The organism is Pseudomonas hamedanensis (genome assembly GCF_014268595.2).
GTDB lineage: Bacteria > Pseudomonadota > Gammaproteobacteria > Pseudomonadales > Pseudomonadaceae > Aquipseudomonas > Aquipseudomonas hamedanensis.
Genome location: NZ_CP077091.1, coordinates 308,547 through 539,232, shown reverse-complemented (window position 1 = coordinate 539,232; position 230,686 = coordinate 308,547). Strand labels below are relative to the sequence as shown.

Genomic DNA, 230,686 nt, shown 5'->3' with positions numbered 1-230,686 from the left:
TGACGCCGGCAGGGACGCCCTCGTCATTGGCCACGGGGCTGTAATAAAGGTCAAGCCAGACGTCTTCAGGAACGCCGTCGCGCCATAGCACCAGGACTTTGTTGCGATACGACAAGGTGCCGCCCGCCAGGCAGGTGTCGACCACGTTGCGGTTGAAATCGGCGACTTCCGGCCAGCCCAGTTCCACTGGCGACCCCAGCAGCGAGGGGTGGCGGCCACCGGCGAACTGCGAATAGGCGTCGTTGTAGATCATGTACCCGGCGCGCCCCCAGAGCATCACCATCGGCATTTGCGAGGCGAGCATCAGTTGCACCGTGCTGCACAGGCTGGCAGGCCAGGTATCCAGCGGGCCCAGTTCGGTGCGGCTCCAGTCGAACGTACGGATCCGTGCGGCCATTTCGCCTTTCCAGCCGTCACACCCGTAGCTATCGGATAAAAACTGCATCGATTGACTCGGTGTCCTGTGGTGGTTGGCTGACAAATCGCGACGCCGGCACGACGCGACGCCCGTCTGTTTCGAGCGTCTGCATTCGTATTGGTTTCATACGAGGTATAGCTGATTTCAACTGCGCGCGACGACTAGACCCCAATCAGGTGTTTCAGGGGGTGGTAGCCGGTTTTCATTTTGGCGGCGACGTCAAGAATGGCCTTCTCGATGCCGTTCAAGTGCATGCAGGTCAGCTCGATGGCAGCGCTCTGATTGCCGGCCTCGATGTATTCGATCAGGCGCAAATGCTCGTCGTCACGACAGACTTCGTGACTGTCGTCGTCCAGTGCGGCGGCGTACAGCGACGCACGGGAAATCAGCTTCTGGAACCAGTCGAGCAACACCGGATTGTTCAGGCTGCGGGCGAGTTTGATGTGGAACTCGCCGAGCAGGTGAATCAGTCGCTCGTGATCGCCAGCGGCATGCGCCTCGTCTTCGAGCAACAGGTGCTCGCGCAGGTCCTGCATGGCGGCACTGTCCTTGCGTCGGCACAGCTCGGTAACGATGCCGATCTCGATCAGGCGGCGGGTTTCGAACAGCGAACGGATCTCTTCGTTGCTCGGCAGCGACACCGACGCACCCTTATTGGGCTCGGTGGTGACCAGTCCGTCGGCCTCCAATTGCTTCAAGGCCGCTCGCACCGACGTGCGGCTGACATTAAATAATTCGGCCAGCGAGGCCTCGCCCAGTTTCATCCCCGGGCGCAACGAACGTTTGCTGATCGCCTCGTAAACCCCTTGGTAGACGCGGTCGACCGTGGTTTCCAGTTTCTTCTCGGTCATTGCAACACTCCTTTAGCGTCGGGCAACCAGCCCCTGGCGATGCCTGGCCATGGAAAAAGGGGGTTGCACACGCAGATTAATCCGGGTATTTCTAAATTGCATTCAGATATTGCATACAATAATTAGAGGATTGCACCATTATGGGTCAACCAAAAGCAATTGAAGTGCGCAATGTTTCAAAACGGTACTCCGATGATCCCGGCCTCGCACCGGCCCTCGACAACGTTTCGGTAAACATCGCCGATAACGAATTTTTCACCCTGCTCGGCCCTTCCGGCTGCGGCAAGACCACCCTGCTGCGCACCATTGCCGGTTTCGAACACGTCAGTGAAGGCGAGATTCGCCTGGCGGGCGAAGCGGTCAATCATCTGCCACCGTTCAAGCGCCGGGTCAACACGGTGTTCCAGAGCTACGCGCTGTTTCCGCACATGAGTGTTGCGCAGAATATCGCCTTCGGCCTGGAGATGCAGGGTCTTGATCGCAAGTCGATCCCCGATCGTGTCGACGAGATGCTCGCGCTGGTGCAAATGCAAGCGCTGGCGGCGCGTAAACCGGCGCAACTGTCCGGCGGTCAACAGCAACGCGTGGCGCTGGCCCGGGCCTTGGCGCCGAAACCAAAAGTCCTGCTGCTTGATGAACCGCTGTCGGCGCTGGACCTGAAGTTGCGCAAGGAAATGCAGGTCGAACTCAAGCGCGTGCAGAAAGAAGCCGGCATCACCTTTATTTTCGTCACTCACGATCAGGAAGAAGCGCTGACCCTGTCGGATCGGATCGCGGTGATGGCCGCCGGCAGAATCCTCCAGATCGGCACGCCGACCGAGATCTACGAGCACCCGCAACACCGCTTTGTCGCGCAGTTCATCGGCGATATCAACTTCATTCCCGGCCAGCTCAAGCACGGCGCGCACAACGAAAAACTGTTTGTGCCCAACGGCCTGCCCGTCGAGATCCCTTGCCAGCCGCAAGGCTTCGCTGGCAGCAACGTGCAACTGGCGTTCCGTCCGGAGCGCTCGCGGCTGGTCGAAGCCAGTGAACCGCATCACCTGCGCGGGGTGATCGAGGCGGTGCTGTATGTCGGCACTGCCACGCTGTACCAGTGCCGCCTGAACAACGACATCAAAGTCATGCTGCGCGAAAACAACGAAGGCCTGAGCCGTGGCCGTGCCGTCGGCGAAGGCGTCGCCGTGCACCTGCCGCCGCACGCCTGCCTGTTGATGGAGGCCTGAGATGAGCGTCAGAAGCACGTCCCCCGCGCTCAACCGCGCGCTGTTACTCAGCCCGGTGGTGTTGACCCTGCTTGCCCTGATCGCCATTCCGTTGGGCATCATGGGCTACATCAGCTTGCTGCCGCGCAACACTTACGGCGGCGTCGACTGGCAGGCCGAATGGCAACTGCACAGCTATGTGCAGCTGTTTTTCCAGGAAGGTTTCGACGGCGAACTGGAGTTGAACTGGGTCTACGCCCAAGCCCTGTTGCGCTCGGTGCTGCAGGCCGGCGGCACCACGCTGTTGTGCTTTCTGTTCGGGTTCCCGGTGGCGTTGTGGATGTCGAGTCTGACCCCGCGCCGGCGCAACCTGATGGTGCTGCTCATCACCATCCCGTTCTGGACCAACCTGCTGATCCGCAACTACGCGTGGCTGATCATCCTGCGCGAACACGGCTGGGTCGCCCAAAGCCTCAACGCGCTGTTCCCCAGTGCCGGCGGCATCACCCTGCTCTACAACGACTTCGCGGTGAGTGTCGGTCTGGTTTACAGCTTTTTGCCGTTCATGATCCTGCCGATCTATTCGACCCTGGAAAAACTCGACTGGCGTCTGGTGGAAGCCGCGTATGACCTCGGCGCCAACCGCTGGCACGCGCTGCGGCGGATCATTTTGCCGCTGTCGATGCCCGGCGTGATTGCCGGCGCGCTGCTGGTGTTCGTGCCGAGCCTCGGTGCCTTTATCACGCCGGCGATTCTCGGCGGCGGCAAGACCCTGATGATCGGCAACCTGATCCAGCAACAGTTCGGTACCGCGCGCAACTGGCCGCTGGGCAGTTCGCTGTCGTTCCTGCTGTTGGCGATTCTGCTGGTGTCGCTGGTGCTCTACGCGCTCTACAGCCGCCGTGCGGCAAAAACCCTTAACCGTGGAGCCCGGCCATGATCTCTCTGCACCTGAAAAAACTGCCGGCGACCCGCGAAATCAGCCTGCTGGTCCTCGCCTATCTGTACCTGCCGATCCTGGTGCTGATCGTCTACAGCTTCAACGCCAACCGTTCGGCAACGGTGTGGAGCGAATTTTCGTTCGCCTGGTACGGACGGATCCTGGCCAACCCGTCGATTCAAACCGCGGCGCTGAATTCGATCATCGTCGCGACGATCGCCACGGTGTGCGCCACGGCCATTGCCCTGCTGGCGGCGCTGGCAACCTACCGGCCGTTCTACGGACAGAAAATGGTCGAGGGCGGGATCAACCTGCCGCTGATCCTGCCGGAAATCGTCACCGCAGTGGCGACGTTGCTGCTGTTCATGGCGCTGGGGATCAAGCTCGGTTTGCTGACGGTGATCGTCGCGCACATCGGCTTCTGCATTCCTTTCGCTTACCTGCCGATCCGTGCGCGCCTCAACGATCTGGACAAGAGCCTGCTGGAAGCGGCGAACGACCTCTACGCCAATCCGTGGCAGGTGTTCCGCCGCGTGACCCTGCCGCTGCTGTGGCCGGCGGTGCTGTCCGGTGCGGTGCTGGCGTTCGTAGTCAGTCTCGACGATTTCATCATGACCTTCTTCGTCGCCGGCCCCGGATCGACCACGTTGCCGGTGTACATCTTCTCGGCGATCAAGGCCGGCGTCACCCCGGAGATCAATGCGATCTCGACACTGATGCTGGTGATCTCGATTGTCCTGGTGGTGCTGGCCTTCTGGCTGGGCCAACGCGGTAAACAACAATAAACCTGGAGCGCTCTGTTCATGAAAAGCAAACGCATGCGTCTGGCAATGTCCGGTCTGGCCCTGAGTTGTTTCACCGCGTTCAGCGCCCACGCCGCCGAACCGAAAGAACTGTTTTTCTACAACTGGACCGACTACTACCCGGTCGAACTGCTGAGCAAATTCGAAAAGGAAACCGGCATCAAGGTGACGATGGACGGCTATGACAGCAACGAAACCCTGCTCGCCAAGTTGCAGGCCGGTGGCGCGGCGTATGACGTGATCGTGCCCTCGCAGTCGATCATGCAAACGCTGATCAAGCAGGACCTGCTGCTGCCCATCGACGCGCCGGGCCTGAGCAACTTCCAGTACGTCAAAGCGCCGTTCCGTGACCCTGTCTTCGACCCGGGCCGCCAGTTTTCCGCGCCCTATCTGTGGGGCACCACCGGGTTTTCCTACGACAGCGCGCGGGTACCGGGCGGCAAGCTGGATGATTCGTGGAAAGAATTCTTCGAACCGCGCAAGGAACTGCAAGGCCAGCTCGCCGCGCTGGATACGTCGAGCAGCGTGATCAACGCCGCCAGCCATTACCTCAATGTCGACGAATGCAGCGAAAACCCGCAGGACGCCAAACGCATCCTTGAACTGCTGCAAAAGCAAAAACCGTTTTTGAAGATGTACAGCTCCGACAACACCGTCGACCGTATGGCCTCGGGCGAGGTGATCATGATGCAGAACTGGAACGGCTCGACCGCCCGCGCCACCTTGCAAAAGAGCACGATCAAGTACGTCTATCCGCGCGAAGGCCTGGCGATGTTTCAGGACAACTTCGCCGTGCCGAAAAGCGCGCCACACCCGGGCAACGCGAAAATCTTCATCAACTGGATGATGAAGCCCGAGAACGCCGCAGCCGTGTCCAATGCGATCGCCTACGCCAACGGGATTCAGAGCGACGCCTTGCTCGATCCGAAGTGGAAAGTCATGGACGCGATCAACATGCCCGAGGAATACGCTTCGCGCCTGCGACCCGAGAAAGAATGCAGCAACAAGGCCCGCGAGCTGCAGGACCGGATCTGGTCGAAGCTCAAGGGTTGATCGCCTGACTTGAAACCGAGGCGCGGCTTTCGCGAGCAGGCTCGCTCCCACATTGGAGTGCATTCCCCTGTGGGAGTGAGCCTGCTCGCGAAGAGGCCCGCACAGCCAACACGAAAATAAAACCTGAATGAGGTTTGTATGACCCAGCCACACTGGCTCCGCAACGTTCGCCCCTACGGCGCTCCCGCCGAAGATCTGCTGATCGAAAACGGCCTGTTCACCCAGCGCCGCCCGGCCTGCGGCACGCCCGTGGCCGCCAGCGACATCGACGGTCGTAACCAATTGCTCACCGCCGCCCTGGTGGAAAGTCACGTCCACCTCGACAAAACCCTCTACGGCCAACCCTGGCGCCCGAACAGCGCCGGGCCGACGCTCAAGGATTACATCAGCAACGAGCGCCGCGTCTTGCGTGAGGTCCAGGCGCCTATCAGCGAACGCGCCGGCGCGCTGCTGGAAAACTGCATCGCCCGAGGCTCGCTGACGATGCGCTGCCACGTCGACATCGACCCGGAGTTCGGCCTGCGCCACGTCCAGGCCATGCAGCAATTGCGCGAACGCTATCGGGACCTGATTGACCTGCAACTGGTGGTGTTCCCGCAAACCGGGCTGATCAGCCGCCCCGGTACCGCCGAACTGATGCGCGAAGCCATGGCGCTGGGGGTGGAAAACGTCGGTGGCCTCGACCCGTGCGGCATCGACAACGACCCGATTGCCCAGCTTGATTTCGTCTTCGAACTGGCGGCGAAATTTGACCGAGGCGTGGACATTCATCTGCATGACAAAGGTGAACTGGGGCTGTGGCAGATCGCGCTCATCGCCGACTACACCGAGCGTTTCGCTTTGCACAATCGCGTCATGATCAGCCACGCCTATTGCCTTGGCATGTTGCCGTGGAGCCAGGTCAAACCGGTGGCCGAGCATTTGGCCGCGCTGGGCATTTCGCTGATGAGTTCGGCGCCGGCCGACTGCGCAGTGCCGCCGTTTCTGGCCCTGCGTGAAGCCGGCGTCAACCTGTGCCTTGGCTCGGACGGCATCCGCGATGCGTGGTCGCCGATGGGCAATGGCGACATGCTCGAGCGGGCGATGCTGCTGGCGTTTCGTTTCGACCTGGGCAAGGACGATGAGCTGGCGGCGGTGTTTGACGCGGCCACGGTCAACGGCGCTCGGGCGCTGGGTATCGACGGCTACGGCGTGGGCCTCGGGCGCCCTGCAGACTTTTTGTTGATGCCCGTGGAAACCCTTGGCGAGGCCGTGGTGGCGCGCCCGTTGCGTGAGGTCTATCGCGGCGGCGAATTGATTGCCAGCGGCGGTCGCTTGCTGAGCAGCCGCTTGTGAAACGGATCGGCTTGAAGGCCAGTTGCGTGGTCGGTTTCGACGGCACGCAGCATGTGCTGTGGCGTGACGGCGAGGTGGTGTTTGAAGGGTCGCGCATCGAATTTGTCGGTCGCGGTTATTCAGGCCCGGTGGATCAATGGATCGACTACGGCAACGCGTTGATCGGCCCTGGCTTCATCGACCTGGACGCCCTCGGCGATCTCGATTCCACGGTGTTGACCCTCGATAACGGCGACGAGCGCGCCATGGGCCGCATGGGGTCGGCGGAGTATCTGGCGGCCGGCCCGCGCGAGACTTACAGCGCCGAAGAAGAAGTTTTCAAATACCGCTACGCCTTCACTCAGTTGATCCGTAATGGCATCACCACCGCCATGCCGATCACGTCGATGTACTACCGCGAGTGGGCGGAAACCTACGACGAGTTTGCAGCGGTCGCGGGCGTCGCGGCAGAACTGGGTCTGCGCACCTATCTTGGCCCGTGTTACATGAGCGGCATGAGCTACTGGCGCGCCGATGGAAGCCTCGCTCACCACTGGGATGAGCCGCGAGGGTTGGCCGGACTGGCTGCGGCGGAACGGTTTTTCAAGGATTTCGATGGTAGCCACGGCGGTTTGATTCGCGGCGCGCTGCTGCCCGATCGCATTCAGACATGTACGCCAACGCTGCTGCAACGCACCTCGGCACTGAGCCGCGAACTGGACGCACCGGTGCGCCTGCATTGCTGTCAGGCGCTCAGCGAAGTGGCAATGGTTGAGCAACTGCGCGGCACTTCGCCGTTGGGCTGGTTACAACAACTGGACCTGCTGACTCCGCGCAGCGTCCTGCCCCACGGCCTCTACACCGCAGGCGATGACGACCTGCGCCGCCTGATCGATGGCGGCGCGAGCCTGGTTCACTGCCCGCTGGTGTTCGCCCGTGACGGCGAGGCATTGAACTCATTCGGCCGCTACCTCGCCCAGGGCGTCAACTTTGCCCTCGGCACCGACACCTGGCCGGCGGATCTGCTGGAAAACATGCGCCACGGCTTGAACATCGCCCGACTGATGGAAGGCGGCACGGCGTTGACCCGCAGCCTCGACCTGTACAACGCCGCCACCCTCGGCGGGGCGCGGGCGCTGGGGCGTGACGATCTCGGACGTCTGGCCTGTGGCGCCAAGGCCGACATCACCGTGTTCAGCCTGCGCGGCCTGCATCTGGGGCCGTTGTTCGATCCGCTGAAAAACCTCCTGCTGGCCGGGCGTGGCGACGATTGCATCGCCAGTTACATCGACGGCCGTTGTGTGATGCACGACGCTCAGGTCAACGGCGTCGACTACCCCGCCCTGCAACGCCAGGCCCAACGCCAATACGAAAAACTGATGCGCAGCCACAGCGATCGCGCGTTTGCCCGACCGGACTGGAAGACCTTGTTCCAGCCGGCCATTCCCTTCGCCGACGACTACAGCGCCGCCGCGCCATTGAGCGCCATCGACCCACTTTCCTAGAGAGACCTGCCATGCACAGTTTCGATTTCAGCCAACTCAGCCCGCGGGAAAAATACAAGATCCTGATCGGCAGCGTCGTGCCTCGCCCGATCGCGCTGGTAACCACCATAGATGGCGAGGGTCGGGTCAATGCCGCGCCCTTCAGTTTCTTCAATGCGTTGTCAGCCGATCCGCCGATCCTGGCGCTGGGCGTCGAGAACTATGGCGACCAGAGCCCCAAGGACACCACGCGCAATATCCAGCTGAATCAGGAGTTCACCGTGAATATCGTCAGCGATGCCCTGGTGGAAGCGATGAACGTCTGCGCGGTACCGTTCGCGCCGGGTTTCGATGAATTGACGGCTGCGGGCCTGACCGCCGTCGCCGGCACCACCGTCAAATGCCCGCGCATCGGCGAGGCCCCGGTGGCCCTGGAATGCCGACGGATGATGGCGCTGAATATCGGTCAGTCGCGGGAAATCATTTTTGGTGAAGTGCTGATGGCGCATGTGCGCGATGAGTTGATCGACCCGAGAACGCTGTACATCGATCAATTGGCGCTGGATGCAATCGGACGCATGGGTGGCCACGGCTATGCGCGAACCCGCGACTACTTCGATTTGCCGACCCGCTCGTTGCAAGCGTGGACGGAAGCGCCGGGGGGCGGCGAGCGGTTTTGGCCGGCCGCCAAATAAACCAACAGAAAACGCATTCCCCTTGTAGGAGTGAGCCTGCTCGCGATAGCGGTGTGTCAGTCACTTCAATGTATCTGACACACCGCTATCGCGAGCAGGCTCACTCCTACAGGGTTTTCAGGGGTAATCGATAACTCAGTCAGTGCCGTACTTCGGCGAGCGCGGCCCATACAGCAAGCCCGCCGGATGCCCGGCCGACAGCAGGCGATTGCTCGCCACGCCGGCAATCGGATAACCGGCATCGGTGGCGCTGTTGATGACCTGCTTCACCGCCGCCGTGATCAGCATGCCGATCAGGCCGCCGCCACCGTTGTTGCCGCCCTCTTCACTCGACGCCCGCGCCGCGCCGGTCCACAGCGTGGTGCCGCTCTTGAGGTCGACCAGTTTCGCCGTTGCGGTCACTGCGGTTTCGCTGCTGATCACCATGTAGCGCGTACCGTATTCGGTCACGGTGATGTACAGCGCCGCGTCAGCGCCGAAGATTTCCTTGAGCTTGGCCGGTGGGGCCTGATGAATATCGTCCGGGGTGGTCAAGCCGTTCTGGCGGAACGTCTCGTCCACCAGGGTGATCGGCAGCACGTAATAGCCCGCCTCGGCCAGTGGAAAGGTCACTTGCGACAACAGACTGTACGACGCTTTCACGTCCGGCGAGGTGTTCAGCGGTGGCAGCACCAGAATGGTCTTCGGCCGCGCCTGCTTGTACGCTGAATAATCCACGGTCTTGGGCGCGACACAGCCACCCAGCACGGTCAGTGCGAGACCGGCAACGAGCACTTTCAAAGTACGCGAGATCATTTGACGTCTCCGCTCTTGGCGTTTTTAAGCAGGAAATCCATGTACGTGCCGGACTCGGGGAACAGCGCCTTTTCGGTGTTGAACTGCTGCACCATCTGATCGTCCTTGCCCAGGCTCAGATAGAGCAGGCCCAGGTGCGCGTGATAACCCGGCGGTACGGCTTTGCCAGTGGAGCGGATTTTTTGCAGGTCGCGCTCCAGCGCTTCGGCCTGGGCTTCTTTCGGCTCTTCGCCTTTGAAGTATTCGTAGACTTGCGGTTCGTAGCCTTCCCACTGGTACAGGGTTTTCGGGGCGGCACAACCGGCCAGCAACGTGCTGGCGGCCAGCGTCAGCGCCAGCAGCGCGCGCGACAGAGTCAGATTCATGGGTGTTGCTCCTTGCAGTGGGCGACGATCAGTTGCCCGGTTTCCAGGCACCGGCGTTCATGCCATCGACCAGGCGATTGATCGCCTCGCGCATGGCCAGATCGAGGACTTTGCCGTTGAGGGTGGAGTCGTAGGCAGCGGTGCCGCCGAAGCCGATGATTTCGCGGTTGGACAAGGCGTACTCGCCGGCGCCCTGGGTCGAATAGACCACTTCCGACGTACTGATGTTGACGATGTTCAGGTTGACCTTGGCGTACGCGACCTGGGTCTTGCCGCGGCCGAGAATGCCGAACAACTGGTGGTCGCCCGTTTCTTTGCGGCCGAATTCGGTGACGTCACCGGTGACCACGTAATCAGCACCTTTGAGACGCTGGGCCTGGCCTTTGATCGCCGCTTCCTGCTGGATTTCGCCCATGTTGTCGCGATCCAGCACCGAGAACCGGTTGGTCTGCTGCAAGTGGGTGATCAGGATGGTCTTGGCCTGACCGCCGAGTCGGTCGACGCCGTCGGAAAAGATCCCGCGCATGTAGCTGGAGCGGTTATCAAACTTGCCCACGGCCATCGGCACGCGGACGCCGGTCCAGACTTGCGTGGCGCTTTCAACCTTGGCCACCGGCAACGCACGGGAGCTTTCGGTGGCGCAACCGGCGAGTGTGCCAGCCAGCGTGCCGAGCACGGCAATCGCCACGCCAGAGACCAACATCCGAGAGATCATTCTCACTGAGTATTCCTTTTTAAAAACGGCGGTGTCCCGACGCGGCAGCGCGGCGGGAGCGGAAAGGCGCGGCATTATGACAAAGTGCCATCATTGATGACAGATTTTTTTGACGTCAGTGAAATGACTAGCCGTACATTGATCCTTCCCACGCTCTGCGTGGGAATGCAGCCATGGACGCTCCGCGTCCACTGTGACGCAGAGCGTCACGGGAGGCGTTACCACGCAGAGCGTGGGAACGATCAGAGACATGGCTCGGCGGTATCGCGCAGATTGAGGCTACAGCCCGAATTCCCTGTAGGAGTGAGCCTGCTCGCGATGGTGGCGCATCTGCTACGAAAATGATGACTGACAAACCGCTTTCGCGAGCAGGCTCACTCCTACAGGGGGATGCGTGATCAGTGGAAATCCCGGCTTTGCACACGAATGCCGCTGAGCAGCGGGCTGAGGTCGCTCAGGCGGCCGGCGATCAGGTGGCGCACGTCGCCTTCGCGCTCCCAGCGGCCATCGACCCGGAGCAATTGTGCACCGACCAGCACTTGCCGCTGACGCTCGGCCAGGTCGCGCCAGACCACCACGTTGACGTTGCCGAACTCGTCTTCCAGGGTCACGAACGTCACGCCGCTGGCCGTGCCGGGGCGTTGCCGAACGGTGACCAATCCGGCGATGCTCACCGGTCTGCCATGTTCAATATCCTGCAACTCCCGCGAACTGCGGCAACGTCGCGCTTTCAATTCGCCGCGCAACAGCGCCAGTGGATGCGGCCCCAGCGTGGTACCCAACGTGGCGTAATCGGCGTGCAGGTCTTCACCCACACTGGGTTTGGGCAGCACGATTTGCACCTCTTCCTCGCTGGGCAGCCCGGCAAACAGGCCAAGTTGTTTCTGCACCCCCGCCACTTCCCAGCGCGCCCGATGGCGGTGCCCGGCCAGACCGCGTAGCGCTCCGGAATCGGCGAGCAGCGCTTGCGCCCGGCTGTCGAGGGCCGCCCGCTCGCCCAGGTCGGCGACATCGGCAAACGCCCCGCGCTGGCGCGCCGCTTCGATGCGCCGGGCGTCGTCCTCGCGAAAGCCCTTGATCATGCGCAAACCCATGCGAATCGCCGGCTGTGCCCCGGTGGTGGTTTCCAGGCTGCAATCCCAATCGCTGGCGCGCACGTCCACCGGACGGATCTGCAATTGATGGCGGCGCGCGTCCTGAAGAATCTGGTCCGGGCTGTAGAAGCCCATCGGCCAACTGTTGATCAGCGCACAGGCGAACGCCGCTGGCTCATGGCATTTGAGCCAGCAACTGGCGTAGGTCAGCAAGGCAAAACTGGCGGCGTGGGATTCGGGGAAACCGTAACTGCCAAAGCCCTTGATCTGCTCGAAAATCTGCGCGGCGAACTCCGGTGTATAGCCGTTCTTCTTCATGCCGGCAGCGAGTCGTTCCTTGTGCGGTTCCAGTCCGCCGTGACGTTTCCATGCAGCCATCGAGCGGCGCAACTGATCGGCCTCGCCGGGGCTGTAGTCGGCGGCGACAATGGCGATCTGCATGACCTGCTCTTGAAACAGCGGCACGCCAAGGGTGCGCTTGAGCACCACTTCCAGCTCCGGCGACGGGTAGCTGTCTTTTTCTTCTTTATTACGCCGGCGCAGGTACGGATGGACCATCCCGCCCTGAATCGGTCCCGGCCGGACGATGGCCACTTGAATGACCAGATCGTAGAACGTCTGCGGGCGCAAGCGCGGCAGCATCGACATCTGCGCGCGCGATTCGATCTGGAACACGCCGACGGTATCGGCGCGGCTGATCATGTCGTAGGTCGGTTTGTCTTCGTCCGGGATCGTCGCCAGAGTCAAATTCAGATCGCGGTGACGGCGCAGCAGGTCGAAGCAGCGGCGGATCGCACTGAGCATGCCCAACGCCAGAATATCCACCTTGAGCAGACCGACTGCATCGAGGTCGTCCTTGTCCCACTGGATAATGGTGCGATCGGCCATCGCTGCGTTTTCAACGGGCACCAGAGTGTCCAGCGGTTGCTCGGAAATCACGAAACCGCCGGGGTGCTGCGACAGGTGCCGGGGGAAACCGATCAGTTGCCCGGTCAGGCTCAAGACGCGGCGCAGCAGCGGGCTGTCGGGGTCGAAGCCGCCTTCGCGCAAGCTTTCCAGCGGCGGTACTTCATCGCTCCAGCGACCACAACAATCGGCCAATGCGTTGATCTGGTCCGGCGGCAGGCCCAGGGCCTTGGCCACATCACGCACCGCGCCGGTGGCGTGATAGGTGCTGACCACGGCGGTCAGTGCCGCGCGCCGCCGGCCGTATCGATTGAACACGTATTGCAGGACTTCTTCGCGACGCTCGTGTTCGAAGTCGACATCGATGTCCGGCGGCTCGTTGCGCTCTTTGGACATGAAACGTTCGAACAGCAAGGTGGTGCGGTCCGGGTCGATTTCGGTGATGCCCAAGGCAAAGCACACCGCCGAGTTGGCCGCCGAACCACGCCCCTGGCAGAGAATTTTCTGCTTGCGGGCAAAATTCACCACGTCGTGCACGGTGAGAAAATAGCTTTCGTAGCCAAGCTCGGCGATCAGTTTCAATTCCTTGTTGATCTGCCTCAGCACCTTGAAGGGCGCGCCTTTTTTCCAGCGCCAGGCAATGCCCTGTTTTGTCAGATGGCGCAACCACGAACTGGCACTGTGGCCTTCGGGCACCAGCTCTTTGGGATACTGATAACGCAACTCGCCCAGATCGAAGGTGCAGCGCCGGGCCAGTTTTACCGATTCGTCCAGCAAGGCCGGCGGATACAGCGCTTGCAGCATCTCGACACTGCGCAAGTGCCGCTCGCCATTGGGATGCAGGCGCAAGCCTGCCTCGGCCACCGGGACGTGGTGCCGGATCGCCGTCATGGTGTCCTGCAAGGCACGGCGGCCACGGGCGTGCATGTGCACATCGCCGCTGGCGACCGCCGGAATCTGCCACTGCGCCGCCAGACTCAATAACGCTGCCAGCCGCTGCTGATCGTCCTGCCCGCGATGCAACTGCACCGCCAGCCACAGTTGCGCGCCGAACGTCTGTTTCAGCCAGGCGCCCTCTTCTCCTTGATCGGGCGAATCCGGCACCCACAACACCAGCAATCCCGGCAACGGCTCGTCGAAGTCCTCGCGCAGCACCTGATACTGGCCTTTTTGCGTGCGGCGCCGGGCGCGGGTGATCAAGCCGCACAACGCCTGATAACCGGCAAGGTTCTCCACCAGCAGCACCAGTTTCGGGCCGTTGTCGACGCGTATTTCGCTGCCGATGATCAGCGGCAGTTCAACGGCTTTCGCCGCTTGCCAGGCGCGAACGATGCCGGCCAAGGTACATTCGTCGGTGATTGCCAAGGCGTGATAGCCATGCTTTTTTGCGCGCTGAAACAGTTCCAGGGCACTGGAGGCACCGCGCTGGAAACTGAAGTTCGACAGGCAGTGCAGTTCGGCATAACCGGCGCTCATGCAAACCAGCCCTGCAGCCACAGGGGGCCGTCCTCGCCCACCGCACGCCAGGCCCAGCCCTGCTGGCCGGCGCGATTCTGGATCAGGTAGTAATCGCGGCGCACATCCTCACCGTCCCACCAGCCGGATTCGATGCGCTCCGGCCCCATGAGAATTCGCGCCGAGCCGTGCGGCACGCTCTGTGGTTCGTCGAGCAGCCAGCCCGGACGCAGGACGTTGGGCAAACCGCTGCAACGCTGTTTGTCGACGCCGTGCTGCCAGGCACGCTCGGGCCGGTGGTCGGCCTGAAAGCGCAGCCCTTGCACCGCGTCATCGCCCAGCCGGGCGCGCAGGCGCTCGCGCAATTGCTCCCAGGGCAAGGTCTGTTGCGTACGCTCATCGAACAATTGCTGAAACTGCGGGACGAAACTCGGCAGGTCCTCGGCGCGCAGGCGAAAGCCGCGCACCGGTGCCTCGACCTGCACCTGCTCCAGACGTCCACGGGCCAGCTCGAAGAGCATCGCCGGATCACGCTCGGCACTGAGCAGGCCGACCTTGATCACCGTGTCCGGCAGACCGGCGTGTTCCAGCAACAGGTCGAAGCGCTGCACGCCGCTGTCGCGTCCACAAAGGAATGCCGACAGATCGCCGGTCAGACGGCGTAACGGGAACAGCAGTGCCTGATGGGATTGCACGTCGAAATTCAGCTCGATGCGCACGTCGAAACGGTCCGGCGGCAGGTAAAACTCCAGCGCCAGTGGGCGCGCGCCGAACAAGGTGTCGAGGTGCTTGAGCATCTGCGCTTCGAACCGCCGGGCCAGGGCCTGACGCGGCAGGCTCTGCACTTGATTGAGCGTGCGCAGGCCCATGCGCGTCAACGCCGTGGCCACGCTTGGCTCCAGCCCGACGCGGTCGACAGGCAATCGCCCCAGGTGATGTTGCAAAGCCTCGCCGTCCGGCACCACCAGACCGTCATACGCATTGGCCAACACCCGCGCCGCTGCCGGGTTCGGCGCCGCGACGATGCGGTGGCGAAAGCCCAGGTCGGTCAGTTCCTGACGCAGGCGTGCCTCGAACTGCGCCCAGGTGCCGAACAGTCCCAGGCTTGACTCGATCTCGAACACCACGGTACGCGGGTAATGCACGCTGACCTGCGCACTGAAACGGTAGGCCCAAGCGGCGAGAAACTGCTGCCAGTGTTCGACCTCGGCCACCTCATAATCGGCGGCGGCAAAGCCTTTGCTCATGGCCTGGGCGGCAGTCATCGACATGCCGGAACGCAAGCCGAGTTGGCGCGCCGCCGGATTCACCGCTTGCAGCACCCGGCGCTGGGCCGGACCGCTGAGCAAGACCAACGGCTCAGCGGCATCGGGGCGCTGGCGCAGCACGGCGTCGAGGGCCAGTTGCGGAAACACGATACACACCCAGCGCATGGCGGCCTCAGTGACCCACGGCAAAGGCAATCGGCGTCGTCCGCGCCAGCCCGCCACGGCATTTGAGTACGCGCAGTTGTGCAGGCCTGGCGTCGATGGCAATACGCAGCGCTGCCGGTGACGGGTTGACGGCTTCGCTCAACGGTCGCCAGGCAAACGCGAGGGTCTGGCCGGTTTCCGCCGCCACTTGCAAACGCCGCAATGCGCGGTCATCGGCCTTGTTTGGCCAGCACAGCACCGCGCCGCAACTGCCCGAACGCAAACATTGCTCCGCCGCCCACAAGGCATCGCGCTCGCTGGCCTGAATCACCGACAACTGGCGCAGATCGACCCCGGCGTTTTCCCACGCTTGCGGGTACGGCAAGAACGGCGGCGCCACCAGCACGATGCGCTCGCCGGCCGCGGCCAATCGCGCCAGCGTCGGCCAGACCAGTTGCAACTCACCGACACCGGGGCCGGCCAGAAGGATTTCACTCAGCGCAGACTCCGGCCAGCCACCGCTGGGCAGTGCCGCGTCCAGCGCGGCGTGGCCGGTCGGCTGCGGGCTGGCGGCCGGTGGCGCAGGCCGGCCTCTCCAGACCTGGCCGCCATTGAACAGGGTATCCAACGCAACGACGGCGCCCATCAGCCTTGCCTCACCAGACCGCAGAACACCCCTTCGATGGCCAGGTCCTGATCATCGCGCACGACAATCGGCTGATACGCCGGGTTGCGCGGTAACAGCCGCACCTCTGCGCCGACACGTTCGAAGCGCTTGATGGTGACTTCGCCGTCGAGCCGTGCCACCACGATCTGCCCATTGAGTGCCTCGGGATTGCGCCGCACGCCGACCAGATCGCCGTCGAGAATGCCGTCCTCGATCATCGAATCGCCCTGCACCCGCAGCAGGTAGTCGGGGGTGCGGGAGAACAGTGCCGGGTCGAGCATCAAGCGACTATGAATGTCGGCATCGGCGCCAATCGGCGCGCCGGCGGCCACGCGACCGAGCACGGGGATGTCGAGCAGCTCGGGGCGCGCCGGCTGTCCGAGCAGGCGAATGCCCCGGGCCTGATGCGCATTGACCTCGATAAATCCGGCCTCGGTGAGTGCCAGCACGTGCTTGCGCGCCACGCTGCGGGAGGCAAAACCAAAAGCCTCGCTGATCTCAGCGAGGCTTGGGGGCTGACCGTGTTCGGCGATGCGTTCGCGGATAAAGGTCAGGATGGCGGTACGGCGGGGAGTCAGGTTTGTCATGGAGTACATTTGTACTCCTGTAGGATTTTCCTGACAATAACCGCCAGTCGGCCCAGGCCGACACACACATTTGATCGTTCCCACGCGCAGCAAAGGAATGCCCCAAGGGACGCTCCGCGTCCAGTGGCGCGGAGCGTCACGGGCTGCGTTCCTTTGCTGCGCGTGGGAGCGATCAATGTCCGTCAGTTCAGCCCACGTTCGGCGAGAAACCCTGCGATGTAATCGATAAACGCCACCACTTTCGCCGTCGCCCGCCGATGGCTCGGATACACCGCAAGAATGTGCGGGCCGAAGGTGTCGGGGTCGATCGCGTAATCAGCCATGACCCGCACCAGTCGCCTGTCCGCAAGGTACGGCGCGGCGCTCCACAACGGCGTATGCAATAAACCGCGACCGGCCAGAGCGCTGGCCAGCAGCAGATCGTAATTGTCGCTGCGCAACCGCGGCGCCGTCGGTTGGGCCAGGCTCAGGCGCTGGCCATCGCGCTCGGCCCACCAGAATTCGCGGCTGAGCAATGGATGCTGATACCACAGCCATTCATGCTGTTCGAGGGTTTGCGGATTGACCGGCAAACCTGCGCGCGCCAGGTATTGCGGACTGCCACACAAGGCCAGGCGATTGCTGCCGACCACCCGCGCGATCAACCCCGGCAAATCGTCATGCCCCTCACGCAGCGCCAGGTCATAGCCGCTTTCCAGCAAATTGACGAAGGCGTCGCACAGGTCCACTTGCAGGCTGATCTGCGGGTACTGCTGCAAAAAGCCGTCGCACACCTGATCGAGAAAAGCCCGACCATAGGCCAGCGGTGCGGTGATTTTCAGACTGCCGCGCAGGCCGTGCTGCAACTGTTCGATTTCCTCCCCTGCCTCGTCCAGTCGCTGCAATACCAGCCGCGCGGTTTCCAGGTACACCCGGCCGATCTCGGTCAGCAGAATTCGCCGCGTGCTGCGCTCGAACAGCCGCGCACCCAACTCCGACTCCAGGTGGTTGACCGCTTTGGTCAAGGCCGACGGGGTCTTGCCCAATTGCTCGGCGGCGCGGCTGAAACTGCCGAGCTGCGCGGTGACCACGAACATTTTCAGTGCACCCAGCTTGTCCATGCTTTTTCCATTCAGGCAAAAACGTTTTTCGTGAGGGAAGCGTTCTGTCGGCCGATTGCAGCCAGTAATCTGGCCATCAGACGCAATAACAAGGAAATCTTCAATGAAAAGATTCATTCCCAAGCTGCTGGTTGCCGCTGTAAGTTTTGCCTCGATGGAAGCCATGGCCGCTGCCGATCTGGTGTTGCTCAATGGCAAGATTTTCACTGCCGACCGCACGCAACCGAAGGTCCAGGCGCTTGCCGTGGGACAGGGCAAAGTGCTGCAAGTCGGCACCGATGCACAGATCAAGGCGCTGATCGAGACCGCCACCCAAGTCATCGATCTGCAAGGTAAAACCCTGATGCCGGGACTGGTCGACAGCCATTCCCACGCCATTTTCGGCGGGCTGGAAATGGTCTCGGCGAACATGGCTGACGAAGTCGTTGGCCTCGACGAACTGCAAAAACGCCTGCGTGGCTGGCGCGAAGACGGCAAGGCAAAACACGGCGATGTGCTGAGCATTGCCGGCATGAGTTCGGTGTACTGGGCGCAGGCCGAAGCCCTGGGCCAGACCTTCAACCGCGGCGAATGGGCCGACATTCCAGTGGTGTTCGTCGGCAGCGATCACCACACCGCGTGGGCCAACAACGTCATGCTCAAACGCGCCGGCATCGACGCCGCGCTGCTGCAATCCTTGCCAGAGGCCGAGAAGGACACCATTGGCAAACTGGCCAACGGCGAGCCCAACGGCTTTGTGGTCGACGCTGGCTGGGATCGGGTCGCCTCGAAGATGCCGGTGCCAAGCCCTGCCGACATGCTCAGCGCCGCCAAATCAGCCGTGCGCTACAACAACAGTCTGGGCATCACGGCATGGATGGATCCGGCCGCCAACGCCGCACCGGGTGAAGCAGTGTTCGCTCTCAAACCCACCGAGAAGTCCGTCGGTGTGCTGCCGGCCTACAAGGCACTGGCCGAAAGTGGCGAGATGAGCGTGCATGTCGCCGCGCTGCTGGTCGCCAATCCGAAAAGCGTTCCGGCCGATCTTGATACGCTGGACAAGGTGCGCCAGCAGTTTCAAGGCATACCCAACCTGACCTTGCCAGGGGTGAAGATTTTCGCCGACGGCGTGATCGAATTTCCGGCGCAAAGCGCGGCGATGATTGACCCCTACAGCAACTCGCACAAACAGGGCGAATTGCTCATCGATCCGCAGCACTTCGGCGAACTGGTCAGCGCCATCGACCAGCGCGGCTGGCGGGTGCACATCCACGCCATCGGCGACCGTGCGGTGCGCGAAGCGCTCAACGGCATCGCTCAGGCGCGCGAGGATCGCCAGAGCGGTGTCAGCCACTCGATCACTCACCTGCAGATGGTCAACCCGAAAGAATTCGCCCGCTTCAAGCCGCTTGGGGTCATCGCCTCGATGCAACTGCTCTGGGCCAGCGCCGACGATTACACCACCGAGATGATCAAGCCCTACGTCAGCGCCCTCGCCTTTCGCTATCAATACCCGGCGCACTCACTGCTCAAGCAGGGCGCGACGATTGCCGGCGCCAGTGACTGGCCGGTCTCATCACCGAACCCGTTCAACGCCATGGCCCAGGCGATCACTCGTGTCGGCCCGTTGGGCGTGCTCAACGCCGACGAGCGCCTGGACCGCGAAACCATGTTCTATGCCTACACCGCCAACGCCGCGCGAGCCATCGGTCTGGACCGGCAGATTGGCTCGCTGACCCCGGGCAAGCAGGCGGACTTCATTGTTCTGGATCGCGATGTGTTCAGCGTCGATGACAAAGCCCTGCACGACACCCAGGTGTTGCAGACCTGGTTTGCCGGTCGCAACGTCTACACCGCCACTCAATAACAACACCATCGCCCTTTGTAGGAGTGAGCCTGCTCGCGATAGCGGTGTATCAGATGTCGATGTGTTGTCTGACACACCGCTATCGCGAGCAGGCTCACTCCTACAGGGTCTTTGGGGTGGCTGAGATTGCATTCCCTCCCCAGTTTTCGTACTGCCCAACAATAATCACAACACCGGGACTTCACATGAAAGCCTTGCCCCTGTTTGCCCTGAGTTTCTTCAGTGTGCTGCCGTTGAGCAGCCACGCGATCGCGTTGAACGACGACTTCGCCGTGCTGGTGGATCTGACCCTTGCCAGTGATTACCGCACGCGCGGCATTTCGCAAACCCAAAATGACCCTGCCGCACAGGCCGGCCTGACCCTGGCGCACAGCAGCGGTCTGTATCTGGGCGCGTGGAGTTCCAACGTCGATTTCGGCGGTGGCCTGAAGACCCGTCAGGAAGTCGATTACTACGCCGGTTGGCTATGGCAGGCGAGCGAGGATGTCAGCCTGGACCTGGGCTATCTCAAGTATGCCTACCCCAGGGAAAGCCAGTTCAACCAGAGCGAGGTCTACGCGATTTTCGGCGCGTACGGCGTCAGCGTGGCGGCGTACTACTCCAGCGATGCGCCGGGCATCGATAGTCAGCAGAACTCGCTGTACACCTACGTCAGTTATGAAACGCCATTGCCTTTCGATTCGGCGTTGGCACTGCGTTACGGCCGTATGGATTTCAAGGACCCGTACCTGTACTCGGCGTCCGGGCAGGCGCAGGACAGTTATCGGGAGTGGGAGGTAAAAGTCACCCACAACCTGGGCGGCGTGGTGCTGGGCCTCAGCTATATCGACACTGACCTCTCGCAAACTCAATGCCTGAGCAACTGGGGCTTCAAAGACGTCTGCGCCGCGACCGTTGTCGCCAGCGTCAGCAAAACTTTCTGATAACCGCTCCCACAGGGGATTTATGATTCGGCTCGATATGCGGGGTTCACCGCAAAAAACTGTGGGAGCGAGCCTGCTCCGGGCGGCGTTCCGACGAAGGCGGTGTATCAGGCGATCACGATGCTGGATGGACCGGCGTATTCGCGAGCAAGCTCGCTCCCACAGGGGATTTATGATTCGGCTCGATATGCGGGGTTCAGCGCTCCCACATGGATTTTCGCGGGGTCAGGCATTGAGTTGTGCCAGGTAAGTCCATGGATAGATACCGCGTTGGTGGCCGTCGCTGAACACCAGTTGCACGCCATAGCCCTGGGGGTTGAGTTCGATCAGACGCACCCGATCATCGACCAGCGGCGTCAGGCCGCGCAGGCGTAACGCGCGGCATTGCGAGCATGGGCACTGGCGGCGCAGTTCGGCGTGATTGAGTTGCTGCTCGCGGCCGTCCGGCCAGCTCAGGCGCAGCGTCCGTTCGCTCTGCGAATTGCCGACCGACAGCGGGTTCATTGCAACTGGCTCAAGGCGATGCGCACGGCTTTGCGCACCTCCGGATCACCGTCATCCTGCGCAGCCTGCAACGCCGCCACGGCACCGCGATCATTCAGTTCGCCCAAGGCCAGCGCCGCTTCCTTGCGCAGGTTGCTGATGCGATGGCCAAGGGTGTCGACCAGCGCGTCCAGCGCCGGGGCGAAACGCAGGCGACCAAGGCTGCGGGTGGCGCGCAGGCGCACTTGCCAATAGTCGTCGCTCAAGGCTTCGACCAGGGCCGGCCCCGCATCGCGATGGCCGACTTTGCCCAGGGTGGTCGCGGCTTCTTCGCGCACTTGCCAGGCACTGTCCTGCAAGGCCTGGCGCAGGGCCGGAAGCACTTCGGTGCCAGAGGCCAGGCCCAGCGCTCCGGTGGCCGCGCGGCGCACTTCGGTGTCCGGATCAGCGCTGGCCAGACGGGCCAGCGCCGGCAACGCGTCGAGCTGTTTGAGCCAGCCGAGCACCCCGACCGCTTCGCGACGCACATGGGCGTCAGCATCATTCAGCGCGGTAATGGCCGCGGTGGCGGCGTCGGCAAAACGCAACTCACGCAGCGCTCGAAACGCGGCGATCCGCACACTGACGTCGGCGTGCCCGGTCCACGGCAGAATCACCCGCCCCGCCGCTGCCGACTTGAGCAGGCTCAGGCTTTGCGCGGCGGCCGCTTGCACGGCTGGCGACGGATCCGTCAGCGCTTCGCACAAGGCTTGCACGACCGGCTCGTCCTCCCACGCCTCCAACAGCCGTGCGGCTTCGGCACGCACCTCCTCGGCGGGGTCCTGCCTGAGGCGATCAACCAGCCAGAGCAAACCGTCCGGTTCTTCCAGATCCGCCAGTTCAATCAGGGCAATACGTCGCACGCCGGCATCTTCAGCCGTCAGGCGCGGTTGCAGTGCGAGGATTTCATCGTTGTCGGTTACAGCAAAAATAGAAGTCATAGGGCAAATCGCGGCAAAGGGTTTTCTGGTGGCAGACCGAGCGGATTGAGGCGTGGCAGCGATCTGTCGTTGTCGTGGCGCAGCAGGTCGAGGCAGTGACGTTTGAGGCGGGCGAACTCGGGGCTGGTGACCAGCTCAGTGGTGCGTGGACGCGGGAAATCCAGGCGCAAGTCTTCGATGATTCGCCCCGGGCGTGCGCTCATGACCAACAGGCGGTCGGCGAGGAACAGCGCTTCATCGATGTCATGGGTGACAAACACCACGGTGGTGCGAATGCGCGTCCAGATGTCCAGCAGCAGTTCCTGCATGTTCAGCCGGGTCAGCGCATCCAGTGCGCCGAACGGTTCGTCCATCAGCAACAGCCGCGGACGGTTGACCAGCACACGGGCGATCTCCACACGCTGCTGCATGCCGCCGGAGAGCTGATCGGGCCAGCGTTCGGCAAAGCCGTCGAGGCCGACCAGCTTAAGGATTTCATCGGCGGCACGATGGCGTTCAGTCTTGCTGATGCCACGCATTTTCAGGCCGAAGGCGACGTTGTCACGTACCGTTCGCCACGGGAACAATGTGTGATGCTGAAAGACCATGCCGCGTTGTGGCGACGGGCCGGACACCACCGCGCCGTCCACCTTGAGGCTGCCGGTCTGCGCATTCAGATGCCCGGCCAAGGCACCGAGCAAGGTCGATTTGCCGCAACCGGACGGGCCGAGGATGCACACGAACTGGCCGGGTTCGATCTGGCAATCGAGGCCCTGCACGGCTTCGAACGCTTCACGACCGCTGCCAAGGACGATGGACAACTGGCGAATGTCGATCCGCCCTTGCGGGGTTTGCATCACGCTCATCAGGCTTTTCCTCGCGGTCGATGCCAGGGCGTGAGCCACCCGCCCAGGCGTTTGATCAGCCAACTGCTGCCCATGCCCAACACACCGATCAGGAGCATGCCGACGACGATGTCGGCATAGTTCTGCAGGGTGTAGGACTCCCAGGTGTAATAACCGATACCGAACTGGCCGGAGATCATTTCCGCCGTCACCAGGCAGAACCACGACGTGCCCATGCCGATCGCCAGGCCGGTGATGATGCTCGGCGCAGCGCCCGGCAGGATCACTTCCTGCAGAATCGCCCGGCGCCCTGCCCCGAGGCTTTTTGCCGAGGCGATCAGACGTGGGTCGACGGTCTCGACGCCGTGCACGGTGTTGAGCAGGATCGGGAACAGCGCGCCGGTAAAGGTGATGAAGACCATCGACAATTCCGACGACGGGAACATGAGGATTGCCAGAGGAATCCACGCCACGGCGGGGATCGGGCGCAGCACTTCCAGCGGTGGCAGCAGCAGGTCTTCAGCCCATTTCGAGCGGCCGATGGACAGGCCAAGGGCGATGCCGATCAGCAGTGCCGCGAGGTAGCCGGCAAAGACACGGCCCAGGCTGCTGCTCAGGTGCTGCCAGAGTTTGCCGGAATCGCCCAGGCCCAGCGCGGCTTCTATCACGGCCACGGGGGTTGGCACGTTGGCGAAGGTCACCAGGCCCAGGTTCCAGTGATGGCGGGCGGCGAGTTGCCAGAACAGCAGGCAGAGCAGCAGCGAGGCGCCTCTCGGCACCCAACGCAAACAGGATCGATACACAATAATGCCTCTCAACCAGATCCCTGTAGGAGTGAGCCTGCTCGCGATAGCGGTGTATCAGACATCACATCGACATCTGACACACCGTTATCGCGAGCAGGCTCACTCCTACAGGGGAACGCGGTGTTTGTGGGGTTAGCGCACGGCGACGACTTGCGCGGTGGCATCGCTGAAGTCGAAGACTTTGCCGCCCTGCGCCGTGGCGTATTGCTGGGCCTGGCCCTTGAGCAGGAAAGCACTCAGGCGACCCTTGGCATCGCTGGCAAACCAGGCTTGTTCGGCCAACAACTTGATGCCGCTGTCGCTGGCCTGCGCATACACCGCCCGGATGTTTCTGCCCTCCTGCTGCAACGCAGCCAGCGCGCTGAACGCCGCTTCAGCCGAACCATAACGGCGCACTTTTGCCTCGCCGCGTACCCAGATTTCCGCAACGTGGCTGACATCGGTGATGGCTTGGCCCGTCGCCGCATCCACCCCGGGTAAAGGCGTCTGCGCGTAGTCAGCCAATTGCGCGGAGTAATCGAGGTTCGACGCCTTGAAAGCCGCACGGATGTATTGGTCGTCAATAAAGGTGTTGAGGTCGAGGCCGCGATCAGCCTTTTTCAGCAGCTTCAGCGTATCGATGGCGGTGCCGACGGCCTGGCGGTACTCCGGTTTCCAGCTCAGGTCGCGGGTCTGCACGCCGAGCGGGCCATGGAACAGGTAGTTGACCTCGGCGTCGACGCCAGAGACCTTGGCGATCAGCTCGCTGTACTTCTCCGGCTCGGCTGCGAGCAATTGATTGGCTTCGATGCTGGCGCGCAGATAGGCGACGACAATCTCCGGGTATTTCTTCGCATAGGCCTGATCCACCAGCGCACCGTGGAAGGTCGGTGCGTTGGCCTGGGCGCCGTCGTAAATCTTGCGGGCGAAACCACGGCTGGGAAACAGTTCGGCGAACGGCACGAAGTCGGCGTGGGCGTCGATCTTGCCGGCCTGCAACGCCGAGCCTGCGACCTCCGGCGGCTGGGCGATGATGTTCACATCCTTGAGCGGATCCCAGCCCTGTTCTGCCACGGCGCGCAGCAACATGCCATGGGCCGTGGAGGCGAACGGCACGGAAATGGTCTTGCCTTTAAGCTCAGCCAACGACTGCACGCTGGATGCGCTCGGCACAACAATGCCGTTGCCACTGCCCTTGATGCTGCCCGACAACACGCTGATGAACAGGCTGTGCTTGCCGGCGGTTTCGAACGCCACACCATTGAACGCACCGGGGAAATCGGCCATGGCGCCGAAGTCGAGTTTGCCGGCGACCATCTCGTTGGTCAGCGGCGCGCCGCTGGTGAAGTTTTTCCATTGCACGTCATAGGTAGCGTCCTTGTAAGCGCCGTCGTGGGGCAGGTATTTGTCGAGCAGACCGAGCTCCCGGATCAACAGGCCACCGGCGGCGCAGTTGATGGTGGTGTCCTGGGTGCCGATGGCAATGCGGATGGTTTCGGCCGAGGCCGACACGGTAAATGAAGCCAGTACCAGACCGGCGAGTGCTGCACGCAACATGAGTGTGTCCCCTCGAATCATTGATTGAAGTTCGTCTCCGCCGCGATCAGGGCGCGGTGGGAAACGAGGGGTATTTTTCAATTCAGCGTCCGGGGTTCACCGGATGGCTTTGGTTTGTCACACATCCAATGTAGGAATGAGCCTGCTCGCGATAGCGGTGTGTCAGTCAACACATCTACATCTGATCCAGCGCTATCGCGAGCAGGCTCACTCCTACAGGGATCGGGTTTCAACGCAGGAGATACGGGATTTCGACTTTGACGGCACCCGTCGGGCAATCCTTTTCGCACGGCATGCAGTACCAGCATTCATCGAATGCCATGTAGGCCTTTTGCGTGGCCGGGTTGATCGCCAACAAATCCATCGGGCAGACGTCGACGCACACGGTGCAGCCCTTTTCGGCGATGCATTTGTCCTCATCGACGGTGACCGGGGCGTTGGAGCGAAAGAAGATTTCCTGAGCTTGGTAAGCCATGGTTCGGACTCTCTTTTCAGTCGTGCATCAAGCGGCGAAAGAGCCGACCCGCAGTCGGTCGTAGGCCTGCATTTCTTCGGCGTCGAGCGGGATGATGTAAGGCTCGACGGCTTTTTTGAAACTGGTCATGCGCCCGTCCTCGCCCTTTTTCAGATGGCAATGGCAGAACCACTCGGCGTCGTTGCGTTGTGGATGATCGACGCGATAGTGATACAGGCCCCAACGGCTTTCGGCGCGGAACAACGAGGCGCGGGCGGCCATTTCGGCGCAGTCGCGGATCACGCTGGTTTCCATGGCGCGCATCAGTTCGTGGGCGTTGTTGGCTTTCATCTGCTCCAGGTCGCGCTCAATGTCGCTGAAACGTTGCAGGCCGATCTGCATTTTTTTGGTCACTTTCGGCGGTTGCAGGTAGTCGTTGACGAAGCGTCGCAGCTTGTACTCGACCTGTGCCGGCGGCAGGCCGTGTTCGCGATCCAGCGGTGCGTAGACCCGGGCTTTTTCCTTGGCAATCTGCTCGGCATCCAACGCCGAAAACTCGCGACCGGCGACAAACTCCGCGGCGTTGTGCCCGGCAAACCAGCCGTAAGTAAACGCGCCGAGCATGTAATTGTGCGGCACGGCGGCCATGTCGCCCGCCGAGTACAAACCTTTCACCGAGGTTTCGGCGCGTTCGTTGACCCACACGCCAGACGCCGAATGACCACTGCAGAAACCGATTTCCGAGATGTGCATTTCGACCATCTGCGTGCGGTAGTCGGTGCCGCGATTGGCGTGGAACTGACCCCGGCTCGGGCGCTCGTTGCTGTGCAGGATCTCCTCGATGTTTTGGATGGTTTCTTCGGCCAGGTGGTCGAGTTTGAGGAACACCGGGCCGTTGCCGCTTTCCAGTTCCTGGTGAAACTCCCACATCATCTGCCCGCTCCAGTAGTCGCACTCGATGAAGCGTTCACCCTTGTTGTTGGCGGTGTAGCCCCCTAGCGGGCCAGTCACGTAGGCGCAGGCCGGGCCGTTGTAATCCTTGATCAACGGGTTGATCTGGAAGCACTCGAGATTGGCCAGTTCGGCGCCGGCGTGATAGGCCATCGCGTAGCCGTCGCCGGCATTGGTCGGGTTTTCGTAAGTGCCCATCAGATAACCCGACGACGGCAGGCCGAGACGACCGGCAGCGCCACACGCCAGAATCACAGCCTTGGCCTTGATCACATGGAAATCGGCGGTGCGGCAATCGAAGCCCATCACACCGTTGACCGCGCCCTCCTCGTCGGTCAGCAAACGCGTGCAGACCAGCCGATTGGTGATGCTCACCCGCGCCCGTTTCAACTGGCGATAAAGGACCTTCTTGATGTCGTGCCCTTCCGGCATCGGCAGCACGTAGGCGCCCATGTGATGGACTTTTTTCACCGCGTAATCGCCGGTTTCGTCCTTTTCGAACTTCACCCCCCAACGGTCGAGCTGTTCGATGGTTTCGAAACTGTGCGTCGCATAGGCGTAAACGGCGGCTTGATTGACGATGCCGTCGTTGGCGATGGTAATTTCCTTGGTGTACTGCTCCGGCGTCGAATGGCCGGGGATGATCGCGTTGTTCAGGCCGTCCATGCCCATGCTGATCGCGCCGCTGCGTTTGACGTTGGCCTTGTCGACCAGCAGCACGCGCAGGTCGCGGTTTTGCTCTTTGGCCTTGATCGCCGCCATGGGACCTGCGGTGCCGCCGCCAATAACGACGATGTCGTATTCCTGTTCCAGCGTGTTGCGCGTCATGCCTGCTCCCCTTTTTGCCGGTCGATCCGCAGGCGGTACTGAAACGCATCGCCACGGTAGTAGAGATGTTCGAAATCCAGCGGCTGGCCCCGGGCGTCGTGGGTCAGGCGCTCGATGCGCATGATCGGTGAGCCGGCCTCGACGTTGAGTGCCTGGGTCAGGTCGCTGTCCGCCAGCACCGCGTCGATCGCCAGATCGGCGTGGCCGAGGGCGATGCCGCAGTCGTTTTCGAGGATCAGGAAGATGTCGCGGGTGACCAGATCGGCCTTTTCCAGCCGCTCGCCGATGGCTTTGGGCAGGTAGGTGATTTCCAGCGAGATCGGCTCACGGTTGATCAGCCGCACGCGTTTGATCTGCGCGACGATCTCGCCTTCGGCGACCTGCAAACGCTCGGCGACACGCTTGTCGGCAGCAATGAATTTGAAGCTGCGCAGGCGGTTGATCACCTCGTAGCCGCGCCCGGTCATGGACTCGGCGAGACCTTGCAGGCTGCTAACGTTCTGAAAGGTTTTCGGCTTGGCGACGAACGTGCCTTTGCCGTGGATCTTGAAGATCAGCCCTTCCTTCTGCAAATCGCCCAGCGCCTGGCGCACGGTGATGCGGCTGACTTTGAACAGCGTGCCGAGTTCGCTTTCGGACGGCATCTGACTGTCTTGCGGGTATTCACCATCAAGAATGCGCGCACGCAACACATCGCGCAGTTGGGTGTGCAGCGGGACGCTGCCGAGGGAGAGAACGTTATCGGTCATCACGGGATCACTTGTTATAACGAGTTATAACGTGATCTTAGGGTTGGGATGACAAAGTTGAGAAATATTGTTTGGGCATAACCTTAGATGCTTCGCAGAATCGCCCTTTGTAGGAGTGAGCCTGCTCGCGATAGCGGTGTGTCAGTTGAAATTGATGTGGCTGACAGACCGCTATCGCGAGCAGGCTCACTCCTACAGGGGGAATCTGTGCGGTCAGCGTTTGAGGATCTGGTCCATGACCCAGTCGGTCTTGACGGCTTGCTCGGCCACGGCGGGATGGCGGGATTCGCCGCGAATGTGCGCATTCATCCCGAGCACGTGATGCCACTGAATATGCTCATGATGAGCAATCTCCAGACTGATCTGCTCATCGGCAAACAAGTGCAGCGGATGCTCGTCAAACACCGAAAAGCCGATCCGCCCCTGGCTGCCGATAATTTCGACGCGGTCTTCGCGCCGGTCCGCGACAAAGCTCCAGCAGCCCATGCCCAGTGCTCCCGAAGCAAACCGCCAACTGGCACTGACCGCATCTTCCGCCGCATACAGACCCGCCTGCCGTGCGGTGAAACCGGCGACTTCAACGATGTCACCGAGCAAATACTGGAACAAGTCCAAACCATGGCTGGCCAGATCGGCAAAATAACCACCGCCCGCCACCGCCGGATCGGTGCGCCAATTGTCACGGCCCTCCAGATCCACCGGCGACGGCGCTTTGGTCAGGGTCCAGCTCAGGTGGCGGACCTCGCCGATACGCCCCTCCTCCAGCCACTGGCGCACTTGCGCGAAGCGCGGTAGCGAGCGGCGGTAATAGCTGACAAATAAATGCACACCGGCAGCGGCAAACGCCTGCTGCATCTCGCGGCTTTGCCCGGCGTTGAGCGCCATGGGTTTTTCCACGCAGCAATGCTTGCCGGCGGCGGCGACTTTCAGGCTGTAGGCGTGGTGGCTGTCGGGTGGCGTGGCGATGTACACCGCGTCCACTTGCGGATCGTTGATCAGCGCATCGACCTCGGTGTACACCCGTTCGATGCCGTGACGCGCGGCGTAATCGCTCACCGCTTCCAGGCGACGGCCCATCACCGCTACCAGCGCCGAACCGGGCGCCTTGTAAAAGGCTGGCCCGCTCTTGCGTTCCGCCACGCTGCCACAACCGATCATGCCCCAGCGCACCACGTTCATGCCCCAGTCCTCAGCCGATGCGCAGAGCGCGCAGATCGAGGTGACCGTCCTTGAGCGGCGGGCACCAGTAATAGCCGCCGGTAATCGGTCGGCTGATCTGGTACAAGCCATCGGCAATACCGTCTTCCAGACCGCTCATGCGCCGCAGTTGTGCTTCGAAGGCATCCAGCGAGAAGCCGAAAGCCAGGAACATCAAACCCGCGCGATCACCTTCGATCCATGGCATCGAACGGCGCACGACAAACGCCTCCGGCGCGAAGCTTTCCTGGGCGGTACGTTTGACATGAGCGGAAATCGGCGCGTCGTCGATTTCTTCGTTATCGCTCAGACGACGGCCCATGATGTCGTCCTTGGCCTCGGCAGATAAACGCTGAAAACCCTTCAGGTCGTGCTGCCACTGCTGGATGGCGGCGAAGCTGCCGCCGATCAAGCCATCAGCACCAGTGCTTTGCAGCGCGGCGGCAATGGCGGCGTCATCGTGCGGGTTTTCCGTGCCGTCTTCGTAGCCAGTGAGATCGTGGCCGTCCATATGGCGGAAGGCTTCCTGCACCTGCACCAGGCGCAAGGCCGGCGCCAGCGCGGCTTCGAAGGCGTCGCAACGGTTGAGCAGTTCACCGCGGTCGACGCCGTGCAGCCAGACCCACAGCGCGTGCTGGGTCGACGGGTTGTTCACGCCGACGCCGGTCATTGCCGGGAAACTGCGCAGGCCGTCGATTTCCACATTCAGCGCTTTGGTCAACGACTCACCAAAGCCAACCACCGCCGACTTGCCATCCACCAGCATCAGCAGGTTGTCGATCGCTTGCGGCAAGGCTTCAACCGACGCCAGGGCGAAAAACAGATGACGTGCTTGCGCAGGAACAGGGGTGGCGAGGATGCCCGGCTGGTAGTAACTCATGTGAACTCCTTGAAAAAGTGCGCGGAGTTTACCTGTAGCCGGACGGTTTGTGTGGGTTGCGATAGCGGCCTTGAGGCCATCGTATCAGCGCTCGCTGACTTCGGTCAGCGCGCTCAATGCCAACGCATTGGCGGTGGCAGCGCCGCTGGCGGTGTTATCGAAGATGCACCAAGTGTCTTTGCCCACGCCGCTCGCGCTTTGCAGGACCTGAGCAAGGCGCTGGAGATAAGCCAAGTCGTAGGCGCTGTGATAGATGCGCGGCGAACCATGCAGGCGCCAATATTGCAGGCCTCGCCAGCCGCCCGGCGCCGCGTCGGTGCTGATCCGCGACGGATCGACTACCGCCCGGGCAATCTGCAAATCCTGCAACAGCGCCTCGGCCTCGGTCCACGATTCGTGTCGCGGCTCCAGCACCACGGCGCCCTGGAAACGTTCGCGCAAGACGCGAAAAAACGCCTCGGCAGCGGGCGCATCGAACGCCAGTTTCGGCGGCAATTGCAGCAGCAGACAGCCCAGTTTTTCACCCAGACCTTCGCACTGTCCGAGAAACTCATCAAGCGCAGCCGCGCTGCCCGCCAGACGCTGCTCATGGCTGATGAGCCTGGGTACTTTGACTGCGAAGCGAAAGCCTGGCGGAACCGAATCGGCCCAACGTTCATAGGTCTGCCGCCGATGTGGGCGATAGAACGAACTGTTGATTTCCACACAGTTGAAACGCGCCGCATAGCGTTGCAGATGCGTGCCCTCCGCCGGGAAGGCCGGCCAGTGCTCGCGGCCAAGGCTTGAGCCCGCGCAACCGATGAAAATCGCTGGTTCGTTCAAGCGCCTGGCATCATTTCTTGCGCGGCAGCACGGCGCCAAGCACCTGCTTGGCCGTTTGCACGATCACCCCCGCCTCGTCCGGATCGCCTTTGAGCAGGGTCGTGGCGAATGCCTTTGCCTGCTCCAGCTTGATGTGCGGTGGCAACGGCGGCACGTTCGGATCGGTCTTGAACTCGATCAGCACGGGCACATCCGAGGCCAGTGCCTGCTCCCAGGCCCCCGCCACGTCTTCTTCGCGATCCACAAAGATGCCCTTGAGGCCGATGGAAATGGCGAACAGGTGATAGGGCACATCGGGGATGCTTTGTGACGCCTCGAACTTCGGATCGCCCTCCATCACCCGCTGTTCCCAAGTCACCTGGTTGAGGTCCTCGTTGTTGAACACTGCGCAAATCCATTTCGGGCTCGCCCATTGCCGCCAGTATTTGGCAACGGTGATCAGCTCGGCCATGTTGTTCATCTGCATCGCGCCGTCGCCGACCAGGGCAATCACCGGGCGTTCCGGAAAAGCGAATTTGGCCGCGATCGCATAGGGCACCGCAGCGCCCATCGAGGCCAGGCCACCGGACAGCGAGCATTTCATCCCGCGGCGGATTTTCAAGTCACGGGCGTACCAGTTGGCGCAGGAGCCGGAGTCGCTGGTGATGATCGCCTGATCGGGCAAGCGCGGTGACAGCTCGAACACCACGCGTTGCGGATTGATCGGCTTGGCCTTGACCATGGCGCGCTTTTCCAGGGTTTTCTCCCAGGTGCTGCGCCAGCCTTCGACTTTTTTGCGCCACTTGTTTGAGGTTTTCTGCTCGAGCAAAGGCAACAGCGCGGCGAGGGTTTCGGCTGAGTCGCCGACCAGATTGACCTCCATCGGATAACGCAGGCTGAGCATGTCCGGTTGCAAATCGATCTGCACCCCACGCGCCTGGCCTTCCTTGGGCAGGAATTCGGAATAGGGAAAGCCCGAGCCGACCATCAGCAAGGTGTCGCATTCGCTCATCAGCTTGTAGCTGGGTTCGGTGCCGAGCAGGCCGATGCTGCCGGTGACCCACGGCAGATCGTCGGGCAAGGCCGCTTTGCCGAGCAAAGCCTTGGCGACGCCGGCGCCGAGTTTTTCCGCCACGGCGATCACCTGGTCGGTCGCTTCCAGCGCCCCGGCACCGACCAGAATGGCGACTTTCTCGCCGCGATTGAGGACCTCGGCGGCGCGCTGCAAATCGGCGTCGTACGGCACGACTTTCGGCTTGCTGTAGCCGACGCCGGAGTGCGCGGTGCCGTGAGCGCGGGGTGGTTGTTCGTAAGGCAGATCCTGCAAATCGTTGGGCAGGATCAGTGCAGTGACGCGGCGCTCGCCCACAGCCGTGCGCACGGCGCGGTCGAGCAGATGGCGCACCTGTGCCGGCGCCGAAGCCTGCTGCACGAACGCGCCGGCGACGTCCTTGAACATCGACACCAGGTCCAGTTCCTGCTGGTAATGACTGCCCAGCGCCGTGCGCGCCTGCTGACCGACAATGGCCAACACCGGCATGTGATCCATCCGCGCATCGTAAAGACCAGTGATCAGGTGTGAAGCGCCGGGGCCGGAGGTGGCGATACACACGCCCAGCTCACCGGTGAATTTGGCGTGGGCCGAGGCCATGAACGCGGCCATTTCCTCATGTCGCGCCTGTACAAATTCGATCTTACCTTTCGCCCGAGCCATGGCACCGAAGACGCCATTAATACCGTCGCCCGGGTATCCAAAAATCCGCGTCACGCCCCATTCGCTGAGCCGCTCGACCAGAAAATCCCCTACCGTCATCGTCATCTCGATCCTCGCCTTTCACCGCTGCATGGATGTGTAAGGGTCTGGACAGTGAGGTGCGCGACGAAGTTTCGATGGATTGCACCCGTACCGGAACTGCGCACGGCGCCAGGGCAGCCATTGACGAATTTATTGAGGCGAGCACCCTGCCCTGCGGTCGATTAATGAGTGAACGGAGGATTCGTCATGACTGAAGTACAAACCTTGTTGCTCGAACGCAACGACTGGGTGCCAAACAATCCGCGTCTGCCGGTGTTGATCTATCGCAACGCGATTGCCATCGAGGGCGACGATCCGGCGGTGCGATTCGAGCAGGTTTTCAGCGCCAATGGCTGGCCGCCGCAGTGGCGCTACGGGATTTATGATTATCACCACTACCACACCGAAGGCCATGAAGTGCTTGGCGTGGCGGCAGGCAAAGCGCGGTTGATGCTGGGCGGGCCCGATGGCCACGCGGTCGAGGTCAATGCCGGGGATGCGCTGTTACTGCCGGTCGGGACCGGGCATTGCAACCTGTGGTCGAGTGAAGATTTCCTCGTGGTGGGGGCGTATCCGCCGGGGCAGCAAGCGGATATTTGCCGGGATGCGCCGAGTGAAGAGCAGTTGGCGCATATTGCGAAGCTTGCATTTCCTGAGACTGACCCGGTGCAGGGAGCTGGTGGAGCTCTGGCGCACCACTGGGGCTGATGGTTCAACACAAATCCCTGTAGGCCTTCGCCTGCTCGCGATGGCGGAGTGTCAGGCAAATAAAGTATTGACTGATGCACCGCTATCGCGAGCAGGCGAAGGCCTACAGGGGATTTGGGTTGGGGGCTGGCATGGGCGGGCATTTTTCCCTACGGTGTCTACCTACGCCATCCCAGCATCGACGAGGTCCGTTTCATGAGCAAAACGTCTTACGTTCCGCCCAAGGTCTGGAAACACGAAGCCCCTTCCGGCGGCCACTTCGCCAGCATCAACCGCCCGGTCGCCGGGCCGACCCATGACAAGCCATTGCCGGTCGGCAAGCACCCGTTGCAACTGTATTCGCTGGCCACACCCAACGGCGTCAAAGTCACCATTCTGCTTGAAGAGTTGCTCGCGCTCGGGCACAGCGGGGCCGAGTACGACGCGTGGCTGATCCGCATTGGCGAAGGCGATCAGTTCTCCAGTGGCTTCGTCGAGATCAATCCGAATTCAAAGATCCCCGCACTGCTCGATCGCAGCGTCGAACCGCCGATTCGGGTGTTCGAGTCCGGTTCGATCCTGCTGTATCTGGCGGAAAAATTCGGCGCCCTGCTGCCCGGGGATCCGGCCGGGCGCACGGAAACCCTCAATTGGCTGTTCTGGCAAATGGGTTCGGCGCCGTATCTGGGCGGTGGCTTCGGGCATTTCTATGCCTACGCGCCGGAGAAGCTCGAATACCCGATCAACCGCTTCACCATGGAAGCCAAGCGGCAACTGGATGTGCTGAATCGCCGCCTCGCCGACAATCGGTTTCTGGCCGGCGACAGCTACACCATCGCCGACATCGCGGTCTGGCCGTGGTACGGGCAACTGGTGCGCAACAACGTGTATTCGGCGGCGGAGTTTCTCGCGGCTCACGAATACACCCACGTGCAGCGCTGGGCGGAAGAAATCGCCCACCGGCCGGCAGTTATTCGCGGCCAGCGGGTGAATCGTACCTGGGGCGATGAAGAGAGTCAGGTGCCGGAGCGGCATCAGGCGCAGGATCTGGACTGAGACCGAAAACCGCATAACCCTGTGGGAGCGAGCTTCCTCGCGAAAGCGGAGTATCAGACAACGCATCTGTTGAATGACACACCGCGTTCGCGAGCAGACTCGCTTCAAGTGTCGAGCGGCGTTTGCGGCGTATCCGGATTGAGCTGGCGGCGGCGAAACTGCCCGGGCGGCTGGCCATGGATCTGGCGAAAACGGCGCGAGAAATACGCCTCGTCGGCAAACCCGCACAAGCGCGCGACCTCGCCCACCGAGCGCGTGCTGTTGAGCAGAAAATTGCGTGCGGCGTGCATGCGCCGCTCCAGCACCAGTTCGGTGAATGTCTTGCCGATTTCCTTGCGCAGCCAGTGCGTCAGGTAAGTCGGTGACAGATACGTCGCGGCAGCGACCTTGATCAGGTTGAGATCGGGATCGGCGATGTTCTTGCGCAAGTATTCGAACATCCGGCTCAGAGCGTCACGACGGCTGTTCTCCGCAGCATTCTCCTCCGCCAGACGCTTGAGTGGTTCGGCGTAGAGAAAACACACACTGCCAATCAGTTGCAGCAACAAGCCCTTGAGCATCTCCCGTGTGCCGAACTGACGATTTTCATCGAGGGTGCGCATCTGCTCGATCAAGCCGCAGACCTGAACGAAATCTTCGTCGCCGAGGATGAAGTCCAGATGCTCCTGAAAGCGGAACGGCGACAGCTCCGGCGCCAGCAGGATCGAGACCTCTTCCAGATCCATCGGGTCGCACTGCAAATGCGGCAACAGAAAGGTCTGGGAAAAGTTGATCACGATGAAATTGCTGTCCGCCGGGTGCGGAATGACGTGTACGCGATGGGGCAGGATGAACGCCAGAGTGTTGCGCGGGAATGGCCGTTGCACGCTGCCGATGTGCTGAACGGTGTCGCCACCGAGGTTGATCTGAATCTGAAAATACTCATGGCGATGAGGACTGGTCTCGGCGCGCCGGCCCTTTTTGTCGCGAATATAGAAATCGGTCAATTCGCTGCGTTGCTGCATGACGTAGGTCGGGATACGGCTGAGTGACGACATGGGTGGGGAGTCCTCCGGGCAGTGAGGTGGCGTCTGCCATCTTGCAGGGTTGGGCTGAGGGCGGCAACAAGTCATACGATGACATCAACGCTCGGCAACTATTTCCCCTGCTGAGTGGCAATGCGCGTGTCCAAAAACAAGATTCTTTTTTATTCCTGACATGTCCTTATTAATCAAACAGTTATCGATGCTTAGCAGGTCGGACCGCCAGGGATATTCAGTTTTATGTTTTTGGACAGGTTCGCCAAAGCTGTTTCCCTCAAGAAAAAACGTTCTAACACCTCGGTTGATTTAGCGATGTTGTACGACCACTGTAATGACCAACGCAGCCCAACCTCTTTCAAAAACAATCAAAGGTGCGCACGTCATGATCCTGCTATTCCCCCTCGCCACCCCTCTCGACCTCACTTTGATGACAGTCGCAGACCGACGTTGTTGAACGTCTGAAGCCTGCGCTTCAGCCACGCCCGCTTCACGTTCGATTGCCCTGCCCGCCATCTACGGGCAACGGCGTCGGCTGCTCGAAAAATCTCGACTCTTCTAACAATAACGAGGTCTTTGCATGTCCAACTCTCATTCCTCCAGTGCCACCGTGCCGCCGGTGATTGCCGGTTCACGCGATGCCGTCTCGGCACAGCGACTGCCAACCCGGCGGCGCTGGTTCATGCTGTCGTTGTTGCTGATTGCGACGATCATCAATTACATCGACCGTGTGAACATCTCGATTGCCGCGCCCTTCATGGCCAAGGATCTTGGCCTGGACAAGATCCAGATGGGCCTGATCTTTTCCGCCTTCGCCTGGACCTACGCCCTGGCGCTGGTGCCGGCCGGTTTCATCGCCGACCGTTTTGGCTCGCGCTTTACCTACGGCGTTTCGCTGATCAGTTGGTCGACCGTCACCGTCTGCCAGGGTTTCGCCACCGGGTTTGCCTCGCTGTTCGGCCTGCGCCTGGCCGTCGGCGCCATGGAAGCTCCGGCATTTCCGGCCAACAGTCGTGCGGTCACTGTGTGGTTTCCGGCGCGAGAACGCGGGCTGGCCAGCAGCATCTACGTCTGCGGCCAATACCTGGGCACGGCGCTGTTCACCGGTGCGCTGCTCTGGCTGGCGACCACTTTCGACTGGCGCCACGTGTTCTACAGCACCGGCGCACTCGGCATCGTGTTCGGTGTGTTGTGGCTGTATCTGTATCGCGATCCGTTGAACTGCAAAAAAGTCAGCCAGGCAGAATTGCAGTACATCGAAACCGGCGGCGGTCTGGTCAAGAGCAGCCAGGAACGCACCCGCTTCAACTGGCGGCAGGTTGCCGAACTGTTCAGCTATCGGCAGGTCTGGGCGATCTGCATCGGCAAGTTCGCCAGCACCTCGGCGCTGTACTTTTTCCTGACCTGGTTCCCGACCTACCTGATCGAAGAACGCAAGCTGACCATGATCAAGGCCGGGATCTTCGCCGTGCTGCCATTCGTGGGCGCCACGGTGGGGATTTTGCTGGCCGGCATCGTCTCGGATCTGCTGATCCGTCGCGGCTATTCGATGTCCTTCGCACGCAAGCTGCCACTGGTGGTCGGTTCGATGCTGGGCATGTCCATCGTGCTGGTGAACTTCACCGATTCGAACCTGATCTGCATCGCCGTGCTGACCATCGCCTTCTTCGCCCAGGGCATCGCGTCCTCGTCGTGGGCGGCAGTGTCGGAAGTGGCGCCGAAAGAGCTGATCGGTCTTACCGGCGGCGTCACCAGCCTCGCCGCGAACATCGGCGGCATCGTCACCCCGATCGTGATCGGCGCCATCGTCCATGCCACCGGCACCTTCGCTTACGCCTTCTGGTTCATCGGCGGTGTGGCGCTGATCGGCACCCTCTCCTACTCGTTGCTGCTCGGACGCTTGTACCGCATCGAGCTGAAAGTGCGCTAAGGCGAAAAAACCCGTTTTCTCCAAACGCAGGCGGCTTTCGTCCAACTTCGCCGACGCCAGCCGCCGTACGCTGCTATTTCAAACAGGATGCCCCGCAGGATGAACATGACCGAATACGTCTTTACTCCGGATCTGCCCGTGACCTTGCCGGTGCTCGGCACTGACCAACGCTTCCCCGTCGGCCGGGTGTTTTGCGTCGGCCGCAACTACCCGTGGCCCGACAGCCAGGGCCAGTCGCGCCAGCCACCGGTGTTCTTCATGAAACCGGCAAGCTGTGTAGTCGATGCCGTCGGCGACGTGGCCTTCCCCACGCTGTGCGAGGACTTCGTTCACGAAATCGAACTGGTGGTGGCCATCGGCGAAGGCGGCGCCAACATTCCCGAGGAACAGGCGCTGGCCTACGTCTGGGGCTACGCCGCCGGCCTCGACCTGACCCGCCGTGATGTGCAGCGCGCCGCCAAAAGCAACGGCTTGCCGTGGGAAGGCGCCAAGGTGTTCGACGGTGCCGCGCCAATGACCGCCGTCGTTCCGGTAAGCCGCTCTGGCCATCCCGAGGGTGAGTTATGGCTGAACGTTAATGGTGCAGAACGCCAGCGCGACAACCTCGACAGCCAGATCTGGTCAGTCAGTGAAGTGATCAGCCGCATCTCGCAATCCGTGGCACTGCGCGCCGGCGACCTGATCATGACCGGCAGCCCGGCGGGCGTCGATGGGCTGCAACCAGGCGATGTGATCAACGCCGGCATCGACGGCATCGGCCAACTGGAAATGCGCGTCGGCCCACGGACCTGATCCGTCGGCCTTTGAAAACAGGAGAACAATAAAATGACCACCCCTTTGAAAGTCGCGTTGGTGACCGGAGCCGGCAGTGGCATTGGCCGCGCCGTGGCGCTGGGCCTGATGGCCGACGGCTTCACTCTCGTGCTCGCCGGACGCCGGCCCGAGCCCTTGCATGCGCTGGTCGAATTGGCGCAAAGCCAGGGACACTCGGCGCTGGCGGTGCCCACCGACGTGCGCGACCCGGCCAGTGTCGACGTTCTGTTCGCCACCGTTGCCGAGGTCTATGGCCGCCTCGACGTGGTCTTCAACAACGCGGGGGTCAACGCACCCGCCGTGCCGCTGGATGAACTGACGTTCGAGCAGTGGCGCAACGTGATCGATACCAACCTGAACGGGGTGTTCCTCTGCGCTCGCGGCGCCTTCGGGATAATGCGCAAGCAGCAGCCACAGGGCGGACGGATCATCAATAACGGTTCGATTTCTGCGCACACCCCCCGCCCGTTCAGCAGCGCCTATACCGCCAGCAAACACGCCGTGCTGGGCTTGACCAAATCCCTGGCGCTCGACGGTCGCGAATTCAACATCGCCTGCAGCCAGATCGACATCGGCAATGCCCTGACGGAAATGTCGGTACGCATGACCCAAGGCGTGCGCCAGGCCAACGGCAGCATCGCCGTGGAGCCGATGGTCGAGGTCAAACACGTCGCCGACGCCGTGCGCTACATAGCCGGCCTGCCGCTGTCGGCCAACGTTCTGAACATGACCGTCATGGCCAGCGCCATGCCGTTTGCCGGCCGCGGTTGAGCCGGCCTTTTTATTGCGTAACGAGGTAGCCATGAAGCCAGAAATCCTGCAACTGAGCCCGATCCTGATCCCCGAAATCAATACGCGTCTGGACGAACTGTTCACCGTGCGTCGCTACTTCCAGCAAACGGACAAGCCCGCGTATATAGAAGAACACGGCGCCAACATTCGTGGCGTCATCACCGGCGGACACACCGGCATCAGCCAGGCGCTGATGGCGCAACTGCCGAACCTGGAAGTGGTCGCGGTCAACGGCGTCGGCACCGACGCCGTTGACCTGGCCTACGCCCGCGACCGCGGCATCCGCGTCACCGCCACCATCGGCGCCCTCACCGAAGACGTCGCCGACCTCGCTATCGGCCTGCTGATCTCCGTGTGCCGCGGCCTGTGCACCAGTGATCGTTACGTGCGCTCCGGCCAATGGCCGCACAGCCCGACACCGCTGGCCCCGCTGCCCCTGGCCCGCCAGGTATCGGGCATGCGCATCGGCATCGTCGGCATGGGCCGCGTCGGCCGCGCCATCGCCGTACGCGCCGCTGCCTTCGGTTGCCCGATCAGCTACACCGACTTGCAACCGATGAGCGAAGTACCGCACACCTTCGTCGCCGACCTCAAGCAACTGGCGCGCGACAGCGATGCGCTGATCCTCGCCGCTGCGGCTGACAAGGGTGAAGCGATCGTTGATGCGCAAGTGCTGCATGCGTTGGGCAAGGACGGTTATCTGATCAACGTGGCGCGGGGCAAACTGGTGAACGAAGCCGATCTGGTTGCGGCGCTTTCTGCCGGCGAAATTGCCGGGGCCGCGCTGGATGTTTTTGTCGATGAACCAAACGTGCCGCAAGTGTTGTTTGGCAACGAACAGGTGGTGCTGCAACCGCACCGCGCAAGCGCCACGTTGCAGACCCGCACGCGCATGGGGGAAATGGTGGTGGCGAGTCTGGTAGATACGTTTGCGGGGAAAGTGCCGGTTGGGTGTGTGACGGGGTGAATGCGTAATGGAGCGCCGTTCACGATTGCGGCACACACCGCCTTCGCGAGCAGGCTCACTCCTACAGTTTGGATTGGGTGCATCCGGTGAAAATTGGTCGGCTGGCAGGCCGCCTTCGCTGGCAAGCCAGCTCCCACAGGTTTCGTGGCTTGCTGGAATTCACCAGCACTCAGATCCCCCTGTAGGATTGGGTGCATCCGGTGAAAAAAGGTCGGCTGTCAGGCCGCCTTCGCGAGCAGGCTCGCTCCCACAGAAAAGCAAAGCAAAGCAAACCGCGTTGGCTTCTAACCACTCAACACAATGAGCGTTAGCTCGAGTAACGCTCTTGATCTTGATGCACGGCGCCCGTCGGAAGGCTGAGTGGAGGGATTGATCCGGGCGTGGGAGCGCAGCGACCGTACGACGAAGTCGTACACAGCGAGAGGAGGTGCAGCGAAGCAAACCGGAGACGCTGCGCCCGGATCGATCCCGCAGCGAAGGCACCCCGAGCCACAGCGAGGGGCCGCACGTCAGGGCAAAAGGCCTTTGGTTACTTTGGGCCCCCAAAGTCACCCGCCGTCAGGGCGGAACCCTAAGCAGCCGTTACCGCAGCAACGGATATACCCCCCAAACCACCCAAAACCTGGTCGGCCCAAAGGCCGCCAAGTCCAAAAAAAAAGCCCCACAACCAACAACCGGTGTGGGGCAAAAAAATTGGTTGGTTGCGGCCAACCAAAGGAGCTCTGTCAAAAACCCATCCAGGCGCTCAGATCAAATGCAATCCTGAGCCGCCCGCTCAAAACTCGACGGCAACAAATTCGACGCCAGCAAATGCCGCTCATAAATAAACACCTTGCCGCCCTTCCCGTCTTTATAAGCCTCGAGCACGTTATCCGCCGCGACCTTGCTCGGCACCACAATCCGATAACTACGCTGACTCTGCGAAACCGTTGGATTCAACGCACTGCCCTGCAACTTCGGCACGACACAATCGGCGTACTGCGCCGGCGTCTTGCTGGTTTGCAACGTCAGGGTCGGATCGTTCGGCGCAGAGGCGCAGCCAGCAAGCAGCAACGAAGCAAAAGCCATCACAGGCACAAATAAAGGACGCATCGGGGTAATCCTGAAAAATAAAGGTTCGGTTCAACCGGCAACGGTCCAGCCTCACGGAGCCGCCGTTGCCATCTACGTTTTAGTGTTCAGCTCGACGCCACCAGCGCTTTGAGCGACACATCGAATTGCTTCAAGGCGTCAAGTTGCAGGTCACGTTGCTGATTGATCCGCGCAGCGATCTGCGGCGCCGCCTGGTCATGCACCCAGACCGAGGGCAGTTGTTGCTCGATCGCCCCTTCAGCCTTGCCGATGTATTGCAGGTCAGCGTCGTAGAACCGCGCGGAAAACCGCGCCTCGACGAGACTGTTGCGCTGCGTCAGCAGACGGTTGAACGTATCAAGCTTGACCACGATGTCCGGATGCGCCTGCACCAATGCATCGAGATTGTCGTAGACGGTCACCGAGACAAACTGCTGCTGCAACGAACTCAGCAACCAATCCATGGCCAGCTCCGGGTCGGAGCTGCCGACAAAGGCCTCACGAATCCGCGAATCCAGTGCGTCTTTCGCGCCGTTCAGCGCCATGTCGTGGTAACGCTCCAGGTATTGCAGATTCTGCAGAGTGTTCTCGCTCAACAGCACACCCACGGTCTGCGTGTGCCGCAACGTCGACGCACTGGCGGCGATGGGCTGCAAGTGGCACGACGTGGCGGCGTCTGCGTAAGCCGGTGCAGTGGCAACCACCCCGCCCATCAGCAGGGCGATCAAAGCCAGTCGTGTCAGCGTCTTCATCGCGCATTTCCTTGAGCTGCGTATTCGATGGAGGCGATTTTCCGCCTGTTGCCGGCAAAGCAGAACTTGCGTTTCTTGATGGTCACTATTACTTCTAGCAATAGTTGCCTGCCGAACAGACTGAGGCACACTCACAACAAGCATAAAAATCAACCGAGGATCTCGCCTTGAGAACGTTCGACCTGATCCGTGACGCCGTACTGCCTGACTTCCGCGACCGCGTGGCGGAGTACCTGGTCCAGTACGAAACCGTCCTGCTGGACAAAAACACCCGCGATCCGCAGCTCGTCAAAGACACCGCCCATCAATTGCGCGGCTACCTGCGCGGGCTGAACACCACCCGCGTGCTGGGCATGGCGTACTGGGAAGAGCTGGATCGCCGCGTCGTCGATACCTGGCTGACGCCCGCCTGACCGCACTCTTCTACTTCAGGATGACCACGCTCATGTCCAGCCTCGACATTCCCCTGCAAGACCTCGCCGCCCCCGAAGGCGTTTGCTACGGCTGCGGCGGCCGCAATCCGCACGGCCTGCACGTCAAAAGCCGCTGGGACGACGACGGCGTGCACGTCATAGCCGAACACCTGCCCGACGCCCGTTACTGCGGCTGGCCAGATCTGGTCTACGGCGGGTTGATCGCCATGCTCGTCGACTGTCATTCGAACTGGACAGCCATGGCCTGGCACTACCGCGCCGAACACCGCGAAGCCGGCAGTCTGCCGCGCATCGACTGCGTCACCGGCAACCTTGGGATCAAGTTCATCAAGCCGACGCCGATGGGCGTGCCGCTGATTCTGCGCGCGCGTGTCGAAGGCGATGTCGGGCGCAAGACGCGGGTGATTTGCGAAGTGTATGCGGGGGAAGTGCTGACGGCGGTGGGCGATTCGGTGTTTGTGCGGGTGGATACGGGGCAATTGGCAGATGCGGCGCACGGCCGTTAGCCGGGCTACGGCGCTACCCCTGTGGCGAGGAAGCTTGCTCCCGCCAGGCTGCGAAGCAGCCCTCTCTTCGTCATCACGAAAACAGGCCTGCTGCGCACCTCAGCGGGAGCAATCCCTCGCCACAGTTGACGGTCAGACCGTCACATTCGCCCGCGCCGCATGCAGCTTCTTATAGCTCTCAATCAAGCGCAGATGCCGGTCCAGCCCTTCCAGCTTCATGCTCGTCGGGGTCAAGCCGTAGAACCGCACGCTACCGTTGACCGAACCAATCGCCGCATCCATACGCTCGCCACCGAACATCCGGCGGAAGTTGGCTTCGTAATCTTCCAGTTGCAGATCCTCGTCCAGTTCCATCTCCAGCACGACGTTGACGGCTTGATAAAACAAGCCGCGCTCAACCGTGTTGTCGTTGTACTGCAAGAACGCCTCAACCAGATCCTTGGCTTCGTCAAACTTCTGCAAGGCGAGGTAGATCAGCAAACGCAGTTCCAGAATCGTCAACTTGCCCCACGGCGTGTTGTCGTCGAACTCGATGCCGATCAGCGTGGTGATGTCGGTGTAATCGTCCTGCTCGCTGCGTTCCAGACCCTGGACGAGGTTACGCAGGCCGACTTTGCTGAGGTTGTGCAGATTAAGGATGTCGGCGCGAAATTGCAGGGCTTTGTTGGTGTTGTCCCAGATCAGGTCTTCGACCGGGTAGATCTCCGAGTAATCCGGCACGAGAATGCGGCATGCCTTGGCGCCGATGTGCTCGTAGACCGCCATGTAGACTTCTTTGCCCATGTCTTCAAGGATGCCGAACAGGGTCGCGGCTTCTTCGGCATTGGAGTTTTCGCCTTGGCCTGAGAAGTCCCACTCGACGAATTCGAAGTCCGCTTTGGCGCTGAAGAAGCGCCATGACACCACCCCACTGGAGTCGATGAAGTGCTCGACGAAGTTGTTCGGCTCGGTGACGGCCTGACCGGAGAAGGTTGGCTGCGGCAAGTCGTTCAAACCTTCGAAACTGCGGCCCTGCAACAGTTCGGTCAGGCTGCGTTCCAGGGCGACTTCCAGGCTCGGGTGGGCGCCGAACGAGGCGAAGACGCCGCCGGTGCGCGGGTTCATCAGGGTCACGCACATCACCGGGAATTCACCGCCCAGCGAGGCGTCCTTGACCAGCACCGGGAAGCCCTGCTCTTCCAGGCCTTTGATGCCGGCGAGGATGCTCGGGTATTTCTCCAGCACTTCCTGCGGTACGTCCGGCAGGGCCATTTCGCCTTCGAGGATTTCGCGCTTGACCGCACGTTCGAAGATTTCCGACAAACACTGCACCTGCGCTTCGGCCAAAGTGTTGCCGGCGCTCATGCCGTTGCTCAGGTAGAGGTTTTCGATCAGATTCGACGGGAAGTACACCACTTCACCGTCCGACTGGCGCACGAACGGCAGCGAGCAGATGCCGCGCTGGGTGTTGCCCGAGTTGGTGTCGAACAGGTGCGAGCCACGCAGTTCGCCGTCGCGGTTGTAAATGCCGAGGGTGTAGTCGTCGAGGATTTCGCTTGGCAATTCGTCCTTCGGCCCCGGCTTGAACCATTTTTCGTCCGGGTAATGGACGAACTCGGCGTTGGCGATTTCCTCGCCCCAGAACTGGTCGTTATAAAAGAAGTTGCAGTTCAGGCGCTCAATGAACTCGCCCAGTGCCGAGGCCAGCGCGCCTTCCTTCGTGGCGCCCTTGCCGTTGGTGAAGCACATCGGCGAATGCGCATCGCGAATATGCAACGACCAGACGTTAGGCACGATGTTGCGCCACGAGGCGATTTCGATCTTCATCCCGAGGTCGGCAAGAATCCCCGACATGTTGGCAATGGTCTGCTCCAGCGGCAGGTCCTTGCCGGCGATGAAGGTGCCCCCCTCCGAACCGGAGTGCGGCATCAGCAGCGCCTGGGCGTCGGCGTCGAGGTTGTCGACTTCTTCGATGATGAACTCGGGGCCAGTCTGCACCACCTTCTTCACGGTGCAACGGTCGATCGAACGCAGGATGCCCTGGCGATCCTTGTCGGAGATATCGGCGGGCAATTCGACCTGGATCTTGAAAATCTGGTTGTAGCGGTTTTCCGGGTCGACGATGTTGTTTTGCGACAGACGAATGTTCTCTGTCGGGATGTTGCGCGTGTCGCAGTACAGCTTGACGAAGTAAGCCGCGCACAAGGCCGACGACGCGAGGAAGTAGTCGAACGGCCCCGGCGCCGAGCCATCGCCCTTGTAACGGATGGGCTGATCGGCGATCACCGTGAAGTCGTCGAACTTGGCTTCAAGTCGAAGGTTGTCGAGAAAGTTGACCTTGATTTCCATGCGGGATTACCAGAATACGGCTAAACGAATGGCGGCCATTATCCGGTTTTTGCGCGGGAAGTCTCGCCCTTTCGGGAATGGCCGCCGGCCGGTGCCGCTGGGATTTTCGGCAAATTCGCTACACTTCGATCAATTGCAGACCACGCGATCCCGACATCAATCTGAACATTGTGCCCGCGCCATTGTTCTAGATTCAGTAGACACCGGATCAAGGACGAGCACATGGCCGATTCCGTTTCCGCGCCACCCCAGCCCAGCCCGCAACGCGCAGTCACCCGACGCCTGGCCATTGCAGTCGGCGCACTGTTCGTCGCCGGGGTCATCGCCGCCATCAGCGCCCTGCTGAGCATCGCCAGTCAGCTGGACAGCCAGGATGTCGAGCAAAACCGCTTCTATTCGGCGCGTGCCCTGGAAAATCGCATTACCACCTCGAAGAACTACATCACCAGTTACGCCTACTGGACCACCGCCTATGAGGCACTGAGCGGGCCAGTCGACATCAACTGGGCCTACACCGAGCAGAACATGGGCAAGACCTTGTTCACCAGCGACGGTTACGACGGCGTGTTTGTGCTGGACCGCAATGCCACCAAATACGCGGTGATACGCGGGCAAATGGTGCAAACCGATGTCTCTGCGGTGCTGCAGGTGCCCGCCGCCGCGCTGTTGGACCCAGTGCTCAGCCAGCCCGACCTGACCAAACCTGTCGCCACTTATTCGCTGTTCGAAGGCTGGCCGGCGCTGATCACTGCCGCCGCGATCATTCCCAATGACGAACGCCCGCTGGATGAGCTGAAGAACACTTCGGTGCTGGTGTTCGTCGACAAGCTGACGCCGACCAAACTGCGCAAAATCGGTAGCGGTTATGGCCTGACGAATCTGACCCTGGCCCCGGACGACACCATTGACGCCGCGCAGCCACGGGTGCCGCTCGACAGCACCGGCTACAGCCTGATCGCCGATCTGCAGCGGCCCGGCCAGCAACTGTTGTGGTCACTGGTTCCGCCACTCGGCGCAACGATGGTCGTGCTGATGCTGCTGACCGCGTACTTTTTCCGTCACGCGTTGCGCTCCTCGCAATACGTCGACAACAGCATCCACGCGATGCAAGCGTCGAATCTGGCGCTTGAGGCGGCCAACCATGCGCTCGAGGCCAGTGAGGAGCGCTTCCGGGCTGTCGCCGAGGCGGCTTCGGACTGGATCTGGGAAGTCGATGGCGACTTGTCGCTGACTTATCTGTCGGCGCGTTTCAGCGAGGTCACCGGTTACCCGCAAGCCCTGTGGCTGGGCAGAGCGATCGGTGCGTTGCTGTCCTGCGACACCACGCCCCTTGAGCTGTGGCTGAAGAAACTTACCGAAGAAGCCAATAGCAGCGATCTGCGCTGCACCTATCGCGACCAGTCCGGGCAGCCCCGGCACTGCCGGCTTTCTGCCAGGCCGATCTTCGACAAGCATCGCGTCATCGGCTATCGCGGCACCGCCAGCGATATCACCGATGAAGTCGCCGCCCACGCGCAGATTCAGCACCTGTCCATGCACGATGCCCTGACCGGCCTGCCCAATCGCAATAAGCTGGCGCGCTACCTGGACGACGCATTGCAACTCAAGGAACACGCACCGGCGCTGTCGCTGCTGATGATCGATCTCGACAATTTCAAACCGATCAACGATTCCCTCGGGCACCCGGCCGGCGACGCCGTGCTGCAAGAAGTCGCCGCGCGCCTGCGCGAATGCACCCGTGAACATGACATCGTCGCCCGTCTCGGTGGCGATGAATTCGTCGTGGTGCTCAACGGCATGGACAGCCACCACGAGATCGACAAGTTCTGCACCCGCCTGATCGACAGCCTGCATCAGCCCGTCCTCTACGAACAGCATCCGCTGCACATCGGCGCCAGTGTCGGCATCGCCCTCAGCCGCCGTCACGGCTTTGTCGCCAGCGACCTGATCCGCTACGCCGACATCGCGTTGTATCAGGCCAAGTCCGACGGCAAGAACACCTGGTGCTATTTCGAAGCGCACATGAGCGACCAGATCCAGACCCGGCGGCAGATGGAGGATGATCTGCGCCGTGCGCTCAAACACAACGAGTTCGTCCTGCACTATCAGCCGCGCTACAAGGTCGATGGCAAACAGATCGTTTCGGTCGAGGCTCTGGTGCGCTGGCAACACCCGACCCAGGGTTTGCTCGGGCCGGACGTGTTTATTCCGCTGGCCGAGCAGACCGACCTGATCGTCCCGCTCGGCCGCTGGGTGCTGCGCGAGGCCTGCGAAACCGCGCTGGAGTGGCCGCAGGATGTCCTGCTTTCGGTCAATCTTTCCCCCGCGCAATTTGCCTTGAGTGACGTGGTCGAGGATGTTCGTGATGTGCTGGTGCAAACGCGTTTCCCGGCCAGTCGACTGGAACTGGAAATCACCGAAAACGTCATGCTCAACGACACCGACGGTGCGCTGACCACCATGAACTCGCTGAAAGAACTCGGCGTGCGCCTGAACATGGACGACTTCGGCACCGGTTATTCGTCCCTGGGCTATTTGCGCGCCTATCCGTTCGACGGGATCAAGATCGACAAACGTTTCATCGCCTCGATCAGCAGCGGCACCAATGACCGTGCCGTGGTGCAAGCGATCATCGGTCTGGGCAAGGCCATGGGCCTGACGGTTACCGCTGAAGGGGTCGAGACCGAAGAGCAACTGGCAATTCTCGGCAAGGATCAATGCAACGAGGTGCAGGGTTACTTCATGAGCCGGCCGATCGACAAGGCAGCCTTCGCCGACTTGTTGCGGGCTTCGCGCTTGTCAGCGGCGGGCAAAAAGGGTCGGGTGACATGACTTTCAGGTGTGTTTGCCCACACGTACCTTGCCGCTGAAGACACGGAAACCGAAGGTGTTGTAAGCCAGCGTGATCGGTACCAACACCGCGAAACCGACCAGCATGAAGACCTGACTGTTCGGGCTGGCGGCTGCTTCGCTCAAGGTCAAGTCCGGCGGGATGATGTAGGGATACACGGCGACCAGCATCACGGCAAACGCCAGCACGAATACGCCCAGTGCGGCAAACAGCGGCGCACAGTCGAAGCGGCTGCGAAAACCTCTAGCGAACACCGCTGCTAAAACGCCAAGCAACAATCCCGCCGGCAATCCTAGCCGAACATCCATAAGCCGCCGGGCGTATTGCGGCTGCAACGTCGCCGTCCAGGCAATCAGCACCAGCAGCAACACCACGATAACCAGCGCCAAGCCACGCGCCTGGCGGGCGGCGCGCCGCTGCAACTCATCCAGGGTGCGCCAATACAGCCAGCACGTGCCCAGCCAAACGTAGCCGAGCACCAGCAGCAGACCGCAGAACAACGGGAACGGGCTCAGCCAGTCGCGACCCTCGCCGTGGTACTGACCGCCCTGATGCGCAACACCCTGAACCAGCGTGCCGAGTACCATGCCTTGCACACATCCGCTGACCAGCGAAGCAAGCGCCAACACGCTATCGACGGCGCGCTTGCGCTGCTCGTTCGCGGCGTAATCGCGAAACTCCAAGGCCATGGCGCGTGCGATCAATGCCAGAAACATCACAATGAACGGCACATACAGTGCCGGCAGCAGGATTGCGTACGCCAGCGGAAACATCGCAAGCAGTCCACCGCCGCCGAGCACCAGCCAGGTTTCGTTGGCGTCCCAGACAGGCAAAATCGTAACCGCCATGGCCCGGCGCTGCTGGCTGCAGTTCGTCAGGCCCATAAGCATGCCCACACCCAGATCGGTGCCGTCGAGCAACACGTAATTGAACACCGAGAAGGCCAGCGCAGCGGCGCACAGCAGGGTCAGCCAATCGGTGTCCATTCCGGCCATTGCTCAGTGCCCGGTCTCGTCGGCCAGCGTCGGCTGCGGCCCCGCTTGATCCCGCTGCGGCGGCTCACGCAAGAGGCGCAGCAACACCCACAGGCCGATCCCGAAAATCAGCAGATAAAACAGCAAAATCAGCCAGGTCGATCCGACGACTTGAGCCTTGGAAACCGACGACAGACTGTCGGCTGTGCGCATCAATCCATAAACCGTAAAAGGCTGGCGCCCCACTTCAGTGACGACCCAGCCGCTGAGCATCGCCAGAAAACCCGCCGGGGCCAGCAGCACGCAGCCGCCCAGCCACCAGCGAGCGCTGTACAGGCGTTGGCGCCGTCGCAGGATCAGGCTGAGCACGCCCTGCCCCAGCATCAGCAGCCCCAGCCCGACCATCAGCCGAAACGCGAAGAACACCGGCGCCACCGGGGGAATGTTCTGCGCGGGGAATTCATCGAGTGCAGCGATAGTGCTGGTCAAGTCGTGATGCAGGTACAACGAACCGAGCCGTGGAATCGCGACTTCCCAATGATTGCCGCGCGCCTCGTTGTCCGGCCAGGCAAACAGGCGCAACGGCTCCCCCGAGCCCTCGGCAGGGCGCGTCCACGAACCTTCGATGGCGGCGACTTTCGCCGGCTGGCTGTGCAGGGTGTGCCGACCATGCAAATCGCCGACCAGCATTTGCAGCGGCACCAACACGACAATCACCCACAGCGCCATGGAAAATTGCAGGCGCGCCCGTGGATTTTCAGAGGCCTTGCGCAACTGCCAGGCACTGATGCCCGCGACCAGACTGGCAGTGCCAAGCAACACCGCCAACGTCATGTGCGCCAGGCGATAGGGAAACGATGGATTGAAGATGATTGCCCACCAATCCTCGGCGATAAAACGCCCGTCGGCGCTCACCGAATAGCCGACGGGCGTGTGCATCCACGAGTTGGCCGAGAGAATCCAGAACGCACTGATCAACGACCCCACCGCCACCGCGCAGGTGGCGAAGAAATGCAAACGCGGGCCGACCTTTTTCTGCCCGAACAGCATGATGCCGAGAAACCCCGCTTCGATGAAAAACGCCGCCAGCACCTCGTAGAACATCAACGGGCCGAGAATATCGCCGGCCTGCACCGCCAGCCGCGACCAGTTCAGGCCGAACTGGTATTCCAGAATCAACCCGGAGGCCGTGCCCACCGCCACATTAAGCGCGAACACTTTCAGCCAGTAGCGGTAAACATCCAGATAAACCTGTCTCCCGCTCTTCAACCACAACGCTTCCAGCACCATAAGGAAATTCGCCAGGCCGATGCTGAACGCCGCCAGCACGATATGAAAACTGATCGTGATCGCGAACTGCGCGCGGGCCGCCATCAGGGCGGAATCGACGGGCTCCATGCAGGCATTCAGCCGCTGAAGAACACCGCAAGTTTGTTGCCTTCGGGGTCGCGCAGATAGGCCACGTAGAAGTCTGGCGTGTACGCCTCGCGGGTACCGGGTGGGCCTTCGTCGGTGCCGCCATGGCCCAGTCCGGCTTTGTGCACCTGATCGACCTGCTGCCGGGACTCGGCGCGAAACGCCGGCATCATGCCGTTGCCCGCGGTTGCCGGCTGGCCATTGAACGGTTTGGCGATGTGAACGCTGCCGGGGCCGTTGGACTTGTCTGCGGTACCGGGCAGATAGAAACAATCGTGTTCTTCGCGGTCGTGTTGATAACCCAGCGGGGTCAGGATTGCGTGATAGAAAGCCGCCGAACGCTCCACGTCGTTGGCACCGATAAACAGATAACTGAGCATGGGCTATTCCTCCGAAGGCAGTGTTCAGCGGTGGGGCTGCTGTTCGTTCAGGGTGAACAGATTGCCGGCTTCGCGCACCAATTGACGCCACTCGGCACTGGTGATCAGGCCCTGCTCTTCCATCTGGTCGGCAGCCTTGAGCAGTTCGTCATATTGATCTTCCGGATCGACGTCGGCCTCGGTTTGCCCTGCCCGTTTGCGCCAGGCCGCCAGTAACGCCTCTTTTAGCTGATCGGACATAGGGGTATCTCCTGAAGGACATACCCGATAGAAAGAATCAGCCGCGAGGAGGTTCAGCGCAGTCGACGGATGGACGGCCTCGTCCGAAAAACCACGGGGGCGAGCCTGCCCTCGGACCGTTTTCGGAGAACTTTCATACTCTCAAGGGTTTTTAACAATCAGACACAAGAGGGACTGGATTGGCGATCCAGCGCCTACCCGATCATGCGGCGGCCGGGACACCGCTGTGGAAGCGGAACTCCTCGTCCGGCGACTCGATCAGCGCCTGCTCGGCGGCGCGGACGCGCTCGATCACCTGAGCGACATCCTTCGCCTCACCATATTGATAAGCCAGTTTCAGATAGCCCTGAAAGTGCCGCGCCTCGCTTTTCAGCAGGCCGAAATAGAACTTGCCCAACTCTTCGTCCAGGTGCGGCACCAGCGCTTCGAAGCGCTCGCAACTGCGCGCTTCGATAAACGCGCCGACCACCAGCGTATCCACCAGTTTCACCGGCTCATGGCTGCGCACCACCTTGCGCAGGCCCGAGGCATAACGCCCCGCGTGAAGCTGGCGCAGCTCGATCTTGCGGCGTTTCATGATGCGCATGACTTGCTCGTGGTGCACCAGTTCTTCCCGGGCCAGACGCGACATCATGTTGATCAGGTCGACATGGGAATGGTACTTGGCAATCAGGCTCAGCGCGGTGCTGGCGGCCTTGAACTCGCAGTTCTTGTGGTCGATCAGCAGGGTTTCCTGATCGGCCAGTGCCGCCTGGACCCAGGCGTCGGGCGTGCGGCAGCCGAGGAATTCGTGGATTTCGGGAAGGATCATGGGGCTCACGGTAAAGGTGTTCGAGCGAAGGGCGCCGATTATACCGGCCTGCCCGCAGACCACCAGTCGCGAGCGTTGATATGTATCAAGTCACGATTGATCGCGCAGCAACTATAGTTGTGCAACGCCGTGCCTTTTCTTTGCTGGAGACTCCGCTCATGCAAGCCATTCGCAGCATTCTGGTGGTCATCGACCCTGAACATTCGGAAAGCCTGGCGCTCAAACGGGCCAAATTGATCGCGGGCGTGACCCAGGCCCATCTGCATCTGTTGGTGTGCGACAAAAAGCACGACCACGCCGGCCTGCTTAGCGTGCTCAAGGCCGCATTGCTTGCCGAGGGCTACAGCGTGACCACCGAACAGGCGTGGAACGACAGCCTCCACGAAACCATCATCGACGTGCAGCAGGCCGAAGGTTGCGGGCTGGTGATCAAACAGCACTTTCCCGACAGTTCGCTGAAAAAAGCCCTGCTGACCCCGGCCGACTGGAAACTGCTGCGCCATTGCCCTACTCCGGTGCTGCTGGTGAAAACCTCGGGGTCGTGGAAAGACAAGGTGATCCTCGCCGCCGTCGATGTCGGCAATGCCGACGGCGAGCACCGGCATCTGCACACCACCATCATCGATCATGGCTACGACATAGCGAGCCTGGCCAAGGCGCATTTGCACGTCATCACCGCGCATCCCTCGCCGATGCTGTCGGCAGCGGACCCGACGTTTCAGCTCAAGGAAACTATCCAGGCACGTTATCGCGAGCAATGCCGGGCGTTCCAGGCAGAATTTGATGTCGATGACGAACACCTGCACATCGAGGAAGGCCCGGCCGATGTGTTGATTCCGTTCATGGCGCACAAACTGCAGGCGGCGGTAACGGTGATAGGCACAGTGGCACGCAGCGGCTTGTCAGGCGCATTGATCGGCAACACCGCCGAAGCGGTACTGGATGCGCTGGAAAGCGATGTGCTGGTGCTCAAGCCGCAGGAAGTTGAGGATCATCTGGTGGAGCTGGCGGTGAAACATTAAGTCACTCCCTGGGATGCGACCCCCTGTAGGAGTGAGCCTGCTCGCGATCGCGGCGGATCATAGAGTGATGCGTTGACTGACACACCGCCTCGCGAGCAGGCTCACTCCTACAGTTGAAAAGCGTCTTTGAGGAACCCGGGTGCGATATAGCGCTGATAATGCGCTTCCGACAGCAGGAAAAATTCCCGATCAATGGCATCGCGCAACTCCGGCAGGTTCCACTCGCGAAACTCCGGCAGCAGCACCATTCCGTACGCTTCCAAATTAATGATCACCCGTGCGCCCCGGGCAATCAGTTGATACGCCCAGCAATATTCCGACTGATGCGGCACAAAGCGGATCTTGCGCTGTTCCAGTTGCTCGCGCAGGCGCGCCGGGTCGAAGATCTCGACCTTGCTGGCCATCACCTGTGACAGCAATTGCTCCAGACGCAGCCAGACCGCGCGCTTTTCCTCCTCGTTGTAACCGTTCCAATGGATCACTTCGTGGTGGAATCGCTTGCAGCCACGGCACACCAGATCTCCATAAACCGTGGAGCAGAGGCCGACGCAAGGGGTCTTGATGGTCTGATTGGGCATAAGTAGACAAAACACTGAAACGCGGAACAGGCCGGCATGTTAGCCCTTTGTCGGGCATTGATCACCCCTCAAACACCAAGGTCTCAGGCGCGCCGTGGCTTTGCCGCCCCGGCGCGCATTGCCACGAAAGTCCAATAGAGCGCGACTTACCTTTAAATTTTTTTTGCCGTAGAATCAGCCAGCCTTTTAAGGCGCCAATGTCCGTTAGAAGCTGTTTTCAAAGCGTCACGAGCACAGTCGTTCCTTCAGAGCGGTGTTGGCGAAGGGTTTTTCCAGCGGGGAAAAGCCCAACGCCAACCCTCATCAGCTCCCCGTTCTGCAGGCGTAAAACTTTGAAAGCAGCTTCTGTAAGGAATGGTCGGTAATTCTGGCTAAGCGGCCCACAACGCCACGCAGCGCATGAGTACGAGCATTTCGCGACGAGCGTCCCGGACACCCATTTGGGACCACTGATGAGGGTAATAACTGTGCTTGAAGCCTACCGCAAACATATCGAAGAGCGTGCAGCCCTGGGTATCGTTCCCCAGCCGCTTAACGCCGAACAAACAGCAGGCCTGGTCGAGCTGCTGAAGAACCCTCCGGCTGGCGAAGAAGCTTTCCTCGTTGACCTGATCACCAATCGCGTACCACCTGGAGTGGACGAAGCCGCCTACGTCAAGGCCGGCTTCCTGTCTGCTCTGGCCAAGGGCGAAGCCACCTCCCCTCTGCTGGACAAGAAACGCGCTGTAGAACTGCTCGGCACCATGCAGGGCGGCTACAACATCGTCACTCTGGTCGAGCTGCTGGACGACGCCGAGCTGGCGCCAGTCGCCGCCGAAGAACTCAAGCACACCCTGCTAATGTTCGACGCCTTCCACGACGTCGCGGAAAAAGCCAAGAACGGCAACGTTCACGCCAAGGCCGTGCTGCAATCCTGGGCTGACGGCGAGTGGTTCAAGAAGCGCCCGGTGCTGGCCGACAAGATCAGCCTGCGCGTGTTCAAGGTCACCGGCGAAACCAACACCGACGACCTGTCGCCTGCGCCAGACGCCTGGTCCCGCCCGGACATCCCGCTGCACGCCCTGGCCATGCTGAAAATGGCCCGTGACGGCATCGTTCCGGACGAGCAAGGCAAGACCGGCCCGATGAAGCAGATCGAAGAAATGCGCGGCCAGGGCTTCCCGATCGCCTACGTCGGTGACGTGGTTGGTACCGGTTCCTCGCGTAAATCGGCAACCAACTCGGTGCTGTGGTTCTTCGGCGACGACATTCCTTACGTGCCGAACAAGCGCGCCGGCGGTTTCTGCTTCGGCAGCAAAATTGCACCGATCTTCTACAACACCATGGAAGATGCTGGCGCCCTGCCGATCGAGTTCGACGTGTCGAACATGAACATGGGCGACGTGATCGACCTGTACCCGCACGCTGGCAAAGTCTGCAAGCACGGTACCGACGAAGTCATCACCACCTTCGAAATGAAGACCCCTGTGCTGCTGGACGAAGTCCGTGCCGGCGGTCGTATTCCGCTGATCATCGGCCGTGGCCTGACCGAGAAGGCTCGCGCCGAACTGGGTCTGCCAGCGTTCGACCTGTTCAAGAAGCCTGATGCACCGATTGAAAGCACCAAGGGTTACACCCTGGCGCAGAAAATGGTCGGCAAGGCTTGCGGTCTGGCAGAAGGCAAAGGCATCCGTCCTGGCACCTACTGCGAACCGAAAATGACCACCGTAGGTTCTCAGGACACCACCGGTCCCATGACCCGTGACGAACTGAAAGACCTGGCGTGCCTGGGCTTCTCCGCTGATCTGGTGATGCAGTCGTTCTGCCACACCGCGGCTTATCCGAAGCCGATCGACGTGACCACCCACCACACCCTGCCTGACTTCATCATGACCCGCGGCGGCGTTTCCCTGCGTCCGGGCGACGGCATCATCCACTCGTGGCTGAACCGCATGCTGCTGCCAGACACCGTCGGTACCGGTGGTGACTCGCACACCCGTTTCCCGATGGGCATCTCGTTCCCGGCCGGTTCCGGTCTGGTTGCGTTCGCCGCTGCCACCGGCGTCATGCCGCTGGACATGCCGGAATCGATCCTGGTGCGCTTCAAAGGCAAGATGAAACCTGGCATCACCCTGCGTGACCTGGTTCATGCCATTCCGTACTTCGCCATCCAGAACGGTCTGCTGACCGTCGAGAAGAAAGGCAAGAAAAACGCCTTCTCCGGCCGCATCCTGGAAATCGAAGGCCTGGAAGGTCTGACCCTGGAACAGGCGTTCGAACTGTCCGACGCCTCGGCCGAACGTTCGGCTGCCGGTTGCACCATCAAGCTGTCGAAAGAATCGATCACCGAGTACCTGAACTCCAACATCACCCTGCTGCGCTGGATGATCGGCGAAGGCTACGGCGATGCACGTACCCTGGAACGTCGTGCGCAAGCGATGGAAGCCTGGGTTGCCAATCCGGAACTGATGGAAGCCGATGCCGACGCCGAATACGCCGAAGTCATCGAAATCGATCTGGCCGACATCAACGAGCCTGTGCTCTGCGCACCGAACGATCCGGACGACGCCCGTCTGCTGTCCAGCGTTGCTGGCGAGAAGATCGACGAAGTGTTCATCGGTTCGTGCATGACCAACATCGGTCACTTCCGCGCTGCCGGTAAACTGCTGGATCAGGTCAAGGGTCAGCTGCCAACTCGTCTGTGGCTGTCGCCGCCGACCAAGATGGACGCTCACCAACTGACCGAAGAAGGCTACTACGGGATCTACGGCAAGGCTGGCGCACGCATGGAAATGCCAGGCTGCTCGCTGTGCATGGGCAACCAGGCACGCGTTGAGCCGAACAGCACCGTGGTCTCCACGTCGACCCGTAACTTCCCGAACCGTCTGGGCGACGGCGCGAACGTCTACCTGGCTTCGGCTGAGCTGGCGTCCGTTGCGTCGATCCTGGGTCGCCTGCCGACCGTCGAGGAGTACATGGAATACGCTGGCAAGATCGACAGCATGGCGGCCGATATCTACCGCTACCTGTCCTTCGACCAGATTGCCGAGTTCCGTGAGGCTGCTGCGAACGCCAACATCCCGGTCGTTCAAGCCTAACGCTGCAACGCAATAAAAAACGCCGCCCATCGTCAGATGAGCGGCGTTTTTTTTGCCTGTAACAATCCAGAACCACCGCAAATCCCCTGTAGGAGTGAGCCTGCTCGCGATAGCGCTTATTCAGACACGTATGTATACCTGACGCACCGCTATCGCGAGCAGGCTCACTCCTACAAGGGATCGTCGCCATGCGAACGTAAAAAAACCGCTGCACACAGGGCGTGCAGCGGCTGTCGTTCACTTGAAGCGACGTTACATCGTCAGCTTGTAAACCAGCGCCGAAATCGCCACCAGGCCCACCGCCGTGACAAACACGTTCGAGGCCTGGCCGCGATAACGGGCCATCGCTGGCACTTTACGGATGGCGTACATCGGCATCAGGAACAGGATCGCCGCAATCACCGGGCCACCGATGGTTTCGATCATGCCCAGGATGCTCGGATTCAGCGTCGCCACGATCCAGCAGATCACCAGCATAAACGCCGCGACGATGCGATCCAGCGCCTTGGCACCCGGACGCTTGCCACTCTTGACGATCAGGCCTTTGAGGCCTTCGCTGGCACCGATGTAGTGACCGAGGAATGACTTGGAAATCGCCACGAACGCAATCAACGGCGCGGCGAAGGCAATGGTCGGGTTGCTGAAGTGGTTGGCCAGGTACGACAGGATCGACAGGTTCTGCGCTTTCGCCTCAGCCAGTTGTTCCGGCGACAGGGTCAGCACGCAGCTGAACACAAAGAACAGCACCATCAGCACCATCAACGCATGGGCGCGGGAGAGGATCTGCGAACTGCGCGCCTCGGCGTGCACGCCGTAACGGCGCTTCTGATCCACCGCAAACGCCGAGATGATGGGTGAATGGTTGAACGAGAACACCATCACCGGAATCGCCAGCCACAGGGTATGCAGCAGCGCCGACGGCGCCGGCACCTGCGATGCCGTGGCGAGGATGCCGCCGTTCCAGTGCGGAATCAGGTACACCGCGAGAAACAGCAGCGCGACGATGAACGGGTAAACCATCAGGCTCATGGCCTTGACGATGGCCTGCTCACCGCAACGCACCACGGCCAGCAGCCCGAGAATCAGCACGAACGACAGCAGCACACGCGGCGGCGGCGTGATGTGCAGTTGGTGCTCAAGGAAACTGGCGACCGTGTTGGTCAGGCCGACGCTGTAGATCAGCAGGATCGGAAAGATCGCGAAGAAATACAGCAGCGTGATCAACGCACCCGCCTTGATGCCGAAATGCTGCTCGACCACTTCGGTGATGTCGGCTCCTTCACGACCGGACAATACAAAACGGGTCAGTCCACGGTGGGCGTAGAACGTCATCGGGAACGCCAGCAGCGCGAGGATCACCAGCGGCCAGAAGCCACCCAGCCCTGCATTGATCGGCAAAAACAGGGTACCGGCGCCAATGGCCGTCCCAAACAGTCCCAGCATCCAGGTGGTGTCCTGGCGATTCCAGCTCGAAAGTTCAGCGGGGGCTGCTGCGTCAAAGCGCTTTTCGAGGCTATTGGCCTGATCATTCATCCGGTCGGATCTCCGCATTCCGGTCACTTGCCACTCGGTCGGGACGCGTCGGAAAAAACCGACAGACATGCTCCGGCCGAAACAGGGGCGCGATTCTCCGTGATAAATCAAGCGAAGCAAAGACTTAGCTGAGGAATGGTTGTGCGGAGCAGATTGATGAGCAGTCGTTTTCAGGATATTAACTGTCGTTATCCGAGATGATACGTGTCGTTTACTGGAACGAAGCGGACGCCGATGCGCAACATCAAAGGGTTCGGGCCAACACGAACGCGAGTCCGATACCGATGGCAGCCAACAACATACCAAGACCAAAAAGCATAAGCGCTTCACGCATCTCGGCTTTGTGGAAAGGTCTCATGGCCTCCCTGAAATCAAGCTCTTCTTCATACAGCCTTTCTATTCTGGCCCTGCGTTGTTCTGAATTCATAATCGTCTCGTTATTTGAAATAAGCGGAGGGTTGTGACGAGTTCCTTGTCCGGTGGTTTTACAATTTGAGGAATAGTCCAAACACAGACGCGAATGCAGTTAACACTGCGGCGCCTGCCACGAGCGGATAAAAGAACGTCTCGCGCTTCAGCTTTGCTTCCTCAGCCAAGAGCTTGCGCTTCTCCGCCCCGAGTTTTTGAGCTTCCGTCTGAAGCTTTTCAATTCAGTACTTTCGCGATCATCAAAAAACATGTGCCTTCCCTGGCTTGTCATGGGCATCCGCGGCAAGCACATACTTGATCAGCGTCGCCTTCTTGCATCCATCATTTCGGTTTCAGCAAATGCTGGCTAGCAGACACATCTGCCATCCCCGTAGGCAAAATCCGCGAGTCTCGTAAGCTCCCTCATACACAGAAATCCAAACGATTCCAAACCAATCGCCCGCCAGAATCCCGTGTTTGATCTAGCTTGAGAGAAGCCACTCACCCCAGGAGTCTGCCATGCCACTGGTTCGCGTCGACATCCATCAAAACCCCGACCCCACCTTCGCCAAACGTATCGGCGAACAGATCTACGCCGCCCTGCGCAGCTGTATCGATGTGCCGGAACACGATAACTTTCAGATCCTCGCCGAACACGACCGCCAGCACTTTGTCTACGATCCGCAATACCTCGGCATCCAGCGCAGCGAGGGCGTGGTGTTCATCCAGATCACCATCAGCGAAGGTCGCACGGTGGAGAAAAAGCAGTTGCTGTTCAAAACCATCGCCGAGAGTCTTCACGCACAATTGGCGGTGCGCCTGGAGGATGTGTTCATCAATCTGGTAGAAGTGAAAAAAGAGAACTGGTCATTCGGCAACGGCCTGGCGCAGTACGTCACCTGATCCGCCGGTTGACAGCCCGAGTCCATGGCGCCGACATAACGTTCCAGGTCGGCGCTCGTCAGAATGGGCGCCTTCGCTAAAGAGTTGCGTCAATCGGCAGGATGGCGGCAGCGCAGCGGACCACCGGTGCACTGCCAGCCCTTGCTTCTTGCTCGATGCCGTCCAGAATCAGAGCATTGCGGCGCGGATGACAGCGATTGCCAAGCCGCTGCGGATTCAGCACTCTGAATGACTTTCGCGACCATCCCCCGCCGCCGATCACAGGAGCCGCGCAATGCCCGCAACCGTTCTGGTACTGGTTGAAACCATCAATGACTATCTGCCGATTCTCGAACGTCAAGGCTTTCACCTGATTCTCGCCCCTACGCCGGCCGAGCGTGCGCAAGCCATCGTCACCCACGGCAGCCGCATCGATGCGGTGCTGACCCGTGGCCCGCTGGGCCTGAACGCCGATGAAATCGCCGCCCTGCCCGCGCTGAAAATCATCACGGTGATCGGCGCCGGTTACGAGCAAGTCGACCTGCAAGCGGCCAGCGACCGCGGCATTACCGTCACCAACGGGGCCGGCGTCAACGCCTCCTCGGTAGCCGACCATGCAATGGCGATGCTGTTGGCGCTGGTGCGTGACATTGCGCGTTGCGACGCTGCCGTTCGCCGCGGTGAATGGCCGAAGATCATGCGTCCGTCGCTGGCCGGCAAACGTCTGGGCATTCTTGGATTGGGTGCGGTGGGCATGGCAATCGCCAAACGCGCGGCCTTGGGCTTCGACATGCAGATCTGCTATCACAGCCGCCAGATGCGCAGCGATGTGCCTTATGCCTTCTGCTCGACCCCGACCGAACTGGCGCGGGCCGCAGACTTCCTGATCGTCGCCACCCCCGGCGGACTCGGCACCCAGCATCTGGTGACCCGCACGGTGCTTGACGCCCTCGGACCGAACGGTTTTATCGTCAACATTGCCCGGGCCAGCGTGATCGCCACGGCGGACCTGATCAGCGCTCTGGAGCAACGGCGGATCGCCGGCGCCGCGCTGGATGTGTTCGACCACGAGCCGCACGTGGCGGATGCGCTGAAAGCCCTGAGCAACGTGCTGCTGACGCCACACGTCGCCGGCCTGTCACCGGAAGCCACCCAGGGCACGGTGGAACTGGTGGGCAAAAATCTCATGGCGTTCTTTTCCGGCGAGCCGGTACTGACGCCCATCACGCTGCCGCCCAGGCTCAACGATCAGCGTGTGCACTAAAGTACACCGAGCAGGGTCCACAACCGCCGCGATTCGGCATCGGCGCTGATCAACTCCCCCAATAACTCGCTCAACGGTTTATTGCCCCACTCGACCCCGCGCCGGATCAGGTACGGCACCGGGCTGTGGGGTTCGGTGCGGGCCAGGTATTCGGCGATCAGCAGCAACTGCCGATACGCCTCGTCACGGCTGGCCGGTCGCGCAAAGCCTGGGCCACCGCTGCCGGCGCTTCAGGCTGCGTCATGGCGGCCGGTGTTTCGAGGAATAGGGCTTTGCCGAAGATGGGCGGCCGTTGGGGGCGGACGGCAAGCCGATTTCGCGGGTGCGCTGGTGGTATCGGCGGTGGGCGGATCCACAGCAGGCCTGACAGCTCTCTGTTGGCAGAACCGGCCTCTTCGCGAGCAAGCCCGCTCCCACAGTTGATCGCATTCCAATGTGGGAGCGGGCTTGCCCGCGAAGGGGCCGGCACACTCAACTCGGATCTCAGGGAATGAGCATCTGCATCTGCCCCGGCATCACGATCTTGATCACCCCCGCCCAGTTGCACATCAATGTGCTGTTGGCATCGATCGCCGGCATCCCGCCGAGCAACAGCGTCGGCGCCCCCCCTGGGATCCACGGCGTCGCCGTCGCCGGAATGCACGGCATCGGCGTCAGCACGCCGAGCGCCGCCGCGGTGGCGGCCGCCACCATCGGATTGGCCATGCTCATGCACACGCCGAACGGCAGGATGTTGACCAGCGGGATGTGATCCATGATGTTCGCCGCTGGCATCCCGCCCGTCAGGGTGCGATTGACCGGCAACACGTTGAGCATCGACGGCGCGGCGCCGAAGCTGCATTGCAGGGTGGCGCTGGCACAGACTTGCGGGCAGCCCATTTGCGCTCTCCTTGTTGGACACGGCATACCTGCTGAACCTTAGTCGGCTGCGCCCCGTTGTGCACATTCCCACAGGTGATTATTCGGCAACACGCTAACCTATAAGACCTGCCCGCGCTTGTGAGCGACCGAGCGCGCCATTAGATTAGCCAATGATGTCTGGCCTCCAAAATAAGCAGAAGGGATAAGCATGGCGCTTACTGACCAGTCCACCCGTATCCGCTCCGGCGAAGAACTCGATGCCAGCCTGATCGATCCGTACCTCAAGGCGCACATTCCGGGCCTGACCGGCACACCTGCAATCAGCCAGTTTCCCGGCGGTGCGTCGAACCTGACCTACCTGCTCGAATACCCGCAGCAGGAGTTTGTCCTGCGCCGCCCACCGTTCGGCCACAAGGCCAAATCGGCCCACGACATGGGCCGTGAATTCCGCATCCTCAATCAATTGCGTGACGGCTTTCCGTACTGCCCGAAAGCCTACGTGCATTGCACCGACGAAGCCGTGATTGGCGCCGAGTTCTACGTGATGGAACGCGTCAACGGCATTATCCTGCGCGCCGAACTGCCACCGGAACTGGGCCTCGATTCGGCAAAAACCGAAGCGCTGTGCAAAAGCTTCATCGACCGTTTCGTCGAACTGCACCGCGTTGACTACAACGCCTGCGGCCTCGGCGACCTCGGCAAGCCTGAAGGCTACGTCGCCCGCCAGATCAAAGGCTGGAGCGAACGCTACGAAAAAGCCCTGACCCCGGACGCCCCGCACTGGGAGAAAGTCAAAACCTGGCTCAACGACAAGATGCCGGCCGACCACCCGACCTCAAGCATCGTCCACAACGATTACCGCTTCGATAACGTCATCCTCGACCCGGACAACCCGATGCAAATCATCGGCGTACTCGACTGGGAACTGACCACCCTCGGCGACCCGCTGATGGACCTGGGCAACACCCTCGCCTACTGGATCCAGGCCGACGATCCGGCGCCGGTGCAACTGATGCGCCGCCAGCCGAGCCACGCACCGGGCATGCTGACCCGCCGTGAGTTCGTCGATTACTACGCCGAGCGCTCGGGCATCCAGATCGACAATTTCGACTTCTACTACACCTACGGCCTGTTCCGTCTGGCCGGCATCGTGCAGCAGATCTACTACCGCTTCTACCATGGCCAGACCCAGGACAAACGCTTCGCGCAGTTCATTCACATGAACAAACTGCTCGAGCAGATGAGCTTGCAGGTCATTTCGAAATCGAGCCTCTGACCCAGGCCTCCAACAAGACTTTTCACAAGGGAACCCTATGTCCAAGACTCAGTTGTTCGACCTCGACGGCAAAATCGCGTTCGTCTCCGGCGCCAGCCGTGGCATCGGTGAAGCGATCGCCAAACTGCTGGCCCAGCAAGGCGCCCACGTGATCGTCTCGAGCCGCAAACTCGACGGTTGCCAGCACGTCGCCGACGCAATCATCGCCGCCGGCGGCAAAGCCACCGCCGTCGCCTGCCACATCGGTGAGATGGAGCAGATCAGCCAAGTGTTTGCCGGGATCAAGGAACAGTTCGGCCGCCTCGATATCCTGGTCAACAACGCCGCCACCAACCCACAGTTCTGCAACGTGCTCGACACCGATCTGGGTGCCTTTCAGAAAACCGTCGACGTGAACATTCGCGGTTACTTCTTCATGTCGGTGGAAGCCGGCAAGTTGATGCGCGAAAACGGTGGCGGCAGCATCATCAACGTCGCCTCGATCAACGGCATCTCGCCGGGGATTTTCCAGGGGATCTACTCGGTGACCAAGGCCGCGGTGATCAACATGACCAAAGTCTTCGCCAAGGAATGCGCGCAGTTCGGCATCCGCTGCAATGCCCTGCTGCCAGGCCTGACCGACACCAAATTTGCCTCGGCGCTGGTGAAGAACGACGCGATCCTGAAACAGGCACTGACGCAAATCCCGCTCAAACGCGTCGCCGACCCGAGCGAAATGGCCGGAGCGGTGCTCTACCTAGCCAGCGACGCGTCGAGCTACACCACCGGTGTTGCGCTGAATGTGGACGGCGGGTTCCTGTCCTGATTTTTCAAGACACGCTTAACTTCTGTGGAAGAGAGCTTGCTGGCGAACGGTGTGTCAGTCACCTGCATCCGGACTGACACAACGCCTTCGCGAGCAAGCCCGCTCCCACAGGATCGGTGCATGATTCCAGGCTTCCTGCACCCGAGTCATCGCCAACCTTATTGCGTGACGCAGCGGGTAGTCGTGATATGGCGTGTCACCTGCTCATCCACATACATATCCCCGGCCACCTCAGTATTTTCCAATACCTCACACCTGCGTTCCGGCGGTGGCGGCGGCGCTGCCGGCGGAGGGGGTGGCGGACTGGCACAGCCAGCCATCAACACTGCAAAAAAAGCCAACGGCAACACGCGTTTCCCAAGATTATTCATAGGACGACCCGCGGAAAGTGAGAGACAAACTCCCGCAACCGAACCGGCCACGGGAGACCTGACACCCATTCTTTATAGCCGAGCCCCCGGCGAGCGCCAGTAAAGCCGGGATTTCGGAGGAGACTGGCTGTCGAAATTGCGTTGCCGGACAGGACGCCTTCGCTGGCAAGCCAGCTCCCACAGTTGGGGTTGGGTGAATCTGATGGAAATGAGGCGGCTGGTCGGCCGTCATCGCGAGCAGGCTCACTCCTACAATTGAATCGCGTGAAGTCTGATGGATATGGGTCGGCTGGCAGGCTGCCTTCGCTGGCAAGCCAGCTCCCACAGTTGGGGTTGGGTGAATCTGATGGAAATGAGGTGGCTGGTCGGCCGTCATCGCGAGCAGGCTCACTCCTACAATGGGATTGTGGTGGGTCAGGAGGATATGGGTCGGCTGGCAGGCCGCCTTCGCTGGCAAGCCAGCTCCCACAGTTGGGGTTGGGTGAATCTGATGGAAATGAGGCGGCTGGTCGGCCGTCATCGCGAGCAGGCTCACTCCTACAATGGAATTGTGGTGGGTCAGGAGAATATGGGTCGGCTGGCAGGCCGCCTTCGCTGGCAAGCCAGCTCCCACAGTTGGGGTTGGGTGAATCTTATGGAAATGAGGCGGCTGGTTGGCCGTCATCGCGAGCAGGCTCACTCCTACAATTGAATCGCGTGGAGTCTGATGGATATGGGTCGGCTGGCAGGCCGCCTTCGCTGGCAAGCCAGCTCCCACAGAAAAGCAAAAGCAAAAGCAAAAGCAAAAGCAAAGCAAACCGCGTTAGCTCCCAACCACTCAACACAATGAGCGTTAGCTCGAGTAAGGCTCTTGATCTTGATGCACGGCGCCCGTCGGCAGGCTGAGCGGAGGGATTGATCCGGGGGTGGGAGCGCAGCGACCGTACGACGCAGTCGTACACAGCGGAAGGAGGTGCAGCGAAGCAAACCGGAGACGCTGCGCCCGGATCGATCCCGCAGCGAAGGCACCCCGAGCCACAGCGAGGGGCCGCACGTCAGGGCAAAAGGCCTTTGGTTACTTTGGGCCCCCAAAGTCACCCGCCGTCAGGGCGGAACCGTAAGCAGCCGTTACCGCAGCAACGGATACACCCCCCAAACCACCCAAAACCTGGTCGGCCCAAAGGCCGCCAAGACCAACCGCCCCTTAAGCCAAACCCGAATCCCGCGCCGAGCGCAAAGAATTGCTCTCAAGCTCATACCGCAACTCATCCACCAACGCCTCAACGGACTCAGGCGTACGTAGCGAACCCAGATCAAGACCACTGATCACCAGATCCACCTCCCCCGACTCGGGGTGATACAACTTGACCGTCAGCGAATGATCACCATCCACCGAACAATCACAAGCCAGCGGCGCAAAACTCTGCTCAAGCCGCGCGCGCAACTGCGCAAGATTCAACATGGACGTGGTTCCTATAGCCGTTTCGAAGGGGCACGATCGCAAGCCCGACATGGCTCGCACCGCACCCCACCAGCCTAAGAACCCACAGCCCCCGCCAAAACATGAATTTGCACCCTTGCACCTAGTGCATTTGCACCCCTAGCGCTGCCCTTTGGTGCCCCACTCTCCGGAAAACAAGCCACGCTCCCGGGCCCAGACAATCGCCTCGCTGCGGCTGTGCAGGTCGAGTTTGGAATACACCGTCGCCACATGATTACGCACGGTATTGGGCGCCAGCTTCAGTCGGGCGGCGATCTCCTTGTCCGCCAGACCTTCGCAGATCAACCCCAGCACATCGCGCTCGCGCGCCGTCAGATCGGTAAACGAGGCGCTGGGCAACTGTGGCGAATTGAACTTCTTCACGTTCGCGAGCTTTTCGATCAGGGTCCGGCTGAACCAAGAAGCATCCTTCATCACCTCTTCAATCGCGGCCACCAGCTCCAGCTCCGTACGCTTGCGTTCAGTCATGTCCATCAACACCAGCAAATAGCAGGACGTGTCGTGAATATTCACGGTGTCGGCCGACAATGCGCAGTCCAGCAGATCCTCATTCTTCTTGCGCACCCGCACGTCTACGCGGTCCACCCGACCGTTTTTCGCCAGCGCCGCAAGCAACCCCACACGCACACCGTCGTCGTCAATGAAGTTCAACTGCGTCACGGTTTTGCCCAGCACCTCCTCGCTGTCATAAGCGAGGGTTTCGAGGAAGGCCTGATTGACGTCGATGACGTGCTGATCCTCGGCGCTGCAGATCAGAATCGGCACAGGACTCAGACGAAAAGCCTTGGCGAACCGCTCCTCGCTCTGGCGCAGGGCCACTTCGACTTTGCGCCGTGGTTCCATGTCGACGAAAGACAACAACATGCAGTTCTCGTCGTTGAGCAGCAGCGGCTGCCCGGCAACGATCACCTGTTTGCTGCCGCCATCGGGCAGGCGCAGTTCGGCCTGCATCTGCGGAATGGTCGCAACGTCGCGCAGACGCTGAATGGCAAGGTCGCGTCGCTCGGCCTGTTCAAAAATATCGATTTCATAGGCCGACGTGCCGATCACCTGCTCGCGGGTGTAGCCGGTCATCTCCAGGAAACCCGGATTGACCTTGATATAGCGCAAATCGCTGAGCCGACAGATCACCGCCGGTGCCGGGTTGGCATTGAAGGTTTTTTCGAAGCGCTGCTCGGCGTTGGCCCAATCGGTGACGTCGCTCATGATCAGCACCAGCGACTCGGGCTGGCCTTCACGGTCAGTCAGCACCATGCTGCGCACACTGTGCACCCAGAGGCGCTCTGGATCGCCCACGGGTGAGACTTCGATGAGCACGTCACTGAACACCTCGCAGCGCGCGACACGGCTGATCGGGTAGTGCTCTGGCGACAAGGTGTGATTATTGCGATAGCGCAGGCTGAAGCGCTTGGCGTACTCGTCGGCGTGGGCGCCCAGATCGCCGATAGTGCTGACGCCGTGCATGGCCAGCGCCGCCTCGTTGGCCCAGAGAATGCTCTGGTCGAGCTCCAGCAAAATGACGCCATCGGACAGGCCGGCAATGATTTGCTGCAACTGACGACGATTGGTTTCGGTGGTCAGGACTTCCTGGCTCATTGGATCTCCACAACGTAATGCGGCTAGGTGAAGAGTACGACCGCAGCGGTTCGGGATCGTGCCACAGCCTCAAAATCGCCAAAAATCCACTGTGGGAGCGAGCCTGCTCGCGAAAGCGCGGTGTCATTCAGAGCATTCATTGACTGACTCAGCGCATTCGCGAGCAGGCTCGCTCCCACAGGTTTGCTTGGTGCGTTTACCTTAGGCGGCACGCTCGCTGGCCGCCACCGCCGCCGAAGCCGCCAGCATCGCCCGCAGCAACACCGCACACCCCGCCGCCAGATCATCCGGTGCCGCGTTCTCGATTTCGTTGTGGCTGATCCCGCCTTCACACGGCACAAAAATCATCCCCGCCGGGCCGAGTTCGGCGAGGAAGATCGCGTCGTGGCCGGCGCCGCTGACAATGTCCATGTGCGACAGACCCAGCCCTTTCGCTGCGCCGCGCACCGCCTCCACGCAGCCTTTTTCAAAGTACAGCGGCGGAAAGTCGGCGGTCGGGGTCAATTCGTAGGTGAGGCCGTGCTGTTGGCAAGTGGCGTCGATCACCTGCTGCACCTCGGCGATCATCGAATCCAGGCGCGCCGGTTCCAGATGCCGGAAATCCAGAGTCATGCGCACCTCGCCAGGGATGACGTTGCGTGAGCCGGGGTAGGCTTGCAGGCAGCCGACCGTGCCGCAGGCGTGGGGCTGGTGGCCGAGCGCGGCGCGGTTGACGGCGCCGACGATCACGGCGGCACCGACCAGGGCGTCCTTGCGCAGGTGCATCGGCGTCGGGCCGGCGTGTGCTTCGACGCCGCGCAGCTTGAGGTCGAACCACTTCTGCCCTAGCGCGCCGAGTACCACACCAATCGTTTTCTGCTCATCTTCGAGGATCGGGCCTTGTTCAATGTGCGCTTCGAAATAGGCGCCAACCTTGTGCCCGCTGACCTTGCGCGGGCCGGCGTAGCCAATGGCGTTGAGCGCTTGGCCGACCGTGACGCCGTCGGCATCGACCTTGGCCAGGGTTTCTTCCAGGGTGAATTTCTCGGCGAAGACGCCGGAGCCCATCATGCACGGAGCGAAGCGCGAGCCCTCTTCGTTGGTCCAGACCACCACTTCCAGCGGCGCTTCGGTTTGCACGCCGAGGTCATTGAGGGTACGCAGCACTTCGACGCCAGCCAGAACACCAAAGCAACCGTCGAACTTGCCGCCGGTGGGCTGGGTGTCGATGTGGCTGCCGGTCATCACTGGCGGCAGATCCGGATTGCGGCCCGGGCGCCGGGCGAAGATGTTGCCGACCGCATCGACCGTGACGCTGCAACCGGCGTCTTTGCACCATTGCACGAACAGGTCGCGGGCTTGCCGGTCGAGGTCGGTCAGGGCCAGGCGACAGACACCGCCCTTGACCGTCGCGCCGAGTTTGGCCAGTTCCATGAGCGAGGCCCACAGGCGATCGCGGTTGATGTGCTGATGGGTCGATTGCAGAACGTCTACGGCTGCGTTCATGGGGATCTCCTCAGGCTGATTTCTATGGTCGTTTCTTTGGTGTCAGGTAAACCGCTATCGCGAGTAGGCTCACTCCTACAGGGGAACGCATTTCAAACTGTAGGAGTGAGCCTGCTCGCGATGACGGCAGTCGCTACACCGCTGTTTTCACGGCAGACGGCTGCGCCCGCATCACGCACAACCCGTAATAAATAACCCCGCCCAGTGCCGAGCCGGTAAACCAGCCATAGCTGTAGAACCAGCTGAACGCGTCACTGCCCAGCGACAGCAAGGTCAGCACCACCGGCACGCCAAACGCGACAAACCCGGCCAGGTTCCACGCCGGATAGACGTCGTCACGGTACAAGCCGGCGAGGTCCAGCTGCTGTTTCTTGATCAGGAAATAGTCCACCACCATGATTCCGGCAATCGGTCCGAGCAGGCTCGAATAGCCCAGCAGCCAGTTGGAATAGACACTCTCCAGACTGACCTCGGAAACGATCCAGCCGAGCTTTTTGAGCAGTTCGTGGGCCATCAACGCCAGCCCCACCAGCCCGGTCAACAACACCGCTTTGGTGCGATTGATGACCTTCGGCGCGAGGTTCTGAAAGTCATTGGTGGGCGAGACGATATTCGCCGCAGTGTTAGTCGACAGCGTGGCAATGATGATCAGCACCATCGCCAGCGCGACCCATACCGGACTCTGAATATGGCCGATCAGCGTGACCGGATCAGACACCGTGACGCCAACCAGTTTCACCGACGCGGCGGTCATCACCACGCCCAGCGCGGCGAACAAAAACATGGTCAGCGGCAAGCCGATGATCTGCCCCAGAATCTGGTCCTTCTGGCTCTTGGCATAACGGCTGAAGTCGGGAATGTTCAGCGACAATGTCGCCCAGAAACCGACCATCGCCGTCAGCCCGGCGGCGAAGTAACTGACCACACTGGCGCCTTCGGGCCGTTTCGGCGGGATAGCCAGCAACTCCGTCATCGACACATTGGGCATCGCCCACACCAGCAGGCCGATACCTACCGCGACCAGCAGCGGCGCGGACAGGGTTTCGAGCCACTTGATCGATTCGGCGCCACGAATCACCACCCACAGGTTCAGCGCCCAGAACACCATGAAACCGATGACCTCGCCCGTGCCGCCAAGGGATTTCCAGCCCTCGAACACCGACCCGAGGAACAAGTGAATCGCCAGCCCGCCGAACATCGTTTGAATGCCGAACCAGCCGCACGCCACCAGCGCGCGAATCAGGCACGGCACGTTGGAGCCGAGGATGCCAAACGACGAGCGCAGCAGCACCGGGAACGGTATGCCGTACTTGGTGCCGGGGAAGGCGTTCAGCGTGAGTGGGATCAGCACGATGATGTTGGCGAACAGAATCGCCAGCAGCGCCTCACCCACGGTCAGGCCAAAGTAGGCGGTGAGCACACCGCCGAGGGTGTACGTCGGCACGCAGATCGCCATGCCGACCCACAACGCGGTGATGTGCCATTTGTTCCAGGTGCGTTCGCTTACCTGAGTCGGTGCCATGTCGTGGTTGTAACGGGGACTGTCGAGGACGTCGCTGCCGGCTTCGAGTTCGTACAAGCCGTCGCGCTCGGTCACTTGCGATCTGATCTGTTGCATGGCCGCTCCACTGTTCTTCTGATTATTTTTTGCTCATCAGGCGGCTGGCACACGCAGGTGCAAGCCGGACGATGGCCGGAGGAACTGACAACTTTCTACACCGGCCATCGTGCAGCGGCGGCATCAATAAACGTGCCGGGTGTCCCGCTTGCGCCTCGGACGGTGTCGCCAATGCGGTGCAACTTTCTGATATTCATCAGTTTTAATTGTTGATCGGAGGAGTCCTCGAAAACTGCGCGGCGCGTTCAGGCTAAACGACCGACAAGTTGTCCGAACTGTCAGGACTCAAACTGGTGCACTGCACTTTTTTTCATCACGGACGAGCAATCGCAGCTCAACTTCAAGCGGCTGATTTCACATAGGAAATCTTGCTCATATTTCCATCCTGTCAAGTGCGTCAAAATGGTGAGCCGCCTCACCATTTTGGTGAATTAACGATTTAATCGTTATTTTTCAATCATTTAATTCAGACATAAGCTTATAAAAAATAATCTTGATCTATTACAAATCTGCGACTAGTTTCTATTCCTGACAGCACTGACAGGAATACAAGCCGCTGTGCTGTCTATCAATAAAACATCTAGAGCCGGCACAAGTCGGTCATGCCTGCGAGGAACTCGGAATGTCTCTGTTGATCCGTGGCGCCACCGTTGTTACCCATGATGAAAGTTATCGCGCCGACGTCTATTGCGCTGACGGCGTGATCAAAGCCATCGGTGAAAACCTGGATATTCCCGCCGGCGCCGAAGTGCTCGATGGCAGCGGCCAGTACCTGATGCCCGGCGGCATCGATCCGCACACGCACATGCAATTGCCCTTCATGGGCACGGTCGCCAGCGAAGATTTCTACAGTGGCACGGCGGCCGGTCTGGCCGGCGGCACGACCTCAATCATCGACTTTGTGATTCCCAATCCGCAGCAATCTTTGATGGAAGCGTTTCATCAATGGCGCGGCTGGGCGGAAAAGTCCGCGTCGGATTACGGTTTTCACGTGGCGATCACCTGGTGGAGCGAACAGGTGCGCGAGGAAATGGCTGAGTTGGTCAGCCAGCACGGCGTCAACAGCTTCAAGCATTTCATGGCCTATAAAAACGCGATCATGGCCGCCGACGACACCCTGGTGGCGAGCTTCGAGCGCTGCCTGGAACTCGGCGCCGTGCCGACTGTGCACGCCGAAAACGGCGAGTTGGTCTATCACCTGCAACGCAAGCTGATGGCGCAGGGCATCACCGGCCCAGAGGCGCATCCGCTGTCGCGTCCGTCGCAAGTTGAAGGCGAAGCGGCGAGTCGCGCCATTCGCATCGCCGAGACCCTTGGCACGCCGCTGTATCTGGTCCATGTCTCGACCAAAGAAGCCCTCGATGAAATCACCTACGCGCGCAGCAAGGGCCAGCCGGTTTACGGCGAAGTATTGGCCGGACACCTGCTGCTCGATGACAGCGTCTACCAACACCCGGACTGGCAGACCGCCGCCGGCTATGTGATGAGTCCGCCGTTTCGCCCGCGCGGTCATCAAGAAGCGCTGTGGCACGGCCTGCAAAACGGCAATCTGCACACCACCGCCACCGATCACTGCTGCTTCTGCGCGGAACAGAAAGCCGCCGGCCGCGACGATTTCAGCAAAATCCCCAACGGCACCGCCGGTATCGAAGACCGCATGGCGGTGCTCTGGGACGAAGGGGTGAATACCGGGCGATTGTCGATGCAGGACTTCGTCGCTCTGACCTCGACCAACACCGCGAAGATTTTCAATCTGTACCCGCGCAAAGGCGCCGTCCGCGTCGGTGCCGATGCCGACCTGGTGCTGTGGGACCCGCACGGCACGCGGACCATTTCCGCCAAGACCCACCATCAGCAGGTGGACTTCAACATTTTCGAAGGCAAGACCGTGCGCGGCGTGCCGAGCCATACCGTCAGCCAGGGCCGGGTGGTCTGGGCCGATGGCGATCTGCGCGCCGAGCGCGGCGCCGGTCGCTACATCGAACGGCCGGCGTATCCGGCGGTGTTTGATCTGTTGAGCAAGCGGGCTGAGATGCAGCGCCCGACCGCCGTCAAGCGCTGAAGCGAGGCCTTCGGCCTCATCGCGAGCAGGCTCACTCCTACATTTGAAATGCGTTCCCCCTGTAGGAGTGAGCCTGCTCGCGATGAGGCCCGCCCAGACGACACAAAAACCACTGCCCGATAGAGGCAAAAAACCTCAAATTACCGTGAGGCATAAACCGTGATCGAGACCCTGAACCACCTCCCCCACCCGCACGAAAGCGCGGCCGCCCTCGCCGGCCATTTCACTGATCTGGCGCCGCCGCTCAATGCCCGGCAGGCGCATCTGGAAGCGTCGCGCTGCCTGTATTGCTACGACGCGCCTTGCGTCAATGCATGCCCGAGCGAGATCGATATCCCTTCGTTCATCCGCAACATCCATCAAGACAACGTAGCGGGCGCCGCGCAGAAAATCCTTTCGGCGAACATCCTCGGCGGCAGTTGCGCGCGGGTCTGTCCGACGGAAATCCTCTGCCAGCAAGCCTGCGTGCGCAACAACGCCCAGGAATGCGCACCGGTGCTGATTGGCCTGCTGCAACGCTACGCCGTCGATAACGCCCACTTCACCGAGCATCCGTTTCAACGCGCCGCCGCCACCGGCAAACGTATCGCCGTGGTCGGTGCCGGACCTGCCGGTTTGTCCTGCGCACACCGCAGTGCCATGCACGGTCATGAGGTGGTGATTTTCGAAGCGCGGGACAAGGCTGGCGGCCTCAACGAATACGGGATCGCCAAGTACAAACTGGTCGATGATTACGCGCAGAAGGAACTGGATTTTCTCCTGCAAATCGGCGGCATCGAGATCCGTCATGGGCACAAACTCGGTGAGAACCTGACCCTCAGCGAACTGCATCAGCAGTTCGACGCCGTGTTTCTCGGCCTGGGTCTGAATGCCAGCAAACAACTCGGGTTGGCCCACGAAGATGCGCCCGGCCTGCTCGCCGCCACCGACTACATTCGCGAACTGCGCCAGGCCGACGACCTCACGCAACTACCATTGGCCGATCGCTGCATCGTCCTTGGCGCCGGTAACACAGCCATCGACATGGCCGTGCAGATGGCCCGTCTCGGAGCACGCGAGGTGAATCTGGTCTATCGCCGTGGCGCGGCGGACATGGGTGCGACTGTTCATGAGCAAGACATCGCCAAAGCCAATCAGGTGCGCCTGCTGACCTGGGCGCAACCGGAGCACGTGCTGCTCGACGACCAGGGCCGCGTGCGCGGCATGCGTTTCGTCCGTACCGCCCTGGTCGACGGTCGCCTGCAAAGCACCGCAGAGACCTTCGAACTGGCGGCCGACGCGATCTTCAAGGCCATCGGCCAGAGCTTCGACGGTGCGGCCCTCAGCGATCCACTGGCGCGCGAACTCAAGCGCCAGGGCGAACGGATTCAGGTCGATGAAAACCTGCGCACCAGCATCCCCGGGGTGTACGCCGGCGGTGACTGCACCAGTCTCGATCAGGACCTCACGGTGCAAGCGGTGCAGCATGGCAAACGCGCCGCCGAGGCGATCAATGTGCAACTGATGCTCAACGTGGAGGCTGCGTAAATGGCCGATCTCTCGATAGTCTTCGCTGGCATCAAGGCGCCGAACCCGTTCTGGCTGGCCTCCGCGCCACCCACCGACAAGGCCTACAACGTCGTCCGCGCCTTCGAAGCAGGCTGGGGCGGCGTGGTCTGGAAAACCCTTGGTGAGGACCCGGCGGCGGTCAACGTCTCGTCACGCTACTCGGCGCACTACGGCGCCAACCGCGAAGTGCTAGGCATCAACAACATCGAACTGATCACCGACCGTTCGCTGGAGATCAACCTGCGCGAAATCACCCAAGTGAAAAAGGATTGGCCGGACCGCGCGCTGATCGTTTCGCTGATGGTGCCGTGTGTCGAGGAGTCGTGGAAACACATCTTGCCGCTGGTCGAGGCCACCGGCGCCGACGGCATAGAACTGAACTTCGGCTGCCCCCACGGCATGCCCGAACGCGGTATGGGCGCGGCGGTCGGTCAGGTGCCGGAATACGTCGAGCAGGTGACGCGCTGGTGCAAGACGTATTGCTCGCTGCCGGTGATCGTCAAACTGACGCCGAACATCACCGACATTCGTGTCGCCGCGCGTGCCGCCCATCGTGGCGGTGCGGATGCGGTGTCGCTGATCAACACGATCAACTCGATCACCAGTGTCGACCTGGAACACATGGTCGCGCTGCCCACCGTCGGCAGCAAAAGCACCCACGGTGGTTATTGCGGTTCGGCGGTCAAGCCGATTGCGCTGAACATGGTTGCGGAAATCGCCCGTGATCCGCAGACCCAGGGCCTGCCAATCTGCGGCATCGGCGGCATCGGCAGTTGGCGCGACGCAGCCGAGTTCATGGCACTGGGCAGCGGCGCGGTGCAAGTGTGCACGGCGGCGATGCTGCATGGCTTCCGCATTGTCGAGGAGATGAAGGACGGCTTGTCGCGGTGGATGGACAGCCAGGGTTACGCCAACATCGCCGAGTTTTCCGGGCGTGCCGTGCGCAACACCACGGACTGGAAATACCTCGATATCAACTATCAGGTCATCGCAAAGATTGATCAGGACGCGTGTATTGGTTGCGGGCGCTGCCACATTGCGTGTGAAGACACCTCACACCAGGCGATCGGCAGTCTCAGACAGGCCGACGGCACCCATAAATACGAAGTGATCGATGACGAATGTGTGGGCTGCAATTTGTGCCAGATCACCTGTCCGGTGGCGGACTGCATCGAGATGGTCACGGTGGAGACGGGCAAGCCGTTTCTGGACTGGAACCATGATCCGCGCAATCCTTACCATGTTTCTGCTTGAGGGAAGCGGTGCCTGAACCGAAGCCATCGCGAGCAGGCTCACTCCTACCTTTGGAATGCGTTCCCCTGTAGGAGTGAGCCTGCTCGCGAAGAGGCCAGCCCGGCCACCACACGATTCAAGGCTCCAGGCCGATCCCTCGCAATATGACCCCGGTCACCGTCTGCACCGCCCGCTCGAACTGCATATCCGACAACGGCTGATGTTCGTTGAGGATATTCACCTGATGATCGAAGTCGGCATAGTGCTGCGTTGACGCCCAGATCATGTACAGCAGGCTCGACGGCTCAACCGGCAGGATCCGCTGGTCCTCGACCCACTGGCGGATCTTCGCTTCCTTCATTTTCGCCCAGTCGTACAGGCTGACATCCAGTGCCTCGCCCAGCGTCGGTGCGCCGTGGATGATTTCGTTGGCCCAGACTTTCGAGCCGTACGGCCGGCTGCGCGAATGGTTCATCTTGGCGCGGATGTAGCTACTCAATACCACGCGCGGATCGTCAAACATTTCGAAGCACAGCGCGTCCTGCTTCCACACTTCCAGCAGGTCGAACAGCACCGCACTGTACAGCTCGCTCTTGGTGCTGAAGTAGTAATGCAGGTTGGAGCGCGGCAGTTGCGCCTGGGCCGCGATGTCGGCCATGGCCGTACCGCCGAAGCCTTTTTCGGCGAAGACTTTTTCCGCCGCCAGAAGGATTTTCTCGACGTTGCTGCGGCGAATTTCGATTTTGTGATTGCCCATGTGGGCTCCCTGACGGCGGCGTTGCTGAAGACTAGCGGATAATGACCTGTAGGAGTGAGCCTGCTCGCGATAGCGGTCTTTCAGGCAATTGATCATCGACTGACAGACCGCTATCGCGAGCAGGCTCACTCCTACAATTGATCGCGGTGGATCAATGCGGTTGGGTATCGCCCGCCGCCGTGTCGATGCTGACCACCACCGACATCCCCGGGCGCAGGCGCTCTTCTTCCGGCTGATCCGGGTCAATGGTGATCCGGACCGGCACCCGCTGGGCGATTTTGACGAAATTGCCGGTCGCATTATCGGCCTGCAACAAGGCAAATTCAGAGCCGGTACCCGGCGAAATATGCTGCACATGCCCGGTGAATTTGCGGTGGTTCAGCGCATCGACAGTGAAGCGCACCGGTTGCCCGACCCGCACGTTGGCCATCTGGGTTTCTTTCATGTTGGCGATCACCCATTTCTGCTCGGGCACCAACGCCATCAGCTGCGCGCCGGAGTTGACGTAGGCGCCGAGGCGCACGCCAATCTGGCCGAGCTGACCGTCACGCGGCGCGACAATCCGTGTGTTCGACAGGTCGATCCGCGCCAGTTGCACCGCCGCTTCGGCACTGGCCACCGCCGCTTCCAGCGAGCCGCGATTGACGATTACCGTTTGCAGATCCTGGCGGGCGATTTCCAGATTGGCCTTGGCTTGCGCCACCGCCGCCGTGCTCTGCGCATTGGCCGCGAGGGTCACGTCGAATTCGCGCTTCGACACCGAGCCGTCGCGCACCAATTCCTGATTGCGGCGCAGGTCCGCCTCGCTCTTGCGCAACTGCGCCTGGCTGTCGGCCAACACGGCTTGACGCAATTTGATCGTCGCTTCGGCGCTGTTGCGTTGCTGGACTACATTGGCCAGCCCGGCTTTTTGCACCGCCAGTTGCGCCAGTGACTGGTCGAGGCGCTGCTGATAGATGCGGTCGTCAAGACGCACCAGCAGGTCACCGGCCTTCACGTACTGGAAGTCCTGCACCGGCACCTCGAACACATAACCGCTGAGCTGCGGCCCGATGATCGTCACCTGCCCCCGGACCAAGGCGTTTTCTGTGGTTTCGACGGCGCTGCTGAACGGCGGCAGTTGCCAGGCATACAAGACGATCAGCACGCCGACGATGGCGATTGCCGCAAAGCCCAGCGAAGAAATGATCCGCACACGTAAAGAACGCGGCTCGGTGTTCGGCGATGACGGCGGCGCCTCGCCTTCAGGGGTGGCGGCAATGGCGTTGGTGGTTGTGGTGGTCGGTTCGGTCATGAAGAAGTGGCGCCGCTGGAAGGTCCGGTGGGTGTCGGTTCGACGGTTTTGGTGGTGCTCATCAGCCACAGCGCCCGGATCGAAATCCAGATCATGGTCAGCACCGCAATCACCGCGATCAGCATGAAGACATCGTTATAGGCCAACACGTTCGCTTCACGCGTGGCCGCATTGGCCAGACTGCGGATGCCGGCCAGGTTGCGCAGGCTTGGGTCGGCGAGCAGCGAGCCGTACGCCGAACCGCCGCTTTGCACCCGCGCGGCAACCAGCGGATCGGCCATCACCAGGTGATCGACGATGTGGCTGGAATGAAACTTCTCCCGCACGACCTGGAACGTACCCAGCAGCGCCGCGCCAATCAACCCGCCGAGGTTGTTACAGATCCCGAAGAGCACGGAAAAACTCACCAGATTGCGCGGATTGGTCAGCACGTTGCGCGTCCCCAACACCATGGTCGGACCGAGGAAAAACGTGCTGCCGAACGCCAGCAGGAACTGACTGAAATACAGGTTTTCGGGACGGGTCAGGTTGTTCGAAAAACTGTCCATCACTGAACCGGTGGCCATCAGCGCCAGCGAGATGATCAGCGGCAGCAGCAGGTGTTTCGGGTCGATCGTCAGCGCGCTGATCAGCAACCCGGCGACGCTGCCCAGCAGCATCACCACGTACAGGCTGTGCAATTGCTGACTGCTCATGTTGAGGTTCTGCATGAAGCCCACGGCACCGGTGGATTGTTCGGAGGTGACCATGCGGATCAGCACCACCGCCAGCGCCAGTCGCACCATCGCCCCGCTGCCCAGCCAGCGGGTCATCAGCATCGGGTTGCTGCGGTTATGTTCGATGGCCAGGCCCATGATGATCAGCGCAATCGACCCCGCCAGGGCAATGCCGATCCAGTCCGCCTCCAGCCACCAGTCGATGCGTCCCAGCGACAGCACCGCGCACAGCAGTGCCACGCCGCTGGCGAGAATCGCGAAGGTCAGGAAGTCGAGCTTTTCGAACGTTTTGAAGCGGTCACCGGGCGGCAACTTCAGCAGCAGCACACAACCGAGCGAGAGCAGCGCCATGCCCAATTCAAACAGGTACAAGCCGCGCCATTCGGCAATCTGCAGTAAATCTTCGGAGAACAGCCGTGCCAGCGGCAGGGCCAGTTGCGAGGTGCCGAGGCCCAGCACCAGCGCCTTCAGTCGCCACTTCGCCGGGAACGCCTGGACCATGTAATACAGACCCAGCGAACTGAGCGCGGCACCGACCATGCCGTGGGCCGCACGCACCGCCACGGCGGAATTCAAGTCGTTGACGAACAAGTGGCCGAAGGTTACCAACGCGTACAGCACCAGGAACACTTCGGTGAAAGCACGCAAGCCGAACTGCTGGCGAAACTTCACCAGCAGCAGGTTCATTGACACGTTGGTCATCACATACGCCGCCGGCAACCAGGCCATTTCCGCCGTGGTCGCGCCGAGCGAACCTTGCAGATAAGGCAGGTTGGCGACCACCAGCGAGTTACCCAAACCACCGGTCACCGCCACCAGCACCCCGACCGCCGCATACGCCAGGCGTTTGGGCGTTGAGTGCAGTGGTGTCGAGGGAGAACCGGGCAGGCTGGGCTTTTCGTGCGGCTGCCAGTTGCGCGGGGCGTATTTATCCATGGATCGGCCTTGTGCGGGGGTGAGGGAAGTTTGCCGCAATTTCACTGGCAACACACTTTCCCATGGACAACAAAAAACCCTGTAGGAGTGAGCCTGCTCGCGATTGCGGTGTGTCAGTCACCAATTGATTGGTGTGTCAGTCACCAATTGATTGTCTGATAGATCGCTCTCGCGAGCAGGCTCACTCCTACAGGGGGAACGTTGCGCCTGGGAGTCATCGTATAACTTCCAGTTGACATTCCCTGAAAATCTGGGAAATATCCGCATCCATGTTGTACGACGACGTATGACAAATAATAAAAACAACAAACGATCCAGGGAGCGTCACAGTGAGCACACTCGCCCGCAATTCCGTCCGCCCTTCCCGCTTTACCGCCATTCGCACGCGTTCCACCTTGAGCCTGGTCGGCTGCAGCAGCCTCGCCTTTGCCTTGCCAATGAGCGCCGAAGCCGAGGGCTTTCTCGAAGACAGCAAAGCCACGCTGAACCTGCGCAACGCCTATTTCAACCGCAACTTCGTCAACCCGGCCAACCCGCAGGGCAAGGCCGAAGAGTGGACGCAGAACTTTATCCTCGATGCCAAATCCGGCTTCAGCCAAGGCACCGTCGGCTTCGGTCTCGACATCCTTGGCATGTATTCGCAGAAGCTCGATGGCGGCAAAGGCACGGGCGGCACGCAGCTGTTGCCGATCCACGATGACGGGCGTCCGGCCGATAACTTCGGCCGTCTCGGCGTGGCGCTGAAAGCCAAGGTGTCGAAAACGGAATTGAAAGTCGGCGAATGGATGCCGGTGCTGCCGATCCTGCGTTCCGACGACGGTCGCTCGCTGCCGCAGACCTTTCGCGGCGGCCAGATCACCTCCACCGAGATCAACGGCCTGACCGTCTACGGCGGCCAGTTCCGCGGCAACAGCCCGCGCAACGACGCCAGCATGGAAGACATGTCGATGAACGGCCGCGGCGCGTTCACTTCCGACCGCTTCAACTTCGGCGGCGGCGAATACAGCTTCAATGAAAAGCGCACCATGGTCGGCGTGTGGTACGCCGAACTCACTGATATCTATCAGCAGCAGTATTTCAACCTCAGCCACAGCCAGCCGATGGGCGACTGGACGCTGGGCGCCAACCTCGGTTTCTTCACCGGCAAGGAAGACGGCAGCGCCCAGGCCGGCGACCTCGACAACAAAACCGCATTCGCCCTGCTTTCAGCCAAATACGGTGGCAACACCTTCTACGTCGGCCTGCAGAAACTCACTGGCGACGATGGCTGGATGCGCGTCAACGGCACCAGCGGCGGCACCCTGGCCAACGACAGCTACAACGCCAGTTACGACAACGCCAAAGAGCGCTCCTGGCAGTTGCGCCACGACTACAACTTCGCCGCCCTTGGCGTGCCTGGCCTGACCCTGATGAACCGCTATATCAGCGGTGACAACGTGCACACCGCCACCACCAGCGATGGCAAGGAATGGGGGCGCGAGTCGGAACTGGCCTACACCGTGCAGAGCGGCCCATTGAAGAGCCTGAACGTGAAATGGCGCAACGCGACGATTCGCCGGGACTTCAGCACCAACGAGTTCGATGAGAACCGGATCTTCATCAGCTATCCGATTTCGTTGTTGTAATTTCCGAGGCGACACCGTCCCCCCTGTAGGAGTGAGCCTGCTCGCGATAGCGTCGTGTCAGCCGACATATTCCTTGACTGATACACCGCTATCGCGAGCAGGCTCACTCCTACAAATGGGATCGCGTTGCAAGGAAGGAAAACGGACTGGCCCTTCCGTCATCTACACCAAAAGTCGCGTTGACAAGATCCGGAAACCCTACCGATACTTCAGCGCAGTCATACGACAACCTACAACAAACCTAATAACAATGTGTTCAGGGATTGCCATGACGTCTACTTCTACCCCCCGCGCTCCATTCAACCGCCTGCTGCTGACCGGTGCCGCCGGAGGCCTGGGCAAAGTGCTGCGCGAACGCCTTCGTCCTTACGCCAACGTGCTGCGTTTGTCCGATATCGCCGCCCTCGCCCCGGCGACCGACGAGCATGAAGAAGTCGTGCTCTGCGACCTCGCCGACAAGCAAGCCGTGCATCAATTGGTCGAAGGTGTCGACGCCATCCTGCATTTCGGCGGCGTCTCGGTTGAGCGTCCGTTCGAAGAGATCCTCGGCGCCAACATTTGCGGCGTTTTCCACATTTACGAGGCCGCACGCAAGCACGGTGTGAAGCGGGTGATTTTCGCCAGCTCCAACCACGTCATCGGATTCTACAAACAGGACGAAAAGCTCGACGCCACTTCCGCGCGCCGCCCGGACGGTTACTACGGTCTGTCCAAGTCCTACGGCGAAGACATGGCCAGTTTTTACTTTGATCGCTATGGCATCGAAACCGTCAGCATCCGCATCGGCTCCTCGTTCCCCGAGCCGCAAAACCGCCGGATGATGCACACCTGGCTGAGCTTCGACGACCTCACGCAACTGCTCGAACGCTCGCTGTACACGCCGAATGTCGGCCACACCGTGGTTTACGGCATGTCCGCCAACAAGGACGTCTGGTGGGACAACCGCTACGCCAGCCACCTCGGCTTCGAAGCCAAAGACACCTCGGAAGTATTCCGCGACAAGGTCGAAGCGCAGCCGATGCCGGCCGATGATGATCCGGCGCGAATCTATCAGGGCGGCGCCTTCGTTGCAGCAGGCCCGTTCGGCGACTGACCGCTCGACTTGATCCCCCTCCAATAAAAGCCAAGGGAATGAGTATGCAAGCCGAATTGATCGTCGACGCCCGCAACGCGGTCGGTGAAAGCCCGGTCTGGGTGCCGCAGGAAAACGCGCTGTACTGGGTCGATATCCCCAACGGCGGACTGCAACGCTGGAGCGCTGACACCGGGCACGTCGCATCGTGGAAAGCGCCGGAAATGCTCGCCTGCATTACCCGCCACCGCAGGGGTGGCTGGATCGCCGGCATGGAAAGCGGTTTCTTCCATTTGCATCCGCACAGCGACGGCAGCCTGGACGCCACGTTGCTGGCGACCGTCGACCACAGCCGCCCCGACATGCGCCTCAACGACGGTCGCTGCGACCGTCAGGGCCGTTTCTGGGCCGGCAGCATGGTCTTGAACATGGGCCTGAACGCGTCTGAAGGCCGGCTCTATCGCTACAGCGCCGGGCAGACTGGCGTGGTCGAAGCGCAACTTGACGGTTTCATCGTGCCCAACGGTCTGGGTTTCAGCCCCGACGGTAAAACCATGTACCTGTCGGATTCGCATCCCGACGTGCAATTGATCTGGGCTTTCGATTACGACACCGAGACCGGCACGCCGTCTCATCGGCGCGTGTTTGTGGACATGAACCACTTCCCCGGCCGTCCCGATGGCGCCGCCGTGGATGCCGACGGTTGCTACTGGATCTGCGCCAACGATGCCGGCCTGATCCACCGCTTCGCCCCTGACGGCCGCCTCGATTTCTCACTGGAAGTGCCGGTGAAAAAACCGACCATGTGTGCGTTCGGCGGGCGCGACATGGACACCTTGTTCGTCGCCTCGATTCGGCCTGGCGACGATCAGGATCCGCAGTCCCTGGCCGGCGGCGTGTTCGCCTTGAAGCCCGGCGTCAAAGGCCTCGCCGAACCTGAATTCAACGATTTGCTTTAAAACCCTCTGCTGCACCGCTGCGCCTTGAACACAAAAATAACAAGACTGGAGACTCACCCCCATGAACTTCAAACGCACCTTGCTCGCCGCTGCACTTCCGCTGATGTTTACCCTCGCTGGCGCCGCCCAGGCACTGGAACTCAAAGTCGCCGACATCCACCCCAAGGGTTATCCGACCACGGTGGCGGAAGAAAACATGGGCAAGACGCTGACCAAAGAGACCAACGGCGAGCTGACTTTCAAGTACTTCCCAGGCGGTGTGCTGGGTTCTGAAAAAGAAGTCATCGAACAGATGCAGGTCGGCGCGATACAGATGTCCCGGGTCAGCCTGGGGATCGTCGGCCCCGTGGTGCCGGACGTGAACGTTTTCAACATGCCGTTCATTTTCCGCGACCACCAGCACATGCGTAACGTTATCGACGGTGCAGTCGGCGATGAAATCCTCGACAAGATCACCAACTCCGAATTCGGCCTGGTGGCCCTCGCCTGGATGGACGGCGGCACGCGCAACATCTACACCAAGAAGCCGGTGCGCAAGCTTGAAGACCTCAAGGGCATGAAAATCCGCGTGCAAGGCAACCCGATGTTCATCGAGATGATGAACGCCATGGGCGCCAACGGTATCGCCATGGACACCGGCGAGATCTTCAGCGCCCTGCAGACCGGCGTGATCGACGGCGCGGAAAACAACCCGCCGACCCTGCTCGAACACAACCACTTTCAGAACGCCAAGTTTTACAGCCTGACCGGTCACCTGATCCTGCCAGAGCCAATCGTGATGTCGAAAATCACTTGGGAAAAACTCACCCCGGATCAACAGACCCTGGTCAAGAAAGCCGCCAAGGCTGCCCAGGCTGAAGAGCGCGTGTTGTGGGACGCGAAGTCCACCGCCAGTGAGGAAAAGCTCAAGGCCGCCGGCGTCGAGTTCATCACCGTCGACAAAAAACCGTTCTACGACGCCACTGCACCGGTGCGGGCCAAGTACGGCGCGCCGTATGCCGACCTGATCAAGAAAATCGAAGCCGTTCAGTAACCTCCCGCTCTGTACTTATGAAAAAGGCCCGGCGCGCCTGATGTTCGAGGCGCGCCCGGTTACGGTGAAACCCGATGAAGAATTTGCTGCTGCGTATCAACGATAAGATCTACATGACGTGCATCTGGGTGGCCGGCCTTTCCGTTCTGGCAGTCTCGCTGATGATTCCCTGGGGCGTGTTTGCCCGCTACGTGCTGGGCACCGGCTCGAGCTGGCCGGAGCCTACGGCCATCCTGCTGATGATCGTGTTCACCTTCATTGGCGCCGCTGCCAGCTACCGCGCCGGTGCGCACATGGCGGTGGCCATGGTGACTGATCGCATGCCGCCGCACCTGCGCAGCGCAGCGTCGGTTTTTTCCCAACTGCTGATGGCCCTGATCTGCATTTTCATGACGATCTGGGGCTTCAAGTTGTGCATGTCCACCTGGAACCAGTTCATGGCGTCCCTGCCCACCCTGCGTGTGGGCGTGACCTACTTGCCGATTCCCGTGGGCGGTTTGCTGACCCTGGTTTTTGTCCTGGAAAAACTCTTTCTGGGTGACCAGAGCAAACGTCGGGTCGTGCAATTCGATCTGGTTGAAGAAAGTGAAGGTGCCGTTTAATGGACGCTCTGATTCTGCTGGGCAGTTTTATCGTATTGATCCTGATCGGCATGCCGGTCGCCTACGCATTGGGCGCCGCCGCCCTGATCGGTGCATGGTGGATCGACATCCCGTTCCAGGCCGTGATGATTCAGGTCGCGGGCGGGGTTAACAAGTTCTCGCTGCTGGCCATTCCGTTCTTCGTACTGGCCGGCGCGATCATGGCCGAGGGCGGCATGTCCCGCCGGTTGGTGGCGTGCGCCGGGGTGCTGGTAGGTTTCGTCCGTGGCGGCCTGTCACTGGTGAACATCGTCGCCTCGACCTTCTTCGGCGCGATTTCCGGTTCGTCGGTGGCCGACACCGCTTCGGTGGGTTCGGTGCTGATCCCGGAAATGGAACGCAAGGGCTATCCACGGGATTTCTCCACCGCCGTGACCGTCAGCGGTTCGGTGCAGGCCTTGCTGACCCCGCCGAGCCACAACTCGGTGCTCTACTCCCTGGCTGCCGGCGGTACCGTTTCGATCGCCTCGCTGTTCATGGCGGGCATCGTGCCGGGCTTGCTGATGAGCGCATGCCTGATGGTGCTGTGCCTGATCTTCGCGAAAAAGCGCAACTACCCCAAGGGCGAAGTGATCCCGATGCGCCAGGCGCTGAAAATCGTCGGCGAAGCCCTCTGGGGCCTGATGGCGATGGTGATCATTCTCGGCGGTATCCTCTCCGGTGTCTTCACCGCCACCGAATCGGCCGCTATCGCCGTGCTGTGGTCGTTCTTCGTGACCATGTTCATCTACCGCGACTACAAGTGGCGTGAACTGCCCAAGCTGATGCATCGCACGGTGCGCACCATCTCCATCGTGATGATCCTGATCGGCTTCGCCGCCAGCTTCGGCTACATCATGACGCTGATGCAGATTCCGGCGAAGATCACCACCATGTTCCTGACCCTGTCGGACAACCGCTACGTGATCCTGATGTGCATCAACGTGATGTTGCTGCTGTTGGGCACGGTGATGGACATGGCGCCGCTGATCCTGATTCTCACGCCGATCCTGATGCCGGTGATTCTGGACATCGGTGTCGATCCGGTGCAGTTCGGCATGATCATGCTGGTGAACCTGGGGATCGGACTGATAACGCCGCCCGTGGGCGCGGTGCTATTCGTCGGCTCCGCCATCGGCAAGGTGAGCATCGAAAGTACCGTGAAGGCACTGCTGCCGTTCTACGCCGTGTTGTTCCTGGTGTTGATGCTGGTGACTTACGTCCCGGCTCTGTCGCTGTGGCTACCGCATCTGGTCCTGTAACAATGTGACTTGTGGCGAGGGAGCTTGCTCCCGCTGGACTGCGTAGCAGGCCCTTAAAGAGCGGCCGCTGCGCGCCCGAGCGGGAGCAAGCTCCCTCGCCACAGGTTTTGCTTCATGCCTGCAACAACATGTACCCCGCCACCACCAGACACACGCTGGCAAACCCCACCTGCAACGCCCGCGCCGGCACCCGAGCGCACAACTGGCGTCCGACGATCATGCCGACCACACTGGCAACGATGAACGCCGCTCCCTGGCTGTCGATCCGCACACCGGCGTGAAACGAGCCGATCACCCCGATCGCCGAAATCAGACTGATCACCATCAGCGACGTCGCCACGATCCCGCGCATCTGCACGTCCGTTAGTTGCTTGAACGCCGGCACGATCAGGAACCCGCCACCGACACCGAGCAATCCCGACACCACGCCGGTAACCGCACCCAGCGCTGCCAGGGTGGCGGTGCACTTGGCGGTCCAGTCAAAGCGCCCGGTCTGCTCGTTGAGCATGCAGTTTTTCTGACCCCAACTGGCGTGCCCGTGATCGCTCGGTCCTGCTTGCTGACGCTCTTTCCTGAACATTCGCCAGGCGACCATGACCATCAGCAGGCTGAACAGGATCATCAGGATTTTTTCCGGCAACTGATGCGCGATGTAGATGCCCAGCGGCGAAAATACCGCGCCGAGGGCCGCAATCAACAACGCCGCGCGATAGCGCACCAGGCCATGACGCAAACCATCGATGGCGCCGACCGCCGCCGCACTGCCGACCGCAAACAGCGCCACGGGCGCGGCCTGGGTCATCGTCCAGCCGAGGCCGAGCACCAGCGCCGGCACCGCGAGAATCCCGCCGCCGGCCCCGGTCAAACCGAGCACCAACCCCATCACCACGCCAAACAGACTTGCCAGCAACATAGGGTTATCTCAATCGACCTTGGACACACGCGTCAGCCATTCGCGGCCCTTGAGCATGCCGTTCCAGTAGAACCATGGCAGCAGCGTCGCTTTCAGCCACCACGCCGAGCGCCGGGGCACGGTCGGGTCCAGTGCAAAAGTCGGCAGCAGTTTGCCGCCGTAGCCGAACTCGGCGAGGATCACCTTGCCCTTCTCCACCGTCAGCGGACAGGAGCCGTAGCCGTCGTACTTGAGTGGCAGCAGTTGCTGTTTGCGCAAGGCCAAGAGATTTTGCGCAACCACCACGACCTGCTTGCGCACCGCCGCAGCAGTTTTGGCGTTGCTGGTGCCACAGATATCGCCCAGCGCGAACACCTCGGGATATCGCAGATGCTGCAGGCTGTGCGGATCGACTTCACACCAGCCGGCGGTGTCGGCCAGCGGACTTTGCGCGATGAAATCCGGCGAGACCTGCGGCGGGACGACGTGTAGCAAATCAAAGGTTTTCGCTATGCGGCTGACGTTTCCGTCGGTGTCCTTGACCTCGAACCACGCGGTTTTTGCCGGGCCGTCGACCTTGACCAGATTCGAGTTGAAGGCCAGTTGCGCGTTGTATTTCTCGATGTATTTCATCAGCGGCGGCACGAACGTCGCCACACCGAACAGCGCGGCGCCGGCCAGATTGAATTCAACGTTGATGTTGTGCAGCACAGCGGATCTGCGCCAGTGGTCGCAGGACAGGTACAGCGCTTTTTGCGGTGCGCCCGCGCATTTGATCGGCATCGCTGGCTGGGTAAACAAGGCTCGTCCATCGCGCAGTTTCTGCACTTGATCCCAGGTGTACTCGGCGTGTTGATAGCTGTAGTTGGAGGTGACGCCGTGTTGGCCGAGGCTTTCCTGCAAGCCTTCGATTTTCTCCCAGGCCAGGCGCAGGCCTGGGCAGACGATCAGGTTTTGATAGCCGATGGTGCGTTGGTCATTGAGGGTGAGTTGGCGTTTGTCCGGATCAATGGCGCTGACGCTGGCCTGAATCCAAGTCGCCTGGCGCGGCATGACTTTGCTCATCGGCCTGACAGTGTCTTTCACATCAAAGGCGCCACCGCCGACCAACGTCCACGCCGGTTGGTAGAAGTGTTGTGAACTCGGTTCGATCACGGTGACATTAAGGTGCGGGTCACGCTTGAGCAGGCTCGCGACAAAACCGATGCCGGCCGTCCCGCCGCCGATGACCACGATGTCTGCACTGATGGATGGGCCCCAGTGTTGATCGTTCATTGCTTGTTCCTTTTGCTGCACGCAAGATTTCTAAGCCTTCACACACCCCATTTGTAGGAGTGAGCCTGCTCGCGATAGCGGTGTAACAGTCAATGAATGTGTTGGCTGACACACCGCTATCGCGAGCAGGCTCACTCCTACAGGGGGCGTGTGATAGCTGGCATTTATGGCTGTTCCCAGCTTTTGAGCACCGCTCCGCAATAAAGCCCCGACAGGGTCTTCATCACCTGGATCACTTCGTGACTGGCCAGCCCATAGAAAATGTATTTGCCTTCACGGCGGGTCGCGACCAGCCCCTCGTCGCGCAGGATGCCCAGTTGCTGGGACAGCGTAGGCTGGCGTACGCCGGTCATCTTTTCCAGTTCGCCAACATTGCGTTCGCCCTGGGTCAGTTGACACAGAATCAGCAGGCGATCCTCATTGGCCAAGGCCTTGAGCAGCGCGCAGGCCTTGGAGGCCGAGGCGCGCAGTTGGGCGACTTCACATTCGGTCAGATTGGATTGCATTTGCACGAGGCCTTGAAGGTCACTTAAGCTGCGAACATTATGTTTTTACATAAAGTGTTGCAACCCTGAATTCCTCTGCACAGGTTTTTGCCATGCCCGCCCTGATTGAAGCGTTCCTCGACCCCGCCTCCTCGACCTACAGTTACGTGGTCTATGAAGACGATGGCGGGCAATGCGCGATCGTCGATCCGGTCCTCGATTACGACGGTGCCGCCGGTCGCACCTGCACGGCGCAGGCGGACAAGCTCATCGCCTTCGTCCGTGCGCATCAGTTGCAAGTGCAGTGGTTGCTGGAAACCCACGCCCACGCCGATCACCTGTCCGCCGCGCCGTACCTGCGCCGGGAACTGGGCGGCAAAATCGCCATCGGCGCATCGATCAGCAAGGTGCAGAACGTGTTCAAGGCGCTGTTCAACCTGGAGCCGGAATTTCGCGTCGACGGCTCGCAGTTCGATCACCTGTTTGCACCGAACGAATCGTTCATGATCGGCAACCTCAAGGCCACCGCCCTGCACGTGCCCGGCCATACGCCAGCGGACATGGCGTACCTGATCGACGGCGAGCAGATTCTGGTGGGCGACACGCTGTTCATGCCCGATGTCGGCACGGCGCGCTGTGATTTCCCAGGCGGCAATGCGCAGCAGCTGTTCAAATCAATTCACAAACTGTTGGCCTTCCCGGCGAGCGTGAAGCTTTACGTTTGCCACGATTACCCACCCGAAGGCCGCGCCGCGCAGTGCCAGACCACGGTCGGCGAGCAACGCAAAAGCAATATTCATGTGCATGACGGGATCGATGAAGCGGCGTTTGTTGAGATGCGTACGAAGCGCGACGCCGGGTTGGGCATGCCGACGCTGCTGCTGCCGGCGATTCAGGTGAACGTGCGGGCGGGGAACCTGCCGGCGGTGGAAGACAACGGCGTGGTTTACCTGAAGATTCCGCTCAACAAACTCTGACGGTTCGACAACGCAGCCTCCAGCAGCGCCAACTGATCGTTCCCACGCTCCGCGTGGGAATGCATCCCGTGACGCTCTGCGTCACTTCTTGAGGCGGAACGCGGAGCGTCCCTGGCGGCATTCCCACGCGGAGCGTGGGAACGATCGGCGTCTGCAGGTCAGGCGTATCAATTGCCCAACGTCAACCCATTGGCCGGCAACGGCAACGCGGTCTTGTAGCGCACCTGCTTCAGCGCAAAGCTCGAACGAATATTCGCCACTCCCGGAACCTTGGTCAGAAAATCCATCATGAAGCGCTCCAAGGACTGGATGCTCGGCACCAGCACCCGGATCAGATAATCCGGGTCGCCGGCCATCAAATAACACTCCATCACCTCAGGGCGATCGGAGATCGCTTCCTCGAAATGCTGCAGCGCTTCCTCCACCTGTTTTTCCAGGCTGACGTGAATGAACACATTGACGTGCAGCCCCAGCAGGTCGGCATCGAGCAGCGTCACTTGTTCGCGAATCAGGCCCAGCTCTTCCATCGCCTTGACCCGGTTGAAGCACGGCGTCGGTGAAAGGTTCACCGAGCGGGCAAGGTCGGCGTTGGTGATGCGCGCGTTCTCCTGAAGGCTGTTGAGAATGCCGATGTCGGTACGGTCCAGTTTGCGCATGAGACAAAACCACCTGTTTTTTATGTTTATGCAGAATTTCTATCTGCAAATGGTCGCCAGCGCAACGAAACAGAGAGAAATATTCTTCTTCGCCGGGCCTATGATTGTTGTAGGACAAGATTTCCTCTACCCAGGAATGACTGCCAGCTCACTACAAGAAATTCACAAGATCGAGCGTAGAAGCCATGACCCAAGCGTACGAACCGCTGCGCCTGCACGTCCCTGAACCCTCGGGCCGTCCCGGCTGTAAAACCGACTTTTCCTACCTGCATCTGACCGATGCGGGTACGGTGCGCAAGCCTTCCATCGATGTAGAACCGGCCGATACCGCCGACCTGGCCCGTGGCCTGATTCGCGTACTCGACGATCAGGGCAACGCCCTCGGGCCGTGGGCCGAAAACGTGCCGGTCGAGATTCTGCGCAAGGGCATGCGTGCCATGCTCAAGACGCGCATCTACGACAACCGCATGGTGGTCGCCCAGCGGCAGAAAAAGATGTCGTTCTACATGCAGAGCCTCGGCGAAGAAGCCATCGGCAGCGCCCAGGCCCTGGCGTTGAACATCGATGACATGTGCTTCCCGACCTACCGTCAGCAAAGCATCCTGATGGCCCGCGACGTGCCGCTGGTCGATCTGATCTGCCAACTGCTGTCCAACGAGCGCGATCCGCTCAAGGGCCGGCAGTTGCCGATCATGTACTCGGTCAAGGACGCCGGTTTCTTCACCATTTCCGGCAACCTCGCCACCCAGTTCATTCAGGGCGTGGGCTGGGGCATGGCCTCGGCGATCAAGGGCGACACCAAAATCGCCTCGGCGTGGATCGGTGACGGCGCCACCGCCGAATCGGACTTCCATACTGCCCTCACCTTCGCTCACGTTTATCGGGCGCCGGTGATTCTCAATGTGGTCAACAACCAGTGGGCGATTTCGACCTTCCAGGCCATCGCTGGCGGTGAAGCCACGACCTTCGCCGGACGCGGCGTCGGTTGCGGCATCGCCTCGCTGCGTGTCGACGGTAACGACTTCTACGCGGTCTATGCGGCCTCGGCCTGGGCTGCCGAGCGCGCCCGCCGCAACCTCGGCCCGACCATGATCGAATGGGTCACCTACCGCGCCGGCCCGCACTCGACTTCCGACGATCCGTCCAAATACCGCCCCGCCGATGACTGGAGCCACTTCCCCCTCGGCGATCCGATCGCACGCCTGAAACAGCATCTGATCAAGGTCGGCCACTGGTCGGAAGAAGAGCACGCCGCCGTCAGCGCCGAACTCGAAGCCGAAGTGATTGCCGCGCAGAAACAGGCCGAACAGTACGGCACCCTCGCCGGTGGCCAGATTCCGAGCGCCGCGACCATGTTCGAAGACGTCTACAAAGAGATGCCGGAGCACTTGAAGCGCCAGCGTCAGCAGTTGGGAATCTGACATGAACGATCACAACAACAATATTCAGTTGGAAACCGCCATGACCACGACCACCATGACCATGATCCAGGCCCTGCGCTCGGCCATGGATGTGATGCTTGAGCGTGATGACAACGTCGTCGTGTTCGGTCAGGACGTCGGCTACTTCGGCGGTGTGTTCCGCTGCACCGAAGGTCTGCAGACCAAGTACGGCACCTCGCGGGTGTTCGACGCGCCGATCTCCGAGAGCGGCATCGTCGGCGTCGCCGTCGGCATGGGCGCTTATGGCTTGCGCCCGGTCGCCGAAATTCAGTTTGCCGATTACGTCTACCCTGCTTCCGATCAGATCATCTCTGAAGCCGCGCGTCTGCGTTATCGTTCGGCCGGTGAATTCACCGCGCCGATGACCCTGCGCATGCCTTGCGGTGGCGGCATCTACGGCGGCCAGACCCACAGCCAGAGCATCGAGGCGATGTTCACTCAGGTCTGCGGTCTGCGCACCGTCATGCCATCCAACCCGTATGACGCCAAAGGCCTGCTGATTGCCTCCATCGAAAACGATGACCCGGTGATCTTTCTCGAGCCGAAACGCCTGTACAACGGCCCGTTCGACGGCCATCACGATCGCCCGGTAACGCCGTGGTCGAAACACCCGCAAGCCCAGGTGCCGGACGGTTATTACACCGTGCCACTGGACGTCGCCGCGATCACCCGCCCGGGCAAGGATGTGACGGTGCTGACCTACGGCACCACCGTGTACGTCTCGCAAGTCGCTGCTGAAGAATCCGGCGTCGATGCCGAAGTCATCGACCTGCGCAGCCTGTGGCCGCTGGACCTGGAGACCATTGTCAAATCGGTGAAGAAAACCGGCCGTTGCGTGGTGGTTCACGAAGCCACCCGCACCTGCGGTTTCGGCGCCGAGCTGGTATCGCTGGTGCAAGAGCACTGCTTCCATCACTTGGAAGCGCCGATCGAACGCGTCACCGGTTGGGACACTCCCTACCCGCACGCGCAGGAGTGGGCGTATTTCCCAGGGCCGTCCCGAGTGGGCGCGGCGTTGAAACGGGTCATGGAGGTCTGAATGGGCACGCACGTTATCAAGATGCCGGACATCGGCGAAGGCATCGCAGAAGTAGAACTGTCGCAGTGGCACGTCAAGGTTGGCGATCTGGTCGTTGAAGATCAGGTGCTGGCGGATGTGATGACCGACAAGGCAATGGTCGATATTCCGTCCCCGGTACACGGCAAGGTCATCGCCCTCGGCGGTCAGCCGGGTGAAGTGATGGCGGTCGGCAGTGTGCTGATCAGTATTGAAGTGGAAGGCGCTGGCAATCTGAAAGAATCGGCGGCACCGGCTCCGGTTAAAGAGGCGCCAGTTGCACCGAAAGTCGAAACCACGGTCGACAACAAACCGGCTGCGGCACCGCGTCCCGCACCGGCTTGCCAGGGTCCGGTGGTTGCCCGCGAAGCCGATGAGCGCCCGCTGGCCTCGCCGGCCGTGCGCAAACATGCGCTGGATCTGGGCATCCAACTGCGTCTGGTGCGAGGCACCGGTCCTGCCGGTCGCATCCTGCACGAAGACCTTGAAGCCTATCTGGCCCAGGGTCAGGCGAACGCTTCGGCGCCCGCTGCTGCCGCTTACACCCAACGCAACGATGAAGAACAGATTCAGGTTATCGGCATGCGCCGCAAGATCGCCCAGCGCATGCAGGACGCCACTCAGCGTGCCGCGCACTTCAGTTACGTCGAGGAAATCGACGTCACCGCAATCGAAGAACTGCGCGCGCATCTGAATGAAAAACATGGCGCCAGCCGCGGCAAGTTGACCCTGCTGCCGTTCCTCGTGCGCGCACTGGTTGTTGCACTGCGCGACTTCCCGCAGATGAACGCCCGTTATGACGACGAAGCCCAGATCATCACCCGCCTCGGCGCGGTGCATGTCGGCGTTGCCACGCAAAGCGATGTCGGCCTGATGGTGCCGGTGGTGCGTCACGCCGAAGCACGCAGTCTGTGGGACAGCGCTGCGGAAATTTCGCGTTTGGCCAACGCCGCGCGCAATGGCAAAGCCAGTCGCGACGAGTTGTCCGGCTCGACCATCACCCTGACCAGCCTCGGCGCATTGGGCGGCATCGTCAGCACACCGGTACTGAACCTGCCAGAAGTGGCGATCGTCGGCGTGAACAAAATTGTCGAACGGCCGATGGTCGTCAAAGGCCAGGTGGTGATTCGCAAGATGATGAACCTCTCCAGTTCCTTCGACCACCGCGTGGTCGATGGCATGGACGCGGCACTCTTCATCCAGGCCATTCGTGGCTTGCTCGAACAACCTGCCACCTTGTTTGTGGAGTAATGGAATGCAAGCTTTGAACACCACGCTGCTGATTATTGGCGGCGGCCCTGGCGGTTACGTCACGGCGATTCGCGCCGGACAGCTAGGTATCCCGACCATTCTGGTCGAGGGCCAATCGTTGGGCGGCACTTGTTTGAACATCGGCTGCATCCCGTCGAAAGCGCTGATCCATGTGGCTGAGCAGTTCCACCAGACCCGGCACCACAGCGAGCATTCTGCGCTGGGCATCAACGTGTCCGCGCCGACTCTCGACATCAGCAAGAGCGTCGAGTGGAAGGACGGCATCGTTGACCGCCTGACCACCGGTGTCGCTGCATTGCTGAAGAAAAACAAGGTTCAGGTCATCAACGGCTGGGCGAAAATCATTGATGGCAAGACCGTGGAAGTCGGCGACACGCGCATTCAGTGTGAGCATCTGGTGCTGGCCACCGGTTCGACCAGCGTCAACCTGCCGATCCTGCCGATCCTGCCGATTGGCGGGCCGGTCATCTCGTCCACCGAAGCACTGGCGCCGACGTCGGTGCCAAAACGCCTGACCGTGGTCGGCGGTGGTTACATTGGCCTGGAGTTGGGTATCGCCTACCGCAAGCTGGGAGCTGAAGTCAGCGTGGTCGAGGCGCAGGATCGCATCCTCCCGGCCTATGACGCGGAGCTGACGCAACCGGTGCATGACGCATTGAAGCAACTGGGCGTGAAGCTCTACCTCAAGCACAGCGTGCTGGGTTTCGACGGCACGTTGCAGGTGCGCGATCCTGAGGGCGAAACCCTCAACCTGGAAACCGATCAGGTGCTGGTCGCTGTGGGTCGCAAACCCAACACTCAGGGCTTCAACCTCGAAGCGCTGAATCTGGACATGAACGGTTCGGCGATCAAGATCAACAACCGTTGCCAGACCAGCATGCTCAACGTCTACGCCATCGGCGACGTCAGCGGCGAACCGATGCTTGCGCACCGCGCCATGGCCCAAGGGGAAATGGTTGCCGAACTGATCAGCGGCAAGACCCGCGAATTCAACCCGACGGCCATTGCTGCGGTGTGCTTTACCGACCCGGAACTGGTAGTTGTCGGCAAGACGCCGGACGAGGCCAAGGCTGCGGGCATCGACTGCATCGTTTCCAGCTTCCCGTTCGCCGCCAACGGCCGGGCGATGACGCTAGAGTCCAAAAGCGGCTTCGTGCGTGTGGTCGCTCGTCGTGACAACCATGTGATTGTCGGCTGGCAAGCGGTGGGCGTCGGGGTCTCGGAATTGTCGACCGCATTTGCGCAGAGCCTGGAAATGGGCGCGCGGCTGGAAGACATCGGCGGCACCATTCATGCGCACCCGACCCTGGGTGAAGCGGTGCAGGAAGCGGCGTTGCGTGCGCTGGGGCATGCGTTGCATTTGTAACAGTTGCAGCTGAATGCCCCTGTGGCGAGGGGATTTATCCCCGCTGGGTTGCGCAGCAACCCCAGAACAAGTCACCGCCAGGCGTCAGATATCCGAGCCAAAGGGGCCGCTTCGCAGCCCAGCGGGGATAAATCCCCTCGCCACAAGCTGCGAAACCGCCCCAGAATGAAGTATTGTTGTGCCCATCCAAAAAAACGTCAGAAGCCTTGAACCGTTTCGGCGGTTGTTCAGTGATAGAGGGTGTCATGGGTAACGAAAGCATCAATTGGGACAAGCTGGGTTTTGACTACATCAAGACCGACAAGCGCTATCTGTCGTACTTTCGCAATGGCGAGTGGGACAAAGGCACCCTGACCGAAGATAACGTCCTGCACATCAGCGAAGGCTCGACGGCCCTTCACTATGGCCAGCAGTGCTTCGAAGGCATGAAGGCCTACCGCTGCAAGGACGGTTCGATCAACCTGTTTCGTCCGGACCAGAACGCCCTGCGCATGCAGCGCAGCTGTGCGCGCCTGCTGATGCCGACGGTCGACACCGAGCAGTTCATCGAAGCCTGCAAAGCCGTGGTTCGCGCCAACGAGCGTTTCATCCCGCCGTATGGCACCGGCGGCGCGCTGTATCTGCGCCCGTTCGTGATCGGCGTAGGTGACAACATCGGCGTGCGCACTGCACCGGAGTTCATCTTCTCGATCTTCTGCATCCCGGTCGGCGCCTACTTCAAGGGCGGCCTGACCCCGCACAATTTCCAGATCTCCAGCTACGACCGCGCCGCCCCACAAGGCACCGGCGCGGCCAAGGTCGGTGGCAACTACGCGGCCAGCTTGATGCCGGGCTCGAAAGCCAAGAAAGCCAACTTCGCCGACGCGATCTACCTCGATCCGATGACTCACACCAAGATCGAAGAAGTTGGTTCGGCCAACTTCTTCGGGATCACCCACGACAACAAGTTCGTCACCCCGAACTCGCCGTCGGTCCTGCCAGGTATCACCCGTCTGTCGCTGATCGAACTGGCGAAATCGCGTCTGGGCCTGGAAGTGGTTGAAGGCGACGTGCTGATCGACAAACTGTCGGACTTCAAGGAAGCCGGGGCCTGCGGCACCGCGGCGGTAATCACCCCGATCGGTGGCATCAGCTACAACGACCATCTGCATGTATTCCACAGCGAAACCGAAGTGGGCCCGGTGACCCAGAAGCTCTACAAAGAGCTGACCGGTGTGCAGACCGGCGACATCGAAGCGCCAGCGGGCTGGATCGTCAAGGTTTGAGTTGACTGTTGTTGATACCGAAAAAGCCCTCCATTGAGTGATTGATGGAGGGCTTTTTTGTTGGGCTGCGATCTGTTGATCTTCTATTTCAAGGTGATCCGCTTGCCCGAGCGACTCGAAATCCCGCTCGCCTGCCCATTCTGCTGCTTGCCCATCCGCGCCTGGGTGATCAATCCGGGAATCAGCTCCCCCTCCGGTAAATTTTTCCAGAACCGCGCGGGCAAATGCCCCTGCATGACCTTTGGGTTCAACCGTGCCGGGTTGAAGATGTGGCTGTAGTAGGTCAACCACAAATCGCCATGGGGATCGTCGACGTTTTGCGCCATCTGCTGCCATTCGACGGGGCATTGGCGTTGATGAATCAGTTGTTCGCCGTCGTAATACACCCCGTCACGCGGGGTCGCGATCAACCAGCGGTGCTGGCCCATGCGTCCGATGAAATGTGCGCTGGCGCTGTGCAGAATGTCGTGCGCCGGTTCGTGCCACGCCACGTATTGCGGGCCGGGCAAATCCCCCGGTCGCTCGATGAAGCGCACGAAGGCATGCAGATGATGGGCCTCGCGGTGCACTTGCTTGAGGCGGCGTTGCAGCTCGCTGCCCAGTTTGTCGCCGGCCATCATCGCGGTGCGGTCACCGTGGCTCACACGCCAGAGCACTTCATACAAAAGACTCCAGCGTTGCTCGCCACGATACTGTGCCGCCTGCTCCAGGGTATCGAGCAGCGCACGCGGAATGCGCGCCTGAAACGGCCCCTGCTCTTCAGGCAGGCGCTCATCGCTGGCAAACAGATCGCCCACCCCTTCCGCCGCCCAGCCCACCCGACTCGGGTCGACTTCATGACTGAGCAACCAGCGCGCCTGCTGGCGCCAGGTGTCGAACAGATCATCGCAATCAAGACTGATCATCCCCACAACCCCATCTGTTGTGGCATCGGTCGGTCGCGCAATTGCTGATAGAGCATATGGCTGGTGACTTCGGCCTGCTGCGGATGGTAGTCGCTGGTGATGATGAACGGCTTGGCCTTGGCCAGTACACAGCGCATCCGCGCCACATCCTCGTAGCGGATGCGGCGCTGGCGGCGCAGCTCGACCAGGCGCTCGGTGGTGCGCAACCCGATGCCGGGAATGCGCGCGATCAACGACGGTTCGGCGCGGTTCAGGTCCAGCGGGAACACCTCGCGATTTGCCAATGCCCATGCGAGTTTTGGATCGATATCCAGCGCCAGATTGCCCGGCCCTTTCAACAATTCGTCTGCGCTGTAGCCATAGCTGCGCAGGAGAAAGTCAGCCTGATACAAACGGTGCTCGCGCATCAGCGGCGGCGCGGCGAGCGGCACGCTTTTCGGACTGTCGGGGATCGGGCTGAACGCCGAATAATAGACCCGGCGCAGGCGGAAGTTGCCATATAAGGATTGAGCGCTGTGGAGGATGGTGCTGTCGTCGGTGTCATCGGCGCCGACGATCAGTTGCGTGCTTTGCCCGGCCGGGGCGAATTTCGCCGAGCGCGGCTCGTTCAATACCGTCTGCACGCCGGTGTAGATGGTGTTCATCGCTTGCTTGATCGAGGCGATGTCTTTCTCCGGCGCCAGCGTCTGCAGGCTGGCATCGGTGGGCAATTCGATGTTGACGCTGAGGCGATCGGCGTAACGCCCCGCTTCTTCGATCAATGCCGGATCGGCCTCTGGAATAGTCTTGAGGTGGATATAGCCGCGAAACTCGTGTTCCTCACGCAGCAGCTTCGCCACGCGCACCAGTTGCTCCATGGTGTAGTCCGCCGAACGAATGATCCCGGAGCTTAGAAACAAGCCGCTGACGCAATTGCGCCGGTAGAAATCCATGGTCAGCGCGACAACTTCTTCGGGGGTGAAACGTGCCCGGGGCACATCACTGGAGCGGCGATTGACGCAGTACTGGCAATCGTAAAGGCAAAAATTGGTCAGCAAAATCTTCAATAACGACACGCAGCGGCCGTCCGGCGTGTAGCTGTGGCAGATGCCCATGCCATCGGTCGAACCCAGCCCGCTCTTGCCTTCGGAACTGCGCTTGGGCGCACCGCTGCTGGCGCAGGAGGCGTCGTACTTGGCGGCGTCGGCGAGGATGCTGAGCTTGTCGATGATTTGCATGGCACGGGCTCTATACTGTGTGCATATACAGTATAGATTCCACCACTGTGACACAAGCGGGTCGACACCCCCTCGACGGCTGGTCGTCCTTGTGGGAGCGGGCTTGCTCGCGAAGAGGTCGGCACATTCAAAATCACAGCGCCTGACGCACCGTCTTCGCGAGCAAGCCCGCTCCCACATTCGAACGATGGGATTGTTCAGGAAGTGTAAACACCCTCAACACTCAAAGGCTGCGGCGTTTTGATCTGGATGTTTTCACTCGCCAGTTCGAGCCCAAACCGCGCACTGATCTCCTTGCGCCCCAGTGCCGTCAAACCCAACGCCCGGCTGTCCAGGTCCTGCGTCAGCCATTTGCGCTTCAGCGCCGTTTGCAGCAATGCCGCTCCAAGCGATCCGCCGAGATGCGGCCGGCGCATGCTCCAGTCCAGGCACGGGCAGGCGAATTTGCGGCGCAGCGTAGCCAGGTGGTGCACTTCAATGTCCAACCCCAGCAACAACGCCTCACCACTGGCGCTCAAGCGATACGCCTGCTGATCGGCGGGCAGCAGCCATCCCGCCTCCATCAAGCGGTCATGCAGCAACACCGCCAGTGTGCCGGCCATGTGGTCGTAGCAAGTGCGGGCAAATTGCAGACGATCCGGCGTGTGCGGCTTGAAACTCGGCGCGGCGTTCTGGCCGATCACCATCAACGCTTCCAGCGCCTGGGCGACGCGTGGGTCGGCCAGACTGTAATAACGATGCCGGCCCTGCACGTGCAGGCGCACCAGGGCCAGTTCCTTGAGTTTGCTCAGGTGGGCGCTGGCGGTGGAAGTGCTGACGTCGGCGATGGTCGCCAGCTCGGTGCTGGTGCGCGCGTGGCCGTCCATCAGCGAACAGAGCATCCTGGTCCGCGCCGGTTCGGCGATGGCGGCGGCGACTTGCGACACGCCGATGTCGTGATGCTCTGCGTGCATATTTCGCTCCCCAACGAATCGTCGCCTGCAAGAACTGCAGATATTAGCAAGACTTTTTCCGCTGACAAGGCTGCCAATCATGGACCCGATCATCGCTGCGACTCACGCCGATCCCTATCCTTATTACGCCGAACTTCGCGCTGCAGGCGGACTGACCTTTCACCGCGAGCTGAAGCTGTGGGTCGCCAGCAGCGCGCGGGCAGTCTATGCAGTGATGGCGCATACCGAGTGCCGGGTGCGCCCGGTGCAGGAACCGGTGCCTCAAGCCATTGCGCAAGGCCCGGCCGGCGTGGTGTTCGGCCAATTGATGCGCATGAATGACGGCGCCGGCCACCGCTGCCCGCGCTCAGCCATCGAGCCTACGCTGGGGTTGATCAACGAAACCGACGTCCAGGATTTAGTCGCCGCGAGGCTATTTTCAGCAGATGCCGACGGCCTCTATAAAGCAATGTTCCGCGGCCCGGCAGCCGTCGTCGCGACATTGCTCGGTTTCTCTCCAGCGCAGAGCCGCACGATCAGCGAACTGACCGCTGATTTCGTCGCCTGCCTGTCACCCTTGAGCAATGAACTGCAAATCATCGCCGCCCATGCCGCAGCGGCACAGTTACGCGGCTGTTTCATCGAGCTGTTGGCTGACCCTGTTGCGCAGAGCGTTTTGCTCAGGGGCATCACACAGCGTTTCGAGGGCGACGAAGACATATTGCTCGCCAACCTGATCGGCCTCTGCTCGCAGACCTACGACGCCTGCGCCGGGCTGATCGGCAATGCATTGGTGACGTTGAGTCGTCAGCCAGATCTGCGCGGGGCACCGCTGGAGGAGCTGCTGGCGGAAGTCCAGCGCTTCGATCCGCCCGTGCAGAACACCCGCCGCTTCGTTGCAACTTGCTGCGATATCGACGGCATGCGGCTCGAGGCAGGTGATGTAATTGTGCTGGTGTTGGCCTCGGCCAACCGTGATCCGGCGCTGAATGACCAGCCGGAGCGGTTTTTGCTCGACCGACCAAATCGGCGCAATTTCAGTTTTGGCAGCGGTCGGCATGAGTGCCCGGGGCAAGGGCTGGCGATGTGTATCGCCGCTGCGACCTTGAAGGAGATCCTTGCCAGTGGCCTTGATCTCAATTGCCTGAGCTGGAGTTACAGGCCTTCGCTTAATGGGCGGGTTCCACTTTTCAATCTTGGCGGCGTCTGATGATCAGACTTCGCGAGCAGGCTCGCTCCCACAATGCTGAACTCATCGTGATCCAATGTAGGAGCGAGCCTGCTCGCGAAGCGGCCTGTTCAGACACCCCACATCTATGGTTCAAACCACCCACTGCAAAATCAACCAGCTATTCGCCCCGCTGATCACAACAAACAACCCCCACGCCAGCACCCGCGTCGGCCAGCGATTGACAAAAGGCCCCATCAATTGCCGGTCGTTGGTCATGCGGATCAATGGATACAAGGCAAACGGCAGTTGCAGACTCAACACCACCTGACTGAGCACCAGTAATTTGCCGACCGCGCCATCGCCCAACAGCCACACACCGATAAACGCCGGAATCAGCGCCAGCCCACGGGTAATTAGGCGTCGCTGCCAGCACGGGATGCGCAGGTTCAGATAGCCTTCCATGATCACCTGTCCGGCAATGGTCCCGGTGAAGGTCGAACTCTGCCCGGAGGCGAGCAATGCCACGCCGAACAGCACGCTGGCCAGCGCACCGCCAACCAGCGGGTCGAGCAGATGGTAGGCATCCTGGATATCCACCACGTCGGTATGCCCGGACTGGTGAAAGGCTGCGGCGGCGAGGATCAGAATCGCTGCGTTGACCAGCAACGCGAGCGCCAGCGAACCGATGGTATCGATGCGCGCCAGCTTCACCGCGTCCTGCTTGCTCGCCAAGTCCTTGCCGATCGTGCGGGTCTGCACAATCGAGGTGTGCAGATAGAGGTTATGCGGCATTACCGTCGCCCCAAGAATGCCGATCGCCAAGTACAGCGGCGCGGCATCGCTGAGGGCTGACAGCGAGGGTTTGAAACCCTGCGCCACGTCTGGCCAGTACGGTTTGATCAGCAACAGCTCAACGAAAAAGCACACACCGATGGTCGCGACCAGCACCAGCATGATCGCCTCCAGACGGCGGAAACCGCGGTTCTGCAGGGCCAGCACCAGCAGCGTGTCGAACGCTGTCAGGGCAATGCCGAAGGTCAGCGAACAACCGAGCAACAAGTGAAACGCCAGCGCACAGCCGAGTACTTCAGCGAGGTCGGTCGCGATGATCGAGATCTCCGCAAGTCCCCATTGCAGCCGCGCGGTCGGCGTGCTGTAGCGCTCGCGGGACAGCTGCGCCAGGTCGCGCCCAGTGGCGATGCCCAGCCGCGAGCACAGGCATTGCACGACCATCCCCGCCAGGCTCGCCAGCAATACCACGAACAACAGGCTGTAACCAAAACGCGATCCGGCCTCGATGGCCGTCGCCCAGTTGCCCGGATCCATGTAGCCGATCGACACCAGCAAACCGGGTCCGGCGAAGCGCAGCACGCGTTTGAAGAACGAGGCGTTGGGATCGACCGCAACGCTGCCCGCCACTTCCGGCGGGCAAAACGGCGCGGTGGCGATTTTCGGCAAGCTGAATTTCACGAACACATCCAGAAACAAATCGGAAAGACGCAGCTTAGACGTTTCAACCAGAACCTAGAATCAAAAAATCGCAGCCTTCGCCAGCGCCTGCAGGAGAGTGCATTCCATGCAGGAGCTGCCGAAGGCTGCGATCTTTTGATCTTACTGACTTGCCCCCAGCAACTGCTCGCGCAATTGGGGGTCGCGCGTGCGCGGATCCAGCCAGATGTCGAAAAACGCCCGGGCGAACTGCGGATCGTCCACCGCGTGCTGTAACTGCTGACCCACAAAAAAATGCGCGCCCTGCCCCGGCAGATAGACGCCGGTAATGCGCGTGCCGGCCTGCACATCGATAAACGCTTGCTCCATCTGACGCTGCCAGCCGGCCAGTTGCGCAGGGCTGACGCCAGGGCCCGCCAGACGTTTTATTTCATCGACACTGGCCTTGACCAGTTCGTCCCGGGACAGCGAGCGCCGGTAGATCAGTTCCAGCGCGAAGGGTTGCCCTGGCGCCAGCGGCTGCGCGGCACTCCACAGGCGCGCGCTGTAGACATCGAAGCCCCAGACACTGAAATCACCGCTGCCGATGATGCGTGCGCCCGGCACAGCGTCCTGCCAATTGGCCCAGGCCGGCATCAGCAACAAGGCCCACACGCCGATGCCGGACAGGACCTTCAGTGTTCTGCTCATTGCGTTATCGACTCCGGCATGCCCTGACAGTCGGAGCATAGCCGATTCGATGCCTGAACTTTGTATACAAAAACCGCACACATAGGCAGCAATCTTCAGTCGGCAATGCTAACGTGGCTCACCCCACCCGACGGAGACACCTGCATGCTGATCCTCAAACTGCTGCTGATTCCCGGATTTCTGCTGCTGATTTCCCTGGCAGGCAAACGTTGGGGGCCGAGCGTGGCCGGTTGGCTGTCGGGGTTGCCGGTGGTGGTCGGGCCGATTCTGTTTTTCCTCGCCATTGAACAGGGACCGCAATTTGCCGCGCAATCGGCGGTGGCGGCGCTGTCGGCAATGTTCGCGATGATTGCGTTCTGCATCACTTACGCGCAGGTCGCGCAACGGGCGAACTGGCCTTTGGCATTGATGGTTTCACTGGCGGTTTGGGGCATGCTGGCGCTGGTGCTGTCCGTGATTCCGGCATCTTTGCCGTTCTCGGTAATTGCGGCGGCGGTGGCGCTACTCGCTTCGCCTTATTTGTTCCCTGAGGTGCAGCCGATATTGAACGGGCCAGCGCCGAAGTCGGACAAACTGATCTGGCGGATGATTGCCGGTGCAGCGCTGACGCTGGTGGTGACGATGCTCGCCAGCACCGTCGGTGAACGCTGGAGCGGCCTGCTCGCGGTGTTTCCGGTGCTGGGCAGCGTCATGGCAGTGTTCTCGCAACAGACACGCGGACCGGCATTTACCGCTGCATTATTGCGCGCAACCGCGACCGGCATGTATTCGTTTTCGGCGTTCTGCCTGGTGTCAGCCTTGACGTTGCCAAGCATGGGCCTCAGCGGTTTTGCAGTGGGAGTGGCGGTGTCGGTGGCGATGCTCGGGGTGACGCGCAAACTGCTGGCCAGACCCGCCCCGGCCAAAACTCCGCCCACTCGAGCTTGAACATTTCTGTGGCGAGGGAGCTTGCTCCCGCTGGGTAGCGAAGCGCCCCCAAACCATCCGACCCAATACATCTGACGCACCACGGCGCTGCGCACTGGAGCGCGAGCTTGCTCCCTCGCCACAGTTGCCTCTTGTCCAGATGAGCCGGGCTGGAGTGATCGCGCTCTGCGTGGGATGATCGCCCGCCTCGCACGACCATTCCCCGGAGATTCACATGTCATTGCTGAGCAGAAAAGCCGCCGTCCTGTTGTTGGCGACTGTCGCCGGTCTCGGTGCGATCAACGCGCACGCTGCCAGGGAAAAAGTCAAAACCGAGAAAGTCTCGATGCTCGACGGCAAGCTCACCTTTGTCCTGCCCAAGGGCTTTGTCGCTGAGCCGCTGCCAGCCAGCCCCAGTGGCGCCAAGGGCACGATGTACACCAACCAGACCACAAAAACCGTGGTCATCACCGCCGAAAACCAGATTCCCGCCGGGCAGAACGTCAAGGACAACGACGGTGAGTTCCTCGATGGCAGCGTGTCGAGTTTCATCGAAGATCAACGCAAGGCCCTGCCGGATTTCAACAAGCTCAGCGAAAAGAGCCTGACCCAGAAAGGCACCGGCCTGGGCCTGCGTCAGGTTGACAGCACCGCCACGCAGGGCGGCGGCCAGACCCTCAACACCACGTTGATGGCCGGCTCCGGGACGAAGATGGCGCTGGTTCAGGTGATCTCCCGGGCCAGCGACAAGAAGGCCCACGACGCCTTAGTGAAAACCATCGTCAAGGATTGAGCCGCTGCAACCAGCCATTCAAGTCGCGCAGCTCGGCCGCACTGATGCTGTGGCCGACGCCGGGATAAGCGTGGAACTCGGGCTTGTAATCGAGTTTCTGCAACAGTGCATCGGCTTCCGTGCCGTGGCGATAAGGCACCGGATCGTCTGCGGTGCCGTGGCCGATGAAAACATGCACCGGCAGCGGCGGCTGCCCTGGCTTCAGTTCGCTTTTCAGCACGGGCAAGAGACGCCCGCTCAACGCCGCGAACCCGCCCACGATGGCGGGCGGGCGCAAGCCCACTTCGTAGCTCATCATCGCGCCCTGGCTGAAGCCGACCAGGTACACCTTGTCCGTGGTCGTGTGGTATTTCTTCGCCGCCTGAGCAATGAAGTGACGCAGTTTCTCGCCGCTGGCCTTCAGATCGTCGGTCTCGCCGTTGTAGGCGCCTTCGCCTTTTTTGCGAAACCACTGGTAACGCCCTTCGCCCAACGCCATCGGCGCCTGCACCGACAGGTAGTTGTACTGCGCCGGTAGCTGAAATTTCATACCGATGAGGTCGGCCTCGTTACTGCCGTAGCCGTGCAGAAAAATCACCAGCGGACGCGGCTCGGCGTCGGCGTGGACCTGTTCGAGGTACTTGAGCGGCAGGTCGGTTTGCAGGGTGGTCTGGGCGTGGACGGCGGTGGATGCGAGCAAGGTCAGCAGGGCGAATATTTTCAGCATTGGAGCGTTCCTTCACAGAGTGTCGGGTTCGCGGGTGAGCCTAACATCTTGGGGCGCAGATCCGAATCTTGCGGTGTTGCGCAGGTCCTTTTCGCGAGCAGGCTCGCTCCTACAGTTGAAATGCGTTCCCCTGTAGGAGCGAGCCTGCTCGCGAAGAGGCCCGCACCTTCACCCACACGCTGTCAGTCGTTGGTCAGCTTCCCGGTGCGAAACGCCACCCGCCCCGCCACTTTCGCCTGCCAGATCCCCGGTTCGGTATAACGCCCGCGATCAATCGCAAACAACACGCCGCTGGTGCCGGCGCGCACGGTGGTCACGCGATCCTGCAAGGGATCGACCACCTCGAACAGCGCGTCACCCTGCTCTACCCACTCACCGGCATTGCGCAAGAAACTCACCACGCCATGGTGCGGCGCGAACAGGTATTCGGTGCCTTCGAACGGCAGGCCTTCACAGCACTCGCTCGGCGCTGCCGGCCATTCACCACTGATCAAGCCCTGCTCGGCAAGAAAGCCAAGAATCGCTTCGCAATTGGCCCGGGCCTGATCGACGCGGGTGTCGCCCATGCTGCCCAGCTCCAGCGTGGTCGCCAGATTCGCCGGCGGAATCGCCGCGTTCGGGAATGATTTGGCCAGACGCAACCACGGCGTCGAGCAGGACTCATCGAACGAGCTGCCGCCGGAATCTTCGCAGAGCAACGCTACGCCCGCTTGCAGCCGCGCGGCCAGCGATTGCCACTGCGGCCAGTGCTGCGGCAGCGCGTAGAGGTGAATCGCAGCGTCAAAGTCGCAATGCAAATCGAGGGTGATGTCGGCGTCGCATGCGTGGCGCAGCAGCAGTCGATGCAGAGCCTCCAGTTGCGAGGCCGGCGCCGGCAATTCAGCAAACACCTGCCCCATGGCCTCGCGGATCAACGCCACGTTGGCCTCGGCATCCGCGCCCAGACGCTCACCAACCAAAGCGGCAACCGGGGCACTGAGTTCGACGAAGGCGCGGTTGAAATTCTTGCCGCTGCCCAGTTCGAAACGGCCCATGTGATTGCCTTGCAGGTGCTGGTCCAGGCCGATCGGGTTGGCCACCGGCACCAACTCGATGACGCCCTGCAGGCGGCCCTGCTGTTCAAGCTCGTTCAGGCGTTGCTTGAGCTCCCACGCGGTGCGCATGCCTGGCAGTTCATCGGCGTGCAGGCTGGCCTGGATGTACGCTTTGCGGTTGCCGGTGCCGTAACGGAACACACTGAGCGAGCGCTCGCTGCCCAAGTGGCTCCAGGGCAGGACATGGTCAATGCGTTGCATGGGAAACTCCTTGCTGTCTGGATCACGCAGATCCCCTGTAGGAGTGAGCCTGCTCGCGACAGCGGTTCGTCAGTCAACGATGATGTTGGATGGTAAACCGCTATCGCGAGCAGGCTCACTCCTACAGGGGATCGGTGAATTTAGAGTGCAAAAAAAGTGGCCACCGCGCAAACGGGGGCCACTTTTTTCTACGGTCTATTAATGGCCGTACACGTCAAAGTCGAAGTACTTGTCTTGCACTTTCTTGTACTCGCCATTGGCGCGGATTTCGGTGATGGCTTTGTTGAACTGCTCGGCCAGCGCGGTATCGCCCTTGCGCACTGCGATGCCGGCGCCGCCGCCGAAGTACTTGGCGTCTTCGTAAGTCGGGCCGACGAATTCGAAGCCTTTACCGGCGTCGGTTTTCAGGAAACCGTCGCTGAGGTTGACCGAGTCGGCCAGCATCGCGTCCAGACGACCCGAGGTGATGTCCAGGTTGGCTTCCTGCTGCGAGCCGTAGCGCACCAGTTCGATCCCGGCCGGGACCAGCACTTCGGTGGCGTAACGGTCATGAGTACTGGCGCGCAGCACGCCGACTTTCTTGCCCTTGAGTTCGGTCAGCGGGTCTTTGACGCCCGAGCCAGCCTTCATCACGAAGCGCGCCGGGGTGTGGTAGTACTTGATGGTGAAATCGACGTTTTTCTTGCGGTCATCGGTGATGGTCATCGACGACAGAATCGCGTCGATTTTCTTCACTTTCAGTGCCGGGATCAGGCCATCGAACTCTTGCTCGACCCAGGTGCATTTGACGTTCATCTGTGCGCACAGCGCATCGCCGATATCGACGTCGAAACCGGTCAGTTTGCCGTCAGGGGTTTTCATCGAGAATGGCGGATACCCGGCTTCGATACCGATGCGGATCGGCTTGGCGTCTGCAGCCACCGCGGTCAAGGACAACATCGACAGTGCCAGGGCACCGAACATCACTAGCTTTTTCATTTATTACTCCCGTGCGGAGGCTTTTATTGGCAGCTTTCGATTCAGCGTTCGGCGATGGCTTTTTAACAGCAAACACCGAAGTGGCCGGCAGTCTATGGCGCCGCGCACGGAGGCAATTGTCTTTAAGCGACAAATACTTACAGAAGATCGGCGGACCCATTGACCGAAGTCAACGCGTGCGCCGCAGTGGTGCAAAGGCTGTAGGACAGGACCTTTATTCGCGCAGGAAAAACACAACGGACATGCAAATTGTGGCGAGGGAGCTTGCTCCCGCTGGGTCACGCAGCGGCCCCCATGATTTTACGACCGCTGCGCAGCCGAGCGGGAGCAAGCTCCCTCGCCACAAGTATCAGCATGCGCAGGCGACAGGTGTGTTGGCGACCGACGCCACGCTCAGCTTGAAGCCTTCGTCCAGCCATCCCGTCACGCCGCCGATCATCTCCTTGACCGGGTAGCCCAGCGCCGCCAGTTTCACGGCCGCCTTGTTCGCGCCGTTGCAATGCGGGCCGGCGCAATAGACCACGAACAGGGTATTTTTCGCATAGTCCGCCAGGCTTTCGACCGTCAACAACCGCGTCGGAATATTGATCGCCCCCGGCACATGCCCGCGCTCGAAGGCCAACGGTCCGCGCACATCGACCAGAACAAAATCAACCTCACCGGCTTCCTGGCTACTGAAGACGTCGGAACAATCGGTTTCGAAAGTCAGACGATTGCTGAAATGCATCAGGGCGATGGCCGACGGGGCTGCGGGAATAGTACGAACAAGGCTGGTCATGGGGTATTGCTCCTATGTCTGCGGGTGTAAACAGACTTTATCGAGCCGCCGCCTGGCGCTACAGTGGCGCACAAGACACCGACCGGGAACTTTCCGCCAAATGCCGACTTCACCAGGACTGGTTACGATTCTGGCCTACGATGGCCTCTGTACGTTTGAGTTCGGCATCGCCGTGGAGATCTTCGGCCTGGCCCGGCCGGAGTTCGACTTCCCTTGGTACGACCACGCGATTGCCGCCGTCGACCAAGGCCCGATGCGCGCCATGGGCGGTATTCAGGTAATGGCTGATGGCGGCCTGGAACTGCTCGCCGCAGCGCGTACCATTGTCATTCCCGGCTGGCGCGACCGTAACGCGCCGGTGCCGCCAGCACTGATCGAGGCGTTGCGTCAGGCGCATGCCCGCGGTGCGCGTTTGCTGTCGATCTGCTCCGGAGTATTTGTCCTTGCGGCCAGCGGTTTGCTCGACGGCCATCGCGCTACCACGCATTGGCGCTACGCCGCCGAACTGGCGCAACGCTTCCCGGCCATCGAGGTCGATCCCGACGTGCTGTACGTCGACGCCGGTCAGCTGATCACTTCGGCAGGCAGCGCGGCCGGCATAGACGCTTGCCTGCACCTGGTGACGCGTGACTTCGGCACGCAGATCGCAAACGCCGTGGCACGGCGACTGGTCATGTCGCCGCAGCGCACCGGCGGTCAGGCGCAGTTCATCCCCACGCCCGTCAGCCCGACACCGCGCAGCGACCTGTCGCGAGTCATGCAATGGGCCCGCGAACGCCTGCACGAACCGCTGGAAGTGCGCGATCTGGCCAGTGAAGCGGCAATGAGCGAGCGCACCTTTCTGCGGCGCTTCACCGAAGCCAGCGGCCAATCGCCCAAGGCGTGGCTGCAACATGAACGCCTCGCGCGGGCGCGAGAATTACTGGAAAGCACCCACCAACACACCGAGCAAATCGCCCAACGCTGCGGCTATCGTTCGGTGGAGAGTTTTCGTGTGGCGTTTCGCAGCGTGGTGGGCGTGCCGCCATCGGTTTATCGGGAGCGATTTGGGCGGGGTTGAACACCAGTTCCTGAGGTGAATTTGAAGGCATCTTCGCGATCGAGCCTGCTCTCACTTTTTAAATGCGCTGCCCCTGTGGGAGCGAGCCTGCTCGCGAAGGCGTAAGAAAAAACGCAGCATTATTCCAGCACCAGCCATGAGCTACAGCGTCTTGCGCCTTTGCCTACAACTTCGCCCGAATTCGCTGGCTTGTACGGGTTAGCGCTCGCCCGTAAGTTGATTTGTATTGCTGATTGGTCAGTGATCTGCACTGCACGCTTACAGATTCAACCTACGCTTCACCACTAACCCGGAATAAATCCCTCCATGAATGATCATCAAACATCCTCCCCGCGCTTCTTGAGCATATGGGATGCACTGGAAGACACGCCTCGGGAAGCGGCCAATATGCGTTTGCGAGCCAAGCTCATGCGCTCGCTTTGCGAGACCATTCGAGCGTGGGAGCTGCCTCAGAAAGACGCTGCACAGAGATTGGTAATCTCGCAGCCGCGCCTCAATGATGTACTCAACGGGAAAATCGACAAGTTTTCGCTGGACGCTCTGGTCAACCTCTCGGCTGCGGCAAAGCTGGAGGTGGATATTTGCTTTCCGTCAGGCTCACCATTGCAGTGGGCCTGACAAGCGATCTGCTGAGGATCGTCGTCAGTTAACCTGAATGCGGAAGTCAGCGAGGATAAAGGACGTGTGGGCGCGGAGGTAAACGTCGACGTCACCCAGCGTATGCAATGGTCCGCTGGATGACTTGGCACTGTCCCTATCGTCCTGACGAACCACCGTTACGGTATACACCCCTTCCCTTCGAACCAAGGTCCCGGTGGTCTTGATTATCCTTCCATTCTGCTGAGCAAAGGAGCTCACGCTTATCGGCTTGGCCTGGAGGTCCTGAGCCACCTTCGCCTTGAGCTTTTTGCGCTTGCCAAGCAACTCCGTGCTAACCACCCAACTCCCCACTCCCGCTGCAACGGACAAGATATACATGTAGTTGTAGTTCGATCTGCCACGCGTTCCATGCTTTTCAACCAACCAATCGGTCACTTGCGAAACGACTTGCCAAATATCCATCAGATTTATTCCCAAGCGTAAAGGCAGTTAACCTCAATCCTCTCGCGTCAAAACCTCCAGCAACTCTATCTCGAACAGCAGATTCGAATTCGGCGGAATCTTGCCCATGGTCCGCTCGCCATAACCCAGATGCGCCGGCACCAACAATTTGCGTTTGCCGCCCACCTGCATACCCATCAAGCCTTGATCCCAGCCTTTGATAACCCGACCAGTGCCGATCACGCACTGAAATGGTTTGCCCCGGCTCCAGGACGAATCGAATTCAGTGCCGTCTTCCAGCCAGCCTGTGTATTGAGTGGTAATCAGCGCACCCTTGACCGCGGCGTTGCCGGTGCCTGGCTGCAGGTCGATGATTTGCAGTTCGTTTGTCATGTTGGTTAACTCATTCACGATGGCCCGGTCGGGCGCGGATGGCGTTTTTCGCAGAATCCGTCGACGATGGCAATCCATGGAACCGAAAACACACGTTGCCGCTCACATGTGTATCGACATCGTATGACGACAAGGATGCTTTGATGACCGACTCTCGATTGCTGCGCAGTTTCATCCCGCCCTACATCCTCAACCGCATCATTGCTCACGGTTCGGAGCCGCAGCGCAACGCCGCGATGCAGACGCTCAATCATGTGCGCAGTCTGTTGCCCAACCCCGGCCGCCCTTCCCAGCCGCCGGCGCGCGCGGTTCTGCCGCAGGCGAGCAAACCCGGGCTGGCCCGGCGCAGCGTGCATGATGCACAAAACAAAATGCTCCTGCCGGGCATGCCGGTGCGCCTCGAAGGCCAGCCGCCGTCAGGCGATCCGGCGGTCGATGAGGCCTACGATGCGTTGGGCGCCAGCTATGATTTCTTCTGGAAAGTGCTCGCTCGTGATTCGATCGACAATCAGGGATTCGCCCTGATTGGCAGCGTGCATTACGGCCAGGGCTACGAGAATGCTTTCTGGAACGGCGCGCAAATGGTCTTCGGTGACGGCGACGGTGAAATCTTCCAGCGCTTCACCCGTTCGCTGGACGTCATTGCCCACGAACTGGCGCACGGCGTCACGGAGAGCGAGGCGGGGCTGATTTACGCCAACCAGTCCGGCGCGTTGAACGAGTCGCTGTCGGATGTGTTTGGCGTGCTGACCAAGCAATACACCCTCGGGCATACGGTCGAACAAGCCGATTGGCTGATCGGCGCCGATCTGCTGATGCCAAAGATTCAGGGCAAAGGCCTGCGCTCTATGTCGCACCCCGGCACGGCGTACGATGACCCGTTGCTGGGCAAGGATCCGCAACCGGATCACATGCGCAAGTTCGTCATCACCAGCGAAGACAATGGCGGCGTGCACATCAATTCCGGCATTCCCAATCGCGCGTTTTATCTGGCAGCCCGCGCCTTTGGCGGATTTGCGTGGGAGAAAGCCGGACGAGTCTGGTACGACACGCTGTGCGATGACCGCTTGAACCAGGACGCAACGTTCGACGCATTTGCCAAACTGACGATCGACCACGCCGGCCAGCGCTTCGGCGCCGAAGCAGCCGACGCAGTGCAGCAAGCCTGGGCACAGGTCGGCATCGAATAATCCGAGGAGGCTGTATGAAAACGCTACCCGAGTTAGGCGACGATTCCGTTTTGCGAGTATCTCGCCAGGGTGGCGTTGCAGCAATCCACAGCCTGAGCCGTCCACGCGAAATCGAATTCGCGCAATGCGACATCAGTCAGCGCTCAAGGATTTGCTCGGTGCTGGAGGGTTGTTTGCCGCTGGACACCCGCGAATCCGGCCGTGGCGATCAACGCTTCTATCAGATTGAGGTGCGCTATCAGTCCGGAGAAATGGTGCTGAAGGTGCCGGAGGATCAGGCGCCGGGGGAGCTGGTGCATCTCTGGGACAAGGGGGAGCTGTTGTAGACGCCCCCCCGGCATTTCGGCCTATCGCTCGACCGGCTGCATCTCGACAATCGTGCCATTGGTGATCATCACCATCACGTACTTGTCATTGATCTGCACCCACTGCGCCTGCTCGATCGGTGCTTTCAGACCTTTGGCTTTCCAGTTCTTCAGAGCCTTGTCTTCGCGCTGATACATCTCCGGCGCGCGGTCGTTGACCTTCAGCTGACGGTCGCTGGTCGGCGATTGCACGGAGGGGTCGCTGGAGGTTTGCGCCGCTTGAACAATGGGCGTGATCCCGGCGATGCCGGCGACAAGGGCCAGGCTGGCAATGAGGGTTTTGCTGTTCATCGGTGAACCTCTTTCAGATAGGTAGTACCTGAACTCCGACTGCGCGGCGCGGGAAACATTCCTTGTTTTTTGCCGGAGATGGACGTTAGAGAGCTTTGTCCATCAGACCGCCATCGCTGGCAAGCCAATTCCCACACGGATTGTGTTACACCACAATTTTTGACCTGAACTCCGGTCCCTGTAGGAGTGAGCCTGCTCGCGATAGCGTCCGACCAGCCGATGTCACTGCCGCCTGACCCACCGCCATCGCGAGCAGGCTCACTCCTACAGTTTGAATCGAGTACATCAGCGAGAACAGGTCGGCTGTCGGGCCGCCTTCGCGAGCAGGCTCGCTCCCACATAAAAGCAAAGCAGCGCAGTTGCCCGCGGCAAAGCCGCCCCACTCAACAATGAGCGCAAGCTCGAGTACTGCTTTTGATCTTGATCCACGGGCGACGTCGGAAGGCTGAGTGGAGGGATTGATCCGGGCGTGGGAGCGCAGCGACCGTTCGACGAAGTCGAACACAGCGCAAGGAGGTGCAGCGAAGCAAACCGGAAACGCTGCGCCCGGATCAATCCCGGAGCGAAGGAACCCGAGCCCGCGAGGGCCGAACGCAGGAGCAAGCCTTTTTGGTTACTTTTTTCTGGGCCGGCATTCCGGGCGTCTGGAAAAAGTGACCCGCCGTAAGGGCGGAACCCTAAGCCGCCCTGACCGCAGAAACGGATATGTACCCCGTCCGCCAGAACAAATCACCGCCTGATGCGACGCCTTCGCGTGCAGGCTCGCTCCCACATATGCGCCAAGCCCTGAAGCCATTGATCCGCCCCACGCATCAATCCATGCCAATAATGCAATTAACAGATTGTTACATCTACGCCACCATCCACCTCAATAAAAACCGTGCGCCGCCTCTCCGTAGCGCACGTCATAAAAGCGGTGGAGTACTTTTCTATGACAGCCTCAATCCCACAGAGCGGCTCGCGGGCCGGTGCCATTTTCCGGGTGACCTCGGGCAACTTCCTCGAACAGTTCGACTTCTTTCTGTTCGGCTTCTACGCCACGCAGATCGCGGCGGTGTTCTTCCCGGCGAGCAGTGAGTTCGCTTCCCTGATGATGACCTTTGCCGTGTTCGGCGCGGGCTTTTTGATGCGGCCGCTGGGCGCCATCGTGCTCGGTGCGTACATCGATGATGTCGGTCGGCGCAAAGGTCTGATCGTCACCCTGTCGATCATGGCCAGCGGCACGATATTGATTGTGCTGGTGCCCGGATACGAAACCATCGGCCTGTTCGCTCCGGCGCTGGTATTGATCGGACGCCTGTTGCAGGGCTTCTCGGCCGGTGCGGAACTCGGTGGTGTATCGGTGTACCTGGCCGAGATCGCCACGCCGGGCCGCAAAGGCTTCTTCACGGCCTGGCAGTCGGCCAGTCAGCAAGTGGCGATCATCGTGGCTGCCGCGCTGGGCTACGGTCTGAATCAGTGGATGGAACCGCAAGCGGTGGCCGATTGGGGCTGGCGGATTCCGTTTTTCGTCGGCTGCATGATCGTCCCGTTCATTTTTTTCCTGCGCCGAAATCTGGCGGAAACCGAAGAATTCACCGCGCGCAAACATCGCCCGAGCATGCGCGAAGTATTCCGCACCTTGGGCCAGAACTGGGGCGTGGTGCTCGGCGGCATGTTGATGGTTGCGCTGACCACCACAGCGTTCTATTTGATTACCGTGTACGCGCCGACCTTCGGCAAAACCGTGCTGCACCTGAGCACTTCCGATGCCCTGCTGGTGACGCTGCTGGTCGGCGTTTCGAACTTCTTCTGGCTGCCGATTGGCGGCGCGTTGTCCGACCGCATCGGCCGTCGCCCGGTGCTGATCGCCATGTCATTACTGGCGCTGGCCACGACTTATCCGGCGCTGTCGTTCCTGGTGCAGGCGCCGAGTTTCACCCACATGCTGCTGTCGCTGTTGTGGCTGTCGTTTATTTACGGCCTGTACAACGGCGCGATGATTCCAGCGCTGACTGAAATCATGCCAGTGGAAGTGCGCGTCGCCGGTTTCTCGCTGGCCTACAGCCTGGCCACGGCGATTTTCGGCGGCTTCACCCCGGCGATGTCGACCTTCCTGATCCAGTACACCGGCGACAAAGCCGCGCCGGGTTACTGGATGAGCATCGGTGCGTTGTGCGCCCTGTGCGCCACGCTTTATCTGTACCGCCGTGCCGGTGGTCGTCTGCAACCTGTCGCGGCCTGAGGAAAACTCGCCATGAAAAAGCTATTTACGGTCACCGCCCTGCTCGCCGGCCTTGCGTTTAACCTCGCGGCCCAGGCCGAAGAACTGAGCGTGATGACCTCCGGCGGCTTCACCGCTGCCTATAAAATCCTCGGCCCGAAATTCGCCGCAGCCACCGGCAACACCCTGACCACCAGCCTTGGCCCGTCGATGGGCAAGGCACCGGAAGCGATCCCCAATCGCCTGGCGCGGGGTGAGCATGCGGACGTGGTGATCATGGTCGGCTACGCCCTTGATGAGCTGATCAAACAGGGCAAGGTCGACCCGGCGTCTCGCGTCGAGCTGGCCGATTCGCGGATCGGCATGGTGGTGCGTGAAGGCGCGCCGAAACCGGACATCAGCAGTGTGGACGGCCTGAAGAAAACCCTGCTCGACGCGCAGTCGGTGGCCTACTCCGACAGCGCCAGCGGCGTGTACATCGAGCAGCAATTGTTCAAGAAACTCGGCATCGAAGATCAGTTGAAACCGAAGGCGAAAATGATTGCGAAGATTCCGGTGGGCTCGGTGGTTGCCACGGGCGACTATCAACTGGGCTTTCAGCAGGTCAGCGAATTGTTGCCGGTGCCGGGTGTGAGTTTCGTCGCGAAGATCCCGGAATCGGTGCAGTCGGTGACGCGTTTCGCCGCTGGCATCCTGGTCAAGGCCCAACATCCAGAAGAAGCCAAGGCCCTGCTCGCTTATCTTGCCGCACCGGCCGCTCAAGCTGACGTGCAAGCCACCGGGCTGGACTCGGTCAAGCGTTGATCGATGGCGGCTGCACGCGCATTTCCACGACCAGCCGCTCCAGTTCCAACGCCGCCGGGGTCAGCGTGCGATCCCGGCGCTTGATAATGCCGACGCTGCGCATCACCTGCGGCGCGGTCAGCGGCACCCGCGTCAGGATCGGATGATCCGGCCCGGGCATCGCCATCAGCGGCACCGCCGCCACGCCCAACCCCGCCTCCACCAGGCCGATCATGGTCGTCACATGCCGCGTCTCACAGATGCTCTGACGCTGCGGCACCACCCCGCCCAAGGCCTGATCAAGCAGAAAGCGATTGCCCGAGGTTTTGTCCAGCGCGATGTAGTCCTGCTGATAAAACTCGTCCCACGTCACACTGCTGCGCCCTGCCAGCGGATGATCGCGACGGCAGGCGACAACGTAGCACTCCTGCACAAGCGGTTCGAACTCGACTTTGGCATCCTGCGTGCCGAGAAAACTCAGACCGAAATCCGCCTCGCCATTGACTACCGCGCTCAGCACATCGTGAGCGCTGGAATCGAGGACTTTGACTTTGATTCGCGGAAACTGCTGGTGATAACGCGCTACCACCCGCGGCATGAAGTAGTACGCCGCCGAGGGCACACAGGCGACGGTGACGTGGCCCAATCGCGTCGAGGCGACTTCGCTGATGCCGAGCAAGGCAATGTCGAGATCGTCCAGCAACCGCTCGACGCTTGGCATGAAGCCGCGCCCGGCCTGGGTCAGGCTGACCTTGCGCGTGGTGCGCTCGAACAGTTTCACGCCGAGGGCGTCTTCAAGCTTTTCGATGCGTCGGCTCAGCGCCGGTTGCGACAGGCGTACGGTGTCGGCGGCCTTGCGGAAACTGCCCTGCTCGACCACGGCGCGAAAGGCTTGCAGGTCGTTGAGGTCGAAGTTAATGGCCATGACGCTTCCGTGGATTGATTCGCAGGGGTTATAAATGTAACCAATTGATGCAAATTATTACAGCAACACCGAAAATCCCCTGTAGGAGTGAGCCTGCTCGCGATAGCGGTGTGTCAGTCACCGATCATGTCGACTGATATACCGCTATCGCGAGCAGGCTCACTCCTACAGGGAATCTCACTGGATCTGAAATTGGATCAACCCTTATCCTTGTCGCCCCCCGCCGTACCCGTAGTCAGGAGTCTTTCCATGCCCCATGAAGGCAATCTGTTGCAAGCCGCTGTCGTGTTTCTGTTCGCGGCGGTGCTCACCGTGCCTTTGGCCAAACGCCTGCAACTGGGCGCAGTGCTCGGTTATTTGTTCGCCGGGGTGATCATCGGCCCATCGGTGCTGGGCCTGATCGGCAACCCGCAGAGCGTTGCGCATATTTCCGAACTGGGCGTGGTGCTGCTGCTGTTTATCATCGGCCTGGAATTGTCGCCGCGACGCTTATGGGTGATGCGCAAATCGGTGTTCGGCGTCGGGCTGGCGCAGGTGCTGCTGACCGCGTCGGTGATCGGCGTGCTGGCCTTGTCGGTGTTTGGCCAACCGTTGAACAGCGCGATTGTGCTGGGCCTGGGTCTGGCGCTGTCCTCCACGGCGTTTGGCCTGCAAAGCCTTGCCGAGCGCAAGGAACTGACCAGCCCCCACGGGCGCCTGGCGTTTGCCATTCTGCTGTTCCAGGACATTGCCGCGATCCCGTTGATCGCCTTGGTGCCGATGCTCGCCGGCGTCGACCATCACACCAGCACCGCCGACGATATCCGTCACAGTTTGCAGGTGCTCGGCGGTATTGCGGTGGTGGTGATCGGCGGTCGTTATTTGCTGCGCCCGGTGTTCCGCGTGGTGGCGAAAACCGGTCTGCCGGAGGTGTCCACCGCCACGGCGTTGCTGGTGGTGATTGGCACGGCGTGGTTGATGGACCTGGTCGGTGTATCCATGGCGCTGGGGGCGTTTCTCGCCGGGCTGCTGCTGGCGGATTCGGAATATCGCCATGAGCTGGAAGCGCAGATCGAACCGTTCAAAGGCCTGCTGCTCGGGCTGTTTTTCATCAGCGTCGGCATGGGCGCCAATCTCAGCCTGTTGCTCAGCGCGCCGATCACCGTGTTGGGCCTGACCCTGTTGCTGATCGGCCTGAAATTGCCGCTGCTGTTTGTCGTCGGGCGTCTGGCCGGTGGTTTGAATAAAGTCAGTGCGATTCGCCTCGGTATCGTCCTCGCGGCCGGTGGTGAGTTTGCCTTTGTGGTGTTCAAGATCGGTCGCGATCAGGGCTTGTTCGAGCCGCGTCTGTATGACTTGCTGGTGTTGACCATCACCTTGTCGATGGCAGTGACGCCGCTGCTGCTGTTGGTCTGCGCGCGTCTGGTCAGCCCGAAAGTGCAGCCGGTGGAAGTGCCGGAGCAGTTCCGCCAGATCGACACCGACGCGCCACGCGTGGTGATCGCCGGCATGGGCCGGATGGGCCAGATCGTGGCGCGGATCCTGCGCGCGCAGAACATCAAATTCGTCGCGCTGGACACCTCGGTGGAAACCATCGAACTGTCGCGCAGCTTCGGCGGCGTGCCGGTGTTCTACGGCGACCCGATGCGCCCGGAAATCCTCCACGCGGCGAAGGCCGGCGAGGCAGAGTATTTTGTGATCGCCACGGACGATCCGGAAACCAACATCAAGACCGCCGAAGTGGTGCACAAACTCTATCCGCACATGAAAATCATCGCCCGTGCGCGTAACCGTCAGCACGTGCATCGCTTGGTTGACGTCGGTGCGGAGGCGATTCGCGAAACCTATTACTCCAGCCTGGAAATGAGCCGGCGTACATTGGTTGGCCTTGGTCTCACCCAAGCCCAGGCGGATGCGCGGATCAAGCGTTTCAAGCATCACGACGAACAGGTGCTGGAGGCGCAACACGCCGTTTACGACGACGCCGCCAAAGTCCTGCAGACCGCCCAGGAAGCGCGGGCGGAACTGGCCAAACTGTTTGAGTCGGATCAGCTCGAAGAGCAAGCGCGCAACAGCTGATCCTGCCTTGCACAGATCCACATGTGGGAGCGAGCCTGCTCGCGAAAGCGTCGTGTCAGTAACACTTCAATAACTGACAGATTGCCTTCGCGGGCAAGCCCGCTCCCACAGTGGTCGAGTCGAACCCATTTTCGTGTACGACATAAAACCCTGTGGGAGCGAGCCTGCTCGCGAAAGCGTCGTGTCAGCTAACACTTCAATAACTGACAGATTGCCTTCGCGGGCAAGCCCGCTCCCACAGTGGTTGAGTCGAACCGACTTTGGCGTGCGACATAAAATCCTGTGGGAGCGGCCTTGCTCGCGAAAGCGTCGTGTCAGCTAACACTTCAATGACTGACAGATTGCCTTCGCGGGCAAGCCCGCTCCCACAGTGGTTGAGTCGAACCGACTTTGGCGTGCGACATAAAATCCTGTGGGAGCGGGCTTGCTCGCGAAAGCGTCGTGTCAGCTACCACTTCAACAACTGACAGATTGCCTTCGCGGGCAAGCCCGCTCCCACAGTGGTCGAGTCGAACCGATTTTGGTGTACGACATAAAAACCTATGGGAGCGAGCCTGCTCTCGAAAGCGTCGTGTCAGTAACACTTCAATAACTGACAGATTGCCTTCGCGGGCAAGCCCGCTCCCACAGTGGTCGAGTCGAACCGACTTTGGCGTACGACATAAAAACCCTGTGGGAGCGGGCTTGCCCGCGAAGAGGCCGGCACAGTCAACATCAATCTTGCTGAAGTCAGGCCAGTTCCAGCGCGGGCGTAGGCTCGACCGCCGCAACTGCAAACCGATCCGCCAGAAACGGTGTGATGTCCAGCGGCAGCGGCTCGTCATTCACCAACTTGTCCAACAACACACCGGTAATCGCCGAAGTCAGAATGCCGGTGCGAAAGTGCCCGCAAGCATTCAGATAACCCTCCACCCCGCGCATCGGGCCGAGGATCGGCAATTCATCCGGCGAGCCCGGGCGCAGCCCTGCCCAGGTGCGTTTCAGGTTGACGTCGGCAAGCTCCGGCAAGCAGCGCACCGCGCCCTGCACCAGCCCGGCGATTTCCGGGTAAGTGGTGGTGACGTCGAAGCCTTTGTCCTCGGTGGTGCTGCCGATGAGGATTTCGCCGTTGTCCTTCTGCGCGACGTAGCAGTCGCTGGTGGTCAGGCAGCCGTTGAGGATTTTCGGCATGCGCTCGGTCAGTAGAATCTGCCCTTTCACCGGTTTCACCGGGATGCGAATCCCCGTGGCCCACTCGCTCAAATCCGCCGCCCAGGCGCCGGCGGCGTTAATCAGCGTCTTGCAGTGGAACACGCCCGCCTCGGCCGTCTGTACGCCAGTGACGCGTGTGCCGTGATGCAGCACGCCGGTGACGTTGGTGTTGACGAAAATGTCGACGCCGTTCTGCCGCGCGCCTTCCATGTAGGCGTCGGCCAGACGAAACGGGCTGACCTGATGATCGCAAAGAAACTCCAGCGCTCCGCGTGCTTCATGGCTGACGCTCGGTTCCGCCTCGCGCAGCGCAGCCTGATCAAGCCAGCGCACCTGGTCGGCCAAATGCGGAATGCAGCCGACGATGTGCTCGGCATAGAGCCGGTCTTCATCGTCATAAATCACGAACTTCAGTCCGGTCTTTTCAAACTTGAAGTCCATGCCGTGGTTGTCTTTCAATTCGCGGTGCAGCGCCGGGTAAAGCGCGTTGGACTGCAAGGCAAAGTCGAAAAACGATTCCGGCAGAATGTGCGGCGTGCTGGCGTCCACCGCCACCGCCGCGCCCTGGGTTTCGCGCTTGCGGTTGGCCGACATCATGCGGAAAAAAATGACCCCGCAACCGAGGCCGACCGACTCGCCAATCGCCCACAAACCGCCGGCCGAAGCGCGGGTCGCATTGCCGGGGCGCTTGGCGTCGATCAATGCAACCTTGAGGTCTTTGCGTTTGGACAATTGGTAGGCGCAGGACGCGCCGATCACGCCGCCACCGGCAATGACCACATCGTAGAACTTACTCATGGGCAGCGGCCTCCGTGCCGAGGGACTGGAACGCGGAAAAAGGCACCGGATCAATCGGAAAGCGCGGGCGCAGCCAGCCGACATCCTGGCGGCCTGTGGCCTGGCGCAGACGATCAGTGCAATAGCCGACGCACATGCGCCCCTGACAATCGCCCATGCTGACGCGGGTGCGCATTTTCAAGCTGGCGATGTCTTGCACGCCCTGCTCCAGCGCCCGATCGATGTCGGCGCGGGTCGCGTGTTCGCAGCGGCAAATCACCGTGTCGGCCGCCGGCAAAGCCGTCTGGCCGGCGCCGCGTTCGGTGTAGCGATCCACCGCAGCACGGAAACGCACGATGGCTTTAAGTTTGCTCAGGTAACGGTCGCGGCGCACGCGGGCCAAGTCTTCTTCAAGCACGCCGCGTTGCAGCAGCATTGAAGTCGCGGCGATCCTGCCGGCCAGCATCGCTGCTTCACCGCCGCGAATCCCGCCCATGTCGCCGGCCAGGTGCACATGGGGTGCATTGCTTTGCTGCCAGATATTTGCGTGGGCGCGCAGGTAGCCGTCGTCACTGAAACCGTGGTCGAGGCCCATCTGCTGACTCAGTTGGGTGCGCGGAATGAAGCCGTAACCGACGGCCAGGGTCTGCGCTTCGAAGCGTTCGACCCGCGACAGGTCCGGCTCCCAGGTCGCCGAATACGGGGCGACGCTGACGCTTCTCAGTTCGCCCTCGCCATGGGCTTCCACCACGCCCCAACCATAGCTCATCGGGATACCGTGTAATTTGAGGTACGCGAGCATGCTCAAGCCGTCGAGAAATAATTGCGGCTTGTTCAGCAGCGCCAGGCTTTCACGGGCAATTTTGCCGAAAGCGCAGGCCTCGTAGACACCCGCCACAGACACACCGGATGCATGCAACTGGGTCGCCACAAGCGGCAGCAACGGTCCTGTGCCGGCAATGATCACCGGCCCTTGCGGTTTGACCACGCCACTTTTGATTTGCAGTTGCAGACCGCCGAGCAGAATGACGCCCGGCAGCGTCCAACCGGGGAACGGCACACTACGTTCGTGGCAACCGGCCGCGAGCAGCAACTGTGGGTATTCGATTCGCTGCAATTGCTCCTCGTCGTCCAGCACCACCAGCGCCTGGGTACCTTCAGCGCCGACCACGCGGTGGTTGAGGCGTACGTCGATCAGCGCGGCGTGTTCATGGAATTCGCCATGCAGTTTTCCCAAAACCTCTGAATAGCGCGGCCCCAGATAATCCAGTTGCACGCCGTCACGCAGCGGCCCGCGATAGACCACGCCGCCCAGGCGCGAAGCCTCTTCAAGCAGGGTGCAGCGCACGCCGTGGCGCGCCAGTTCGATGGCCGCCGCCATCCCCGCCGGCCCGCCGCCGACAATCACCGGTTGCAGGCTCATACGACCTCCTGACCGACAACGCGGTTGACCTGGGTTTCAATCTGCATGCCGTCGCGCACCACGGTCTGACAGGCGCGGCGCTTGTGCCGACCGTTGATTTTTACCAGGCAGCACTGGCACACGCCCATGCCGCAATAGGCGCCGCTGATTTGATTGTGGTCGTTGCGGGCGATCTGCCGCACGCCGAGTGACTGGATGACAGTGAGCACGGTTTCGCCGAGGGCGGCGCTGACCGCTTGGCCGTTGATGTGGACAGTCATGTCCGCCTGCACCAAGGGCTGGATATCGAAGGGTCTTTCTAGGCAGTTCATTGCGATGTTCGTCCGTGAAAATTTCAGGGGAGTTTTGCGCCAGCTCCTTGCTGCACTACACCGTGCGCCCCGTTTTTAATGCTTTCCATGGGGCGGCTGCGGTACTCCGTCAGCGCAACAGGGTGCGCGTCAAAGCACTGTAGCTCATACCTCAGCAAAGGCCTGGATCATTTACGTTAGGCGATATCGCCAGAAGAAATATTGATCCAGGCCAGTGAAACGGGTGGCAGGTTCAACGATCAGTTGGAGAAAACGAACTGGCCTTTGATCTTCTTCGCGCCGAAAAAACCGAGGTCGGGAAACAACAGGTTTTTCAGCCACGCGACGTAGAAGATCATCGCCAGGGTGATTGCCACGCCGACCACCGTTCCGGTCGGGTCATCGCCGTATCCCTTGAACAGGCGCGGCACCTGGCTGATCGAAAGCACCACGTACACGGTGTAAGCGTGCGCCGCGTTGCGATAAAAACCCCAGGCGAACAGCAACGGCACGCCGCCAGCCAACAGCCCGAGGCCGATGGCGAATCCGGTGCTGATGGTCAGCCCGAGAAGATAGCCGCCCACCAGACCGATCAGCGCCTGAACATAGATCAGCCCCAGAAGGATTTTGATCTTGCCGGCGTGACGCTCAAGCAGAGCCGGATCGGGGCGTGAGCCAATCAGGTACGCCAGCGCCTTGTCTTTCAGCGCACCGCCGGAGAACGCTTTGAACGTCTCGGTTTTCGAGCGGCCGGCATCGAGCATTTCGCCGACCTGACGTTTGATTTCCTTCTTGTCCAACGTGTTCTTCCTTAATGAATAAATGGGGGTGAAGCCGAGGTGCACTTCGGGTGCGGATTGTCGCTTTGTTGAGTCGCCGAAAGCAAAAGGCTCAGGGATGCCTGAGCGTTGCGCAGTGACTAAACGCAATTTACCGACGTTGTTTAAATCACACGCGCTGTTACTGCATCAACCCTACAACACCTTGCGTCGCTGCCTACGGGTGCATCAGAATCCGCCGGCTTACACAGCTATGAGGCGGGATATATCGTTGCCCTGTCACTGCAAAACAGTGATCGGGTTTGGTAGCCCGTTTCTTGATAGTTGTATGGCGTCCCCTAAGCGGCCTCTATTTTCAGGCGCAGCTCTATATGGTGACCATGCGTGGGGCTCATTCGTGAGCGCCGGGGTTAACTATCTTGACCGGTCTACCAACCCGCGTGTGGCCGCCACCCTTCGTTTGGTAGCGATAGTGACGGCTCTTCATTCCTTCAAGGTAGAGAGTCAACTATGTTCAAAGTAACGCCAAACCCGCCAGAAGACGATTCGATCCCGTACGACCCGACGCTGGAGCCACAACGAATAAAAGAGGCCGCCGCTCGCGCCATTAACTTTTATCTGCCCCCAAAAACGTCGAAGACCACGATTGCGTCCCGCCAGCCCGGGCGGATCTTTCTCGTCGATCCTACGGTGGACGAGGAGACATTGCTCGTCGAAGCGTGTGAATCGCTGGCCGCGGCCAACGACATGGCCCGCGAGATAAGCACTGCCATCGACCCGGCACAGCGCCGATCAATGCTGATGTTGCAACAGGTGATCATGCTGAGTGAGCTGGTGGTCAATCGCGTGCTCGACAGCCGACGTGTGTCGAACTAGCCGCCACTGAGGCATGAGGGGGCACGCTCCCTCATTGCCAACACGCGCGCCATGGCGGCGGCGCGGCATTCTCATACCCGGACGCTCAAGCGGCTCTCATCGGAGTTTCAGCTGATGTCACAGACACCTCCCAACCCGGCGGCGGACATCAACGCCACGCCCTATAGCCCCAACACCCTGTTTAGGGTCAACCCGCAAGCCGACACCGAATCCCTGCTGGTCAACGCGTGCGAATCCCTGGCCTCCGCCACGGTGATGCTCGGTGATTTTGCCGCAAGGCTCGAAGGCTCACGGCGCAATACTCTGTTGGGCATTGCGCAAGTGGTCATGCTGGGCGAGTTGGCCGTGAACAAGGCGCTGGATAACGTTGTGCCTACCGAGTAATTCACCGCACCTGCAGTGGCAGCCCCAGAAAGCAAAAAGCCGCTTCCACCCGAAGGTGAAAGCGGCAGAGGCATCCTGCCTCAGAGGGATCAGTGCACGAACAGGGCGATCAGGATGATGATCGGAATCGGTACGCCGAGAAAGAACAGCAGTAATGAGCGCATGGTGACTCTCCTTTTAACGGACCGCAGTGGTCGTGGTGTAGGTGTCGACTTCGACGTACTCGACCGCATCGCGACGACGGCCGCCGAAGGTGGCTGCGAGGCTGGCGAAGAACGCACCGGCGAGCAGCGCGACGAACATCCACAGCGAGGTGTAGGCAGCGACTTTCGCGGCGCTGTCGGCGGCTTGCTGGGCTTTCAGTTTGGCGTCGGCGATGGCTTTCTGTGTGTTGGCATAAATTTCATCAACACGGCGTTCGGCATCGGCCTGGGTCAGGTTGGTGCGTTGCGATACGAGCTGTGCGAGGTAGGTACGGTCCTCAGGGCTGAGCTGACCGTTGGCCAGGCTCTGGGCGAAAATGCGGGTCACGGTGCCACGCGCCGCGTCATCGCTGACGGCCGCCGGACGGTCATCACGAAACAGACTGTCGACGAAGTAGCCGTACTGATCGCTGTCAGTGTTGGCGGCGGCAGAACCGGCCGCCTGACTCATCGCCCCGGCAGCGCCGCCAACGGCATTGGCACCGGCCTGCACACCGCCGCTGACGACGCTGCTGACCGAGCCGACCACCAGAACAGCGGTGACCAAAGTGGCTACGCACCAAGCCAGGAAACCGTGCGCGGTGTCGCGAAAGTAGACTTCATCACCGTGCATGTTGGCCCATTTCACCCGCAGCCGACCGGCTATATAGCCGCCCATGCCGGAAGCAATGATCTGCGTTACCGCCAGCCAGACAATCGTCGAAATGCCCAGGCCCTTGGCGCTGACGCCCTCTCCGGCCCACGGTGATACAGCCGAAAAGCCCAGGCCGAAACCGAGCAGCACGAGGATCATCGACAGCGCAGCGGCAGCCGCGGCACCGGCGAAGATCGCGCCCCAGGACACGCCGGACACACTGCTCGACTCTTCCAAGGCAGGATAATAGTCATCAGGGGATCTATTCATTGTTGTACTGCTCCAGGCATGAAAAATGGTGTTACAACTCGTCATGTGAGCAAGTGCAGTGACCGTGCCAGTTGCAGCGAACAAATAAATACTTGGTTTTCAATAAGTTATAAAAGACGAATTTGTTGAGACGTTGCAAATTGCAACACCCGCTGAATAACAGCGGGTTTTATGCATTGGCTGAGTCGATCATTTTCGCTTGTAGCTCTTGCTTCCGCCGGGCGTCAGGCAATACACGCCGCCACGCGGTCCTGTGCAAAACGAGCCGGTACCGCAGGCGCAACCATCGTCGCTCTGCAGGAAGTTCTGCGGGCGTACCGACTGGCGTTCGCCGAACATCGCCGCGCAGCTCTTCTTCGAACCGCTGATCGAGCCGTCATTGCACAGGAACAGATCGCCGTCGCAACGGTCAATTCCGCCTTTCTTGCCGGAACAAGGCGTGTTGGCAGACAGAGCGAGACTGCTGCTGAACACCAGCAAAAGCAGAACTATCGTCCTCCAGCCCCGGCTAATCAATATAATCACAGCGCCACTCCTGTTGGACTTTATGGCCAGATGATATCAATCTTCCCGTCATTAGGACGCTTGTCCCGGCGAATGGCAGCTACAACATGAAAGTTAATTTAAAGCGTCACGGCAAATTCTTGGCAAAATGCTGCCATTGCGTTTAACCCGATCAGCAGGCCTGCCTATGACTCGAATCTTGACCATCGAAGACGACGCCGTGACCGCGCGGGAAATCGTTGCCGAACTGAGCAGCCACGGGCTGGACGTCGACTGGGTCGACAATGGCCGCGAAGGCCTCGACCGCGCCGTCAGCGGCAACTACGACTTGATCACCCTGGACCGCATGTTGCCCGAGCTGGATGGCCTGGCCATTGTCACCACTTTGCGCACCATGGGCGTAGCGACGCCGATTCTAATGATCAGTGCGCTGTCCGATGTTGATGAGCGCGTGCGTGGTTTGCGCGCCGGTGGCGATGATTACCTGACCAAGCCGTTCGCCACCGATGAGATGGCGGCGCGGGTCGAAGTATTGCTGCGCAGGCAGAACAGCGTTGCCACTCAGGCCACCACGTTGACAGTCGCTGACCTGGAACTGGACTTGATCAGCCACGAAGCCCGGCGTGCCGAGCAGGTGCTGACGCTGTTGCCGACCGAATACAAGCTGCTGGAATTCCTGATGCGCAACAGCGGCCAGATCCTTTCGCGGATGATGATTTTCGAGGAAGTCTGGGGCTACCACTTCGACCCGGGCACCAACCTCATCGATGTGCACATCGGCCGTTTGCGCAAGAAGATCGACGCCGCCGGCCACGTGCCGCTGATCCGCACGGTACGGGGCTCGGGCTATGTCATTGCCGAACCCGTCTGACGGCTGGCGCTCCTCCAGCAGTCGCTTGCTGGCGCTGTACAGTTCACTATTCGTGGCCTGGAGCGCGATCCTCATGGGGGTCATGTATTACGAGGTGTCCGGCTACCTCGACAAGCTCGCCAAACACTCGCTGATGCAGCGTCAGCATCTGTTTTCGCACTTTCGCGGCGAACAGCTTGAAGACGCCCTCGCCGCGAGCATGACCTTCGACATTCGCGGCATCGACGCCTACGGCCTGTTCGACGCCAACGGTGTGTACCTCGGCGGTGCGCTCCAGCAAATCCCCGAAGGTCTGCCGCTGGACGGCAAGATCCACATGCTCGCCGAGTGCGCCGACTCCGACGACCCGACCCTGCCCAGCGACAGCTGCGATGCCGTGGCCACCCAGACTCGCGACGGTCGCTGGCTGGTGCTGCTGCGCGACAACGGCTCGCTGTTTGCGGTAACACGGATCATTCTGCACGCGTTGCTCTGGGGGGTGTCGCTGACGATTCTGCCGGGGATCGCCGGCTGGCATCTGCTGCGGCGGCGCCCGCTGCAACGGATCCGCGCGATTCAGGACCGTGCCCAGGCCATCGTCGCCGGGGATCTGGCCCAGCGTCTGCCGCTGTCCAATCGCCGCGATGAGCTGGACATGCTTGCCGCCATCGTCAACGCCATGCTTGAACGCATCGAGCGCTTGATGAACGAAGTCAAAGGCGTGTGCGACAACATCGCCCATGACCTGCGCACACCGCTGACCCGCTTGCGCGCGCAGTTGTACCGCATGCAGCAACAGGCCGGCGAAGGCACGCAGGAGGCGGCGCAACTGGATCTGGTGCTGGCTGAAGCGGATACGCTGATGGCGCGCTTTCGCGGTCTGCTGCGGATTTCCGAATTGGAGGATCGTCAGCGCCGCTCAGGTTTTATCGAACTCGACCCGGTGCAATTACTCGAGGAGTTACACGCGTTTTACCTGCCGCTGGCCGAGGAAGGCGATTTGCGTTTCCAGCTGAACATGCCGGAAACGCTGCCGCCCCTCAATGGCGACCGCGCGTTGCTGTTCGAGGCGCTGGCGAACCTGTTGAGCAACTCGATCAAGTTCACCCCGCCCGGTGGAACGGTGATGTTGCGTGGGGTCAACGCGGACGGGCGAACGCGCATCGAGGTTCACGATTCAGGCCCGGGGATTCCCGAGGCTGAACGTGAAGCGGTGTTCCAGCGTTTCTATCGCACCGAAGGCGGACAACCACACAGTGGCTTTGGCCTCGGCCTGTCGATTGTCGCGGCGATTGTCAGCTTGCACGGTTTCAGCCTTGAAGTCGGCAGCAGCGATCTGGGCGGGGCGAAACTGCTGCTCGATTGTCGGCAGAGCTTGATTGAAAACTCCTGATCCCCACTTGAAACGCAACCCCTGTAGGAGTGAGCCTGCTCGCGATAGCGTCGTCCCAGTCGATACCTATGTTGACTGACACACCGCAATCGCGAGCAGGCTCACTCCTACAGTGGGATTGTGGTGTTCTCAGGTTGGGTAATTCGCCCGCAGGGCGTCGAGGCCGCCTTGGTAGATGCCAGTGAACAATGCCACCACTTCGTCATCGCTCACGCCGACGGCGTTAAAGCTTCCCGACCAGATGACCCGGGCGCCCTGCCCTTGGGCCTCGACCTTGATCGTTGCCAGATAATCACTCGCCGGGAACGGTGCCTGTTCGATTGAATAGGTGTAAGTCTTCGCGGCGTTATCGAAGCTTTGCAGACGCTCGATTACCACGGCACCGTCCGCAGTGCGCAGGGTGCGGACACGCCCGCCTTCGCTCAGCTCGCTGCTGGCAATGAACGGCAGCCAATCCGGCAGCGTGTTGAAGCCGCCGATCAATTGCCAGACCTGTTCGGCCGAGGCCGGGATGTCGATGGTTGCGGATGCTGTTGGCATAAAAACCTCTCTCTCGAAGCATTCAGATAGTCGGATTTTAACGGTATGAACAGCGCAAAAACCTGTGGGAGCGAGCTTGCTCGCGAAGGCGAACGGACATTCGCCACAAAATCTGATGTCAGTTTTTTTGCAGGCGTAATCGACCATTGCTGTCCACATCGACACGCAGCGCGTCGTAACTGGCCAGCGTCGCGTGCGCCGTTTCAATCGGGTGTTGATGAGTAGTGGTGATGATCATCAGCGCCGCCCCCGCCGCTTCCGCTGCCTGGATGCCGACAGCGGCGTCTTCGAAAATCAGGCAGTCCGCAGGCTCGACGCCAAGCCGTTTCGCAGCGAGCAAATAACCCGCAGGATCAGGCTTGCCGGCCTGTACGTCTTCAGCCGTGATCATCACCGCCGGTTCGGCAATTCCCGCTGCCGCCATTCGCCGCAGGGCCAGGTCCCGTGGCGCCGAGGTCACCATGGCCCAACGGTCTTGCGGCAAGCGGTTGAGAAATGCCGCTGCGCCGGGAATCTCGACAATGCCTTCGACATCGTCGATTTCCGCCGCGGTGATAAACGCCGCTTGCTCCTGCGTATTCACGCCCGCCAGGTTCAGGCGCGTGATCGTATCGATGGCCCGCGCGCCATGAATGGTCGGCAGAAACGCCTCGACATCGACGCCATGGCGCACGGCCCAGGCTGACCAGATGCGCTCGGCGGCGGCGATGGAATTGAGGACGGTGCCGTCCATGTCGAACAGGAAAGCGCCGAAGGCGCGCTCGAAAACCGATGTGTTAGCAGACAAAGGGGCAAATCCTCTGACAGATGGCCGGGCAGATGAGCACGGCAATGTAGCATTGTCAGTGCAGGCGCGGTGCCTTGGCTTTGAACGCGCTCTCGACGCAATCGAGCAACTGGCCGATCGCCCACGGCTTCTTGATGAACGCGACCGTGTGCTTGACCCCCGAGGTTTCCGGCGTTTCATAGCCGGACATGACCATCACCGGTTTTTCCGGCCAGCGGTCGCCGACCAGATTGGCCAGGTCGGCACCGTTGAGGGTGCCGGGCATGGTGATGTCGGTCAGCAACAGCGCGACGTCCGCCGCATGCTGCTCCAGATACAGTGATGCAGCGTCGGCGCTGATTTGCGGTTCGACCTTGAACCCTTCTTCCTGAAGAATTTCGCAGAGAAATTCCAGAATCAACGGATCGTCCTCGACAACCAGAATCAATCCGCCAGGAAGGTGCGCGCTCGACGTAGGTGTAGGGCACATGAACAGCACTCCCCCGAATTACATTTTCGAATAGCGGCTTGAATCCGCTGCTTATCTGGTATGAGCAGCGCGCCTTGCATAAATTCATTTTTGATACAGGTGTTTTCTACAAGGTGTTGTTTTCGGGCGGCAACGAGCCTCCCGAGCGCTCATTTATGGTTAAAATGCCGGCCCTTTTCTGGCCGATCCTGACCGATGAACCCTCAAGCCCTTGCCACCCTTCAAGCCCATTTGCTGCCTGCACTGACGGCAGCACCCAGCGAAACCCGCCGCCTGTTTCACGGCCGTGGACGTTGCTGGCCGGGGCTGGAGCAACTGACCGTGGATTGGTTACAGGGCGTGGTGCTGGTGTCGCTGTTCAAGGAACCGGCGCCGGAGCAATTGCAAGGTCTGAAGGAAACGCTGCTGCAACTGACCGCTTCGCCGCAATGGCAGCAGTGCGGCGCGCACACCTTGTTGCTCCAGCATCGATACCTGCCGCAAAGCACGGCCGAATGGCTGATCGGTGAGGAAATCGACGAAATGACCATCGTCGAGGGCGGCTTGCAGTACCGCGTCGACCTGGGCCGCAAGCAGAACACCGGACTGTTTCTGGATATGCGGTTTGGGCGCAACTGGGTGCGCGAACAGGCGGCAGGCAAGCGCGTGCTGAACCTGTTTGCCTACACCTGCGGTTTTTCCGTAGCGGCGATCGAGGGTGGCGCCAGCCATGTGGTCAATCTGGATATGTCCCGCGCGGCGCTGAGCCGGGGGCGCGACAACCATCGCTTGAACGGCCACGACCTGAGCAAAGTGAGTTTTCTCGGCCACGACCTGTTCAAGTCCTGGGGCAAAGTGATCAACAGCGGGCCGTACGATCTGGTGATCATCGATCCGCCGTCGTTCCAGAAAGGCAGCTTCTTGCTGACCAAGGATTACCAGCGTGTCCTGCGGCGCCTGCCGGAACTGCTGACAGCGCAAGGCACCGTGTTGGCCTGCATGAACGACCCGTCGTTCGGCCCGGACTTCCTGATTGATGGCGTGACCCAGGAAGCGCCGAGCCTGCGCTTCGAACAGCGGCTGGACAACCCGCCGGAGTTCCCCGATATCGACCCGCAAAGCGGCCTCAAGGCTTTGGTCTTCCAGCGCACCACCTGACGCACCAGCAATCCCTAGGAGCGAGCCTGCTCTCGAAGGGGCCTGTACAGTCAGAATCCCCGCTGCCTGACACACCGCCTTCGCGAGCAAGCTCGCTCCCACATGGGCCGCGGCTAGACACAACAGCCACTGAAGCCACAAAACCTGTGGGAGCGAGCCTGCTCGCGAAGGCGCCAGCACAGCCAACATCCCCGCTGCCTGACACACCGCCATCGCGAGCAGGCTCACTCCTACATTGGCTGCGGCTAGACACAACAGCCACTGAAGCCACAAAAACCTGTGGGAGCGAGCTTGCTCGCGAAGGCGCCAGCACAGCCAACATCCCCGCCGCCTGACCCACCGCCTTCGCGAGCAGGATCACTCCTACATTGGCCGCGGCTAGACACAACAGCCACTGAAGCCACAAAAACCTGTGGGAGCGGGCTTGCTCGCGAAGACGGTCTGTCAGCCGAAGCCGAATCGACAGGAAATCGCGGTGATTCAGGACGACTGGCGGTACTTGAGTCGGCCTGCGCGCGCTCCTAGGATGAACTTACGCAGTGACTGGACTGATCCGGCGCTGCGTAGACGCGGGTGTTCTGAACCCTAATCAAGCCCACGTCTTGCTGCACATGCCCCTTGAGCCTCACGGGCTCTACTTCCTCCCCATCAAAGAGCTTTGAGGCTCTTTTTTTTGTCTGCGCGCATCAGTCCCCAGCCGGCGCCTCAGCGCGAATCGAGCGCCATGCCGCTTGCGCGAGTATTCCGCGATAGGCGGTCGGACTGCCCTTGACCCGACCGGCCAGCCAGGCCCGGCAATAGCTGTCTGCCTGGCCGATGATCAGCGATGGCAACAGTTCGGCGGGCAGCTGCTGAAGTTCAGCGGCGCGCCCGGACTCAGCCAGCCATTGGCGCAGACGCAGATTGCGCGTTTTGTTGCGCTCGGCCAGCTCCTCCTTGAACGGCCCTTTTGTCACGGCAAAGCGCGCGTGGTACTGAAAACGCGCCCACTGCGGCTGTTGCTCGACCCAGTCGACGTAGCTGAAAACCAGCGCCTGCACGCCTTCTTCGGTGGTCTTCGCCGCGTCCAGATACGCATCGCGCAGGCGCGCCTGATCCTCCAGCGCGGTGAAAAACAGCGCCGCCACCAAACCTTCCTTATTGCCGAAATGGTGGTAGATCGCGCCGACGCTGGTGTCGCATTCGGCGCGAATCATCTCGATGGTGGTGGCCTCGATCCCCTGTTCGTTGAACAGGCTCAGGGCCTTGCGAAAAATATCGCGCTTGAGTTCGGCGCGGCGGCCGGGGTAGCTGCGTTCCAGTAAATCGGCGGTGTCCATGCTGCTTGAGGCCTGAAGACGAGGTGGAAAAAAGGCAGGCATTGCCCGTGAGAAAAGCACGCCTAGGTTGACAGATTTCCCTCAGACAGAATACCGTTCCGTTACAGAACATTATTCTGTAACGGAATATCATTCTGCCAACCAGCCTAAATCAGGGGTCTTTCTCATGAGTCAGTCGCTCAGCATGTTCAACAGCGTCGGTGCCGATGCTTTCAGCAAAATGGCCTGCCAGTTCGCACCGTATTTCAGCACCATCAATCCGCTGATCAGTGAACTGCGCCCAAACGCAGCCACCGTGCACGTGCCATTTCGCAAGGAGATCACCAATCACCTCGGCACGGTGCATGCGATCGCCCTGTGCAACGCGGCAGAACTGGCCGGCGGGATGATGACCGATGTGTCGATTCCCGACGGCGCTCGCTGGATCCCCAAAGGCATGACCGTGGAATATCTGGCCAAAGCCAAGACCGATGTGACCGCCGTCGCCAGCGCTGAGGGGGTGGATTGGCACAGCGATGGCGACAAGATCGTTACCGTCGACATCCACGATAGCGAAGGCAAGAAAGTGTTCACGGCGCGGATCACCATGAACGTCAAGCTCGGTTGAGATTGCAGACACAAAAAAGCCCTTGCTGCGCGGTTCGCAACAAGGGCTTCTGGCCTACAGCCAAATCAGTGCAAGGTCAGGCGCTGACGGACAAATGCTTCAACGTGGCGACTGGTCTGATCCAGGTGCCGGTCACGCTGTTTTTCCGCATCGAGCATCGCGCGCTTGCCGTTTTTCTGCAGCAGGTAGGTGTGAATCTGTTGCACCTCCAGCGAACGGTAGATCGGCGTCGTGTCGATAAAGCCGCGCAGGCCGTTGCTGCGGTAATGCCGGGTGCTCATCAGCACCTGGGTTTCGCGCTGACCGATCACCTCGAAACCCATCGCCTCGAAATACGGCACCTTGCCGACGCTACACGCCAGTTCCGCATGGGGATACCGCCCGACCATCTCGGCGATCATCGCCCGCGCCACACCCTGACGGCGATGCCCGTCGCGCACCGCCAGGTAAGCGACGCTGCACGCTTCCCAATCGCCCTGCACCGGCAGGTACAACAGAAAGCCGATGACTTGTTCCGGGTCGTCATCAGCGCTGGCAACCAGCAACTCCACCTCGGTGCCCTTCTCGCCATTCAACGCTTCCAGATACAGATGCACCTCATAGCCGACCGCGTACTGATAAACGTTGTACAACAGATTGCTCGGGCCGAGGCCGACGGCGCTGATGTCGGTCAGGTAATCGACGACCATTTGCAGGATCTGGCTGTTGACGCTTTCGGGGCATGGGGTTGTGTAGTGGGTGATGCGTGGCATGGGCGAACTCCGGCGGAAAACCGCGACATCATACCCTGTGCTTTCCCCCAGGCATGCACGGATCACAGACCGCTCACTTGATCCGATAGTGAAAGGTATTGCGCACCGCCGGCACGGACACCGCGACGCCGTCGATGATCCGCGGCTGATACTTGAACGTCTGCGCCGCGGCCAGCGATGGCCGGATGAACAGCGGATGGCAGCCGTCGAGGACCCTGGGGTTCTCGACCCGGCCCTGCGGGTTGACCGTGTACTCCACGGAGCAATCGCCTTCGATATTTTTGTCCAGTGCACGCTCGGGATACTCCGGCGCCTCTTTGCTCAGCGGCAGGTATTGACGGCTGTCGGCGAGCGCCTGCTGACGGGTGCGCTCGGCCTGCTGCGCTTGCTGCTGTGCCTCTTGTTGCGCCGCTTGCTGTTGCGCCAGCCGTTGCTGCGCAGCGGCGGTTTCTTGCGCTTGCTGCTGCTCGCGTTGCTGCTCGGCCTGTTGCTCGCGCTGGCGTTCCTCCACGCGTTTGCGGGCCAGTGCCGCGGCTTGCGGTTTGTGTGCCGCAGGTTTTGCCGCCGCGAGCGGTTTCGCAGGGGCGACGGCAGCAGCCGCCGCCGGCTCGACGATCGGCGCAGGCGCGGCAACGGGTTCAGGTGCCGGAGCGGGCGCGGCGGGCGCGACCATCACCAGTTGCGTGGTCAACACGGGCGGCGGTTTGCCCTCAGGCGCCGGCGCCGACCATGTGTGGATGAGCAAGCCCAGCACCACCGCGTGCAGGGCCAGCGCCAGCGCGGCGGCGAGACTGTGCTGACGCAAATTCCGACGGGGCATGGACGCGGTCATCGTAGAAGGACTGTGCATGATCATCGCCGTCATTGCGGGGCCTCGGTCACCAGCCCGAGGTGGCTCACCCCGCCCTGCTGCAACACCGCCATCGCCGCGACCACCCGGCCATAACCGGCGTCCTTGTCGGCACGGATGTACACTTGGGTGTCGGGGCGTTGCGCGACAATCTGCTCGACCTTGGCGCGCATGTCATCGAGGGCGACGGCGCTGTCGGTCTGGTGCTGCGTATCCAGCTCGCCGCCCAGGTTCCAGTAATAACCACCCTCGGCTTTTACCGACAGCGTCAGAATCTGCTGGCGCGTGTCGCTGGCCAGGGCTTCGCTGGCAATTTTCGGCAACTCGACTTTTACCCCTTGGGTCAGCATCGGTGCGGTCACCATGAAAATCACCAACAGCACCAGCATCACGTCAATGTAAGGCACCACGTTCATTTCGGCCTTGGGGCCGTGCTTGCGTTGCGGCCGGACGAGCATCGTTGTCTCTCCTTCACGCCGCAGCGGCAATGTTCATTGGCGTGCCGTGCAACTGGCGATGCAGGCGCACTTGCAGTTCGTTGCCGAAGGCGTAGTAACGCGTCAGCAGGGTCTGGCTGCGCGCCGCAAACCGGTTGTAAGCGATGACCGCCGGGATCGCCGCGAACAGGCCGATGGCGGTGGCAATCAACGCTTCGGCGATGCCCGGCGCAACCGTTGATAGCGTGGCTTGCTGGACCTGAGACAAACCGAGGAAGGAATTCATGATGCCCCACACGGTGCCGAACAAACCGATATACGGACTCACCGAACCGACCGTGGCGAGGAACTGCAAACCTTTTTCCAGCTGCAATTCTTGCTCGCTGATGGCCACATGCAGTGCCCGCTCTACGCCTTCCTGGACGGCGTCGGCGTGATTGCCGGCGTGCTGATTGAGGTGGCGAAACTCAGCGAATCCGGCATTGAAAATCGGCTCGATCCCCGCCTCGGCAGCATCGACCTGCGCCGTTTCGCGGTACAGCGGCAACAATTCCGGGGTCGAACGAAAACGCTGGAGGAACGCGCTCAACTGACGGTCGCGCCGTTGCAGCACGCGGCCGCGCTGGATGATCAGATACCAGCTGACCAGCGAGGCCAGTAACAGGGTGAGCATCACGGCTTTGACCAAGAGACTGGCATCGCTGATCAGCCCCCAGATCGTCATGTGTTCGAGCGTGGCCTGCATGGTAAATCTCCTTGTGGCAATGGCCGGTGCGGTCAAGGCAACAACCGCACCGCTATTCGATGAAAAATGGATGACCGATTGATGACGGCTCAGGGCAACTTCAGCGCTTTGGTCACCTCGGCCCAGGGCACGAACTTGAAGTTCTGACTTTGCTCGGGCATGCGCTTGCGGCCGTCCTGCACCACCAGCAAGCCCTGGCTCCAAGGCCCGCCGAGGTTGGCCGAGGTGGCCTCCAGACCGTCGGTTTCCGACGCTCCGTCAATCCCGGCGGACGCATTGAGGCCGACCCGGAACGCCCCGCGCACAGCAAAGGGCGGCTCGGCGTCCAGCAGCAGATAGCTGTCATTGCCCTGGCTTGAGACCACGAGGTAATCGCGCGTCTGGCTCTGATACAGCGCCAGCCCTTCAACATCAGCGTGCAGCGGCCCGCCAACCTTGATCACGCTGGTCAGGGTCGCGGGCTGATCGGCACGGGCATCCACGGCCCAGACACCGACGTCCTCTTCACCAATAAACAGACGCTGGCGCTGGTCGTCGGCAACGCAACCTTCAGGCTGGCTATCGACCTTGAAACGCCGCACCAACTCGCCCTGAACCTTGCCGTCGGGGGCGCCAAGCCGGTATTGCAGAAAGGTGCCATCCTTGTCGTTGGCGATGGCGTAGATTTCGCCGCTGGCCGGTTGAAACAGGCACAGGCCGTAGATGTCCTGCAACGGCGTCGGCACTTCGCCGATGGCGCGCAGTTGGCCGCTGTGGCGGTCGATGGCGAACAGGCTGAGGCTGTTGTGATCGCGATGGCTGGCCACCGCCAGATCCACCGTTTGCGTACCCAGTTTGAAGTGGGCCCGCACATCCACGTTGTTCAGGCGTCCGACCGGCAACTCCTGTACTTGCCGGCCTTGCAGGTCATACACCAGCAGGCCCTGCTTCTTGTTAGTGCCGAGCACGCGGCTGAGCGACGGTTGCTGCGGATGCACCCAAATCGCGGGATCATCCGCCGCATCGCCCTGACGCGCGACCGGCGCGCTCTGCGCCTGCGCAGTCACGGTGGGCAGCACCGGCGGCAGCGGCACCGGCGTGGCTTGCCAGTCGAGATGGCCTTGGTAAACGCGGCCATCGTCATCGTCACGAATCAGCACCTGCAAACCGCTGCCGGCTGGCTGCACAGCGAGATCCTGCGGTTCCTTCAACCCCGCCAAGGGCAAGGTCGCCTGCGCCGTCCAGCCCTCGTCCTGCTGTTGATAGAGGTGCAACTGTGCGGCTTTCGGGTCAAGCCCGAGGATGCCACCAGGGAGCACGGCCATCGCGCCGGCCTCGCCACTGATCTGGCCGAATGGTTCGCGCAGGGCCACCGGCGAGCGTATCACCTCGGCCTCAGCCTGCGCGGGGTAGGCCCACCAGCCGACGTTTTCTTCGTTGACCAGCAGTTGCTGCGCAGCGTCGTCGACCCGACAGTACGTCGCCGACGGTGGCAATGGCAGGCCGCGCACGCGCTGGGCTTGAGCGTTGAGGGTGACGCCGCTGCCCACCAACCATTGCTCGCCCTTGCCCTCCTCACCGACGAGAAAAACAAACAGGTTGTCGGCGTCGTCGCGGTACAGGCACAGGCCGTTCACGGCGAAGTCCCGGGTGGGCAAATACAATGGCGTGCCCCATTGCCGCCGCTCGGCATTCAGGCCCACGACCAGCGCCTGCTGGCGCGCGGTGTCGAGGCTGGCGACCCACGTGCCGCGAGCGGATGCGCGGCTGTCCAGGCTGCTGAACGAACCTTGCAACCGGGCGCGCTCGGCGCCTTGGGCATCGAGCAACAACAGACCTTGCGCGGGGCTTATCGCCAGGCGCAGGTCTCCGGGCAGAAAACTCAGTGCCTCAAGCTTGAGCGTCGGCGCCCACGGTTCGAGCGTCAGGCTCGGCGTGGCCGCCAGGGTCGGGCCGGCGAACAGGCTGATCAGCGTCGCCAGCAGCCAGCGTGGGTGTCGCGAATGAATACTCATGAACCGGCAGAATCCTTGTCGTGCGTGGATAGACGGCGGCACCCGGCCGCCAGCCGAGGCTTAAAAATGAGTGAAGGTCAGGCCGAGCTTGTAGGTCGGGCCGTATTCTTCGTACTGACCGTTGTAGGAGCGGTGGCCGGTGTAGACGAAATACGACTCGTCGGTGAGGTTCTGCGCCTCGAAGCTCAACTGCAGATTTTTTGTCAGCGAATAACGCGCGCTGAAATCGACGAAGGTCTGCGCATCAACATGCAGGTCATGGTCTTTGTCATCGATCGACGCCAGCTCATAGAGGTAAGCGGATTTGTAATTGGCCGACAGGCGCAGGCTGACCTTGTCCTTTTCCCAACCGAGCATCAGGTTGCCGACGGTGTCGGACTGGCTCGGCAGATCGATGCTACGTTTGCGCTGAGTGCCTCTGGCAGTATCGAAGCCTTCGATGTCGGCACTGGAGCGGCTGAACGTGGTGTTCGCGCCCAGCAACAGGCCGTCCCACGGCGCCGGCAACCAGTCGAATTTTTGCGAATAGGCCAGCTCCAGGCCGTAGAGTTTGGCGCTGTCGCCGTTGGCGAAGGTGTGCGCTTCGGAGAAATTGGTCCAGGCACCGGTGCCGGCAAGGTCGGTGTTGTAGACGAAGTTTTCGATGTCCTTGTAGAACACGAACGCCGAGACCGTACCGGCGCGGCCCATGAAATGTTCGATGCCCAGATCGAGGTTGCTCGACTCCAGCGGTTTCAGATCGGGGTTGCCGAACGTCGCTTCATCGTCGTCAATGACAAACCCTGGCGCCAGTTGGCCGAAGGTCGGGCGCACCACGGTCTTGGTCCAGGCCGCGCGCACCTGGGTGTTTTTGTCCAGTTGATAACGCGCATGCAAGCCCGGCAGCCAATGGTGATAACGACGCTGAGTCTTGGTGGCCTCGAAGTCGCCATCGGTGGCGCCAGTGCCTTTGGCTTCGAATTCGGTGCCCTCGTAACGCAGGCCGGCGATGAAGCGCCAGTCATCGATGTCGATCGTGTTCATCAGGTAACCGGCGTTGATGTCCTCGCTCATCTTGAAATCGTTGACCGTCGATTCGGTCTGGTCGTAGAAATCCGCACGGTTCAGCCCGCCGATGAGGTTCTTGATCGCGCTGCCACTGATCCCCGGTCCGAACTGACCCAGGCGATAATCCACCGAACCTTTGGCGAAACGATCGAGGTTGAGCTGCGCGTCATTGAAGCCGAGGTCGTCAAAGTCCTCATAGACCCAGGCGTCGAGGTCGTTGTCCTTGTTGCGCCGGCTGACCTTGCCGCCGAATTTGACCTGCGAGGCATAGCCGCTCAGGTCGTAGTCGCGGGCCAGGTCCAGGCGCAGGTTTTTCTCGGTGTCGGTGGTGTTCTGCTTTTCCCAGTCGACCTTGTCGAGGCTGAACTGACTGGCGTTGTAGAAGTTCTGGCCAATGATCGGGCGCGGTTTGTCGTTGCTGTAGAAGCCGCTGTCGGAAAAGTCATCAATGCCTTTGAACGCGGCATTGGCGATGTGCCCTGGGCTGTCTTCGCTGGAGCGGCTGTAGCCGGCCTGACCGCTGAGGGTCCAGAGGCCAAGCAGGCGTTCGCCGCCGAGCACGTAGGACTGGATTTGCTGGGTTTCCTCGCGCTGCTTGAGCTTGCGACTGCCTTCGGCATCGCCGAGCACACCGGCCACCTGAGGCTCGACGAACTCAATAGCGGTCGAGTTACGGGTTTCGCTGTCCTTGTAGCGGCTGTACAGCGTGCGCAGGTAATAGCTGCTGAGGTCGTCAGGTTTGTAATCGAAATTGACACCTGCGCCGGTGCGTTCGCGGCTGATGTCGTAGTCGCGCTGTTCAAACTCTTCAAGTTGCGCACCGCGCTGGAAATCCCAGGCGCCGCCGGTTTCGACGTTGTCCGAACCGAAGTCGCGCTTCTGCCAGCTCAATGCAGCCGCGACGCCAAAGTTGTCGATGCCATCGCCAAGGCTGAACCGGTTACTGACCGCACCGGAAAATTTCGGGCTGGTCTGATGCGTGTTCTTGTCGTAGCTGGCTTCGGTGCCGCCGGTGTAGAACAAGCCTTTGTGATCGAACGCCGAAAGGCTTTTGACATCCACCGTGCCGCCCAGGGAGTTGGCGTCCATGTCCGGGGTGAGCGTCTTGATCACCGACAGCGACTGCACCAGCTCCGACGGCAACACGTCCAATGCCACGGCACGGCGTTCGCTTTCCGGTGACGGCACCAGTGTGCCGTTGATGGTCACGCTGTTCAGATCCGGTCCCAGGCCGCGCACGCTGACGAAACGCCCTTCGCCCTGATCGCGCTCGACGCTGATGCCGGGCAAGCGTTGCGCCGCTTCGGCAACGTTTTCATCCGGCAGCTGCGCGACGCCATCAGCGTGCACCACGCTTTCGATGCTGTCGGAACGCCGCTGTTGCTTGAGCGCCGAGTCGATACTGGCAGCCTGACCCACCACTTCAACATGCTCGACATTGGCGCTGGCATCGGCGGCGTAAAGCCGCTCGCTGGTCATCGCCATGGCCAAGGCGGTCAGGGTGAAACTGAAGAGCCCGACGGTGCCGCTGCGCTGGTACATGTGTGTCCCCCAAAAGAGTCCGGTCCGGCCAGGCAAGTGGCCCGGCAACTGGAGGGGCACGCTAGGGGCGGCGCGTGACGCTTCTGTGACAGGATTGACGGGCGAGCCGTTTAAGTCGGGGTTTTGCAGGATCTGGCCGGCAGAATGAGCTGAAATGACCTCCCCCACCCGGCACTTGAACCTGTGGTACCGAGCTTGCTGGTGAAGGCCGCGGCACCTGCAGCCTGATCGGCCGCAGACACCGTGCCTTCGCGAGCAAGCGCGCTCCCACAAGGTCGGCGCTGTTTTTTCAGAAATCCCCTGCACAACGATGAGCTGATCCGACCCGCAGCCGCTGTCACCCTACTGTCACAAGCATCTGCTGTGCTGGCGCGCATTGCTTCTTCGCCACAGGATCGCGGCCATGTTCTCAGTGCTCAAACCCCACCGTTGGAAACTTGCGGCACTGCTGGTGGCGGCCAATCTCGGTCTGCTCCTGCATCTGGCCTGCGGAGAACTCAAGCCGATCAGCGAATGGGTCTGGCTCGATATCGTCGGCGAAGGCGGCTCGGCGCTGCTCGCCCTGATCTGGCTGGCGCTGGTGCTTAAAAGCCGACCGGCCGGGCGCGTAACCAATTATCTGGTGCTGGGCCTGAGCGGCATTTTCTTTTCCTGGTGGATCGACAGCCTCGACGAATTCATCCGCTTGCCCGACAGCATCACCTGGGACCACTGGCTGGAATCCGGACCGATGCCCGTGGGGATGGTGTTGCTGACCCTGGGCATTTATCACTGGCATCGCGAGCAACTGGCGATCAGCGCGCAGATGGAAAAACGCGAACGGTTGTTCCGCGAACACCGGCTGTTCGACAAACTCACCCCTCTGGGCAGCGCCGACTACCTCAAGCGCCAACTGGCCGATAGCCTCGTGGAGAGCGTCGCGCAGCAGCAGCCGCTGTCGTTGCTGGTGCTGGATCTGGACAACTTCGCTGCCATCAACCAGGCCTACGGGCACGCCGAGGGCGATGCGGTGCTGCAAGCGTTGAGTCATTTGTTACTGCTCAACCTGCGCCATCAGGATTTGCTCTGTCGGCTGGCCGGCGACCGCTTTGTGGTGTTGCTGCCCAACACGGGCGAACGCCAGGCGCAGGCGATGGCGCAGGAACTGCAACAGGCCGTGCAAGCGTTGGCACACAAGACGCGCCAGCATGGCGAGCGGCTGCAACTGTCGGCCTGCACCGCCGCGGTCATGGCGTTGGAGGAGACGCCCGAGGCGCTGCTCAAGCGTCTGAACCTGGCGCTGGCCCGAGCCAAATCGCCCCTGGCGAAAAGCGCTTGAGGCCGACCATGACCGTCAAGACCACGTGGTACGAAGCCGACAGCCGTTTCATTCCCGGGCATTACCAACCCGCCACCCTGATCGACCTGGCCCTGTCCCGGGATATCGACAGCCACCGTCTGTTGCGCGGCACCGGGCTGTTCCATGAGGACATTCTGGCCGGCCAGACCCGTTTGAGTCCGCAGCAGTTTCTCGGGTTGATCGGCAACAGCCGGCGCTTGCTCAATGCCGACGACAGTAGTTTTCTGTTCGGCCAGCGCTTGCTGCCCGGACACTACGGCGCAGCCAGTCACGCCTTGCGCCACGCGCAAAATTTGCATCAGGCCCTCGACACGCTGATCCAGCAACAGGCGTTGCTGAGCCCGTTGATGACCCCGCGACTGTTACTCGATGAACGCTTCGCCTACATCTACTGGCTGGACAGCTGCGGTGCCGGCGAGCAATGGCGCTTCCTGCTCGAAGCGGGCATGACCTCGCTGGTGGCCATGAGTCAGTGGCTCAGCGGGCAGCGTCTGCCGTGGGAATGCAGCTTCAGCCACGCAGAACCGCGTTACGTTGAACAGTACTGGGTGCATCTGGGCGAACAGACCCGGTTCGAACGGCCGCTGGACCTGATGCGTATCCCCCGGGAATACCTCGCTCGCCCCTGGCCGGGTGCCTCGGCGACGGCGGGCCAGGTCGCACGCCAGGACGCGCTGCGCGAGATCGAACATCTGGGGTTCGCCGCCAGTTTCACCGATTGTCTCTACGCCCACCTGCAAGACCATGTGCGCCAACCGCCGAGCCTGGAACAAGCCGCTCAGCATTTTTCCATGAGCGCTGCGACTCTCAAGCGCAAACTGCATAAACACGACACCGGGTTCCAGCAACAGGTGGACCGGGTGCGCAAACATGTGGCGCTCTACCTGTATCAGGTCAAAGGCATGAGCAACGAAGAGGTCGCCGACTACCTGCGTTTTACCGATGCCGCGAACTTCCGACGTTCGTTCAAGCGCTGGACAGGCAGCACGCCCAATCTGATTCGCCAATTACTCGGCGGGCACTGAAGACGCCAATCACGTCTTCACTGTTGTGGCGCCACCACCCTGAACTTGATCGCGATGTCCTTGGACACCACGCTGTCCGCCCACTCCCCGGCACCGAGGCCGAACTCGTCGCGTTTGAGGATCAGTTCACCGTCGAAAATGCCGACGGCGTTGTCCGGCTTCAGCTCCACCGGCACATCAACCTCGCGCGTGATGCCCTTGAGGGTGAGCTGGCCAGCGATCCGGTAACGGTTCTCGCCCACCGGTGTAAATCGGCTGGATTCAAACACGGCCACCGGGAATTTACCTGTGTCGAACCAGGCCGGTTTCACCAGCTCGGTATTGGCGTCCTCGCTGCCGGCATCGATGCTGCCCAGATCGATGTGCAAGGTGGTGCGGGCGTTGGCGGGGTTGTCGGTGTTGAAGTCCAGCGTCGCCTCGAACTTGCTGAAGGTGCCGTACATCCGCGAGCCCATCTGGTTGTAGGTGAAACTGATCTGACTGGCGCTGGTATTGACCCGGGTGTATTCGGCGGCCTGCGCGGCGGCCGTGGCACAGAAGGAAATCACGGCAACCAGCAGCAATCGCAGCGACATGGAATTCTCCGGACGCCCGTCGCGGGCCTTGGATGACTTAAGCAAACAACCCGCCGTTACGCCAGCGCCTACACTAACCGCTCGATTTTCTGGTGTTGCCACACCCTTTTGTAGTACAGGGTCTGCAACGCCAGCATGCCGAGATACGCCACCGGGAACGCCATCCACACCCCCTGCAAACCAAACTGTCCGTCGAGCCAGTACGCCGCCGGCAACTGCACGCCGACCACACAGAAGATCGCAATGGCCACTGGCACCAGTACCGTGCCGCTGGCGCGCATGATCCCGCCGACGATTGCCTGGAACCCGAACACCAACAGACTCCACAGCATGATGTGCAGCAGGTGCTCGGCCATCGCCCGGGTCGAGTCCTCCGTCAGGAACAAACCCAGCAACCAGTGCGACAGCAGATACCCGAGCACGATCAGGCTGCCGGTCAGGCACACGTTTATCCAGAGCCCGGTGCGCAGAATCGGCCCCATGCGCTCCAGACGCCCGGCGCCGATGGCTTGGGCGCCGAGGATCGACGCGGTGATCGCAATCGACAACGCCGGAAACTGCACATAGTTGACGATCTGGGTCACCGCGCCATAAGCCGCCGTCGCCTGTGAGCCGTGCTGGTTGACCAGTGCCAGAATCACCAGCTCCGATAACGACAGCACGATCATCTGCACACCGGTCGGCAAACCGATACGCAGGACCTTGCCGAGAATCACCCGGTCCAGTCGCAAGGCAGCAAAGAACTCACGATCCGGCGCCAGCGGATGGCCCTTGCGGAGCAGGCGCCACGCAAGCCACGCCATGGCCGCGAGATTCCCGGCCAGCCCGGCATACGCCGCACTTTGGATGCCCAGTTGCGGCAAGCCGAACCCGCCGCGAATCAGTGCCGGCGTCAGCGCCAGCCCCACGGCCGTCGATACGATCAACGCCAGCAACGGCGACAGCGTGTCGCTGACACCGCGCAGCAATTGCGTGAACAGCACAAACACCAGCAGCGACGGCAGGATCCACAACATGACGCGGGCATAGCTCACCGCATCGTCGAGTACATCCGCCGGAGTCCCCAACCCCGTGAGCGCCTGCCGCGCAAACAGGGTTCCCAGCACTGCGGCAACCAGGCCGATCAACACACCCAACAGCAGTGTCGCGCCGGCGATCGCCTTGACCCTATGCGTTTCCCGCGCGCCCCACGCCTGACCGATCAACACACCCGCGCCAGCGCCGAGGCCGATGACCAGGGCAATGAAGAAAAACACGATGGGGAACATGCCGGACACTGCCGCCAGCGCCTGGGTACCGAGCATCTGGCCGATATAAATGCTGTTGACCGTGCCGGACATCGATTGCAGAAAATTCGACAGCACCATCGGCGCCAGAAAAAGCAGATAGGTTTGCCAGAGGGGCTTTGGGAAGGTGGCACTTTGCATTGGCTGGAGGTCCATCTCGACGGCGGAAGGCCTGATTGACGATAGCTTCGGTGAGTTGCGTGCCGGGTGCAATCAACATTTCCAATCCCTGTTGATTGTCTGTTTTGGCATTTGTGTAAATACCGGGCATTGCTTTGTGGCAGTGTGCAGCTGTGGTAAAGCACGGCTTTTCAACAGTTATTTATTGAGGCTCGAATCATGCGCAACGCTGTCAATGTTTTGCTAGGCACCCTCCTCGCTCTATGCGCCGCCTGCACCCAGGCAGCCGCACCTTCAGCGGCGCCTGATTCATTGAAGCCATTACTGTCCACCCTGAATGAACGCCTGAACATCGGCGACCTCGTTGCCCTGACCAAATGGGACAGCGGCAAGCCGATCCAGGACAGCCCACGTGAGGCACAGGTGATTGCCAATGCCAGAACGCTGGCTGCCGAACACAGCCTTGACCCGGACGACATCGCGCAGTTGATCGCCGCGCAAATGGAGGCGAACAAACTGGTGCAGTACGGTTTACTCGCACGCTGGCAAGCGGCAGGCGCTGCACCGGACACGCCGCGCCCGGATCTCGCCGCGCAGATTCGCCCGCGTCTGGATGAATTGCAAAAGCGTCTGTTAGCGCAATACGCCGGGTTCGCGCCCCATCGGCAGGATCCCGATTGCCCGGCCTGGCTGACCAATGTTCGCAGCGGTATGACCACGGATGCGCTGCATGAACTGGCGCTCATTCGTGCCAGCGGAGAGCTGTGCATCCGGCCGAAACCCCTCTGATTCGCGGGTTTGGGTAAACATCATCGGCGTCGATGTTCATCATCACGTCAATGAAGTTCTCATAAAAATTGCGCGGCGTAACATCGGCTCCAGACAAACCAACAACACCTCTGGAGCACACGATCATGAAACGCCAAACCCTTCTCAGCATCGCTTTATCGGTTTTCGCAGTTAACGCTTTTGCCGCCACCCCGACACAGACTCTGGTCGCAGAAGGCGGCTCGGACAAGTTGATTGAAAGCCGTTTGGCTGAAGGGGGTTCGGATCGTCTGATCGAACGCCGCATTGCCGAAGGTGGCTCCGATCGCCTGATCGAACGCCGCGTTGCCGAAGGTGGCTCCGATCGTCTGATCGAACGCCGCGTTGCCGAAGGTGGCTCCGATCGTCTGATCGAACGCCGCGTTGCCGAAGGTGGCTCCGATCGTCTGATCGAACGCCGCGTTGCCGAAGGTGGCTCCGATCGTCTGATCGAACGCCGCGTTGCCGAAAGTGGCTCCGATCGTCTGATCGAACGCCGCGTTGCCTGAAGCAAACGCTCGACCGCAGCACCCATGAAAAAGCCCGGCCTGATCAGCCGGGCTTTTTTATTCCAGTGTCGTTTCTATGAACCCGTTCGCTGGTGGCCTGTCGTCGATGTCGCATACCATGGCGCCACTTTTATAAAAACAGACCCCGCCCGCCATGTTCAAAGCCAGTCTGCGCAGCCATCTCACCCTATGGTTCGCCGGTTTATCCCTGCTGACGCTGTTGAGCGTGGGCTTTTATGTCGGTCATATCGCCACCGAACAAATGAAACAGGCCAGCGGCAATGCGCTGCTGAACACCGCGCGGGCGGCGGCGACGTTATTGGGCGAACAACTGCGCGAACGCCAGTTGGAGGTTTACCTGCTTAGCCGCGCACCGCATCTGGAACGTGGCGACCTGGACAACCCGGAAATTCTCGAGTCGATGCAACTGCGCTCGCAGGCGCGCACCGAATATGCCTGGATGGGTGTGGCTGATGCCGACGGCAAGGTGCATCAAGCGGTCAACGATTTGCTGGTCGGACAGTCGGTCCAGCAACGTCCATGGTTCCAGGTCGGGTTGCGCCGGCAATACACCGGCGATCCCCACGAAGCCGTGCTGCTGGCCAAATTGCTGCCGGGTCTGCCCAATGGCGAACCGCTGCGCTTCATCGATTTCGCCGCGCCGATCCATAACGGCGCGGGGCAGATCATCGGTGTGCTGGGCGCCCATGCGCACTGGAGCTGGGTAACCCGGATTGTCGAATCGGCGGCGTTCTCTCATAAAAACTCGGCGCCGGATATCCAGGCACTGATCATCGACCACGACGGCAAGGTGCTGTACCCCGAAGCGCTGATGGGCCAACAACTGGCGGTCAACGATGCGGCGGCGCCGGGCTGGTCGGCGGGGCATGGCTACCTGACCAGTATGGTCACTGTGCCGACGCCGTCGGGTACCGCGTTGTCGTGGTCGATCGCCATCCGCCAGCCATTGGAGACGGCCCTGCAACCGGCGCGGCTGCTGCTGTATGAGCTGTTGCTGCTGGGCGTGTCTGCCGCGGTGGTTTTTGCTCTGGTGGCTTATTACCTGGCGCTGCACCTGAGTCGACCGATCGAGCAACTCGCGCGCGCGGCCAAACAGGTGCAGAACAACCAGACCGGTGCACGTTTCCAGCTCCAGCATCCGGTGCGGGAAATCGCCCAGTTGGGCCAGTCCATCGATGCCATGACCCAATCGCTGCTTGGCAAGGAACGCGAGTTGCAAGAGGCCAATGCCTCACTGGAAGCCACCGTGGCGCAACGCACCGCGGCGCTGACCCAGGCCAACGCCGAACTGCTGAGCCTGGCGACCCACGACGGTTTGACCGGCGTATACAACCGCCGCCGCTTCGACGAAAAAATCAGCGAGTACGTGCTGCTCTCGCGGCGAACGGGGCGCCCCTTCGCCCTGTTGCTGATCGACGCCGACCACTTCAAACGCATCAATGACACTTACGGCCATGCCATCGGTGACGAGGTGCTGCAACAGTTGGCGCAATTGATTCAGAGCAGCGTGCGCACGACCGATTTCGTTGCGCGATACGGTGGCGAAGAGTTTGCCGTGCTGTTGCCGGAAATCGCTCAGCCCGACACCCCAGAGGTGGTCGCCGAGAAAATTCGTGCGGCAGTTGCCCAAGCGCAGTTTCCCGGCGTCGGGCAGGTCACGGTAAGCATCGGTCTGGGCCTGGCGGACCCGGCGGATAACACCCACACGGCATTGATCAAACGGGTCGATCAGCAGTTGTATCAGGCCAAGGCTGCGGGGCGTAATCAGGTGGCGTGATCAACATTACGCCACACCGCCGGACGGTTCAGTACTTGAGCCGGGTTCATGGAGCGGTTGTTTGGAACGTCTGAAGATACGCCAACAGGTTGTTGAGCTTCTCCTTATCGCTAAGCCCCCAGAAAATCATCCGCGTGCCCGGAACCACGCCTTTCGGGTCTTTGAGATACGCCGTCAGCGTCTCGTGGTTCCAAGTGATGCCCGAGTTTTTCATCGCATCGGAGTAGACGTAGTTCGCCGACGTCCCGGCAACGCGGCCGAAGATGCCATTGAGCTGCGGACCGAATCCGGAGCGCGCGGATTCGCCGACCTGATGGCAGCCGCCGCACAGGCGCGGAAAGATTTTCGCGCCGGCCTCGGGATCGCCTGCGGCATGAGCGCTGGCGCTGAAGATCAGGGCCAGCGCCAGTAATGCAGTGTTTTTCATAGAACGTTCCAGACTGTTTGTGACGTCGGCGCAGTTTACAGGTAAGCGCCGATAATCCGTCTGACAGTGGTCAACGCCTCGCGCAACACCACCATGTCCACCGAACCCAGCGCCAGACGAATCGCATGCGGTACGTGGGACGACACGGAAAACGGTTCGGCGTTGGTCACCGAAATCTGTTGCTGCATCAACTCGACAACGATGTGATCGGCGCGCACGTCTTCCGGCAGTGGCAGCCACAAGAAGTACGACGCCGCGTGGGCAATGTACGGCAACCCTTTGAGCACCTCGGCGGCCAACGCCTGGCGAGCCTTGGCATCGTGGCGTTTCTGCTCTTCGAGTGCCGTGACGGTGCCGTCGTCGAGCCAGCCGCAGGCCAGCGCAGTCATCACTCCAGGCGTGTTCCAGGTCGTGGCGCGAATGACGCGTTCCAACGCCGGCACTTTGTCCAAAGGCGCTGCAATGAAGCCGACCCGCAGGCCGGTGGCAATGCTTTTCGACAGGCCGCTGACGTAGACCGTGCGCTCCGCCGCCAGATCGATCAACGCGCGCGGCGGGTCTTGCACCAGGAACGCGTAGGCCGCGTCTTCGATGATCGTCAGATCATGCCGGCGGGCGATCGCCACCAATTGCTCGCGCTGTGCCAAAGGCATCACCCAGCCCAACGGATTGTGCAGCGTCGGCATGCTATATACCGCGCGCACGGCACGGCTGCGACACAGTTCCTCCAGCGCTTGCAGGTCCGGGCCGTGCGCAGCCGCCGGAATCGCAACCACTTCCAGGTGCAACGCTTCGGCGAGGACCTTGAACCCGGAATAGGTCAGCGCATCCGCAGCAATCACATCGCCGGGTTTGAGCAGGCCCATCAGCGCCACGGCCAGCCCCTGTTGGGCGCCATTGACGATCAATATTTGCCCGGCCTCCACCGTTACGCCGCCGGCCAACAAATGACGCGCCACCGAGGCGCGCTCGTGCGTGCGTCCGGCATGGGGCTGATAGCGCAACAGCGCTTCGAGATCCCCGGACAAGGCCAATTGGCGCAACGCGCTGCGTAACAGCTCGGCCTGCCCGGGTAACGATGGGTAGTTGAAATTCAGATCGATCATGCCGACCGCCACGTCTTTCTGGTCGATACCCTGCCCCGGTGTCAGCGAGGTTTCGCGGACAAATGTGCCGCGCCCGGTCTCACCGCTGACCAGCCCCATGGCCTCAAGCTCGGCGTACACGCGCGAAGCCGTAACCAAGGCCAGACCCTCTTCAGAGGCCAGTTGCCGATGGGTCGGCAGCCGGGTGCCGGGCGCCAGGCGACCGCCACGAATGTCGGCGGCAAAGCGGTCAACCAGAGCCTTGTAGCGGGAACGGCGCATAGCGAGGCGTATCCATGACAATTTTTTGATTGTGCTGATTCTCAGGCCCAGGATAGCGGCAATGCAACCCACCTTAGAGTGCGAACCGTATGGAACGATTGTCGAACCCGAGCCACCCGGCGCTGGAAAAAAGCCGTGGCTGGATCAACGGCTTTATCGGCGTGCTGATTTTCAGCGGCTCACTGCCGGCCACACGGCTGGCGGTGCTGGAGTTCGATCCGGTGTTTCTCACCGTCCTGCGCGCCGCCATTGCTGGCGCAGTGGCCGTGGCGCTGTTGTGGCTGTTGCGCGAGCGGCGACCGGCGCCTGATCAGTGGTTGTCATTGTTCATTGTGGCGATGGGCGTCGTACTCGGCTTTCCGTTGCTGACGGCGCTGGCGCTGCAACACGTCACGTCGGCGCATTCGATTGTGTTTGTCGGATTGCTGCCGCTGGCCACGGCGATTTTCGCCGTGTTGCGGGGCGGCGAACGTCCGCGCCCGGTGTTCTGGATGTTCTCTCTTTTGGGCAGCGCACTAGTGGTCGGCTTCGCGCTGGCACAAGGCGTGAGCGCGCAGCCGACCGGCGACTTGCTGATGCTTGCCGCGATTCTGGCCTGTGGGCTGGGGTATGCCGAGGGCGCGAAACTGTCGCGAACCCTCGGCGGCTGGCAGGTGATCTGCTGGGCCTTGGTGCTGGCGCTGCCGCCCATGGCACTGTCGAGTCTGTGGCTGGCACCCGCCTCGTTCGGCCAGATCAGCATCTCGGCGTGGGTATGTCTGGCCTACGTGTCGCTGTTCAGCATGCTGATCGGTTTTGTGTTCTGGTATCGCGGCCTGGCCCAGGGCGGGATCGCGGCGGTCGGACAGTTGCAACTGTTGCAACCGTTTTTCGGTTTGGCGCTGGCGGCGACGCTGCTGCATGAGTCAGTCAGCACGGGCATGCTTGCCGTGACGCTGGGAGTAATTCTGTGCGTGGCCGGGGCGAAAAAGTTTGCCCGCTAGCGTTCAGCTTCGGCCTGCCACTGCCGAGGACTGACCCCGGTCTTGCGGCGAAACGCCCGGGCCAGCGCTGACGGACTTTCATAGCCGACTTCAGCGGCAATCAGCGCAATCGGTGTGCCTTCGCGCAGACGTTTCTGCGCGAGGCTGACCCGCCAGCTCAGCAGATAGTCCGCCGGGGTCTGCCCGACGATCCGGCGAAAGTATTCGGCAAACCCGGCCCGGGACAAATTCGCAGCGCTCGCCAGATCGGCCACGCTCCACGGTTTTTCCGGTTCGTCGTGGATCAGGTTCAAGGCGCGCGACACGCGTGGATCGGCCAGACCCGCCATCATTCCCGGTGGCTGGTCACGGCTGCCGATGAGATGGCGCAACAGCAGAATCACCAACAGTTCGAACAATCGATCCATCACCGCCACCCGCCCGCAATGGCCTTCGAACGCTTCGTTGAACAGCCATTGGAGGGTGCTGCCCAGTTCGGGAATCTGCGTGAGTTTCAACACCATGTAATCCGGCAGCGCCGCCGCCAGCGCATTGCCCGAGCCGCCGTCAAACGTCAGCGTCGCGCAGACCACCTGAGTGGCCATGGCTTCGTCGGCGAACATGCGATGGGTAAACGGCCGGGGAAAGAAAATCAGCGAAGGCTCGTCCAGGCGGATTTCGCGCTCGTTGCCCGGCTTGAGCAGCAACGCCCCGGCTTGCAGCACGTGCACATGCCCGACGGACTCGCCCTCATGCACACTGACGCCGCAAAACGCGCCGCTGTGAAAGGTGCCGGCATGCACGCCGAAATGGCGGAGCAAGGTCGAAAGGCGATCCATAGGCAACTCCACTGTGCATATCTGGACGATCTGCCGCATATCCTCGACGATTTGCCGCCAAAGCGCTACCGGCATTCCCTAACATCCTCTCCATGCCCGGCGCACTTCGCCCCGGAGTTTCGGAGAATCACCATGAGCCGCATCACCGCTATCAACCTCGAAACCGCCACCGACGCCACCCGCCCTGTGCTCGAAGGCGTGAAGAGAAAAATCGGCTTTCTGCCGAATCTGTTCGCCACCCTCGCCAACGCGCCGGTCGCCCTCGACACTTATGTGCAAGCCTCGGCGTTGCTGGGCAAGTCCTCGCTCAGCGCCCAGGAAAAAGAAGCGGTGTATCTGGCCACTTCGCAAGTCAACGGTTGCGATTACTGCCTGGCCGCGCACACCCTGTTTGCCGGCAAGGCAGGGCTGTCGGCGCAAGACATCGCCGCGGCGCGTCAGGGAGAACTGAATGCCTACGCCGCGCTCGCGCAACAGCTGACGCACAGCCGCGGCCACTTGAGCGATGGGCAGATCGCTGCCGCCCGTGCCGCCGGTATTGATGACCGCAAGATCATCGAAGTGATTGCTTTGGTGGCGGTGCAGACGCTGACCAACTACCTGAACAACACTGCGCTGACCGACATTGATTTTCCGCCCATCGACGCCTGATCAACACTGAAAAAAACCAGGGGTGAAGGAATTTCCCCTTCACCCTTGGCTTTTTCTCCCGCCAGCACCCATGCCATGATGCGCATGAACCCGAACAAGGCGTGCTGCAAGGAAGTGTCCGTGGTGCTGAAACCAAACAGCACCGGCCACGGTCTTTGTTCACATGCAGACGTTACGAAAGACACCGATCCCATGACCGACTGGTTGCAAGACAACGGCAAGATGGCCGAGCAGATTCGGCGACACGACTGGGCGAATACGCCCCTCGGCCCGTTGGAACACTGGCCCGATGTCCTCAAAACCACTGTCTCGCTCAGCCTTGCCTCGCACTTTCCCCAGGCCATCGTCTGGGGCCCGGAACTGATCACCCTGTTCAACGACGCCTTCGTGCCGATTCTCGGCAACAAGCCTCACGCGCTTGGCCGCCCGTTCAGCGATATCTGGAAAGAAGCCTGGAGCGAAATCAGTCCGATTGCCGACGCGGCGTTCGCCGGCCAGGCCACCTACATTGAAAACTTCGCCCTGATGATCGAACGCGGCAGCGGCCCGGAGCAGGCGTATTTCACCTTTTGCTACAGCCCGGTTCGTGACCCCTTCGGCAAGGTGGTCGGCATGATCGACACCGTCACCGAAACCACCCAGACGGTGTTTCTCAATCAGCGTCTGGCCGTGCTCGATGCGATCGGCAACGCCGTGACCAACGCCACTGACGCGCAAGCCATTCTTGCCGCCAGCACGCGGCTGATGGTCGAGCACCTCCGTCTATCCAACTGCGCCTACGCCGATATGGACGCCGATGAAGATGGCTTCACCATTCGCGGCGACTGCCCGGCGCCGGGCTCGCCGAGCATCGTCGGCCACTATCGATTGCGAGATTTTGGCGAGAAAGCCGTCAGCCTGTTGCGCGCCGGTGAACCGCTGGTCATTCATGACAACCGCAGCGAATTGCCCCCTGAAGAAGCGGCGGCGTTCCAGACTATCGGCATCGCCGCGACCATTTGTGTGCCGTTGCTTAAACAGGGTCGCCTGACCGCGTTGATGGCGATCCACGACAAAGTACCGCGGGTCTGGTCAGACTTCGAGCAGGCGCTGTTGAGCGAAGTGACCGAGCGTTGCTGGGCGCACATCGAACGTGTGCGCGCTGATGCCAACGTGCGCGAAGGCCTGCTGGCGCTGGCCGAACTCAATGCCACGCTGGAGCAACGGGTCGAAGAGCGCAGCTTGCGCCTGGCCCACGCGGAATCGGCGTTGCGCCAGTCGCAAAAACTCGAAGCCATCGGCCAACTGACCGGTGGCGTGGCGCATGACTTCAACAACCTGTTGACGATCATTCGCTCCTCGGTAGATTTCCTGCGCCAGCCCAACCTGTCCGAAGAACGCCGTCAGCGTTATATGCGCGCGGTTTCCGATACGGTCGAGCGCGCGTCCAAGCTGACCAGCCAGTTACTCGCCTTCGCCCGACGCCAGCCGCTCAATCCACAAGTCGTGGATGCCTGCGAGCGCCTGGCGAACATTGGCGAAATGCTTGAATCGGTCACCGGTGCGCAAATTCATGTCTGCGTCGAGCGGCCTGATCATCCCTGCTATATCCGCGTCGATTTGAGCCAGTTCGAAACAGCGCTGATCAATATCGCCCTCAACGCCCGCGACGCCATGCAGGGGCAAGGCCTGCTCAAACTGCGTCTTGAGTGCCACAAACCGCTGCCACCGATCCGCGGCCATGCCGGCTCCGGCAGCCCGTTCGTGTCGATTGCCCTGGCGGATACCGGTGGCGGCATCGACCCGAAAACCCTCGAACATATTTTCGAACCGTTTTTCACCACCAAGGATGTCGGCAAAGGCACGGGGCTGGGGCTGTCGCAGGTCTTCGGGTTCGCCAAGCAATCGGGCGGCAACGTCGACGTGTCCAGCGTGATCGGTCAAGGCACCGAATTCACTCTGTACCTGCCGGAAGTGCTGGCGGTGGAACTGGAAGCAGACGATGCGGCGGATGACGACCTGCCCCATCCAGCGCCTGTTCAGCGGCGGGTGCTGGTGGTCGAGGACAACCTGGACGTCGGCCGGTTTGCCAATCAGATTCTTCAGGACCTGGGTTATGAAACGGCGTGGGCGACCAACGCCGAAGAGGCCTTGCGCCTGGCCGGAGCCGATGCCATGGCGTTCGACGCGGTGTTTTCCGATGTGGTCATGCCGGGCATCACCGGCGTCGCCCTGGCCCGCGAACTGCGCCAGCGCCGCCCCGATCTGCCGGTGATTCTGACGTCCGGCTACAGCGAAGAACTGGCACGCAGCGGTTACGAAGGTTTCGAGTTTCTCGCCAAGCCCTACTCCGCCGAACAGGTCTCGCGGATTCTCGGCAAGACCTGGCTCAAGGAAGCGGCCGCCGCGCCGTCAGTCGTGGTCGACGCCAGCGCGCTTGAGTAACTTCTTGCAACGCTCCGACAGATGAAACACCTGTAAGTGCTTGCCGGCCTTGGCGTACCGCTCACGCAGGGTTTTCAGCGCGGCAATCGCCGAGTAATCGACAAAGCTCAAATGCCGGCAATCGAGGGTGACTTTGGCCGGATCGTTGGCCGGATCGAACCGGTTGAGAAACGGCGTGGTCGAGGCGAAGAACAGCGTGCCGTGCAGGCGATAGAGTTTGCTGCCATCGGCTTCCAGATGTTCATCGGCGTACAGCTCGCGCGCCTGCTGCCAGGCGAAATTGAGCGCGGCGATGATGATCCCGCACAGCACCGCCGTGGCCAGATCGGTGAACACCGTGATTGTGGTCACGGCGACAATCACCAGCACATCGTTGAGCGGCACCTTGTTGATCACCCGCAGCGAAGCCCAGGCGAAAGTCTGCTGCGAGACCACGAACATCACCCCCACCAGCGCCGCCAGCGGAATACGCTCGATCAGCGGTGACAGAAACAGGATAAACAGCAGAATCAGCACCCCCGCCACCACGCCGGACAAACGCCCGCGGCCACCGGAACTGAGGTTGATCACGGTCTGGCCGATCATCGCGCAACCGCCCATGCCGCCGAACGCACCCGAGACCATGTTCGCCGCGCCCAGCGCCACGCATTCACGATCCGGGTAGCCACGGGTTTCGGTAATTTCATCGGTGAGGTTGAGGGTCAGCAGGGTTTCCAGCAGGCCGACCAGCGCCATCAGAATCGCGTACGGCGCGATGATGCGCAGGGTCTCGAGGTTCCACGGGATGTCCGGCAAAGCGAAGGTCGGCAGGCCACCAGCAATGTGCGCCATGTCACCGAGGGTGCGGGTCGGCAGGTCGAACAGGTAGACCAGCAGGCCGACGCCAAGGATCGCCACCAGTGCCGGCGGCACCGCGCGGGTCAGGCGCGGCAGCACATAAACGATGGCCATGGTCAGCAGCACCAGCCCGGTCATCAGGTACAACGGTGTGCCGCTGAGCCAGTGTTCGCCGCTTTTGAAGTGTTCCAGTTGCGCCAGGGCAATAATGATCGCCAGGCCGTTGACGAAGCCGAGCATCACCGGGTGCGGCACCATGCGCACCAGTTTGCCCAAGCGCAGCAGCCCGAACGCCACCATGATCAAACCGCCCAGCAACACCGTCGCCAGCAGATATTGCACCCCGTGCTGCACCACCAGCGCAACGATCACCACCGCCATCGAACCGGCCGCACCGGAGACCATCCCCGGCCGGCCGCCAAACAGTGCGGTGAGCGTACAAATGATGAAAGCGCCATACAGGCCCATCAGCGGATTGAGGTGCGCCACCAGCGCAAATGCAATGCATTCGGGCAACAGGGCAAACGAGGTGGTGAGTCCGGCCAGGACATCGGCGCGCAGACGAATCGGTTTCATGGCTTACCTGATGTGCGCGGCCGCCGGGCGCGGCCGCGGATGTTCGCAAAAAAGAGGGAGGCGAATGTTACGGAATTGTTCGGCCTCGGGCCAGTGATACGCTGACAGTCGCGGACTCGGACCGTATCCTTGCCTGTCCCTGTATGCAAAGAGTTAGAGCATGTCCGCGTTTCTAAGCGCCCGAGAAGTCTGCCAGCGCCTGCGAGAAGCCGCGCTGGGCGTGCTTGAGCTCACCGTGGATCAGGCTCCCCGCGAGGCAGGGAGAGTCGTGATCGATATCGACGGCTGGCACCTGATTGTGGATTTTGAGGGTGAACAGCTTCATCACTGCGAATACGCACGCAGTTCAGACGGGCGCGAGGGTGCGCTCGACGTCTGGCAACGTTACGGCACGGATCCGGTGAATTGGCTCAGTACCTGGGAATTGGCGCAGCTAGAAAAACGATTGGCCGAGCGGGTTTGATCCGTTTCGCGGTCATTGGGAAAAGGCTGTTGCCCGATAGTGGCACTCTGCCCATAATTCGCCCCCCCTACATTTCCGCGCAAGGAACTGCCGTGAAAAAGTCTCTGCTGTTGATCCCCATGTTGGCGCTGCTGCTGCAAGGGTGTGGCATGACCATGACCCGCTACGAGCCGAGTTATGAAAACGTTCAGAAGCTCAAGCAGACCCCGCCCCTGCATGCAATCAGCAATCCTCAGGTAACGGCCGAATCCGGCGAAGGTTCGCTGGTGGTTCGCGCCAACCCGGTCCGCTCGCCGTCCGGCAGCATCCCGGCACACATTCAGGACGCCATCACCGAAGAACTGCGCAAGGCCGGTCTGCTGGACCCACTGGCTCAGCGGCAATTGAAAGTACTGGTGGTGAAAAACCAACTGTCCGCAGGCATGGGCACAGGCGACGGCAAACTTGCCGCGCGTTTCACGCTGCTCAACGGTAACGAAGTTATCTACGACGCCACCAAAGAGGTCAGCAGCCAGTGGAGCAGCAGCTTCTTCGGTTTCATTGCGATCCCGAACGCGGTCAACGCCTACAATCCGCTGGTGCGTGATCTGCTGAAAGCGCTATACAGCGACCCGCAATTCATCCAGGCGCTGAAGTAACAGAAAAAAAAAGAGCCGCAATCGCGGCTCTTTTCTGCTTCAGGCCCGCGGGGTTCGGGTCTGCAGTGCCGAGTATTTCAGGTTGTTGTTATCAACCATTTGCTTAAGCAATGCATTGACCTGGCGCGTGAATGTGTCATTCACCGCGTCTTTCGGCGTGTTGGCCATCAGTGGAATAAACCAGATACCGACCCAGGTGCCGATTGCGTCGTGATTGCTGGCAGAAGTCAGTGTCTGACCGTGCCCGTCGAGCGTTTCGAGGCTCATGGTGTATTGATCAGTGCCGTATGCCGGAATAATCATCATGCTGAAACCGCTGATGAACGCCAGCACCATCGAGCCGGCATTCGGCGGATGGTTGTACATTTTCAGGCGCAGACTGTAGTCGCCCGGTTGTTTCTGGAACTCATCCAGAGTGACACGGCCGAACAGGCCTGAGTCGGTAAGCACTTTCTGCAGTTGAGGCTTGAGCTGATCGCGCGCTTGCGGCATTTCCACAGCAGACGCACTGTTCGGCTCGCCCTGATAGAAGTCGAAATCGACGTAGACGTTTGGCTTGTTGGCATAGTTGGCCATCGACGGCAGTGTCACCGGCGCCACTTCGTCTTTGGTGAAACTGGCACAACCGCCAAGCGCAAGAACCAGCCCCAGCGCCAGTATTTTCCCGAATTGCATGATGTCCGTCCCTTATGTGCAATGCCAAATGATGGCAATACGCCTCCACCGCGAAGGCGCAGCGGATTCTAGAGAGCGCGACACCGCATGAACAGTGCAAACAAGAAAATATTTGGCAATTCGCGGTGTGCACAGCCGAAGCCACGACCGCTGGTGCGCAATTTGGCACACGTCTCAATATTCACGACGCAGACACCCACTCGAGACGCCGCAAGCATTGCGATTCTTCAGCCATTGGCGCTGGTTTGAGTGTTGAACACCGCCATCCCCTGTGGGAGATTCTATGGTTGTCATCAAGCCATAACTCCCCCTTTCGATTGGTATTCGCTCTGGTTTTTCATCAGGGCGAACGCTATTCGAGCAAGTTTACGGCCGAGCATCACCAGCACCTGTGTAGTCGCTTTTCCGCAACTGAGATGATGGTTGTAGAACTCTTTCCAGGCATTTGATCGGCAGGCTGACATGGCGGCGTTATGCAGTAATCGACGTACCTCCGAGCATCCTCGCTTGGTTAAATATCTACGGCCATTTTTTTGACCCGAGTCACTCACTCTCAGGTCCATGCCTAAGAACGCTATATAAGAGTCCCCGCTGGTAAAGTCGCCTCGGTTGTATGCCATGACCAAAGCAGTTGCAGTTAGAAAACCTATACCTTCGATGGCTTGGCATCTGGCAACCTCTTCCAGCAAACCAGCTTCGCGCAAGACTTCCTTGAGTTTTTTCTGAACAAGTAAATCCAGCCGTTCTATAGACTTTATGAAAGTTGCGAACACGCCTTTCAAACTGGCGTCATTTGCCCAGCTCTGGGTCAGGCTGGTTTTGGCCCGTATCAGCGAAGCTCTGCGTCGTAGAAGGCTTTGCAGCTTGCCGTAGACTGCCGGAGGTGGGGTCCAAGGTCGCAGATCCTCACCTTCGTTTTTTAAAAAACGGGCGAGAAGACGGGCGTCAGATGCGTCCGTTTTACTGCGACCACCGATACTTTTACGATAATTACTTAGTTGAAAACCGTCGATGATGTAGACGTCGTGACCTGACTCATGAGCCAACTCAACCAAGTCGACGTGATAAATATTTGTCGCCTCAACAGCTATCGCAGTGGGCCCCGCCAATGTTTTAAGCCAGCGCTTTATGGCCAGCTTTTCATTGGTTATCGAGGTGAGCAGATCTGGATCTGCTAAATAAATAACGAGTTCAGCTTTGGCGACGTCCACGCCCACGATTGCCTTCGACACGCGCATTGCCACTGGCACTTCTCCACGCTAAGGTTTTACAGCTTGTAGGGGTTTCACCCAGAGGCGCAGGCTTGTTTCTATCGTCGCTTGAACGAAGCATTCTCTATCGGCGCTTTTGGTGGAAGGGGTGGGGCGAGGTCTCCCACGGTCTGTACTGTTACAGCAGTCAGATGCGAACTGTTCGTCCCACCACCCCTTCAAGTCTAACCATACAAGCGAGCTTGCTCGCGAAGGCGTCAGGCCAGAGGATGGTGTCGTGAATGAAAAACCGCTTTCGCGAGCAGGCTCACTCCTACACGTCATGTGGACGTTCAGAAAATAATTGTCGCCGCCGGTTTAACATCGGTGCGTGCCACGGAGCTGGTGAGTGCCGCGAAATCCTTGTTGTGTTGGGCAATGATGTCCTCGGCAGTCATGGTGCCGTTATCGACCGTCGAATGCGCGTCTTGCGCGACGACGACGTCGTAGCCCAGCTTATGTGCGCTGCGCACGGTGGCGTTGACGCAGTAATCGGTTTGCAGACCGCAGATCACCAGGCGCTCGAAGTCTTCGACGGGTAGCAGCTTGCCGAGGTCGGTCTGGTAGAACGAGTCGCCGGTGGTTTTGCCTACGCGCAGGTCCTTGGCGGAAGTCTGCAGATCTTTGGCGAGCTGCCAGCCATCCGTACCGCGAACGAACGGGCCGTCTTTTTCTTCATGTTGAATCAATACCACCGGAACGCCTGCCTTCCGCGCGCGTTGGCTCAAATCATTGATCGTGGCGATCACGCGGTCGATTTCAAAACACTGATATTCACCAGCACACAGCGCCTGCTGGACGTCGATGATCAGTAATGCGGTGGTCATGTCGAGCCTTCCTTGATCAGTCCTTGAGAATGAGGCGGACTTGCGCCCGCCCCTTTTTACTCCGCTCAGTAACCCAATGACAAGCCGGTATTACGCCGTGGATCGTTGGCGCCGTAGAAGCGATTCTTGCCAACCGGTTTGCCACCCAGCGACGGCGCGCCGACCAGAATCGCAGCGATGTGGTTGGCATCCTGTGGACCGGCAAACTTGTGGCCCCAGCTTTCGAGCAGCTTCCTGGTATCGGGACTGGCGGCGAAATCTTCGAGGTTGGTTTCTTCCGGCATCCATTGTTGATGGAAGCGCGGCGCATCAACCGCTTCCTGCAGGCCCATGCCGTAATCGATGACGTTGAGCATGGTCAGCAAGGTTGCGGTGATAATCCGGCTGCCGCCCGGGGTGCCAACCACCATCACCACTTTGCCGTCCTTGGTGACGATGGTCGGACTCATCGACGACAGCGGCGCCTTGCCCGGCGCGATGGCGTTGGCTTCGCCCTGCACCAGACCGTACATGTTCGGTACGCCGACCTTGGACGTGAAGTCGTCCATCTCGTCATTGAGGATTACCCCGGTCTTGCTCGCCATCACGCCCGCGCCGAACCAGTCGTTGAGGGTGTAGGTGACCGACACCGCATTGCCCCATTTGTCGACGATCGAATAGTGAGTGGTGTTGCTGCCTTCATGGGGCGCGACCCCGGGTTTCAGCTCAGCGGAAACACCGGCCTTCTGCGGCTGGATGGCGTTACGCAACTGGGTTGCGTACTGCTTGTCCAGCAGATGTTCGATCGGGTTCTTTACGAAATCCGGGTCGCCGAGGTAGCTGTTGCGATCCACGTAAGCGTGGCGCATGGCTTCGATCTGATAGTGCATGCCCTGGGCGGAGTGAAAGCCCAGCTCTTTCATGGGATAGCCTTCCAGGATGTTCATGATCTGGCAGATCACTACTCCGCCAGAGCTGGGCGGTGGCGCCGAGACCACGTGGTAGCCGCGGTAATCGCACTCCACCGGGGCCAGCTCACGGGTCTTGTATTTGTCGAGATCGGCCTGAGTGATGATGCCCTTGTTGGCCTGACTGGAAGTGACGATGGCGTCGGCGACCCAGCCTTTATAGAAACCGTCGGCGCCTTTGTCGGAAATCGTCCGCAGGGTTTTCGCCAGGTCCTTCTGCACCAGTGTTTGTCCGACCTGCATCGGCTCGCCCTGGCTGAGAAAAATCGAACCGGAGTCGCGCATGTCCTTTTTGAACACGTCGGTGGCGTACTCCAACAGCTCGACGTCGCCCTGCTCCAGCACAAAGCCGTCCTCGGCCAGTTTGATCGCCGGCGCGATCATTTCCTTGCGCGGTTTGGTGCCGTACTTGCTCAGTGCCAGCTCCATGCCGGAAACGGTACCCGGCACGCCAACCGCGAGGTGGCCGCGGGTACTCAGCTCCGGAATGACGTTGCCGGCCTTGTCCAGGTACATGTCGGCGGTGGCGGCCAGCGGCGCTTTTTCGCGGAAATCGAGGAACGTTTTGCGCCCGTCCGCCAGTTGAAGGGTCATGAAGCCGCCACCGCCAAGGTTGCCCGCAGCGGGATAAACCACCGCCAGCGCGTAACCCACCGCGACCGCTGCATCCACGGCGTTACCGCCGTTTTTCAATACGTCGACGCCGACATGGGTCGCCAGATGTTGCGCGGTGACGACCATGCCGTTTTCGCCGGCAACCGGCGCCACCGAAGCGGCGTGAGCCATCAGACAGCTGAGGGCCAGTGAGGTCGCGATCAGCGTTCTGGCCAAGGGTTCGTACTTCATGAGTCGATCTCTTTTTTGTTTTTCGGGACTGTGCGAAACAACGGGCAACGCTTGAAGAGCAACAAGCAGTATGGCCGGCTTTGGGTTTTGCGCCCGCCGATCAGGCAGTATGCTGAGCGCTGTTACCGCGCCGATCCGGAGCCTGTCGCCATGCCTTACACGTTCATCACCCTGCCCTCGCCCGTCGGCGCGCTGAAGCTGGTCGCGAACGGCTCGCGACTGGCAGCCATCCTCTGGGAAAACGACAAACCAAACCGGGTGCGTCTCGGACCGATGGACGAAGCGCCGGACAATCCGATCCTGATGAAAACCGCCCGGCAGCTTGAAGAATATTTTGCCGGTACCCGCGATTGCTTCGATCTCGAGCTGGATTTCGCCGGCACGGCGTTTCAGAAAAAAGTTTGGGCGGCGTTGCTGACCATCCCCTTTGGGCAAACGCGCACGTACCGCCAGATTGCGGAGCAGATCGGCAATCCGACCGCGGTGCGAGCGGTCGGCGCCGCGAACGGGCGCAATCCGATTTCCATCGTGGCGCCGTGCCATCGAGTTATCGGCGCCTCCGGAAAACTCACCGGGTTTGCCGGCGGGCTTGAAGCCAAAGAGCGCTTGCTGACGCTGGAGGGTGGCCAATGGTCAGCGGTGGGCAAAACAGGCGATTTGTTTTAGCCACCACGACAGATCAACAAATCGCAGCCTTTGGCAGCTCCTAACCTGGTTTTTTGTAGGCGCTGACGAAGGCTGCGATTTTTTGATTTATAGGGCAAAGAGGTCAGTCATCGCCGCGTATTGCAACAACATGATGGTCTTGGCATCGCAGATCTCGCCACGCTTAAACGCCGCCAGCGCCTCGTCAAATCCCCATTCCAGCACTTCCAGTTCTTCGGTTTCTTCTTCCAGGCCACCGCCCTCGCCGACCTTGGAAGCTGCGTCGTATTCGGCAACGAAGAAATGCAGTTTCTCGGTCACCGAACCGGGGCTCATATACGCCTCGAAAACCTTTTTCACGTCATGCACGCGATAGCCGGTTTCCTCCTCGGCTTCATCCCGAATCCGTTGTTCCGGCGCGGCGCCCTCCAGTAAACCTGCCGCCACTTCGATCAGCAAACCATCATGGCCATTGACGAATACCGGCAAACGGAACTGCCGCGTCAGCACCACCGTGCGCTTGTGGCGGTTGAACAGCAGAATCGCCGCGCCGTTACCCCGGTCGTACACCTCACGGGTCTGGCGTTGCCACTCGCCATTGTTGCGACGGTAATCGAAGGTGATTTTTTTCAGCAGGTACCAGTCGTGGGACAGCACCTGAGTGTCGATGATGTTGACCCGCTCGGCTGTGTTGGACATCGCGTCTGATCCTTTTGTCATGAGGCCTTTCACTGGGATAAACGCCCTGTTTCAGGGGCGCCAAGGCCAAACCATATATCGCCTCACAAGGCGTGTCGAACCGTCCTACAGACATCGCCTACTTACCCGACTTCTTTCCTCTTTGTTCCCCCGCAAAGTCCGCGCTCCTGTTTTTTCACGTGCGCGAGCGACTGCAAATGTTTCAACCCGATCGACTACTGGCCCTGAACAACAGCATCGGCCTGCTGGCGGTGGCCGCGCTGAATCCCGAACAGCCGGATTTCGAAACCCTCATCAGCGAGTTCCGCCTGTGCCTGAACAACTACGAGGCCTGGGCCGAGCAGTTCTGGACCGGGACGGCGCTCGATATCGAGCAGGTATTCAAGGTCGGTAACGATGTGCGGTTGAGCGCGCCGACCACCTCGCGTCAGCCGATCAGTTCATCGGTGGTCACGTGCCCGGCCAGCGGCCCGCTGACCCTGGTGCATTTGTTCGAAGCGGCGCGCTTTGTGCCCATCGGCGACACCCCGGTGACCCTCGAACCGGTGCTGAGCGACATCGACGGCGTGCTGACCTTCGGTGAGCCATTGCGCCACACCATCGGCCCGAGCGGGATTCTGGAGGTCACCGATTGCCAGCGGGGCCAGCGTTATCGCATCACCTTCTTTCCCGATGTGTCCACCGCCCATGTGCAGACGCTGTATGCCTCTTATGAAGGGATGCTGGCGGGCCTGGAGGGCTGGCTGCGCGGTGAATGGACGAGTTTTCAGCCGCAATGGCAGGAATTTTCCAGCGCCGGTTTTCTCGACCGTTACGGGCAGTTGCAACAGGCCGACTGGCGCGGACTGGAAAAAGCCCTGAATGGCGTTTGGGATGACATCCAGCAGCTATTCGCCTTGCTCGCCGACTTGCAGGCGAACAGCGAAAAGCTCCTGGAATACCTGAGCGAGGTTGAGCTTGAGGCGCTGCTTGCCGCTTCCAGCGAGGCCATTGCCAGCGTCTTGCTGATGCTCAGCGACGAGCCGCTGCTGTTCATTCATCTGGCCGCGTTCACAAGTTGGCTGAAGATGCTGCCGCCACAGTACCTGGCCGAAGTGGTGGCTGAGGTGCGGGTCGAACTGCTGATCAGTTTTGTGCTGATGCGCATGTCTGCTGGCGTTGGCGTGCCGATGCGCTTGAGCAGCAAGGTGCTGGCGAAAATCAAGTCGCCACGGGCGCGGGAATGGCTGGCAGCTTCGGCGTTGCGCTTGGCTGAACTGACTTCGACACCCGATTTCAACCAGCATGCGGTGGCGCTGAAGCCGTTGATGCTTCATGCGCGTGACGTTGAGCTGAAGCCGACGCCGTCGATTCCGCTGAACATTCGGCAGGCGGATTCGGTGACGTTGAGCGTGCCGAATCCGGCGCCACTTGCGCGGGGAAAATCGCAAGGCATGACGCGGCTTGAGCGTCACCAATCCCACGACGACGTTCCCGAGCAAGCAAAAAACCCTAACGGCGATGCCGCCGATTGCTCCTCGCTGACCTGCACCAACGGCTGCCCGGTGTCGATGGTCACTGGCGAGGAGCTGCTGACCCTCACCGACGCGGTACTGGATGGCGTGCTGCCGTTCGAGTTCAGCCGTTTGTACCGCAGCAGTGCTGTCGAGATCGATATCGGCTTGGGTTTCGGCTGGAGCCATTCGCTGGCCCATCGCCTGGCTTTCGATGGCGACGGCGTCGTCTGGATCGACCACGAAAACCGCCGCATGCGGTTTCCTTTACCCAACGCTGCGCGCCCGGCGATTCACAACAGCCTGTCGCGGGCGGCGATCTTTCTGGGCGATGAACCGGAAGAGCTGATCCTCGCCCTGGCCGGCGACAGCCCGCGGTTTTACCACTTTCGCGCCGGCCGGCTGACGGCGATCAGCGATGTGTACGGCAATCGTCTGACCGTGCAGCGCGATCGCGCCGATCGCATTCAGCGCCTGGATAACGGGGCCGGACGTTCGCTGTTGTTGCGCTATGACCGCGCGCAACTGGTGGCGGTCGATTATCAGGTCTTGGTTCAGGGCGAGTGGACCACCGAGCAAAACCTCGCCACCTACAGCTTCGATGCCCGCCAACGCCTGCTGGCCGCAACCAACGCGGTCGGCGACAGCGAGCGCTACGACTACGACGACCATCACGTCATCCTGCAGCGGCAACTGACCGGCGGCGCGAGTTTTTTCTGGGAGTGGGAACGAACAGGCAAAGCGGCGCGTTGCGTGCGGCACTGGGCCTCGTTCTCGCAGATGAACACCCGTTACGTCTGGAACGATGACGACGCCAGCGTGACCGTGCATTACGTCGACGGCACCGAAGAGGTCTACGTCCACGACGAGCGCGCGCGGCTGGTGCGGCAGGTCGCAGCCGATGGCGGTGAACAGCTCAAGGCCTATGACGAACAGGGCCGGTTGATCGCCGAGCAGGATCCGCTCGGTGCCGTCACCGAATACCGCTACGACGAGGTCGGGCGGCTGATTGCGCTGATTCCACCGGACGATACGCCAACGTCCTACGAGTACCGCAACGGTTTTCTCTACAAGCGTTGCCGTGGCGAGGCGGTGTGGATCTATCGGCGCAATGCCGAGGGCGCGGTCACCGAAGCGGTCGATCCCGACGGCCAGGTCACCCATTACTACTACAACCTGCGTGGCCAGTTGTTGTCGCTGCGTTACCCGGACAGCAGCCGGCATCGCTGGGTGTGGAATGAACTCGGCCAGCTTATCGAGGAAACCCTGCCCGACGGTGGCGTGCGGCGCTTTTCCTACGACGCATTGGGACGGCGGACCACGACGCAGGATGAGTTTGGCGTCATCAGCCGCCAGCAGTGGGACGCCGCTGGCCGGCTGATCCTGACGACTTCTCCTACGGGCGCCAGTCGCGCCTACAGCTACGGCGCTTACGGTCAGGTCACCGCCGAACGCGATGAACTGGGGCGCATCACCCGCTACGAATATGACGACGACCTGCACCTGGTCTCGCGGCGAATCAACCCCGACGGCACCCGCGTGCAGTACCGCTACGACCATGCGCAACTGCTGCTCACCGAGATCGAAAACGAATCGGGCGAAAAGTACCGCCTGGATTACACGCCCACCGGGCTGATCCGCGAGGAAAGCGGTTTTGATGGCCGGCGCACCGCTTACGCCTACGACCTCAACGGTCACTTGCTGGAAAAGACCGAGTTCGGTGAGCATGGGCTCAGTCTGGTCACCCGTTATGAGCGCGACAGTGCCGGACGTTTGCAGGTCAAGACTCTGCCCGACGGCACCAAGGTCAGCTACCAATATGACCGCCTCGGCCGACTGACCGCGGTCGATGACGGCCAGGACCACCCGCTGGCCTTCGAATACGACCGCCAGGACCGGCTGATCACCGAACATCAGGGCTGGGGCACCCTGCGCTATACCTACGACGCCTGCGGCCAGCTCAAGCGGATGCGCCTGCCGGACAACAGCCGGCTCGACTATCACTACGCCAAGGGCGGTGCGCTAAAAGCCATCGACCTCAACGGCACGCCGCTGACGCAGCATATTTATCGGTCAGGGCGCGAGCAGCAACGCCAGCAAGGCCTGCTGCTCAGCGAATATGCCTACGACGATCAGGGGCGCTTGCTCGCCCACGCTGTAGGCCATCAGCACGCGGCGCTGTATCGCCGCGATTATGCCTACAGCGCCAACGGTAACCTCGAGCACATTGCCGACAGCCGCCACGGCCAGCGCACCTACGGCTACGACGCCCTCGACCGACTGATTCGCGTGCGTCACTCGCGCGACGAACTGCCCGAATCCTTCGCCCACGACCCGGCCGGCAACCTGCTGATGCAGGACCGCCCCGGCCCGGCGAAGGTCAAGGGCAACCGCCTGCTGATGCAGGGCGACCGCCATTACGACTACGACGCCTTCGGCAACCTGATCCGCGAACGCCGCGGCCACGGCCACACCCTCGTCACCGAATACCGCTACGACTGCCAGCACCGCCTGATCGGCCTGACCCGCCCCGACGGCCAAACTGCCCGTTACCAATACGACGCCTTCGGCCGCCGCATCCGCAAAACCGTGGACGGCGCCACCACTGAGTTCTTCTGGCAGGGCGATCAACTCCTCGCCGAAAGCAGCCCAACCCAATACCGCAGCTTCGTCTACGAACCCGGCACCTTCCGCCCGCTGGCCCTGCTCGACGGCAAAGGCCCGAAAAAAGCCTGCCCGTTCTACTACCAACTCGACCACCTCGGCACCCCGCAAGAACTCACCGACTACAGCGGCGAAATCGTCTGGTCGGCGCAATACGACGCCTACGGCAAAGTCGCCGCGGTGACCCTGGCCGGCGAAGAATACCTGGACCAACCGCTGCGCTTTCAGGGGCAGTACTTCGATGCGGAAAGCGGCCTGCACTACAACCGCCACCGGTATTACGACCCGAGATTGGGACGTTATCTGACGCCGGATCCGGTGAAGCTCGCGGGTGGATTGAATCAGTACCAATACGTGCCGAATCCGACGGGATGGGTGGATCCGTTGGGGTTGAGTTGCACTCCGTGTCCTGGAGCGACACAAACCGATGGCCCGTACAGTGAGCTCGTACCGGGCGGCGGTTTAGGGGCTCACGAAAAAAGGGGCGGTCACTTCATTGAAAAGCATGTGGGTCGAACAGCAGCCCAGCTAGCTCAAAGACTGAGAGATGAGCCTTGGCTTAGTAGAGCATCAACTTTTTTTGATCGAGCGACAGCAGAAAAAGCCATGTCCACCGTGATAACGAAAAACCAGACCACTATTGATAGATTCCTGCTAAGCAACGATACACAAATTATAATAAGCGACTCTGTCTCCTATCCAGTTGGGATGGTCTTAAAAAAGAAATCTCCCGATATAAGGCAGGTTCATGGTGTATATCTACTCTTACGCAAAGATAAAAAGCTACCAGGCTCCTACCGTATACACACAGGCTTTGCAGAATGACTAAAGAAAATCTCCCAAATTTATTCCAGTTTTTGGCCGGCTATTTCCATGAAGACTGGCGTTGCGATAACGAGACTGAAGATGATGTGACTAGACGATTTATCACAGAATCCCCTTCTGAAACGGTCGCAAAGGTGAAAAACGAAATCAATTTAGTTTTAAACAATTTTTACAACGAAAAAGAAATGCAGGCGTTTTTGTTTGATGAAATTAAATGTGCTTATTATTACCTTTATGCATGGCCCTCTGGTAAATCGTGGTTAGAGCATGTGCTTGCCGTGCTTTGCGAGGCCAACGAAAAAACTTAGTCCAAGCTCTGTGGATGCGGAACTCATCTTAGGAAAAAGCCCGGCAACGCTACCGGGCTTCATCTGTAACATGAGCGCTACGACCTAACGCATCACTTCCACGAGTGCCAGGAACCAGCCGCCCATATCGCCGACTGAACTCCCAGTAATAGGACACCTCATCTTGCTCGCACAGTGTCCCAATTGGCGAACGAGAGAACCGGCATCGGCGATGCAGCAACGCTCGCCTAGGTTCGCAGCAAAGCGAAGTCGATATTGGGCATGACCCAATCATTGAGAGCAAATGGGTTTAGGGAATGCCCACTATTTAAAATCCACATCAAACGCCTGATAAAACGCATTCCCGGTATTGGCGACGATCCACATCAGCACAATGACGTGATGCCCCTTCTTGTTCGCAGGCAGTTTCACTTCGTGGTCGACTTTGGCCTTCAGTTCGTCCGCATGGCTGTAATACGGCACTTGGGGGTAGAAGTCCTCGAAGAAGGGTGCCGCTTCCAGTTGCGCGCGGGTAATGCGTTGCTGTGGATCCCAGCCATCCTTGGTGATCAGCCAGCGATACCCGCGGGTGGTGTGCGGTGCGGTGTAGACCCAGCTGACCTTGAAGGTCTGGCCCGGATCGACGTTAAGCAGCGGCCAGGTGAACGGGCGAGCGAGCTTGGTGCTCATCTCGGCATGGGTGTAGTTCACGCAATCGCGGGCATCGGTCTTGCCGCCGCTGAGAATGTAGCCGTCGGCTGGCGGCGCGACGCTGTCAGCGTCTGTGTCGAAGGGCTGCGGGAACGGTCCGGCCGCCAATGCCGGAAAGTTCTTGCCACCTTCCATTTCGTTGACTTGCCAACCGCCGAGCAAGCCGAGGTCAATGGCCACTGCGCCGCGACTCGCTGGCGAAATAACGCGACCGTGTTTCAGTTGGGTCTGTGCAATTGCCTGATTCATGTTTTTCACTCCGTTGATTTAAGAACTCTCCTTCCCGAGGAGAGGCCTTCAAGCTAACGGAGGCAGTTTTTTTGTCTATCGGCGCTTTTGTCGCAGGTTGATCGGCCGGAAAGGCAAATCGCCGAAAATACTGGATGGATAACCAGTTACTACAGAGACTTCGCACTCGTCATGTAGCTAATCGCGTACACGCTGAATTGATGAAATCGCGCCTGATTGATTCAAGCCAGTTTTGCCTGATACTCCTTTTCGTACTGCCCGGCGAGTTGCACTTTCTGTTTTTCGTCGAGCAGCTTGCCGGCCATCTGGAAGAATTTATGCTCTTCCTCCTCAAGGTGATGATGGACCTTGTCCGACAGCTTTTTCGCCGTGGCCAACCATGCCGGGCTCGACATTTCGGTTTCGTCGAGTTCTTCCATCATCTCGTCCATTTCATGGTGCTCGGCGATGGCGTGGCGGCTCAGATCAACGCCTTCGTCGATTTCCATCAACGGAATGTAGAAGTGCCGCTCTTCTGCGGTTTCGTGCGCTTGCAGTTCAGCTTTCAGCTGTTTGTAGGCTTCGACCCGCTCAGGGCTGTCGCCGCTGGTCGCGATCAGCGCCTTGGCGTAAGTGCGCTGGCGCTCGTGGCTTTCGCGCAGGGCTTCAAAAATATTCAAGGGAGCTTCCTCATCAATCGCACTCAGGGAAAGGCGCGATAAAGCCTAGACCGCAGCGCCTGATCGACGGTTCCGCTTGTTTACCGAAGACCTTGGAAGCGCTTGCCGGACACGGTAGGCTGGCTTCTCCGACACAAGGAAGTCATGCATGAATTTGCGCATCGAGTTGACGCAGAACCCCACCGAGGAACAACGCAGCGCGATTCTCGCACCGCTGCGCGCGCACAATGTCGCCAATGCCGGGCCGTCTACCTGGGAGCCTGTCGCGCTGCTGGTGCGCGACGAGCAGGACGCGATTCTCGGCGGCCTGTATGGGCACACGTTTTACCGCTGGTTGTTCATTGAGCTGCTGGCAGTCCCGGAACAGGGGCGCGGCCAGGGTATCGGCACCAGACTGATGCAGATGGCCGAGGACTTTGCCAGGGAAAAGGATTGTGTCGGAATCTGGCTCGACACGTTCTCCTTTCAGGCGCCCGGGTTTTATCGGAAGGTGGGCTACAGCGAATGTGGCGAGATTGCCGATTATCCACTGGGGCACAGGCGGCATTTCTTCCAGAAGCGGCTTATCGGTTGAATGTTCCGCCGCCTTCGCTAGCAGGCTCGCTCCACAGGTTCTGTGGCATTCACCTATGTGGGAGCGAGCCTGCTCGCGAAAAGCGCCAGCCGCTTCAGCACCTGATCAAAGACAGGTTGCCAGAGCCGCCAAACGCCGCTTGGCGACGAAATCATCCTGCTGGGCGTAGTAGTTCAACGTTGTGCCGGATGCCTCGGTGATCACATCGACAAACGATTCTGCCGAACGCGTGTACACCGTCGTGCCGCCCGGCTTGCGCGGTTCCAGATAGGCCGCCGCATCGACGCCAAATACCGCTTCGTCCTGCCAGCCGAACTGCACGCACTGGGCGACGACTTTCTCAGGCTTGTCCGAGATCAACACCTTGTAGGGGCTCTTGGTGCGAGCATCGTCCATCACCGAACCTGCGCAACCGGCCAGCAGGACCGTCACCAGCGCTACCATCAGCATTCGCATTGCATTTGCTCATTCAGAAAAAAGCGGACTGTAGCACTGCAAAGCGAGAATTCGTTCTGCTTTACTGTTTTTATACGGCCACCGGTCCCACGAGGAAAATACATGGCGCCTAGCGACCAGCGACATGAACACGCGCTGAAACTGTTTCTCGACGCGCGCCCCGAACTGCGCGAAACCCTCGACCATCTCAATCCGCTGCTGGCCCAGGCCAAGGGAGAAACCCAGGCGCAATACCGCGAAGAACGACTGCATGAAGCGTTTGAAGCCGAAGCGGAGAGTCAGGGATTGTTTGCCTGGGAGCTGACGCTGCAACTGACGGCTGATTCGCCTGAGGAATATCAGGCGCAGCGTCTTGAGGTACACCGGGAAGTGGCGGAGATGGCGGGGATGGACTGGCTCGAATATTGCGACTTGTACGGCATCACCCCATAGGCACCCCCCACCAATGGGTCATAGGCAACGTGGATTTCGCGGCGCGACTGATAAAGCTTTATCATGCCCGCAGTTTTGCTGATCGAGTCCGTCATGAAATTCGCCATTGCGCTGTTTTCCGCCGCCCATGCGCCCTCCTCGCGCCGTGCCCTGCTGTTTGCCCAGGCCGCGCTGGCCGGGGGGCATGAGATTGTCCGGCTGTTCTTTTATCAGGACGGCGTCTTCAACGCCTGCGATGCAGTGGTAACGCCGCAGGACGAGCTGGACTTGCCCAAGCAGTGGCGCAGTTTTATCAGCGAGCAGAAGCTGGACGGTGTGGTGTGCATCGCCGCCGCTTTGCGTCGTGGTGTATTGAATGAAGAAGAAGCCAGGCGTTACCAGCGCGAGGCGATTTCACTCAGCGCGCCGTGGGAATTGTCCGGCCTCGGCCAACTGCACGACGCCGTGCAAGACGCTGATCGCCTGATCTGCTTTGGAGGTGCATAAGATGGCCAAGTCGCTGCTGATCATCAGCCGTCAGTCGCCGTGGTCCGGCCCTGGCGCTCGCGAAGCGCTGGATATCGTGCTGGCCGGCGGCGCCTTCGATCTGCCGATCGGCGTGCTGTTTCTCGATGATGGCGTGCTGCAACTGGCCGCCGGTCAGAACGCCAAGGCCCTGCAACAGAAGGACCTCAGCGCCAATCTGCAAGCGCTGCCGATGTTTGGTGTCGAGGAGCTGTTCTATTGCGCCGAAAGCGGCAACGTTCGCGGACTTGGAAAACGGTCGCTGGACGAAGCACAGCCGCTGACCACCGAGCAAATCACCGCCCTTATTGACCGTTACGACCAGGTGATCACCCTCTGATGTCGACTTTGCATGTGTTGTCCCATTCCCCGTTCGGCGACGATCGCTTGAACAGTTGCCTGCGTGTCATCGGCAGCGCGGATGCATTGCTGCTCTGCGGTGACGCGGCCTATGCGTTGCAACCGGGCACGGCGCCATTCGCCGCGCTGCAAGCCTGTGCGCGCAAACGCTACGTCCTGGCCGAAGATGCCCAGGCTCGCGCCATCGAGATTCCCGACTGGGCCGAAACCATCGACTACCCGGCCTTCGTCGCACTGTCGATCCATCACGACAAGGTCAACAGTTGGCTATGAATCGCATGACCGTAGGCGGCCGTACCATCGAACTCGACAAGGACGGCTTTCTTGTCGAACTGAGCGACTGGTCGACCGAGGTCGCCAGCGCCCTCGCCGCCGCCGAAGACCTCGAGTTGACGCCCGAACACTGGGAAGTCCTCGAACTGCTGCGCAGCTTCTACGAAGAATTCCAGCTGTCGCCGGCCACGCGGCCGCTGATCAAGTACACCGCGCTGAAGCTCGGTCCGGACAAAGGCAACAGCCTGCACCTTAACCGACTGTTCAAAGGCACCCCTGCCAAACTCGCCGCGAAACTGGCGGGCCTGCCCAAACCGACGAATTGCCTATGACCGACTATCCAGCGCTGACCCTCGACACACCCGCCGAACACCCGTTCGCGCAGTTCGTGCGCATCCTTGGCAAGGGCAAGCGCGGTGCCCGCGACCTGACCCGAGCCGAAGCGCGGGAAGCCATGGGCATGGTGCTCGACGACAAGGTCGAGGACACCCAGCTCGGCGCCTTTCTGATGCTGCTGCGGCACAAGGAAGAAAGCGCCGAGGAAATGGCCGGTTTCACCGAAGCCCTGCGCGAACGCTTGCAGGCGCCGGCGCTGAACGTCGATCTCGACTGGCCGACCTACGCTGGCAAGAAACGCCATCTGCCGTGGTATCTGCTAGCGGCCAAATGCCTGGCGCAAAACGGCGTGCGTATCTTCATGCATGGTGGCGGCGCACACACGGCCGGACGGCTTTACAGCGAGCAATTGCTCGGCGAGTTGAACATCCCGTTGTGCCGCAACTGGCAACAGGTCGGCACGGCGCTGGATAACGGCGGTCTGGCCTTTATGCCGCTGGTGGATTGGGCACCGCAGTTGCAGAAAATGATCGACCTGCGCAATACCCTGGGCCTGCGCTCGCCGATCCACTCGCTGGCGCGAATTCTTAATCCGCTGGGTGCACGCTGCGGGCTGCAAAGCATTTTCCACCCCGGCTACCAGGCGGTGCATCGTGATGCCAGCGGTCTGCTCGGCGATACGGCAATTGTGGTCAAGGGTGATGGCGGCGAAATCGAAATCAACCCGGACGCTACCAGCCATCTCTACGGCACCCGCGGCGGTCAGAGCTGGGATGAAGAATGGCCACAGTTGTCAGCGCAACGCCACGTCAAACCCGCATCGCTGGACATCGAACAGTTGAAAGCCGTGTGGCGCGGCGATGTCGTCGACAGCTACCCGCAAATGGCCTTGATTGCGACCATGGCCCTCGCCCTGCGCGGCCTCGGTCAGGATCGTGAACTGGCCTTTGCAACCGCCGAGCAGTATTGGGCGGCACGCAACACATCGATCTAACCGATCATTAACGCCCGATCTTTGCGCTTTTTGTTCGAACTCATCGGAATAGACTCGGCTCCAACGATTATCGGTTTACGGAGTCTTGATCATGGGTTTACTCGTCGATGGCCACTGGCAGGACAAGTGGTATGAAAGCAGCAAGGACGGCGCGTTCCAGCGCGAACAGGCGCAACGCCGCAACTGGGTGACTGCTGACGGTCAGGCCGGGCCGAGCGGCGAAGGCGGTTTTGCTGCCGAAGCGGGGCGCTATCACCTCTACGTGTCCCTCGCCTGCCCTTGGGCGCACCGCACGCTGATCCTGCGCAAACTCAAAAGTCTGGAAAGCCTGATCGATGTATCCGTGGTCAGCTGGTTGATGCTGGAACACGGCTGGACCTTCGACAAGGCGCTGGGCTCGAGCGGCGACCGACTCGACGGTTTCGACTTCATGCACCAGCGCTACACCGCTGACACGCCTGACTACACCGGCCGCGTCACGGTGCCGGTGCTGTGGGACAAAAAGCTCAAGCGCATCGTCAGCAATGAATCGGCAGAGATCATCCGCATGTTCAACAGCGCGTTTGATGGTCTCACCGGCAATGATCTGGATTTCTACCCGGCGCCGTTACGCAATGAGATCGACGCGCTGAACGAGCGGATCTATCCGGCGGTTAACAACGGTGTTTACCGTGCCGGCTTCGCCACCTCTCAGCAGGCCTATGAACAAGCCTTCGATGAAGTGTTCGCCGAGCTGGATCATCTGGAGCAACTGCTGGGCGCCAATCGTTACCTGAGCGGGGAATACCTGACTGAAGCCGATGTGCGCTTGTTCACCACGATGATTCGCTTTGACGCTGTGTATCACGGGCACTTCAAGTGCAACCTGCGGCGCATTGCCGACTATCCGAACTTGTCGAACTGGCTGCGCGAAATGTATCAGTGGCCAGGGATTGCCGAGACGGTAGATTTCCAGCACATCAAGCATCACTACTACGGTAGCCACAAGACCATCAACCCGACCGGGGTGGTGCCGAAGGGGCCGGAGCAGGATTTCACCGTGGCGCATGATCGGGCGCGGTTGATTGGGCAAGGGGTTTGGCACCGGGGTTGATTCCAGACAAGCGTGAGTTTCAAGGCCCCTTCGCGAGCAGGCTCGCTCCCACATTGGATTAGTGTCGTGCACAAATCCCCTGTGGGAGCGAGCCTGCTCGCGAAGGGCAGCGACTCGGTTCTCAGACCTGCGCCTGAGCCCCTTCAAACCACGCCAGTTTTTCGCGCAACTGCACCACTTCCCCAACGATCACAAGCGTCGGCGCATGAACTTCATGCTCCGCCACCAGTCGCGGCAGGTCGGCCAGCGTGCCGGTGAATACTCGCTGATTGACCGTGGTGCCTTGCTGAATCAGGGCCGCCGGGGTATCCGCGGAACGGCCATGCTTGATCAACTGCTCGCAGATGATCGGCAAGCCCACCAGGCCCATGTAGAACACCAGCGTCTGCGCCGGAGCCACAAGGTCGGCCCATGGCAGATCGGTTGAGCCGTCCTTCAAATGGCCGGTGACAAACCGCACGGACTGCGCATGATCGCGATGGGTCAACGGAATCCCGGCATACGCCGCGCAACCGCTGGCCGCCGTGATTCCCGGCACCACCTGGAACGGAATGCCGTGGGCCGCCAGCTCTTCGATCTCTTCGCCGCCACGCCCGAAGATGAACGGATCACCGCCCTTCAACCGCACCACGCGTTTGCCGGCCTTGGCCAGGTCGACCAATTGCTGGTTGATCTGATCTTGCGGCACGGCGTGTTCGGAACGACGTTTGCCGACGTACACGCGCTCGGCGTCACGACGGCACAACTCCAGAATCGCCGGCGCCACCAGACGGTCGTACAGCACTACATCGGCTTGCTGCATCAAACGCAGCGCACGAAAGGTCAACAGATCCGGATCGCCCGGCCCGGCACCGACCAGATAAACCTCGCCGGTGGTGACCATGGGTTCACCATCCACCTTGGCTTGCAACAGGCGTTCGGCCTCGGCGCCCTGCCCGGCCAGTTGCCGATCAGCGATCGGCCCCTGAAACACATCTTCCCAGAAGCCACGGCGCTGCTGCACATCCGGAAACAGGTTTTTCACCTGGTTGCGAAAACGCGCGGCGAGTCCGGCCAGTTGACCGTAGGTCGAGGGGATCCAGGTTTCGATCTTGGCGCGAATCAGACGCGCCAGCACCGGCGCATCGCCGCCGCTGGACACTGCAATGATCAACGGCGAGCGATCGACAATTGCCGGGAAGATCACGCTGCACAACTGCGGCGCATCGACCACGTTCACCGGCACGCAACGTCGATGCGCATCACTGGAAACCTGTGCATTGAGCGTTTCGTCGTCGGTGGCGGCAATGATCAGCCCGCAACCGTCCAGGTCCGTCTCCATGTAACCGCGTAACAGGCATTCGCCGCCGCTGGCCGCCACCAGTTTAGCCAGTTGCGTTTCGATTTCAGGTGCGACCACTCGCAGCAGCGCACCGGCATCGGCCAGCAGGCGGGATTTGCGCAAGGCAATCTCCCCCCCGCCGACAACCAACACACGACTGCCGCGCAGGTTGTGAAACAGCGGCAGATATTTCATTTAACCGATGACCTCAAGGCCGCCCATGTACGGCTTGAGCACGTCCGGGACGCGGATCGAACCGTCGGCCTGCTGATAGTTTTCCAGCACGGCAACCAGGGTACGGCCGACCGCCAGGCCGGAACCGTTCAAGGTGTGCACCAGTTCCGGCTTGCCGGTTTCCGGGTTGCGGAAGCGCGCCTGCATGCGGCGGGCCTGGAAGTCGCCGCAGTTGGAGCACGAGGAAATTTCGCGGTACTTGTCCTGGCTCGGAATCCACACTTCCAGATCGTAGGTCTTGACCGCGCTGAAGCCCATGTCGCCCGTGCACAAGGCCAGGGTGCGGTAAGGCAGACCGAGCAGTTGCAGGACTTTTTCGGCGTTGGCGGTCAGGCCTTCCAGCGCTTTCATCGATTGCGACGGCTCGACGATCTGAACCATTTCAACCTTGTCGAACTGGTGCTGGCGGATCATGCCGCGAGTGTCGCGACCCGACGCACCGGCTTCGCTGCGGAAGCACGGGGTGTGGGCGACGAACTTGATCGGCAGCAGTTTCGAATCGACGATTTCGCCGGCGACAATGTTGGTCAGCGACACTTCGGCGGTCGGGATCAGGTACAGATCGGCTTCGCCTTCGCGAGCGATCTTGAACAGGTCTTCTTCGAACTTCGGCAACTGGCCAGTGCCTTGCAGTGCCGGGGCTTGCACCAGATAAGGCGTGTAGGCCTCTTCATAGCCATGTTCGTTGACGTGCAGGTTGATCATGAACTGCGCCAGTGCACGGTGCAGACGGGCGATCGGGCCACGCAGCAGAGCAAAGCGGGCGCCGGACAGCTTGGCGGCAGTCTCGAAGTCCAGCCAGCCGAACTTCTCGCCCAGGGCGACGTGGTCTTTCACCTCGAAATCGAATTGAGTCGGGGTGCCCCAGCGGCGCACTTCGACGTTGTCGTCTTCGTCTTTGCCGACCGGCACCGACTCGTGCGGCAAGTTCGGAATACCGAGCAGGATCGAATCCAGTTCGGTCTGGATCGCGTCCAGCTCGACTTTACCGGCACTCAGTTCGCCCGCCATGCGCTCGACGTCCGCCATCAACGGCGCGATGTCTTCGCCGCGCTGCTTGGCCTGACCGATGGATTTGGAACGCGCGTTACGCTCAGCCTGCAGTGCTTCGGTGCGGGTCTGGACGGTCTTGCGCTGTTCTTCCAGCGCTTCGATGCGCGCGGTATCCAGGGCATAGCCACGGGAAGCCAGGCGGTCCGCTACGTCCTGAAGGTTGCTACGTAACAGTTTGGAATCGAGCATGTCGGTTTCTCGTTATCAAAGTTTGGTCAGGGACAGGCCAGCCCACGTCGCGAGCAGCCCGCCGAATACGCTGAGTGCCGCGTAGCCCAGGGCCAGCAACACCTGCCCACTTTCGAGCAGGCGCACCGTATCCAGTGAAAAGGATGAAAAAGTCGTCAGCCCCCCGAGGAAGCCGACCATCAACCCGGCACGCACCTCGATCGGCACCTCCGGGCGTATCAAAAACAGGCCGTACAACACGCCAATCAGCAGACAGCCCACGATATTAACGGCCAGCGTCGCGGTATAGAAGTGCCGCGGCCAATTGGCGCTGACCCAATTGCCGGTGGCGAAGCGCAACAAGGTGCCGGCCACGCCGCCGACCGACACCGCAACGATCAATGGAAGCACTATTTTCTCCGCTGCCGAGGGCTTAAACGGTCGAGTTGGGCAAGGTGGTTGAGCTTCTCGCCGATCTTCAGTTCCAGGCCACGCGGCACCGGTTGGTAGAACGGGATCGGCTCGAGTTCTTCCGGGAAATAATCTTCACCGGCGGCGTAGGCATCCGGTTCGTCGTGGGCATAACGGTATTCGTCACCGTAACCCAATTGCTTCATCAGTTTGGTCGGCGCGTTGCGCAGATGCAGTGGCACTTCCAGCGAGCCGTGTTCAGCGGCGGCACGCAGGGCGGTTTTGAAGCCCATGTACACCGCGTTGCTTTTCGGCGCGCAAGCCAGGTAGGTGATGGCCTGCGCCACGGCCAGTTCACCTTCCGGACTGCCGAGACGCTCCTGCACTTCCCACGCCGCCAGGCACAGACTCAGTGCGCGCGGGTCAGCGTTGCCGATGTCTTCGCTGGCCATGCGCACCACGCGCCGGGCCAGGTACAGCGGATCGCATCCGCCGTCGATCATCCGCGCAAACCAGTACAACGCACCGTCGGGATTGGAGCCACGTACCGATTTGTGCAGCGCCGAGATCTGGTCATAGAACGCTTCGCCGCCCTTGTCGAAACGCCGCCGGGTGTCGCCGAGCAGACTTTGCAGCAGCTCGGTGCCGATTTCGCTGTTGTCTTCGGCCAGGTCCGAGGCGTTTTCCAGCAGGTTGAGCAGGCGCCGGCCATCGCCATCGGCGGCTGACAGCAGCATCTGGAAGCCTTCGTCGTTGAGCGTCAGGTTGCGCTTGCCCAGGCCGCGCTCTTCAGTGAGCGCGCGGTGCACCAGTTTGCGCAACGCCGCTTCGTCGAGGCTTTTCAGCACGTAGACGCGCGCGCGCGACAGCAGCGCGTTGTTCAGTTCGAACGAAGGGTTTTCGGTGGTGGCGCCGATGAAGATCAGCGTGCCGTCTTCAACATAGGGCAGAAACGCATCCTGCTGCGACTTGTTGAAGCGGTGCACCTCGTCGACGAACAGAATCGTGCGCTTGCCGTACTGGCCGGCCTGCTGTTTGGCGATTTCAACGGCCTGACGGATTTCCTTGACCCCGGCGAGCACTGCCGAGACCGTTTCGAAGTGTGCATCGGAAACTTCCGCGAGCAACCGCGCAAGTGTGGTCTTGCCCACACCCGGTGGTCCCCAGAAGATCATCGAATGCAGGGCACCCTGCTCCAGCGCCTCGCGCAGAGGCTTGCCGCGAGCGAGTACATGCTCCTGACCGACGTACTCATCCAGATTGGCCGCACGCAAACGCGCGGCCAGCGGCTGGGCTATCGGTGCACTGCGAAACAGATCCATCACGTAGCGTTGAAACCTCGAATTTTTCGAATACTGTGCAAAACTCTGTGGCGAGGGGATTTATCCCCGTTGGGCTGCGAAGCGGCCCCAAAAGCGACGACTGCTGCGCAGCCGAACGGGGATAAATCCCCTCGCCACAATAGCCCCTCAATAGCAGGCCCACACCACAAAGGCCCTGACACAAGGGGCTGGGGTTTATTCCTGGATGACGTCGGCACCCTTGGGGATGTCGAACTTGAACTTCGATGCCGGTACCGCTTCGTTGGCTTTCACCCCGGTGAACAGGATATTGGTGCGTTGGCCAACGCTGTCAATCAGTTGCATGTCATTGAGCAGACCGTTGCGAAACGACAGGCGCAGGTTGTCGAACAAGGTGTCCTTGGTCTTCGGCTTGAGGGTGAAATCGATCACGCCGCCCGCCTCTTTCGCGCTGATGTCAAAGCTCTGGCTGATCTTCGACACGTCGCCGGAGAGCAGCAATGCCGGCGTCTGGGTCAGGCGTTCGTCGAGCTTTTTGATGGTCGCCTGTTCCAGGTCCGGGTCCCACAGGGTGACTTTCTTGCCATCGGAGACCATGGTCTGCTCGGCCGGGGCGTTGGTGTGCCAGTAAAACAGGCCCGGACGCTGCAGGGTCATGTTGCCGGTGGTTTCCTGCAATTGCGTGCCGCTGCCGTCGAGGGTCAGCTGCGAGAAGTTCGCGCTCAGGGTCTTGGATGTTTCCAGCAATTGGGTCAGACGGGCTACGTCTTTTTCATCGGCGTGAGCGGTGAGCGCGGTCAGCGCCAGTACTGGCAACAGCATGCGGATAAGACGCATGGGAGTCCTCTTGAATACTCGTGGGAGAGTGGCGAAACTTCATTGTCCCGCCGCTTGCTTGTCAAATCAGTCGCGCACCGGGCCTGGCGCCAGGACTTCGCGCGAACCGTTGGTGTTCATCGAGGTGACGACCCCGGCCATTTCCATGGCTTCGATCATCCGTGCGGCGCGGTTGTAGCCGATCTTCAGCTTGCGCTGGACAGCGGAAATCGAGGCGCGACGGCTTTCCAGCACGAACTGCACGGCCTCGTCATACAGCGCATCGGCTTCAGGATCATCGCCGTCGCCGCCACCGCTGCTGCCTTCAAAGCCGCTGCCCGCCTCTTCGACACCGTTGAGGATGTCGTCGTTGTATTCCGGCGCACCGCGCAGTTTCCACGCTTCAACCACACGATGCACTTCATCGTCGGAAACGAACGCACCGTGAACCCGGATCGGCAGGCTGGTGCCCGGCGGCATGTAGAGCATGTCACCGTGACCGAGCAACTGCTCGGCGCCGCCCTGGTCGATAATGGTCCGCGAGTCAATCTTGCTCGATACCTGGAACGCCATACGGGTCGGGATGTTGGCCTTGATCAGACCGGTGATCACGTCCACCGACGGCCGCTGGGTCGCCAGAATCAAGTGAATACCGGCCGCACGGGCCTTCTGCGCAATACGGGCGATCAGTTCTTCGACCTTCTTGCCCACGATCATCATCATGTCGGCAAATTCATCGACCACCACAACAATGGTCGGCAGTTTCTGCAGCAGTGGCGCTTCGTCGTGAATGCTTTCGCGCTTGTACAACGGATCGCTCAATGGCTCGCCGGCATCCTGCGCTTCCTTGACCTTGGCGTTGAAGCCGGACAGGTTACGTACGCCCATCTTCGCCATCAATTTATAACGCCGTTCCATCTCGGCGACGCTCCAGCGCAAGGCGTTGGCGGCATCCTTCATGTCGGTCACCACCGGACACAGCAGGTGCGGAATGCCTTCATAAATCGACAGTTCGAGCATCTTCGGGTCGATCATGATCAGCTTGGCGTCTTCCGGGCCGGACTTGAACAGGATCGACAGGATCATCGCATTCACGCCCACCGACTTACCGGAACCGGTCGTACCCGCCACCAGCAGGTGCGGCATCTTCGCCAAGTCGGTAATCACCGGTTTGCCGCCAATGTCGTGGCCCAGCGCCAGGGTGACCGGCGACTTGAAGTTGTCGTATTCGGGCGTCGACAGCACTTCGGAGAAGCGCACGATCTGCCGGTCTTCGTTGGGAATTTCAATACCGACGGTGGTCTTGCCCGGGATCACTTCAACGACCCGCACACTGGTCACCGCCAGCGAACGCGCAAGGTCTTTCGCCAGGTTGGCGATACGGCTGACCTTGACGCCGGCGGCCGGCTGAATTTCGTAACGGGTAATCACCGGGCCCGGGTGGATCGAATCCACGGTGACCTCGACGCCAAACTCCTTGAGCTTGATTTCGAGCAAATGGCCGACCGCGGCCAGGGATTCCGGCGAATAGTTGAGCTGTTTCTTTTCCGCAGGATCAAGGATCGAGATCGGCGGCAATGTGCCTTCGACGGCGCTGTCGACAAACAACGGCGCCTGTTTCTCTTTCTGCACGCGCTTGCTTGGCTCGGGGGCTTTGGCCGGGGCTGGCGCAATGACCGGCGGGACCTGCTTCTCGCGATCGGACATATGCTTGCTCAGGGCTTGCTCACGCTCGATCAGGCGCTCCTTGACCTTGGCCTGCTCACGCTTGTCAGTGACAGTCGGCGCGACCACGTCGTGCACGCGGTCATCGACCTCACGCAATTGCGCGACCAATTGTTTGCGCTCGGTGCGCGCCGTCCACCAGCGGTTGAGCGCGCTCTGGAACAATTCGAACAGGTCGAGCGTGATCTTGCCGGTGATGTCCATCACCTTGAACCATGACAGATCGGTGAACACCGTCAGGCCGAACAGGAACAGCGCAATGAACAGCAACGTGCTGCCCTGAATATTCAGCGCATTCTTCGCCAGGTCGCCAAGGCTTTCGCCCAGCGCCCCACCGGCGCCGGCGGGCAGACCGGTCGCGGCATGGAAATGGATGTGGGCCAGCGCAGCCCCGGACAGCACCAGAAACACCAGGCCGATCAGCCGCCAGGAGAACAGCCAGCCGCTCCACTGCCATGGCTCGTGGCGCTGACGGAAGATCTGATAGGCCTTGATCGCCAGCAAAAGCGGAAAGATGTAGGCGAAGTAACCCAGCACCATGAACAGGATATCGGCACTGTAGGAGCCCGCCGGGCCGCCGAAATTCTGTACGTCGTCGATCTTGCTGTTATGACTCCAGCCCGGATCGTCCTTGCCGTAGGTCAGCAAGGCCATCATCAGGAACAGACACAACGCGCCGATGGCGATCAATGCACCTTCCTTGAGCCGGTAGTGCAGTTGCTGACGCCAGAGCGGAACGACTGTTTTTGGTGCTTCGGTGGATTTCTTCAAAACGCTTCTTTTCCTGCGCCCGAGGCGCGTCCATCTATTGAATGACAAAAAACTGCCCAATCCAGGCAGGTAAAAAGTAAACGGGCACAACCGAGACTACTTTTAACACTGTGCGGCGGCTTTTATAAACACAGCGATAGGCGCGGCGCGCAGCAAATACCTGTAACAGCCCGGCATTGTACGGGTTTGTACGAGCGTTACCATGCTTGCAGCCCAGTGTTGAGCATAGCCAAGCGTACACAAACTGCGGTCCAATTTGATCATGCATTGTCTTTCGTGACAAAGGCTTATGAGGTGTATTTGATGAACGTAGCGAACCCTGTGACTGCCCCCTGCCTGCCACACTGAACCGGCACACACGCGATGATCGCTTACGACCACAGCCGACACCTCAAGTTGCACCACGATGCAGGTGCAGGCAGGCTTGCATGCAGGACATCTCGGGCGATTCGCGGCACACTTGTCCGCGGGCCCAAAACCTGACCGCCCTCCCCTTCTGCAAAGCCTGGATGCCATGCTGACTTGGTTACAACGTAATTCACTGACTTTTCCACCACTGGAAAAGGCCATGCGCGACCCCAACGGCCTGCTCGCCGCGGGTGGCGACCTGTCCGCCGATCGCCTGATACAAGCTTATCGCCACGGCTGCTTTCCGTGGTTCTCAGAAGGCCAGCCGATTCTCTGGTGGTCGCCTAATCCGCGTACGGTGCTGTATCCCGACGAACTGCACGTTTCGCGCAGTCTCGGCAAATTGCTGCGCAAGCAGCGTTACCAGGTGACCTTCGATCAGGATTTCGAGGCCGTGATCCGCGCCTGCGCCGCGCCACGGGATTACGCCGACGGCACCTGGATCACCCAGGCCATGCAGGACGCTTACGTTGAATTGCACCGACGCGGCTTTGCCCATTCGGTCGAGGTTCGCGATCAGGGCGAACTGGTCGGCGGCCTGTACGGCCTGGCGATGGGCCAGTTGTTTTTCGGTGAGTCGATGTTCAGTCGCGCCGATAATGCCTCGAAGTATGGCTTTGCCACGCTGGTGCAGCACTTGAAGGATTCGGGATTCGTGCTGATCGACTGCCAGATGCCAACCGATCATCTGCACAGTCTCGGCGCCCGGGCGATTCCCCGCCAGGAATTCGCCGACTATCTGGCGCGACACCTGGATCAACCCAATCGCGCGACCTGGGTTTGCTGAGCGACTTTGGCGCGCGTGGCTTACACTTAATTCACCAGCTTATCCCGAGGGTTGATCATGACCGAGTTGGCGCGGTTGAAGTTCTATGCCACTCAGCCTCACTCTTGCAGTTATCTGCCCGAGGAGCAGGCCACGACCCTGTTTCTCGATCCCAGTCAGCCCATGGATGTGCATGTCTACGCAGACCTGTCGGAGATGGGCTTTCGTCGCAGTGGCGACCATTTGTACCGGCCGCATTGCCAGAATTGCAATGCGTGCGTGCCTGCGCGCATTCCGGTCGCGCAGTTCAGTCCCAATCGTCAGCAGAAGCGTATTTTCAAACGCAACGCCGACTTGCAGGTACGCCCGGCCAAGCCTCAGTTCAGCGAAGAGTATTTCGACCTGTACCAGCGTTATATCGAACAACGCCACGCCGACGGCGATATGTACCCGCCGAGCCGCGATCAATTCTCGACTTTTCTGGTGCGCGACCTGCCCTTCTCGCGGTTCTATGAGTTCCGACTCGACGGACGGTTACTCGCAGTGGCGGTGACCGATTTGCTGCCGAACGGTTTGTCGGCGGTGTACACCTTTTACGAACCCGATGAAGAACGTCGCAGCCTTGGCCGTTTCGCCATCCTCTGGCAGATCGGCGAGAGCCAGCGCCTTGGCCTCGAAGCGGTCTACCTCGGTTACTGGATCAAGAATTGCAAAAAGATGAATTACAAGACGCAATATCGGCCCATCGAACTGCTGATTAATCAGCGCTGGGTCATCCTCAACTAATCCCACCGCCTAAACCCCTTGGCGTAAACCCCATTTTTCGGGCACAATGCACGCCGCTTTTGCCTGGCGCAGTTGCACCGGGCCATTCATTGGATACCGAGGGCTTTACTGCATGTCGAAAGAAGACAGCTTCGAAATGGAAGGCACTGTCGTCGACACCCTGCCCAACACCATGTTTCGTGTGGAGTTGGAAAATGGGCACGTCGTAACCGCGCATATTTCCGGCAAGATGCGCAAGAACTACATTCGTATTCTTACCGGTGACAAAGTGCGCGTCGAGCTGACGCCCTATGATTTGAGCAAAGGGCGGATCACTTACCGCGCTCGTTAATCAAGTCAATACAGAACGCCCGGGTTATGCCGGGCGTTTTTGTGTCTGGGTTTTTTTGGTTTTGTGAGCATATCCGTTGCTGCGGGTGTGGCCGCTGGCGGTTTCGCTCTTACAGCGACTCACTTTTCCAGACGCCGAAAAGTAAGCAAAAGGCTTTGCCCCCGGCGTACGGCCCGCTCGCTGGGGCTCGGGGTTCCTTCGTTACGGGATCGATCCGGGCGCAGCGTCTCCGGTTTGCTTCGCTGCACCTCCTCTCGCTGTGTACGACTGCGTCGTACGGTCGCTGCGCTCCCACGCCCGGATCGATCCCGTAACGAAGCCTGCCGATGGGGCATAAGATCAAAAGCCAGAGCCAGAGCCAGAGCCAGAGCCAGATCAAAAGATCGCAGCCTGCGGCAGCTCCTACGGTTGGATCGTTTGTATCCGGTAGAAATATGTTGGCCGGAAGGCCGCCATCGCGAGCAGGCTCACTCCTACAGTTGGAATAGGTACAACCTCAAGAAACAGGTCGGCTGTCAGGCCGCCTTCGCGAGCAGGCTCGCTCCCACAGAAAAGCAAAGCAGCGCAGCTGCCCGCGGCAAAGCCGCCCCACTCAACAATGAGCGTTAGCTCGAGTACCGCTCTTGATCTTGATCCACGGGCGACTTCGGAAGGCTGAGTGGAGGGATTGATCCGGGCGTGGGAGCGCAGCGACCGTTTGGCGAAGCCAAACACAGCGAGAGGAGGTGCAGCGAAGCAAACCGGAGACGCTGCGCCCGGATCAATACCGCAGCGAAGGAACCCGAGCCTGCGAGGGCCGAACGCAGGAGCAAAGCCTTTTTGGTTACTTTTTCGGCGTCTGGAAAAAGTGACCCGCCGTAAGGGCGGAACCCTAAGCAGCCATCACCGCAGCAACGGATATTCACCCAAAAACCCCAAACGACAAATAACAAAAAGGCGCCCGAAGGCGCCCTCTTGATCCACAGCCTTCAGGCCATTTCCGCAGTGGTTTCGAAGTCGAACGTCAGTTCCCCGTCCTTGATGTCGATGTGCACCACACCGCCATGCTCGGCCAGCTCACCAAACAGAATCTCCTCTGCCAGCGGACGCTTGATCTTGTCCTGAATCAAACGCGCCATCGGCCGTGCGCCCATTGCCGAGTCGTAACCACCCGCCGCGAGCCAACTGCGCGCCGCATCGGTCACTTCCAGCAACACGCGCTTGTCTTCCAGCTGCGCCTGAAGCTCGGTAAGGAACTTGTCCACCACACTTTTGATGACCTCATGGCTGAGGCGACCAAACTGGATAATGGTGTCCAGACGGTTACGGAATTCCGGCGTGAAGCTCTTCTTGATCACCTCCATCGCATCGGACGAGTGGTCCTGATGGGTGAAACCGATCGAAGCCCGCGCGGCCGTTTCGGCACCGGCGTTGGTGGTCATGATCACGATCACGTTGCGGAAGTCCGCCTTGCGCCCGTTGTTATCGGTCAGCGTACCGTGGTCCATGACCTGCAGCAGCAGGTTGAAGACTTCCGGATGCGCCTTCTCGATTTCGTCGAGCAGCAATACGCAATGTGGCTGCTTGGTGATCGCTTCGGTCAACAGACCGCCCTGATCAAAGCCGACATAACCCGGAGGTGCACCGATCAGACGCGATACGGTGTGACGCTCCATGTATTCGGACATGTCGAAACGCACCAGCTCGATGCCAAGCGCCTTCGCCAGTTGGCGCGCGGCCTCGGTCTTGCCGACACCGGTAGGCCCTGCGAACAGGAACGAACCGACCGGCTTGTCAGGCGACTTGAGCCCGGCACGGGACAGTTTGATCGCGGTCGACAGCGAATCGATCGCCGCGTCCTGGCCAAACACCGTGAGCTTCAGATCGCGCTCCAGATTACGCAGCAGCTCCTTGTCGGAACTGGTGACATGTTTCGGTGGAATCCGCGCGATTTTCGCCACGATGTCTTCGACCTGCGGCACTTCGATACGCTTGACGCGCATCTCGACCGGTTGCAGACGCTGGTAGGCGCCCGCCTCGTCGATCACATCGATAGCCTTGTCCGGCATGTGCCGGTCGTTGATGTAGCGCGACGCCAGCTCGGCGGCGGCACGCAACGACTCATCGCTATATTCGATGTTGTGGTGCTGCTCGAAACGCCCTTTCAGGCCACGCAGGATACCGATGGTGTCTTCCACCGACGGCTCGACGACATCGACCTTCTGGAAACGACGCGCCAAGGCACGATCCTTCTCGAAGATGCCGCGAAATTCCTGGAAGGTGGTCGAGCCGATGCAACGAATGTCGCCAGACGACAGCAGCGGCTTGAGCAGGTTGGATGCATCCATCACGCCACCGGACGCAGCGCCCGCACCAATAATGGTGTGGATTTCGTCGATGAACAGGATCGCCTGCGGACGTTTTTTCAGCTCATTGAGCAGCGCCTTGAAGCGCTTCTCGAAATCGCCGCGATATTTGGTGCCTGCGAGCAGAGCGCCAAGATCGAGCGAGTAGACAACCGCATTGGCCAGCAGATCCGGCACCTGATTGTCGACAATGCGCTTGGCCAGGCCTTCGGCAATTGCGGTTTTACCTACGCCTGCCTCGCCGACCAGCAGCGGGTTGTTTTTGCGCCGACGCGCGAGGATCTGCGCGACACGCTCGACTTCCGACTCGCGCCCGACCAGCGGATCGATCCGCCCCTGACGAGCGAGTTCGTTGAGGTTGCTGGCATAAGCATCCAGAGGATTGCCTGAAGAAGAAGACTCACCGCCCTCGTCGTCCTGCATATCTTGTTCACCTTCAGAGTGATCGCCATGCCCCGGCACTTTGGAAATGCCGTGAGCGATGTAATTGACGACATCAATGCGCGCAACGCTCTGCTGTTTCAGCAGAAACACTGCCTGACTCTCTTGCTCACTGAAGATTGCAACCAGCACGTTGGCGCCGGTGACTTCGCGTTTGCCCGAGCTCTGTACGTGGAAAACAGCACGCTGCAGGACACGCTGGAAGCCCAGGGTTGGCTGGGTTTCACGGTCCTCGTCATGAACGGGGATCAATGGCGTGGTGGAGTCGATGAACTCCTGCAGGTCATGCTTGAGTTTGTCGAGGTTTGCGCCGCAGGCACGCAAAACGGTGGCGGCAGCCTCATTATCCAATAGGGCCAGCAGCAGGTGTTCGACGGTCATGAATTCATGACGTTTCGAACGAGCCTCCTTGAAGGCTAGATTGAGGGTGACTTCGAGCTCGCGGTTTAACATAGCTTCACCTCATACCCAAGTGGTCGGCGATTAACCGTCCTTCTCGATTTCACAGAGTAGCGGATGCTGGCTTTCCCTGGCGTACTGGTTGACCTGCATGGCCTTTGTCTCGGCGATGTCGCGGGTAAACACTCCACATACTGCCCGCCCTTCTGTATGGACGGCCAGCATGACCTTGGTCGCCAGCTCGCGATTCAGGTTAAAAAACACCTCGAGCACTTCGACGACGAAATCCATCGGTGTGTAGTCATCATTAAACAAAACCACCTTGTACATCGGCGGCGCCTGTAACGCAGGCTTTGCTTCCTGAACAGCAACGCCTGCCGAATCGTCGTCGTGCTCCTGTGGAAGATCCTTTTGGAGAAGCGGGCGATCCTGATTGAATGTTAGTCGAATCTGGCTGATTGCATGCATGGAAAGAAAGGTTCGTCAGTTGTGCAAATACAGTGGTGGGGGCGATTGCTCACGTTTTCAACTCCGACTGCCCGGTCACCTTGACTATCGGGAAAACGGTGTTACAACCAATAGAGCCCACAGTGGGTAAAAAAGATCCGCGGAGTCAATTCTTTTAACGAATTCGATTGCGGATGTCCTGGATGATACTCCAGCGATGGAGACTGTTGCAGAGGGATTTGAGCATGGCTGTCGGCAAGGTGAAATGGTTCAACAATGCCAAGGGGTTCGGCTTCATCAACGCCAATGGCCGTGAAGGTCGCGACGAGGATGGCAAGGACATCGATTTCTTTGCCCACTTCTCGGCGATCGAAATGGACGGGTACAAAACCCTGAAAGCGGGCCAGGAAGTGGATTTCGACATCGTGCAGGGTCCGAAGGGACTGCATGCTGTAAGCATTAAGCCCGTAGTCATCAAACCAGCCACGGCTTCTGAAAGTGCCGTTGTTGGCGCAGCGGCTGCTGCCGCTGCCGCAACGGCCAAAGCAATGAGCTGACTGATTCCTGCCTGAATACGCCGAGCAAAAAAACCGCCTGACTCAACCCATCGAGTCAGGCGGTTTTTGTATGCCTGCGATATTTACATATGCGAAATCAACGCATCCCCAAACCCTGAAGAGGAAACCAGCTTGGCTCCCTCCATCAAACGCTCGAAATCATAAGTAACAGTTTTGGCACTAATCGCACCATTAGTACCCTTGATGATCAGGTCTGCCGCTTCAGTCCAGCCCATGTGACGCAGCATCATCTCGGCCGAGAGGATCAGCGAGCCCGGGTTGACCTGGTCCTTGCCAGCGTACTTCGGCGCCGTACCGTGAGTCGCCTCGAACATTGCCACGGTGTCGGAAAGGTTGGCGCCTGGCGCAATGCCGATACCGCCCACCTCCGCCGCCAGCGCGTCGGACAAATAGTCACCGTTCAGGTTAAGCGTAGCGATGACATCGTATTCGGCCGGGCGCAGCAGGATCTGCTGGAGCATGGCGTCGGCGATAGCGTCCTTGACCACAACGTTCTTGCCGGTTTTCGGGTTCTTGAACTGCATCCACGGACCGCCGTCGAGCAGCGTTGCGCCGAACTCTTCGGCCGCCACTTCGTAGGCCCATTCCTTGAAGGCACCTTCGGTGAACTTCATGATGTTGCCTTTGTGCACGATGGTCAGCGAATCGCGGTCGTTATCGACCACGTATTGCAGGGCCTTGCGCGCCAGACGCCTGGTGCCTTCGCGGGAAACCGGCTTGACGCCAATGCCGCAGTTTTCGTCGAAACGAATCTTGGTGACACCCATTTCTTCTTTAAGGAATTTGATGACCTTGGTGGCTTCCGGCGAACCGGCCTTCCATTCGATACCGGCGTAGATGTCTTCGGAGTTCTCGCGGAAGATAGTCATGTCGACATCGCCAGGCTTTTTCACCGGGCTTGGCACGCCTTCGAACCAGCGCACCGGACGCAGGCAGACGTACAGGTCGAGTTGCTGACGCAGGGCAACGTTCAGCGAGCGGATGCCGCCACCGACTGGAGTGGTCAGCGGGCCTTTAATGGACACCACGTAATCCTTGACCGCATCGAGGGTTTCCTGCGGCAGCCAGGTGTCCTGATCGTAAACCTGGGTGGCCTTTTCCCCGGCATAGACTTCCATCCAGGAAATCTTGCGCTTGCCGCCGTAGGCCTTTTCAACAGCAGCATCGACAACCTTGATCATCACCGGACTGATGTCGACACCAATACCGTCACCTTCGATGAAGGGGATGATCGGGTTATCAGGAACATTGAGAGAATGGTCTGCATTGACGGTGATTTTGTCGCCGACGGCTGGAACCTGAATCTTCTTGTAACCCATGCTGAACTCCATTGTTTGGATTGAACATCTGGCTTGCTTCGAGCGTAACCCAGTTAAATCAACACGCAAACCCTATGTTCCGCCACCGCGCACTTCTCGTTTCGTACAAGCCTGAAAGCAAAGGGAAAAGCGCCAAACTCCAGCATTCGTAACGAGTCTTTGCCCAACCCCGCCCTGCGACCTTTAGACCAATGGACGAGAATCGTTGCATATGAACCATCGGCAGATTGCCAGCTACCTATGTATAATGCCGCCCGCTGACCACAGGGTCACGACGGCTGGCCTCTCTAGCACGAGACTTTCCGCCTGATTGGTCGGGTTGTTACCGCAGCCTGACTGCTTGACGCTCTACTGATGCACCCAACATCACCGCGAAGAATCTCGACATTCGGTTCATGGATGACTTTGAACGAACGCGCTTACCCGGCGCCCCTCGAGTTTCTGCGCACGCTTTAGCAAAGAAGAGAGAGTTAATCCGAATATGCCCACCCGCTCGAAGATCATCTATACCTTCACCGACGAAGCCCCAGCCCTCGCCACCTATTCCCTGCTGCCGATCATCGAGGCTTATACCGCCTCGGCCGATATCGCCGTGGAAACCCGCGATATCTCTCTTGCAGCGCGCATCCTGGCCAGCTTCCCCGAGCAACTGGGCGACAAAGCCGTAGCCGACCACCTCGCCGAACTGGGCGACCTGGCCGTTACGCCTGAAGCCAACATCATCAAGCTGCCGAACATCAGCGCTTCGGTGCCACAGCTGCAAGCCGCGATCAAAGAGCTGCAGGCGCAGGGTTACAACCTGCCGGACTACCCGGAAACCGTGACCAGCGATGCCGACAAAGACGCCAAGGCGCGTTACGACAAGGTCAAGGGCAGCGCCGTGAACCCGGTTCTGCGCGAAGGCAACTCCGACCGCCGCGCTCCGCTGTCGGTGAAGAACTACGCGCGCAAGCACCCGCACAAAATGGGCGCCTGGGCCAAAGACTCCAAGTCCCACGTTGCTCACATGAGCACCGGCGATTTCTACGGCAGCGAAAAAGCTGCCCTGATCGACGCCGCTGACGCCGTGAAGATCGAGCTGATCGCCAAAGACGGCACCGCTACCGTCCTGAAAGAAAAAACCACCGTCCAGGCTGGCGAGATCCTCGACTGCGCCGTGATGAGCAAAAACGCCCTGCGCGCGTTCATCGCTGCGGAAATCGAAAGCGCCAAGGCCCAGGGCGTGCTGCTCTCGGTCCACCTGAAAGCGACCATGATGAAGGTCTCCGACCCGATCATGTTCGGCCAGATCGTTGCCGAGTTCTATAAAGACGCCCTGACCAAGCACGCTGACGTGCTGGCTCAGATCGGCTTCAACCTGAACAACGGCATCGGCGATCTGTACGCGCGCATCAAGGCCCTGCCTGGCGATCAGCAAGCGCAGATCGAAGCGGACATCGCCGCGGTCTACGCCGCTCGTCCGTCGCTGGCGATGGTCAACTCCGACAAAGGCATCACCAACCTGCACGTGCCGAGCGACGTCATCGTCGACGCCTCGATGCCGGCGATGATCCGTGACTCCGGCAAAATGTGGGGCACTGACGGCCAGTTGCACGACACCAAGGCCGTGATCCCGGATCGTTGCTACGCAACCATCTACCAGGCCGTGATCGAAGACTGCAAAGCCAATGGCGCCTTCGACCCGACCACCATGGGCAGCGTGCCAAACGTTGGCCTGATGGCGAAGAAAGCCGAAGAGTACGGCTCGCACGACAAGACCTTCCAGATCAAGGCTGACGGTGTGGTTCGCGTGACCGACAGCAAAGGCACCCTGCTGATGGAGCAGGCAGTTGAAGCCGGCGACATCTTCCGCATGTGCCAGACCAAAGACGCGCCGATCCAGGACTGGGTCAAACTGGCCGTCAACCGCGCTCGCGCAAGTGCAACGCCAGCGATCTTCTGGCTCGACCCGATGCGCGCTCACGATGGCGTGGTGATCGAGAAGGTTCAGGCTTACTTGAAGGATCACGACACTGCCGGTCTGGATATCCAGATCATGGCGCCGGTCGACGCGATGAAGTACACCCTGCAGCGCACTCGCGAAGGCAAGGACACCATTTCGGTGACCGGTAACGTGCTGCGCGACTACCTGACCGACCTGTTCCCGATCATGGAACTGGGCACCAGCGCCAAGATGCTGTCGATCGTGCCGCTGATGAACGGCGGTGGCCTGTTCGAAACCGGCGCCGGCGGTTCGGCTCCGAAGCACGTGCAGCAACTGGTTGAAGAGAACTTCCTGCGCTGGGATTCGCTGGGTGAGTTCCTCGCCCTGGCCGCGTCTCTCGAGCATCTGGGTGTGAACTACAACAACCCGAAAGCGCTGGTGCTGTCGAAAACCCTGGACCAGGCCACTGGCCAGTTCCTCGACAACAACAAGTCGCCATCGCGCAAAGTCGGCAACATCGACAACCGCGGCAGCCACTTCTACCTGGCAATGTACTGGGCTCAGGCCCTGGCGGCCCAGACTGAAGACGCTGCACTGCAAGCGCAGTTCGCGACACTGGCCAAGACGCTGACCGAGAACGAGGCAACCATCGTTGCCGAGCTCAATGCCGTTCAGGGCAAGCCAGTCGACATCGGCGGTTACTACCACGCCGACGCCGAGCTGATCAGCAAGGCCATGCGCCCAAGCGCAACCTTCAACGCGGCGATTGCTGCGCTGGTTTAAGGTTGTAGCGCTGTAAACAGACCCCGGCCGAGTGCCGGGGTTTGTGTTTCTGCTGACAACACAAACCCCTTGTAGGAGTGAGCCTGCTCGCGATAGCGGTATACCATTCACCATTAATGGCGACTGATGCACCGCTATCGCGAGCAGGCTCACTCCTACAAGGGATTGGGTTTCAACCAATAGATTGAGGAGGTTTTATGGAATGGCTCCCGCACATCACCGTCGCCACCGTCGTCGAGGACAACGACCGCTTCCTGATGGTCGAAGAGCACAAGGCCGGGCGTAACGTGCTCAATCAGCCGGCCGGGCATCTCGATCCGGATGAAACACTGATCGACGCCGCCATCCGCGAAACCCTCGAAGAAACCGGCTGGGACGTCGAACCCACCGGGGTGATAGGCATCTACCTGTACACCGCACCGAGCAACGGTGTGACTTATCAGCGTGTATGTTTCAGCGCCAAAGCCGTGCAACACCACCCGGATTACCAACTCGACGACGGCATCCTCGGCGCCAAGTGGCTGACCCGCGACGAATTAATCGCCCAGCGTGACAACTGGCGCAGCGAGCTGATCATCCGCTGCATCGACGATTATCTGGCCGGTCATCACTTCAGCCTCGAACTGATCCGCCCTTCTCTTTAGCCTTGCGGCCGTGAGCCTGATAGAATCGCGCCCTTTTCCAAGACACTCATTGAATCCCTATGCGTGATCCAGCCCCTTCTGACACATCCAAGCAGCGCGTCATTGTCGGCATGTCCGGCGGCGTGGACTCTTCCGTTTCCGCACTTCTGCTGATCGAGCAGGGCTATGAAGTGGAAGGCCTGTTCATGAAGAACTGGGAAGAAGACGACGGAACGGAATACTGCACCGCCATGGACGATCTGGCGGATGCGCAGGCCGTGTGCGACAAAATCGGCATCAAGCTGCACACCGCCAACTTTGCCGCCGAGTACTGGGACAACGTGTTCGAGCATTTCCTCGCCGAATACAAGGCCGGACGCACCCCGAACCCGGACATCCTCTGTAACCGCGAGATCAAGTTCAAGGCGTTCCTCGACTACGCCATGATGCTCGGCGCCGACCTGATCGCCACCGGCCACTATGTGCGCCGCCGCGACATCGACGGTCACACCGAACTGCTCAAGGGTCTGGACCCGAACAAGGATCAGAGCTATTTCCTGCACGCCGTCGGCGGTGAACAGATCGCCAAGACGCTGTTCCCGGTCGGCGAACTGGAAAAGCCGCAAGTTCGCGAAATTGCCGAGAAATACGAGCTGGCCACCGCGAAGAAGAAGGACTCCACCGGGATCTGCTTTATCGGCGAGCGGCGCTTCAGCGATTTCCTCAAGCAATACCTGCCAGCCCAGCCAGGCGAGATCAAGACCACCGAAGGCGAAGTCATCGGCCGTCACCACGGCTTGATGTACCACACCATCGGCCAGCGCCAGGGCCTCGGCATCGGCGGCCTGAAAGACGCCGGTGATGAGCCGTGGTACGTGCTGCGCAAAGATCTGGACACCAACGAGCTGATCGTCGGCCAGGGCAACAACCATCCGTGGCTGTTTTCCAGCGCCCTGCTCGCCTCGGAAATCTATTGGGTCAACCCGATCGACCTGAGCCAGCCGATGCGCCTGACCGCCAAAGTGCGTTATCGCCAGAGCGATCAGGCCTGCACCCTGGAAAAAACCGCCAACGGCTACCGCGCCGTGTTCGACGAACCGCAACGCGCGGTGACGCCGGGTCAATCGGTGGTGTTCTATGACGGGGAAATCTGCCTCGGCGGCGGCGTGATTGAAGTCGCCGAACCGTGGAGCGGCCAGGCATGAGCCCGACTCAGGAGCAACTGACGGCGCTGGGCGGTGTGTTTCTCGCCGCTGTGCTGGTCGACCGCATCGCCAAGACCGGACAGACCCACGAAGCCGGCCTGAGCTGCATGCTCGGCAGCCTGCTGGTGCGCGATCCGAAAGATACATTGGATGTGTACGGCGGCGATGACCTCAATCTGCGCGAAGGCTACCGCGCGCTGATCGGCGCCCTTGAACGTGATCCAAGCACCTTGCAGCGCGAGCCGCTGCGCTACGCCCTATCGATGCTCGGTCTGGAGCGGCAGTTGGCCAAGCGCGGCGACATGCTGGAAGTGATCGGCAAGCGTCTGCCGCAAATCCAGTCGCAGGTCGAGCACTTTGGCCCGGCCCACGAAAACGTGATCGCCGCGTGTGGCGCGCTGTATCAGGACACCCTGAGTACGCTACGCCAACGCATTCAAGTGCACGGCGACATGCGCAATCTGCAGCAGCCAAGCAACGCCTCGAAAATCCGCGCCCTGCTTCTTGCCGGTATTCGCTCGGCGCGCCTGTGGCGCCAGCTCGGCGGCCATCGCTGGCAGTTGGTGATCAGCCGCCGCAAGCTGCTCAAAGAGCTGTATCCGTTGATGCGCAGCGAGTAAACGCTACGCCATAAAAGCTTTGTAGTCTGTAACGCGTAATACGCCGGTCAGTTGGCAGCGGATCGGCGGATTTTTTCATGTATGATACGCGCCCCATTTCGTTGCCCGACTGTCCGAGAACACCCCATGCAGCTCTCTTCGCTCACTGCGGTTTCCCCTGTAGACGGCCGCTACGCCGGCAAAACCCAGGCCCTGCGCCCGATTTTCAGCGAGTACGGTCTGATCCGTGCCCGCGTCCTGGTTGAAGTGCGCTGGCTCCAGCGCCTGGCCGCCCACGCCGGTATCCCTGAAGTACCGGCCTTCTCCGCCGAAGCCAACGCCGTTCTCAATGAACTGGCGGAAAACTTCTCGCTGGAGCACGCCGAGCGCGTCAAAGAGATCGAGCGCACCACCAACCACGACGTCAAGGCGATCGAATACCTGCTCAAGGAGCAGGCGGCCAAGCTGCCGGAGCTGGCCAAGGTCAGCGAGTTCATCCACTTTGCCTGCACCAGCGAAGACATCAACAACCTGTCCCACGCCCTGATGCTGCGCGAAGGCCGTGACGAGGTGATGCTGCCGCTGATGCGCCAGACCGCCAACGCTATCCGCGAGCTGGCCATCCGTTTCGCCGACGTGCCAATGCTGTCGCGCACCCACGGCCAGCCGGCTTCGCCGACCACTTTGGGTAAAGAACTGGCGAACGTGGTTTACCGCCTCGAGCGTCAAATCGCTCAGGTCGCTGCCGTTCCGCTGCTGGGCAAGATCAACGGCGCCGTCGGCAACTACAACGCGCACCTGTCGGCCTACCCGCAGATCGACTGGGAAGCCAACGCCCGCGCCTTCATCGAAGACGAGCTGGGCCTGGGCTTCAACCCGTACACCACGCAGATCGAACCGCACGACTACATTGCCGAACTGTTCGACGCCATTGCGCGCTTCAACACCATCCTGATCGACTTCGACCGTGACATCTGGGGCTACATCTCCCTGGGCTATTTCAAGCAGCGCACCATCGCCGGCGAAATCGGTTCGTCGACCATGCCGCACAAGGTCAACCCGATCGACTTCGAAAACTCCGAAGGCAACCTGGGCATCGCCAACGCGCTGTTCCAGCACCTGGCGAGCAAACTGCCGATCTCCCGCTGGCAGCGCGACCTGACCGACTCCACCGTATTGCGTAACCTCGGTGTCGGCTTCGCCCACAGCGTGATCGCCTACGAAGCCAGCCTCAAAGGCATCAGCAAACTCGAGCTGAACGAGCAGAAGATTGCCGCCGACCTGGATGCTTGCTGGGAAGTATTGGCCGAGCCGATCCAGACCGTGATGCGCCGCTACAACATCGAAAACCCGTACGAAAAACTGAAAGAACTGACCCGCGGCAAGGGCATCAGCCCTGAAGCGCTGCAGACTTTCATTGATGGCCTGGACATGCCAGCCGAGGCGAAAGCCGAGCTCAAGCAACTGACCCCGGCCAACTACATCGGCAACGCTGTGGCACAAGCCAAACGCATCTGATCGACCGCTTGCCCCGTTTAAGACGCCCGGCCGCGCCGGGCGTTTTTATTCCCGTCTGAAAAGTGCTTTTTTTCAATAGGTTACATATGAATTCCGATATTCCTCTTCAACTTCTGGGCGGCCTCACAGCTCGCGAATTCTTGCGCGACTACTGGCAGAAAAAACCGCTGCTGATCCGTCAGGCGATTCCCGACTTCGAAAGCCCGATTGACGCCGACGAACTGGCCGGCCTGGCCCTGGAAGAAGAAGTCGAATCGCGCCTGGTCATCGAGCATGGCGAGCGTCCATGGGAACTGCGTCGCGGCCCGTTTGCCGAAGACGAGTTCAGCAAGCTGCCCGAGCGCGAGTGGACCCTGCTGGTACAAGCGGTCGACCAGTTCGTGCCGGAAGTCAGCGAACTGCTGGAAAACTTCCGCTTTCTGCCGAGCTGGCGCGTCGACGACGTGATGATCAGCTTCGCCGCCCCAGGTGGCAGCGTCGGTCCGCACTTCGACAACTACGATGTGTTCCTGCTTCAGGGCCACGGCAAGCGCAACTGGAAAATCGGCCAGATGTGCGATTCCGAGAGCCCGCTGTTGCAGCACGCCGATCTGCGCATCCTCGCCGAATTCGAACAGACCGAAGAATGGGTGCTGGAGCCAGGTGACATGCTCTACCTGCCACCGCGCCTGGCCCATTGCGGCGTCGCGGTCGACAACTGCATGACCTACTCAGTGGGCTTCCGCGCCCCGAGCGCCGCTGAAGTGCTGACCCATTTCACCGACTTCCTCAGCCAGTTCCTGACCGACGAAGAGCGCTACACCGATGCCGACGCACAGCCAGCGGCCGACCCGCATCAGATCCAACATGACGCGCTGGATCGCCTGAAAAGCCTGCTCGCCGAACACATGAGCGACGAGCGCCTGCTGCTGACCTGGTTCGGCCAGTACATGACCGAGCCGCGCTACCCGGAACTGGTGGTCGGCCCGGAAGACGTCGAAGAAGAAGACTTCCTCGCCGCCCTGCAGGACGGCGCCGTGCTGATTCGCAACCCGAGCGCGCGTTTGGCCTGGTCCGAAGTCGACGACGACCTGCTGCTGTTCGCCAGCGGCCAGAGCCGTTACTTGCCGGGCAAGCTGCGCGAACTGCTGAAGCTGATCTGCGCCGCTGATGCCCTGCACACCGATAACCTCGGCGAGTGGCTGAACGACGAAGACGGTCGCGGCCTGCTCTGCGAACTGGTCAAGCAAGGCAGCCTGGGGTTCGCCGATGAATAAAATTCGCGTTCGTGTCGCAGACTGGCAGAAGGATATCGCCGAGATCCGGCGCATTCGTGAAACGGTGTTCATCGCCGAGCAATCGGTGCCGCCCGAGCTTGAGTGGGACGCGGACGACGCGACCGCCGTGCATTTTCTGGCCTTTGAAGGCGACTTTCCGATTGGCACCGCGCGCCTGCTGCCCGATGGGCACATCGGCCGGGTCTCGGTGCTGAAAGACTGGCGCGGGATGAAGGTCGGTGACGCGCTGATGCAAGCGGTGATCGCCGAAGCCGAAGCGCGCGGCCTGAAGCAACAGATGCTCAGCGCGCAGGTGCAGGCCACGGCGTTCTATGAGCGCCTGGGCTTCAGCCTGGTCAGCGAGGAGTTTCTCGAGGCCGGGATTCCGCATGTCGATATGGTTCGGCATTCGGCCTGATTGAAAGCGATCCTGAGACCCACAGATTCCCGTGGCGAGGGGATTTATCCCCGTTCGGCTGCGCAGCAGTCGCCAACCCAGCGCGCTCGATTCAACTGACTCGCCGAGTTTTCTGGATTTGGGGCTGCTTCGCAGCCCAGCGGGGATAAATCCCCTCGCCACAAGGACCGCAAGCACACCCCGGAATGCCCCGCCATCCTCGGATGCCGGGGCGTTTTGCTGTCTACGATTCAACTTGCCCCACCCTGGGCCGACAAACTGGCAATATCAAGCCTTTCGAACGCGGAGATAACGGACATGTCCCTACGCACCCTGCTCACCACCCTGCTGCTCGGTTGCAGTTTTTCGGTGCTGGCAGCCACAGAAATCGTCCCCCTCAAGTACCACACCAGCGCCGACATGCTGCCGGTGGCGCAGGATTTTATCGGCCAGGACGGTCAGGTCAGCGCCTACGGCAACCAACTGATCGTCAAGGCCGAGCCGGGCAAGATTCAGGAATTGAAGGACCTGCTGGCGCAACTCGATACCGCGCCCAAGCGCTTGCTGATCACCGTCGACACCAACGAAAACAACGGCCGTGGCGATGAAGGTTACTCGGTCAACGGCGCCCAGCCGAATCAGACCCGCATCATCAGCCGCAGCACCACCAGCCGTAACGGCGGCGTGCAACAGATTCAGGCCAGCGAAGGCGCTCCGGCATTGATTCAGGTCGGTCAAAGCGTGCCGATCACCAACACCCAGAGCGATTCCTACGGCGGTTACAGCAGCGAAACCCAATACCGCAACGTCACCCAGGGTTTCTACGTCACCGCCAGCGTCACCGGCGACACCGTTCATCTGGCAATCAGTACCAACCGTGACCGCATGAGCCAGGAACGTCCCGATGTAGTGAACGTGCAAAGCACCGACACAACCGTCACCGGGCGCCTCGGTGAATGGATCACCCTGGCGGGCGTCAACAGCCAGACTCAGGCCGACAAACAGGGCCTGACCCGCAGCTACTCGACTCAAGGCCGGGATGACATGACCCTGCGGGTGAAAGTCGACACGCTGGACTAAAGCACCGAAAACTGACTGATTAGTCGTATTAGACGAAAGATGTAGTGCTTGAAAAAAAGCACTACAAAACGTTTGACGAGGCAAAAAAGCAGAGGCATGATGGCCTCGCTCCCGCTAATCAGAGGCCCTGGCAAGGGCCTTCGAAGCGCCGTTCGCACCTACCCCGCGAACCGTTTCGTGTCTGTACCGCCCACAAGGTGTGTTTGACGAGGTTGCCGACTGGAACGAAGTTGTCCCGAGGGACGGAAGCGTATTTAGGTAACCCGGCTTCACGCTGTTGATCGCATAAAGGCCCACGACGCCCAAATGTGCCTGCAGTACGCCACTACCTGCTCACTTCCCCTCGAGCCCATCGTTCATCCCGTCGCCTACCCCGCCGAATCCGCCATGACCCCGAAGCTTCTGGTCAGCGAGCGCAGGAATTTTCCACCGCAGAACAACTTTTCATAAAAGACGCGACGAGGTTTATCTCCATGGCACTGACACGCGAACAGCAAATTGCAGCCCTCGAAAAAGACTGGGCTGAGAACCCGCGCTGGAAAGGCGTGACTCGCACTTACTCCGCTGCTGACGTGGTTCGTCTGCGTGGCTCGGTCCAGCCTGAGCACACCTTTGCGAAGATGGGCGCCGAGAAGCTGTGGAACCTGGTGACCCAGGGTGCCAAGCCGTCCTTCCGTCCAGAGAAAGATTTCGTCAACTGCATGGGCGCCCTGACCGGCGGTCAGGCTGTGCAGCAAGTCAAGGCCGGTATCCAGGCGATCTACCTGTCGGGCTGGCAAGTGGCAGCGGACAACAACTCCGCAGAATCGATGTACCCGGACCAGTCGCTGTACCCGGTGGACTCGGTGCCAACCGTGGTCAAGCGCATCAACAACTCGTTCCGTCGCGCCGACCAGATCCAGTGGAAAGCCGGCAAGAACCCGGGCGATGAAGGCTACATCGACTACTTCGCGCCAATCGTGGCCGACGCAGAAGCCGGTTTCGGCGGCGTGCTGAACGCCTACGAGCTGATGAAAAGCATGATCGAAGCAGGCGCCGCCGGCGTTCACTTCGAAGACCAACTGGCGTCCGTGAAGAAATGCGGACACATGGGCGGCAAGGTACTGGTACCCACCCAGGAAGCCGTACAGAAGCTGACCGCTGCGCGTCTGGCAGCTGACGTTGCTGGCACACCGACCATCATTCTGGCCCGCACCGACGCCAACGCGGCTGACCTGCTGACCTCCGATTGCGACCCGTACGACCAGCCATTCGTCACTGGCGAGCGTACTCAGGAAGGTTTCTACAAGGTGCGTGCCGGCCTGGATCAAGCCATCGCCCGTGGTCTGGCTTACGCGCCATACGCCGATTTGATCTGGTGCGAAACTGCCAAGCCGGACCTGGAGGAAGCCCGTCGCTTCGCTGAAGCGATCAAGAAGGAATACCCGGACCAGCTGCTGTCGTACAACTGCTCGCCTTCCTTCAACTGGAAGAAAAACCTGGACGACGCGACCATCGCCAAGTTCCAGCGCGAACTGTCCGCCATGGGCTACAAGCACCAGTTCATCACCCTGGCCGGCATTCACAACATGTGGCACAGCATGTTCAACCTGGCGCACGACTACGCCCGCAACGACATGACTGCCTACGTGAAGCTGCAAGAGCAGGAATTCGCTGATGCCGCCAAGGGTTACACCTTCGTGGCGCACCAGCAGGAAGTGGGCACCGGCTACTTCGACGACATGACCACCGTGATCCAGGGCGGCTCGTCCTCGGTGACCGCGCTGACCGGGTCGACCGAAGAAGAACAGTTCCACTGATAACGCTTCGCTGAGCAAACGGCCTTTGCGGACCGTACAGAAAGCTAACCGCAAAGCCGCAAGACTGACGCCCCGACTGGTTCGGGGCGTTTTTTTTGCCTGCGTGAATCTCAAAGACACCACAAATCCTTTGTAGGAGTGAGCCTGCTCGCGATAGCGGTGTGTCCGTCACCCGATGCGTTACAGGAACACCGCTATCGCGAGCAGGCTCACTCCTACAGGTTTTGTATTGCCTGTGCGAAAACATTGATCTGACGCGGTACAAGCGTCGGAAATTTCCGCTAAAACGGTAGGCTTCGCTACTTGCAGTAACGCGCAAGTAAGACAACTTCCCAACCACTCACTCGTTAAACAGTTACAAAACCACTCCAAACGATATCAATTATCATTCAGCGGTAACTATGTTCGTTACATTCCCAACAAAACATAATTGATGGAAACCCGGCTAATGCCCGCAACGCATGGGCCGCAGGGCTGTGAGGAAGCGCTATGTCCTTAATCCGGTAAATAATTTCGCCTTTGGAATTTTACTTGCCGGGTGTTTAGCCATAAAATCAGCCCGATTGATTGCTGCGACATATCGTCACTGCCTATTTCTTTATCAAGCTCAGAGACCTTTGCTCTCTGTTAAGGATTACCAGCATGCCCGAAGCGACAGGACTCATGGCCCACAACTGGGGCTTTGCCATTTTCCTTCTGGGTGTCGTCGGCCTGTGTGCCTTCATGCTTGGCGTCTCCAGCCTCCTTGGGTCAAAAGCCTGGGGTCGCAGCAAAAACGAACCGTTCGAGTCGGGCATGCTACCTACCGGTGGCGCCCGCTTGCGGCTCTCAGCCAAATTCTATCTGGTCGCGATGCTGTTCGTGATCTTCGATATCGAAGCCCTCTTTCTCTTTGCATGGTCTGTGTCCGTCCGCGAAAGCGGCTGGACCGGATTCGTCGAAGCTCTCGTTTTCATAGCAATTCTGTTGGCAGGTCTTGTCTACCTGTTCCGAGTGGGCGCCCTTGACTGGGCTCCGGAAGCTCGTCGCAAGCGGCAGGCGAAGCTGAAACAATGAGGCTTTGGCAATGCAATACAATCTCACCAGGATCGACCCCGATGCTCCTAACGAGCAGTATCCGATTGGCCAGCGGGAAACCGTTTCCGATCCGTTAGAAGATCAAGTCCACAAAAACATTTTCATGGGCAAGCTGGAAGACGTGCTGAGTGGCGCGGTCAACTGGGGACGTAAGAACTCCCTGTGGCCGTACAACTTCGGCCTGTCGTGCTGCTACGTGGAAATGACCACCGCCTTCACGGCGCCCCACGACATCGCGCGCTTTGGCGCCGAAGTGATCCGGGCCTCGCCGCGTCAGGCCGACTTCATGGTTATCGCCGGTACCTGCTTCATCAAGATGGCGCCGATCATTCAGCGTCTCTACGAGCAGATGCTCGAACCGAAGTGGGTTATCTCCATGGGTTCGTGCGCCAACTCCGGCGGCATGTACGACATCTACTCCGTGGTTCAAGGCGTAGACAAGTTCCTGCCCGTGGACGTCTACGTACCTGGCTGCCCGCCCCGTCCGGAAGCATTTCTGCAAGGCTTGATGCTGTTGCAGGAATCGATTGGACAGGAGCGTCGTCCGCTTTCCTGGGTCGTTGGTGATCAAGGCGTGTATCGCGCCGACATGCCTTCGCAAAAGGAGCAGCGCCGCGAACAGCGAATCGCAGTCACCAACCTGCGCAGCCCTGACGAAGTCTGATCCAGTTCTGTTCCAAGTAACGAGAAGCTGGCTTCATTCTTTACGTTGACCGAAAGCGAAAAAATAACCATGACTACAGGCAGTGCTCTGTACATCCCGCCTTACAAGGCAGACGACCAGGATGTGGTCGTCGAACTGAACAACCGTTTTGGCGCTGAAGCGTTTACCGCGCAGGCAACCCGCACCGGCATGCCGGTGCTGTGGGTGGCCCGCGCCAAACTGGTTGAAGTCCTGACTTTCCTGCGCAACCTGCCCAAGCCGTACGTCATGCTCTATGACCTGCACGGCGTGGACGAGCGCCTGCGCACCAAGCGTCAAGGGCTGCCGAGCGACACGGACTTCACCGTGTTCTATCACCTCATGTCGCTGGAGCGTAATAGTGACGTGATGATCAAGGTGGCCTTGTCCGAAGGCGACCTCAGCATGCCGTCCGTCACCAGCATCTGGCCGAACGCCAACTGGTACGAGCGTGAAGTCTGGGACATGTTCGGCATCGACTTCAAAGGCCACCCGCACCTGTCGCGCATCATGATGCCGCCGACCTGGGAAGGTCACCCGCTGCGCAAGGACTTCCCGGCGCGCGCCACCGAGTTCGACCCGTACAGCCTCAACCTCGCCAAGCAGCAGCTTGAAGAGGAAGCGGCGCGTTTCCGTCCTGAAGACTGGGGCATGAAGCGTTCCGGGGCCAACGAGGACTACATGTTCCTCAACCTCGGCCCGAACCACCCTTCGGCGCACGGTGCATTCCGCATCATTTTGCAGCTGGACGGCGAAGAGATCGTCGACTGCGTTCCGGACATCGGTTACCACCACCGTGGCGCCGAGAAGATGGGCGAGCGTCAATCCTGGCACAGCTACATTCCGTACACCGACCGCATCGACTACCTCGGCGGGGTCATGAACAACCTGCCGTACGTGCTCTCGGTCGAGAAGCTCGCCGGGATCAAGGTGCCCGAAAAGGTCGACGTCATCCGCATCATGATGGCCGAGTTCTTCCGTATCACCAGCCACTTGCTGTTCCTGGGTACGTACATCCAGGACGTCGGCGCCATGACCCCGGTGTTCTTCACGTTCACCGACCGCCAGAAGGCGTACACGGTGATCGAAGCCATCACCGGTTTCCGCCTGCACCCGGCCTGGTACCGCATTGGTGGCGTCGCCCACGACCTGCCGCGCGGCTGGGAAAAACTGGTCAAGGACTTCGTCGAGTGGATGCCCAAGCGTCTGGACGAATACACCAAGGCCGCCCTGCAGAACAGCATTCTCAAGGGCCGTACCGTCGGCGTCGCCGCCTACAACACCAAAGAAGCCCTGGAATGGGGCGTCACCGGTGCCGGCCTGCGTTCGACCGGTTGCGATTTCGACCTGCGTAAAGCGCGTCCGTACTCGGGCTACGAGAACTTCGAATTCGAAGTGCCGCTGGCCGTCAACGGCGATGCCTACGACCGCTGCATGGTTCGCGTCGAAGAGATGCGCCAGAGCATCAAGATCATCGACCAGTGCATGCGCAACATGCCCGAAGGCCCGTACAAGGCGGATCACCCGCTGACCACGCCGCCGCCGAAAGAGCGCACGCTGCAGCACATCGAAACCCTGATCACGCACTTCCTGCAAGTTTCGTGGGGCCCGGTCATGCCGGCCAACGAATCCTTCCAGATGATCGAAGCGACCAAGGGCATCAACAGTTATTACCTGACGAGCGACGGCGGCACCATGAGCTACCGTACCCGGATCCGCACCCCAAGCTTCCCGCATCTGCAACAGATCCCTTCGGTGATCAAAGGCAGCATGGTCGCGGACTTGATTGCGTACCTGGGTAGTATCGACTTCGTTATGGCCGACGTGGACCGCTAAGCATGAACAGCACGCTTATCCAGACAGACCGTTTCACCTTGAGTGAAACCGAGCGCTCGGCCATCGAGCACGAGCTGCATCACTACGAAGACCCGCGCGCGGCGTCGATCGAAGCCCTGAAGATCGTTCAGAAGGAACGCGGCTGGGTGCCGGATGGCGCCCTGTACGCGATCGGCGAGATCCTCGGCATCCCGGCCAGCGACGTTGAAGGCGTGGCGACGTTCTACAGCCAGATCTTCCGTCAACCGGTCGGCCGCCACATCATTCGCGTCTGCGACAGCATGGTCTGCTACATCGGCGGCCACGAGTCGGTGGTCAGCGAAATCCAGAACAATCTGGGCATCGGCCTGGGCCAGACCACCGCCGACGGTCGTTTCACCCTGCTGCCGGTCTGCTGCCTCGGCAACTGCGACAAGGCTCCGGCGCTGATGATCGACGATGACACCTTTGGCGACGTCCAGCCTGCTGGCGTGGCCAAACTGCTCGAGGGCTACGTATGACCCTGACATCTTTCGGTCCTGCCAACCGCATCCAGCGTTCGGCCGAGACTCACCCGCTGACCTGGCGTCTGCGCGATGACGGCGAAGCCGTATGGCTCGACGAATACCAGGCCAAGAACGGTTACGCCGCTGCGCGCAAGGCCTTCGCCGACATGGATCAGGACGCCATCGTCCAGACCGTGAAGGACGCTGGCCTCAAGGGTCGCGGCGGCGCCGGCTTCCCGACCGGCGTGAAGTGGGGCCTGATGCCCAAGGACGAATCCATCAACATCCGCTACTTGCTGTGCAACGCGGATGAAATGGAGCCGAACACCTGGAAAGACCGCATGCTGATGGAGCAACTGCCCCATCTGCTGATCGAAGGCATGCTGATCAGTGCCCGCGCGCTGAAAACCTACCGTGGCTACATCTTCCTGCGTGGCGAATACACCACCGCCGCCAAGCACCTCAACCGTGCCGTGGAAGAAGCCAAGGCTGCTGGCCTGCTGGGCAAGAACATTCTGGGCAGCGGTTTTGATTTCGAGCTGTTCGTGCACACCGGCGCCGGGCGTTACATCTGCGGTGAAGAAACTGCACTGATCAACTCCCTCGAAGGCCGCCGCGCCAACCCGCGCTCCAAGCCGCCCTTCCCTGCCGCCGTCGGCGTGTGGGGCAAGCCGACCTGCGTGAACAACGTCGAAACCCTGTGCAACGTGCCGGCGATCATTGCCGACGGCGTTGACTGGTACAAATCGTTGGCCCGCGAAGGCTCCGAAGACATGGGCACCAAGCTCATGGGCTTCTCCGGCAAGGTCAAGAACCCGGGCCTGTGGGAACTGCCATTCGGCGTCACCGGTCGCGAACTGTTCGAAGATTACGCCGGCGGCATGCGCGACGGCTTCAAGCTCAAGGCCTGGCAGCCAGGTGGCGCCGGTACCGGTTTCCTGTTGCCGGAACACCTCGACGCACAAATGTACGCCGGCGGCATCGCCAAGGTCGGCACCCGTATGGGTACCGGTCTGGCGATGGCGGTGGATGACAGCGTCAACATGGTCTCGCTGCTGCGCAACATGGAGCAGTTCTTCGCCCGCGAATCCTGCGGTTTCTGCACCCCGTGCCGCGACGGTTTGCCATGGAGCGTCAAGCTCTTGATGGCCATCGAGCAAGGCAAGGGCCAGCCAGGCGACATCGAGACCCTGCTGGGTCTGGTCGGTTTCCTCGGCCCGGGCAAAACCTTCTGTGCTCACGCACCGGGTGCCGTGGAGCCGTTGGGCAGTGCCATCAAATACTTCCGTCCAGAGTTCGAAGCCGGTATCGCGCCTGTCAGCGCCGCCGTCCCGCCTCTGGCAAGGCCGATCGTAGTCGGCGCGTAAACGCTTAAGAAGGCGAAGGGTCCGTGCCCTTCGCCTTTCGTCCGATGACGCCCTTCGGGGCTGTTTGGATTCGGACGCATAACAAGATTCCATTAGCCACGCCCGCTGACACCGGGCCAACGAAGACCTTTGAACCATGGCCACTATCCACGTAGACGGCAAAGCGCTCGAAGTCGACGGGGCAGACAACCTGTTACAGGCATGTCTGTCGCTGGGCCTCGACATTCCATATTTCTGCTGGCACCCCGCGCTTGGTAGCGTCGGGGCCTGCCGCCAGTGCGCGGTCAAGCAGTACACCGACGAGAACGACACCCGTGGTCGCATCGTCATGTCCTGCATGACGCCTGCCACCGACAACACCTGGATCTCCATCGACGATGAAGAATCCAAGGCATTCCGCGCCAGCGTTGTCGAATGGCTGATGACCAACCACCCGCACGACTGCCCGGTGTGCGAAGAAGGCGGTCACTGCCACCTGCAAGACATGACGGTAATGACCGGCCACAACGAGCGCCGTTACCGCTTTACCAAGCGCACCCACCAGAACCAGCAACTGGGCCCGTTCATTTCCCACGAGATGAACCGCTGCATCGCTTGCTACCGCTGTGTGCGTTTTTACAAGGATTACGCTGGCGGCACCGACCTTGGTGTATTCGGCGCCCACGACAACGTGTACTTCGGTCGCGTTGAAGACGGCACTCTCGAAAGCGAGTTCTCCGGCAACCTCACCGAGGTCTGCCCGACCGGTGTGTTCACCGACAAGACTCACTCCGAGCGCTACAACCGCAAATGGGACATGCAGTTTGCCCCGAGCATCTGCCATGGCTGCTCGAGCGGTTGCAACATTTCCCCGGGCGAGCGTTACGGTGAACTGCGTCGTATCGAAAACCGCTTCAACGGTTCGGTGAACCAGTACTTCCTCTGCGACCGTGGCCGTTTCGGTTATGGCTACGTCAACCGCACCGACCGTCCACGTCAGCCGCTGCTGGCCGACGGCACCAAGCTGAGCCTCGACGCTGCGCTGGATAAAGCCGCCGACCTGCTGCGCGGGCGCAACATCGTCGGTATCGGTTCGCCGCGTGCCAGCCTCGAAAGCAATTACGCGTTGCGCGAACTGGTCGGCGCCGAGCACTTCTACTCCGGCATCGAAGCCTCCGAGCTGGAGCGCATCCGTCTGGTCCTGCAGGTGCTGAACGACAGCCCGTTGCCTGTGCCGAACATGCGCGACATCGAAGACCACGACGCGATTTTCGTCCTCGGCGAAGACCTGACCCAGACCGCTGCCCGTATGGCACTGGCCCTGCGTCAGTCGGTCAAGGGCAAGGCTGAAGACATGGCCGAAGCCATGCGCGTCCAGCCTTGGCTCGACGCTGCGGTGAAGAACATCGGTCAGCACGCGCTGAACCCGCTGTTCATTGCCAGCCTGGCGGAAACCAAGCTCGACGACGTCGCCGAAGAATGCGTACACGCCGCTCCCGATGATCTGGCACGCATCGGTTTCGCTGTTGCTCACGCGCTGGATGCCAGCGCCCCGGCCGTTGACGGTCTGGACGCCGAAGCGCTGGAACTGGCGCAGCGCATCGCCGACGCCCTGCTTGCCGCCAAACGCCCGCTGATCATTGCCGGTACTTCGCTGGGCTCCAAAGCGCTGATCGAAGCCGCCGCCAACATTGCCAAAGCGTTGAAGCTGCGCGAGAAGAACGGTTCGATCAGCCTGATCGTGCCGGAGGCCAACAGCCTCGGTCTGGCCATGCTCGGTGGTGAATCGGTCGACGACGCGCTGCAAGCGGTTATCGATGGCAAGGCCGACGCCATCGTCGTGCTGGAAAACGATCTGTACACCCGCACCGCCAAAGCCAAGGTCGATGCCGCACTGGACGCCGCGAAAGTGGTGATCGTCGCCGACCATCAGAAAACCGCTACCACCGACCGCGCACAACTGGTGCTGCCAGCGGCGAGCTTCGCCGAGGGCGACGGTACGCTGGTCAGCCAGGAAGGCCGCGCCCAGCGCTTTTTCCAGGTTTTCGATCCGCAGTACATGGACGCGAGCATTCTGGTTCACGAAGGCTGGCGCTGGCTGCACGCCTTGCGCGCCACCCTGCTCAACCAGCCGATCGACTGGACGCAACTCGACCACGTTACCGCTGCCGTTGCTTCGAGCACCGCGCAACTGGCACGTATCGTCGACGCTGCACCGTCGGCTGCGTTCCGCATCAAGGGTCTGAAACTGGCGCGTGAGCCGCTGCGTTACTCCGGTCGCACCGCGATGCGCGCCGACATCAGCGTCCACGAACCGCGCACCCCGCAAGACAAGGACACCGCGTTCGCCTTCTCCATGGAAGGTTACTCGGGCTCCGCCGAACCGCGTCAGCAGGTTCCTTTTGCATGGTCGCCGGGCTGGAACTCGCCACAAGCGTGGAACAAGTTCCAGGACGAAGTCGGTGGTCATCTGCGCGCTGGCGATCCGGGCACCCGCCTGATCGAAAGCACTGGCGATTCGCTGAACTGGTTCGCTGCTGCGCCGCGCGCGTTCAACCCGGCGCCGGGTACCTGGCAAGCCGTGCCGTTCTTCCACTTGTTCGGCAGCGAAGAAAACTCTTCGAAAGCCGCACCGGTGCAAGAGCGCATTCCGGCGCCTTACGTGGCTCTGGCGAAATCCGAAGCGGATCGCCTCGGCGTCAACGACGGTGCCCTGTTGAGCCTGAACGTGGCCGGCCAGACCTTGCGTCTGCCGCTGCGCATCAATGAAGAACTGGGCGCCGGTCTGGTGGCATTGCCTGCGGGCATCGCCGGCATTCCACCGGCATTCGCCGGCGTGTCCGTCGACGGTCTGCAGGAGGCAGCGCAATGACCTGGTTCACCCCTGAAGTGATCGATGTGATCCTGACGGTCATCAAAGCCATCGTGATTCTGCTGGCCGTGGTGGTCGCAGGCGCCTTGCTCAGCTTTGTCGAACGTCGCCTGCTGGGCTGGTGGCAGGACCGTTACGGTCCGAACCGCGTTGGCCCGTTCGGCATGTTCCAGATCGCTGCCGACATGCTGAAGATGTTCTTCAAGGAAGACTGGACCCCGCCGTTTGCCGACAAGGTGATCTTCACCCTGGCGCCGGTGGTGGCCATGTCTGCCCTGCTGATCGCCTTTGCGATCATCCCGATCACCCCGACCTGGGGCGTGGCGGATCTGAACATCGGCCTGCTGTTCTTCTTCGCGATGGCCGGTCTATCGGTCTATGCGGTGCTGTTCGCCGGATGGTCGAGTAACAACAAGTTCGCCCTGCTCGGCAGCTTGCGTGCCTCGGCGCAGACCGTGTCCTACGAAGTGTTCATGGGCCTGGCCCTGATGGGCATCGTGGTGCAGGTCGGCTCGTTCAACATGCGCGACATCGTCGAGTACCAGGCGCAGAACCTGTGGTTCATCATTCCGCAGTTCTTCGGCTTCTGTACCTTCTTCATTGCTGGCGTGGCCGTGACTCACCGTCACCCGTTCGACCAGCCGGAAGCGGAACAGGAACTGGCCGACGGTTACCACATTGAATACGCCGGTATGAAATGGGGCATGTTCTTCGTCGGTGAATACATCGGCATCATCCTGATCTCGGCGCTGCTGGTCACCCTGTTCTTCGGTGGCTGGCACGGTCCGTTCGGCATCCTGCCGCAACTGTCCTTCGTCTGGTTCGCATTGAAGACCGCGTTCTTCATCATGCTGTTCATCCTGCTGCGCGCCTCTATCCCGCGCCCGCGTTATGACCAGGTGATGGATTTCAGCTGGAAATTCTGCCTGCCACTGACCCTGATCAATTTGCTGGTAACCGCTGCGGTTGTGTTGTTGAACACGCCTGCGGTTGCGGTTCAGTGAGGATTTGACCCATGTTCAAATATATTGGCGACATCATTAAGGGTACCGGTACCCAGTTGCGCAGCATGGTCATGATCTTCGGTCATGGCTTTCGCAAGCGCGACACCCTGCAATATCCCGAGGAGCAGGTCTACCTGCCGCCGCGCTACCGTGGCCGCATCGTCCTGACCCGCGATCCCGATGGCGAAGAACGCTGCGTAGCCTGCAACCTGTGCGCCGTGGCGTGCCCGGTGGGTTGCATATCGCTGCAGAAAGCTGAAACCGAAGACGGTCGCTGGTACCCGGACTTCTTCCGGATCAACTTCTCGCGCTGCATTTTCTGCGGTCTCTGCGAGGAAGCCTGTCCGACCACCGCGATCCAGTTGACCCCGGATTTCGAGATGGCCGAGTTCAAACGTCAGGACCTGGTGTACGAGAAAGAAGATCTGTTGATCTCCGGCCCCGGCAAAAACCCTGATTACAACTTCTATCGTGTTGCAGGTATGGCAATCGCTGGCAAGCCGAAAGGCGCTGCGCAGAACGAAGCCGAACCGATCAACGTGAAGAGCTTGCTGCCTTAAGGAAGAACGATGGAATTCGCTTTCTATTTCGCATCGGGTATCGCTGTTGTGTCCACGTTACGCGTGGTCACCAACACCAACCCTGTGCATGCCCTGCTCTACCTGATCATCTCGTTGATCGCCGTGGCCATGACCTTCTTCGCCCTCGGCGCACCGTTCGCTGGTGTGCTGGAAGTGATCGCCTACGCCGGCGCCATCATGGTGTTGTTCGTGTTCGTGGTGATGATGCTCAACCTGGGGCCCGCCTCGGTGCAGCAGGAACGCACCTGGCTCAAGCCCGGCATCTGGGCAGGACCGGTGATTCTTGCCGCGCTGCTGCTGGCCGAACTGCTGTATGTGCTGTTCGCTCACCAGAGCGGCCAGGCCATCGGCCACACCACCGTAGACGCGAAAGCCGTGGGCATCAGCCTGTTCGGTCCGTACCTGCTGGTGGTCGAACTCGCCTCGATGCTGCTGCTCGCCGCAGCCGTCACGGCGTTCCATTTGGGCCGTAACGAGGCGAAGGAGTAACACATGCCTGCTATCCCTCTCGAGCATGGACTGGCCGTTGCCGGCATCCTGTTCTGCCTTGGTCTGGTCGGCCTGATGGTCCGCCGCAACATTTTGTTCGTGTTGATGAGTCTGGAAGTGATGATGAACGCCTCTGCCCTGGCCTTCATCGTTGCGGGCGCCCGTTGGGCGCAGCCGGATGGACAGATCATGTTCATCCTGGTGATCAGCCTGGCAGCCGCCGAGGCCAGTATTGGCCTGGCGATCCTGCTGCAACTGTATCGCCGCTTCCACACGCTCGATATCGACGCTGCCAGTGAGATGCGCGGATGAACCTGATCTTTCTGACTTTCGTATTTCCTCTAATCGGTTTCCTGCTGCTGTCGTTCTCCCGTGGACGCTGGTCGGAAAACCTCTCGGCGCTGGTCGGCGTGGGTTCCATTGGCTTGTCGGCGATTGTCACCGCTTACGTCATCTGGCAATTCAACGTCGCGCCTCCCGAAGGCGGTCACTACACCCTGGTGCTTTGGCAGTGGATGGCGGTGGAAGGCTTCAAGCCTGACTTCGCCCTCTACGTCGATGGCCTGTCGATCACCATGCTCGGCGTGGTGGTTGGCGTCGGTTTCCTGATCCACCTGTTCGCGTCCTGGTACATGCGCGGCGAAGCGGGTTACTCGCGCTTCTTCTCGTACACCAACCTGTTTATCGCCAGCATGCTGTTCCTGGTACTCGGCGATAACCTGTTGTTCCTGTACTTCGGCTGGGAAGGCGTGGGCTTGTGCTCGTACCTGTTGATCGGTTTCTACTACAGCAACCGCAACAACGGTAACGCCGCACTCAAGGCCTTCATCGTGACCCGGATCGGTGACGTGTTCATGGCCATCGGCCTGTTCATCCTGTTCCAGCAAGTGGGCACGCTGAACATTCAGGAACTGCTGGTGCTGGCACCGCAGAAATTCCAGGTCGGCGACTTCTGGATCACGCTGGCGACCCTGATGCTGCTCGGCGGTGCTGTCGGCAAATCGGCACAACTGCCGCTGCAAACCTGGCTCGCGGATGCGATGGCCGGCCCTACCCCGGTTTCGGCACTGATCCACGCTGCAACCATGGTGACCGCGGGTGTCTACCTGATCGCCCGTACCCACGGTCTGTTCACCCTGGCGCCGGACATCCTGCACCTGGTCGGCATCGTCGGTGGCGTAACGCTGGTACTGGCCGGTTTTGCCGCGCTGGTGCAGACCGACATCAAACGCATCCTCGCCTACTCGACCATGAGCCAGATCGGCTACATGTTCCTGGCGCTGGGCGTTGGCGCCTGGGAAGGCGCGATCTTCCACCTGATGACCCACGCCTTCTTCAAGGCACTGCTGTTCCTGGCGTCCGGTGCGGTGATCGTGGCCTGCCACCACGAACAGAACATCTTCAAGATGGGCGGTCTGTGGAAGAAGCTGCCACTGGCTTACGCCAGCTTCATCGTCGGTGGTGCTGCGCTGGCCGCTCTGCCACTGGTCACCGCCGGCTTCTACTCCAAGGACGAAATCCTCTGGGAAGCGTTTGCCAGCGGCAACCAGGGTCTGCTGTATGCAGGTCTGGTTGGTGCGTTCATGACGTCGCTGTACACCTTCCGCCTGATTTTCATCGCGTTCCACGGTGAAGCCAAGACCGAAGCCCACGCCGGTCACGGCATTGCACATTGGCTGCCACTGTCGGTGCTCATCGTGCTGTCGACCTTCGTCGGCGCGATGATCGTACCGCCGCTGCACGGCGTTCTGCCGCAAAGCGTTGGTCATGCCGGCGGCGAAGCCAAGCACAGTCTGGAAATCGCCTCGGGCGCTATCGCCCTGGCCGGTATCCTGCTGGCGGCCCTGCTGTTCCTCGGCAAGCGTCGCTTCGTCACGGCAATCGCCAACAGCGGCATCGGCCGTTTCCTTTCGGCCTGGTGGTTCGCTGCCTGGGGCTTCGACTGGATCTACGACAAACTGTTCGTCAAGCCGTACCTTGCGATCAGCCATGTACTGCGCAAAGACCCGCTCGACCAGACCATCGGTCTGATCCCGCGTATGGCCAAGGGTGGTCACACTGCCCTGAGCCGCACCGAGACCGGTCAACTGCGTTGGTACGCGGCTTCCATGGCTGCTGGTGCCGTGCTGGTGATCGGCGCCATCGTGCTGGTAGCGGTCTGATATGAACCTTGCGAATTTGCGAAAGGAAACGAGCCCGTCATGATTCTGCCTTGGCTAATCCTGATCCCCTTCATCGGCGGCCTGCTGTGCTGGATGGGTGAGCGCTTCGGCGCAACCCTCCCGCGCTGGATTGCGCTGTTGACCATGACCCTGGAACTCGCGCTCGGCCTCTGGCTGTGGGCCCACGGTGACTATTCATTCGCACCGGCGCCGGGCGCCGATCCGACCTGGGCGCTTGAGTTCAAGCATGTCTGGATCCAGCGTTTCGGCATCAACGTGCACCTGGCCCTCGACGGCCTGTCGCTGTTGATGATCCTGCTGACCGGTCTGCTGGGTATCCTCTCGGTACTGTGTTCGTGGAAAGAGATTCAACGCCACGTTGGTTTCTTCCACCTGAACCTGATGTGGATCCTGGGCGGAGTTGTCGGCGTGTTCCTCGCCCTCGACCTGTTCATGTTCTTCTTCTTCTGGGAAATGATGCTGGTGCCGATGTATTTCCTCATCGCGCTCTGGGGTCACAGTTCTTCGGACGGCAAGAAAACCCGGATCTACGCGGCGACCAAGTTCTTCATCTTCACGCAGGCTTCCGGCCTGATCATGTTGGTGGCGATCCTCGGTCTGGTGCTGGTCAACTTCAACAACACTGGCGTGATCACTTTCAACTACGCCGATCTGTTGAAAACCAAGATGTCGATGACCACCGAGTACATTCTGATGCTCGGCTTCTTCATCGCCTTCGCGGTCAAGCTGCCAGTGGTACCGTTCCACTCGTGGCTGCCTGACGCTCATGCCCAGGCGCCGACCGCAGGTTCCGTCGACCTCGCCGGTATCCTGCTGAAAACCGCCGCCTACGGTCTGCTGCGTTTCGCCCTGCCGCTGTTCCCGAATGCTTCGGCCGAGTTCGCACCGATCGCCATGACCCTCGGTCTGATCGGGATTTTCTACGGCGCGTTCCTGGCGTTCGCGCAAACCGACATCAAGCGTCTGATCGCCTTCTCTTCCGTTTCCCACATGGGCTTCGTGTTGATCGGCATCTATTCCGGCAGCCAACTGGCGCTGCAAGGCGCAGTGATCCAGATGCTCGCGCACGGTCTGTCGGCAGCGGCACTGTTTATTCTCAGCGGTCAGCTGTACGAGCGTCTGCATACTCGTGACATGCGTGAGATGGGCGGTCTGTGGTCGCGTATCGCTTACCTGCCGGCGATCAGCCTGTTCTTCGCCGCGGCGTCGCTGGGCCTGCCGGGTACCGGTAACTTTGTCGGCGAGTTCCTGATTCTGATCGGCTCTTTCGCCAGCGCTCCATGGGTCACGGCGATTGCCACTTCCGGTCTGGTGTTCGGTTCGGTCTACTCGCTGATCATGATCCACCGTGCCTACTTCGGCCCGTCGAAATCCGACGCGGTGCTGCACGGTATGGACGCGCGCGAACTGATCATGGTGCTCGGTCTGGCGGTGCTGCTGATTTACCTCGGCGTCTACCCGCAACCGTTCCTCGACACCTCTGCCGCCACCATGCATGGCGTGCAGCAGTGGCTCGGCACCGCCTTCTCTCAACTCGCTTCGGCCCGGTAAGAGCGCTATGGAATTCACGATTCAACACTTTATTGCGCTTGCGCCACTGTTGATCACCAGCCTCACCATTATCGTGGTGATGCTGGCAATCGCCTGGCGCCGCAACCACTCGCAGACCTTCCTGATTTCGGTGGCGGGTCTGAACCTGGCGCTGCTGTCGATCCTGCCGGCCCTGAAAGTCGCGCCTCTGGCCGTGACCCCATTGCTGCAGATCGATGCCTTCGCCTGCCTGTACATGGCGATGATCCTGGTCGCCACCCTCGCCTGCGTCACCCTCGCCCACGCCTATCTGGGTGATGGCGGTTCGGGTTACCCGGGCAACCGTGAAGAACTTTACCTGCTGATCCTGATGGCCGCTGCCGGTGGCCTGGTGCTGGTCAGCGCGCAGCATCTGGCCGGGTTGTTCATCGGTCTGGAACTGCTCTCGGTACCGGTTTACGGTCTGGTGGCTTACGCCTTCTTCAACAAGCGTTCGCTGGAAGCCGGCATCAAGTACATGGTGCTGTCGGCCGCGGGTTCCGCGTTCCTGCTGTTCGGTATGGCGTTGCTGTACGCCGATGCCGGTTCGCTGAGCTTCGTCGGTATCGGTCAGGCCCTGGCCGCCACCGGTCTGCCAAGCCCGCTGGCGCAACTGGGCTTGGGCATGATGCTGATCGGTCTGGCGTTCAAGCTGTCGCTGGTACCGTTCCACCTGTGGACGCCGGACGTTTACGAAGGTGCTCCGGCACCGGTAGCGGCGTTCCTCGCGACCGCTTCGAAGGTGGCAGTGTTTGCGGTGATGGTGCGTCTGTTCCAGATCTCCCCTGCCGCAAGCAGTGGTGTACTGAGTGACGTGTTGAGCGTCATCGCGGTCGCCTCCATCCTGTTCGGTAACCTGCTCGCCCTGACCCAGAGCAACCTCAAGCGTCTGCTCGGTTACTCGTCCATCGCGCACTTCGGCTATCTGCTGATCGCACTGGTGGCGAGCAAGGGTCTGGCAGTGGAAGCCATTGGCGTGTACCTGGTCACCTACGTGATCACCAGCCTCGGCGCGTTCGGCGTGATCACCCTGATGTCGTCGCCGTACAACGGCCGCGACGCCGACGCTCTGTACGAGTACCGCGGCCTGTTCTGGCGCCGTCCGTACCTGACTGCCGTGCTGACCGTGATGATGCTGTCCCTGGCCGGCATCCCGCTGACCGCCGGCTTCATCGGCAAGTTCTACATCATCGCCAGCGGCGTCGAAACGCGTCAGTGGTGGCTGGTGGGTGCGCTGGTGCTGGGCAGCGCCATCGGCGTGTTCTACTACCTGCGCGTGATGGTCACCCTGTACCTGATCGAGCCAAACCTGCGTCGCCACGACGCCCAGTTGCACTGGGAACAAAAGGCAGGCGGCGTCATGCTGCTGGCCATCGCCCTGGTTGCGTTCTTCCTGGGTGTTTACCCGCAGCCATTGCTGGTGCTGGTACAGCAGGCGGGTCTGGCGGGCTGATTGCCCGGCGGGTCTGGCTGAAAATGAAACGGCACCTTCGGGTGCCGTTTTTGTTTTTGTAGAAGTTGATATCGTGGGCGCTTGTACTGGCCTCGTCGCGGGCAAGCCCGCTCCCACAAAATTATCGGCTGCCACCAGATCCACTGTAGGAGTGAGCCTGCTCGCGATGGCGTCGTACCAGTCGATGGATATGCTGACTGACCCACCGCTATCGCGAGCAGGCTCACTCCTACACTGGACCTGTGTGCTCCGTTTTGTAAGATTTTTTACCGACCCACTCGCATCCTCATACAAACTCCGAAAGCTCTCGCCTTAACCTCCGCTTCGTCCTACAGCCAACCTTTAGCGGATAGTTCTAAGGTGGGTGCCTTGGCAGGTGGACACTGAATCGAGGCGAGTAATGAAACGAGATATATTTTGTGAGTTGATGGAAGGTGTCGATGCTTTGGCTGCCCATCGACAACGCAATGTTGCGCAACTGCACTATCAGCGCAGGTCGACAGATCGGCCACTTGGCTGCACGGAGCATTGGCGCGACTTTGCAGCCCTGAAATATTCTGGCTATATTTGTCCAGAACACGGGGGTGAACTGATGATCATTGTTCCGCTGGCCGAGGCCAAAAACAATTTATCCAAACTCGTCGATGATGCCGCAGCCGGACAAGTCATCACCATTGCCAAGCATGGCCGGGCGATGGCTCGCCTTGTTCCGATAGGGAAACCCAGCGCACAGCGCATTGGCGCGATGAAGGGTAAGCTCGTTATGCCCGAAGATTTCGACTCACCTTTGCCCGACGACATATTGGATGCATTTGAAGGCACGCAGGCATGAGGCTTCTGCTTGACACGCACATTCTGCTCTGGACGCTGAGTGATGACGACAGATTGACCACCAAAGCCAGAAAGCTCATCGAACATGCGGCCGATATCTACATCAGTGCGGCCACGTTCTGGGAAATGGCGATCAAGGTCGGACTCGGAAAGCTGCATGTCGACCTGGAAGAAATCCGTCAATATTGCCTTGACAGCGGGTTTATCGAATTGCCAGTGAGTGCAGAACATGCGATTGCGGTGAAAGATCTTGAGCACCATCATCGGGATCCGTTTGACCGTATCATCGTGGCCACCGCAATGACCGAGCCGATGAAGTTGCTCACGGCTGATCCTTTGGTTGCTCGGTACACCGATCTGGCTGTTCTGGTCTGAACCCAGCGGTGGCAGGTCAGTCAACGTCTCTGTGTTTGACACACCGCTTTCGCGAGCGGGCTCGCTCCTACAGGAATCTCGGGTGCCACGGTTCTTCGAGCACCACCGATCCAATGTGGGCTTCATCCAGCTCTGCCAGATATTGAGCCATACGCTTATTCAGTTTTCTCTTCCTGACGCTTGAGGTGCTTCAAATTCATATGACGCCGCGATGCACAGGCCATAACGAAAAATGCTCCGTATCTTTCGATACGGAGCATTTTCCTTGAGCGCTGCGCAGATTGTATTGCTCTGTGAGCGAGCCCGCAGTCAGTCAGTGATAGTACTTCCATCATAGCCGTTACGAATGGTCAAACTCACAACCTGGCCATCGTCATAGTAGACGTACAGCCAACCATCTGACTGAGTCCTACGCTGCACGTCTCCCGAACTGGAAACAGTGACAGTCACCGGAATATCCCCTGCTGGCTGCCCGGAGAAAGCAGACGCCACTCGCACGCCATATCTCCAACGCCCGGCAATCTCCCGGGGCCCGTCCCTTTCAGTTATCTCCACCTTGTTGTGCCCCAGAGACATCGGTATATCCGGGGATTTGTAGTCCCACATCCACGAATCCAGCCACACTGCGAAGTTGCCGGCTTGACCGCTGTTGGCGCAATCCAGCGTCCAGCTCACGCCCTTCTCCTCCATTTTTTGATCCCAATGCGGGCTCACGGTGACTCCGAGGTCTGTTCCTTCCCGGGACAACATCAATTTTACGGATTGGCCAAGCAAAGGGCTGTTGGGTTTGGGACGCATGCTTATCGTATGTGTCGCACCCAGGCAGGGATAGGCCGCTTCGCCTGAGAAAACTTGCGGGAACGTATCGAGATCGACATCCACGAACTGGTCGTAATCGCCGGGTATCAACCGTCCCGGCAGTTGCAAGTCGGACAGCACCGGACTGGTCAGGCGCAGGCCGAAGATTCCACTTTGATTCGGCGCCGAAGAAATGGTCCAAGACGTGTACTGCGCTTCTATCTTCTGTGGCGTTCCCAGTTCCGGATCAGAGATCAAACCCCGTTCCGTCGCGCCCCACAGGTCTTGCAAAGTGAGGTAGGAGCCCCACAAATCATTAGCGGGCTTGACTGAAAATAGCAATTGGTAGGGTTTTCCTGCCACCAGCACGAGATCGCTTTTGGCCAGGTCAACGGTTTTGCCGTCCAGATAAAGAATGGCTTGCTCCGCCCAGTCATCCTGCAACAAGGCCGTCACCGGGTAGGTCTGCGTCATGGTGACGCCCGCATTGGCGTCGGTAATGTCTGCCACGACAACACTTTCTCCAACAGTCTCAGGCTGATAGGCATAGGAGGCCCAACCGTAGGCATCAGTAACTGTTGTGGCCAGTGCGTCCGATACGCCTTTCATGCGCCACACCACTTTCACGCCTTCGGCCACCTCGCCGGTGTCACCCAAAAACAACTGAATCCGTAACATGACACTCTGTCCGGATCCCACCACCGGATTACCAAGCACCGGGATGGCGTCGGCGATTCCGTACAGGGCATCAACTATCTCAAAATCACGTGGCTCTGAATATTCGGAAACGTCCCCCTCGTCGGTCTGCCGTACCTGAACAGTATAGAAACCGATCGGCCACATTTCTTCGTCCCAACGCCAAGACGCGCGACCTTCGACGGTGGCAATCGGCGTCGCCAGATCCTTGGCGTGATACAGAACGATCTCCCCGCGTGTCTCTCCCTGACCTCTGATTACGACTCTGCGCGGAACCAGGCTGTTGGGCGTCGGCGCCGATACAACCGGTTTTTTCGGCAACGCTCTGACTGCCAACAGATGCGGCTCACTCCATTCGGACTCTGGCCCGCCAGCTTTTTGTTTTACCTGAAGTGCGTTCGTCCCGGGATGCAAGGGCTTATCAACTTTAAACTCCAGAACGCCCTCAGCGTCCGCGGTGTCCGAATGCAATGTCTCGCCTGCTTCAAGCCGCACGGTTACCGTTGCATTGGGCAGGCCGGCGATCCTGATGATGGGCCGTGTCGGGGTACTGCCACCTGCCATCGGTTGTTCGAACCGAGGCGCGTCAGGTCGCTCCCCTACCTCGACGAAGAATGTGCATTCAATACTTGGGTCGGAGTCGATTGCATTGACCGTCTGTACTACTTTGACTGTGTTGCTTCCGGGCGCCCATTCTGCCGTCGGTGTGAAGGTACGGGTCGCTCCGCTACCGCTGAATTCGCCCTCCACCGCGCCTGCCTCGTTGGATACATGCAGGGTTACGGCACCGGTTGAAAAAACATCGGTAATGGTCAACGCCTCGTCCGCTGCCGCCGGATTGGGCAGCGGTTGAATCGCGGGTTTAGATGGCTTGACGTAGAACTCAAGCAAGTCAGTTGCAGCGGACGTCTGCCCGTCTACCGTCTGCACCGCCTTGATGTGTTTTGCTCCCGGCGGCCAGGTATAAGCAAAAGACCATGTGGTTGCGCTGTAGCTCAGAGTACCTGCAATGGGGTTACCGTTAGAGTCTTGCACCACAACCGTCGCCCCCGTCATGCAGGCTCCTTTCACCAGCACATTGCCCAGATGACTGGTTTTGGGCAGCGGTTCGGTAATTGTTGGCAGTGGAGGCGTAATGTAGAACTCAAGCAAATCAGTCGCAGCGGAAGTCTGCCCGTTTACCGTCTGCATTGCCTTGATGTGTTTTGCTCCCGGCGGCCAGGTATAAGCAAAAGACCATGTGGTTGCGCTGTAGCTCAGAGTGCCTCCAATGGGGTTACCGTTAGAGTCTTGCACCACAACCGTCGCCCCCGTCATGCAGGCTCCTTTCACCAGCACATTGCCCAGATGACTGGTTTTGGGCAGCGGTTCGGTAATTGTTGGCAGTGGGGGGTTGATGTAGAACTCAAGCAAGTCAGTCGCAGCGGAAGTCTGGCCGTTTACCGTCTGCATTGCCTTGATGTGTTTTGCTCCCGGCGGCCAGGTATAAGCAAAAGACCATGTGGTTGCGCTGTAGCTCAGAGTGCCTCCAATGGGGTTACCGTTAGAGTCTTGCACCACAACCGTCGCCCCCGTCATGCAGGCTCCTTTCACCAGCACATTGCCCAGATGACTGGTTTTGGGCAGCGGTTCGGTAATTGTTGGCAGTGGGGGGTTGATGTAGAACTCAAGCAAGTCAGTCGCAGCGGAAGTCTGGCCGTTTACCGTCTGCATTGCCTTGATGTGTTTTGCTCCCGGCGGCCAGGTATAAGCAAAAGACCATGTGGTTGCGCTGTAGCTCAGAGTGCCTCCAATGGGGTTACCGTTAGAGTCTTGCACCACAACCGTCGCCCCCGTCATGCAGGCTCCTTTCACCAGCACATTGCCCAGATGACTGGTTTTGGGCAGCGGTTCGGTAATTGTTGGCAGTGGGGGGTTGATGTAGAACTCAAGCAAGTCAGTCGCAGCGGAAGTCTGGCCGTTTACCGTCTGCATTGCCTTGATGTGTTTTGCTCCCGGCGGCCAGGTATAAGCAAAAGACCATGTGGTTGCGCTGTAGCTCAGAGTGCCTCCAATGGGGTTACCGTTAGAGTCTTGCACCACAACCGTCGCCCCCGTCATGCAGGCTCCTTTCACCAGTACATTGCCCAGATGACTGGTTTTGGGCGGCGGTTCGGTAATTGTTGGCGTCGCCGGCCTTACAGTGAACTCATAGTCGTCCGCCCAGCCTGAGTCAGAACCCAGGTTCTGTTTTGCAGTAATGCTGTGTTTCTTGACTGGCCACGGCGCAGACGCGGTAATCGACCAAGCGCCATTCGTAGCAAGGGTCTTGGATAACTGAACACCGCCGCTGCCGCCCGTATTAAAGATTTGGAGCAGGGCACCACTGATCCCGCCTGTTCCGCTTATGGTCGGTTTCAAGTCTACCGAAACAGTGACCCCGCCAATCACCGGCTTCGCCGGCGGGCTTACAGTGAATTCATATTCCTTTGCCCAGCCTGAGTGAGAACCCAGGGTCTGTCTTGCGCTGATGCTGTGTTTCTTGACTGGCCATGGCGAAGATGCAGCGATCGACCAAGCGCCATCAGAAGCAAGGGTCTTGGATAACTGAACGCCGCCGATGGCGCCCGAGTTAAAGATCTCAAGCACCGCCCCCTTGATCCCGCCTGTTCCGCTTATGGTCGGTTTCAAATCTACCGAAACAGTGACCCCGCCAATCACCGGCGTCGGCGGCCTTACAGTGAACGTATAAGCGTCCGCCCAGCCTGAGTCACCATATTTGTTCTGTTTTGCAGTGATGATGTGTTCCTTGATTGGCCACGGCGAAGACGCGGTAATCGACCAAGCGCCATTCGAATCAAGGGTCTGCGATAACTGAACCCCGCCGCCGCCGCCCGAGTACCAGATTTCAAGCACCGCCCCCTCGACCCCGCCTGTTCCTCTAATGGTGGGCCTCCTGTCAGCAGACACAGTCACGCCAGTGATCGCCGGCTTGGGCAACGCGGCCATCTCCATGTCCCCTGACCAGGCCCACGCACTCCAGCCAATGGGCATTTTATATTCAATTTTGAAATAGAACCCCGCGCCGGGGGGAATCAAACCGGCGGGGACAGTGAGGAAGATTCCCACACCTCCTAGGGGCCATCCTGAAAACCTCTTCAGCCTGGTGGGGCCGATATGAATGTCGATGTTCCATGACAAAGCCCCAGGTATAACGATAAGCGCATCAATGTCGAACCCCTGATAAACCCTGCCTGGCATGGGCTTCAGGATGGCAGGGGCGACCCACAAGACTTCCGGATCATCACGTTTACCGCCACCTGCACTTTCGTCTTCAATTAGTCCGTCGTCGTTTGCCATGGCTTGATCCTGTACCGTTGAGTTCTGTGTGCTGCACAACTTTCGCCGATGGCGCGGGAAATACCACCTGTAAGAACTGACAGTCCGGACAAACGGCCTCAACATGTTTGTGTATCGCGCTAATAGGTAACCTCACCTCACAAGTGTCTAAACAGAGGAATCAGCAGGCTGCGCAGATAAGAAATAAAAAAAGGTTTTTTAAGCCCATTACGCATATAAAAAAGTCGCAACCTGTCAACTATGACAGGTTACGCCCCCCCCATTTACAGTTAGCGTGATCCTGCCGGGCATTGCATCCATCAATGCCACCCTTCTGGTAGGAGCCTCACCGTCATGGCCGATGACAACACCTCGCTGATCAATTCGCTCGTCAACACTGAAAGTCCCTTGAAAAAAGGGCGGATCGACTTCGCCACGGCTATGCAGAAAATGGGCTTCACATCGGTCTTCGACATCGTCCGCCTGCCTGAACCGGCGTTTGTGCGCCAACTCGCCCAATACAGCGATGACGACGCCACACTTGCCTATGACAATGCCATGGCTTACGCGGCGCTGATTGCGCGGCTGTACCGTGAGCACACAACTTCGTCGGGGACATTCCAGCAGCTGGCCCAGCGCAGCGGCGTACGTGCGCTGGTTCCGGTGGGGCCAACATATGCCAATCTGTTCAAGGAGAACTGGGACGAGTTCTGCAAGGTCGGCGCGCTGGCCGCCATCGACTCACCCGTGGCCTATCTGAGTGCACTGCGCAAATTCATCAAGCAACTGGAAGCGACCAGTACAGACGCCAAGCGCATCTTGCTGGACGACCGCCGCCCTGACTTGAAAGACCTACTGATCGACCAGGAAAGCACCCACACGCCAAGACCGATGCTGGACATCGTCAACGAGGTCCTGGAACGCAATCTGCGTCGATATCTGGATGGAATTTCACGCAAGAACTCACAGCCAATTCACCAGGTACTGGCCGATCGGCGCTACCCCTTCGAAATGCCCTACAACTTCTACCACCATCAGTGCCAACTGGGCCTGACCGGTACAAAACCGCAGCTGGGCGAATTGAACTACCGGGTCAGCCGGCTGTTGCCGATCAAGCAGATCGCGAAAAATGAATATGGCGAAGTACAGGAGCCTGTATTGCAAGCGCAACGGTTGTTGTGTGGGTTGAGCCCGCAGCAACAAAGCTTGTTGATCGAGCCCTCGGTGTTCAGCAACTTTTACCTGACCCGCCATGACCTGAACAAGGGCTGGAAAAGTGCCGGCACCACCCATTTGAGTCCTCACGCAGCGATGGACACCTGTTATCTGCTTGCGCCGGATCAACAGGATATCGCCAACGTCAACCCAACGGCCCTTGATCCTACAGACGCAAATGGCCCGCACAACATCGCAGACATTACCTTTCACAACGCGGCGCTAACGCAGGTCGCCAAGGTGAATATCAGCTCCACCACCCAGGACAGCCCCTCTAGCTGGTTGGTGAATCGCCTGCACGCCGCGCAAGCGAATATTTTGGTTTCCTCCCTCAAAGCCAGCCCGGAACTCGCCGAACCCGATGCGCCGGGATACACCGCCAGATTCAATTTGCTCACTGCAACGGGCACCATCGCTGCACCGATAAAACTGGCCAGGCAAAGTTTTACCCTCACGCTCGATGATGAGTACAACCTCAATGCCGCCGAACAAGCCTTTTTCAAACAATCCTATGGTGTCGAAGCCTCGCAAACCTCGCCCCTGTGGCACCTGACCCTGCTGACCGACTTCATGGCACATACCGGCCTGAACGCCGAACAGGTCGAAATGCTCCTGTGCCGTCGCACCTACGCTGTACGCCTGTCACCGAACTGTCCGAGCCTTAATCCGCAGCACACCGGTGTGACCCTCCCGGGCAGTGCGGGCAAGGTGTTGCCATTCCCGTACCCAAACCACTATGGCGCCTGCTACGTCAATGGCACCGGTACTGGGGCAGACCTGTACGACAGTCAGCAGGCACCCACACCCGAATCGATCATTCGCGACCAGTTCGACAATGCCATGGGCCTGGAGCAAAACACGCTGGGAGACAGCAAACCTTGGCGCCTGACCAAGACCTCACTGGATCGCCTCGACCGCCTGCAACGCATGATCCGCCTGCAACGCTGGACCGACATCCCCTTTGCCCAACTGGACACGCTGATCATCAGCGCCATCCGCGCCGAGGGTGACGCCAACCTTGGGATGGAACTCAGCGAAAACACTTTGCGCGCCCTCGGTGTCTATCGTTATCTGAACCAGCGTTACGGCATAAAGCCTGAGGAATTCGCCGCGCTGCTGCACGACCTCACGCCCTATGCCAGTGGCGAGAATGCCGTGCCGTTGTTCGATCAGGTGTTCAACAGCCCGCGGCTGTTCGACACGCCTCTGATCCTTGATCAAACGCTGATCAACCTCGACGCCACTGATGCCGCGACACAAAAAACCCTGCTACAGCTGTGCGCCGGCCTTGGCTTGCAACCGACCGAAGACTCATTGCTGTTGCTTGCGAAGCAGACCACAAGCTACGTGGGTCCGCTCAAGCGCGACCTGACCAGCGTTTCTTCACTCTATCGCCAGGCCCGACTCGCCCGGATGTTTGGTTGCCCGGCTGGCGATCTGCTGACGCTGGCCGGATTGCTCGGTGGCGCCGCCTACAGAAGGGCGTTGGCCAGTGGCAGGTTGAGTCTGCAGACAACTTCCGCGACGCCAGCGACGGAACCCGCGCCATCGCCAGCGCCGGACATTCTTGACGTGGTGATGCAACTCGACTTTGTCTTCGCCTGGCTCAAGGACAGCCAACAGACCGTAGCGCAATTGCAGCAGCGTCTGGCGACCACCGCCGCGCTGACAGCCGAAGAACCGCAAGATCGCACGCAAGTCAGGCTGGCCGGGCTTGCCCCTCTGCCAGATAACCTGCGCGAACGCCTGGTCCGGCTGCGCAATGACGTCATAAATTGCGTAGTAACTCGAAAGCAGCTTGCCGCACTGGGTTTGCCACTCAGGACTGATGGCAAATCCAGACAAGCTGATATTTCATGGTTTGAATTACTGGTCAGCCACCAACTGCTCGATAACGACGGGTTGTTGCCTGGGCTTGATAAGCGACTGAGTCTGGTTGACGCGCCGGACATCTGGCTCAAGACAGACATTGAAAAGGCGCTCGCCCTGATCAACCTGAGCCCGGAGGCCAAAGCCATCTGCGAGGAAAAACTCGTCGAGTTTTTCCTTGATGCGCACGACCGGCAAACACAACTGATTGAAGGCTTGTTTCAGGAAACCGCCAAGCTACCGCCAGAGCGTTGCGTTGCGGTCATTCACTGGGGCCACGAGTCGGTCTACAGCCTGTTGCGTGAAGCGCTCGCGCAAGAATCCGATTCCGCACTGGAGGAGTATTTCCAGCGCATTTCGCGCCATGCCGAGATTGCCGTGCAACTGCGATTGAGTAACAGCGCGCTGCGCCTGTTTCTGGTAAATCCGCTGTGGCTTGGCCTTTACCCTGTGAGCAACAGCGAGCCCTCGTTCAGCGACCTGTATCTGTTCGAACGTTTCAGTCATTGGTTCCGCCACCAGAGCCAATCGGAAGACAGCCTGCTGAGCTACTTCAGCCTGGCCAATCCGCCCGCAGCCAAACTGAAAAACAAAGCCTTGCGCAAGGCTGTCAGCGAAACGGCCAACATGGCCCTTGCCAGGCTTCTGGAATGGTCGGAGGCGGAAGTTGCCATTCTGACCGAGACGCTCACGCAGAACCGCGCTTGCTCGATGGCCGAGGTGGACTGGGTACATCGTTGCCAGGCCGCCTGCCTGGCCAGCGGGCTGTCAGCCAAAGCGTTGCTGCAAGCCACTGACCTGAGTGTGCGAAGCCCGCTCGATGCCTGGAAAGCTGTCGGTGACGCGGTCATGACCGCCAGCGCTGAGGCCTCCTCAATATCTGTCCCGGATTAAGGAACGATCATGACGACTACCTTCGCCGCCGCGTTGAACGAGCGCTATCGCAGCGCGATGCTCGCGCTCTATCTGCACGAAGCCGTGCCCAATGATCCCCACCTGATCGAGCAAGGACTGGCCACGCAAATCAAGACACCCAACGACCTCTATGAGTATTGGTTGCTGGATGTGCTGGTCAGCCAGAATGTACCGACCAGCCCGGTGGCTTGTGCCATTGCCAGTCTGCAGCAACTGGTCAACGGCATGATGCTGAATATGGAACCCGGTTACAGCGATGACAGCCTGACGCCCCAGCAGATAAAAACCTGGCAGAACGGCCTGAACCGATACCCGGTCTGGGCCGCCATCCAGCAGTTGCACTATTTCCCGGACATCTATCTGGACCCGACCCTGCGGCTGAACAAGACCGACAGTTTCAAGCAGTTGGAAAGCGACCTCAATCAGGCCCAGATTCAACCTGAAACGGTGCAGGCGGCGGTGTTGGCTTACCTTGCGCGCTTCGAGGAAGTGGCCAACCTGAAGATTTGCAACGGCTACATCGATGGCGAGGACTTCGCTAACAGTACCTATTACTTCATCGCAAAGTCGCCAGCGGAAAACGCCTGGTACTGGCGCTCGCTGGACATGAGCCAGCGCCCGGTAAAGACGCCAACGCGGAAAATTGCCGGCATTCCATATAAATACGATAAACCCCTGCCCAATGCGTGGACGGATTGGCAAAAAGCCAATGTGCCGATTTCGGAGAAAGCGCTGGAACACACGGTCCGGCCGTGCTGGTTCAACAATCGCCTGTTTGTAATCTGGGCCGAGGTTGAACTGCAGGACGCGGATGCAACGGCAGACGAAATGCCCGCCGACCCGTCCGTCAAAGTGAATCCACGGTTCCGGTTGTACGCCAGCTACAAGAAATACGATGACAGCTGGAGCACGCCACGGGTTCACATTGAACGTTATTGCCAGACACCTGAATTGGTCAAAAAAACATTGGAGGAAATTGAAAAGGACACTCAGACCATTGCAGTGTATGACCACTCGACTACGCCAGAATCGATGTTGTTGGCACTCTATAGTGGCTACATGGCAGGTGAAAATGACCCAACCGGTGGTGGCGATCAATACGATTTTCTAAGAACCGTACGGATCGATAAAAACTTCCATATCGCTGCGCTATACCCGCCGCTAGGTTTTGTAACACCGTCACCCTCTCCTGGCGCTAAGGCACTTGCGCCCTTGGATCAAGAAAATACCAGGCCGCATGTGCTGCAAATTGGTCACATTTTTGCCAGTGACACCAAAAATGCTCGGCGACTTCAATTCTGGCTTCCTAACAGTGAGTTTCAGTTCGGCGATGTCGAGCACAAAACTCCTGTCGATGAGCCAGAGGTTTGGAATTTCAGCGAGTGGCAAAACCGGATCAAGCGAAGCAATAAAGACGATGGGCTGATTTATGATAAAAGCACCTCCAGCGTTAAGTTAACGGTAAAGCTTGAAACAGAATTTACCGAGGATCGAACTCTCGATATTTCTATATACGACAGAAACAATCCAGGGCTTGAGCTCTTCAAATTAAAACTGGTGACCAACGACACCATCTTCCATGACAAGCGTTACACACTGCTGAAGGGTTCAACAATTACACCTGGAACTGACTGGCTTGACCTGCAGAATGCGAGACACAGTTTCACTGACAATATAGGGGGGAAAAACCTGATTATCGATGGCTCAGGCGGGGATACCTTCTCGTTGCCAGCCACAAAAAAAGGCGAAACCGCTTCATTGGAAGGAAAACGCCTCTTTAAAGCCATGCTGGAATTGATGATGGATGGGAATTCCGGCTACTTTATCAGCGAATGCAGAACATATGCCGGTGGAACGCGTAAGTTGCTCCTTCACAGAACTCTAAATGTCAAACAAGAAGGGCCTTACCGTTACACGATGTTCGTTGCCCACCCATTGGATGTCGTATCCGACACACCGCCAACAACATTTGCCGACATGCGCACACTGAGTGAGTCCAGTCTCGTCAATCGACTCGCAAGGGATGCGGAACTGACTTACACATTCTCTATCGACCAGGTTACTTACCGTCCTGATGGTTGGCCCGTTGACTGGCCAAAAGAAACGATGGCTCTCACAATTCCACTCATCTATGGAGTCCTGATTTATGAATCACACTTTTTGGGCTGGTCGCTCAAAGGCGGTGCCCTGAAGACGTTGTCGCTCGGCTGGAACGAGCTCAGCGAGGAGGTGCAAATTGCCCCCAGCATTGGCAGCGTGGCTGATCCTACTCAAGGGGACAGCCCGTCTCTGGGCAGAGCCCAATTCCTCGACTTTACCAAATCGCGCATTGAACAGAGCGATGGAGCAACATCCGACGAGTCCCTGCGGGCCCCCATCCGCATGAACACCGTTTTCGCCAGGCAATTGATCAATCGTGCCGAAGACGGCATGGAAACATTGATGAGTTGGGAAACACAACAGATGAAGGAGCCGCCTTTGTCTCGTTGGCTCGGCGCGCAGCGCATGGACTTTTCGGGCGCGTACTCCACCCAGTTCTGTGAACTGTTTCTGCACACCCCTTGGCTGGTGGCGCATCGCCTGAACGAGGAACAACAGTACGACGAGGCCAGACGCTGGCTGTCGTTTCTCTTTGACCCTTCCCGTCAGAGCGGTGACGCCGGTCACCCCGGTTACTGGCAATCGGTGCCACTGGAAGAATCGGTATGGCCCACCCCGCCAGACCCCAGCCAGGCTGTTTTGTATCCGGACGACCCGTTTCAGATCGCCTTGAGTTTTCTGGTGCACTTTCGAAAGGCGCTGTACCGACTCTATATTGATATCGAGCTCAACCAGGCTGACCAGGCCTTTCGGGAACTGACCCATGACGGCCTGGCCGAAGCGAAATTGCGCTATGTACGTGTCCTGGATTTGCTGGGGCAGCGGCCGGATGTGCAACAGGTCGACCATTGGCGACCTGTACGGCTCGACGAGTTGAGCACTGCGAAGAATGAGCAGTTGCGCGAATTCGAACTGCAACTGAACAGTGCGCATCAACAGTGGCGAGCACAGCCCCCCTTGCGCATCGGCAAGGCTCCGGCCGCGGAGGCCGCGCCGTTACTCTGCCTGCGGCCTTATAACGAGGACTCGTCGCTGGCCGGCGTCGACAACCCCTATCTGCGTCGCCCCTTCAACCGCGAACTGATCCAGAGCTGGGAACGCGCCGAAAGTCGGCTGTACAACCTGCGGCATAACCTCGACATGGCAGGCAATCCATTGAACCTGCGCCTGTTCGCCACACCGCTGGACCCGCGCGCCCTGCTCGCCGCCTGGGGCCAGGGTTTGTCGGGTGCTGCCCTGAGCCGTCTGTTGAATCCGCAGATTCCCCATTACCGCTTCACCTTCATGTTCGCCCTGGCACAGAACGCGGTGGACAGTGTGATCCAGTTCGGCGCGACGTTGCTGTCCTTGATCGAACGCAAGGAATCGGCGCAGTACCTTGAGCTGCAACAGCAACAGGCGTGGAATCTGGCGAAGATCGCGGTGGAGATACAGACTCAGGCGATCAGCATTGATGAGAAAAACAAGGAAGCGCTCCTCGCCAGTCAGGCCGTGATCGTGCAAAGGCTCAGCTATTACGAAAAATTGATAACGAAGGGTTTAAGCGCTGACGAACTTATCCCTGGCGAGAGTCTCAACCAAGCAGGCGATTTCGAAGCGATGGCGCACACAGCATCAGGCGTAGGCGCTTTGGCGAGAGGAATACCTAACATCTCAGGATTCTCCTTTGGGGGAATGGATTGGTCAGGTCCCTTTTCGGCGTTGGCGGAAGGTCTATCCGTTGGAGCCGCTCTCAGTCGCAAGGAGATGAACATTGCCGAGTTGAAGTCTCGCTATGATCGCCGCGCCCAGGAATGGACCCAAGTCCGCGACCAGGCA

At 60.4% G+C, this 230,686-nt stretch carries 204 protein-coding genes and 3 pseudogenes (2 of these 207 only partly in view); 107 read left to right on the top strand and 100 right to left on the bottom strand.

What is annotated here, in order from left to right; translation table 11 throughout:
• Together HU739_RS02395 and HU739_RS02390 are read right to left on the bottom strand one after the other, a co-directional pair.
• Positions 1-445, bottom strand: the beginning of a protein-coding gene (locus HU739_RS02395; protein ID WP_186546616.1) for a hybrid sensor histidine kinase/response regulator. The gene continues 1,667 nt to the left of window position 1, outside the view; 445 of the gene's 2,112 nt are visible here — the first part of the coding sequence; it begins with the start codon at positions 443-445; its stop codon lies off the left edge, out of view.
• Between the two features lie 134 nt (positions 446-579).
• On the bottom strand, positions 580-1,269 hold the full coding sequence (locus HU739_RS02390; RefSeq protein ID WP_008085895.1) for a GntR family transcriptional regulator: 690 nt from the start codon (positions 1,267-1,269) through the stop codon (positions 580-582).
• Between the two features lie 140 nt (positions 1,270-1,409).
• Here HU739_RS02390 and HU739_RS02385 point away from each other — a divergent pair, with 140 nt between their 5' ends.
• The 7 genes from HU739_RS02385 (at position 1,410) to HU739_RS02355 (ending at position 8,763) form a co-directional block, all read left to right on the top strand.
• Complete coding sequence (locus HU739_RS02385; RefSeq protein WP_186546618.1) at positions 1,410-2,495, top strand: ABC transporter ATP-binding protein; 1,086 nt, start codon at positions 1,410-1,412, stop codon at positions 2,493-2,495.
• Position 2,496: 1 nt separating this feature from the next.
• Positions 2,497-3,414, top strand: a complete 918-nt coding sequence (locus tag HU739_RS02380; RefSeq protein WP_186546620.1) for an ABC transporter permease — start codon at positions 2,497-2,499, stop codon at positions 3,412-3,414.
• Complete coding sequence (locus HU739_RS02375) at positions 3,411-4,199, top strand: ABC transporter permease (RefSeq protein WP_186546622.1); 789 nt, start codon at positions 3,411-3,413, stop codon at positions 4,197-4,199. Before HU739_RS02380 ends, HU739_RS02375 begins: the two co-directional genes overlap by 4 nt.
• A gap of 18 nt (positions 4,200-4,217) precedes the next feature.
• Positions 4,218-5,270, top strand: a complete 1,053-nt coding sequence (locus HU739_RS02370; protein WP_186546624.1) for an extracellular solute-binding protein — start codon at positions 4,218-4,220, stop codon at positions 5,268-5,270.
• 138 nt (positions 5,271-5,408) lie between these two features.
• The gene (locus HU739_RS02365) at positions 5,409-6,605 is read left to right on the top strand and encodes an amidohydrolase family protein (protein WP_186546625.1); all 1,197 of its coding nucleotides are present in this window, start codon (positions 5,409-5,411) and stop codon (positions 6,603-6,605) included.
• The gene (locus HU739_RS02360) at positions 6,602-8,089 is read left to right on the top strand and encodes an amidohydrolase family protein (protein WP_186546627.1); all 1,488 of its coding nucleotides are present in this window, start codon (positions 6,602-6,604) and stop codon (positions 8,087-8,089) included. Before HU739_RS02365 ends, HU739_RS02360 begins: the two co-directional genes overlap by 4 nt.
• A gap of 11 nt (positions 8,090-8,100) precedes the next feature.
• Positions 8,101-8,763, top strand: coding sequence for a flavin reductase family protein (locus HU739_RS02355; protein ID WP_186546629.1), 663 nt, complete (start codon positions 8,101-8,103; stop codon positions 8,761-8,763).
• Between the two features lie 135 nt (positions 8,764-8,898).
• On the opposite strand, the gene HU739_RS02350 is transcribed toward HU739_RS02355, so the two are convergent.
• The 8 genes from HU739_RS02350 to HU739_RS02315 form a co-directional block, all read right to left on the bottom strand.
• Positions 8,899-9,558, bottom strand: a complete 660-nt coding sequence (locus tag HU739_RS02350; protein WP_186546630.1) for a DUF799 domain-containing protein — start codon at positions 9,556-9,558, stop codon at positions 8,899-8,901.
• Positions 9,555-9,923 carry a DUF4810 domain-containing protein gene (locus HU739_RS02345; RefSeq protein ID WP_186546632.1) on the bottom strand — a complete coding sequence of 123 codons (369 nt, stop codon included), beginning with the start codon at positions 9,921-9,923 and terminating at the stop codon, positions 9,555-9,557. Before HU739_RS02345 ends, HU739_RS02350 begins: the two co-directional genes overlap by 4 nt.
• Positions 9,924-9,951: 28 nt before the next feature.
• Entirely contained in the window at positions 9,952-10,638 is a 687-nt protein-coding gene (locus HU739_RS02340) for a CsgG/HfaB family protein (protein WP_186546704.1), read from the bottom strand.
• A 398-nt stretch (positions 10,639-11,036) separates the two neighbouring features.
• Entirely contained in the window at positions 11,037-14,135 is a 3,099-nt protein-coding gene (locus HU739_RS02335; protein WP_217844298.1) for an error-prone DNA polymerase, read from the bottom strand.
• Positions 14,111-15,526: a Y-family DNA polymerase gene (locus tag HU739_RS02330; protein WP_186546636.1), complete on the bottom strand. Its 1,416-nt coding sequence runs from the start codon at positions 15,524-15,526 to the stop codon at positions 14,111-14,113. Before HU739_RS02330 ends, HU739_RS02335 begins: the two co-directional genes overlap by 25 nt.
• 7 nt (positions 15,527-15,533) lie before the next feature.
• Positions 15,534-16,151 carry a translesion DNA synthesis-associated protein ImuA gene (gene imuA / locus HU739_RS02325; protein ID WP_186546637.1) on the bottom strand — a complete coding sequence of 206 codons (618 nt, stop codon included), beginning with the start codon at positions 16,149-16,151 and terminating at the stop codon, positions 15,534-15,536.
• Positions 16,151-16,768, bottom strand: coding sequence for a transcriptional repressor LexA (lexA, locus tag HU739_RS02320; protein ID WP_186546639.1), 618 nt, complete (start codon positions 16,766-16,768; stop codon positions 16,151-16,153). Before lexA ends, imuA begins: the two co-directional genes overlap by 1 nt.
• A gap of 173 nt (positions 16,769-16,941) precedes the next feature.
• Positions 16,942-17,859 carry a LysR family transcriptional regulator gene (locus tag HU739_RS02315; protein ID WP_186546641.1) on the bottom strand — a complete coding sequence of 306 codons (918 nt, stop codon included), beginning with the start codon at positions 17,857-17,859 and terminating at the stop codon, positions 16,942-16,944.
• A gap of 103 nt (positions 17,860-17,962) precedes the next feature.
• Here HU739_RS02315 and HU739_RS02310 point away from each other — a divergent pair, with 103 nt between their 5' ends.
• Both HU739_RS02310 and HU739_RS02305 read left to right on the top strand, forming a co-directional pair.
• Positions 17,963-19,705, top strand: a complete 1,743-nt coding sequence (locus HU739_RS02310) for an amidohydrolase (protein WP_186546643.1) — start codon at positions 17,963-17,965, stop codon at positions 19,703-19,705.
• A 185-nt stretch (positions 19,706-19,890) separates the two neighbouring features.
• Positions 19,891-20,628: a TorF family putative porin gene (locus tag HU739_RS02305; RefSeq protein WP_186546645.1), complete on the top strand. Its 738-nt coding sequence runs from the start codon at positions 19,891-19,893 to the stop codon at positions 20,626-20,628.
• 225 nt (positions 20,629-20,853) lie between these two features.
• Here HU739_RS02305 and HU739_RS02300 read toward each other — a convergent pair whose 3' ends face one another.
• From HU739_RS02300 to HU739_RS02245, 12 genes are all read right to left on the bottom strand, one after another.
• Complete coding sequence (locus tag HU739_RS02300; protein ID WP_186546647.1) at positions 20,854-21,132, bottom strand: DUF971 domain-containing protein; 279 nt, start codon at positions 21,130-21,132, stop codon at positions 20,854-20,856.
• Entirely contained in the window at positions 21,129-22,091 is a 963-nt protein-coding gene (locus HU739_RS02295) for a HEAT repeat domain-containing protein (protein ID WP_186546649.1), read from the bottom strand. Before HU739_RS02295 ends, HU739_RS02300 begins: the two co-directional genes overlap by 4 nt.
• Positions 22,088-22,936: an ABC transporter ATP-binding protein gene (locus HU739_RS02290; protein WP_186546651.1), complete on the bottom strand. Its 849-nt coding sequence runs from the start codon at positions 22,934-22,936 to the stop codon at positions 22,088-22,090. Before HU739_RS02290 ends, HU739_RS02295 begins: the two co-directional genes overlap by 4 nt.
• The gene (locus HU739_RS02285; RefSeq protein ID WP_186546653.1) at positions 22,936-23,718 is read right to left on the bottom strand and encodes an ABC transporter permease; all 783 of its coding nucleotides are present in this window, start codon (positions 23,716-23,718) and stop codon (positions 22,936-22,938) included. Before HU739_RS02285 ends, HU739_RS02290 begins: the two co-directional genes overlap by 1 nt.
• A gap of 135 nt (positions 23,719-23,853) precedes the next feature.
• Positions 23,854-25,257, bottom strand: a complete 1,404-nt coding sequence (locus tag HU739_RS02280; RefSeq protein ID WP_186546655.1) for an ABC transporter substrate-binding protein — start codon at positions 25,255-25,257, stop codon at positions 23,854-23,856.
• Between the two features lie 229 nt (positions 25,258-25,486).
• Positions 25,487-25,732, bottom strand: a complete 246-nt coding sequence (locus HU739_RS02275; RefSeq protein WP_007959413.1) for a 4Fe-4S dicluster domain-containing protein — start codon at positions 25,730-25,732, stop codon at positions 25,487-25,489.
• A gap of 27 nt (positions 25,733-25,759) precedes the next feature.
• A complete protein-coding gene (locus tag HU739_RS02270; protein ID WP_186546657.1) occupies positions 25,760-27,490 on the bottom strand; it encodes a fumarate reductase/succinate dehydrogenase flavoprotein subunit in 1,731 nt (576 codons plus the stop codon).
• The gene (locus tag HU739_RS02265; protein ID WP_186546659.1) at positions 27,487-28,239 is read right to left on the bottom strand and encodes a GntR family transcriptional regulator; all 753 of its coding nucleotides are present in this window, start codon (positions 28,237-28,239) and stop codon (positions 27,487-27,489) included. Before HU739_RS02265 ends, HU739_RS02270 begins: the two co-directional genes overlap by 4 nt.
• Before the next feature lie 213 nt (positions 28,240-28,452).
• Positions 28,453-29,418 carry a Gfo/Idh/MocA family protein gene (locus HU739_RS02260; RefSeq protein ID WP_186546661.1) on the bottom strand — a complete coding sequence of 322 codons (966 nt, stop codon included), beginning with the start codon at positions 29,416-29,418 and terminating at the stop codon, positions 28,453-28,455.
• 10 nt (positions 29,419-29,428) lie between these two features.
• The gene (locus HU739_RS02255) at positions 29,429-30,316 is read right to left on the bottom strand and encodes a Dyp-type peroxidase (RefSeq protein WP_186546663.1); all 888 of its coding nucleotides are present in this window, start codon (positions 30,314-30,316) and stop codon (positions 29,429-29,431) included.
• A gap of 84 nt (positions 30,317-30,400) precedes the next feature.
• Positions 30,401-31,138 carry a DUF72 domain-containing protein gene (locus HU739_RS02250; protein ID WP_186546665.1) on the bottom strand — a complete coding sequence of 246 codons (738 nt, stop codon included), beginning with the start codon at positions 31,136-31,138 and terminating at the stop codon, positions 30,401-30,403.
• A gap of 10 nt (positions 31,139-31,148) precedes the next feature.
• Positions 31,149-32,936 (bottom strand): thiamine pyrophosphate-requiring protein, encoded by a 1,788-nt coding sequence (locus HU739_RS02245; RefSeq protein WP_186546666.1) that lies wholly within the window; start codon positions 32,934-32,936, stop codon positions 31,149-31,151.
• A gap of 183 nt (positions 32,937-33,119) precedes the next feature.
• Here HU739_RS02245 and HU739_RS02240 point away from each other — a divergent pair, with 183 nt between their 5' ends.
• Complete coding sequence (locus HU739_RS02240) at positions 33,120-33,620, top strand: cupin (protein WP_186546667.1); 501 nt, start codon at positions 33,120-33,122, stop codon at positions 33,618-33,620.
• A gap of 195 nt (positions 33,621-33,815) precedes the next feature.
• The gene (yghU, locus tag HU739_RS02235) at positions 33,816-34,655 is read left to right on the top strand and encodes a glutathione-dependent disulfide-bond oxidoreductase (RefSeq protein WP_186546668.1); all 840 of its coding nucleotides are present in this window, start codon (positions 33,816-33,818) and stop codon (positions 34,653-34,655) included.
• A gap of 104 nt (positions 34,656-34,759) precedes the next feature.
• Here the strand turns inward: yghU and HU739_RS02230 are convergent, their stop codons facing one another.
• Complete coding sequence (locus HU739_RS02230; protein ID WP_186546669.1) at positions 34,760-35,692, bottom strand: helix-turn-helix transcriptional regulator; 933 nt, start codon at positions 35,690-35,692, stop codon at positions 34,760-34,762.
• Positions 35,693-36,254: 562 nt separating this feature from the next.
• On the opposite strand from HU739_RS02230, the gene HU739_RS02225 reads away from it, so the two are divergent.
• The 4 genes from HU739_RS02225 to HU739_RS02210 all read left to right on the top strand — a co-directional run bounded on the left by HU739_RS02225 (position 36,255) and on the right by HU739_RS02210 (position 40,176).
• Positions 36,255-37,604 carry an MFS transporter gene (locus tag HU739_RS02225; RefSeq protein WP_186546670.1) on the top strand — a complete coding sequence of 450 codons (1,350 nt, stop codon included), beginning with the start codon at positions 36,255-36,257 and terminating at the stop codon, positions 37,602-37,604.
• A 99-nt stretch (positions 37,605-37,703) separates the two neighbouring features.
• Positions 37,704-38,396: a fumarylacetoacetate hydrolase family protein gene (locus HU739_RS02220; protein WP_186546671.1), complete on the top strand. Its 693-nt coding sequence runs from the start codon at positions 37,704-37,706 to the stop codon at positions 38,394-38,396.
• Between the two features lie 33 nt (positions 38,397-38,429).
• Positions 38,430-39,188, top strand: coding sequence for an SDR family oxidoreductase (locus HU739_RS02215; protein WP_186546672.1), 759 nt, complete (start codon positions 38,430-38,432; stop codon positions 39,186-39,188).
• Between the two features lie 31 nt (positions 39,189-39,219).
• Positions 39,220-40,176, top strand: coding sequence for a 2-hydroxyacid dehydrogenase (locus tag HU739_RS02210; protein ID WP_186546673.1), 957 nt, complete (start codon positions 39,220-39,222; stop codon positions 40,174-40,176).
• 750 nt (positions 40,177-40,926) lie between these two features.
• Here HU739_RS02210 and HU739_RS02205 read toward each other — a convergent pair.
• Together HU739_RS02205 and HU739_RS02200 are read right to left on the bottom strand one after the other, a co-directional pair.
• Positions 40,927-41,268: a YajG family lipoprotein gene (locus HU739_RS02205; protein WP_186546674.1), complete on the bottom strand. Its 342-nt coding sequence runs from the start codon at positions 41,266-41,268 to the stop codon at positions 40,927-40,929.
• Positions 41,269-41,354: 86 nt separating this feature from the next.
• Positions 41,355-41,999 (bottom strand): class II glutamine amidotransferase, encoded by a 645-nt coding sequence (locus tag HU739_RS02200; RefSeq protein WP_186546675.1) that lies wholly within the window; start codon positions 41,997-41,999, stop codon positions 41,355-41,357.
• 167 nt (positions 42,000-42,166) lie between these two features.
• Here HU739_RS02200 and HU739_RS02195 point away from each other — a divergent pair, with 167 nt between their 5' ends.
• Entirely contained in the window at positions 42,167-42,412 is a 246-nt protein-coding gene (locus HU739_RS02195) for a hypothetical protein (protein WP_186546676.1), read from the top strand.
• 32 nt (positions 42,413-42,444) lie between these two features.
• A complete protein-coding gene (locus tag HU739_RS02190) occupies positions 42,445-42,939 on the top strand; it encodes a PaaI family thioesterase (protein WP_186546677.1) in 495 nt (164 codons plus the stop codon).
• Positions 42,940-43,071: 132 nt separating this feature from the next.
• On the opposite strand, the gene HU739_RS02185 is transcribed toward HU739_RS02190, so the two are convergent.
• Positions 43,072-45,267, bottom strand: a complete 2,196-nt coding sequence (locus tag HU739_RS02185; protein WP_186546678.1) for an OsmC domain/YcaO domain-containing protein — start codon at positions 45,265-45,267, stop codon at positions 43,072-43,074.
• A 222-nt stretch (positions 45,268-45,489) separates the two neighbouring features.
• Between HU739_RS02185 and HU739_RS02180 the strand changes: the two genes are divergently transcribed.
• Positions 45,490-48,099: a bifunctional diguanylate cyclase/phosphodiesterase gene (locus tag HU739_RS02180; RefSeq protein ID WP_186546679.1), complete on the top strand. Its 2,610-nt coding sequence runs from the start codon at positions 45,490-45,492 to the stop codon at positions 48,097-48,099.
• A gap of 3 nt (positions 48,100-48,102) precedes the next feature.
• On the opposite strand, the gene cydB is transcribed toward HU739_RS02180, so the two are convergent.
• From cydB to miaE, 5 genes are all read right to left on the bottom strand, one after another.
• Positions 48,103-49,104 carry a cytochrome d ubiquinol oxidase subunit II gene (gene cydB, locus HU739_RS02175; protein ID WP_225922794.1) on the bottom strand — a complete coding sequence of 334 codons (1,002 nt, stop codon included), beginning with the start codon at positions 49,102-49,104 and terminating at the stop codon, positions 48,103-48,105.
• A gap of 12 nt (positions 49,105-49,116) precedes the next feature.
• Positions 49,117-50,490 carry a cytochrome ubiquinol oxidase subunit I gene (locus HU739_RS02170; protein ID WP_186546681.1) on the bottom strand — a complete coding sequence of 458 codons (1,374 nt, stop codon included), beginning with the start codon at positions 50,488-50,490 and terminating at the stop codon, positions 49,117-49,119.
• An 8-nt stretch (positions 50,491-50,498) separates the two neighbouring features.
• Positions 50,499-50,888 (bottom strand): VOC family protein, encoded by a 390-nt coding sequence (locus HU739_RS02165; protein ID WP_186546682.1) that lies wholly within the window; start codon positions 50,886-50,888, stop codon positions 50,499-50,501.
• A gap of 24 nt (positions 50,889-50,912) precedes the next feature.
• A complete protein-coding gene (locus HU739_RS02160) occupies positions 50,913-51,128 on the bottom strand; it encodes a hypothetical protein (RefSeq protein WP_186546683.1) in 216 nt (71 codons plus the stop codon).
• A gap of 202 nt (positions 51,129-51,330) precedes the next feature.
• On the bottom strand, positions 51,331-51,939 hold the full coding sequence (gene miaE, locus HU739_RS02155) for a tRNA-(ms[2]io[6]A)-hydroxylase (RefSeq protein WP_186546684.1): 609 nt from the start codon (positions 51,937-51,939) through the stop codon (positions 51,331-51,333).
• A gap of 158 nt (positions 51,940-52,097) precedes the next feature.
• On the opposite strand from miaE, the gene HU739_RS02150 reads away from it, so the two are divergent.
• Entirely contained in the window at positions 52,098-52,961 is an 864-nt protein-coding gene (locus tag HU739_RS02150) for a universal stress protein (RefSeq protein ID WP_186546685.1), read from the top strand.
• 107 nt (positions 52,962-53,068) lie between these two features.
• On the opposite strand, the gene HU739_RS02145 is transcribed toward HU739_RS02150, so the two are convergent.
• On the bottom strand, positions 53,069-53,539 hold the full coding sequence (locus HU739_RS02145) for a DUF1289 domain-containing protein (RefSeq protein WP_186546686.1): 471 nt from the start codon (positions 53,537-53,539) through the stop codon (positions 53,069-53,071).
• A gap of 467 nt (positions 53,540-54,006) precedes the next feature.
• Between HU739_RS02145 and acnB the strand changes: the two genes are divergently transcribed.
• On the top strand, positions 54,007-56,616 hold the full coding sequence (gene acnB / locus HU739_RS02140; protein ID WP_186546705.1) for a bifunctional aconitate hydratase 2/2-methylisocitrate dehydratase: 2,610 nt from the start codon (positions 54,007-54,009) through the stop codon (positions 56,614-56,616).
• A gap of 252 nt (positions 56,617-56,868) precedes the next feature.
• Here acnB and HU739_RS02135 read toward each other — a convergent pair whose 3' ends face one another.
• Together HU739_RS02135 and HU739_RS02130 are read right to left on the bottom strand one after the other, a co-directional pair.
• Positions 56,869-58,149, bottom strand: a complete 1,281-nt coding sequence (locus HU739_RS02135; protein WP_186546706.1) for an HAAAP family serine/threonine permease — start codon at positions 58,147-58,149, stop codon at positions 56,869-56,871.
• Between the two features lie 244 nt (positions 58,150-58,393).
• The gene (locus HU739_RS02130; protein ID WP_186546687.1) at positions 58,394-58,576 is read right to left on the bottom strand and encodes a hypothetical protein; all 183 of its coding nucleotides are present in this window, start codon (positions 58,574-58,576) and stop codon (positions 58,394-58,396) included.
• Between the two features lie 500 nt (positions 58,577-59,076).
• Between HU739_RS02130 and HU739_RS02125 the strand changes: the two genes are divergently transcribed.
• Positions 59,077-59,460, top strand: a complete 384-nt coding sequence (locus HU739_RS02125) for a tautomerase family protein (protein ID WP_186546688.1) — start codon at positions 59,077-59,079, stop codon at positions 59,458-59,460.
• A gap of 274 nt (positions 59,461-59,734) precedes the next feature.
• Positions 59,735-60,703 carry a 2-hydroxyacid dehydrogenase gene (locus HU739_RS02120; RefSeq protein WP_186546689.1) on the top strand — a complete coding sequence of 323 codons (969 nt, stop codon included), beginning with the start codon at positions 59,735-59,737 and terminating at the stop codon, positions 60,701-60,703.
• Here HU739_RS02120 and HU739_RS02115 read toward each other — a convergent pair.
• Positions 60,700-60,933, bottom strand: a pseudogene (locus HU739_RS02115) (hypothetical protein); the annotation flags it as partial. The gene HU739_RS02120 and the pseudogene HU739_RS02115 overlap by 4 nt on opposite strands.
• 38 nt (positions 60,934-60,971) lie before the next feature.
• Here HU739_RS02115 and HU739_RS02110 point away from each other — a divergent pair.
• A pseudogene (locus HU739_RS02110) lies at positions 60,972-61,070 on the top strand (toxin-antitoxin system YwqK family antitoxin); the annotation flags it as partial.
• Between the two features lie 116 nt (positions 61,071-61,186).
• Here HU739_RS02110 and HU739_RS02105 read toward each other — a convergent pair.
• Positions 61,187-61,582 (bottom strand): DUF4280 domain-containing protein, encoded by a 396-nt coding sequence (locus HU739_RS02105; protein WP_186546690.1) that lies wholly within the window; start codon positions 61,580-61,582, stop codon positions 61,187-61,189.
• A 190-nt stretch (positions 61,583-61,772) separates the two neighbouring features.
• On the opposite strand from HU739_RS02105, the gene HU739_RS02100 reads away from it, so the two are divergent.
• Together HU739_RS02100 and HU739_RS02095 are read left to right on the top strand one after the other, a co-directional pair.
• Positions 61,773-62,840: a phosphotransferase family protein gene (locus tag HU739_RS02100; protein WP_186546691.1), complete on the top strand. Its 1,068-nt coding sequence runs from the start codon at positions 61,773-61,775 to the stop codon at positions 62,838-62,840.
• Positions 62,841-62,877: 37 nt separating this feature from the next.
• Positions 62,878-63,645 (top strand): SDR family oxidoreductase, encoded by a 768-nt coding sequence (locus HU739_RS02095; protein WP_095120260.1) that lies wholly within the window; start codon positions 62,878-62,880, stop codon positions 63,643-63,645.
• A gap of 1,554 nt (positions 63,646-65,199) precedes the next feature.
• On the opposite strand, the gene HU739_RS02090 is transcribed toward HU739_RS02095, so the two are convergent.
• The 4 genes from HU739_RS02090 to HU739_RS02075 all read right to left on the bottom strand — a co-directional run bounded on the left by HU739_RS02090 (position 65,200) and on the right by HU739_RS02075 (position 70,195).
• On the bottom strand, positions 65,200-65,457 hold the full coding sequence (locus tag HU739_RS02090) for a DUF1652 domain-containing protein (protein ID WP_186551882.1): 258 nt from the start codon (positions 65,455-65,457) through the stop codon (positions 65,200-65,202).
• A gap of 138 nt (positions 65,458-65,595) precedes the next feature.
• A complete protein-coding gene (locus HU739_RS02085) occupies positions 65,596-67,092 on the bottom strand; it encodes a helix-turn-helix transcriptional regulator (RefSeq protein ID WP_186551881.1) in 1,497 nt (498 codons plus the stop codon).
• Between the two features lie 201 nt (positions 67,093-67,293).
• Positions 67,294-68,577 (bottom strand): Zn-dependent hydrolase, encoded by a 1,284-nt coding sequence (locus HU739_RS02080; protein ID WP_186551880.1) that lies wholly within the window; start codon positions 68,575-68,577, stop codon positions 67,294-67,296.
• Positions 68,578-68,710: 133 nt separating this feature from the next.
• Entirely contained in the window at positions 68,711-70,195 is a 1,485-nt protein-coding gene (locus HU739_RS02075) for an NCS1 family nucleobase:cation symporter-1 (RefSeq protein WP_186551879.1), read from the bottom strand.
• Positions 70,196-70,817: 622 nt separating this feature from the next.
• On the opposite strand from HU739_RS02075, the gene hydA reads away from it, so the two are divergent.
• From hydA to preA, 3 genes are all read left to right on the top strand, one after another.
• Positions 70,818-72,257, top strand: a complete 1,440-nt coding sequence (gene hydA, locus HU739_RS02070) for a dihydropyrimidinase (RefSeq protein WP_186551878.1) — start codon at positions 70,818-70,820, stop codon at positions 72,255-72,257.
• A gap of 159 nt (positions 72,258-72,416) precedes the next feature.
• The gene (locus HU739_RS02065; RefSeq protein ID WP_186551877.1) at positions 72,417-73,784 is read left to right on the top strand and encodes an NAD(P)-dependent oxidoreductase; all 1,368 of its coding nucleotides are present in this window, start codon (positions 72,417-72,419) and stop codon (positions 73,782-73,784) included.
• Entirely contained in the window at positions 73,785-75,059 is a 1,275-nt protein-coding gene (gene preA / locus HU739_RS02060) for an NAD-dependent dihydropyrimidine dehydrogenase subunit PreA (RefSeq protein WP_186551876.1), read from the top strand.
• Positions 75,060-75,174: 115 nt separating this feature from the next.
• Here the strand turns inward: preA and HU739_RS02055 are convergent, their stop codons facing one another.
• The 3 genes from HU739_RS02055 to HU739_RS02045 form a co-directional block, all read right to left on the bottom strand.
• Complete coding sequence (locus HU739_RS02055) at positions 75,175-75,795, bottom strand: TetR/AcrR family transcriptional regulator (protein ID WP_186551875.1); 621 nt, start codon at positions 75,793-75,795, stop codon at positions 75,175-75,177.
• Between the two features lie 151 nt (positions 75,796-75,946).
• Positions 75,947-77,089 carry an HlyD family secretion protein gene (locus HU739_RS02050; protein WP_186551874.1) on the bottom strand — a complete coding sequence of 381 codons (1,143 nt, stop codon included), beginning with the start codon at positions 77,087-77,089 and terminating at the stop codon, positions 75,947-75,949.
• Positions 77,086-78,741 carry an MFS transporter gene (locus HU739_RS02045; protein ID WP_186551873.1) on the bottom strand — a complete coding sequence of 552 codons (1,656 nt, stop codon included), beginning with the start codon at positions 78,739-78,741 and terminating at the stop codon, positions 77,086-77,088. The genes HU739_RS02050 and HU739_RS02045 overlap by 4 nt, the downstream gene beginning before the upstream one ends.
• 329 nt (positions 78,742-79,070) lie before the next feature.
• On the opposite strand from HU739_RS02045, the gene HU739_RS02040 reads away from it, so the two are divergent.
• The 6 genes from HU739_RS02040 (at position 79,071) to HU739_RS02015 (ending at position 85,312) form a co-directional block, all read left to right on the top strand.
• The gene (locus tag HU739_RS02040) at positions 79,071-80,366 is read left to right on the top strand and encodes an OprD family porin (protein WP_186551872.1); all 1,296 of its coding nucleotides are present in this window, start codon (positions 79,071-79,073) and stop codon (positions 80,364-80,366) included.
• Positions 80,367-80,634: 268 nt separating this feature from the next.
• Positions 80,635-81,459, top strand: coding sequence for an NAD-dependent epimerase/dehydratase family protein (locus HU739_RS02035; protein WP_186551871.1), 825 nt, complete (start codon positions 80,635-80,637; stop codon positions 81,457-81,459).
• A gap of 44 nt (positions 81,460-81,503) precedes the next feature.
• The gene (locus tag HU739_RS02030; RefSeq protein ID WP_186551870.1) at positions 81,504-82,397 is read left to right on the top strand and encodes an SMP-30/gluconolactonase/LRE family protein; all 894 of its coding nucleotides are present in this window, start codon (positions 81,504-81,506) and stop codon (positions 82,395-82,397) included.
• Between the two features lie 61 nt (positions 82,398-82,458).
• Positions 82,459-83,430, top strand: a complete 972-nt coding sequence (locus tag HU739_RS02025) for a TRAP transporter substrate-binding protein (protein ID WP_186551869.1) — start codon at positions 82,459-82,461, stop codon at positions 83,428-83,430.
• 74 nt (positions 83,431-83,504) lie between these two features.
• A complete protein-coding gene (locus HU739_RS02020; protein WP_186551868.1) occupies positions 83,505-84,032 on the top strand; it encodes a TRAP transporter small permease in 528 nt (175 codons plus the stop codon).
• Positions 84,032-85,312, top strand: a complete 1,281-nt coding sequence (locus tag HU739_RS02015) for a TRAP transporter large permease (protein WP_186551867.1) — start codon at positions 84,032-84,034, stop codon at positions 85,310-85,312. Before HU739_RS02020 ends, HU739_RS02015 begins: the two co-directional genes overlap by 1 nt.
• 112 nt (positions 85,313-85,424) lie before the next feature.
• Here the strand turns inward: HU739_RS02015 and HU739_RS02010 are convergent, their stop codons facing one another.
• From HU739_RS02010 to HU739_RS02000, 3 genes are all read right to left on the bottom strand, one after another.
• Complete coding sequence (locus HU739_RS02010) at positions 85,425-86,225, bottom strand: sulfite exporter TauE/SafE family protein (protein WP_186551866.1); 801 nt, start codon at positions 86,223-86,225, stop codon at positions 85,425-85,427.
• A gap of 9 nt (positions 86,226-86,234) precedes the next feature.
• A complete protein-coding gene (locus HU739_RS02005; RefSeq protein ID WP_186551865.1) occupies positions 86,235-87,479 on the bottom strand; it encodes an NAD(P)/FAD-dependent oxidoreductase in 1,245 nt (414 codons plus the stop codon).
• Positions 87,480-87,643: 164 nt separating this feature from the next.
• On the bottom strand, positions 87,644-87,985 hold the full coding sequence (locus HU739_RS02000; protein WP_186551864.1) for an ArsR/SmtB family transcription factor: 342 nt from the start codon (positions 87,983-87,985) through the stop codon (positions 87,644-87,646).
• A gap of 92 nt (positions 87,986-88,077) precedes the next feature.
• On the opposite strand from HU739_RS02000, the gene HU739_RS01995 reads away from it, so the two are divergent.
• The gene (locus HU739_RS01995; RefSeq protein ID WP_186551863.1) at positions 88,078-88,941 is read left to right on the top strand and encodes an MBL fold metallo-hydrolase; all 864 of its coding nucleotides are present in this window, start codon (positions 88,078-88,080) and stop codon (positions 88,939-88,941) included.
• A gap of 167 nt (positions 88,942-89,108) precedes the next feature.
• On the opposite strand, the gene bkdR is transcribed toward HU739_RS01995, so the two are convergent.
• Positions 89,109-89,597: a Bkd operon transcriptional regulator BkdR gene (gene bkdR, locus HU739_RS01990; RefSeq protein WP_016775196.1), complete on the bottom strand. Its 489-nt coding sequence runs from the start codon at positions 89,595-89,597 to the stop codon at positions 89,109-89,111.
• 185 nt (positions 89,598-89,782) lie between these two features.
• Between bkdR and HU739_RS01985 the strand changes: the two genes are divergently transcribed.
• The 5 genes from HU739_RS01985 (at position 89,783) to HU739_RS01965 (ending at position 95,999) form a co-directional block, all read left to right on the top strand.
• Entirely contained in the window at positions 89,783-91,018 is a 1,236-nt protein-coding gene (locus tag HU739_RS01985; RefSeq protein ID WP_007952906.1) for a 3-methyl-2-oxobutanoate dehydrogenase (2-methylpropanoyl-transferring) subunit alpha, read from the top strand.
• Between the two features lies 1 nt (position 91,019).
• Positions 91,020-92,078, top strand: coding sequence for an alpha-ketoacid dehydrogenase subunit beta (locus HU739_RS01980; protein WP_003224000.1), 1,059 nt, complete (start codon positions 91,020-91,022; stop codon positions 92,076-92,078).
• Positions 92,079-93,347 (top strand): dihydrolipoamide acetyltransferase family protein, encoded by a 1,269-nt coding sequence (locus tag HU739_RS01975; RefSeq protein ID WP_186551862.1) that lies wholly within the window; start codon positions 92,079-92,081, stop codon positions 93,345-93,347.
• Between the two features lie 4 nt (positions 93,348-93,351).
• Positions 93,352-94,734, top strand: a complete 1,383-nt coding sequence (lpdA, locus tag HU739_RS01970) for a dihydrolipoyl dehydrogenase (RefSeq protein WP_186551861.1) — start codon at positions 93,352-93,354, stop codon at positions 94,732-94,734.
• A 245-nt stretch (positions 94,735-94,979) separates the two neighbouring features.
• A complete protein-coding gene (locus HU739_RS01965; RefSeq protein WP_186551860.1) occupies positions 94,980-95,999 on the top strand; it encodes a branched-chain amino acid aminotransferase in 1,020 nt (339 codons plus the stop codon).
• An 83-nt stretch (positions 96,000-96,082) separates the two neighbouring features.
• Here the strand turns inward: HU739_RS01965 and HU739_RS01960 are convergent, their stop codons facing one another.
• The 3 genes from HU739_RS01960 to HU739_RS01950 form a co-directional block, all read right to left on the bottom strand.
• Entirely contained in the window at positions 96,083-96,904 is an 822-nt protein-coding gene (locus HU739_RS01960; protein WP_186551859.1) for a TIGR03915 family putative DNA repair protein, read from the bottom strand.
• Entirely contained in the window at positions 96,901-98,121 is a 1,221-nt protein-coding gene (locus HU739_RS01955; protein ID WP_186551858.1) for a putative DNA modification/repair radical SAM protein, read from the bottom strand. The genes HU739_RS01960 and HU739_RS01955 overlap by 4 nt, the downstream gene beginning before the upstream one ends.
• A 197-nt stretch (positions 98,122-98,318) precedes the next feature.
• A complete protein-coding gene (locus tag HU739_RS01950) occupies positions 98,319-99,074 on the bottom strand; it encodes an ArsR/SmtB family transcription factor (protein ID WP_186551857.1) in 756 nt (251 codons plus the stop codon).
• Positions 99,075-99,153: 79 nt separating this feature from the next.
• On the opposite strand from HU739_RS01950, the gene HU739_RS01945 reads away from it, so the two are divergent.
• Complete coding sequence (locus tag HU739_RS01945) at positions 99,154-100,263, top strand: cytochrome P450 (RefSeq protein WP_186551856.1); 1,110 nt, start codon at positions 99,154-99,156, stop codon at positions 100,261-100,263.
• Between the two features lie 111 nt (positions 100,264-100,374).
• Here the strand turns inward: HU739_RS01945 and HU739_RS01940 are convergent, their stop codons facing one another.
• Positions 100,375-101,673: an Nramp family divalent metal transporter gene (locus tag HU739_RS01940; protein WP_186551883.1), complete on the bottom strand. Its 1,299-nt coding sequence runs from the start codon at positions 101,671-101,673 to the stop codon at positions 100,375-100,377.
• Between the two features lie 162 nt (positions 101,674-101,835).
• Positions 101,836-102,363, bottom strand: a complete 528-nt coding sequence (locus HU739_RS01935; protein ID WP_186551855.1) for a chalcone isomerase family protein — start codon at positions 102,361-102,363, stop codon at positions 101,836-101,838.
• Between the two features lie 144 nt (positions 102,364-102,507).
• Here HU739_RS01935 and HU739_RS01930 point away from each other — a divergent pair, with 144 nt between their 5' ends.
• Positions 102,508-103,290: a hypothetical protein gene (locus HU739_RS01930; protein ID WP_186551854.1), complete on the top strand. Its 783-nt coding sequence runs from the start codon at positions 102,508-102,510 to the stop codon at positions 103,288-103,290.
• Between the two features lie 214 nt (positions 103,291-103,504).
• A complete protein-coding gene (locus HU739_RS01925) occupies positions 103,505-104,062 on the top strand; it encodes a DcrB/PsbP domain-containing protein (protein WP_186551853.1) in 558 nt (185 codons plus the stop codon).
• On the opposite strand, the gene HU739_RS01920 is transcribed toward HU739_RS01925, so the two are convergent.
• The 4 genes from HU739_RS01920 to HU739_RS01905 all read right to left on the bottom strand — a co-directional run bounded on the left by HU739_RS01920 (position 104,052) and on the right by HU739_RS01905 (position 107,819).
• A complete protein-coding gene (locus HU739_RS01920; RefSeq protein ID WP_186551852.1) occupies positions 104,052-104,768 on the bottom strand; it encodes an alpha/beta hydrolase in 717 nt (238 codons plus the stop codon). The genes HU739_RS01925 and HU739_RS01920 overlap by 11 nt on opposite strands.
• 182 nt (positions 104,769-104,950) lie before the next feature.
• Entirely contained in the window at positions 104,951-106,063 is a 1,113-nt protein-coding gene (locus HU739_RS01915) for a succinylglutamate desuccinylase/aspartoacylase family protein (protein WP_186551851.1), read from the bottom strand.
• 198 nt (positions 106,064-106,261) lie between these two features.
• Complete coding sequence (locus HU739_RS01910) at positions 106,262-107,041, bottom strand: ABC transporter substrate-binding protein (RefSeq protein ID WP_186551850.1); 780 nt, start codon at positions 107,039-107,041, stop codon at positions 106,262-106,264.
• A 349-nt stretch (positions 107,042-107,390) separates the two neighbouring features.
• On the bottom strand, positions 107,391-107,819 hold the full coding sequence (locus tag HU739_RS01905; protein ID WP_186551849.1) for a rhodanese-like domain-containing protein: 429 nt from the start codon (positions 107,817-107,819) through the stop codon (positions 107,391-107,393).
• 100 nt (positions 107,820-107,919) lie between these two features.
• On the opposite strand from HU739_RS01905, the gene ftrA reads away from it, so the two are divergent.
• Together ftrA and HU739_RS01895 are read left to right on the top strand one after the other, a co-directional pair.
• A complete protein-coding gene (ftrA, locus tag HU739_RS01900; protein WP_186551848.1) occupies positions 107,920-108,879 on the top strand; it encodes a transcriptional regulator FtrA in 960 nt (319 codons plus the stop codon).
• Between the two features lie 306 nt (positions 108,880-109,185).
• Complete coding sequence (locus tag HU739_RS01895) at positions 109,186-109,497, top strand: helix-turn-helix domain-containing protein (protein WP_186551847.1); 312 nt, start codon at positions 109,186-109,188, stop codon at positions 109,495-109,497.
• Between the two features lie 24 nt (positions 109,498-109,521).
• On the opposite strand, the gene HU739_RS01890 is transcribed toward HU739_RS01895, so the two are convergent.
• Positions 109,522-109,941, bottom strand: a complete 420-nt coding sequence (locus HU739_RS01890; RefSeq protein WP_186551846.1) for a hypothetical protein — start codon at positions 109,939-109,941, stop codon at positions 109,522-109,524.
• A 33-nt stretch (positions 109,942-109,974) separates the two neighbouring features.
• Complete coding sequence (locus tag HU739_RS01885; protein WP_186551845.1) at positions 109,975-110,313, bottom strand: FKBP-type peptidyl-prolyl cis-trans isomerase; 339 nt, start codon at positions 110,311-110,313, stop codon at positions 109,975-109,977.
• A 143-nt stretch (positions 110,314-110,456) separates the two neighbouring features.
• Here HU739_RS01885 and HU739_RS01880 point away from each other — a divergent pair, with 143 nt between their 5' ends.
• Positions 110,457-111,503 carry a M4 family metallopeptidase gene (locus HU739_RS01880; protein ID WP_186551844.1) on the top strand — a complete coding sequence of 349 codons (1,047 nt, stop codon included), beginning with the start codon at positions 110,457-110,459 and terminating at the stop codon, positions 111,501-111,503.
• Between the two features lie 14 nt (positions 111,504-111,517).
• The gene (locus tag HU739_RS01875; protein WP_186551843.1) at positions 111,518-111,829 is read left to right on the top strand and encodes a protealysin inhibitor emfourin; all 312 of its coding nucleotides are present in this window, start codon (positions 111,518-111,520) and stop codon (positions 111,827-111,829) included.
• Positions 111,830-111,850: 21 nt separating this feature from the next.
• Here the strand turns inward: HU739_RS01875 and HU739_RS01870 are convergent, their stop codons facing one another.
• Positions 111,851-112,159, bottom strand: coding sequence for an RcnB family protein (locus tag HU739_RS01870; RefSeq protein ID WP_186551842.1), 309 nt, complete (start codon positions 112,157-112,159; stop codon positions 111,851-111,853).
• Between the two features lie 931 nt (positions 112,160-113,090).
• Here HU739_RS01870 and tcuC point away from each other — a divergent pair.
• Both tcuC and HU739_RS01860 read left to right on the top strand, forming a co-directional pair.
• Positions 113,091-114,383 (top strand): MFS transporter, encoded by a 1,293-nt coding sequence (tcuC, locus tag HU739_RS01865; RefSeq protein ID WP_186551841.1) that lies wholly within the window; start codon positions 113,091-113,093, stop codon positions 114,381-114,383.
• A 12-nt stretch (positions 114,384-114,395) separates the two neighbouring features.
• Positions 114,396-115,166, top strand: a complete 771-nt coding sequence (locus tag HU739_RS01860; protein WP_186551840.1) for a substrate-binding domain-containing protein — start codon at positions 114,396-114,398, stop codon at positions 115,164-115,166.
• Here HU739_RS01860 and HU739_RS01855 read toward each other — a convergent pair.
• Positions 115,156-116,070 carry a LysR family transcriptional regulator gene (locus HU739_RS01855; protein WP_186551839.1) on the bottom strand — a complete coding sequence of 305 codons (915 nt, stop codon included), beginning with the start codon at positions 116,068-116,070 and terminating at the stop codon, positions 115,156-115,158. The two genes, HU739_RS01860 and HU739_RS01855, sit on opposite strands and share 11 nt — an antisense overlap.
• A gap of 249 nt (positions 116,071-116,319) precedes the next feature.
• Between HU739_RS01855 and HU739_RS01850 the strand changes: the two genes are divergently transcribed.
• Positions 116,320-118,128, top strand: coding sequence for a monovalent cation:proton antiporter-2 (CPA2) family protein (locus tag HU739_RS01850; protein ID WP_186551838.1), 1,809 nt, complete (start codon positions 116,320-116,322; stop codon positions 118,126-118,128).
• A gap of 729 nt (positions 118,129-118,857) precedes the next feature.
• Here HU739_RS01850 and hcnC read toward each other — a convergent pair.
• The 4 genes from hcnC to HU739_RS01830 form a co-directional block, all read right to left on the bottom strand.
• A complete protein-coding gene (gene hcnC, locus HU739_RS01845; protein ID WP_186552598.1) occupies positions 118,858-120,117 on the bottom strand; it encodes a cyanide-forming glycine dehydrogenase subunit HcnC in 1,260 nt (419 codons plus the stop codon).
• Positions 120,110-121,519: a cyanide-forming glycine dehydrogenase subunit HcnB gene (gene hcnB, locus HU739_RS01840; protein ID WP_186552597.1), complete on the bottom strand. Its 1,410-nt coding sequence runs from the start codon at positions 121,517-121,519 to the stop codon at positions 120,110-120,112. The genes hcnC and hcnB overlap by 8 nt, the downstream gene beginning before the upstream one ends.
• A complete protein-coding gene (locus HU739_RS01835) occupies positions 121,516-121,830 on the bottom strand; it encodes a (2Fe-2S)-binding protein (RefSeq protein WP_186552596.1) in 315 nt (104 codons plus the stop codon). The genes hcnB and HU739_RS01835 overlap by 4 nt, the downstream gene beginning before the upstream one ends.
• A gap of 239 nt (positions 121,831-122,069) precedes the next feature.
• Positions 122,070-122,609, bottom strand: a complete 540-nt coding sequence (locus tag HU739_RS01830) for a hypothetical protein (protein ID WP_186552595.1) — start codon at positions 122,607-122,609, stop codon at positions 122,070-122,072.
• Positions 122,610-123,098: 489 nt separating this feature from the next.
• Here HU739_RS01830 and HU739_RS01825 point away from each other — a divergent pair, with 489 nt between their 5' ends.
• Positions 123,099-123,464, top strand: coding sequence for a DUF6124 family protein (locus HU739_RS01825; protein ID WP_186552594.1), 366 nt, complete (start codon positions 123,099-123,101; stop codon positions 123,462-123,464).
• Positions 123,465-123,605: 141 nt separating this feature from the next.
• Positions 123,606-123,848 (top strand): annotated as a pseudogene (locus tag HU739_RS01820) (DUF6124 family protein); the annotation flags it as partial.
• Positions 123,849-124,025: 177 nt separating this feature from the next.
• Here the strand turns inward: HU739_RS01820 and HU739_RS01815 are convergent.
• Positions 124,026-124,955 (bottom strand): hypothetical protein, encoded by a 930-nt coding sequence (locus tag HU739_RS01815; protein ID WP_186552592.1) that lies wholly within the window; start codon positions 124,953-124,955, stop codon positions 124,026-124,028.
• Between the two features lie 189 nt (positions 124,956-125,144).
• On the bottom strand, positions 125,145-125,480 hold the full coding sequence (locus HU739_RS01810; protein WP_407681942.1) for a YdcA family protein: 336 nt from the start codon (positions 125,478-125,480) through the stop codon (positions 125,145-125,147).
• 166 nt (positions 125,481-125,646) lie between these two features.
• On the opposite strand from HU739_RS01810, the gene HU739_RS01805 reads away from it, so the two are divergent.
• Both HU739_RS01805 and HU739_RS01800 read left to right on the top strand, forming a co-directional pair.
• The gene (locus tag HU739_RS01805; protein WP_186552591.1) at positions 125,647-126,330 is read left to right on the top strand and encodes a response regulator transcription factor; all 684 of its coding nucleotides are present in this window, start codon (positions 125,647-125,649) and stop codon (positions 126,328-126,330) included.
• Positions 126,308-127,702, top strand: coding sequence for a sensor histidine kinase (locus tag HU739_RS01800; RefSeq protein ID WP_186552590.1), 1,395 nt, complete (start codon positions 126,308-126,310; stop codon positions 127,700-127,702). Before HU739_RS01805 ends, HU739_RS01800 begins: the two co-directional genes overlap by 23 nt.
• A gap of 129 nt (positions 127,703-127,831) precedes the next feature.
• Here the strand turns inward: HU739_RS01800 and HU739_RS01795 are convergent, their stop codons facing one another.
• The 3 genes from HU739_RS01795 to HU739_RS01785 all read right to left on the bottom strand — a co-directional run bounded on the left by HU739_RS01795 (position 127,832) and on the right by HU739_RS01785 (position 129,498).
• Positions 127,832-128,242 (bottom strand): SRPBCC family protein, encoded by a 411-nt coding sequence (locus HU739_RS01795; RefSeq protein ID WP_186552511.1) that lies wholly within the window; start codon positions 128,240-128,242, stop codon positions 127,832-127,834.
• A gap of 118 nt (positions 128,243-128,360) precedes the next feature.
• Positions 128,361-129,029: an HAD-IA family hydrolase gene (locus tag HU739_RS01790; protein ID WP_186552510.1), complete on the bottom strand. Its 669-nt coding sequence runs from the start codon at positions 129,027-129,029 to the stop codon at positions 128,361-128,363.
• A 55-nt stretch (positions 129,030-129,084) separates the two neighbouring features.
• Positions 129,085-129,498, bottom strand: a complete 414-nt coding sequence (locus HU739_RS01785) for a response regulator (protein WP_186552509.1) — start codon at positions 129,496-129,498, stop codon at positions 129,085-129,087.
• Between the two features lie 195 nt (positions 129,499-129,693).
• On the opposite strand from HU739_RS01785, the gene HU739_RS01780 reads away from it, so the two are divergent.
• Positions 129,694-130,635, top strand: a complete 942-nt coding sequence (locus HU739_RS01780; protein WP_186552508.1) for a class I SAM-dependent methyltransferase — start codon at positions 129,694-129,696, stop codon at positions 130,633-130,635.
• A gap of 686 nt (positions 130,636-131,321) precedes the next feature.
• On the opposite strand, the gene HU739_RS01775 is transcribed toward HU739_RS01780, so the two are convergent.
• Positions 131,322-131,954, bottom strand: coding sequence for a TetR/AcrR family transcriptional regulator (locus tag HU739_RS01775; protein WP_186552507.1), 633 nt, complete (start codon positions 131,952-131,954; stop codon positions 131,322-131,324).
• 166 nt (positions 131,955-132,120) lie between these two features.
• On the opposite strand from HU739_RS01775, the gene HU739_RS01770 reads away from it, so the two are divergent.
• Positions 132,121-132,561 carry a hotdog fold domain-containing protein gene (locus tag HU739_RS01770; RefSeq protein WP_186552506.1) on the top strand — a complete coding sequence of 147 codons (441 nt, stop codon included), beginning with the start codon at positions 132,121-132,123 and terminating at the stop codon, positions 132,559-132,561.
• Between the two features lie 65 nt (positions 132,562-132,626).
• Here the strand turns inward: HU739_RS01770 and HU739_RS01765 are convergent, their stop codons facing one another.
• The 6 genes from HU739_RS01765 to HU739_RS01740 form a co-directional block, all read right to left on the bottom strand.
• The gene (locus tag HU739_RS01765) at positions 132,627-133,313 is read right to left on the bottom strand and encodes a GNAT family N-acetyltransferase (RefSeq protein WP_186552505.1); all 687 of its coding nucleotides are present in this window, start codon (positions 133,311-133,313) and stop codon (positions 132,627-132,629) included.
• A 73-nt stretch (positions 133,314-133,386) separates the two neighbouring features.
• Positions 133,387-134,178, bottom strand: coding sequence for an energy transducer TonB (locus HU739_RS01760; RefSeq protein ID WP_186552504.1), 792 nt, complete (start codon positions 134,176-134,178; stop codon positions 133,387-133,389).
• On the bottom strand, positions 134,175-134,621 hold the full coding sequence (gene tolR / locus HU739_RS01755; RefSeq protein ID WP_186552503.1) for a protein TolR: 447 nt from the start codon (positions 134,619-134,621) through the stop codon (positions 134,175-134,177). The genes HU739_RS01760 and tolR overlap by 4 nt, the downstream gene beginning before the upstream one ends.
• Before the next feature lie 13 nt (positions 134,622-134,634).
• A complete protein-coding gene (gene tolQ, locus HU739_RS01750) occupies positions 134,635-135,345 on the bottom strand; it encodes a protein TolQ (protein WP_186552502.1) in 711 nt (236 codons plus the stop codon).
• Between the two features lie 89 nt (positions 135,346-135,434).
• On the bottom strand, positions 135,435-137,339 hold the full coding sequence (locus HU739_RS01745) for a phytase (RefSeq protein ID WP_186552501.1): 1,905 nt from the start codon (positions 137,337-137,339) through the stop codon (positions 135,435-135,437).
• 60 nt (positions 137,340-137,399) lie between these two features.
• Positions 137,400-139,928: a TonB-dependent receptor gene (locus HU739_RS01740; protein ID WP_186552500.1), complete on the bottom strand. Its 2,529-nt coding sequence runs from the start codon at positions 139,926-139,928 to the stop codon at positions 137,400-137,402.
• Between the two features lie 403 nt (positions 139,929-140,331).
• On the opposite strand from HU739_RS01740, the gene HU739_RS01735 reads away from it, so the two are divergent.
• Together HU739_RS01735 and HU739_RS01730 are read left to right on the top strand one after the other, a co-directional pair.
• Positions 140,332-141,246, top strand: coding sequence for a GGDEF domain-containing protein (locus HU739_RS01735; protein WP_186552499.1), 915 nt, complete (start codon positions 140,332-140,334; stop codon positions 141,244-141,246).
• A gap of 8 nt (positions 141,247-141,254) precedes the next feature.
• Complete coding sequence (locus HU739_RS01730) at positions 141,255-142,292, top strand: AraC family transcriptional regulator (RefSeq protein ID WP_186552498.1); 1,038 nt, start codon at positions 141,255-141,257, stop codon at positions 142,290-142,292.
• Between the two features lie 17 nt (positions 142,293-142,309).
• Here HU739_RS01730 and HU739_RS01725 read toward each other — a convergent pair whose 3' ends face one another.
• Together HU739_RS01725 and HU739_RS01720 are read right to left on the bottom strand one after the other, a co-directional pair.
• Positions 142,310-142,867: a YceI family protein gene (locus tag HU739_RS01725; protein WP_186552497.1), complete on the bottom strand. Its 558-nt coding sequence runs from the start codon at positions 142,865-142,867 to the stop codon at positions 142,310-142,312.
• 68 nt (positions 142,868-142,935) lie between these two features.
• Entirely contained in the window at positions 142,936-144,294 is a 1,359-nt protein-coding gene (locus tag HU739_RS01720) for an MATE family efflux transporter (protein WP_186552496.1), read from the bottom strand.
• A gap of 198 nt (positions 144,295-144,492) precedes the next feature.
• Here HU739_RS01720 and HU739_RS01715 point away from each other — a divergent pair, with 198 nt between their 5' ends.
• The 3 genes from HU739_RS01715 (at position 144,493) to HU739_RS01705 (ending at position 147,387) form a co-directional block, all read left to right on the top strand.
• Positions 144,493-145,062 (top strand): chorismate mutase, encoded by a 570-nt coding sequence (locus HU739_RS01715; protein WP_186552495.1) that lies wholly within the window; start codon positions 144,493-144,495, stop codon positions 145,060-145,062.
• A 125-nt stretch (positions 145,063-145,187) separates the two neighbouring features.
• Positions 145,188-145,589, top strand: a complete 402-nt coding sequence (locus HU739_RS01710) for a hypothetical protein (protein ID WP_217844297.1) — start codon at positions 145,188-145,190, stop codon at positions 145,587-145,589.
• A gap of 154 nt (positions 145,590-145,743) precedes the next feature.
• Positions 145,744-147,387 (top strand): sensor domain-containing diguanylate cyclase, encoded by a 1,644-nt coding sequence (locus HU739_RS01705; RefSeq protein WP_186552570.1) that lies wholly within the window; start codon positions 145,744-145,746, stop codon positions 147,385-147,387.
• A gap of 46 nt (positions 147,388-147,433) precedes the next feature.
• Here HU739_RS01705 and HU739_RS01700 read toward each other — a convergent pair whose 3' ends face one another.
• Positions 147,434-147,814, bottom strand: coding sequence for a c-type cytochrome (locus HU739_RS01700; protein WP_186552569.1), 381 nt, complete (start codon positions 147,812-147,814; stop codon positions 147,434-147,436).
• Between the two features lie 35 nt (positions 147,815-147,849).
• Positions 147,850-149,181, bottom strand: coding sequence for an aminotransferase-like domain-containing protein (locus tag HU739_RS01695; protein WP_186552568.1), 1,332 nt, complete (start codon positions 149,179-149,181; stop codon positions 147,850-147,852).
• An 89-nt stretch (positions 149,182-149,270) separates the two neighbouring features.
• Here HU739_RS01695 and HU739_RS01690 point away from each other — a divergent pair, with 89 nt between their 5' ends.
• Positions 149,271-150,164 (top strand): DMT family transporter, encoded by an 894-nt coding sequence (locus tag HU739_RS01690; RefSeq protein ID WP_186552567.1) that lies wholly within the window; start codon positions 149,271-149,273, stop codon positions 150,162-150,164.
• Here the strand turns inward: HU739_RS01690 and HU739_RS01685 are convergent.
• A complete protein-coding gene (locus HU739_RS01685; RefSeq protein WP_186552566.1) occupies positions 150,161-150,982 on the bottom strand; it encodes an AraC family transcriptional regulator in 822 nt (273 codons plus the stop codon). The two genes, HU739_RS01690 and HU739_RS01685, sit on opposite strands and share 4 nt — an antisense overlap.
• Positions 150,983-151,114: 132 nt before the next feature.
• On the opposite strand from HU739_RS01685, the gene HU739_RS01680 reads away from it, so the two are divergent.
• A complete protein-coding gene (locus HU739_RS01680; protein ID WP_186552565.1) occupies positions 151,115-151,633 on the top strand; it encodes a carboxymuconolactone decarboxylase family protein in 519 nt (172 codons plus the stop codon).
• A 192-nt stretch (positions 151,634-151,825) separates the two neighbouring features.
• Positions 151,826-154,057, top strand: a complete 2,232-nt coding sequence (locus HU739_RS01675) for a response regulator (protein WP_186552571.1) — start codon at positions 151,826-151,828, stop codon at positions 154,055-154,057.
• Here the strand turns inward: HU739_RS01675 and HU739_RS01670 are convergent.
• The gene (locus tag HU739_RS01670) at positions 154,025-155,470 is read right to left on the bottom strand and encodes a SulP family inorganic anion transporter (protein WP_186552564.1); all 1,446 of its coding nucleotides are present in this window, start codon (positions 155,468-155,470) and stop codon (positions 154,025-154,027) included. The two genes, HU739_RS01675 and HU739_RS01670, sit on opposite strands and share 33 nt — an antisense overlap.
• Positions 155,471-155,630: 160 nt before the next feature.
• Here HU739_RS01670 and HU739_RS01665 point away from each other — a divergent pair, with 160 nt between their 5' ends.
• Both HU739_RS01665 and HU739_RS01660 read left to right on the top strand, forming a co-directional pair.
• Positions 155,631-155,933, top strand: coding sequence for a DUF7693 family protein (locus HU739_RS01665; protein ID WP_186552563.1), 303 nt, complete (start codon positions 155,631-155,633; stop codon positions 155,931-155,933).
• Between the two features lie 92 nt (positions 155,934-156,025).
• The gene (locus tag HU739_RS01660) at positions 156,026-156,571 is read left to right on the top strand and encodes a hypothetical protein (RefSeq protein ID WP_186552562.1); all 546 of its coding nucleotides are present in this window, start codon (positions 156,026-156,028) and stop codon (positions 156,569-156,571) included.
• 39 nt (positions 156,572-156,610) lie between these two features.
• On the opposite strand, the gene HU739_RS01655 is transcribed toward HU739_RS01660, so the two are convergent.
• The 4 genes from HU739_RS01655 to ggt all read right to left on the bottom strand — a co-directional run bounded on the left by HU739_RS01655 (position 156,611) and on the right by ggt (position 161,116).
• Positions 156,611-157,246 (bottom strand): hypothetical protein, encoded by a 636-nt coding sequence (locus HU739_RS01655; RefSeq protein ID WP_186552561.1) that lies wholly within the window; start codon positions 157,244-157,246, stop codon positions 156,611-156,613.
• A 293-nt stretch (positions 157,247-157,539) separates the two neighbouring features.
• Complete coding sequence (locus HU739_RS01650) at positions 157,540-158,490, bottom strand: IS110 family transposase (RefSeq protein WP_186552637.1); 951 nt, start codon at positions 158,488-158,490, stop codon at positions 157,540-157,542.
• Positions 158,491-158,789: 299 nt separating this feature from the next.
• The gene (locus HU739_RS01645; RefSeq protein WP_186552627.1) at positions 158,790-159,323 is read right to left on the bottom strand and encodes a cysteine hydrolase family protein; all 534 of its coding nucleotides are present in this window, start codon (positions 159,321-159,323) and stop codon (positions 158,790-158,792) included.
• Between the two features lie 65 nt (positions 159,324-159,388).
• Positions 159,389-161,116, bottom strand: a complete 1,728-nt coding sequence (gene ggt, locus HU739_RS01640) for a gamma-glutamyltransferase (protein WP_186552628.1) — start codon at positions 161,114-161,116, stop codon at positions 159,389-159,391.
• Between the two features lie 150 nt (positions 161,117-161,266).
• On the opposite strand from ggt, the gene HU739_RS01635 reads away from it, so the two are divergent.
• On the top strand, positions 161,267-161,782 hold the full coding sequence (locus HU739_RS01635; protein WP_186552630.1) for a methylated-DNA--[protein]-cysteine S-methyltransferase: 516 nt from the start codon (positions 161,267-161,269) through the stop codon (positions 161,780-161,782).
• Positions 161,783-161,869: 87 nt separating this feature from the next.
• Here HU739_RS01635 and HU739_RS01630 read toward each other — a convergent pair whose 3' ends face one another.
• Entirely contained in the window at positions 161,870-162,460 is a 591-nt protein-coding gene (locus HU739_RS01630; protein WP_186552629.1) for an NUDIX domain-containing protein, read from the bottom strand.
• 197 nt (positions 162,461-162,657) lie between these two features.
• Here HU739_RS01630 and HU739_RS26975 point away from each other — a divergent pair, with 197 nt between their 5' ends.
• Positions 162,658-167,442, top strand: coding sequence for an RHS repeat protein (locus HU739_RS26975; RefSeq protein WP_217844296.1), 4,785 nt, complete (start codon positions 162,658-162,660; stop codon positions 167,440-167,442).
• Complete coding sequence (locus tag HU739_RS01620) at positions 167,439-167,750, top strand: contact-dependent growth inhibition system immunity protein (RefSeq protein ID WP_186551835.1); 312 nt, start codon at positions 167,439-167,441, stop codon at positions 167,748-167,750. The genes HU739_RS26975 and HU739_RS01620 overlap by 4 nt, the downstream gene beginning before the upstream one ends.
• A gap of 303 nt (positions 167,751-168,053) precedes the next feature.
• Here the strand turns inward: HU739_RS01620 and HU739_RS01615 are convergent, their stop codons facing one another.
• Together HU739_RS01615 and HU739_RS01610 are read right to left on the bottom strand one after the other, a co-directional pair.
• Positions 168,054-168,689, bottom strand: coding sequence for a lytic polysaccharide monooxygenase auxiliary activity family 9 protein (locus tag HU739_RS01615; RefSeq protein ID WP_186551834.1), 636 nt, complete (start codon positions 168,687-168,689; stop codon positions 168,054-168,056).
• Positions 168,690-168,910: 221 nt separating this feature from the next.
• Positions 168,911-169,348: a hemerythrin domain-containing protein gene (locus HU739_RS01610; RefSeq protein WP_186551833.1), complete on the bottom strand. Its 438-nt coding sequence runs from the start codon at positions 169,346-169,348 to the stop codon at positions 168,911-168,913.
• 148 nt (positions 169,349-169,496) lie between these two features.
• Here HU739_RS01610 and HU739_RS01605 point away from each other — a divergent pair, with 148 nt between their 5' ends.
• Positions 169,497-169,922 (top strand): GNAT family N-acetyltransferase, encoded by a 426-nt coding sequence (locus HU739_RS01605; protein ID WP_186551832.1) that lies wholly within the window; start codon positions 169,497-169,499, stop codon positions 169,920-169,922.
• A 105-nt stretch (positions 169,923-170,027) separates the two neighbouring features.
• Here HU739_RS01605 and HU739_RS01600 read toward each other — a convergent pair whose 3' ends face one another.
• Positions 170,028-170,378 (bottom strand): hypothetical protein, encoded by a 351-nt coding sequence (locus HU739_RS01600; RefSeq protein WP_186551831.1) that lies wholly within the window; start codon positions 170,376-170,378, stop codon positions 170,028-170,030.
• Positions 170,379-170,480: 102 nt separating this feature from the next.
• On the opposite strand from HU739_RS01600, the gene HU739_RS01595 reads away from it, so the two are divergent.
• The 7 genes from HU739_RS01595 to HU739_RS01565 all read left to right on the top strand — a co-directional run bounded on the left by HU739_RS01595 (position 170,481) and on the right by HU739_RS01565 (position 174,370).
• The gene (locus HU739_RS01595; protein WP_186551830.1) at positions 170,481-170,810 is read left to right on the top strand and encodes a DUF6388 family protein; all 330 of its coding nucleotides are present in this window, start codon (positions 170,481-170,483) and stop codon (positions 170,808-170,810) included.
• Between the two features lie 93 nt (positions 170,811-170,903).
• Positions 170,904-171,296, top strand: a complete 393-nt coding sequence (gene tusD, locus HU739_RS01590) for a sulfurtransferase complex subunit TusD (RefSeq protein ID WP_186551829.1) — start codon at positions 170,904-170,906, stop codon at positions 171,294-171,296.
• 1 nt (position 171,297) lies between these two features.
• Positions 171,298-171,654 carry a sulfurtransferase complex subunit TusC gene (tusC, locus tag HU739_RS01585; RefSeq protein ID WP_186551828.1) on the top strand — a complete coding sequence of 119 codons (357 nt, stop codon included), beginning with the start codon at positions 171,298-171,300 and terminating at the stop codon, positions 171,652-171,654.
• Positions 171,654-171,947, top strand: a complete 294-nt coding sequence (gene tusB, locus HU739_RS01580) for a sulfurtransferase complex subunit TusB (RefSeq protein ID WP_186551827.1) — start codon at positions 171,654-171,656, stop codon at positions 171,945-171,947. Before tusC ends, tusB begins: the two co-directional genes overlap by 1 nt.
• On the top strand, positions 171,944-172,279 hold the full coding sequence (locus HU739_RS01575) for a TusE/DsrC/DsvC family sulfur relay protein (RefSeq protein ID WP_186551826.1): 336 nt from the start codon (positions 171,944-171,946) through the stop codon (positions 172,277-172,279). The genes tusB and HU739_RS01575 overlap by 4 nt, the downstream gene beginning before the upstream one ends.
• Positions 172,276-173,277: a glycosyl transferase family protein gene (locus HU739_RS01570; RefSeq protein WP_186551825.1), complete on the top strand. Its 1,002-nt coding sequence runs from the start codon at positions 172,276-172,278 to the stop codon at positions 173,275-173,277. The genes HU739_RS01575 and HU739_RS01570 overlap by 4 nt, the downstream gene beginning before the upstream one ends.
• A gap of 91 nt (positions 173,278-173,368) precedes the next feature.
• Positions 173,369-174,370 carry a glutathione S-transferase family protein gene (locus HU739_RS01565; RefSeq protein ID WP_186551824.1) on the top strand — a complete coding sequence of 334 codons (1,002 nt, stop codon included), beginning with the start codon at positions 173,369-173,371 and terminating at the stop codon, positions 174,368-174,370.
• A 121-nt stretch (positions 174,371-174,491) separates the two neighbouring features.
• Here the strand turns inward: HU739_RS01565 and cysG are convergent, their stop codons facing one another.
• The 6 genes from cysG to HU739_RS01535 all read right to left on the bottom strand — a co-directional run bounded on the left by cysG (position 174,492) and on the right by HU739_RS01535 (position 182,170).
• Entirely contained in the window at positions 174,492-175,886 is a 1,395-nt protein-coding gene (gene cysG / locus HU739_RS01560; protein WP_186551823.1) for a siroheme synthase CysG, read from the bottom strand.
• Complete coding sequence (serS, locus tag HU739_RS01555; RefSeq protein WP_186551822.1) at positions 175,887-177,167, bottom strand: serine--tRNA ligase; 1,281 nt, start codon at positions 177,165-177,167, stop codon at positions 175,887-175,889.
• 15 nt (positions 177,168-177,182) lie between these two features.
• A complete protein-coding gene (gene crcB / locus HU739_RS01550) occupies positions 177,183-177,557 on the bottom strand; it encodes a fluoride efflux transporter CrcB (protein WP_186551821.1) in 375 nt (124 codons plus the stop codon).
• On the bottom strand, positions 177,557-178,879 hold the full coding sequence (locus HU739_RS01545) for a replication-associated recombination protein A (protein WP_186551820.1): 1,323 nt from the start codon (positions 178,877-178,879) through the stop codon (positions 177,557-177,559). The genes crcB and HU739_RS01545 overlap by 1 nt, the downstream gene beginning before the upstream one ends.
• Before the next feature lie 195 nt (positions 178,880-179,074).
• Positions 179,075-179,695: an outer membrane lipoprotein chaperone LolA gene (gene lolA, locus HU739_RS01540; protein WP_186551819.1), complete on the bottom strand. Its 621-nt coding sequence runs from the start codon at positions 179,693-179,695 to the stop codon at positions 179,075-179,077.
• Positions 179,696-179,761: 66 nt separating this feature from the next.
• Positions 179,762-182,170 (bottom strand): DNA translocase FtsK, encoded by a 2,409-nt coding sequence (locus tag HU739_RS01535; protein ID WP_186551818.1) that lies wholly within the window; start codon positions 182,168-182,170, stop codon positions 179,762-179,764.
• A 514-nt stretch (positions 182,171-182,684) separates the two neighbouring features.
• Here HU739_RS01535 and aat point away from each other — a divergent pair.
• The 3 genes from aat to infA all read left to right on the top strand — a co-directional run bounded on the left by aat (position 182,685) and on the right by infA (position 184,461).
• Positions 182,685-183,365, top strand: coding sequence for a leucyl/phenylalanyl-tRNA--protein transferase (gene aat, locus HU739_RS01530; RefSeq protein ID WP_186551817.1), 681 nt, complete (start codon positions 182,685-182,687; stop codon positions 183,363-183,365).
• A gap of 57 nt (positions 183,366-183,422) precedes the next feature.
• Positions 183,423-184,130 carry an arginyltransferase gene (locus HU739_RS01525; protein ID WP_186551816.1) on the top strand — a complete coding sequence of 236 codons (708 nt, stop codon included), beginning with the start codon at positions 183,423-183,425 and terminating at the stop codon, positions 184,128-184,130.
• A 112-nt stretch (positions 184,131-184,242) separates the two neighbouring features.
• On the top strand, positions 184,243-184,461 hold the full coding sequence (gene infA / locus HU739_RS01520) for a translation initiation factor IF-1 (RefSeq protein ID WP_002553999.1): 219 nt from the start codon (positions 184,243-184,245) through the stop codon (positions 184,459-184,461).
• 968 nt (positions 184,462-185,429) lie between these two features.
• Here the strand turns inward: infA and clpA are convergent.
• On the bottom strand, positions 185,430-187,700 hold the full coding sequence (gene clpA, locus HU739_RS01515) for an ATP-dependent Clp protease ATP-binding subunit ClpA (protein ID WP_016775266.1): 2,271 nt from the start codon (positions 187,698-187,700) through the stop codon (positions 185,430-185,432).
• A gap of 30 nt (positions 187,701-187,730) precedes the next feature.
• Positions 187,731-188,114 carry an ATP-dependent Clp protease adapter ClpS gene (clpS, locus tag HU739_RS01510; RefSeq protein WP_011334948.1) on the bottom strand — a complete coding sequence of 128 codons (384 nt, stop codon included), beginning with the start codon at positions 188,112-188,114 and terminating at the stop codon, positions 187,731-187,733.
• A gap of 224 nt (positions 188,115-188,338) precedes the next feature.
• Between clpS and HU739_RS01505 the strand changes: the two genes are divergently transcribed.
• The gene (locus tag HU739_RS01505) at positions 188,339-188,650 is read left to right on the top strand and encodes a cold shock domain-containing protein (RefSeq protein WP_186551815.1); all 312 of its coding nucleotides are present in this window, start codon (positions 188,339-188,341) and stop codon (positions 188,648-188,650) included.
• Positions 188,651-188,733: 83 nt separating this feature from the next.
• On the opposite strand, the gene icd is transcribed toward HU739_RS01505, so the two are convergent.
• Entirely contained in the window at positions 188,734-189,990 is a 1,257-nt protein-coding gene (gene icd, locus HU739_RS01500; protein WP_186551814.1) for an NADP-dependent isocitrate dehydrogenase, read from the bottom strand.
• Between the two features lie 481 nt (positions 189,991-190,471).
• Between icd and HU739_RS01495 the strand changes: the two genes are divergently transcribed.
• The 24 genes from HU739_RS01495 (at position 190,472) to HU739_RS01380 (ending at position 217,957) form a co-directional block, all read left to right on the top strand.
• Positions 190,472-192,697, top strand: a complete 2,226-nt coding sequence (locus HU739_RS01495; protein WP_186551813.1) for an NADP-dependent isocitrate dehydrogenase — start codon at positions 190,472-190,474, stop codon at positions 192,695-192,697.
• Between the two features lie 197 nt (positions 192,698-192,894).
• Complete coding sequence (locus HU739_RS01490) at positions 192,895-193,341, top strand: NUDIX hydrolase (RefSeq protein ID WP_186551812.1); 447 nt, start codon at positions 192,895-192,897, stop codon at positions 193,339-193,341.
• Positions 193,342-193,400: 59 nt separating this feature from the next.
• Positions 193,401-194,525: a tRNA 2-thiouridine(34) synthase MnmA gene (gene mnmA / locus HU739_RS01485; RefSeq protein WP_186551811.1), complete on the top strand. Its 1,125-nt coding sequence runs from the start codon at positions 193,401-193,403 to the stop codon at positions 194,523-194,525.
• Positions 194,522-195,145 carry a high frequency lysogenization protein HflD gene (hflD, locus tag HU739_RS01480; protein ID WP_186551810.1) on the top strand — a complete coding sequence of 208 codons (624 nt, stop codon included), beginning with the start codon at positions 194,522-194,524 and terminating at the stop codon, positions 195,143-195,145. The genes mnmA and hflD overlap by 4 nt, the downstream gene beginning before the upstream one ends.
• Before the next feature lie 126 nt (positions 195,146-195,271).
• Positions 195,272-196,642 (top strand): adenylosuccinate lyase, encoded by a 1,371-nt coding sequence (gene purB, locus HU739_RS01475; protein WP_186551809.1) that lies wholly within the window; start codon positions 195,272-195,274, stop codon positions 196,640-196,642.
• 86 nt (positions 196,643-196,728) lie between these two features.
• Positions 196,729-197,898, top strand: coding sequence for a ribosomal protein uL16 3-hydroxylase (locus HU739_RS01470; RefSeq protein WP_186551808.1), 1,170 nt, complete (start codon positions 196,729-196,731; stop codon positions 197,896-197,898).
• The gene (locus HU739_RS01465) at positions 197,891-198,316 is read left to right on the top strand and encodes a GNAT family N-acetyltransferase (protein ID WP_025108996.1); all 426 of its coding nucleotides are present in this window, start codon (positions 197,891-197,893) and stop codon (positions 198,314-198,316) included. The genes HU739_RS01470 and HU739_RS01465 overlap by 8 nt, the downstream gene beginning before the upstream one ends.
• A gap of 297 nt (positions 198,317-198,613) precedes the next feature.
• The gene (locus HU739_RS01460) at positions 198,614-199,375 is read left to right on the top strand and encodes a secretin N-terminal domain-containing protein (RefSeq protein ID WP_186551807.1); all 762 of its coding nucleotides are present in this window, start codon (positions 198,614-198,616) and stop codon (positions 199,373-199,375) included.
• 473 nt (positions 199,376-199,848) lie between these two features.
• The gene (gene aceA / locus HU739_RS01455; RefSeq protein ID WP_003223815.1) at positions 199,849-201,174 is read left to right on the top strand and encodes an isocitrate lyase; all 1,326 of its coding nucleotides are present in this window, start codon (positions 199,849-199,851) and stop codon (positions 201,172-201,174) included.
• Between the two features lie 642 nt (positions 201,175-201,816).
• Complete coding sequence (locus HU739_RS01450) at positions 201,817-202,230, top strand: NADH-quinone oxidoreductase subunit A (protein WP_003223812.1); 414 nt, start codon at positions 201,817-201,819, stop codon at positions 202,228-202,230.
• Between the two features lie 10 nt (positions 202,231-202,240).
• On the top strand, positions 202,241-202,915 hold the full coding sequence (locus HU739_RS01445; RefSeq protein ID WP_007951456.1) for a NuoB/complex I 20 kDa subunit family protein: 675 nt from the start codon (positions 202,241-202,243) through the stop codon (positions 202,913-202,915).
• A 69-nt stretch (positions 202,916-202,984) separates the two neighbouring features.
• Positions 202,985-204,769, top strand: a complete 1,785-nt coding sequence (gene nuoC / locus HU739_RS01440) for an NADH-quinone oxidoreductase subunit C/D (RefSeq protein WP_186551806.1) — start codon at positions 202,985-202,987, stop codon at positions 204,767-204,769.
• A 2-nt stretch (positions 204,770-204,771) separates the two neighbouring features.
• Positions 204,772-205,269, top strand: coding sequence for an NADH-quinone oxidoreductase subunit NuoE (gene nuoE, locus HU739_RS01435; protein ID WP_003223804.1), 498 nt, complete (start codon positions 204,772-204,774; stop codon positions 205,267-205,269).
• Positions 205,266-206,621 carry an NADH-quinone oxidoreductase subunit NuoF gene (nuoF, locus tag HU739_RS01430; protein ID WP_064363636.1) on the top strand — a complete coding sequence of 452 codons (1,356 nt, stop codon included), beginning with the start codon at positions 205,266-205,268 and terminating at the stop codon, positions 206,619-206,621. Before nuoE ends, nuoF begins: the two co-directional genes overlap by 4 nt.
• Before the next feature lie 136 nt (positions 206,622-206,757).
• Positions 206,758-209,472: an NADH-quinone oxidoreductase subunit NuoG gene (gene nuoG, locus HU739_RS01425; RefSeq protein WP_186551805.1), complete on the top strand. Its 2,715-nt coding sequence runs from the start codon at positions 206,758-206,760 to the stop codon at positions 209,470-209,472.
• Entirely contained in the window at positions 209,469-210,476 is a 1,008-nt protein-coding gene (nuoH, locus tag HU739_RS01420; protein WP_039763316.1) for an NADH-quinone oxidoreductase subunit NuoH, read from the top strand. The genes nuoG and nuoH overlap by 4 nt, the downstream gene beginning before the upstream one ends.
• An 11-nt stretch (positions 210,477-210,487) precedes the next feature.
• Entirely contained in the window at positions 210,488-211,036 is a 549-nt protein-coding gene (nuoI, locus tag HU739_RS01415; RefSeq protein WP_186534151.1) for an NADH-quinone oxidoreductase subunit NuoI, read from the top strand.
• Positions 211,037-211,045: 9 nt separating this feature from the next.
• A complete protein-coding gene (gene nuoJ / locus HU739_RS01410) occupies positions 211,046-211,546 on the top strand; it encodes an NADH-quinone oxidoreductase subunit J (RefSeq protein WP_007951462.1) in 501 nt (166 codons plus the stop codon).
• Between the two features lie 3 nt (positions 211,547-211,549).
• Positions 211,550-211,858, top strand: coding sequence for an NADH-quinone oxidoreductase subunit NuoK (nuoK, locus tag HU739_RS01405; protein WP_003180046.1), 309 nt, complete (start codon positions 211,550-211,552; stop codon positions 211,856-211,858).
• Entirely contained in the window at positions 211,855-213,708 is a 1,854-nt protein-coding gene (gene nuoL / locus HU739_RS01400; RefSeq protein ID WP_186551804.1) for an NADH-quinone oxidoreductase subunit L, read from the top strand. The genes nuoK and nuoL overlap by 4 nt, the downstream gene beginning before the upstream one ends.
• A gap of 39 nt (positions 213,709-213,747) precedes the next feature.
• Entirely contained in the window at positions 213,748-215,280 is a 1,533-nt protein-coding gene (nuoM, locus tag HU739_RS01395) for an NADH-quinone oxidoreductase subunit M (protein ID WP_016775285.1), read from the top strand.
• A 7-nt stretch (positions 215,281-215,287) separates the two neighbouring features.
• A complete protein-coding gene (nuoN, locus tag HU739_RS01390; RefSeq protein ID WP_101159113.1) occupies positions 215,288-216,751 on the top strand; it encodes an NADH-quinone oxidoreductase subunit NuoN in 1,464 nt (487 codons plus the stop codon).
• Between the two features lie 400 nt (positions 216,752-217,151).
• Positions 217,152-217,583 (top strand): type II toxin-antitoxin system Phd/YefM family antitoxin, encoded by a 432-nt coding sequence (locus HU739_RS26655; RefSeq protein WP_225922792.1) that lies wholly within the window; start codon positions 217,152-217,154, stop codon positions 217,581-217,583.
• Positions 217,580-217,957 carry a type II toxin-antitoxin system VapC family toxin gene (locus tag HU739_RS01380; protein WP_186551803.1) on the top strand — a complete coding sequence of 126 codons (378 nt, stop codon included), beginning with the start codon at positions 217,580-217,582 and terminating at the stop codon, positions 217,955-217,957. Before HU739_RS26655 ends, HU739_RS01380 begins: the two co-directional genes overlap by 4 nt.
• Before the next feature lie 309 nt (positions 217,958-218,266).
• Here HU739_RS01380 and HU739_RS01375 read toward each other — a convergent pair whose 3' ends face one another.
• Positions 218,267-222,790 (bottom strand): hypothetical protein, encoded by a 4,524-nt coding sequence (locus HU739_RS01375; protein ID WP_217844295.1) that lies wholly within the window; start codon positions 222,788-222,790, stop codon positions 218,267-218,269.
• Positions 222,791-223,123: 333 nt separating this feature from the next.
• Here HU739_RS01375 and HU739_RS01370 point away from each other — a divergent pair, with 333 nt between their 5' ends.
• Both HU739_RS01370 and HU739_RS01365 read left to right on the top strand, forming a co-directional pair.
• Positions 223,124-226,747, top strand: a complete 3,624-nt coding sequence (locus HU739_RS01370) for a Tc toxin subunit A (protein ID WP_186549951.1) — start codon at positions 223,124-223,126, stop codon at positions 226,745-226,747.
• A 9-nt stretch (positions 226,748-226,756) separates the two neighbouring features.
• A protein-coding gene (locus tag HU739_RS01365) for a Tc toxin subunit A-related protein (RefSeq protein ID WP_186549949.1) crosses the window boundary here: on the top strand, positions 226,757-230,686 show its 5' portion. 918 nt of this gene lie beyond the right edge of the window; only the first 3,930 of its 4,848 coding nucleotides appear in the window; the start codon lies at positions 226,757-226,759; its stop codon lies beyond the right edge, outside the window.

Excerpts from the sequence above, each read along its gene's own strand:
- HU739_RS02390 (WP_008085895.1), bottom strand. The coding sequence starts at position 1,269 with ATGACCGAGAAGAAACTGGAAACCACGGTCGACCGCGTCTACCAAGGG.
- HU739_RS02385 (WP_186546618.1), top strand. The coding sequence starts at position 1,410 with ATGGGTCAACCAAAAGCAATTGAAGTGCGCAATGTTTCAAAACGGTAC.
- HU739_RS02380 (WP_186546620.1), top strand. The coding sequence starts at position 2,497 with ATGAGCGTCAGAAGCACGTCCCCCGCGCTCAACCGCGCGCTGTTACTC.
- HU739_RS02375 (WP_186546622.1), top strand. The coding sequence starts at position 3,411 with ATGATCTCTCTGCACCTGAAAAAACTGCCGGCGACCCGCGAAATCAGC.
- HU739_RS02370 (WP_186546624.1), top strand. The coding sequence starts at position 4,218 with ATGAAAAGCAAACGCATGCGTCTGGCAATGTCCGGTCTGGCCCTGAGT.
- HU739_RS02365 (WP_186546625.1), top strand. The coding sequence starts at position 5,409 with ATGACCCAGCCACACTGGCTCCGCAACGTTCGCCCCTACGGCGCTCCC.
- HU739_RS02355 (WP_186546629.1), top strand. The coding sequence starts at position 8,101 with ATGCACAGTTTCGATTTCAGCCAACTCAGCCCGCGGGAAAAATACAAG.
- HU739_RS02350 (WP_186546630.1), bottom strand. The coding sequence starts at position 9,558 with ATGATCTCGCGTACTTTGAAAGTGCTCGTTGCCGGTCTCGCACTGACC.
- HU739_RS02345 (WP_186546632.1), bottom strand. The coding sequence starts at position 9,923 with ATGAATCTGACTCTGTCGCGCGCGCTGCTGGCGCTGACGCTGGCCGCC.
- HU739_RS02340 (WP_186546704.1), bottom strand. The coding sequence starts at position 10,638 with ATGATCTCTCGGATGTTGGTCTCTGGCGTGGCGATTGCCGTGCTCGGC.
- HU739_RS02330 (WP_186546636.1), bottom strand. The coding sequence starts at position 15,526 with ATGCGCTGGGTGTGTATCGTGTTTCCGCAACTGGCCCTCGACGCCGTG.
- imuA (WP_186546637.1), bottom strand. The coding sequence starts at position 16,151 with ATGGGCGCCGTCGTTGCGTTGGATACCCTGTTCAATGGCGGCCAGGTC.
- lexA (WP_186546639.1), bottom strand. The coding sequence starts at position 16,768 with ATGTACTCCATGACAAACCTGACTCCCCGCCGTACCGCCATCCTGACC.
- HU739_RS02315 (WP_186546641.1), bottom strand. The coding sequence starts at position 17,859 with ATGGACAAGCTGGGTGCACTGAAAATGTTCGTGGTCACCGCGCAGCTC.
- HU739_RS02310 (WP_186546643.1), top strand. The coding sequence starts at position 17,963 with ATGAAAAGATTCATTCCCAAGCTGCTGGTTGCCGCTGTAAGTTTTGCC.
- HU739_RS02305 (WP_186546645.1), top strand. The coding sequence starts at position 19,891 with ATGAAAGCCTTGCCCCTGTTTGCCCTGAGTTTCTTCAGTGTGCTGCCG.
- HU739_RS02300 (WP_186546647.1), bottom strand. The coding sequence starts at position 21,132 with ATGAACCCGCTGTCGGTCGGCAATTCGCAGAGCGAACGGACGCTGCGC.
- HU739_RS02295 (WP_186546649.1), bottom strand. The coding sequence starts at position 22,091 with ATGACTTCTATTTTTGCTGTAACCGACAACGATGAAATCCTCGCACTG.
- HU739_RS02290 (WP_186546651.1), bottom strand. The coding sequence starts at position 22,936 with ATGAGCGTGATGCAAACCCCGCAAGGGCGGATCGACATTCGCCAGTTG.
- HU739_RS02280 (WP_186546655.1), bottom strand. The coding sequence starts at position 25,257 with ATGTTGCGTGCAGCACTCGCCGGTCTGGTACTGGCTTCATTTACCGTG.
- HU739_RS02275 (WP_007959413.1), bottom strand. The coding sequence starts at position 25,732 with ATGGCTTACCAAGCTCAGGAAATCTTCTTTCGCTCCAACGCCCCGGTC.
- HU739_RS02270 (WP_186546657.1), bottom strand. The coding sequence starts at position 27,490 with ATGACGCGCAACACGCTGGAACAGGAATACGACATCGTCGTTATTGGC.
- HU739_RS02265 (WP_186546659.1), bottom strand. The coding sequence starts at position 28,239 with ATGACCGATAACGTTCTCTCCCTCGGCAGCGTCCCGCTGCACACCCAA.
- HU739_RS02260 (WP_186546661.1), bottom strand. The coding sequence starts at position 29,418 with ATGAACGTGGTGCGCTGGGGCATGATCGGTTGTGGCAGCGTGGCGGAA.
- HU739_RS02255 (WP_186546663.1), bottom strand. The coding sequence starts at position 30,316 with ATGAGTTACTACCAGCCGGGCATCCTCGCCACCCCTGTTCCTGCGCAA.
- HU739_RS02245 (WP_186546666.1), bottom strand. The coding sequence starts at position 32,936 with ATGACGATGACGGTAGGGGATTTTCTGGTCGAGCGGCTCAGCGAATGG.
- HU739_RS02240 (WP_186546667.1), top strand. The coding sequence starts at position 33,120 with ATGACTGAAGTACAAACCTTGTTGCTCGAACGCAACGACTGGGTGCCA.
- yghU (WP_186546668.1), top strand. The coding sequence starts at position 33,816 with ATGAGCAAAACGTCTTACGTTCCGCCCAAGGTCTGGAAACACGAAGCC.
- HU739_RS02230 (WP_186546669.1), bottom strand. The coding sequence starts at position 35,692 with ATGTCGTCACTCAGCCGTATCCCGACCTACGTCATGCAGCAACGCAGC.
- HU739_RS02225 (WP_186546670.1), top strand. The coding sequence starts at position 36,255 with ATGTCCAACTCTCATTCCTCCAGTGCCACCGTGCCGCCGGTGATTGCC.
- HU739_RS02220 (WP_186546671.1), top strand. The coding sequence starts at position 37,704 with ATGAACATGACCGAATACGTCTTTACTCCGGATCTGCCCGTGACCTTG.
- HU739_RS02215 (WP_186546672.1), top strand. The coding sequence starts at position 38,430 with ATGACCACCCCTTTGAAAGTCGCGTTGGTGACCGGAGCCGGCAGTGGC.
- HU739_RS02210 (WP_186546673.1), top strand. The coding sequence starts at position 39,220 with ATGAAGCCAGAAATCCTGCAACTGAGCCCGATCCTGATCCCCGAAATC.
- HU739_RS02205 (WP_186546674.1), bottom strand. The coding sequence starts at position 41,268 with ATGCGTCCTTTATTTGTGCCTGTGATGGCTTTTGCTTCGTTGCTGCTT.
- HU739_RS02200 (WP_186546675.1), bottom strand. The coding sequence starts at position 41,999 with ATGAAGACGCTGACACGACTGGCTTTGATCGCCCTGCTGATGGGCGGG.
- HU739_RS02190 (WP_186546677.1), top strand. The coding sequence starts at position 42,445 with ATGTCCAGCCTCGACATTCCCCTGCAAGACCTCGCCGCCCCCGAAGGC.
- HU739_RS02185 (WP_186546678.1), bottom strand. The coding sequence starts at position 45,267 with ATGGAAATCAAGGTCAACTTTCTCGACAACCTTCGACTTGAAGCCAAG.
- HU739_RS02180 (WP_186546679.1), top strand. The coding sequence starts at position 45,490 with ATGGCCGATTCCGTTTCCGCGCCACCCCAGCCCAGCCCGCAACGCGCA.
- cydB (WP_225922794.1), bottom strand. The coding sequence starts at position 49,104 with ATGGACACCGATTGGCTGACCCTGCTGTGCGCCGCTGCGCTGGCCTTC.
- HU739_RS02170 (WP_186546681.1), bottom strand. The coding sequence starts at position 50,490 with ATGGAGCCCGTCGATTCCGCCCTGATGGCGGCCCGCGCGCAGTTCGCG.
- HU739_RS02165 (WP_186546682.1), bottom strand. The coding sequence starts at position 50,888 with ATGCTCAGTTATCTGTTTATCGGTGCCAACGACGTGGAGCGTTCGGCG.
- HU739_RS02160 (WP_186546683.1), bottom strand. The coding sequence starts at position 51,128 with ATGTCCGATCAGCTAAAAGAGGCGTTACTGGCGGCCTGGCGCAAACGG.
- miaE (WP_186546684.1), bottom strand. The coding sequence starts at position 51,939 with ATGATCCTTCCCGAAATCCACGAATTCCTCGGCTGCCGCACGCCCGAC.
- HU739_RS02150 (WP_186546685.1), top strand. The coding sequence starts at position 52,098 with ATGCAAGCCATTCGCAGCATTCTGGTGGTCATCGACCCTGAACATTCG.
- HU739_RS02145 (WP_186546686.1), bottom strand. The coding sequence starts at position 53,539 with ATGCCCAATCAGACCATCAAGACCCCTTGCGTCGGCCTCTGCTCCACG.
- HU739_RS02135 (WP_186546706.1), bottom strand. The coding sequence starts at position 58,149 with ATGAATGATCAGGCCAATAGCCTCGAAAAGCGCTTTGACGCAGCAGCC.
- HU739_RS02130 (WP_186546687.1), bottom strand. The coding sequence starts at position 58,576 with ATGAATTCAGAACAACGCAGGGCCAGAATAGAAAGGCTGTATGAAGAA.
- HU739_RS02125 (WP_186546688.1), top strand. The coding sequence starts at position 59,077 with ATGCCACTGGTTCGCGTCGACATCCATCAAAACCCCGACCCCACCTTC.
- HU739_RS02120 (WP_186546689.1), top strand. The coding sequence starts at position 59,735 with ATGCCCGCAACCGTTCTGGTACTGGTTGAAACCATCAATGACTATCTG.
- HU739_RS02105 (WP_186546690.1), bottom strand. The coding sequence starts at position 61,582 with ATGGGCTGCCCGCAAGTCTGTGCCAGCGCCACCCTGCAATGCAGCTTC.
- HU739_RS02100 (WP_186546691.1), top strand. The coding sequence starts at position 61,773 with ATGGCGCTTACTGACCAGTCCACCCGTATCCGCTCCGGCGAAGAACTC.
- HU739_RS02095 (WP_095120260.1), top strand. The coding sequence starts at position 62,878 with ATGTCCAAGACTCAGTTGTTCGACCTCGACGGCAAAATCGCGTTCGTC.
- HU739_RS02090 (WP_186551882.1), bottom strand. The coding sequence starts at position 65,457 with ATGTTGAATCTTGCGCAGTTGCGCGCGCGGCTTGAGCAGAGTTTTGCG.
- HU739_RS02085 (WP_186551881.1), bottom strand. The coding sequence starts at position 67,092 with ATGAGCCAGGAAGTCCTGACCACCGAAACCAATCGTCGTCAGTTGCAG.
- HU739_RS02080 (WP_186551880.1), bottom strand. The coding sequence starts at position 68,577 with ATGAACGCAGCCGTAGACGTTCTGCAATCGACCCATCAGCACATCAAC.
- HU739_RS02075 (WP_186551879.1), bottom strand. The coding sequence starts at position 70,195 with ATGCAACAGATCAGATCGCAAGTGACCGAGCGCGACGGCTTGTACGAA.
- hydA (WP_186551878.1), top strand. The coding sequence starts at position 70,818 with ATGTCTCTGTTGATCCGTGGCGCCACCGTTGTTACCCATGATGAAAGT.
- preA (WP_186551876.1), top strand. The coding sequence starts at position 73,785 with ATGGCCGATCTCTCGATAGTCTTCGCTGGCATCAAGGCGCCGAACCCG.
- HU739_RS02055 (WP_186551875.1), bottom strand. The coding sequence starts at position 75,795 with ATGGGCAATCACAAAATCGAAATTCGCCGCAGCAACGTCGAGAAAATC.
- HU739_RS02050 (WP_186551874.1), bottom strand. The coding sequence starts at position 77,089 with ATGACCGAACCGACCACCACAACCACCAACGCCATTGCCGCCACCCCT.
- HU739_RS02045 (WP_186551873.1), bottom strand. The coding sequence starts at position 78,741 with ATGGATAAATACGCCCCGCGCAACTGGCAGCCGCACGAAAAGCCCAGC.
- HU739_RS02035 (WP_186551871.1), top strand. The coding sequence starts at position 80,635 with ATGACGTCTACTTCTACCCCCCGCGCTCCATTCAACCGCCTGCTGCTG.
- HU739_RS02030 (WP_186551870.1), top strand. The coding sequence starts at position 81,504 with ATGCAAGCCGAATTGATCGTCGACGCCCGCAACGCGGTCGGTGAAAGC.
- HU739_RS02025 (WP_186551869.1), top strand. The coding sequence starts at position 82,459 with ATGAACTTCAAACGCACCTTGCTCGCCGCTGCACTTCCGCTGATGTTT.
- HU739_RS02020 (WP_186551868.1), top strand. The coding sequence starts at position 83,505 with ATGAAGAATTTGCTGCTGCGTATCAACGATAAGATCTACATGACGTGC.
- HU739_RS02015 (WP_186551867.1), top strand. The coding sequence starts at position 84,032 with ATGGACGCTCTGATTCTGCTGGGCAGTTTTATCGTATTGATCCTGATC.
- HU739_RS02010 (WP_186551866.1), bottom strand. The coding sequence starts at position 86,225 with ATGTTGCTGGCAAGTCTGTTTGGCGTGGTGATGGGGTTGGTGCTCGGT.
- HU739_RS02005 (WP_186551865.1), bottom strand. The coding sequence starts at position 87,479 with ATGAACGATCAACACTGGGGCCCATCCATCAGTGCAGACATCGTGGTC.
- HU739_RS02000 (WP_186551864.1), bottom strand. The coding sequence starts at position 87,985 with ATGCAATCCAATCTGACCGAATGTGAAGTCGCCCAACTGCGCGCCTCG.
- HU739_RS01995 (WP_186551863.1), top strand. The coding sequence starts at position 88,078 with ATGCCCGCCCTGATTGAAGCGTTCCTCGACCCCGCCTCCTCGACCTAC.
- bkdR (WP_016775196.1), bottom strand. The coding sequence starts at position 89,597 with ATGCGCAAACTGGACCGTACCGACATCGGCATTCTCAACAGCCTTCAG.
- HU739_RS01985 (WP_007952906.1), top strand. The coding sequence starts at position 89,783 with ATGACCCAAGCGTACGAACCGCTGCGCCTGCACGTCCCTGAACCCTCG.
- HU739_RS01980 (WP_003224000.1), top strand. The coding sequence starts at position 91,020 with ATGAACGATCACAACAACAATATTCAGTTGGAAACCGCCATGACCACG.
- HU739_RS01975 (WP_186551862.1), top strand. The coding sequence starts at position 92,079 with ATGGGCACGCACGTTATCAAGATGCCGGACATCGGCGAAGGCATCGCA.
- lpdA (WP_186551861.1), top strand. The coding sequence starts at position 93,352 with ATGCAAGCTTTGAACACCACGCTGCTGATTATTGGCGGCGGCCCTGGC.
- HU739_RS01965 (WP_186551860.1), top strand. The coding sequence starts at position 94,980 with ATGGGTAACGAAAGCATCAATTGGGACAAGCTGGGTTTTGACTACATC.
- HU739_RS01960 (WP_186551859.1), bottom strand. The coding sequence starts at position 96,904 with ATGATCAGTCTTGATTGCGATGATCTGTTCGACACCTGGCGCCAGCAG.
- HU739_RS01955 (WP_186551858.1), bottom strand. The coding sequence starts at position 98,121 with ATGCAAATCATCGACAAGCTCAGCATCCTCGCCGACGCCGCCAAGTAC.
- HU739_RS01950 (WP_186551857.1), bottom strand. The coding sequence starts at position 99,074 with ATGCACGCAGAGCATCACGACATCGGCGTGTCGCAAGTCGCCGCCGCC.
- HU739_RS01945 (WP_186551856.1), top strand. The coding sequence starts at position 99,154 with ATGGACCCGATCATCGCTGCGACTCACGCCGATCCCTATCCTTATTAC.
- HU739_RS01935 (WP_186551855.1), bottom strand. The coding sequence starts at position 102,363 with ATGAGCAGAACACTGAAGGTCCTGTCCGGCATCGGCGTGTGGGCCTTG.
- HU739_RS01930 (WP_186551854.1), top strand. The coding sequence starts at position 102,508 with ATGCTGATCCTCAAACTGCTGCTGATTCCCGGATTTCTGCTGCTGATT.
- HU739_RS01925 (WP_186551853.1), top strand. The coding sequence starts at position 103,505 with ATGTCATTGCTGAGCAGAAAAGCCGCCGTCCTGTTGTTGGCGACTGTC.
- HU739_RS01920 (WP_186551852.1), bottom strand. The coding sequence starts at position 104,768 with ATGCTGAAAATATTCGCCCTGCTGACCTTGCTCGCATCCACCGCCGTC.
- HU739_RS01915 (WP_186551851.1), bottom strand. The coding sequence starts at position 106,063 with ATGCAACGCATTGACCATGTCCTGCCCTGGAGCCACTTGGGCAGCGAG.
- HU739_RS01910 (WP_186551850.1), bottom strand. The coding sequence starts at position 107,041 with ATGAAAAAGCTAGTGATGTTCGGTGCCCTGGCACTGTCGATGTTGTCC.
- HU739_RS01905 (WP_186551849.1), bottom strand. The coding sequence starts at position 107,819 with ATGACCAGCCTTGTTCGTACTATTCCCGCAGCCCCGTCGGCCATCGCC.
- ftrA (WP_186551848.1), top strand. The coding sequence starts at position 107,920 with ATGCCGACTTCACCAGGACTGGTTACGATTCTGGCCTACGATGGCCTC.
- HU739_RS01895 (WP_186551847.1), top strand. The coding sequence starts at position 109,186 with ATGAATGATCATCAAACATCCTCCCCGCGCTTCTTGAGCATATGGGAT.
- HU739_RS01890 (WP_186551846.1), bottom strand. The coding sequence starts at position 109,941 with ATGGATATTTGGCAAGTCGTTTCGCAAGTGACCGATTGGTTGGTTGAA.
- HU739_RS01885 (WP_186551845.1), bottom strand. The coding sequence starts at position 110,313 with ATGACAAACGAACTGCAAATCATCGACCTGCAGCCAGGCACCGGCAAC.
- HU739_RS01880 (WP_186551844.1), top strand. The coding sequence starts at position 110,457 with ATGACCGACTCTCGATTGCTGCGCAGTTTCATCCCGCCCTACATCCTC.
- HU739_RS01875 (WP_186551843.1), top strand. The coding sequence starts at position 111,518 with ATGAAAACGCTACCCGAGTTAGGCGACGATTCCGTTTTGCGAGTATCT.
- HU739_RS01870 (WP_186551842.1), bottom strand. The coding sequence starts at position 112,159 with ATGAACAGCAAAACCCTCATTGCCAGCCTGGCCCTTGTCGCCGGCATC.
- tcuC (WP_186551841.1), top strand. The coding sequence starts at position 113,091 with ATGACAGCCTCAATCCCACAGAGCGGCTCGCGGGCCGGTGCCATTTTC.
- HU739_RS01860 (WP_186551840.1), top strand. The coding sequence starts at position 114,396 with ATGAAAAAGCTATTTACGGTCACCGCCCTGCTCGCCGGCCTTGCGTTT.
- HU739_RS01855 (WP_186551839.1), bottom strand. The coding sequence starts at position 116,070 with ATGGCCATTAACTTCGACCTCAACGACCTGCAAGCCTTTCGCGCCGTG.
- HU739_RS01850 (WP_186551838.1), top strand. The coding sequence starts at position 116,320 with ATGCCCCATGAAGGCAATCTGTTGCAAGCCGCTGTCGTGTTTCTGTTC.
- hcnC (WP_186552598.1), bottom strand. The coding sequence starts at position 120,117 with ATGAGTAAGTTCTACGATGTGGTCATTGCCGGTGGCGGCGTGATCGGC.
- hcnB (WP_186552597.1), bottom strand. The coding sequence starts at position 121,519 with ATGAGCCTGCAACCGGTGATTGTCGGCGGCGGGCCGGCGGGGATGGCG.
- HU739_RS01835 (WP_186552596.1), bottom strand. The coding sequence starts at position 121,830 with ATGAACTGCCTAGAAAGACCCTTCGATATCCAGCCCTTGGTGCAGGCG.
- HU739_RS01825 (WP_186552594.1), top strand. The coding sequence starts at position 123,099 with ATGTTCAAAGTAACGCCAAACCCGCCAGAAGACGATTCGATCCCGTAC.
- HU739_RS01815 (WP_186552592.1), bottom strand. The coding sequence starts at position 124,955 with ATGAATAGATCCCCTGATGACTATTATCCTGCCTTGGAAGAGTCGAGC.
- HU739_RS01805 (WP_186552591.1), top strand. The coding sequence starts at position 125,647 with ATGACTCGAATCTTGACCATCGAAGACGACGCCGTGACCGCGCGGGAA.
- HU739_RS01800 (WP_186552590.1), top strand. The coding sequence starts at position 126,308 with ATGTCATTGCCGAACCCGTCTGACGGCTGGCGCTCCTCCAGCAGTCGC.
- HU739_RS01795 (WP_186552511.1), bottom strand. The coding sequence starts at position 128,242 with ATGCCAACAGCATCCGCAACCATCGACATCCCGGCCTCGGCCGAACAG.
- HU739_RS01785 (WP_186552509.1), bottom strand. The coding sequence starts at position 129,498 with ATGTGCCCTACACCTACGTCGAGCGCGCACCTTCCTGGCGGATTGATT.
- HU739_RS01780 (WP_186552508.1), top strand. The coding sequence starts at position 129,694 with ATGAACCCTCAAGCCCTTGCCACCCTTCAAGCCCATTTGCTGCCTGCA.
- HU739_RS01775 (WP_186552507.1), bottom strand. The coding sequence starts at position 131,954 with ATGGACACCGCCGATTTACTGGAACGCAGCTACCCCGGCCGCCGCGCC.
- HU739_RS01770 (WP_186552506.1), top strand. The coding sequence starts at position 132,121 with ATGAGTCAGTCGCTCAGCATGTTCAACAGCGTCGGTGCCGATGCTTTC.
- HU739_RS01765 (WP_186552505.1), bottom strand. The coding sequence starts at position 133,313 with ATGCCACGCATCACCCACTACACAACCCCATGCCCCGAAAGCGTCAAC.
- HU739_RS01760 (WP_186552504.1), bottom strand. The coding sequence starts at position 134,178 with ATGACGGCGATGATCATGCACAGTCCTTCTACGATGACCGCGTCCATG.
- tolR (WP_186552503.1), bottom strand. The coding sequence starts at position 134,621 with ATGCTCGTCCGGCCGCAACGCAAGCACGGCCCCAAGGCCGAAATGAAC.
- tolQ (WP_186552502.1), bottom strand. The coding sequence starts at position 135,345 with ATGCAGGCCACGCTCGAACACATGACGATCTGGGGGCTGATCAGCGAT.
- HU739_RS01745 (WP_186552501.1), bottom strand. The coding sequence starts at position 137,339 with ATGAGTATTCATTCGCGACACCCACGCTGGCTGCTGGCGACGCTGATC.
- HU739_RS01740 (WP_186552500.1), bottom strand. The coding sequence starts at position 139,928 with ATGTACCAGCGCAGCGGCACCGTCGGGCTCTTCAGTTTCACCCTGACC.
- HU739_RS01735 (WP_186552499.1), top strand. The coding sequence starts at position 140,332 with ATGTTCTCAGTGCTCAAACCCCACCGTTGGAAACTTGCGGCACTGCTG.
- HU739_RS01730 (WP_186552498.1), top strand. The coding sequence starts at position 141,255 with ATGACCGTCAAGACCACGTGGTACGAAGCCGACAGCCGTTTCATTCCC.
- HU739_RS01725 (WP_186552497.1), bottom strand. The coding sequence starts at position 142,867 with ATGTCGCTGCGATTGCTGCTGGTTGCCGTGATTTCCTTCTGTGCCACG.
- HU739_RS01720 (WP_186552496.1), bottom strand. The coding sequence starts at position 144,294 with ATGCAAAGTGCCACCTTCCCAAAGCCCCTCTGGCAAACCTATCTGCTT.
- HU739_RS01715 (WP_186552495.1), top strand. The coding sequence starts at position 144,493 with ATGCGCAACGCTGTCAATGTTTTGCTAGGCACCCTCCTCGCTCTATGC.
- HU739_RS01710 (WP_217844297.1), top strand. The coding sequence starts at position 145,188 with ATGAAACGCCAAACCCTTCTCAGCATCGCTTTATCGGTTTTCGCAGTT.
- HU739_RS01705 (WP_186552570.1), top strand. The coding sequence starts at position 145,744 with ATGTTCAAAGCCAGTCTGCGCAGCCATCTCACCCTATGGTTCGCCGGT.
- HU739_RS01700 (WP_186552569.1), bottom strand. The coding sequence starts at position 147,814 with ATGAAAAACACTGCATTACTGGCGCTGGCCCTGATCTTCAGCGCCAGC.
- HU739_RS01695 (WP_186552568.1), bottom strand. The coding sequence starts at position 149,181 with ATGCGCCGTTCCCGCTACAAGGCTCTGGTTGACCGCTTTGCCGCCGAC.
- HU739_RS01690 (WP_186552567.1), top strand. The coding sequence starts at position 149,271 with ATGGAACGATTGTCGAACCCGAGCCACCCGGCGCTGGAAAAAAGCCGT.
- HU739_RS01685 (WP_186552566.1), bottom strand. The coding sequence starts at position 150,982 with ATGGATCGCCTTTCGACCTTGCTCCGCCATTTCGGCGTGCATGCCGGC.
- HU739_RS01680 (WP_186552565.1), top strand. The coding sequence starts at position 151,115 with ATGAGCCGCATCACCGCTATCAACCTCGAAACCGCCACCGACGCCACC.
- HU739_RS01675 (WP_186552571.1), top strand. The coding sequence starts at position 151,826 with ATGACCGACTGGTTGCAAGACAACGGCAAGATGGCCGAGCAGATTCGG.
- HU739_RS01670 (WP_186552564.1), bottom strand. The coding sequence starts at position 155,470 with ATGAAACCGATTCGTCTGCGCGCCGATGTCCTGGCCGGACTCACCACC.
- HU739_RS01665 (WP_186552563.1), top strand. The coding sequence starts at position 155,631 with ATGTCCGCGTTTCTAAGCGCCCGAGAAGTCTGCCAGCGCCTGCGAGAA.
- HU739_RS01655 (WP_186552561.1), bottom strand. The coding sequence starts at position 157,246 with ATGCAATTCGGGAAAATACTGGCGCTGGGGCTGGTTCTTGCGCTTGGC.
- HU739_RS01645 (WP_186552627.1), bottom strand. The coding sequence starts at position 159,323 with ATGACCACCGCATTACTGATCATCGACGTCCAGCAGGCGCTGTGTGCT.
- ggt (WP_186552628.1), bottom strand. The coding sequence starts at position 161,116 with ATGAAGTACGAACCCTTGGCCAGAACGCTGATCGCGACCTCACTGGCC.
- HU739_RS01635 (WP_186552630.1), top strand. The coding sequence starts at position 161,267 with ATGCCTTACACGTTCATCACCCTGCCCTCGCCCGTCGGCGCGCTGAAG.
- HU739_RS01630 (WP_186552629.1), bottom strand. The coding sequence starts at position 162,460 with ATGTCCAACACAGCCGAGCGGGTCAACATCATCGACACTCAGGTGCTG.
- HU739_RS26975 (WP_217844296.1), top strand. The coding sequence starts at position 162,658 with ATGTTTCAACCCGATCGACTACTGGCCCTGAACAACAGCATCGGCCTG.
- HU739_RS01620 (WP_186551835.1), top strand. The coding sequence starts at position 167,439 with ATGACTAAAGAAAATCTCCCAAATTTATTCCAGTTTTTGGCCGGCTAT.
- HU739_RS01615 (WP_186551834.1), bottom strand. The coding sequence starts at position 168,689 with ATGAATCAGGCAATTGCACAGACCCAACTGAAACACGGTCGCGTTATT.
- HU739_RS01605 (WP_186551832.1), top strand. The coding sequence starts at position 169,497 with ATGAATTTGCGCATCGAGTTGACGCAGAACCCCACCGAGGAACAACGC.
- HU739_RS01600 (WP_186551831.1), bottom strand. The coding sequence starts at position 170,378 with ATGCGAATGCTGATGGTAGCGCTGGTGACGGTCCTGCTGGCCGGTTGC.
- HU739_RS01595 (WP_186551830.1), top strand. The coding sequence starts at position 170,481 with ATGGCGCCTAGCGACCAGCGACATGAACACGCGCTGAAACTGTTTCTC.
- tusD (WP_186551829.1), top strand. The coding sequence starts at position 170,904 with ATGAAATTCGCCATTGCGCTGTTTTCCGCCGCCCATGCGCCCTCCTCG.
- tusC (WP_186551828.1), top strand. The coding sequence starts at position 171,298 with ATGGCCAAGTCGCTGCTGATCATCAGCCGTCAGTCGCCGTGGTCCGGC.
- tusB (WP_186551827.1), top strand. The coding sequence starts at position 171,654 with ATGTCGACTTTGCATGTGTTGTCCCATTCCCCGTTCGGCGACGATCGC.
- HU739_RS01575 (WP_186551826.1), top strand. The coding sequence starts at position 171,944 with ATGAATCGCATGACCGTAGGCGGCCGTACCATCGAACTCGACAAGGAC.
- HU739_RS01570 (WP_186551825.1), top strand. The coding sequence starts at position 172,276 with ATGACCGACTATCCAGCGCTGACCCTCGACACACCCGCCGAACACCCG.
- HU739_RS01565 (WP_186551824.1), top strand. The coding sequence starts at position 173,369 with ATGGGTTTACTCGTCGATGGCCACTGGCAGGACAAGTGGTATGAAAGC.
- cysG (WP_186551823.1), bottom strand. The coding sequence starts at position 175,886 with ATGAAATATCTGCCGCTGTTTCACAACCTGCGCGGCAGTCGTGTGTTG.
- serS (WP_186551822.1), bottom strand. The coding sequence starts at position 177,167 with ATGCTCGATTCCAAACTGTTACGTAGCAACCTTCAGGACGTAGCGGAC.
- HU739_RS01545 (WP_186551820.1), bottom strand. The coding sequence starts at position 178,879 with ATGGATCTGTTTCGCAGTGCACCGATAGCCCAGCCGCTGGCCGCGCGT.
- lolA (WP_186551819.1), bottom strand. The coding sequence starts at position 179,695 with ATGCGTCTTATCCGCATGCTGTTGCCAGTACTGGCGCTGACCGCGCTC.
- aat (WP_186551817.1), top strand. The coding sequence starts at position 182,685 with ATGCTGACTTGGTTACAACGTAATTCACTGACTTTTCCACCACTGGAA.
- HU739_RS01525 (WP_186551816.1), top strand. The coding sequence starts at position 183,423 with ATGACCGAGTTGGCGCGGTTGAAGTTCTATGCCACTCAGCCTCACTCT.
- infA (WP_002553999.1), top strand. The coding sequence starts at position 184,243 with ATGTCGAAAGAAGACAGCTTCGAAATGGAAGGCACTGTCGTCGACACC.
- clpA (WP_016775266.1), bottom strand. The coding sequence starts at position 187,700 with ATGTTAAACCGCGAGCTCGAAGTCACCCTCAATCTAGCCTTCAAGGAG.
- clpS (WP_011334948.1), bottom strand. The coding sequence starts at position 188,114 with ATGCATGCAATCAGCCAGATTCGACTAACATTCAATCAGGATCGCCCG.
- HU739_RS01505 (WP_186551815.1), top strand. The coding sequence starts at position 188,339 with ATGGCTGTCGGCAAGGTGAAATGGTTCAACAATGCCAAGGGGTTCGGC.
- icd (WP_186551814.1), bottom strand. The coding sequence starts at position 189,990 with ATGGGTTACAAGAAGATTCAGGTTCCAGCCGTCGGCGACAAAATCACC.
- HU739_RS01495 (WP_186551813.1), top strand. The coding sequence starts at position 190,472 with ATGCCCACCCGCTCGAAGATCATCTATACCTTCACCGACGAAGCCCCA.
- HU739_RS01490 (WP_186551812.1), top strand. The coding sequence starts at position 192,895 with ATGGAATGGCTCCCGCACATCACCGTCGCCACCGTCGTCGAGGACAAC.
- mnmA (WP_186551811.1), top strand. The coding sequence starts at position 193,401 with ATGCGTGATCCAGCCCCTTCTGACACATCCAAGCAGCGCGTCATTGTC.
- hflD (WP_186551810.1), top strand. The coding sequence starts at position 194,522 with ATGAGCCCGACTCAGGAGCAACTGACGGCGCTGGGCGGTGTGTTTCTC.
- purB (WP_186551809.1), top strand. The coding sequence starts at position 195,272 with ATGCAGCTCTCTTCGCTCACTGCGGTTTCCCCTGTAGACGGCCGCTAC.
- HU739_RS01470 (WP_186551808.1), top strand. The coding sequence starts at position 196,729 with ATGAATTCCGATATTCCTCTTCAACTTCTGGGCGGCCTCACAGCTCGC.
- HU739_RS01465 (WP_025108996.1), top strand. The coding sequence starts at position 197,891 with ATGAATAAAATTCGCGTTCGTGTCGCAGACTGGCAGAAGGATATCGCC.
- HU739_RS01460 (WP_186551807.1), top strand. The coding sequence starts at position 198,614 with ATGTCCCTACGCACCCTGCTCACCACCCTGCTGCTCGGTTGCAGTTTT.
- aceA (WP_003223815.1), top strand. The coding sequence starts at position 199,849 with ATGGCACTGACACGCGAACAGCAAATTGCAGCCCTCGAAAAAGACTGG.
- HU739_RS01450 (WP_003223812.1), top strand. The coding sequence starts at position 201,817 with ATGCCCGAAGCGACAGGACTCATGGCCCACAACTGGGGCTTTGCCATT.
- HU739_RS01445 (WP_007951456.1), top strand. The coding sequence starts at position 202,241 with ATGCAATACAATCTCACCAGGATCGACCCCGATGCTCCTAACGAGCAG.
- nuoC (WP_186551806.1), top strand. The coding sequence starts at position 202,985 with ATGACTACAGGCAGTGCTCTGTACATCCCGCCTTACAAGGCAGACGAC.
- nuoE (WP_003223804.1), top strand. The coding sequence starts at position 204,772 with ATGAACAGCACGCTTATCCAGACAGACCGTTTCACCTTGAGTGAAACC.
- nuoF (WP_064363636.1), top strand. The coding sequence starts at position 205,266 with ATGACCCTGACATCTTTCGGTCCTGCCAACCGCATCCAGCGTTCGGCC.
- nuoG (WP_186551805.1), top strand. The coding sequence starts at position 206,758 with ATGGCCACTATCCACGTAGACGGCAAAGCGCTCGAAGTCGACGGGGCA.
- nuoH (WP_039763316.1), top strand. The coding sequence starts at position 209,469 with ATGACCTGGTTCACCCCTGAAGTGATCGATGTGATCCTGACGGTCATC.
- nuoI (WP_186534151.1), top strand. The coding sequence starts at position 210,488 with ATGTTCAAATATATTGGCGACATCATTAAGGGTACCGGTACCCAGTTG.
- nuoJ (WP_007951462.1), top strand. The coding sequence starts at position 211,046 with ATGGAATTCGCTTTCTATTTCGCATCGGGTATCGCTGTTGTGTCCACG.
- nuoK (WP_003180046.1), top strand. The coding sequence starts at position 211,550 with ATGCCTGCTATCCCTCTCGAGCATGGACTGGCCGTTGCCGGCATCCTG.
- nuoL (WP_186551804.1), top strand. The coding sequence starts at position 211,855 with ATGAACCTGATCTTTCTGACTTTCGTATTTCCTCTAATCGGTTTCCTG.
- nuoM (WP_016775285.1), top strand. The coding sequence starts at position 213,748 with ATGATTCTGCCTTGGCTAATCCTGATCCCCTTCATCGGCGGCCTGCTG.
- nuoN (WP_101159113.1), top strand. The coding sequence starts at position 215,288 with ATGGAATTCACGATTCAACACTTTATTGCGCTTGCGCCACTGTTGATC.
- HU739_RS26655 (WP_225922792.1), top strand. The coding sequence starts at position 217,152 with ATGAAACGAGATATATTTTGTGAGTTGATGGAAGGTGTCGATGCTTTG.
- HU739_RS01380 (WP_186551803.1), top strand. The coding sequence starts at position 217,580 with ATGAGGCTTCTGCTTGACACGCACATTCTGCTCTGGACGCTGAGTGAT.
- HU739_RS01375 (WP_217844295.1), bottom strand. The coding sequence starts at position 222,790 with ATGGCAAACGACGACGGACTAATTGAAGACGAAAGTGCAGGTGGCGGT.
- HU739_RS01370 (WP_186549951.1), top strand. The coding sequence starts at position 223,124 with ATGGCCGATGACAACACCTCGCTGATCAATTCGCTCGTCAACACTGAA.